The following is a 216011-nucleotide window of genomic DNA, read 5'->3' on the forward strand; positions in this document are numbered from 1 at the left end:
GCCGTAGCCGGGCGGCGGTGCCGCGCCCCACGGGCCGGGCGGCGGCGGGGCGGCACCGTAGGAGGGCGGCGGGGCGTACCCGCCGGGCGCCGCGTTCCCGGCGGGGGGCCCGGGCCGGCCCGCGGGCGCACCGCCCGGCGTCCAGCCCTGCCCCGGAGGGGTGGCGTCCCAGCTCTGTCCGTCGTCGCGTGGCCCGGTCATGGCGCCAGTCTGCCGGTCCCCGGCGCGTGCGGGGCCCACCGCCACGGGCGGGCCACCCGCAGGGGGCAGCCCCCTCAGCGGCGCTCGAGCGTCCGGGTCATCTGCTCCTCGGTCTCGTCGGCCAGCGTGGCCAGCGCCGGCTTGAGCAGCGGCCCGGCCAGGGCGGCGAGCCCGTGGAAGTCGAAGTCGGCGTGGTAGCGGATCTCGGTGGTCTGCGGCGTGGGCGCGGTGAACGTCAGGTCGTCGGTCGACGTCGCGGTCGTGTTCTCCCCGACGAAGACCAGGTGGTCGGGCTCCCAGCGCTCCAGCCGGTACTCCAGCTCGGTCTCCCGGCCCAGGAACTCGCTGACGTTGTGCCACCGCGCGCCGACCGCCAGCGGCAGGCCGTCGGTCCGGGTGCAGGTCTTCGTCCCGGGGTCCCACTCCTCGGCGTGCGAGAAGTCGGCCAGGTACTCCACGACCTCCTCGAGGGGTCGCTGGACGGTGAAGGTGCGCTCGACGCTCGGCACGGGGGATCTCCTCGGTCTGGGGGATCGGTCTGGGGGATCGGTGGGGAGGACTGCCCTCCACCTGCCCCGCCCCGACCAGGCCGACACCCGCACAACGCGACGCGCCCCCTCCCCAGCGGGGAGAGGGCGCGTCGGTGTGGCGGGTCAGACCAGCGCGCGGCCCACGGCGACGGCGCGGGTGTCCGGGGCGGCGACCCGGACGGCGTCGGCGGCCTGGTCGTCGGACTCGGTCTGCGAGCGGCGCTCGGCCTCCACGCGGGCGGCGTAGGAGGCCACCTCGTTGGCGATCCGCTCGTCGTCCCAACCCAGGACGCCGGCGACGGCGCGGGCGACGGGCTCGGCGGACTCGGTGCCGCGGTGCGGGGTCTCGATGGAGATCCGGGTGCGGCGGGCGAGCAGGTCGTCCAGGTGCAGGGCGCCCTCGCGGGCGGCACCCCAGACCATCTCGACCATCAGGTACTCCTCGGCCCCGGGGACCGGCTGCAGCAGCGAGCTGTCCTCGTCGGCCAGGGCCAGCACGTCGGGGGTCAGCGAGCCGTAGCGGTTGAGCAGGTGCTCGGCGCGGAAGCGCGGCACGCCCCACTGGTCGGCGAGCCGGTCCAGGGAGTTGACCATCGCGAAGTAGCCCTCGGCACCCACCAGCGGGACGTCCTCGGTGACCGACTTCGGGATGGTGCGGGTGACGTCCTCGGCGACGGCGTCCACGGCGTCGGCGGCCATCGGCCGGTAGGTCGTGTACTTGCCGCCGGCGACGGAGATGACGCCGGGCGTGGGCCGGGCGACGGCGTGCTCGCGGGAGAGCTGGCTGGTGTCCTCGGACTCACCGGACAGCAGCGGGCGCAGGCCGGCGTAGACACCGGAGATGTCCTCGTGCACCAGCGGGGTGGTCAGCACCTTGTTGACGTGCTCGAGGATGTAGTCGATGTCGGCCTTGGACGCCGCGGGGTGCGCCTTGTCCAGGTCCCAGTCGGTGTCGGTGGTGCCCACGATCCAGTGCGAGCCCCACGGGATGACGAACAGGACCGACTTCTCGGTCTTGAGGATCAGCCCGGTCTCGCCGTTGATCCGGTCGCGCGGGACGACGATGTGCACGCCCTTGGAGGCCCGCACGTGGAAGCGGCCGCGGCCGCCGACCAGGGTCTGCAGGTCGTCGGTCCACACGCCGGTGGCGTTGACGACGACCTCGCTCTTGACGTCGACCTCCTGGCCGGTCTCCACGTCACGCACCCGGGCGCCGACGACGCGGCCCCCGGCGTGGATGAAGGAGACGACCTCGGCGGAGTTCAGCACGGTGGCGCCGTACTTGGCGGCGGTCATCGCGACGGTGAGGGTGTGCCGGGCGTCGTCGGCCTGCGCGTCGTAGTAGCGGACGGCGCCGACGAGGGCGTCGGGCTTGAGCGCCGGGAAGAGCTGGCGGGCACCGGTGCGGGTCAGGTGCTTCTGCCCGGGCATCGGCTCGGACAGCGCGCCGAAGCGGGCCAGGCCGTCGTAGAGCGCCAGGCCGGCGGTCACGTAGGGCCGCTCCCACACGCGGTGGGTCAGCGGGTACAGGAAGGCCAGCGGCTTCACCAGGTGCGGGCTGATCCGGTTCACCGCGAGGTCGCGCTCGTGCAGCGCCTCGCGGACCAGGCCGAAGTCGAACTGCTCCAGGTAGCGCAGGCCACCGTGGAAGAGCTTGGAGGACCGGGACGACGTCCCGGAGGCGTAGTCGCGGGCCTCGACCAGGGCGGTCTTCAGGCCACGGGTGGCCGCGTCCAGCGCGACACCCGCGCCGGTGACGCCGCCTCCGACGACGAGGACCTCGAACTCCTCGGCGGCCAGCGCGGCCCAGGCGGCAGCGCGCTGCTCGGGGCTCAGCGTGGTGGGTGCGGACATGGGGGACTCCTGGTCTCGCCGCCACGTGGACGGCGTCGTCCTGGCGGGTGCCCCGGGACCGGTGCACCTCGGTGTGCGGGCCGCGGGTGTGACCCCGGGCTCTTGACGTCCACGGTAGGTCGGCGGCGGGAGCCCCGCGAACCCCGGCGTCCGACAATCTCGGACACCGCAGGTCAGGGGTAGGGCGCGCCCCAGGCGATCGACAGCGCCACGGCGCGCTCCCAGGTCGGGTACTCCGCGGTCAGCTGGGCGGCGCGCGCGGGCACCGGTGACCACTGCGCCGACCGGTGCCAGTTGCGGCGCAGCGCCTCGACGTCGGCCCACAGCCCGACGGCCAGGCCGGCGGCGTAGGCGGCGCCCAGCGACACCGTCTCCCCGACCATCGGCCGGACGACGGGGGTGTCCAGCACGTCGGCGACGAACTGCATGAGCAGGTTGTTCGTCGTCATCCCGCCGTCGACCCGCAGTGCCGGCAGCGCGAGGCCGGAGTCCGCGGCCATCGCCTGGACGACGTCGCGGGTCTGCCAGCCGGTCGCCTCCAGCACCGCGCGGGCCAGGTGGCCCTTGGTGACGTAGGAGGTGAGCCCGGCGACCATGCCGCGGGCCTCCCCGCGCCAGTGCGGGGCCAGCAGCCCGGAGAACGCCGGCACGACGTAGCAGCCGCCGTTGTCCTGCACGGTGCGCGCCAGGGTCTCGACCTCGGGCGCGGTGGCGATCAGCCCCAGGCCGTCGCGCAGCCACTGCACCAGCGCCCCGGCGACGGCGACCGACCCCTCCAGCGCGTAGTGCACCGGCTCCCCGGCCAGCTGGTAGGCCACCGTGGAGATCGACCCGGAGCGGGTGCGGACCAGCTCGGTGCCGGTGTTCTGCAGCAGGAAGCTGCCGGTGCCGTAGGTGCACTTGGCCTCGCCCGGGGCGAAGCAGGCCTGCCCGAACAGCGCGGCCTGCTGGTCGCCCAGCGCCCCGGTGATGGGGATGGCGGGGGACAGCGCGGTGGCCACCCCGAGCTGGCCGACCGAGGGCCGGATCTCGGGCAGCAGGGCCGCCGGGACGCCGAAGAAGTCCAGCAGCGCGGGGTCCCACTCGCAGGTGCGCACGTCCATCAGCGACGTCCGGCTGGCGTTGGTGACGTCGGTGACGTGCACACCGCCGTCCGGGCCGCCGGTCAGGTTCCAGACCAGCCAGCTCTCCATCGTGCCGAACAGCAGCTCGCCGCGTCCGGCGCGCTCCCGGGCGCGCGGGACGTGGTCGAGCACCCAGCGCAGCCGGGGTCCGGCGAAGTACCCGGCGATGTCCATGCCGCTCCGCTCGGCGACGATCCCGGCGTCCGGGCGGGCGCAGAGCTCGCGGACCAGGTCGGCGGTGCGGGTGTCCTGCCAGACGATCGCCCGGGTGACCGGCCGCCCGGTGACCCGGTCCCAGACGACCGTGGTCTCCCGCTGGTTGGCGATGCCCAGCGCGACGACCTCGCCCTGCGCGGCGCCGACGTCGTGCAGCACCTGGGCCGCGGTGCGCTGGGTGTTGGCCCAGACCTCCATCGGGTCGTGCTCGACCCACCCCGGGCGCGGGAACCACTGCCGGTGCTCGCGCTGGCGGACCGCGACCATCCGACCGGCCCGGTCGAAGACGATGGCCCGGGTCGACGTCGTGCCCTGGTCGACGGCCAGCACGTACCGCTCAGCCACCGGACACCCGCTGCCCCCGCCAGCCCAGCTCGCGGGAGACGGCCTGCGCGGCCTCGAGCACCATCGACACCAGCCGGGCGCGCGGCTGGCCGTGCCGGTCCAGCACGACGTCCAGCGGCCCGGTGACGCCCATCGCCGCGACGACCAGACCCGTGGACCCGCGGACCGGGGCGGCGACCCCGCCGGTGCCGCTGGTGTGCTCGCCGTGCTCGGTGGCCCACCCGCGGGTGCGCACGGTGGACAGCTCGGCGCGGCCGGCGTCCTGGGGGCCGCGGGTGGAGCGGTGCGGGGCGAACGCGCTCAGCACCCGGCCCAGCGCCGTCCGGTCGGCGGGCAGCGCGGTGCCGACGTCGAGGGTCTGGGCGGAGTCGTCGGGCCGGAACACGTGGTGGACGACGACGACGTCCCCGCCCTCCAGCGTGGCCAGCCGGACCGACTGGCCGCTGCGGGAGGCCAGCGCGTCGGCCCAGTTCGACGCCCGGGAGCGCAGCTCGTTGACGTCGAGGTGGCTGGTGCCCAACCGCAGCAGCCCCGGACCCAGCGCGTAGCGGCCGACCCGGTCCTGCTCCACGAAGCCGACGCCCAGCAGCGTGCGCAGCAGGCTGTGCGCCGTCGTCTTGGGCAGCCCGACGGCCGCGGCGATGTCGGTGACGCCGAGGGTGCCGGCGCTCCCCGCCACGACCTGCAGGATCGCGGCGGCCCGCTCGATCGACTGCACGGTGCCCGGCACACCGCGGACGGTAGGGCATCGGGTCACCAGCCGACCGGGACACGACCCCGTCCGGTTCCGTCCGACGATGTCGCACCAGGCGTCTTCCGGAGAGTGATCGGGCGCACCTAGCGTCGCCCGGACAGCGCTGGAGGGTGATCGGGGACACAGGCGGACAGCCTCTGGCGTTCACAACCGGCCCGCACCGCCGCGGGCCCGTAGACAGGAGTTCCCCCTTTGACCACCAGTCTGTGGACCGTCTTCGGCAGCGAGGTCACCGGCACGGCGATCCTCATCCTGCTCGGCGTCGGCGTCGTCGCCAACGTGCTGCTGGCCAAGTCCGGCGCACTCGGCGGCGGGTACATCGTGATCATCTTCGGCTGGGGGCTCGCGGTCTTCGCGGGCGTCTTCGCCGCGGCCTCCTCCGGGGCCCACCTGAACCCCGCCGTCACGATCGGGCTGCTGGTCAGCGGCGCCGACGAGTACGCACCGGGCGTCGCGGTCACCCTGACCTCGACGCTGGTCTACTTCGCCGCCGAGTTCCTCGGTGCGTTCATCGGCGCCGTGCTGGCCTGGCTGGCCTTCCGCAAGCACTACGAGGCCGAGACCGAGGCCGGCACCATCCTGGGCACCTTCTCCACCGGGCCGGCGATCAAGAGCCCGATCGACAACATCGTCACCGAGGCGCTGGGCACCTTCGTCCTCGTCTACATCGTGCTGCGCTTCGGCGACACCCCGACCGAGATCGGCCCGCTGGCCGTCGCGCTCATCGTCGTCGGCATCGGCGCCTCGCTCGGTGGTCCCACCGGCTACGCCATCAACCCGGCCCGCGACCTGGGCCCCCGCATCGCGCACTTCCTGCTGCCCATCAAGCACAAGGGCACCAGCAACTGGGGTTACGCCTGGGTGCCGATCGTCGGCCCGGTCATCGGCGCCGTCCTCGCCGGCCTGTTCGCCGCGCACATCTCCATCTAGCCAGCACCCGCACCCCCGAGCCACACCTCAGAGCAGAGGAGACACCCCATGGCCCAGTACGTGGCCGCGATCGACCAGGGCACCACCAGCACGCGCTGCATGCTCTTCGACCACGACGGCAAGGTCGTCGCCGTCGGGCAGAAGGAGCACCAGCAGATCTTCCCCCGGGCCGGCTGGGTCGAGCACGACCCGCTGGAGATCTGGGCGAACACCCGCGAGGTCGTGGGCCAGGCCCTCGCCCGCGGCAACGCCTCCACCTCCGACATCGTCGCCGTGGGCATCACCAACCAGCGCGAGACCACCGTCGTCTGGGACAGGACCACCGGCCAGCCGGTCTACAACGCGATCGTCTGGCAGGACACCCGCACCGGGAAGATCTGCGACGAGCTGGCCGCACTGGGCGGTGGCGACGAGCGCTACAAGGACCGGGTCGGCCTGCCGCTGGCGACCTACTTCGCCGGCCCCAAGGTCCGCTGGATCCTGGACAACGTCGACGGCGCCCGCGCGAAGGCCGAGTCCGGTGACCTGGTCATGGGCACCATCGACTCCTGGCTGATCTGGAACATGACCGGCGGCACCGACGGCGGCCTGCACCTCACCGACGTCTCCAACGCCTCCCGCACGATGCTGATGGACTACCGCACCCTGGAGTGGCTGCCCGACATCGCCGAGGAGATGGGCATCCCGATGTCCATGCTCCCCGAGATCCGGTCCAACTCCGAGGTCTACGGCAAGGGCCGCGCCGCCGGCTTCCTCGCCGGGGTGCCCATCTCCGGGTCGCTCGGCGACCAGCAGGCCGCCACCTTCGGCCAGGTCTGCTTCGAGAAGGGCATGGCCAAGAACACCTACGGCACGGGCAACTTCATGCTGCTCAACACCGGCGAGGAGGCCGTCCCCTCGGAGAACGGCCTGCTCACCACGCTCTGCTACAAGCTGGGCGACGCCAAGCCGGTGTACGCCCTCGAGGGTTCGATCGCCGTCACCGGCTCGCTGGTGCAGTGGCTGCGGGACAACCTGGGCATGATCAAGGACGCCCCCGAGGTGGAGACGCTGGCCGCCGGCGTCGAGGACAACGGCGGGGCCTACATCGTCCCGGCGTTCTCCGGGCTCTTCGCCCCGCACTGGCGCTCCGACGCCCGCGGCGCCCTGGTCGGCCTCACCCGGTTCGTCAACAAGGGCCACATCGCCCGCGCCGTCCTGGAGGCCACCGCCTTCCAGACCCGCGAGGTGCTGGACGCGATGAACGCCGACTCCGGGGTCGACCTCACCGAGCTGCGCGTGGACGGCGGCATGGTCGGCAACGAGCTGCTCATGCAGTTCCAGGCCGACGTCCTCGACGTGCCCGTGATCCGACCGGAGATCGTGGAGACCACGGCCCTGGGCGCCGCCTACGCCGCGGGCCTCGCCGTCGGGTTCTGGTCCTCCCTGGACGAGCTCACCGCCAAGTGGGCCGAGGACAAGCGCTGGGAGCCGCAGATGGCCTCCGATGAGCGCGAGCGCACCTACCGCAACTGGCAGAAGGCGGTCACCAAGACCCTGGACTGGGTCGACGACGACGTCTCCTGACGCCGCCCCCTGAGCGTGGATCAGGGGCCCTGATCAGGGTCCGTCCTCCCTCACCACATGTCGTGGGGGAGGACGGACTCTGTCGTAGGACCCTGATCCACGCTCCCGGCGTCAGCTGCCCAGCGCGGCGCTGACGACGGCGCGGGCCTCGTCCTGCACCTGGGCCAGGTGGTCGGCGCCCCGGAAGGACTCCGCGTAGATCTTGTAGACGTCCTCGGTGCCCGACGGGCGGGCGGCGAACCAGGCGTTCTCCGTGGTCACCTTCAGCCCGCCGACCTTCGCCCCGTTGCCCGGGGCCTCGGTGAGCTTGGCGGTGATCGGCTCCCCGGCGAGCTCTGTCGCGGTGACGTCGGCCGGCGACAGCTTCCCCAGCTTCGCCTTCTCCTCGCGGGACGCGGCGGCGTCGACCCGGGCGTAGGCGGACTCGCCGAACCGGGCGGTCAGCTCCCGGTGGTGCTCGGAGGGCGACTTCCCGGTCACCGCCTGGATCTCGCTGGCCAGCAGGGCCAGCAGGATGCCGTCCTTGTCCGTCGTCCAGACCCCGCCGTCCCGGCGCAGGAACGAGGCACCGGCGGACTCCTCGCCGCCGAAGCCGACCGACCCGTCGAGCAGGCCGGGCACGAACCACTTGAAGCCGACCGGCACCTCGCGCAGCTCCCGGCCGAGGTCGGCGACCACCCGGTCGATGAGTGACGACGACACCAGCGTCTTGCCCACCGCGGTGTCCGCACCCCAGCCGGGCCGGTGGCTGAAGAGGTACTGGATCGCCACGGCCAGGAAGTGGTTGGGGTTCATCAGGCCGCCGTCGGGGGTGACGATGCCGTGCCGGTCGGCGTCGGCGTCGTTGCCGGTGGCGATCTGGAACTCGTCCTTGCGGGAGATCAGCGAGGCCATCGCCGAGGGCGAGGAGCAGTCCATCCGGATCTTGGCGTCCCAGTCCAGCGTCATGAACCGCCAGGTCGGGTCCACCAGCGGGTTGACCACGGTGAGGTCCAGGCCGTGCCGTTCGGCGATCTCGCCCCAGTAGGCGACGCTGGCGCCACCGAGCGGGTCGGCGCCGATCCGGACACCGGCCGCGCGGACGGCCTCCAGGTCCAGCACCTCGGGCAGGTCGTCGACGTAGGTGCCCAGGAAGTCGTAGGAGCCGGCACCGGCGCGGGCCGCCGCGAACGGCACCCGCTGCACGCCCTCGAGGCCGGCACGCAGCAGCTCGTTGGCCCGGTCGGCGATCCAGCCGGTGGCGTCGGAGTCGGCCGGGCCGCCGTGCGGCGGGTTGTACTTGAAGCCGCCGTCGCGGGGCGGGTTGTGCGAGGGCGTGACGACGATGCCGTCGGCCAGGCCGCTGGTCTTCCCCCGGTTGGCCCGCAGGATGGCGTGGCTGACCCCGGGGGTGGGGGTGTACCCGTCGGCGCTGTCGACCAGCACCGTGACGTCGTTGGCGGCCAGCACCTCCAGGGCGCTCACCCACGCCGGCTCGCTCAACCCGTGGGTGTCCCGGCCCAGGAAGAGCGGCCCGTCGAAGCCCTGGCCGCGGCGGTACTCGACGATCGCCTGGGTGGTGGCCAGGATGTGCGCCTCGTTGAAGGCACCGTCCAGGCTGGACCCGCGGTGCCCGCTGGTGCCGAAGGCGACCTGCTGGGCGGGGTCCTCGGGGTCGGGCTGCGTCGAGTAGTACGCGGTGACCAGGTGGGCGACGTCGACCAGGTCGGACGGCTGGGCCGGCGTGCCGGCGCGGTCGGAGCTCATGGGTCGATCCTGGCCTGCCCCGGGCCGCAGCGGCGACCCGGCGTCCCCCGTCCGGGGTCAGAACCCGGTGGACACCCCCACCAGGGCGCCGAGCACCAGGAAGCCCACGCCGATCCAGCCCAGCACGATGCCGGCCACCGCCAGTCCGCCGCCGGCGTCGCCGCGCTGGCGGATCTGGTTGCGGGCCACGTAGCCGAACACCAGCGCCAGCACGCTGCCGATCCAGTACAGCCAGAGGATGCCCAGCACCAGCGAGGCGATCGCCATGCCGTTGGTGGGGCGGGCGATCTGGTAGCCGTAGGGCACCTGCGCGTACGGCGGCTGCCCGTAGGCGCCCTGCGGGTACTGCGCGGTGGGGTACTGGCCCTGCGCGTACTGCCCCTGCGGGTACTGGCCGTACTGCTGCTGCCCGTACTGGGCCTGGCCGTACTGCGGCTGCCCGTACTGGGTCTGGTCGTACTGCGGCTGCCCGTGCTGCGGCTGGTCGTGCGGCCCGGGGGTCGGCTGCGGGCCGGTCCCGTCACGGTCGTGGTCGGCCACGTCAGGTCTCCTCGGTCGCGGGGGCTGGCGTCCGGGGAGCTTACGGGCCGGCCGAGCCCGGACGGGGCCGCAACCCCGCGTCGGGCGCCACCGGCTCGTGCGGCGCCGCCGTGTCGTACCCCCGCCGTAGCCTGGCGGGGTGCTCGAGGCGTGGGGGGTGGAGGCGACCGACGCCGCCCTCACCGCGCACGTCGGCCCCGAGGTCTTCCGGCGGGCCCTCGCGGTCGCCGACTCCGGCGGCGTGCAGTCCGTCGAGCCCTCCCCGGACGGCCGGCGGATCAGCGCCACCGTGCGCGGCTCGGCCCCCCAGCCCTACCGGACGACGATGCTGCTGGCCGGCCGCGACCGCGAGGGCTGGACCAGCGTCTGCACCTGCCCGGTCGCGGTGGAGTGCAAGCACGCGGTCGCCGCCCTGCTGGTGCTGCGCTCGCGCACAGCGACCGACCCGGGCCCCGTCGTCCCCGAGTGGGAGCGCGCCCTCGCCGAGCTGGTCGGCGCCCCCGCCGGCCGCGGGTCGGCCCCGGTGCCGGTCGGCCTGCAGTTCGACGTCGCCGCCGAGCTCGCCGGCCGGGCCTCGGTGGGCGCACCGGGTGCGCGGCCGCGACTGGTGAAGCTGCGCCCCGTCGTCCCCGGGCGGAACGGGCGGTGGGTGCGTACCGGCATCACCTGGAAGCAGCTGCAGTACGACAACGCGCAGGCCGGCTGGGACCCCACCCACGTGGCCGCGCTGCGCGCGCTGTTCGCCACCCACCAGGCCTCGCGCAACCAGTACTACTCCTACGCCCCGACCGACGTGTACCTGCACGAGTTCGGCCCGGGCCTGTGGCGGATGCTCGACCAGGCCGTCGGCGACGGCGTCGCGCTGGTCAGTGCCGGCAGCCGGCCGCGGCCGGTCCTCCTGCTCCAGGACGCCGCCGAGATCGCCGTCGACGCCCGCCGCGGACCCGACGGCGCCCGGCTGCACGCGGTGCTGCGGGCCGGCGGCCGGGTCCGGGAGGCCGCCCAGCTGTCCTTCCTGGGGCACCCGGCGCACGGCGTCACCGTCTACGAGCCCGACCCGGGGACGGCGCTGCTCATCGCCCGCCTGGACCGACCGGCCGCCCCGGCGCTGGCCGGCCTGGCCGCCCGGGGCGGCAGCGTCGCCATCCCCGCCGGCGACGTCGACCGCTTCCTCCGGGACTGGTACCCCGACCTGCGGGCCCGGGTGCCGGTGGTGTCCGCCGACGACTCGCTGCCACTGCCCGAGGTCGTCACCCCCCGGCTGTGCCTGACCGTCCGGTACCCCGGCGACCTGTCGGTGGACCTGTCCTGGGAGGTGCAGTACGGGCCGGACCGGTCCTTCCCGCCCGCCCTGGACGACACCGAGGAGCCCGGCACCGGCCGGGACCTGCCCGCCGAGCGGGAGCTGGAGCGCCAGCTGCCCGGCGTCGCCGGGGGTCTGCCGGAGCTGTGGACGCTGGACCGCCGGCTGGCCGTGCACGCCGAGCTGCGCGGCATGGAGGCGATGGAGTTCAGCACCGAGGTGCTGCCCGCGCTGGAGGCCGACCCCGGGCTGGACGTCGTCCTGCAGGGCGCGCCGCCGGACTACCGGCAGTCCACCTCGGCACCGCAGATCGCCTTCACCGCCAGGGACAACACCTCCTCGGACTGGTTCGACCTGGGCGTCGCGGTCACGGTCGAGGGCCAGGTGGTGCCCTTCGCGCAGCTCTTCCAGGCCCTGGTCAGCGGCCGGACCCGGCTGATGCTGGTCACCGGCACCTGGTTCTCCCTGGAGCGCCCGGAGTTCGACCGGCTCCGCGAGCTCATCGAGGAGGCCCGCGGCCTGGAGGACGTGCCCGCCGACGGCGTCGTCGCGGTCAACCGGTTCCAGGCCGGCTGGTGGGAGGAGCTGCTCACCCTGGGCGTGCTGGAGGAGCAGAGCACCCGCTGGACCCGCGACGTGCAGGGCCTGCTCGACGGCGGCACCGCCGACCCGCCCAAGGCCCCCGCCGGGCTGGCCGCGGACCTGCGGCCCTACCAGTACGACGGCTACGCCTGGCTGTCCTTCCTGTGGGACCGGCGGCTGGGCGGGGTGCTCGCCGACGACATGGGGCTGGGCAAGACCCTGCAGACCCTGGCGCTGCTGGCCCGCGCGCACGAGGCCGGCGAGCTGGACGAGACGCCGGTGCTCGTCGTCGCCCCGACCAGCGTGCTGTCCACCTGGGCCCGGGAGGCCGCCCGGTTCACCCCCGACCTGCGGGTGGCCGTCGTCCGGGAGACCGAGCGCCGCCGCGGGACGACGCTGGCGCAGCACGTGGCCGGTGCGCACGTCGTCGTCACCTCCTACGCGGTGTTCCGGCTGGAGGACGAGCAGCTGCAGGCACTGCCCTGGCGCGGGCTGGTGCTCGACGAGGCGCAGACGGTGAAGAACCACCAGGGCCGCACCTACCAGTGCGCCCGCAAGCTCGACGCCCCGTTCACCCTGGCGCTGACCGGCACGCCGCTGGAGAACAGCGTGATGGACCTGTGGTCGCTGCTGTCGATCACCGCGCCCGGCCTCTTCCCGGACCCCTCCGCCTTCACCCACCACTTCCGCACGCCCATCGAGCGCGACGGCGACCGGGAGCGGCTGGCCACGCTGCGCCGCCGGATCCGGCCGCTGGTGCTGCGCCGCACCAAGGAGGCGGTGGCCCCGGAGCTGCCGCCCAAGCAGGAGCAGGTGCTGGAGGTGACCCTCAACCCCGAGCACGAGAAGCTCTACCAGACCCACCTGCAGCGGGAGCGGTCCAAGGTGCTCGGCCTGGTCGAGGACATGGCCAAGAACCGGTTCACCATCTTCCAGTCCCTCACCCTGCTGCGGCAGCTGAGCCTGGACCCGGCGCTGGTGGACCCCGAGTACGCCGACGTCGCCTCCAGCAAGGCCGACGCCTTCGTCGAGCACCTCACCGAGGTCGTCGAGGAGGGCCACCGGGTGCTGGTGTTCAGCCAGTTCACCCGCTTCCTCAAGCGGATCCGGGACCGGCTGACCGCCGAGGGCATCGACTGGGCCTACCTGGACGGCTCCACCCGCGACCGGGACGCCGTCCTGGAGGGCTTCCGCACCGGGACGGCGCCGGTGTTCCTGATCAGCCTGAAGGCCGGCGGCTCGGGCCTGACCATCACCGAGGCCGACTACGTCTACGTGCTGGACCCGTGGTGGAACCCGGCGACCGAGGCCCAGGCCGTGGACCGGACGCACCGGATCGGCCAGGACAAGACCGTGATGGTCTACCGGCTCGTCGCCGCCGGGACCATCGAGGAGAAGGTCATGGAGCTCAAGGCGCGCAAGTCCGAGCTGTTCAGCAACGTGGTGGGGGAGGGCGCACTGTCCTCGGGGGCGCTCACCGCCGACGACGTGCGCGGGCTCTTCGCCTGACCCCCTCGCTCAGTCCTCCACCTGCACCAGGAACCGCCGCACCGCCTCGGTGAACACCTCGGGCTGCTCGGAGTGCACCCAGTGCCCGGCGTGCTTGACCCGCAGCAGCCGCACCCGGGGGAACAGCTCGGTCATCCGCGGCCGGTCGGACTCCAGCACGTAGGTGGAGGAGGCGCCGGCGATCCACAGCACCGGGCCGTCGTAGACCGCACCGGGCGGCGGCTCGGGGAACTGTCGCAGCACGCCCAGGTCCCGGCCCAGCAGCTCCAGGTTCAGCCGCCAGCGCCACCCCTTCGTGCCGTCGCGCACCAGGGACTGCAGCAGGAACGCCCGCACCATGTCGCTGGGCACCGCCGGGCGCAGGGCGGCGTCGGCGTCCTCCCGGCTGGTGAGGGCGTCCAGGTCGATGGCCCGCATCGCGGCGATGAAGGCCGCGAACGGCGACGCCTCCTCGTCCGGGTCCCCGGTGCGGCCGCCGGACTCCGGGTAGACCGAGGGGGAGATGTCGACGACGACCAGCGCGCGCAGCAGCTCCGGGTGCCGCAGCGCCAGCTGCATCGCCACCTTGCCGCCCATCGAGTGCCCGACCAGGGTGACCGGCTCGTCCCAGGAGGCCAGCAGCCGGGCCAGCTGCTCGGCCATGTCCACGTAGTCGACCCGGTCGGTCCACGGCGAGTGGCCGTGGTCGGGCAGGTCCACCAGCGTCACCCGGTGGCCCTCGTCGGCCAGCCGCCGGGCGATCGTCGTCCAGTTGCGTCCCTGACCGAACAGCCCGTGCACGAAGGCGACCCGGGGGCCGGCGTCGCCCAGCGTGCGGGTGGCCAGCTCGAGGTCGGCGCTCACGCCGCGACCCCGGCCAGAGCGGCCAGCAGCTCGGCGGCCGGGGTGCTGGTCGGCCGGTCGCTGACCTGCCCGTCGCCCAGCTCCACCACCCGCCAGACGCCGTCGGCGCGCCGCACCAGGTCGACGGTGACGAACGGCAGGCCCAGCGCGGTCACGCCGGCGGCGGGGACGGCGAGGTCGGGGTCCTGCGGCACCTCGCCCGGGGTGTCGGGGTGCGCGGTGACCAGCGCGCACCGGCCCCCCACCCACCAGGTGCGGGCCTCGGGGCCGGTGAACTCCTCGAACCGGCGGACGACGACCGACCCCACCAGGTCCTCACCCCGCAGCTCCACGAACCGGTCAACGACCCGGCGGGCGGCCACCGCGTCGGTGACGTCGGGGACCAGGCAGGCCTCGTGCCAGGAGTGCTTGAGGGACTTGGTGTGGTCGCGCAGCACGGCGGCACCGCTGCCGAGCCAGGCCGCGTCCCCGCCGGTGTCCCAGCGCGACTCCGGGGTGACCCCGGCCAGCGCCGGGTACCAGCCGGGCAGCTCGTGGGCGGTCCGGTACTGCTCCGGCGACGTGCGCAGCCGGGTGCCACGGGCCGCCAGCGCCTCGGCCAGCCCGGCGTACTGCCCGCTGCGCAGCATCCAGCCCCGGTAGACGGCGTCCTCGTCGGCCGGGACGCCGCGCACGGCCCGCGCGAGGTCGGGCTCGGACCGGGTCAGCTCGTCGTGGTCGACCAGCGCGACGGTCAGGCCCAGCTCCGCGGCGGCGGCCGCCTCGGGCGCCCAGTGCTCGTCCACCCGACGGGGCGCGAGCGGGTCACGGGGCAGGAGCAGCAGCACGGGACCAGTGTGACGTGCCCGGTAGTCCCCCGACCGTGTCGTGCACCCGGACGGGTGGTCACCCAGGGTCATGGTGTCCCGGTGATGAGCGGAGAGGCGGTGGTCTGGGCGGGCAGCGGCACCGCCTGGGCGTCGGTCGGGTGGGGCGAGCCGGTCGCCGAGGTGCTGACGAGCCTGGGCTGGCACGTCTCCGTCGTCCCGTGGGGCGACCCCGCCGCCGAGCACCAGGGCCGGCCCGGCGTGCTGCACGTGTTCACCGGCGGGCTGGAGCCCGTCTCCTCCGGCACCGCCGCGATGGCCGACCGGCTCGACGCCGTCCGCGCCGGGCTGGCCGCCGCCGACGCCGACCGGGCCTCCGTCGTGGGCATCTGCCTGGGCGCCCAGATGATCGCCGCGGTCAGCGGCGACGTACTGCCCGAGGCCGTCCCCGGCGGCGGCGAGGTGGGGACGACGACGCTGCGCGGGCGCGGCGTGCCCGACGTCCACGTGGCCACCGCGCACGTCCAGCAGGTCCCCGCGTCCTACCTGCGCACCCCCGGCGTCCGGCTGACCTGGACCGACGAGGTCAGCACCGTGCAGGGCTTCACGGTGGGCCCCCGGGTGGCCGGCGTCCAGTTCCACCCCGAGCTGTGCGTCGTGGAGGCCGGCTGGGCCGGCGCCGCGTTCACCGACCTGCTCACCGTGCCCGCCGCCGTCGGCGCCCGCGGACCACTGGACCCGGCCCGCTCGCTGGGATCGGTGCTGGCCCTGGCCGGGGCGCAGCGGGTGGTCCGGACGCTGGCCGCCTGACGCCGTCCGACCCCCGGCCCGGCGCCGGTCGGGCCGCCTGACACGGTTGTCGGACCCCTGACCCAGCGTCGCTCGGGTCCCGCCCCACCCAGCCGAGGAGCCCCGTGCCCGGTCGCCGTCGTCGTGCCAGCCCGACCCGCCGGTCGACGTCGTCCGCGACCCCGCGGGCCGCCGCACCCCGCACGGCCGCGCCCCGCAAGGCCGCACCCCGGAAGGCGGCACCCCGGAAGGCGGCCGCACCCGTCACCAGGCCCGCCGCCGGCCCGGGGGAGCGGGTGTGGGTGCTGGCGGTGCCCTTCCGCGCACCCGCGCCCGGCGCGGTCTGGGACGCCGACCTGCAGGCCCACGTCTGGGTCGGCGCGCAGCCCCCGCCCGAGCTCGCCGGCTACGTCCCCGGGCCGTACACGTTCGAGCGCTTCCTGGAGGACGAGCTCAACGCCGAGCCCCGCCCGCTGCCGGCCGGTGAGCCGATGACCCCCCGGGCCGAGCAGGTCAGCGGGGCGGCCGCGATCGCTGCGCACGCCGCGGCGGGTGGCCGGATGTTCCTGCTCGGCGACGACCCCGGCGTCGGCAAGACCGGCACCGCGGTGCTGGCCGTGCAGCAGATCGCCGCCCAGCGCGGCTCCCGGCGGGTGCTCGTCGTCGCCGACCGGCCGGCAGCCATCACCGTGCCGCACTGGACCCGGTCGATCGCCGCCTTCGGGGACGGCGGCCTGCGCTGGTGCGTGACCACCTGGGACCGGCTGGCCAAGGTGCGCTCGCTGTCCTTCGACGTCGTCGTCGCCGACGAGGCGCACATGGTGCGTCACACCACGACCCAGCGGTGGAAGCACTGGAAGGCGGTGTCCGGGTCGGGTCGGGTGAAGGACGCGCCCTTCGTGCTGCTCACCACCGCCACCCCGGCGCACTCCCCGCTGGAGCTGCCCTACCTGGCCCCGCACTTCGCCGCGCTGCACGACGAGCCGCTGCGCGCCTGGTCGGACCTGCCGACCCGGCTCACCGAGCACGGGTTCCACGTGGAACGGGGCCGGTACGGCGCCACCTGGACCGAGGACCCCGACGAGCGCCGCGCCGACCTGGCCCGGCTGCGCGGCTGGCTGACCGACACCGACCCGCCCTCCACGCTGCACCGCGCGGCCCCCTGGGGCGACGTGCAGGTGACCGGGACGGCGGTCGAGCTGACCCCGGCCGAGCGGGCGCAGTACGACGCCGGCTGGCAGGAGTTCCGGGCCGAGATGCAGCTGGCCCGACGGGCGAAGCAGACCGCCCGCGGCCGGGCGGCCCTGCTCCGGTTCCGGCAGAAGGCCGGGCTGATCCGGGTGCCGGCGACCGTCGACTGGGTCAAGGCGCAGGTGGAGGCCGACCGGCAGGTCGCGGTGTCGGTGGAGTTCGTGGAGACCGCCGCCGACCCGATCCGGCAGGCCCTGCTGGACGCCGGCATCGGCGTATCGGGCATCTACGGCCGGGACCGCTTCGACGTCGAGGCCGAGCGGCTGCGCTTCCAGACCGGGGAGTCCCGGGTGTGCGTGTTCACCGTGACCGCCTCGATCAGCCTGCACGCCGGGGAGCAGCTGCCCGGTCGGCGCACCGCCTCGACCACCCCGCGGGTCGGGCTGTTCCACCAGCCCCGGTTCTCCGGCATCGCCGCCCGCCAGGTCACCGGCCGCACCCACCGGGACCACCAGGTCTCCCCGTGGCGGATCGCCTTCGCCGCCGACACCGTCGAGGAGCAGGTTGCCCGGGTGATGGTCGAGCGCCTCGCCGTCACCGGCTCGACCGCCGGCGGCGACACCGCCGGCCTGCAGCAGATCGCCGAGCTGCTGGACGCCGACTGGCTCCCCGCCGCCTCCCTCACCGGCGCCGACTGACCGGCCCTCACCCCGCAGCCGCCGCCACAGCCGACATCGCAGAACGGCGACGCCGACACCGGCGGTGGTGGGCGCGTCGGCGTCGCCGTCCTGACGTCTCGGCCCCGCGCGACCCTCGGGCGGGGGCTCAGGCGGGAGTCGGGCAGGGGCTCAGGTGGGGGCGACGACCCGCATCGGGAGGTGCGGGATGCCGTCCTCCAGGTAGTCCTCGCCGGAGCGCACGAAGCCGAAGCGGCCGTACCAGGCCTCGAGGTACGCCTGGGCGCCGATGTCGACGGTCCGCCCGGCGCACAGCTCCAGACCCCGCGCGATGAGCTGGGCGGACAGGCCCCGGCCGCGGGCGCCCTGCGCCGTCGCGACCCGGCCGATGGCCCGGTCCTCGCCGTTCTCCAGCACCCGGATGCAGGAGACGGGCACGCCGTCCTCGGCGACCCACACGTGCACGGTGCCGGGCTCGGTGTCCCGGCCGTCGAGCTCGGGGTAGGGGCAGGTCTGCTCCACCACGAAGACGTCGACCCGCAGCTCGAGCAGGCCGTACAGCTCCAGCGGGGTCAGGTCGGCGAAGCGCTTCTCCACGATCACCGGACCATCCTCACGCAACCGGCCGACCGGGTGGACCGGTCGGCCGGGCGCGGGTCAGCTCGGGTGGCCGTCGACGGTGCCGTCGACCGGGACCGGGGTGCCGTTGCCGGTGCCCCTGCCGGTGAAGGACTCCGCAGCGTCCCCGGACAGCCGCTTGAGCAGCGAGGCGACGTCGATGCCGGTCAGGTCGCCGGACAGCTGCAGGCCCTGGGCGACGTTGGAGGCCACCGAGCGGGACAGCGAGCCGGGACCGTCGGCGCTGATCACGGTCATCTTGTCCACGCTGGAGAGCGGCGCGGCGGCGGCGGCCACGACCTCGGGCAGCACCTTGACCAGCAGGTCCAGGATCGCGGCCTCGCCGTAGGTGCTGAACGCCTGCGAGCGGGCGTCCATCGACTCGGCCTCGGCCTTGCCCTTGGCCAGGATCGCGGCGGCCTCGGCCGAGCCCTCCCGCTCGACGGCCTCGGCGATGGCCTGGCGGCGCAGCTTCTCGGCCTCACCGCGCTTGGCGCCCTCGATGGCCTCGGCCTCGGCCAGGGCGGAACGGCGGGCTCGCTCACCCTCACCGGAGAGCTTGGCCTGCTCGGCCGCGGCCTGGGCGGCGGCGATGGTGGCCTGCCGGTCGGCCTCGGCGGTGAGGATGCGCGAGTTCTTGCGGCCCTCGGCCTCCTGCTCGACCCGGTACCGCTCGGCGTCGGCGGGACGGCGGACCTGGGTGTCCAGCTGGGCCTGGGTCAGCGTCGCGGTGCGCGCGGCGACCTTCTCCTGCTCGGCGAGCACCTGCTGGTCCTGGGCGGCCTGGGCCAGCGGGCCGGCGGCGGCGGCGCGGGCCTTGGCGGCGTCGGTCTCCGCGGCGATCTCGGACTGCTTGAGGGCCAGCTGGCGCTGGGAGACCGCGATGGCCTCGTCGGCGAGCAGCTGCTCCTGCTGCGCGGCCTGGCGGGCGCGGGCCTCGGCGATCGAGGCCTCCTTGAGCACCCGGGCGGCCTCAGGGCGGCCCAGGTCGGCCAGGTAGGTGCCTTCGGCCTGGATGTCCTGCAGCTGGAAGGTGTCCAGCACCAGGCCCTGGCCGGTGAGGGAGGACTCGGCCTCCTCGGCGACGGCGGAGGCGAAGGCCGCGCGGTCGCGGATGATCTCCTCGATGGTCAGCCGGCCCACGATCGAGCGCAGCGCACCGGCGAGCACCTCGGAGGTGAAGGTGTCGATGCCGCCCTGCTGGTTCAGGAAGCGCTGGGCGGCGGCCCGGATCGAGGACTCGTTGCCCCCGACCTTGACGATCGCCACGCCCTCCAGGTCGCACTTGACGCCCTGCTTGCTCACCGCGCCGCGGATGCCGACCGGGATGCGCCGGCTGGACAGGTCGATGGAGTGCAGCTTCTGGACCACCGGCAGCACGAAGACGCTGGCGCCCATGACGACCTTCTGGCCCGACATGTCCCGGCTGACGGCGCCGTCGGCGGCGGTGACGGAGCGGCCCTGCCGTCCGGTGACCAGGAAGGCTTGGTTGGGACCGGCCACCTTGATCCGGGACAGCACCAGCAGGACGAGCAGGACCACCAGCACGGCGATGCCGCCGATGGCGTAGAGCAGGGTCATGAAGGTCCTCCACGGAGCTCGGGAGCAGGGGGGTGCGGGTTCTCGGGTGCGGTCGAGACGACCTCCACCGAGGTCGGCGACGGGGTGTCGACGACGTACACGGGCGTGCCGGCGGGCAGCGTGACGTCGCTGCGCGCCGCGTACTTGAGGTGCTGCCCGGCCACGGTCAGCCGGACCTCGCCGTAGCCACCGGCGGGCACGGTGGAGACCACCACGCCCTGGCTGCCCAGAAGGTGGCCGGCGGTGAGCGTGGGTTCGGTGGGCATGTCGCGCAGGCCCGCGGACAGCTTGACCGCGCCGGCGGCGAGGGGGAGCGCGACGACCAGACCGGCCACCAGGCACAACAGCACGGTGACGACGCCGGGCAGCCGGGGGAGCAGCGCGGACGCCGCGGCGCCGCCGAAGCCGACGCCGCCCAGGCCGGCGGCCAGCGCGGGGACGGAGAACGGGCCGTCGACGTCGCCGCCGAACTCACCGATCTCCCCGACCACCAGGGACAGCACGAGGACGACGATCCCCAGCCCGCCCACGGCCAGGAACGTCACTGCGATCGGGTCCAACCGTGCCCCTTCCCCGTGTGTGGTCCCCCCACCCTCACAGCCCGGTCCCGGTCGATCAAGCACGGGACCGTCTCGGTGGACGGACCTCACCCCTGTGGACGACGTCGGGCACGCCCTGCCAGGATCGGTGTCGACACGGGGTGTCCCGACCGCGGGACTGAGAGCACACCCGTCGAACCTGCTCCAGCTGACACTGGCGAAGGGATGTCGACCCTGATGGACGCTGCCGACCTGCGGGCTGCCCGCACCGCGCTGACCGACTCCGCACCACTCGTGCACTGCCTGACCAACACCGTCGTCCAGACGATCACCGCGAACGCGCTGCTGGCGGTGGGCGCCGCGCCGGCGATGGTGGACGCCCCCGAGGAGGCGGCCGGGTTCGCCGCCATCGCCTCGGCGGTGCTGGTCAACGTGGGCACCGTCAACGCCCGGACGGCGGAGGCGATGCGGCTGGCCGCCCGGTCCGCCGGGGACGCCGGCACCCCGTGGGTGCTGGACCCGGTGGCGGTGGGCGGGCTGCCGTTCCGCACCGGACTGGCCGCCGAGCTGGTGCAGCTGCGCCCGGCCGTGGTCCGGGGCAACGCCTCGGAGGTGCTCGCCCTGGCCGGTGCGGGCGCCGGTGGGCGCGGCGTGGACAGCACCCACAGCACCGACGACGCACTGGAGGCCGCGGCCGACCTGGCCCGGCGGACCGGCGGCGTGGTCGCGGTCAGCGGGGAGGTCGACGTCGTCACCGACGGCACCACGACGGTCCGGGTCGGCGGCGGGCACGTGCTGCTGACCCGCACCACCGGCGCCGGCTGCGCCCTCGGCGCGCTCACCGCGGCCTACGTCGCGGCGACCGGCTCCCCGCTGCTGGGCGCGGTGGCCGCGCACGCGCACGTCGCGGTGGCCGCCGAGCGGGCCGCGGCCACCGCCGCCGGGCCCGGCAGCTTCGCGATCGCCTGGCTGGACGCCCTGGACGCCGTCGGCCCCGACGACCTCGCCGCCGCTGACCTCGCCGCCGCCGACCTCCGATGAGGTTCGACCCCACCCTCTACCTGGTCACGGACACCGCGTTGTGCGCCCCCCGGTCGGTGCCCGAGGTGGTCGCCGCCGCGGCCGCCGGTGGGGTGACCGCCGTCCAGGTGCGGGACAAGACGGCCTCGCGCCGGGAGCTGCTGGAGCTGACCCGGGCCGTGCGGGCGGCGCTGACCGACCGGCCCGACGTCGCGGTGGTGGTCGACGACGCGGTCGACGTCGCCCTGCTGGCCGGCGCGGACGGCGTGCACCTGGGCCAGGACGACCTGCCGGTCACCGAGGTGCGGGCGCTGGCCCCACACCTGCACCTGGGCCTGTCGATCGGCTCGGCCGCGGACCTCGACGCCGCCCTCGCGCTGCCCGCCGGCACGGTGGACCTGGTCGGGCTGTCCCCGCTGTGGTCCACCCCGACCAAACCCGACGCCGGCCCCGAGCTGGGCCTGGACGTCGTGCGGGAGCTGGCCGCCCGGGCACGGACCGCCGGGATCGCCGCGGTGGCGATCGGCGGCATCCACGCCGACCGGGTCGCCGAGGTGTCCGCGACCGGGGTCGACGGGCTGTGCGTGGTGTCCGACGTCTGCGCCGCGGCCGACCCCCGGGCCGCCGCCACGCAGCTGCGCCGGGCGCTGACCGGGGCGCCGGCGTGAGCGCCCGGGTGGCGTTGACCATCGCGGGCTCGGACCCCAGTGGTGGTGCCGGCATCCAGGCCGACCTGGCCACCTTCGCCGGGCGCACCACCTACGGCACCGCGGTGCTGACCGCGCTCACCGCACAGAACACCCACGGCGTCACCGGCGTGCACCCGGTCCCGGCGGCGTTCGTCAGCCAGCAGCTGGAGACCCTGCTCGACGACGTCACCGTGCACGCCGCCAAGACCGGGATGCTCGGCTCGGCGGCCGTGGTGCACGCCGTCGTCGACGTGCTCACCCGGCGGTCGGTCGGCCCGCTGGTCGTCGACCCGGTGATGGTCGCGACCAGCGGGGACCAGCTGATCGACGACGACGCCGTGGACGCCGTCCGGACGGCACTGCTGCCCATCGCCGACCTGGTGACGCCGAACGTGCCGGAGGCGGCCCGGTTGTTGCACGTGGAACCGGCCCGCACCGTGGCCGACCTCCGCGAGCAGGCCGTCGCCCTGCTCGCGCTCGGCCCCGGTGCGGTGCTGGTCAAGGGCGGGCACCTGGCCCACGAGCTGGGGGAGAGCGTCGACGTCCTCGCCGTGCGGGAGCCGGACGGGTCGACGTCGGTGCACCTGAGCCGCCGTCCCCTGGTGGACACCGCGAACACCCACGGCACCGGCTGCACGCTGTCCGCGGCCCTGGCGGCCGAGGCCACGACGGCCGGGTCCGCCGGCACCAGCCCGGACTGGCCGTCCGCGGTCGAGGCAGCCCGGGACGTGCTGCAGGCCGCCCTGCTGCACGCCGACCGGCTGGGCGTCGGCTCGGGCAACGGCCCGGTGTCGCACGGCGCGTACTCCCAGGGAGAGCTGTGAGCTTCTCCGACGACGCCTGGACCCGCACCGCCGTCGTCCGGGCGGAGATCGAGGCACTGGAGTTCCTCGCCGAGCTCGCCGACGGCACGCTGGACGCCGGTGCGTTCCGGCAGTACCTGGAGCAGGACGCGCTCTACCTGGCCGGCTACGCCCGGGCGCTGGCCCTGCTGGCCGCCCGGGCACCGGACGCCGCGGCCACCTCGTTCTGGGCCCGGTCCGCGCACGGCGCCGGGGTGGTGGAGGGCGCGCTGCACACCGACCTGCTGGAGGTCCTCGGCGGTGCCGAGCGCACCACCGAGCCCAGCCCGTCGTGCCTGGCCTACGTGTCCTACCTGGTCGCCACCTGCGCGACGGAGCCCTACGCGGTGGGCTGCGCGGCGGTGCTGCCCTGCTTCTGGGTCTACGCCGACACCGGCGTCCGGCTGGCCGCCACCGCCCGGGCCACGCCCGACCACCCCTACGCCCGGTGGGTCGCCGCCTACGACGACCCGGCGTTCCAGGAGTCGACCCGGCAGGCCCGCACCCTCACCGACACCGCCGCCCGGGACGCCACGCCCGCGCAGGTCGAGGCCATGCACCGGGCCTTCGCCGTCGCCACCCGGTACGAGCTGGGGTTCTGGCGGTCGGCGCACCAGCGGGAGGGCTGGGGCTGAGTCACCGCCAGTCGGGCGGGTCCGCGGGGGTCAGGTCCGGGTCGTCCCCCGCGAAGGTGCGCACCCGGCCCGGCCCCGTGTTCGGGCCCTCGAAGCGGACGGTCACCCGGTTCAGCCCGGCACCCCACACCCAGCCGGTGCCGTGCTCGGTGTGCGCGACGTCCTGGCCGGGGTGCCAGACCCGCAGCGCCGGGCCGGGGGTGGGGTCGGCCGGCACCGTCTCGTCGTCCTGCGGCTCGTCGGTGACGGCGACCGGTTCCTGCGCCGGGGCGAACAGGTCGCCCTGCACGTAGGTGGCCAGCCCGCTGACGCCGACGCCGAGCAGCCGCAGGCCGCCGGTGCGGTCCACCCCGGCCAACAGCCGCTGGGCGACCTCGGCGATGGAGCGCGGGTCGTCGACGGGCTGGGCCAGGGTCTGCGAGCGGGTCAGCGTGGAGAAGTCGTAACGGCGGACCTTGAGGGTGACGGTGCGGCCCGCCGTCCCGTTGCGGGCCAGCCGGGTGCCGACCCGGCCGGCCAGGTGCTCCACCTCGGCGGCCAGCCGGACCGGGTCGGTGAGGTCCTGGGCGTAGGTCTGCTCGGCGCTGACGCTCTTGGCCTCCCGGTCGGCGACGACGGGCCGGTCGTCGTCGGCGCGGGCCAGCCGGTAGAGCCCGGCGCCGTGGGCCTGCCCGACCAGGGTGGTGAGGTCGACCAGGGTCAGCCGGTGCAGGTCGGCGACGGTGGACACCTTGATCTGGGCCAGGCGCTCCGCCGTCGCCGGGCCGACACCGCCCAGCGCGCGCACCGACAGCGGGTGCAGCACGGCCAGCTCCTCGCCCGGGGCGACGACCGTCAACCCGTCGGGCTTGCGCAGCTCGGAGCCGATCTTGGCCAGCGACTTGGAGCTGGCGACCCCCACAGACCCGGTCACCCCGCCGGTGGCCTCGGCGATCCGGGCCTTGAGGTCCTCGGCCAGCGCGGTGACGCCCGCGACCGAGGTGTCGTGGTCACCCGCGGCCAGGTCGACGTAGGCCTCGTCGATGCTCACCGGCTCCACCAGCGGCGACAGCTCCCGCAGCAGGTCCATCACCAGCGCCGACGTCTTCGCGTACGCCGGGAACCGCGGGCCCAGGAACGCCGTCCCGGGCGGGCAGCGGCGGCGCGCCTCGGCCGTCGGCATCGCACTGCGGGCACCGAACACCCGGGCCTCGTAGGACGCCGTGGACACCACGCCCCGCCCACCGGTGCCGCCCACGATCACCGGCCGCCCGCGCAGGCTGGGCTTGTCGCGCTGCTCGACGGCGGCGAAGAACGCGTCCAGGTCCAGGTGCAGGACACTCGCCTCACGCCGCACCCGGTCGATGATCCTCCTGTGCCGGGGATGATCGACCGGTGACCGAGACGAACGAGTGGGCCCGCATGTCGGCCGCGGACCCCGAGCACTCCTCCCGCTACGTCGCGCGCTTCCGTGGGCTGGCCGCCGACGGCGTCGACCTGGACGGCGAGGCCCGGCTCGTCGACGCGATGCTGGCCCGCGGCTCCCGGGTGCTCGACGCCGGCTGCGGCCCCGGCCGGGTGGGTGCCGCGCTGCACGCCGCCGGCCACGAGGTCGTCGGTGTCGACGCCGACCCGGTGCTGGTCGCCGCCGCGCAGGCCGACCACCCCGGCCCCACCTGGCAGGTCGGCGACCTGGCCGAGCTGTCGGTGCCCGGCCGGTTCGACGTCGTCGTCTGCGCGGGCAACGTGATGGCGTTCCTGGCGCCCTCCACCCGGCGGCGCGTGCTGGCCGGGTTCCGCGCGCACGTGGTGCCCGGCGGGCGCGCCGTCACCGGCTTCGGCGCCGAACGCGGCTACCCCTTCCCCGAGTTCCTCGACGACGCCCGCGCCGTCGGCTGGTCGGTGGACCTGCTGCTGTCCACCTGGGACCTGCAGCCCTTCACCGACGACGCCGACTTCCTGGTCGCCGTCCTCAGCTGACGCCCCGGCATGGGATCCCCCGCATACAGCGTGCGCCCTCTGCCGTATGCGAGGGATCCCATGCCCAGTCAGACGAGGCCCAGTCAGACGAGGCGCAGGGTGCGGGGGGAGCGGCCGACGGCCACCTGCTGCCCCCAGGACAGCGTCAGGTGGTCGTCCTCCAGGCCGTCGCCGAACGCGACCAGCCCGTCGGACTCCACCGTCATGCGCAGCACGTCGTCGCCGGTGAGCAGGCCCTCGGTGCAGGTGGTGCCGGTGACCGGAGAGGGCCAGGCCTCCCGGACGAACCAGGCCAGCGCCGCGTCGGTGGGGCCGGGCAGGGCCAGCGGGCTGCGCCGCTCCTGCGCCGCCGACCGGCACCACCCGGTCGCCCCGGTGCCGGTGGCCACCAGCACCCCGGACGACGCCTGGCGCTCGGCGTCGGCACCGGGGGCGTGCAGCCGGTAGCGGGCGGTCTGGTGGGTGGGCTGGCCCAGGTAGACCTCGTTGAGCGCGAGCAGGGTCTGCCCGTCGTCCGCGGTGGCCTGGACCATGGTGAGCTCCCGGACCCGGTCCCGGGTGGCGAGCAGCCGGCCGACGTCGGCGGCCCGGTGCCGGACCAGCACGCCGGCGTTGCGGCCGGGTTCGGGGTCCACCCCGACGACGGGCTGCCCGTCGAGGTACTTGGCCACGTTGGCGACCAGGCCGTCCTGCCCGACCACCAGGACGACGTCGTCCGGGGCGAAGAGGAAGCGCGGCAGGTCGGCCCGCTCGACGCTGCCCCGCCGCCAGTCCAGCGGCACCTGGGCCAGCGCGGTGGCGACGGCGGCCTGCTGGGCGGTGTCGTGCGCGGCGACCTCCTCGACGTCCCGCCCGCGGCTGCGCAGGAAGAACGCAGCCTGCCCGCGGGTGCCGTGCCGGGCCACCAGCTCGCTGAGCTCGGTGGCCCGGTGCACGAGCACCACCCGGGGCGCCAGGCTCACGGCCGGCCGCCGTCCCCCGAGCCGCCGGCCCCCAGCTTGGCCAGCAGGCCGGTGAGCAGCTCCGGGGTGACGGTCAGGTTCTGCACCTGCGGCAGGTTCGCGGCCATCTGGCGCAGGGCCAGGGCGTAGACCGTCTCCACGGGCATGTCGACCCAGGCGGCCAGCTCGGCGGTGTTGGCCGCGCCCTGCGCCTCGCCCAGCACCCGCTTGCGCTCGGCGTCCACGTCGGCGGCGGCCCGGTCCCGGCGGGCCTTCGACTCCGCGGCCACCTCGGCCGCGGCCGCGGCGTTCTCCGCCTCCCGCCGGGCGTTGACCCCGCGCTGGGCGACCAGTTCCTCCTCGCGGCGGGCCAGCTCGACCTGGTTGGCCAGCTCGTTCTCCGCGATCGCCCGCTCCCGCTCCACCGCCACGGCCCGCCGTGAGTAGGTGGCGGCGTCGGCGTCGGCCTGCACCTGCTCCCGGGTCGGCGTCCGCAGGGCCCGCTCGACGTCGGGTTCGGGCCGGATGGCGACCACCCGGACGTCGATGACGGCGATGCCGGTCTCGACCAGCCGACCGTCAGCGGCCAGCCCGGCCGCCACGGTGTCCCGCACGGTGCGGACGCCGCCGGTCAGCGCCACGGTCATCGGGGTGGCCGCGAGCAGGTCGATCGCGTGCTGCTGGGCCGACTCGGTGAGCAGGCCGGCCACCTGCTCCAGCGGGGTGCCCCGCCAGCGGCCGGTGTCCGGGTCGATGGAGAAGTCCACCCGCCCGGCGGCCAGCACCGGGTCGGCGAACCGGAAGGTCAGGGTCATCTGGACGGTGGTGTCCTGGAAGTCCGCGGTCCGGGCGTGGAAGAGCAGCGGGAGCTCCCGGTCGTCGACGGGGATCTCGCTGAGCACGGCCGACAGCGGCCGGAACCAGAAGCTGGCGCCGGTGCCGGCGTGCCGCAGCCGGCCGGCGGTGACGTGCTGGACGTGGGCGGTCGCGGAGCCCCGCAGGTGCCGCACGAGGGGGTACCGGGCGATGTCGGCCATCTCTGCCTCCTGTTGTTGTCGTCAGCCAGACGATAAGCAGGTGCAGGGCTTGTCGTCAAGGTGACGCTAGGGTGGGGTCATGGGCCACCCGGCAGTCGCGGTCACCGTCGACCTCGTCGTCCTCACCGTGCGGGAGGACGCGCTCTGCGTGCTGCTGGTCCGCCGCGGCGTCGAACCGCACCGGGGCCGAGAGGCCCTCCCCGGCGGCTTCCTGCGCCCGGACGAGGACCTGGCCGCCGCGGCCGCCCGCGAGCTCGCCGAGGAGACCGGCCTCACCGTCGGGCACCTGGAGCAGCTGGCCTCCTACGGCGCCCCCGACCGGGACCCCCGCCAGCGCGTGGTCACCGTGGCGCACCTGGCGCTGGTGCCCGACCAGCCGCTGCCCACCGCCGGCACCGACGCCGCCGACGCCCGCTGGGTCCCCGTCGCCGACGCCTGCGGGCTCGCCTTCGACCACGACCGGGTGCTCGCCGACGGCGTCGAGCGGGCCCGGGCCAAGCTCGAGTACACCGCCCTGGCGACGGCGTTCTGCCCGCCGGCGTTCACCGTCGCCCAGCTGCGCCGGGTCTACGAGGTCGTCTGGGGCCGGGCCCTGGACCCGCGGAACTTCCACCGCAAGGTCACCGGCACCCCCGGCCTGCTGGAGCCCACCGGCGAGACCACCACGAGGGACGGCGGCCGCCCCGCGCAGCTGTTCCGCCGCGGCCCGGCCGACACCCTGCACCCGCCCTTCCTCCGCACCGACGCCTGACCCGGCCGAGCCCGGGCCTGCGTCGCGGCGGGTTCAGCGGCGGAGCCCCGCGGGTGCCCGGCAGCGCCAGGCGTCGGTGACCAGCTCGGTGAGCAGGGCAGGGTCGACGTCGTCCAAGCGGACCAGCACGGCGGGGTGGCCGTCGAAGTGCGGGACGGTGAAGCAGACGTCGGGCTCGGCGGCCAGCAGCTCCGCCTTCTCGCCCTCACCCGCGACCCGGACGGCGAGCACCTCGCCCGCGGGGACGTCGTCCCCCAGGTCGGCGCGGTCTTCGACGCCCAGCGGCCGGGCCCACACGAAGGTCTTGCCGGCGACCTCCCAGGCGCGGTTGCCGTAGCTGGTGCCCTCGGTGACCTCCGGCAGCGCGGAGGCGGTGCGTTCGACGTCTGCCCAGGTGGCCATGCCGGTCACCCTGGCCCGGTCAGCCGGCCCCGGCAAGGGCCGACCGCACCCGGTCGGCCACCTGGGCCATCGTGTCCCGCGCACGGACGGGGTCCTCGGTGAGGAAGTAGTGGTCCACCCCGGGTGTCTCGTGGTGCCAGACGTCGACGCCGGCCTCCCGCAGCCGCTGCACGTAGCGCACCCCGTCCCGGCGCAGGGTGTCCCGCTCGGCGGTGAGCACCAGCGCCGGCGGCAGACCAGCCAGGTCCGGGGCCAGCAGTGGGGACGCGTAGGGCTCCGACCGGGTGGCGACGTCGGGGAAGTAGACCCGGCGGACCAGGCCGCGCAGCGCCGGGGAGATCATCCCGGTCCCGGCGGGGAGCTCCGATGCCATGTCCAGGGCAGGGATGCCCAGCACCTGCAGCACGGGGGCTGACGAGCCGCGGTCCCGGGCCATCAGCGCCACCGCGGCCGCCATCCCGCCGCCGGAGGAGAACCCGCCGACCGACACCCGCCGGTGCCGGCCCGCGACCCAGGCGGCGACGTCGTGGCACTGCTCCTGGGCGACCGGGTACGCGACGTGGGGGCCGGTGCGGAAGTCGACGTTGTAGACGGTCGCCCCGGTGCTGGCGGTCAGGTAACGGCACCACCAGTCGTCCATCTGCGGGTACCGCATCAGCCACGCACCGCCGTGGGCGTGCACGTGGGCGCCGTCCCCGGTGCCCCGGTAGACGTGCACCGGCACCCGGCCGTACGCGGTGCCCACCCGGACCACCTCGGGGTCGGGCAGCTCGGAACCGGCGAACCGCAGCTCCTCGCCGTACCGGACCGTCCACCGCGCGGTGGCGTGCATCGTCATCGCCTGGAGCCGATCGGTGAGCCGCATGCCCGGTGTTCGTCACCGGTCGACGGACGGTTGGTCCCGCTGGTAGGACCGGGGAATGAGCTACGTCCCCGACCCGGCGACCGTCTCCCGGCAGCGCGACCAGGAGCTCGCGGGGCGGACCCGCTTCATCGCCACCGGCGCGCAGACCCGGGGCGACTTCGGGCTCTTCGAGGTCACGCTGCCACCGGGCGGCGGGGGCCCGGGTCCGCACGTGCACCGCACGTTCAGCGAGTCCTTCCACGTGCTGGAGGGCCGGCTCGCCGTCCTGGACGGCGACACCTGGACCACCGCCGGCCCCGGCGACCTGGTCTACGTCCCCCGCTCCGGCGTGCACGGCTTCCACGCCGCCGACGCCGACGCCGGCTGCCGGTTCCTGCTGCTGTTCACCCCGGGCGCCCCGCGGGAGGACTACTTCCGCGGCATGGTCGAGCTGCGCGCCGGCGGCCACGTGCCCACCGCCGAGGAGCTCGACGAGCTCGCCGCCCGGTACGACCAGCTCAACCTCCGGGACTGACCTGCAGGTCGTCCCGGTCCTGCTCTCCCTGGTCCTGCTCGTCCCGGTCCTCCCAGGTGCAGACGCAGATCTCGTTGCCCTCGGCGTCGGCCAGCACCCAGAACGAGCGCGCGTCGGCGTCGGAGAGCAGCCGGCCACCGGCCGCCAGCGCTGCGGCCACCCGGGCGTCGGCCTCGTCGTGCGGCACGGTGACGTCCAGGTGGATGCGGTTGCGCTGGTCGCGGGGGGCGTCCATCTGCTGGAACCAGACCGTCGGCAGGACACCCGCCGGGTCCACCAGCGCCTCGTCGTCCCCGGGCTGCGGCACCAGGCCCAGGACGGCGGCCCAGAACGGCAGCACCGCGGGGATGTCCAGGGCGTCGACGGCGATCTCCAGTGCCTGCACCGGGTGCGCGCCGCCGGGACGCACCGGTCGGTCCAGCACCTCGGTGACCCGGTGCGCCAGCTCGACGTCCCGCGCCGTGACGACGCCCCCGGAACGGGTCTGCAGACCCAGCTCGACCCGGCCGGGGCGCAGGTCCACCCGCAGGTGGCCGTCGGCGTCGGCACCGAGCACGTCGGTGACGGCGGCCGCCAGACGGGCCCCCTGGGCGAGGGAGTCGACGGGCACCGAGGTGCACAGCTCGGCCAGCAGCAGCCGCCAGCCGATCGCCTCGACGGCCCGGGAGGCCTCGGTGCGGGTGAGCGGCACGTCGGGGGTGGTCACGGTCAGTTCGCCATGTCCACGAAGCGCGAGTAGTGACCCTGGAAGGCGACGGTGACGTTCGCGGTGGGGCCGTTGCGGTGCTTGACCAGCATGATGTCGGCCTCGCCGGCCCGCGGGGACTCCTTCTCGTACATGTCCTCGCGGTGGATCATCATCACCATGTCGGCGTCCTGCTCGATGGAGCCGGACTCACGGAGGTCGGACAGCATCGGCTTCTTGTCCTGGCGCTGCTCGGAGCCACGGTTGAGCTGGCTCATCGCGATCACCGGGACCTCGAGCTCCTTGGCCAGCAGCTTGAGGGCACGGGAGAACTCCGAGACCTCCTGCTGGCGGGACTCCACCCGCTTGCCCGACGTCATCAGCTGCAGGTAGTCGATCACCACGAGCTTGAGGTCGTTGCGCTGCTTGAGCCGCCGGGCCTTGGCCCGGATCTCCATCATCGTCATGTTGGGGGAGTCGTCGATGTAGAGCGGGGCGTCGGCGACCTCGCCCATCCGGCGGGCCAGCTTCGACCAGTCCTCGTCGCTGAGCGAGCCGGCGCGCATGTGGTGCAGCGGCACCTTCGCCTCGGCCGACAGCAGACGCATGGTGATCTCGTGCTTGCTCATCTCCAGGCTGAAGATGCAGGCGGCCTGGTGGTGCTTGACCGAGGCGTTGCGGGCGATGTCCAGCCCCAGGGTGGACTTGCCGACGCCGGGTCGGGCCGCGATGACGATCATCTGACCGGCCTGCAGGCCGTTGGTCAGCTCGTCGAGGTCGCGGATGCCGGTGGGCACACCGCGGGCGGTGCCACCGCGGCTGGCGATGGCGTCCAGCTCGTCCATGGTGGGCTGCAGGACGTCCTCGAGGCGCGAGTAGTCCTCGCTCATCCGCTTCTCGGTGACGTCGTAGATCTCCTGCTGCGCCCGGTCGACGATGTCGTCGACGTCGCCCTTGCCGCCGGCCGCGCCGTAGCCCAGCTGGACCACCCGGGTGCCGGCCTCGACCAGGCGGCGCAGCACGGCCTGCTCGGCCACGATCGCGGCGTAGTAGCCGGCGTTCGCCGCCGTGGGCGTGGACTGGATGAGCGTGTGCAGGTAGACCGCCCCGCCCATCTTGGACAGCTGGTCGGTGCGGTTGAGCTCGGCGGAGACGGTGATCGCGTCGGCGGGCTCACCGCGGCCGTAGAGGTCCAGGACGCAGTCGAAGACGATCTGGTGGGCCGGGCGGTAGAAGTCCGCCCCGTGCAGGACCTCCACGACGTCGGCGATGGCGTCCTTGCTCAGCAGCATGCCGCCGAGCACCGACTGCTCGGCAGCGACGTCCTGAGGGGGCTGGCGGTCGTACTGCGGTGCCGCGGCCACCGGCCTGCTGATGTCGTCGACCACTGCCACTGTCGTGAGCCCCCATCTGTTGCGCGCCACTGCCGGGACGGGGCACCTCGGGGTGCCCCGTCCGTCGTCGTCCTTCGTATCGCGGGGCACCGACAGAACCGGTGCTGACCACCCCGCGCGGTGGATCCAGCGGTGACGCTAGGCAGCCGGGGGGCCGCCGTCCACGAGCGCTGTGCACAGGCCTCTGCACAACCTGGGGACAGAGCCGTGGACGGACGGTGCCTCCGTGTGGAGGGGACGGGGACGGCTGCCCGTCATCGGCCGTCCGGGCCCCGGCCACCTGCCGGTCTCCTGCGCGGAGCCTGTGGACGGGAGAAACTTCTGCTCCGCCGCGGGGCCCGGGCGCGTCGCGGCGCCCGCCCTCGTCCCGGTGTCCAACGTCGACGTGCTGTCCGCCGTGGTCCGGCGTCACCGGCCGGGCGGGGACCCCGACCCGGAAACGCCACGAGGGGCGCCGGACCGGAGTCCGACGCCCCTCGTGGGCGGTGCTGGGTGCTGCTGTCAGGCTGCGACGACCTCGATGGCCAGCGCGGCGCTGACCTCGGGGTGGACGCGCACCGTGACGGTGTGCGAGCCGGTGCTCTTGATCGAGCTGGGCAGCTCGACCCGGCGGCGGTCCAGCGAGGGACCACCGGCGGCGGTCACCGCGGCGACGACGTCGGCCGTGGTGATCGAGCCGAACAGACGACCGCCGTTGCCGGCCTTGGCCGGGACGGAGACCGACAGCGAGGAGAGCTGGCCGGCGATCTGCTTGGCCTCCTCGAGGGTGGCGACGTCGCGGGCGGCCCGCGCACGGCGCAGGCCCTCGACCTGCTTCTGGGCACCGCGGGTGGCCATGATGGCCAGGCCGCGGGGCAGGAGGTAGTTGCGGGCGTACCCGCCCTTCACCTCGACGGTGTCCCCGGCAGAGCCGAGGCCGGTGACCTCCTGGGTCAGGATCAGCTTCGATGCGCTCATGGTCAGCGCGCCGTGGAGGTGTAGGGCAGCAGGGCCATCTCGCGGCTGTTCTTCACGGCCACGGCGACGTCACGCTGGTGCTGGCTGCAGTTGCCGCTGACGCGGCGGGCGCGGATCTTGCCCCGGTCGGAGATGAACTTCCGGAGCAGGGTGGTGTCCTTGTAGTCGACACCGGTCGCCTTGTCCTTGCAGAACTGGCAGACCTTCTTCTTGGGCTTGCGGATGGGTGGCTTGGGCACAGGGTTCTCCTGGATTGCTTGTGGAGTACGAGATCAGAAGGGCGGTTCGTCCGAGGACGACGCCGGGGTCGACCAGGGGTCGCTGGAAGCGCTGCTGCCGCCACCGCCGCCGCCGCCGGAGGAGCCGAAGCCCCCACCGCCGCCGCCGCCGGAGCCGCCACCGAACCCGCCGCCGTCACTGCCGCGGTTGGCCTTGGTGACCTTCGCGGTGGCGTAACGGAGCGAGGGGCCGATCTCGTCGACCTCGAGCTCGATGACGGTGCGCTTCTCGCCCTCCTTCGTGTCGAAGGAGCGCTGCTTGAGGCGACCGCTGACGATGACCCGGGAGCCACGGGTGAGCGACTCGGCGACGTTCTCCGCCGCCTGGCGCCACACGTTGCACCGCAGGAAGAGCGCCTCGCCGTCCTTCCACTCCGACGTCTGACGGTCGAAGGTCCGCGGCGTGGAGGCCACGGTGAAGTTCGCGACGGCTGCGCCGGACGGCGTGAAACGCAACTCCGGGTCGGCGGTCAGGTTGCCGATGACGGTGATGACGGTCTCGCCGGCCATGGTCAGTGAGCCTCGGGCCGCATCAGCTTGGTGCGCAGGATGGACTCGTTGAGGTTCAGCTGACGGTCCAGCTCGGCCACCGCAGCGGGCTCGGCCTGGATGTCGACGATGGCGTAGATGCCCTCGACGTTCTTCTTGATCTCGTAGGCGAGACGTCGACGACCCCAGATGTCGGTCTTGACGGTGCCACCGGAGTTGGTGACGACCGACAGGAACCGGTCCAGGCTGGGAGCGATGGTGCGCTCCTCGAGCTCGGGGTCGAGGATGATCATCAGTTCGTAGTGACGCACGGAGAACCCCACCTCCTCTGGTCTCAGCGGCTGCAGAGGATCTGCAGCAGGAGGGCTGTACACGCGTCGCGCGCCCTGAGGACCGCACCTGACGGTCGACCGGACGCGCTCGTTCCACAGTACCAGCCGGTCAGACGCACGCCCGGCCCCCGTCCACAGGGGACGAGGGCCGGTCGCGGCGGTGGGACTAGGCAGCGGCGGCGCGGTCCGCGGTGCGCTGGGACAGGTGGGTCCGCACCAGGGCGGCGCTGACCCCGGCCAGGGCGACGACGGCGGCCAGGGCCGGCACCGACAGCGCCGGGTCGGGACCGGCGGCCGCGGTGTCCGAGGCGGTGGCGACGTCGTCCCCGGCGCCCTCGCCCAGACCGGACCCGCCCAGGCCGGCGAGCTCGCCGAAGACCGGGACCGAGGCGCCGTCGTAGCTGCCCGCGTTGCCGCCGCCGCCGCTGGCCGCGGAGGGCTGGGTCCGCGGGCTGAAGCGGGTCGGGTCGAACGCGGCGGCCGCCGAGGTGTCCACCGGGGCCATCTGACCGGCGGACGTGGTGGTGCCGTAGGAGTAGGCCGTGCCCTCCAGCGGGGTGCCCGTCTCGGCCGGCGCCGAGGCGGTCGGGGTCTCGGCGACCGGGGCGGTCGGGGTGACCGGGACCGGCGCCTGGGGCACCGGCAGGGAGGGGACGACGGCCGGGGGGACGGTCACCGGCGGCAGGGTCGGCAGGTTCACCGAGGGCAGGTTCGGCAGCGGCACCAGCGTGTTCACCACGAACGGGGTGGGCACCGGCAGCGCCGGCAGCTGCCCCAGCGTGGCGTCGATCAGACCCTGGGTGAGCGCCGGCCCGCTGCTCACCACGCGGTAGGCGTAGGTGATCGAGCAGACGGCGCAGCTCTGGCCGAAGGACTCCGAGACGCTCGCCCCAGCGGGCAGGGGCTTGGTCCCTGACGGCAGCCGGAGGGTCACGTCGGTCGAGACGGTGACGTCCACCAGGGAGGGGAGCAGCCCGCCGCCCACCCGCAGCGGCTTGTCGGCGATCTGGTTGCTGAAGGTGACCGTGCCGCCGGCGTCCACGGACACGATCGGCGGCGTCAGGTCCCGGATGGCGACCGTGGCGGTCGGCGCCGCGCTCGCGGTCGGGGCGGCGAGCACCGACCCGGCCACGGCCAGCAGCCAGCCCAGGGTGGCCACGGCGATGCCGCGTCGTGCCGTCCGGCGGAGTCGCCCGCTGTCCACCGCGCTGTCCATCTGTGCCTCCACGTCGAGGTGTCCACGCTCACCTGTACCCACGAGTGACGGGTACCACGGTGGAGAACGATGATGTGACCCAGGCGATACGGGCGCCACTCGAGAGACCCACCCGTCCGGTGCCGGCCGGGACCGTCGGTGGTGCGTGGCAGGGTCGGGGCATGTCGAACCAGCCCGTCGGGGTGCACGTCGGATCCGGTCTGACCGAGGCCAACGAGGTCGCCGACGGCGGGGTGCTGGCCAGGGCCGCCGAGGTCGACGCCGCCGCGGTGCAGGTGTTCCTGGCCGACCCGCAGGACTGGAAGGCCCCGGAGCCGCGGCCCGACGTCGAGGAGCTGCGCGCCAGCGACGTCGTCGTCTTCGTGCACGCCCCCTACGTGCTCAACCCGGCCTCGACGAACAACCGGATCCGGATCCCCAGCCGCAAGCTGCTCGGCCAGCACGCCGCGGCCTCGGCGGCCATCGGCGCCGCCGGGATGGTGGTGCACGGCGGGCACGTCACCGGCCGGGACGACCCCGCCGCCGGGTTCGACAACTGGCGCAAGACCTTCGCCCGACAGGCCGACGACGGCGGCTTCCCGCTCCCGGTGCTGATCGAGAACACCGCCGGCGGGGACAAGGCGATGGCCCGCGAGCTGGACGCGCTGGCCCGGCTGTGGGAGGCCGTCGGCGAGTTCGGGGCCGGGTTCGTGCTGGACACCTGCCACGCCTGGGCGGCCGGCTGGGACCTGGCGACCGTGGTCGAGGACGTCCGGGCGGTCACCGGCCGGATCGACCTGGTGCACCTGAACAACAGCCGGGACGCCGCCGGCTCGGCCCGGGACCGGCACGCGCCGCTGTCGGCCGGGGAGATCCCCACCGAGCTGCTGCTGGAGGTGGCCCGCACCGCCGGCTGCCCGGTGGTGCTGGAGACGCCGGGCGACCCGGCCTCGCACGCCGAGGAGATCGCCCTGCTGCGTCAGACGCTGGGCTGAGGCGCAGGAGCCCGCTCGGCCACCGGTCGACCGACCCTCTCCAGCCGCCACCCGCGCAGCCGGAACCGGTCCGGAGCGCCGTCCAGCACGCCACCGCCGGGGTCGTCGGTGCCCGGCCAGCTGCGCCGGACCCGGTCCCGTGCGGGGTGCCACACGTCCCGGACGACCAGCCCGACCAGCACCAGGACGGCGACGTCGCGCACCCCCACCGCCAGGAAGAACCACTCGACGTCGATGCCCCGGTTGTCCGTGCCGAGGTACCAGAGCAGCCGGGGCACCCACAGCAGCGCCTCGGTGGCCTGCCAGGCCAGCAGCGACCGCCAGCCGGGCCGGGCCAGCACGGCCAGGGGGAGCAGCCACAGGGAGTACTGCGGGCTCCACACCTTGTTCACCAGCAGGAAGCCCGCGACCAGCAGGAACGCGAGCTGGGCGACCCGGGGGCGCACCGGTGCGGCCAGCGCGAGCCAGCCCACCGCCGCCGCCATCGCCACCAGCCCGACGGCCACGACGGCGTTGAGCACCTCGGGGCTCTGCCCGGCGGCCAGCGGGCCGTCCAGGAACCGGCCACCGGAGGCGGTGATCGCGAGGTTCCACAGCGTGTCCGGGTCGGCGGGCCGGCTGTCGTTGAGGGCGAAGAAGCGCTGCCAGTTCTCCGGCGCCAGCAGCGCCACGGGCAGGTTCGTGGCCAGCCACGCCCCGGCGGCGGCCACCGTGGTGGTCAGCCAGGGCCGCAGCGTGCCGGTCCGCAGGCACAGCACCAGCAGCGCGCCCAGCAGCAGGACCGGGTACAGCTTGGCCGCCACGCCCAGCCCGATCAGCACCCCGGCCAGGGCCGGGTGCTCCCTGGCCCACGCCCACAGGCCCAGCATCGCCAACGCCACGGCGAACAGGTCCCAGTTGGTGAAGGCGTGCACGAGCAGCAGCGGGGAGAGCCCGACCATCGCGGCGTCCCACGGCCGGCGACCGGCCAGGCCGACGACCGAGCGGGTCACCAGCAGCGCGCACACCGACAGCAGGAGGCAGGTGACGACGTAGTAGCTCTGCACCGGCACGACCGCGGGCAGCAGCCCGACCGTGCGGGCCAGGGAGTCGTAGCCGCGGGCGAGCACCGAGGCCACCCACTCGAAGCCCCCGGTCAGCACGGGGTACTCCACCGGGGAGTCCAGGTAGGGCACCTGCGCTCGGTCCAGCCCGTGCAGGCTGAACAGCGGGATCGTGTCGGAGTAGCAGAAGTGCGTGTACTGCTTGGAGCCCGTCCAGTCCCCGTCCGAGCAGGGGCTCTGCTTCGCCCAGGCGAAGGCCAGGCCGATCACGGTGAACAGCAGCGACACCCGCAGCGGGGTCCAGAACAGCGCCCGCCCGGTGACCGCGTGCCGTCCCCACGGCCCGCCGAACGCCTCGCTGGCCTGGGCGACGACGCGGTCGGTCCAGCTGGGCACCACCCGGTCCGGCCAGGGCGGGGCGGCGATCCGAGGCGGCTCGCTGACCGCGGCCGCGACCGGCCGCCCGGGGTCCCCCGGGGACGGCGCGGGCCCGTCGTCCGGCTGGTCGGCCGGGGACGGGCCCGTGTCGTCCGTGGTCACCGGGTCAGTGTGCCTAAGCCGTCGGCTGTCCCGGCACCACCGGCGGGACGACCGGCGGGTTGGGGTTGGGGTTGGGGTTCGGGGCGGGCGCCGGGGAGGGGCTGGGGCTCGGCGGCGTCGTCACGGGAGGAGTGGTCGGCGGCGCGGGCGCCGGCTCCACCTCCGAGGACGGGGCCGGGGCCGGGGCCTGCGTCGAGGGTCGCGGGGCCTGGGTGGTCGGCTCCGGGGCCTGGGTGGTCTCCACCGGTACCGGGACGCTGTCCCCGGTGTCGCCGTCGATGACCGGCTCGTCGGGCAGCGGCTCCTCCGGGGTGCCGGCGAGGACGGCGTCCATGTACTGCTGCCAGATGGCCCCCGGCAGGCCGGAGCCGAAGACGATCGCCCCACTGGCGTTCACGATCGGGTCGCTCGGGCTGTCGTTGCCCATCCAGACCGCGGTCGAGATCGACGGGGTGAACCCGACCATCCAGGCGTCGGAGTTGTCCTCGCCCTGGCCCTGGGTGCCGGTCTTGCTGGCCACCGGCCGCCCGCCGTCCAGCGAACGGCGGGAGTACTCGGCGACGCCCTCCATGGAGAACGTGGTGTCGGCGGCGACGTCGGCTGGCATCGCCTGGGTGCCGGCGTCCACGGTGGACTCGGGCGCGACGAGCACGCCGCCCTCGGAGTCGGTGACCGAGCTGACGATGTGCGTGGCGTGGTGCACGCCGCCGTTGGCGATGGTCGCGAAACCGGCCGCCTGGTCGATCGGGCGCATCTCGTACTCGCCGATGCCGATCGCCGAGCCGGTGTCGCCGTCGGCGTTGGCCAGCGTCTTCAGCGGGCCGCCCTCGGCGTTGCCCAGCACCGTGCCGACCGGCCACGTCTCGGGCATGCCGGTGGCCGCCAGCGCCGTCGTCCGCACCGCGTCGGGGCCCACCTCGTAGGCCAGGCCGTAGAACGTGGTGTTCAGCGACCGGGTCATCGCCTGGACCAGGGTGCAGGACCCGCAGGAGGCACCGCCGGAGTTGCGGACCGGGGCCTCCCGGTCCGGGAAGGTCTGCGGGGAGCTGCCGTCCCGGCGGGAGTTCACGCCGATGCCCTGCTCCAGCGCGGCGGCCATCACGTAGGGCTTCATCGACGAGCCGGGCTGCCGCTGCACCTGGACGTAGTCCGTCGCCGTGGAGGTCACCGGGCTGAAGTAGGTCAGCACGGCACCGGTCCGCGGGTCCACCGAGACCACGGCCTCGCGCAGCCCCTCGGGCTCGCCCTCCATCACGTCGGCGACGGCGGCACCGGCGGCGTCCTGGTAGCCCTTGTTCACGGTGCTGACCACGCGCAGACCGCCGGCGAAGACGTCCTGGTCGTCCAGGCCGTACTTGCTCTGCAGCTCGGCGACGACCTGCCGGGCGACGAAGCCCTCGGGACCGTCGGGGTAGCTGAGGTTCGCCGTGGAGGCGGCCAGCACCTCGGGGTAGACCGATGCGCTGCGGTCGCCCGGGGTCAGCCAGTCCTGCTCGACCATGCCGTCGAGCACCAGGCCCCACCGGTCCTGGGCACCCTCGGGGTTGGCGGCCGGGTCGTAGGCGCTGGGGCTGCGGATCAGGACGGCGAGCACCGCGCCCTGCTGGGCGGTCAGCGCGGAGGCGTCGACGCCGAAGTAGGTCTGCGCCGCGGCCTGGATGCCGTAGGCCCCGCGACCGAAGTAGATGGTGTTCAGGTAGCCCTCGAGGATCTCGTCCTTGGAGTAGCTGTTGTCCAGCTTCACCGCGAGGAAGAGCTCCTGGAACTTGCGGCTGAACGTCTGGTCGGCCGTCAACAGGGTGTTCTTCACGTACTGCTGGGTGATCGTGGACCCGCCCTGGGTGGAGCCGCCGGTCAGGTTGTTCCAGGCCGCCCGGGCGATGCCGGTGACCGAGATGCCCGGGTCGTCGTAGAAGTTCCGGTTCTCCGCGGCGAGCACGGCTTCCCGGGCGGGCTCGGAGACCTGGTCCAGCGGCACGCTGATCCGGTTCTCCTCACCGAGCCGGGCCATCTCGGTGGTGCCGTCGGAGTAGTAGATGATCGACAGCTGCTTCTGGGCGACGTCGTCCAGGGAGGGCACGGTCGTGTTGGCGTAGACGACGCCGACGAAGACGCCGAGCAGCACGAACGAGGCCACCACCAGGCCGGCGAGGACCTTGTAGACCCGGCGCCGCTTCTGCTTGGCGGTCCGCTTGCGTCCCTTGCCCCGGGGGGCGGGCTTGCGGGCCGACACCTGGGCGCCGCCGGTGCTGCGCGCGGCCGTCGTGCGGCCGCGGTCGGCGCGGGCCGGGCGCCGGGGGTCGGGCCGGGAACCGCCGCCACCGGACCGGGCTTCCCGGGCGGGCGGTGGGCGGCGGCGCGAGCCGGCGGGCGGCCCGACGGGGGAGGTCTCGTCGTGGGGAGGCACGGCGGTGGCCCCTCTCTCGGGTCGGTGGGCGGACGCGGGTGGGCGTCACGCCAGGATGGCGGGTGGAGCTGTGCACGACCTGGGCGGTCGGGGCGGGCGGCTCGGTGTCGAGCTAGTCGGTGGCCGCCCGGCGCCGGGTCTTGCGCGGCGCACGGCCGGGCTCGGGCACTGCCCCCAGGACGTAGGACGAGGCCAGGTGGTTCCACCCGCAGCCCTGGCACACCTCGACGCTGTAGACGGCGAACTCGTCCTGCATCGCGTGCATCCGGGCCAGTTCGACCTGGGTCTTGGCCTGTCCGGCGACCGGGCCGAGGGCGTCGCCGTAGACGTAGTTCACCATCGTCAGCCGCTGGTTGCGGCAGACCGGGCAGGGCTCCTCGGTGAGCTCCCCGTGGTGCTTCGCGGCCCGGGTCAGGTAGGGACTGGCGTCGCAGACCTCGAGCAGACCCGTGCGGCCGGCGTGCACGTCGGCGAGCAGGGACCGGCGGCGGAGCGAGTAGTCCACCACCGCGCGTCCCAGCACCGAGCGTCGTCCGGCCACGGGCCGATGTTACGCACGCCGGGGCCCGCCGTCCCCTCTCCGACGGTCGTCTCCGGCGAGACCCGTGGGGCTCGGCGTGACCGGACCGTGACCGCTCACAACCGGTGCCCCGACCCCGGGACGTCGTCCCGAGTTGTGCTGCGCGACACCTCCCGATGTATCGTGCCGATACATCGATCCGAGCGGGACCAGCAGGGACGAGGTGGGGGAGCTGCTCGAGTTCGCCATCCTCGGCCTGCTCATGCGGGCCCCGATGCACGGCTACGAGCTGCGCAAACAGCTCGCCGGCGTGCTCGGCGGACTGCGGAGCATCTCCTACGGCTCGCTGTACCCGGCACTGAAGCGGATGCTCGCCGCCGGTCTCGTCGACACCGTCGACGCCGACCCCAAGGCGCTGCTCCCCGCCGACGCGCCACCGCTCACCGGACGCCGCGGCAAGGTCGTCTACGCCCTCACCGCCGAGGGCGAGCAGCGCTTCCACACCCTCGTCAGCCAGACGGGACCGGAGGCCTACGACGACGAGGGTCGGTTCGGCGTCCACCTGGCGTTCTTCGGCTCCACGGCAGCCGACGTCCGGCTCCGGATCCTCGAGGGCCGCCGGCGGACCGTCGAGCAGCAGCGCGACGGGCTGCGGGCCGCCCTGGCCCGCACCCGGGCCCGGGTCGACCGCTACACCCTCGAGCTGCAGCGCCACGGCCTGGACGGCGTGGACCGCGAGGTCCGCTGGCTGTCCGAGCTGATCGACCGCGAGAGGAACGACAGCAACCGTGCCGACCCGGCAGCGCCGCCGGGCCCGGACAGCAGCACCAGCACCACCTGAACCACGTCGTCATCGAGGCCGCGCACACACCGTGCAGGCACAAGGAGGTCCCATGGGACAGGTCAAGGTCGCCATCGTCGGCGTCGGCAACTGCGCCGCGTCGCTCGTGCAGGGCGTCGAGTACTACCGGGACGCGGACGAGACCCAGTCCGTCCCCGGTCTGATGCACGTCCGCTTCGGCGAGTACCACGTCTCCGACGTCACCTTCGTCGCCGCGTTCGACGTCGACGCCAAGAAGGTCGGCCGGGACCTCTCCGAGGCCATCGTGGCCAGCGAGAACAACACCATCAAGATCGCCGACGTGCCGCCGCTCGGCGTCACCGTGCAGCGCGGCACCACCCTGGACGGCCTGGGCAAGTACTACCGGGAGATCGTCGAGGAGGCCGACGACGAGCCCGTCGACATGGTCGCGGCCCTCCGCGAGTCCGGCGCCGACGTCCTGGTCTGCTACCTGCCCGTCGGCTCCCAGCAGGCCGCCGAGTTCTACGCCCAGGCCGCCATCGACGCGGGCGTGGCCTTCGTCAACGCGCTGCCCGTCTTCATCGCCGGCACCCCGGCGTGGGCGCAGAAGTTCACCGACGCCGGCGTGCCGATCGTCGGCGACGACATCAAGAGCCAGGTCGGGGCCACCATCACCCACCGCGTGCTCGCCAAGCTCTTCGAGGACCGCGGCGTGCAGCTGGACCGCACCATGCAGCTCAACGTCGGCGGCAACATGGACTTCAAGAACATGCTCGAGCGCGAGCGCCTGGAGTCCAAGAAGATCTCCAAGACCCAGTCGGTGACCAGCCAGGTCGACCGCGACATGGGCAAGGGCAACGTGCACATCGGCCCGTCGGACCACGTGCCGTGGCTCTCGGACCGCAAGTGGGCCTACGTCCGGCTCGAGGGCCGCGCGTTCGGCGACGTCCCCCTGAACCTGGAGTACAAGCTCGAGGTCTGGGACTCCCCGAACTCGGCCGGCATCATCATCGACGCCGTCCGCGCTGCCAAGATCGCCCTGGACCGCGGCATCGGCGGCCCGATCCTGTCGGCGTCGTCCTACTTCATGAAGAGCCCCCCGGAGCAGTACAGCGACTCCGAGGCGCGCGACGCCGTCGAGGCCTTCATCCGTGGGGACGTCGAGCGCTGACGCAGCACCCGCACGACTGACCGCAGGGGCCCGGACACCACGTCCGGTCCCCTGCGGCGTCCTTAGGGTGGGGGCATGTCCGCTCGACCCCGCACCCTGGCAGCGCTCGTCCTCGGCCTGGTGCTGACCCTGCTCGTGGGGTGCGGCTCCGACGGGTCGTCGGCCACCGACCGCGACCCCGGTGACCCGATCAGCGAGGAGGAGGCGGACACCCTCGCCGGCCTGCTGCACCGCGACTTCACCGAGGGCGGCGCCGACTTCACGGTCACCGCGCCCTACGCGGAGGACACCGTGCTCACCCTGACCGGGGAGGTCGACTTCCGCAGCGGCACGTCCCGCTCCCAGGCCGTCACCACCTTCGGCGACGGCCGCCCCGACGACAGCCGCACGCTCTTCGCCACCACGCAGGACCTCTGGATCGGCGACGTCCCCGGCCTGACCGACGCCCTGGCCGCCGCCGGGCGCCCGGACACCGGCTACCTGCGCCGCCCGCTGTCCTCCACCCGGGCCGACGGGACGGCGTCGCTGGTCGACGTGCTGGTGCAGCTGGTGCCACGCCTCTCGGCCCGCGCCGACGACGACCCGCGGGCCTTCCTGGAGCGCGACTACACCTGGCAGGGGCAGACCTCGGTCAACGGGCAGCTGGCCGTCGTCTACGGCTTCGGGGCCGGGACGACGGTGACGGTGTCCGCGGAGGACCGGCTGCTGCTGCAGTACCGGACCCGGCTGCCCGACCAGACCTTCGACGTCACCATCACCCTCGCCGACCACGGGCCGCGGGAGATCACGCTGCCCGGGGACACCGAGACGGCCCTCGCCGCCGACTACCCGACGGTGGCGGCCGAGCTGGGCTTCTGAGCGGGGGTCCGGAGCCGGCGGGGCACCGCGGGCCGGGCATGGGAGCGGGGAGGACGGTCTCTTCCCCAGACCGTCCTCCCCGCAGGTCCTTGTCTACCAGCCGAGGGGGGCCGCGTCACCGCGACACGCTGTGACGGAGCGGTTCCCCGCGCTCAGTTCTGGGTGGGGTCCGGGGTGGCGGTGCTCAGCACCCCGCGGGCGCCGCGCTGGCGGCCCAGCACGCGGTGCCACAACCGGTCCCCGGCGACGGTGGCGACGACGTCGTCCGGGTGGCTCTCCACGCACGCCCAGGCCCCCTCGCCGAGCTCGCCGGCCAGCTGACCGGGGGACCAACCGGCGTACCCGGCGAAGACCCGCAGCCCGGTGACGACGGAGCCCAGGCCGTCGGGGTCGGCGTCCAGGTCGACCAGGTGCACGCCGCCGTCGACGACCCGCAGGCCCTCGGAGGGACCGTCGGCGACCGCCAGGCACAGCGCGGTCTCGCTCTCGCACGGGCCGCCCACGTGGAAGACCCCCGGCTGCACGGCCAGGTCCGACCAGCCCGGGAGCACGTCGTTGATCCGGACCTCGCTGGGCCGGTTCAGCACGACCCCGACGGTGCCGGTGTCGGAGTGGTCCAGCACGTAGACGACGGTCCCGGCGAACGAGGGGTCCACCAGACCGGGCATGGCCACCAGCAGCGCGCCGGGGCGGACGTCGTCCAGGCAGCCGATCGACACCGGGGGGACGTCGGCACGGGGGATCCGACCCGCGGCCGAGGCTGCGGGTCGACGGTCCGGGTCAGGCGACGAGGGCACCGCGTTCATCACCTCCCAGTGTGCAACAGGTTCGGCGTCGTGGGGGCCAGCCGTGCGTGCGTCCGCTGCCGCGTGCCGCGGTCGTAGGGTGCGCAGCATGGCGGGGCGGGGGACGACGGCACGCCGGCTGCTGGCCCGCGCCGACTTCCGCCGGCTGCTGCTGACCCGGCTGTCCTCCCAGTTCGGGGACGGCGTCTTCCAGGCCGCCCTGGCCGGCACGGTGCTGTTCAACCCGCAGCGGGCCGCCGACCCGATCGACGTCGCGCTGGGCTTCGCGGTGCTGCTGCTGCCGTACTCGCTGGTCGGCCCGTTCGCCGGGGTGCTGCTGGACCGGTGGAGTCGGCGCCAGGTGCTGCTGGTCGCCAACTGCGTGCGGGCGGTGCTGGTCGCCGTCGTCGCCACGCTGGTGTGGGCCGGGGTGGGCGGCGCGCCGTTCTACCTGGCGGGGCTCAGCGTGTTCTCGGTGAACCGGTTCGTGCTGTCCGCGCTGTCGGCCGGCCTGCCACACACCTGCGACCGCGCCGGACTGGTGTCGGCCAACGCGCTCACCACCACCTCGGGCGCGGTGTCCACGGTCGTGGGCGGCGGGGTCGCCGTCGGTGCGCTGGGCCTGCTCGGCTCCGGGGACGGCGGCTACGCGCTGCTCGCGCTGCTGTCGGCCGGGCCCTACCTGGTCGCCTCCACCATCGTCTCGGGCTTCCCGCGGCCCTACCTGGGCCCCGACCACGCGGCCCGCGAGGCCCGGGTGACCGCCCGTCAGGTGCTGGCCGGGATGGCCGCCGGTGCCCGCCACGTGCTGGCCCACCCGCCGGCCACCGCGGCGCTGGGCGTGATGGCGGTGCACCGGGTCTTCTACGGCGTCCTGACGCTGATGACGCTGCTGCTCTACCGGAACACGTTCACCGCCTGGGGCCCGTTGTTCCCCGCCGGGCTGGCCGGGCTGGCCCAGGTCGTGGCCGCCGGCGCCGTCGGCACCCTGCTGGCCGCCGCCGTCACCCCGTGGGCGGTGCGCCGCTGGGGCAAGCAGCGCTGGACCACCGCCGCCCTCGTGCTGGGCGGGGTGGGCCAGCTGGCCCTGGGCCTGCCGTTCGTGCCGCCCTCGATCGTGGCCGCCGGCTTCGCGCTCGGCTTCGTCGCCCAGTCGGTGAAGATCTGCGTGGACACCACCCTGCAGGAGGTCGTGGACGACGACTTCCGCGGCCGGGTCTTCTCCGTCTACGACACGGTCTTCAACGTGACCTTCGTGGCCGCCCTGCTGCTGGCCGCGCTGCTGCTGCCCGAGTCCGGGGTCAGCTACACCGTCCTGGTCGTCGTCGGCGTCGGCTACCTGCTCCTCGCCGCCACGTACCGCTTCGGAGTGACACGGCGCGGGTTCCGCGCCCCTGTCACTCCATCAGAGGTCCAGGGCGGCGCGTAGCTCGCGGCCGCACGACCACGGGTCAGCTCGCATGCGGGGCACCGGGAAGCGGAAGAGCCGGATGCGGGTGCGTTGGACGGCGTTCTGCCGACGGAGGTCGGCCTGCCAGTCGGCGGCGCCCAGGTGGAACGTCGTCCCGTCGGCCTCGGCACCCACGGCGCGGTCCTCCCACAGGGCGTCCAGGTGGAAGGTGCCCTGGTCGGTCCGGACCGCCGCGTTCCAGGTCGGCTCGGGCAACCCCTCCAGCAGGACGACCCGACGCAGGTCCGACTCACCGACCGACCGCATCCCCCGGCCCGCATCGGTCAGCGTCTGGCGCAGCCACGGAGTGGCCAGCCGGCCGAGTGCCCGGGTCTCCTCGACCAGGTCTGCGAGGTCGGTGAGATCGCGCTGCAGAGCGTCGCTCACCACGTGCTCGACGTCCTGACGGCGTCGGGCGGTGACGGCGGTGTCCACCACGGCCCGCGCCGGTGTGGTGACCGCGAGGCCGTCCACGACGAGGTCGCCCAGCGGACGTCGCGTCTGGTGGACGACGACGAAGGCCCGGGAGTCCAGGTGGCGACCGTGCGGCACCGTCACCTGCTCGAGCCCCCCGTCCTCCGGGGCGAGGAACGCCCCACGCACCCCCGCCACCCGGCCCGCGGCCCGCGGCGGGTCCACCCGTGCCCGGTGCACGGCCAGTGCGCTGGTGTGCGACAGCCTGACGCCCTCACCAGCCCAGCTCAGCGCCACGGCACAGCGTTCGCGGACGCTGAGCGCCCCGGAGTGCCTGACCACGACACCCGGCACCGGTTCCTGCCACCGACCCGAGCGGATGGCCCTGCGCACGCGGTCCTTGTCCACCCCGGCGCGGCGCAGGTCCCGTCGGTGGACGACGGACGGCAGGTCGAGGGGCACGCCGGCAGCATCGGGCAGCGGGCCATGGAGCCGCTGCCGTCGTCCACAGGCACCTCATGGAGTGGGAGGGGCGCGGAACCCGCGCCGTGTCACTCCACAGAGGCTCAGCGAGAGCGCCACCAGGTGAGCAGCTCGGCCTCGGCGACCTCGGGGTCCAGCGGGCCGCGTTCCAGGCGCAGCTCCTTGAGGAACCGCCAGGCCAGGCCGACGTCGGGGCCGGGGGAGATGTCCAGCAACTCCATGATCCGGTTGCCGTCGAGGTCGGGGCGGACCCGGGCGAGGTCCTCGGCCTCGGACAGCTCGGCGATCCGCTGCTCCAGGGAGTCGTAGGTCGCCGAGAGCATCGCCGCGCGCCGCTTGTTGCGGGTCGTGGAGTCCGAGCGGACCAGCTTGTGCAGCCGGGACAGCAGGTCACCGGCGTCGGTGACGTACCGGCGGACGGCGGAGTCGGTCCACTCCCCGGAGCCGTACCCGTGGAAGCGCAGGTGCAGGAACGTCAGCCGGGAGACGGCCTCGATGACGTCCTTGGGGTACTTCAGCGCCTGCAGCCGCTTGCGCACCAGCTTGGCCCCGACGACCTCGTGGTGGTGGAAGGACACCCGGCCGCGCTCCTCGTGCCGGCGGGTGGCCGGCTTGCCGATGTCGTGCAGCAGCGCCGCCAGCCGCAGCACCAGGTCCGGGGACGGCGCGTCCGGGTCGGCCAGCTCCAGGTCGATCGCCTGGTCGAGCACGGTCAGCGAGTGGGTGTAGACGTCCTTGTGCTGGTGGTGCTCGTCGATCTCCATCCGCAGCGCGGACAGCTCCGGGAGCACCACGTCGGACAGCCCGGTGGAGACGAAGAGCTCCAGGGCCTCCCGGGGCGCGGGGTTCAGCAGCGTCCGGGAGAACTCGTGCTGCACGCGCTCGGGGGTGATCCGGGCCAGCTCGGGGGCCAGCGTGGTCATCGCCTCGAGGACGTCGGGGGAGGGCACCAGGTGCAGCTGGGCGACGAAGCGGACGGCGCGCAGCATCCGCAGCGGGTCGTCGGCGAAGGAGTCGGTCGCCGCGCCGGGGGTGCGCAGCCGGCGGGCCAGCAGGTCGCCCAGGCCACCGAAGGGGTCGGTGACGGTGCGGTCGGGGCCCAGCGAGACGGCCATCGCGTTGACGGTGAAGTCCCGGCGGGCCAGGTCGTCGACCAGCGAGCTGCCCCAGGCGACCTCGGGGTTGCGGGACTCCCGGTCGTACCGGTCGGCCCGGTAGGTGGTGATCTCCAGCCGCTCGCCGCGGACCTCGGCGCCGACCGTGCCGAAGGCGATCCCGGTGTTCCACGTGGAACTGGCCAGGCCCTCCAGCACCGCGAGCGTCTGCTCGGGTGTGGCCGACGTCGTCAGGTCCAGGTCACCCACGTGCGGGGTGCCGGACTCGGCGGACAGCAGTGCGTCGCGCACCGACCCGCCCACCAGGTGCACCTCGTGGCCGGCCGCGGTGAACCGCTCACCGACCAGGCCCAGGACCGGCGTCAGGTCGACCAGTTCGCGGACGGTCGCCTGCACGGCCTCGGGGACGGGAGGAGGCGTGGCGGGGAGACGACGCGGGGGCTCGGCGGACACGACCAGCCAGGCTACTGCCGTCTCCCGCGCTACCCTCCTGGCATGGCTGGGACGGGCGGGCGACGACGCCCGGGCCGTCGGTTGCGCCGGGTCGACGAGACCTCCGCCGGTGGCCTGGTGGTGGCCGACGACGACGGCACCGGCCCGCGCGCCGCGCTGATCGGCCGCACCGACCGCCGGGGACGCCTGCTCTGGTCGCTGCCCAAGGGCCACATCGAGGCCGGTGAGACCCCCGAGGACACCGCCGTGCGCGAGGTGGCCGAGGAGACCGGCATCACCGGTGAGGTCATCGCCCCGCTGGGGATCATCGACTTCTGGTTCGTCGCCGACGGGCGCCGGGTGCACAAGACGGTGCACCACTTCCTGCTGCGTGCGGTGGGGGGCGTCCTGTCCGACGAGGACGTCGAGGTGACCGAGGTCGCCTGGGTCCCGCTGACCGAGCTGTCCGGCCGGCTGGCGTACGCCGACGAGCGGGCGCTGGTCGAGCGCGCGCCCGGGCTGCTGGCCGACACCGCGTGAGGCGTCGGGCCGCCGGTGGCGCCGGCCGCCCCGCCGTCGCCACCCGGGTGTGGGTGCTGTTGGCCACCGCCCTGGTGTCGCTGCTCGCCGTCCCCGCGCTGGCGACCCCGGCGTCGGCAGCGCCGGACCCCGGCAGCTCGGCCGCACCGACCAGCGCCGGTGACCGGCCGGTGCGGGTCGTCGTCGACACGTTCGAACCGCGCACCCTCGTGCTGGGCGGGACGGTCGCGGTCAGCGGCACGCTGGTCAACGACAGCGACGACACCATCACCGACCTCTCCGTGCGCCTGCAGCGCGGTGACCGGCTGAGCACCCGGGCCGAGCTGGCCGCCGACGTGGCGGCACCCTCCACCGGCAGCGCCGTCCAGGCGCCCTTCCTGCCGGTGGACGGCGTGCTGGACCCCGGCGACGACCTGCGCTTCACCTACACCGCCACCACCGACGAGCTCGGGCTCACCGCCGACGGCGTCTACCCGGTGCTGCTCAACGTCAACGGCAGCCGGGACGGCCTGGTCGAGCGGATCGGCGAGCTGTCCACGCACCTGCTGGTCCAGCCCGCCGTCCCCACCAGCCGGACGACGGTCGCCTGGCTGTGGCCGCTCACCGACCGTCCGCACCGCGACGCCTCCGGTGCCTTCACCGACGACGAGCTGGCCGACGACGTCTCCGCCGGCGGTCGGCTGGACCGCGCGCTGGACGTGCTGGAGGAGCTGCCCGACGGCGGGGTCGCCGTCCCGGTGACGCTGGTGGTCGACCCGGCTCTGGTCGAGGAGCTGCGGGCGATGGCCGGCGGCTACACCGTCGACGGGGTCGCGGGCTCGGGCACCGCGGCCGCCACCGACTGGCTGGACCGGTTGCGCGCCCTGGCCGCCGTCCACCCGGTGGCCGCGCTGCCCTACGCCGACGTGGACGCCGACGCCCTGCAGGCCGCCGGGCTCGCCGACGTCCTGACCCGGAGCCTGCCGGGGACGGCCGAGGGCACCGCCGCGCAGCCCACCGACGCCGACGGCGACCCGGCCGTGACCCCCGCCCCCGGGGCACCCCCCCGCACCGAGCCCGCCGGCGACACCGGCGCCGGGGCCCGGATCCTGGCCGACACCCTCGACGTCGAGCCGGCGACCGACCTGGCCTGGCCCACCGGCGGGACGGTCCGCGCCGACACCCTCGCCACCCTGCGGGCCGGTGGCGCCGACCGGGTCGTGCTGGCCGCGGGCGCCTACAGCGACCCCGGGGCCGCACTGGGCAGCACCGGCGGGACCGCCGCCGCCCGCGTGCCCCTGGAGACGGCGGACGGGGAGACCACCACGCTGGTCGCCGACGGCACGCTGTCCGCGGTGGTGGCCTCGGCCGCGACCGCGGCCGCCGGTCCGCGGGTCGTCGAGCAGCGCTACCTGGCCGAGCTGGGTGTGCTGACCAGCCAGCTGGCCGCCGTGGACCCGGCCGTGGCGCAGACCGTGCTCGTGGTGCCCCCGCGCGAGGTCGACGCCGACCCGTCCTGGGCGACGCCGATGATCGCCGACACCGTCACCCAGCCCTGGCTGGCCGCGGCCTCGGTCGAGGACCTCGCCGAGGGGCCCGAGGCCGATGCCGGAGAGCTGGTGGAACCGACCGGTGACCGGCAGCTGGCCCTGGCGGGGATGGCCGAGATCGCCGGCAGCGTGGCCGTCCGGGACGACGTCGCGACCGCCGTCGTGTCCGACCCGGCGACCGTGCTGGCCGGGTACGACGCCGCGATCGCCCGGGCGAGCTCCTCGGGCTGGCTGGGCGACCCCGAGGGCTTCGCCACCGCCGCCACGGACCTGGATCGGACGGTGGCGGCCCTGCGCGGCCAGGTGACCCTGCTGGCTCCCGCCGACGGCGCCTACAGCCTGGCCTCCAGCGACGCCCCCCTCGTGCTGACCGTCCGCAACGACCTGCCCTTCGCGGTCTCCGCGCAGCTCGCGCTGAGCTCTCGCGGCGGCCTGGGGTTCTCGTCGGACCCGGTGCCCGCGACGGTCCTCGAACCCGGCAGCCGGACGACGATCACCGTCCCGACGCAGGTCCGGCAGTCCGGCTCGTTCACCGTCGCGGCGATGCTGTCGACGCCGTCGGGCGGACCGCTCGGCGAGCCGGTCCAGCTGCGGGTGACCAGCACCGCCTACGGCCCCATCACCCTGGCCATCACGATCGGCGCCGCGGCCCTGCTGGGCCTGCTGTTCCTGCGCCGGCTCGTGCTCTTCGTGCTGCGCCGTCGCCGCGGCGAGCCCACCGCTGCCGACGAGGACGTGCTGGTGCCGGTCGACGCGGAGATGCCGGACGGCGACCCCGCCCCCCGACCGCGTGACGCCGGTCCGCCGACCCGGAGCAGGGTGTGAGCGGCGGGCACCACCGCACCGGCGCGCCCGCCGAGGAGTCGGCGCCGACGGTGCAGGAGATCGTCGAGCGCTCCCGGGCCGAGGGCCTCACGGGGGAGCACGCCGCCGCCCCGTCCGACCGTGCGCAGTCGGCCGGGGAGGACACGACCGGCGCCGCCCCCGAGGGGGACCGCGCCGACCCGACCGGGGACGCCGCACCCGCGGCCGCAGCACCCCCGGCCGCAGCACCCCCGGCCGCCGGACCCCCGGCTGCCACACCCCGACGACCGGCGTCCCGCACCGACCTGCCCCCGGTGCCCGGCACCCCGTCGACACCGCCACCGTCCGCCGAGCGCCCCGCTGCCCGCCCGGCCCGGCCGGCGACCGGCTCCGCCCCGCTGCCGCCGGCCCCCTACGGCGCGGTGCCCCCGCCGCTGGCCGCGCCGTCCTCGAGCGCGCTGGCGGGGCACCCGACGGGTCCGCCCCGTCCGGGCACCCGCCGTCCGCCGCAGGCCCCGCCGTCCCGGCCCGTGCCGCCGGCGGAGCGCCCTGCCTCGTCCTCCCGGCCGACGGGGTCCCCGGTCGCGACCCCCGGCCAGGGGTCCCCGGTCGCCACCCCCGGCCAGGGGTCCCCGGACGCGACCCCCGACGAGGGGCCCCCGGTGGCCGCGCCCGGTCCCCGGACCGGCGACCGCGGTCCGAGCACCCGGGTCAGCCCGCTGGGTGCCGCCCTGGCACCGCCCGCGAGCGACCGGCCCCGCTCCGGCGAGCAGCCGGGCCTGCCGGTGCTGCCGCGGACGCCCAGCGGTCCCGCCGCGCCCTCCACCCCTGCGCCCCACAGACCCGAGCCCTCCAGCCCCGAGGCACCAGCGGGCACGCCCCCGGTCGGCGAGGCCGGTCCGCGCCGCGACCGCTACGTGCAGCCGGTCGAGGACACCCAGCTCATCCCGGTGCTGCCCCCGGTGCCCAGCCGCTTCGAGCAGCAGGAGACCGACCCCGGGCAGCCCACGCTGCGCGAGGAGGAGTCCGGCCGCAGCCGCGGCATCCTGCGCGCGGCCGGGACGATGGCGGTGGCCAGCCTGGTCTCCCGCATCACCGGGTTCCTGCGCACCGTCGTGCTCACCGCCGCCCTGGGCCTGGGCCTGGTCAACGACGCCTACACGATCTCCAACACCCTGCCCAACATCGTCTACGAGCTGCTGATCGGCGGCGTGCTGACCTCCGTGGTCGTCCCGCTGCTGGTCAGTGCCCAGGAGAAGCACGCCGACCGGGGGGTCGCCTACACACAGCGGCTGTTCACCCTCGGGGTCTCCGCACTGGCCGTGCTGACCGTGGTCGCCGTGCTCGCCGCCCCGGCCCTGACCTGGCTGATGGGCATCCGGGACACCGGTGGGAACCCGGAGCAGGTGGACCTGGCGAACTGGTTGGCCCGGATCCTGCTGGTGGAGATCGTCTTCTACGGGATCGGCGCCTTCGCCACGGCCGCACTGAACGCCCGTCAGGTGTTCGGCCCGCCGGCCTGGGCCCCGGTCCTGAACAACGTCGTCGTCATCGGTGTCGGTGTGGTCTTCCTGCTCGCCTCGGGTCCCGGCGACCTGACACCCCTCACCCTCGAGCCCTGGCTGGTCTGGCTGCTGGGCATCGGCACGACCGTCGGCATCGCCCTGCAGGCCCTGGTGCTGCTGCCGCTGCTGCCCCGCCACGGCATCCCGCTGCGTCCACGGTGGGGGCTGCGCGGGACCGGGCTGGGCGAGGCCGGCTCGCTGGGCCTGTGGGTCATCGGCTACGTCCTGGTCAGCCAGGTCGGCGTCGTCGTGGCCAGCGTGGTGGCCAACGCCGCGGCCCGGCAGGAGGGCGGCCTGGGGCCGGCGGCCTTCAGCAACGCCAGCCTGCTCTTCCAGATGCCCTACGGGATCATCGGCGTCGCCCTGTTGACCGCGCTGCTGCCTCGGATGAGCCGTGCCGCCGCCCGCCGCGACGTCCCCGGCGTGGTCGCCGACCTGTCCCTGGGCATGCGGCTGTCGGCCCTCGGCCTGCTGCCAGTGACCGCCCTGCTCGTGGTGCTCGGGCCCACGGTCGGCACCCTCGCCTTCGCCCGCGGCAACGCCGACCCCTCCGATGCCCGCGCGGTCGGCGTCGCTCTGGCCGTCGGCGCCTTCGGACTGCTGCCGATGGCGGTCACCCTGCTCCAGCTCCGCGTCTTCTACGCCATGAAGGACGCCCGGACGCCGACCCTGATCCAGGTCGCCATGGTGGCGGTCCGGGTGCCCCTGCTGCTGCTGGTGCCGGTCCTGGTCGAACCCCGGCACGTGGTGGCGGGTCTCATGGTCGCCACGTCGGTCACGTACCTGGTCGGCTGGGTCGCCGGCGACCTGGCTCTGCGTCGCCGTCTGGGCACGCTGCGTACTGGCGACGCCGCGTCCACGGTGCTGCGGGTCCTGGTGGTCAGCATCGTCGCGGCCGCTGCGGGCTGGGGGGCGGTGCGGGTCACCTCCGACCTCGTCGGCACCGCCGTCGTGGGCTCGCTCGTCACCCTGGCGGTCGGTACGGTGGTTGTTGGCGCCGTCGTGGTCGGTGGTGTCGTGCTGGCACGGGTCCCGGAGGTCGCGGGGCCGGTCGCCGCGGTCCGGGCTCGCCTGGGCCGACCACGCCGCTGACCGACCACTCCGGCACCGCAGCAGCACAGCACGGCAGACCTGACGCGCACGCGTCCGGCGGGGACCAGGGGAGGTCGGCAGCGTCCGTGACGTCGACGACCACCGGCCTGCCCGACCGTTACCGCCCCCTGGACCAGCTCGCCCCCGACGAGCCGACCAGCACCGGTGTCATCCGTTCCTGGCGGGCTCGTGACCGGGTCCTCAACCGGGACGTCGCGCTGCGCGTGCACCACCCCGGTGGACCGGCCGCCCGCGCCTGGATCACCCGCGCGCTGACCGCCGGCGGACTGGCCACCCCCGCGCTGGCCATGGTCTACGACGCCGCCGAGGGCACCCCGGACGACAGCCCCGCCGCCTACGTCGTCAACGAGTGGATCGAGGGCCAGACCCTCGCCCACCGGCTCGAGGCGGGACCGCTCCCCGAGCGCGAGGCGCGCACCGTCGTCCGCCGGCTGGCCGAGGGCGTCGCCGAGGCCCACCGGGTCGGACTGGCCGTCGGCGGCCTCACCCCCGAGCACGTCGTGCTGCGCTCGGGCGGGCTGGTCGGCCTGCTCGCCGTCCCCGCTGCCGAGGGCACCGTCCCCGGCGACATCGCCGCGCTGGGTGCGCTGCTCGAGCTGTGCCTGACCGGCCGCCGCGGTGACACCCCTGGCGCGGTCCCCCCCGTCATCACCCAGCCCGACCTGGCCGCGCTCGTGCGCCGGGCGCGCTCGACCGAGCCGGGCACCGCGTTGTCCAGCGTCGCGGCGATGGTCGCGCTGCTGGGCGAGCGGGTGCGCACCGACCAGACCGGCCCGCTCCCGACCGTGCGGGGCGACGAGACCGAGAGCGGCTGGCTGCGCAAGCTGCGCGACCGCCGGGACGCCGCCGACGCCGAGGGGCTCACCACCGGCGCCCCGCCGGCCGGTGCCCGCCCCGCCGTCACCCCGCCGGTGCCGGCCCCCGCCCACCGCGGCCTCGTCGACGACGACGACGACCGGGACGACCGGGACGACCGGGCGGCCGAGGACGACCGGCTCGACTGGGGTTCGGCCTTCCACGACGGCAGCGACGACGACCCGGTCGAGGACGACCTGGACACCGACGGCGCGGGCTCCAGCTGGCGCCGCCGGCTGGTCGTCGTGGGCCTGCCGCTGCTCGCGCTGGCCATGGTGATCGGCGTGGGCTGGTGGTTCGGGACCAACGTCATCTCCGCCGCCAGCAGCGTCGAGGACCCGGTCGGGTCCACCCCCACGTTCAGTGCGCCGGCCGAGAGCCCGGCCCCCAGCGAGGAGCCCCCCGCGGCCGCACCGCTGCAGATCACCGCAGCCGAGGTCTTCGACCCCTTCGGCGACGGCGAGCCCGAGAACGACGACGACGTCCCGCTGTCCTACGACGGCGACCCGGCCACATCCTGGCCGACCTTGAACTACCGGGGCTCCGCCGAGTTCGGCAACCTCAAGCCCGGCGTCGGCGTGCTGTACGACCTGGGCAGCGAGCAGGCCCTGTCCGGCGTCACCATCGCCACCGACACCCCCGGCGCGGTCGTCGAGGTCCGCACCGGGGACTCGGCCGACGGCGACCTCGAGAGCTACCCGGTCGCCGCCGGCGGGGAGCTCAGCGGCACCGACGAGCTGACCTTCGACGAGGCCGTGACCACCCGCTACGTGCTGGTGTGGGTGACCGGGCTGGTGTCCGGGGACGAGGGCTTCAGCGCCGACATCGCCGAGGTCACCCCGGTGGCCGCGGGCTGAGACCGGTCCCTCCCTCGGGCGCCCACCGGCTGCCGGTCGGGAATGCTCCCCCTACCCTGGCCGTTGTGCCGCCCGTGACGACGAACCAGCCCACCCCCGGCCCCGCGGTCTCGGCCCCGGGTGACCCCGGTGCCTCCCCTGCCGCGATCCCGCCGGCGGAGCACGACGGCGTCCGCGACCTGATCATCATCGGCTCCGGCCCGGCCGGGTACACCGCCGCGACCTACGCCGCGCGGGCCAACCTGCACCCGCTGGTCTTCGAGGGCAGCCAGTTCGGCGGCGCCCTGATGACCACCACCGAGGTGGAGAACTTCCCCGGCTTCCCGGAGGGCGTCCAGGGCCCGCAGCTGATGGACGACATGCGCACCCAGGCCGAGCGCTTCGGTGCCGAGCTGGTGCCCAGCGACGTGACCGAGGTCGACCTCACGGCCACCCCCAAGGTGGTCAAGGTCGGCGGCGAGACGCACCTGGCGCACGCGGTGATCGTGGCCACGGGCTCCAAGTACCGCTACCTGGGCCTGGACAACGAGCAGCGCCTGCTCGGCCACGGCGTCTCGGCCTGTGCCACCTGCGACGGCTTCTTCTTCCGCGACCAGGACATCGTGGTCGTCGGCGGCGGTGACTCCGCGATGGAGGAGGCCACCTTCCTCACCCGCTTCGCCAAGTCCGTGACCGTGGTCCACCGTCGTCCCGAGCTGCGCGCCAGCAAGATCATGGTCAAGCGCGCCCAGGACAACGAGAAGATCCGCTGGGCACTGGGCAAGCAGGTCACCGACGTGCACGGCGAGAACCAGGTCGCCTCGGTCGAGCTCACCGACACCGAGTCCGGTGCCACCGAGACCCTCGACGTGACCGGCCTCTTCGTGGCCATCGGCCACGACCCGCGCAGCGAGATGTTCGCCGGCCAGCTCAAGCTGGACGACGAGGGCTACGTCCAGGTCGAGCACCCGACCACCCGCACCAACATCGACGGCGTCTTCGCCTGCGGGGACGTGGTGGACCACATCTACCGCCAGGCCATCACCTCGGCCGGCACCGGTGCCGCCGCCGCGATCGACGCCGAGCGCTGGCTCGCCGACACCTTCGACGAGCGCTGACGCCGCCAGGCGTCAGCTCCGACACCCACCGCCACGCGCACACCCCAACCGAAGGAGCCATCCCCATGGCAGGCAACACCGTCAAGGTCACCGACGAGAGCTTCGCCGCCGACGTGCTGGGCAGCGACAAGCCCGTGCTCGTCGACTTCTGGGCCGAGTGGTGCGGTCCGTGCAAGATGGTCGCCCCGGTGCTCGAGGAGATCGCCTCCGAGCACGGCGACAAGCTGACCATCGCCAAGCTCAACATCGACGAGAACCCGCAGATCGCCCGGGACTACCAGGTCATGTCGATCCCGACGATGACCGTCTTCCAGGGCGGCAAGCCGGTCAAGAGCATCATCGGCGCCAAGCCCAAGGGCGCGATCCTCTCCGACCTGGCCGACTACATCTGAGCCACGACCCCGGTCCAAGCGGACCGGGGCCGGCGCGCCACGGGCCCGGACGCCGCACGACCCAGCGTCCGGGCCCCTGCGCGTCCTGACCACCCTGGTCTCGCCGGAGTGACCGGCGAGGACGACAATCGGTGCCGACCCACCCCGACCCCCTGGAGCGACCCCCGCGTGGAACCCCTCGTCCCCGGCGCCACCGGCCCGGCCGTGGCCGACGTCCAGGCCGCGCTGCGCAGCCTCGGGCTGCTGCACACCGAGCCCACCGCACCCGAGGCGGCCGCCGTCTACGACGAGCCCACCGCGCTGGCCGTGCGGCACTTCCAGCAGGTCCGTGGGCTCTCGGTGGACGGCCGGGTCGGCGAGGAGACCTACCGCGCGCTGTCGGAGGCCCGGTGGTCCCTGGGCGACCGGGTGCTGCGCTACGACCCCGAACGCCCGCACCGTGGGGACGACGTCGCCGGCCTGCAGGAGCGCCTGCTCGAACTGGGCTACGACGCCGGGCGGGCCGACGGGATCCTGGGCGTGGAGACCGAGAACGGACTGAAGTCCTTCCAGCGCGACTACGGGCTCACCGTCGACGGCACCTGCGGCCCGGGGACCCTGCGCGCGCTGCGCCAGCTGGGCCGCCGCGTCACCGGGGGCCGCCCGCAGCTGCTGCGGCAGAGCGCCTCGCTGGTCGAGTCCGGCCCGCACCTGATCGGCCGGGTCATCGTCATCGACCCCGGTCACGGCGGGGACGACAGCGGCTACACCGCCGGGGAGACCACCGAGTCCGACCTGGTCTACGACCTGGCCACCCGGATCGAGGGTCGGCTGGCCGCCGCCGGTGCCACGGTGTACCTCACCCGTGGCCGCACCGGAGGGCCGACGCTCGCCGAGCGGACCGGCTTCGCCAACGACGCCCGGGCCGACCTGTTCGTCTCCCTGCACATGGAGGCGCACGACTCCCAGCACGCCCGGGGGGTGGCCAGCTACTACTACGGCACCGGGTCGGGCGCCTCGTCCACGGTCGGTGAGGAGTTCGCCAACCTGCTGCGCCGCGAGGTCGTCGCGCGCACCGGCATGCTCGACTGCGGCTCGCACGCCAAGACCTGGGACCTGCTGCGGCTGACCCGGATGCCGGCCATCCGGATCGACTGCGGCTACCTCTCCCACCCCGTGGACCGGCAGCTGCTGCTCGACGCCCGGCTGCGCGGCACCATCGCGCAGTCCGTGCTGGCCGCCGTCCAGCGGCTGTTCCTGCCCAAGGACGCCGACCCGCCGACCGGGACGTACCAGCTGTCCACCAGCGCCTGAGGCGTGTCGGCAGGCCGGGTCCTTACACTCTGACGATGTCCTCCTCGACGCCCGACCCCACGGTCAGCGCGTCGGTCCCGGTCCCGGCGCGTCACCCGCGGCTGGACCCGCTGGCCGACCGCTACGCCGCCCGCACCCACGGCATGAAGAGCTCGGAGATCCGGGCCCTGTTCTCCGTGGTGAGCCGGCCGGAGGTCGTGTCGCTGGCCGGTGGCATGCCCGCCGTCACCGCCCTGCCGCTGGACGCCGTGGGCTCCATGATCGGCGAGCTGGTCAGCGGGATGGGCGCCCAGACCCTGCAGTACGGCTCCGGCCAGGGCGACCCCCGCCTGCGGGAGCGGATCTGCGACGTGATGGCCCTGGAGGGCATCACCGACGCCTCGCCGTCCGAGGTCGTCGTCACCGTGGGGTCCCAGCAGGGGCTGGACCTGGTGACCCGGGTGTTCTGCGACCCCGGTGACGTGATCCTGGCCGAGGCGCCGTCCTACGTGGGTGCGCTCGGGGTCTTCCAGGCCGCCCAGGCCCGCGTGCAGCACGTCGCCATGGACGACGACGGCCTGGTGCCCGAGGCGCTGGAGGACGCGCTCATCGAGTGCCGTGCCCGCGGTGACCGGGTCAAGTTCCTGTACACGATCCCGAACTTCCACAACCCCGGCGGCGTCACGCTGACCGAGGAGCGGCGGGTCCGGATCATGGACATCGCCGACCGGTACGACCTGCTCGTCATCGAGGACAACCCCTACGGCCTGCTGGGGTTCGAGCACGAGCCGATGCGCGCCCTGCGCGCCCGCAACAGCGAGCGGGTCGTCTACCTGGGCTCGTTCTCCAAGACCTTCTCCCCGGGTCTGCGGGTGGGCTGGGTGCTGGCGCCCCTCGCCGTCCGGGAGAAGCTGGTGCTGGCCTCCGAGGCGCAGGTGCTGTGCCCGCCCTCGCTCACCCAGTACGCCGTCGCCCGGTACCTGGACACCCAGCCCTGGCAGCAGCAGATCAAGACCTTCATCGAGCTCTACCGCGAGCGCCGCGACGCCTGCCTGGACTCCCTCACCGCACTGATGCCGCCGGGCACCACCTGGAGCCGGCCTGACGGCGGGTTCTACGTGTGGCTGAAGCTGCCGCACGGCTTGGACGCCAAGCTGATGCAGCCCCGCGCGGTCAGCGCGCACGTGGCCTACGTGCCCGGCATCGGCTTCTACGCCGACGGCCAGGGCAAGGAGTTCATGCGGCTGTCCTACTGCTACCCCGAGCCGGACCAGATCCGTGAGGGTGTGCGTCGTCTGGCGCGGGTGATCGAGGCCGAGCTGGACCTGCACTCGACCTTCGACGGCGTGGACACCGGCACCTTCCGGGCGGCCCGCCCGAGCACCCCCCAGGTGCCCACCACCGAGGCGATCACCGGCCCGGCGTCCACGGACCAGCTGGGGGACCCGTCATGAGCGACACCACGCCGGTGTCGACCGACACCGACCTGCTGCGCGCCGTCGTGCTCGCCGGTGGCCTGACCTTCGAGCGCGAGGTCAGCCTGTCCTCGGGCACCCAGGTGGTCGAGGCGCTGCTGCGCGCCGGCCTGGACGCCGAACTGCGGGACGCCGACAGCGAGCTGCTGCCCGGCCTGGCCGCCACCCCGGCCGACGCCGTCTTCATCGCCCTGCACGGCTCCACGGGTGAGGACGGTGCCGTCCGGGCGGTGCTGGACCTCGCCGGGGTGCCCTACGTCGGGTCGCCGGCTGCGGCCTGCCGGCTGGCCTGGGACAAGCCGGCCGCCAAGTCCGTGGTGCAGACCGCCGGGGTGACGACGCCGGCATGGGTCGCGTTGCCGCACTCGACGTTCCGCGAGCTGGGCGCTGCAGCCGTGCTCGACCTCATCGTCGCCCGTCTGGGCCTGCCGCTGATGGTCAAGCCGGCCTCGGGCGGATCGGCCCTGGGTGCGCAGAAGGTCAGCCGGGTCGAGGACCTGCCGGCCTCGATGGTCAGCTGCTTCGCCTACGGGGACACCGTGCTCGTCGAACGCTTCGTCGAGGGCATCGAGCTGGCCGTGTCGGTGATCGACCTGGGCGAGGGACCGCAGGCGCTGCCCGCGGTCGAGATCGCCCCCGAGTCCGGCGTCTTCGACTACACGTCTCGCTACACCCCGGGGCTGACCGAGTACCACACCCCGGCCCGGGTGACCGAGGACGTCGCCCGCCGGGCGGCGGAGACCGCGGTGACCGTGCACCGGGCGCTGGGCCTGGCGGACCTGTCCCGCACGGACCTCATCGTGGACGCCGACGGCGAGGTGCACTTCCTGGAGGTCAACGTCTCACCCGGCCTCACCGAGACCTCGATGTTCCCGATGGCCGTCGAGGCCGCCGGGTACCGGCTCGGGGACGTGCTCACCCGGTTGCTGCGCCAGGCCGCCACCCGGGGCTGAGTCCCGTCCCGGTTCCGTCTGTGACGGAACCGGGGCCGTCCTCGGTGCTGCTACTGCGCGGAGCTCCGACCGGTGATGTCGGGGGCCATCACGCCGATGATGCGCTGCAGGTCGTCGACCGAGCCGAACTCGACGACGACCCGGCCCTTCGAGCGGCCGATCTGGATCTTGACCTTGGTCTCGAAGACGTCGGACAGCCGGCCGGCCAGCTCCTCGACCCCGGGGGCGGTGATGGTCCGCCGGGACTTCCGCTTGGCCTCGGGCTCGGCGGCGACCGCCATCGCGACGGCCTCCTCGGTGGCCCGCACGCTCATGCCCTCGGCGACGATGCGGGTGGCGAGGGCGTCCATCGCCTCCGGGTCGGGCAGACCCAGCAGCGCCCGGGCATGGCCGGCGGACAGCACGCCGGCAGCGAGCCGGGTCTGCACCTTCACCGGCAGCTTCATCAGCCGGATGGTGTTGGTGACCTGCGAGCGGCTGCGGCCGATCTTGGCGGCGAGCTCCTCGTGGGTGGCGCCGAACTCCTCCAGCAGCTGCTGGTAGGCCGCCGCCTCCTCGAGCGGGTTGAGCTGCACCCGGTGGATGTTCTCCAGCAGGGCGTCGCGCAGCATCGCGTCGTCGGAGGTGTCCCGGACGATCGCCGGCACGGTCTGCAGCTCGGCCGCCCGCGCGGCGCGCAGCCGGCGCTCGCCCATGATGAGCTCGTAGCCGCCCTCGGGCCGCTCGCGCACGACGATCGGCTGCAGCAGGCCGAACTCCCGCACGGAGTGCGCGAGCTCCTCCAGCGCCTCGTCGTCGAAGACCAGGCGGGGCTGCTTGGGGTTGGGGACGACGTCGTCCACCGAGACCTCGCGCAGCTGGGCACCGGGGACGCCGGCCACCTCGGCCGGCAGGTCGGCGACCGGGGAGAGCGCCGGCGGCGGGGGCTCCTCGGTGAGACCGGCGGCCGCGCGCTCGGCGGCCGCCTCGACCGCCTCGGCGGCGCGGGCCGCCGGGGTGGCCGTCGGTGCGGGGGCGCTGGTGGGGATGAGGGCCGCCAGGCCCCGGCCGAGTCCGCCGCGCTTGCTCATGAGTTCTCCTGGGGACCTGATCGGACGCTCGCCACGGTCTCACCGAGGACGAGCGCGGACAGCGGGTGGGCCGCCGGGGGAGCGGCTGCCACTGCGGGGGTGGGCTGCACGGGCACCAGGGGTTCCAGGTCGACCCCCCGGAGCGCGAGCTCCCGGGCGGCCTCCACGTAGCTGGTGGACCCGCGCGAGCCCGGGTCGTAGGTCAGCACGGACTGCCCGTAACCGGGAGCCTCGCTGACCCGCACGTTGCGGGGGATGACCGAGGACAGCACCAGGTCCCCGAAGTGGTTGCGCACCTCGTCGGCGACCTGGTCGGCGAGCTTGGTCCGCCCGTCGTACATGGTCAGCAGGATGGTGCTCACCGAGATGCCCGGGTTCAGGTGCGCCCGGACCAGCTCGATGTTGGACAGCAGCTGACCCAGCCCCTCCAGCGCGTAGTACTCGCACTGGATGGGGATCAGCACCTCGTCCCCGGCGACGAGTGCGTTGAGCGTCAGCAGCCCGAGGGACGGCGGGCAGTCGATGAGGACGTAGTGCGGGCGCTCCTCGGCGGGCAGCGCGTGCAGGTGCGTCTCGATGGCCCGGCGCAGCCGGTGTTCCCGCGCGACCACGCTGACCAGCTCGATCTCGGCTCCGGCCAGGTCGATGGTGGCCGGGATGCAGCGCAGGTCGGGGGACGCGGTCGTCGGGTGGGTGACCTCGGCGAGCGTGGACTCACCCACCAGCGCGTCGTAGATGGACGGCGTGCCCACCGAGTGGTCCACACCCAGGGCCGTGCTGGTGTTGCCCTGCGGGTCCAGGTCGATCACCAGCACGCGCAGGCCGAACAACGACAGCGCGACGCCGAGGTTCACCGTCGAGGTGGTCTTCCCGACGCCGCCCTTCTGGTTGGCGATGGTGATGACCCGGATCCGCCCGGGGGCGGGGAAGGGCTCCTGCTCGTTCGCGTGCAGCACCCGAGTGGCCCGCATGGCCTCCATCGCGATGGGGCTGTCGAACTCGACACCGGCAGGCGGGGAGTCGGCGGCGAGACTGCTCCGCAGCCGTTCGCCTGGATCCGTCATGCCTGCGTCCTCCTCGCCCGACCGTGTTCCACGTGGAACGGGTCGGGTCCTGTAGCCAGTTCCACGTGAAACGCGCTCGTGGACTCGTTCCACGACCCAGCCTACGGGTCGCAGGTGGGTGTGCGGACCAGCCGCTCAGCGACCGCCGCGGGTCATGACGACGACCGTGGTGGCCGCCGACCCCAGCGACTCACCGACCGCCCGCACGTGCACGTCCCGCATCCCGGCCGCCGCGAACCGGGGGATCAGCGAGGGCACCTCGGCCGCCGCCTTGGCTCCGACGAGGGCGACCAGCTGGGCACCGGGCCGCAGCAGGGGCGTGCACCAGCCCACCAGCCGGGGGAGGGGTGCCACCGCCCGGGCGGTGACCACGTCGACCGGACCCACGGCGCGGCCGACGGACTTCTCCTCGGCCCGCCCGCGGACGACCCGCCAGTCCGTGCCCAGCGCGGCGACGACGTCCTCGAGGAACTCGACCCGGCGGGCCATCGGCTCCACCAGGGACAACGTCAGGTCCGGTCGCGCCAACGCCAGCGGGATGCCGGGCAGCCCGGCCCCGCTGCCGATGTCGACGACCCGGGCACCCTGGGGCACGGCCTCGGCGACCGCGGCGCTGTTGAGCACGTGCCGCTCCCACAGTCGGGGGACCTCGCGGGGACCGATCAGCCCGCGCACGACCCCGTCGCCGGCGAGCAGCTCGACGTAACGCCGAGCCAGTGGCAGGGCGTCACCGAAGACCGCCGCGGCGGTCGCCGGCTCCTCCGGCAGCTGCGGGGCGGTGGGTTCGGTGGGTTCCTCGGGCGACGTCACTTCTCGGGCAGGACCACGACGCGGCGGTTCGGCTCCTCGCCCTCGGACTCGCTGCGCACGCCGGCCGCGGCGGCGATGACGTCGTGCACGACCTTGCGCTCGAAGGGGTTCATCGCAGCCAGCCGCTCGGGCGCGCCGCTCTCGGCGACCCGGCTGGCGGCATCGCCGGCGAGCGCGGTGAGGTCGGCGCGACGCTGCGCCCGGAAGCCACCGACGTCGAGCATCAGCCGGCTGCGGGTCCCGGTGGACTGCGCCACGGCGAGCCGGGTCAGCTCCTGCAGGGCCTCCAGCGTGGCGCCCTCGGGCCCGATCAGGGTGGTCAGCTGACCCCCGACGACGGCGACGGAGGCGCGGTCGCCCTCCACGTCGAGGTCGATGTCACCGTCCACGTCGAGGATGTCCAGCAGCCGCTCCAGGTAGTCCCCGGCGACGTCGCCCTCGCGCACGAGGAGGTCGTCGGCCCCCTCGTCGTCGTCCTCGTCGTCCTCGTCGTCCCCGGCCTCCGCAGCGTCCCGTGCCGGGGCGTCCTCGGAGACGACGTCGACCGGCTCGACGACCGCGTCGGCCGAGGCCTCGTCGGCGTCGGGGAGCAGGGTCTCCCCGCCGTCGGTGGGCAGGACGGCGCCGGAGGTGGCCTCGGCGGTGACGGCGGTGTCCGGGCTCGCGGTGCTGTCGGTGCTGCTCTGCGGTGCGCTCACGTGGGTTCCTCCGGAGGAGTGCAGGCGGCCGGGTCGAGCCCGGTGAAGTGGGGGCCGGCGACGAGGCGACCGGCCGGGGGCCGCCTCACCGGGAGGGAGGCGGCCAGCGGCTCAGCGGCGTTTGCGCTTGCCGCGGTTGGCCGGGCCGGCGGACCCGCCCGAGGACCCGGACCGTGGGCGGGTGGTCCCCGATGCCGGGCGGCTGGCCCCGGTGCCCTCGGAGGCCGCGGTGGAGCCGGCGCCCTCGGCCGGGGTGTCGATGACCCCGTCGAGGTCGGCGTCGACGGCGGACGCGGGGCCCGAGGTCACCGCGGGGCGGCCCGTCTTGGGCCGGACGGGCTTGGCACCGGGCTTGGGCGCGAGCAGCTTGGGGTCGATCCGGGGCTTGTCGGCCTCGGCCTTGGCCAGGGCGCCGGGCGACCCGGGCGGGGGCAGCTTCTTGAGGATGTAGAACTGCTGGCCCAGGGTCCACAGGTTGTTGGTGAACCAGTACAGCAGCACCAGGATCGGGAAGAAGAAGCCGGAGACGAAGAGGCTGATCGGCATGCCGTACAGCAGCAGCTTCTGGATCGTGGCGGCCTGGCCCTCGACCGGCCCGGAGCGCTTCTGGATCTGCTTCTGGGTGTAGAAGGTCGTGAAGCACATGATGATGATCAAGATGCCGGCGACGACCCGGATGCCGGTGTAGCTGCCGTCCGTCAGGCCCAGGATGGCCCGCTCCTTCTCGCCCACCATGTTGAACGAGGCGGCGATCGGGGCGGTGAACAGCTTGGCAGCGGCGGCCTGCTCGGTGAGGGTGTCCGACCAGCTGTACAGCCCCTCCTTGCCGGGCGCGATGCGCCGCAGCACGTGGAACAGGCCGATGAAGATCGGGATCTGCGGCAGGATCGGCAGGCAGCCGGCCAGCGGGTTGACCCCGCGCTCCTTCTGCATGGCCATCATGGCCTGGCTGAAGCCCTGCTTGTCAGAGCCGTACTGCTTGCGCAGCTTCTGGATCTCGGGCTGGATCTCCTGCATCGCCCGCTGGCTCTTCACCTGCTTGACGAACAGGCGGAACAGCAGGACGCGGATGGTCACCACCAGCATGACCACCGACAGCGCCCAGGCGATGCCGCCCGCCGGGTCCAGGAACGTGGAGAACAGTGCGTGCCACTGCTTCATCACCCACGCGATCGCGGTGTACAGCCAGTCAAGCAACGCCAGCCTCCTGCTGCGGGATCCGGCCGCCGGTGGGCCGGGGAGCTCGGGTGGGGCGGACGGCGGCTGCCGGTCCTGCCCCCGTGTCCGACGAGTGGACGTGCTGTGCGGTTCCTGGATCGGTGGCGGACCGTGTGGTGCCGGGCACCAGGTCGACGCCGCCGGGGTGCCAGGGGGCGCACTTGGCGATCCGGGCGACCGCCAGCCAGCTGCCCCGGGCCGCACCGTGCACCTGCACGGCCTCCTGGGCGTACTCGCTGCAGGTCGGGACGAACCGGCAGCGCGGGCCCAGCACCGGGCTGATCGCGCGCCGGTAGAAACCGACGGCGGACAGCAGCGCCCGGGCGGCCGGGCTGCTCACGGCCTGCCCCCGGAGGAGCCGGTCGTGCGGGCCGGCCGGGCGTCGAGCACCCGGTCCAGGCCGCGGCTGAGGTCCCGGCGCATCGTGCCGACATCGGCGATGGCCGCCTCGGGCCGAGCCCGGACCACCAGGTCGGCCCCGTCGGGCAGCCGGTGCAGCTCGTCGCGCACCAGGTGGCGCAGCTGACGGGTCACCCGGTGCCGACAGACCGAGTTGCCGACGGACTTGCCCACCACGAAACCGGCCCGCGGTCCGGCCGGAGGGTCCTGGGGACCCCCGGTACGGACGACGGGCCGTTCGGGCAGGTAGTGCAGCACCATGGTCGGACGCCCGGCACGCCGGCCGGAGCGGACGACCACGGTGAACTCCGGACGCCGGCGCAGGCGTGCCTGCGCGGGCAGCACCTCAGGCGGAGAGCTTGTCGCGACCCTTGCGGCGGCGGCCGGCGAGGATGGCGCGGCCGGCGCGGGTGCGCATCCGGAGCCGGAAGCCGTGCGTCTTGGACCGACGGCGGTTGTTCGGCTGGAACGTGCGCTTGCTCACGAGGTACTCCCACTGACGACGTCGAGGCGGTGGCCGGCCTGTCGGGCCGGCCACGCGGCGGTGCTGGTGGGCGCACGACGTGTGTCGCGGCCCGGTCCGCACCGAGGCTGGTCTGCTGCGGTCACGCACGGACAGCACGCAGGGCACACGTGCAGGACCGTCCGCTGTCCACAGACGCCGACAAGCATAGCCGAGGAGGCCAGCGGCCCGGCGGACGGGAGGACAGCGGACCCGCCATGTTGCACCACGCACCCCCGGCGGGCCCCGGACGACGCGCCGGTGGGTGCCACCGGGTCCGGTGCCGGTCGTTGCCCGCCTGTGGATCCGGCTGTTAGCGTCGCCGCGCTGCCCGACTCCCGGGAGAACCCCCCGAACGCCGTCCCCGGACGGGTCCCGGACACCCGTCCGACCCGCCGTCCGGACCGGCCCACGGGCTCCTGACCTGGACGGACGCCCCGCACGCCGCGGGACAGCCGCCCACCGCCCCACCACGTCCCGACCTCTGTCCACAGACTGTGGACCCCGGTGTGGACGCCGAGGGTGGACGGGTCCACACCTGGGGAACGAGCGGGGGACGGAGCGGTCCGCCGCACCCGGCCCCCCAGCGGCCCCGCCACCGGACGACGTCGTCCGCACGGGTGTCCGGCGGGTGGCCACCGGCCCCCACGGGGGTGACGCCGGGGCACACGGCAGGGCAGGCTGCAGTCCTCCCCGTGCGCACGGGGACCATCGGCGCGACGCGAGCGACACGAGGAGCTCGGCACGCGACGCAGCGCGAGCACCGTCAGCACGACCAGCACCGCACCACCGGCACGGCACGGCACGGCACGGCACGGCACGGCACGGCCAGCAGGGACCGCACCACCAGCACGGACGGCACGACCGACACGGCACCACCGCCGGCACGCGGCACGCACACGGGGACGCAGGGAAGGGGACACAGCCGATGGCCGACTCTCAGGTCGACCTGGCCACGGTCTGGGACGGCATCCGGGAGCGACTGGCCGGCAGCCTGTCCCCCCAGCAGAACGCGATGCTGAACCTGACCCGGCCGCTGGGTCTCGTCGAGGGCGTCGCCGTCCTGTCGGCGCCCAACGAGTTCACCCAGACGGTGCTGGAGTCCCGGATGCGGACGGCCCTCACCGACGCCCTGTCCGCGGAGTTCGGCCGGGAGATCAAGGTCGCCGTCCAGCTGGAGGACACCCCCAGCGAGGCCGCCCGCGACGCCGCCGCCGAGACCGCCGACAGCGGCTGGGACCGGCCCGCCGACCGGGTGGCCGAGCAGCGCGACCGTCGTCCCGAGTGGGAGCGCGAGGACCGCGCGCGGGAGGACCGGGCCCGCGAGGACCGCGCCCGGGAGGACTGGCAGCGTGACCGCGAGGACGAGGACCGGGCCGCCCGCGCCCAGCTCGACGACGGACGCAGCGCCTTCGGTGTGCGCAGCGACGCCCCGCGCACCGACGTCTGGCTGCCCGAGTCCGGTGACGGCCGGGACTGGTCGCGCGGCACCGCCTCGCGGGACTCCTACGACCGGGCCCCCGCCTGGGACCGGCCCCGCAACGACCCCCGACGACCGGCGCCCTGGGACGTCGACGACGAGCGGGACCGCGACCGGGGTGGCAACGGCGGCGGGAACGGCAACGGCCGGGGCAGCGTCCCGCTCTTCGCCGACCGTCGGTCCGGCGGCGGGGACCTGGGGCTCAACCCCAAGTACGTCTTCGACAGCTTCGTCATCGGCAACAGCAACCGGTTCGCCCACGCCGCCGCGGTCGCGGTCGCCGAGGCGCCGGCCCGGGCCTACAACCCGCTCTTCGTCTACGGCGACTCCGGGCTGGGCAAGACCCACCTGCTGCACGCGATCGGGCACTACGCGGCGCGGATGTTCCCCAACGTCCGGGTCCGCTACGTCTCGACCGAGGAGTTCACCAACGAGTTCATCAACCTGGTGCACTCGGGCCGGGCCGAGGACTTCCGCCGTCGCTACCGGGACATCGACTTCCTGCTGATCGACGACATCCAGTTCCTGGAGCGTGCCGAGCGCACCCAGGAGGAGTTCTTCCACACCTTCAACACCCTGCACAACGCCAGCAAGCAGATCGTGATCACCTCCGACCGGCCGCCCAAGAAGCTGACGACGCTGGAGGACCGGCTGCGCACCCGCTTCGAGTGGGGGCTGATCACCGACGTCCAGGCGCCGGACCTGGAGACCCGCATCGCGATCCTGCGCAAGAAGGCGTGGGGGGAGCGGCTGCAGGCACCCGACGCGGTGCTGGAGTTCATCGCCAGCAAGGTGCAGACCAACATCCGCGAGCTCGAGGGTGCGCTGATCCGGGTGACGGCGTTCGCCAGCCTGAACAAGCAGCCCGTCGACCTCGCGCTGGCCGAGCTGGTGCTCAAGGACCTGATCAGCGACGAGCAGGGCCCGCAGATCACCGCGGCCATCATCATGGCGGCCACGGCCGAGTACTTCTCCGTGACGATGGAGGAGCTGCAGGGCGCCAACCGCTCCCGCACGCTGGTCAACGCCCGGCAGATCGCGATGTACCTGTGCCGTGAGCTGACCGAGCTGTCGCTGCCCCGGATCGGTGCCTCCTTCGGCGGCAAGGACCACACCACCGTCATGCACGCGGTCAAGAAGATCACCGGCCTGATGAGCGAGCGGCGGGCCACCTACACCCAGGTCACCGAGCTCACCGCCCGGATCAAGAGCCGCGCCCGCCAGTAGGGACGACGTCCACCCGAGAGGCCCCCGACCCACGCGGTCGGGGGCCTCTCGTCGTCCTGGGCCGGGCAGCACGCGGGGTCCGTCGTCGACGGCCGCGGACCGGTGACCACTGTCCCGCCACGTCGGTCACCGATCGGGTGACCCCCGGCGACCCGCCCGGGGGGCGTCGCCGTGTCGACCGCCGCGCCTCACTCGTCCTGGTGACTGTGCGCAGTCGATCCGGGACCCCGCCGTCCCACGGATCCCGCTGTCCCCAGCTCTGTGCACAGGTTGGGGAGATCCCGTGCCGTCCGGGTCACGATTCGTGACGACGGACGGTGACCCCGTGTCCGTGCAGGTCAGCGGCCCGGTCGGTGACCTGCACCGGTGACCGGCCGGCCGGGGACGGTCACCGGCCCTCGTCGTCCACACCGTGTCCCCATGTCGACCGCCCTCCTCCCCACCCCCTCCACCCCTGGTCCCCCGGTCCGTCCCCGGTGACGTCCCCCCTGCGGGGGGTGACCGGCGCCCTGTGCAGTCGAGGGGGGCGGAGCCGGGACAGCGGGTGGACCAGGGGTGGAGGCAGCCGGTCACCGGTGGACCGAAGCCGCTGTGTCCCCATGTCGACCCCAGGCAGACGGTCACCGGCCCACACCGGGCCAACAGCCCCACTCGGTGCCTGAGCAGCGGAAACAGGGCCTTTCCCCAGTACCCACACCCGTGATGACGGTGATGAGTGATGTCCCTCGGAGATTCCTTGAACCACACACTGGGTGTGCACGTGCCGGTCGCCGAGTCGACACCGACGAGCAGCAGCAGGGGCAGGGGTGCCGGTGGGGGGCTGTCGACGCCGGGCCCCCGGGCAGGGGAGACTGACCGCCGCAGGTGACCGGCGCGGCCGGTGACCGGACCCGGCGTGCACCAGCACGACCGCCGGCGGCACGGACCAGCGAGCACGGACCGAGCACGGACCAGCACAGCGCCAGACGAGCAGGGGTGGACACGACATGAAGTTCCGGGTGGCACGCGAGGTGCTCGCCGACGCGGTCGCGTGGACGGCACGCAGCCTCCCGCCGCGACCGTCGGTGCCGGTCCTGGCCGGGATCCTGCTGGAGGTCGAGGGCAGCTCGCTGTCGGTCTCGGGCTTCGACTACGAGGTCTCGGCCCGCTCCGAGGTCGACGTGTCCTCCTCCGAGGGCGGGCGCGCCCTGGTCCCGGGCCGGCTGCTGGCCGAGATCACCCGGGCCCTGCCGCCGCACCAGGTCGAGGTCGTCGCCGAGGGCGCCCGGCTGTCGATCACCTGCGGCAACGCGAAGTTCTCGCTGCCCACGCTGCCGGTCGAGGACTACCCCTCGCTGCCCTCGATGCCCTCCACCGCGGGCGTCGTGGACAGCGACGCCTTCGCCGAGGCCGTCGGACAGGTCGCCGTCGCGGCCGGGCGGGACGACACGCTGCCGATGCTCACCGGCGTCCGGCTCGAGATCGAGGACGACGTCGTCACCCTCGCCGCCACCGACCGCTACCGGCTGGCCGTCCGGGAGTTCGCCTGGCGCCCGGAGACCCCGGGTCTGTCGGCCGCCGTCCTGGTGCCCGCGCGGACCCTGGCCGATGCCGCCAAGACGCTGACCAGCGGCCCCGAGGTCGTGCTGTCGCTGTCCTCGGGCGGCTCCGGCGAGGGCATCCTCGGCATGAGCGGCAAGGACCGCCAGACCACGACCCGGCTGCTGGACGCCGAGTTCGTCAAGTACCGCGCGATCATGCCCAGCGAGTCCGCCTCGCACGCGACGCTGCCGGTCGGCCTGTTCACCGACGCCGCCAAGCGCGTGGCCCTGGTCGCCGAGCGGGGCACCCCGCTGCGCTGCGAGTTCACCCCGGGCCAGGTGACCCTGCGCGCCGGTGGCACCGACGACGAGGGCCAGGCCGAGGAGCGGTGCGACGTCGAGTTCGACGGTGACCCGCTGACCATCGGGTTCAACCCGACGTTCCTGCTGGACGGGCTGGCCGCGGTGCACACCGAGCGGGCCCGGATGGACTTCACCAGTGCGCTCAAGCCGGCCGTCCTGTCGGGCTCCTACGAGCCCGCCGGCGACGGTGACGGCGCGGCTCCCAAGCCGGGCAGCTACCGCTACCTGATCATGCCGGTGCGTCTCCCGGGGTGACCTGAGCTCGAATCGCGCCCGGCACCGCCGGGCGCGCACCATGGGTCCGCCACCGGGGCAGCGCCGCCGAGACCGGAGCAGGGCGACCCACCACTGATGCGAGGAGGACCGGCGTGCAGCTGGGGCTGATCGGACTGGGCAAGATGGGCGGCAACATGGCCGAGCGGCTGCGCCGCGCGGGCCACGAGGTCGTCGGGTACGACAACGCACCGGGCAAGCGGGACGTCGACAGCCTGCAGGGCCTGGTCGACGCGCTCGAGGCCCCCCGCGTGGTGTGGGTGATGGTCCCCAGCGGCGACCCGACGCGGCAGACGGTGAGCGCGCTCAAGGAGCTGCTCAGCGAGGGCGACGTCGTCGTCGACGGTGGCAACTCGAAGTTCACCGACGACAAGATCCACGCCGACGACCTGGCGACCGTGGGCATCGGCTACGTCGACGCCGGCGTCTCCGGTGGTGTCTGGGGCCTGGAGAACGGCTACGCGCTGATGGTCGGCGGCTCGAAGGAGGACGTGGCGAAGGTCCAGCCCGTCTTCGACGCCCTCAAGCCCCCGGCGCCGCAGGACGAGTCCGGCCAGGCCGTGCCCGGCGCGGGCTTCGTGCACGCCGGACCGGTGGGTGCCGGCCACTTCGCCAAGATGGTCCACAACGGCATCGAGTACGCGATGATGCAGGCCTACGGCGAGGGCTACGAGCTGCTGGCCGCCGTCGACCTGGTCGAGGACGTCCCGGGCGTCATCGCCTCCTGGACCCAGGGCACCGTCATCCGCTCCTGGCTGCTGGACCTGCTGGTCCGCGCGCTGCAGGAGGACCCGGGCCTGGACGACATCACCGGCTGGGCCGCCGACTCCGGCGAGGGCCGCTGGACCGTCGAGCAGGCGATCGAGCACGCCGTCCCGATGCCGGCGATCTCGGCGTCGCTGTTCGCCCGCTTCGCCTCCCGCCAGGACGACAGCCCGACGATGAAGGCCGTCGCCGCGCTGCGCAACCAGTTCGGCGGGCACGCCGTGCAGGCCAAGAAGCAGGAGGTCGAGGACCCCGCCTGAGCGGGAGCGTCGACGACTCCAGACTGGTCGGCCCCCTCGCAGGGGCCCGAGCCGAGCTCGCGAGGCTCGGGGCGCGAGGGGGTCCTCCATGTACGTCCGGCACCTCCAGTTGGGGTCCTTCCGCAGCTGGGACGCCGTCGACCTGCCGCTGACACCGGGGCCGACGGTCTTCGTCGGCCGCAACGGCCAGGGCAAGACCAACCTGGTCGAGGCGGTCGGCTACCTGGCGACGCTGGGCAGCCACCGGGTGTCCAACGACGCACCGCTGGTCCGGCACGGTGCGCAGCAGGCCGTCGTCCGGGCCGCGCTGCGCAAGGACGACCGCGAGCTGCTGGTCGAGGTGGAGATCAACCCCGGCCGGGCCAACCGGGTGCGGGTGAACCGCTCCCCGTTGCCCCGGCCGCGGGAGCTGCTGGGCCTGGTCAAGACGGTGCTCTTCGCGCCGGAGGACCTGGCACTCGTGCGGGGCGACCCGACCGAGCGCCGCCGGTTCCTCGACGACCTGTTGGTCAGCCGCACGCCGCGGCTGGCCGGCGTCCGGTCGGACTACGACCGGGTGCTCAAGCAGCGCAACGCCCTGCTCAAGACCGCGAAGCTGGCCCGCGGCGGGGCCATCGCCACGCTCGAGGTCTGGGACGGCCACCTCGCCGACCTGGGCGGCCAGCTGCTGGCGGCCCGGCTGCAGCTGGCCACCGACCTGGCCCCGCACGTGACCGCGGCCTACGCCGAGGTCGCCGGGCCCGGCAGCGACCCGGCGACCCTGGGCTACACCAGCACCGTGCCGATGGCCGGGGACGGGACGGCGTTCGTGCCCGGCCTGGGCCTGCCGACCGCGGCCGAGCTCACCGGGGCGTTGCGTCAGCGGGTCGAGGAGCGCCGCAAGGAAGAGGTCGACCGGGGGGTCACCCTGGTCGGCCCGCACCGCGACGACCTGGTGCTGCACCTGGGGCCGGCCCCGGCCAAGGGGTACGCCAGCCACGGGGAGTCCTGGTCGTTCGCGCTGGCGCTGAAGCTGGCCTGCTTCCAGCTGCTGCGCGCCGACGGCGAGGAGCCGGTGCTGGTGCTCGACGACGTGTTCGCCGAGCTGGACGCCGGCCGGCGGACCGCGTTGGCCGAGGTGGCCGGCACCGCCGAGCAGACCCTGATCACCGCCGCCGTCGCCGAGGACGTGCCCGAGGCGCTGCGCGGCACCCGGGTGCTGGTCGCCGGCGGCACCGCGACGGTGCTGGAGGACGGGCCACCGGACGACGGGCCACTGGACGACGGGCCACTGGACGACGAGGCACCGGACGACGAGGCACCGGTCGACGGGCGACTCGAGGACGGGGAGGTGGCCACCCGTGGCTGAGGAGCGACCGGCCCGGCCCAGCGACATCGCCCGGGCCGCGCTGGACGCGGCGCGGGCGGCGTCCGCGGCCCGCCCCAAGCCCACCCGGCGCCGGGTCGCCGGTCCGCGCCGGTCCTGGACCGGTGCGCACCCCGGCGCGGACGACCCGCAGACCCTGGGTGCACTGGTCGACTCCCTGGTCAGCCAGCAGGACTGGAGCGAGCGGACCAAGGTCGGGTCGGTGTTCGGCCGCTGGGACTCCCTGGTCGGCCCGGAGATCGCCGCGCACTGCGCCCCGCAGTCCCTGAGCGAGGGCGAGCTGACCGTCGTCGCGGAGTCCACCGCGTGGGCGACCCAGCTGCGCATGATGGCCCCGACGATCCTGGCCCGGCTGCACGGTGGGTTGGGCGGCGGCGTCGGTGGGGACGTCGTGACCCGGTTGCGCGTTGTCGGACCGACGGCACCCAGCTGGAAGAAGGGCCCGCGCACGGTCCGCGGCCGCGGACCCCGCGACACCTACGGCTGAGGCCCCACCCCGAGCCACCACCCCCCCGAACGAGAGCGAGCCCCGATGACCACCCCCCGCGACGGCGACCCCGGCGGCGCAGACGAGCGTCCCGAGGACCAGCGCGGCTGGTCCGAGCCCGACCACCGCAGCGGTGCCGACGCCGCCCGCCGCGGGGAGACCCCGCCGGACGGCGGTGCACCGTCCGGCGGCGCGACCCCGGCCGGCGGCGCGACCCCGGCGGGTGGCGACGCCGACCGGGGCTGGGAGCCCCCGGGCTGGTCGCTGCCCAGCGCCGAGCCCGAGCGGCCCCAGCAGCCGTGGCAGCCCCCGCAGTGGCAGCAGCCCCAGGGCGACCAGCCGCAGAGCCACCAGCCCCAGCAGGACTGGGACGCGACCCCGCCGCCCCCCGGCACCCCGGCCGCGGACCCCTGGGACGCGCCGCGGTCGCCCGAGCCCTGGGACACCCCCCAGCAGCAGCCCCAGCAGGCCCCGCCCGAGCGCCGCCGCGGTGGGCTGTTCGGCGGCCTCTTCGGCGGCGGCCGGGGCGCGTCGGGCCCGGAGACCCAGGGCTGGGAGCAGCCCGCCCCGCCCCCCGTCGACCCCACCGACCGGTACGGCCTGCGCGCCTGGGGCACTTCGCTGGGCTGGACGGCGACCGACGGCACCGGCCCCGAGGACGCCGCGATCACCGCGCTGGTGCGCACCGCCCCGATCCGGCCCGGCAAGGACGACGTCCCCACCAACGTGCTGCGCGGGCGGGCCGACGGGCTGGACCTGGTCGCCTTCGACGTCGTCTCCCCCTACGGCCGGGGCTGGGTGGCCACCCACGCGGTGACCGCCGCCCCGCTGCTGGGCCAGGTGCCCGCGCTGCGGCTGGGCCCGGCCCGGCTGTGGCGGCACGGCACCGGCGGCATGCTGCAGATCCCCAGCGGCGACCCCGAGTTCGACCAGCGCTGGGTGCTGCTGACCCGCGAGGACGGCCCGCAGGTCCGCCGCCTGGTCGACGACCCGGTGGTCCGGCAGGCCCTGCTGGGCAGCGACGACGGCGACGAGCTGTGGACGGCGGAGGGCTTCGTGGCCGCCGTCCGGCCCGACGCGCAGCGCCCGCTGCTGGTCCAGCACCACGCCCGGCTGCTGGCCGCGGTGACCGCCGCCCTGGCCGCGGGGTGACCCAGCCCCCTGCCGGGGGCCCGACACCGACGCCGGCGGCGGGGCTGCGCGAGCTGCTGCCGCTGCTGCGTCCGCACAAGCGGGCGCTGGTCGCGGCCGCGGTGCTCTCGCTGGTGTCGGCCGCGGCCGCGCTGGCCCAGCCGCTGCTGGTGTCCCGGGTGGTGTCGGCGGTCGGTTCGGGCGGCGCGCTGCTGCCCGGCGTCGCCACGCTGGTGGTCGTGCTGGTCGCGGCCGCCGTGCTCGGTGCCGGCCAGCAGTACCTGCTGCAGCGCACGGCCGAGGGCGTCGTGCTGTCCACCCGCCGGACGCTGGCCGACCGGCTGCTGCGGCTGCCGGTCGCCGAGTACGACCGGCGGCGCACCGGGGACCTGATGAGCCGGGTCGGCTCGGACACCACGCTGCTGCGGGCCACGGTCACCAGCGGTGTCGTCGAGGTCGGCGGGTCGCTGGTGCTGGGGGTCGGTGCGCTGATCGCGATGGCGCTGGTCGACGTCTGGCTGCTGCTGGTGACGCTGGCGTCGGTGTCGATCGGCGTGGGCACCGCGATCGCCGCGGCTCGCCGCGTCCGGGTGCTGTCCCGGCAGGCCCAGGAGCAGGTCGGCGCGATGAGCGCCGCGGTGGAGCGGGCACTGTCCGCCGTCCGCACCATCCGGGCCAGCGGCGCGACCGGCCGGGAGGTCGACACGGTCGGCTCGTCGGCGGAGAAGGCGTTCACCGCCGGGGTCGCCGTGGCCCGGCTGCAGGCGCTGGTCGCCCCGGCCAGCGGCATCGCGATCCAGGGCGCGTTCCTGGCGGTGCTGGGCCTGGGTGGCTACCGGGTGGCCACCGGCGCGATCTCCATCGCCGACCTGATCGCCTTCATCCTCTACCTGTTCCTGCTGGTCCAGCCGCTGGGCCAGGTCATCCGGGCCTACACCGAGCTGCAGACCGGGCTGGGTGCCCTGGCCCGGGTGCAGGAGGTCCTCGCCCTCACCCCCGAGGACGACGACGTCCCCGAGCGCCCCGGGACGACGACGGCGCCGCGACTGCCCGCGGCCGGTGACCCCACCCCGCTGCTGGAGCTGCGCGACGTCGACTTCGACTACCCCGACGGCACCCGGGTGCTGCACGGGGTGTCCTTCGCGGTCCCCGCCGGCACCCGGACGGCGCTGGTCGGGCCGTCGGGTGCGGGCAAGTCCACGCTGCTCGCGCTGGTCGAGGGCTTCTACCCGCTGTCCGGTGGGTCGGTCCGCTGGGCCGGCACCGACGTGCGGGAGCTGCCGCGGGCGGTGCTGCGGGCCGGGATGGGCTACGTCGAGCAGGAGGCGCCGGTGCTGGCCGGCACGATCCGGGAGAACCTGCTGCTGGCCGCCCCGGACACCGCCGAACCGGCGCTGTGGGCGGTGCTCGAGGCGGTCGGGCTGACCCCGGTGGTGGCCCGGTCCCCGCTGGGCCTGGACGTGCTGGTCGGCGACGACGGCGTGCTGTTGTCCGGTGGGGAGCGGCAACGGCTGGCGATCGCCCGGTCGCTGCTGGCCCGCCCGGCGCTGCTGCTGCTGGACGAGCCGACCGCCAGCCTGGACGCCCGCAACGAGACCCTGCTGCGCCAGACGCTGGCCACCGCCGCGCAGGACCGGGCGCTGCTGGTGGTGGCGCACCGGCTGTCCACGGTGCGCGACTCCGACCAGATCGTGGTCCTGGACGGCGGCCGGGTGGTCGCCGTGGGCACGCACGACGAGCTGGTCGAGAGCGACCCGCTGTACCGGGAGCTCGCCACCGCCCAGCTGCTGGTCTGATGGGACCCGTGTCGCGCGTCCGCACCGCCGTCCTGCCGGCCACCGTCCTGCCGGCCACCGTCCTGCTGGTGACCGTGCTGCTGGGGGGCACCGCCTGCACCCAGCAGGTGAGCGGGTCGGCGTCCCCGGGGGCGACGACCGCCGCGGCGACGTCCGCACCCCCCAGCACGCCGGTGCCGACCCCGTCCCCGACCGCGGCCCCCGCGCCGGCGACGCCGACGGCCCCGGCGCAGCGGCTGGACGCCGGCCCGGTCGCCGACGGCGCCGCCGCGACGGTCAGCGGCACCGGCCCCGCCACGGTGACCTACGGCGTCGGTGCGTTCGCCCTGGTCACGGCCCTGGACTGCACCGCCTGCACCGCCGACGGGGTGCTGACCGAGCCCGGTCGGAGCACCCCGCTGGTCGGCGGGGTCGCGCCCTGGTCCGGGCAGGGCCTGACCAACGTCACCGACGACGGCACCGTGGCCGGTGAGCTGTGGGTCCTCGCCCAGGGCCCCTGGACCCTCACGCTGAGCAGCTGGAACGACCTGCCGCCGACCCACGGCCCACAGACGGTCACCGGGTCGGCGGTCATCCGGCTGGCCGACGCCGCCCCGGTGTTCCGCTTCGACTGGGCTCCCGCCGCCCCCGGTGACGAGCTGTGGGCCCGGGCGTACTCGAACCCGGCGCCCGAGGAGATGCGGGTCTTCGGCAACACCGAGGCCTACTCGACCGTGGTGGAGACCCCGATGCCCGGCGTGCTGGCCGTGCGGACCTCGGGCACCTGGACGGTCACGCCCGGGGGCTGACCGCCCCACCCAGGGCCTCGCGGACGGCGTCCTCGAAGCCCAGCCGCGGCGGTGACCCGATCAGCCCGGCGAGGTCGTCCTCGCCGGCGACCACGGTGTTGCCCAGGCTCTCGACCAGCGAGCGGGCCAGCTCCCGGGACACCGGGGTGAGCAGGTCGATGCCCAGCGCGGCCAGCGCCGGGCTGCCGACGGGCACCGGCAGGAACCGCCGTCGGCCCAGTCCGGCCACCGCGGCGTAGCGCTGCACCAGCTCGGCGTAGGTCATCACGTCGGGACCGGCGACGTCGAAGGCCCGGTTCACGTGGGCCGGGAGAGCGGCCGCGCCCACCAGCGCCGTGACGACGTCGCGCAGCGCGACCGGCTGCACGCGGGTGCGCACCCAGGCCGGGGCCGGCAGGACGGGCAGCCGTTCCGTCACGTGCCGCAGCATCTCGAAGCTCGCCGACCCCGCGCCGACCACGATCGCCGCACGCAGCACCGCCGTCGGCACCCCGGAGGACAGCAGCAGCGCGCCGACCTCCTCGCGGGAGCGCAGGTGGTCCGACAGCGCCTCGCCGGTGGGGCGCGGCCCGCCCAGGTAGACCAGCCGGGACACCCCGGCCCGGCGGGCGGCGCGGGCCACGATCCGGGCGGTGGCCCGGTCGGCCGCGGCGAACCCGGGCCCGGCGTCCAGGGAGTGCACCAGCCAGTGCACGACGTCGACGTCCGCGCAGGCCCGGGCCGTCCCGACCGGGTCGGCGGCGTCGGCGACGGTCAGCTCGACGTCCTCCCGCCACGGCCGGTCGGCGACCCGGTCGGCGTCGCGGGTCAGCACCCGCACGGTGTGCCCGGCGGCCAACAGGGCGGGGACCAGCGCACCGCCGACGTGCCCGGAGGCACCGGTCACCAGCACGCGCAGCGGGGGGATCACGCCCACGAGTGTGCTGGCCGGGCGCCGAGTGGACGAGACGGCGCCGTACCGACACGATCGCCCGCACACCGACGGCGCCGTCGGCACACCCCCACGAGAGGTGCACGCGATGGCCACCACCGAGAAGACCGAGCAGCCCCAGCTCAAGCGGGTGATGGGCCCCGGTCTGCTGCTGCTGTTCATCATCGGCGACGTCCTGGGCACCGGGATCTACGCGCTGACCGGTCAGGTCGCCGCCCAGGTCGGCGGCATCGTCTGGCTGCCGTTCGCCGTCGCGTTCGCCGTCGCCCTGGTGACCGCGTTCAGCTACCTGGAGCTGGTCACCAAGTACCCGCGCGCCGCCGGCGCCGCGCTGTACACGCACAAGGCCTTCGGCGTGCACTTCCTGACGTTCCTGGTCGCCTTCGCCGTCATGAGCTCGGGGATCACCTCGGCCTCGACCGCGGCGCGGGCGTTCAGCGCCAACGCCGCCGAGGTGTTCGGCCTGGACCTGGGCGACGGCATCGGCATCACCCTGATCGGGCTGGGCTTCATGGGCCTGGTCGCGCTGGTCAACCACCGGGGCGTGGGCGAGAGCGTCAAGGCCAACGTGGTGCTGACCTGTGTGGAGCTGACCGGTCTGCTCATCGTGATCGGCGTCGGGGCGTGGGCCATCGGCATCGGCGAGGGCGACTTCTCCCGGGTCACCCAGGCCGACACCGGGGAGATGAGCCTGATCGGCGGGGTCATCGCCGCGACCGGGCTGGCCTTCTTCGCGATGGTCGGCTTCGAGGACTCGGTCAACATGGCCGAGGAGTGCAAGGAGCCACGGCGGATCTTCCCCAAGGTGCTGCTCACCGGGCTGGCGATCACCGGCGTCATCTACGTGCTGGTGTCGGTCTCGGCCATCACCCTGGTCCCCGCCGAGCAGCTCTCCCAGGGCGACACCCCGCTGCTGCAGGTGGTCGCGGCCGGGGCGCCGGGGTTCCCGCTGGGCCTGTTCGGCGTCATCACCATGTTCGCCGTCGCCAACTCCGCGCTGATCAACATGCTGATGGCCAGCCGGCTGGTCTACGGGATGAGCCGGGAGGGCGTGCTGCCTCCGCTGCTGGGCCGGGTCAGCGCCCGCCGGCAGACCCCGACCGTGGCCATCGGCTTCACCACCGCCCTCGCCTTCGGCCTGATCACCTTCGTCGGCGCGGTCCCCGACCTGGGCGGGACGACGGCGCTGCTGCTGCTCGTCGTGTTCGCCGTGGTCAACGTCGCGGTGCTGGTGCTGCGCCGCGACACCGTGGACGGCGACCACTTCCGCACCCCCACGTTCCTCCCCGTGATCGGGGCCCTGGCCTGCGCTTTCCTGGCCACGCCGTGGGCCGGGCGGCCCGTGGTGCAGTACCAGATCGCCGGTGTGCTGCTGCTGATCGGCGTCGCGCTGTGGGCGGTCACGGTCGTGGTGGACCGGCGGACCGGGACGACGGCAGCCCTCGACCCGGAAGCGCTGTCGGGCGACGGCCCGAGCGGCCCGCGGAACTGACCGGGCCGCCCCACCCGTCTCACCCGTCCGAGGAGGGCGTGTCACCCGCCGGGCCAAGACCGGTGGTGGTCGGGGTCCCGCTGGGACGGCAGGGACGACGTGGGGGCGCGGACGGTGCCGTCTGGTGACCGGGACCCGGTACGATGAGGAGGTCACACCGCCAGCAGCCCGCTGAGCGCCGTTCTGGGCCCTCGACTCGACGTCGTCGCCACCCGTGCGGCCCGGCGGCGTCGCGCGAGCAGAAGGGCCCCCCGTGGTCAGCACGACCGAGCAGAACGCCTACTCAGGCTCCTCCATCACCGTCCTCGAGGGGCTGGAGGCGGTCCGCAAGCGCCCCGGCATGTACATCGGCTCGACCGGCGAGCGCGGCCTGCACCACATGGTGTGGGAGGTCGTGGACAACGCCGTCGACGAGTCGCTGGCCGGGTACTGCGACACCGTCCGGGTGACCCTGCTCGACGGCGGCGGTGTCCGGGTCGAGGACAACGGCCGTGGCATCCCGGTCGACGAGCACCCGGTGCAGAAGCGCCCGACCGTCGAGGTCGTGCTGACGATCCTGCACGCCGGCGGCAAGTTCGACGGCAAGTCCTACGGCGTCTCCGGTGGTCTGCACGGCGTCGGCGTCACCGTGGTCAACGCGCTGTCCACCGAGCTCGACGTCAACATCTGGCGCGACGGCACCGAGTACTTCCAGCACTACACCGAGACGGTGCCCGGCCCGCTGCAGACGGTCGGGTCCACCGACAAGCGCGGCACCGCGATCACCTTCTGGGCCGACCCCTCGATCTTCGAGACGACGGTCTACTCCTTCGAGACGATCCGCCGCCGGCTGCAGGAGATGGCGTTCCTGAACAAGGGGCTGACCATCATCCTGCGCGACGAGCGCCGCGGGCAGACCCAGGCCGAGACCGGGCTGGGCGACGTCCCCTCGCTGGCCGAGGCCGCCGCACCCGTGGAGGCGGCCGCCGAGCAGGAGGCCTTCGAGCCCACCGAGGTCACCTACCGCTACGACGGCGGTCTGTCGGACTACGTCCGGCACCTCAACGCCAAGCGCGCCCCGATCCACAAGTCCGTGGTGGCCTTCGCCGCCGACGGCGTGGGCAAGAACGACACCGCGATGAGCCTCGAGGTCGCGATGCAGTGGTCGGAGTCCTACTCCGAGTCGGTGCACACCTTCGCCAACATCATCAACACCCACGAGGGCGGCACGCACGAGGAGGGCTTCCGCGCGGCGCTCACCTCGATCGTGAACCGGTACGCGGTGGAGAAGAAGATCCTCAAGGACAAGCCGGAGGACAAGCTCACCGGTGAGGACATCCGCGAGGGCCTGGCCGCGATCGTCTCGGTGAAGCTGGGCGACCCCCAGTTCGAGGGCCAGACGAAGACCAAGCTGGGCAACACCGAGGTCAAGGGCTTCGTGCAGAAGACCTGCAACGAGCAGATCGGCCACTGGTTCGAGGCCAACCCCGCCGAGGCCAAGACGATCATCACCAAGGCCAGCTCCGCCGCCCGGGCCCGCCGCGCCGCACAGGACGCCCGCAAGCTGGCCCGCAAGAGCCCGCTGAACTCCACCGGCCTGCCGGGCAAGCTCGCCGACTGCCGTTCCACGGACCCGCGCAACTCCGAGGTCTACATCGTGGAGGGCGACTCGGCCGGCGGTTCGGCCAAGTCCGGCCGGGACTCGATGTTCCAGGCGATCCTGCCCATCCGAGGCAAGATCATCAACGTCGAGAAGGCACGCATCGACCGGGTGCTGAAGAACACCGAGGTCCAGGCGATGATCACCGCCTTCGGCACCGGCATCCACGACGAGTTCGACATCGCCAAGCTGCGGTACCACAAGATCATCCTGATGGCGGACGCCGACGTCGACGGCCAGCACATCCGCACCCTGCTGCTGACCCTGCTCTTCCGGTTCATGCGCCCGCTGGTCGAGGCCGGCCACGTCTACCTGGCCAACCCGCCGCTGTACAAGGTCAAGTGGGGTGCCAAGCACGCCGACGACTACGTCTACACCGACGCCGAGAAGGACGCGCTGCTCAAGGCGCGTGCCGCCGAGGGCCGCAAGCTGCCCAAGGACGACGCCATCCAGCGGTTCAAGGGCCTGGGCGAGATGGACGCCAAGGAGCTGTGGGAGACCACGATGAACCCGGACTCCCGGATCCTCTCGCTGGTCACCCTGGACGACGCCGCGGCGGCCGACGAGCTGTTCAGCATCCTGATGGGCGAGGACGTCGAGGCCCGGCGCTCCTTCATCACCCGCAACGCCAAGGACGTCCGCTTCCTCGACGTCTGATCGAGGACCCCTCGCCCCCGTGCCTCGCCCCCCGTGCCGCGCCCCGCGCGGCACGGGGGTCTGTGAGGGGGCCGGGCAGACACCCGACGGCCATCTCGACGACACCTGAACCCGTTGTCGACCTGGCGTTTTGTCCACCGCTGTGTACCGACCTGTGGAGAACTGAACCGTGACGGAGACCCCGAGCCGCGACCGCATCGAGCCGGTCGACCTCCAGCAGGAGATGCAGCGCAGCTACATCGACTACGCGATGAGCGTCATCGTCGGGCGTGCGCTGCCCGAGGTGCGTGACGGGCTCAAGCCCGTGCACCGTCGCGTGCTGTTCGCGATGTACGACCAGGGCTTCCGCCCCGACCGCGCCACGGTCAAGTGCGCGCGCGTCGTCGGTGAGGTGATGGGCAACTACCACCCGCACGGTGACTCCTCGATCTACGACGCCCTCGTGCGGCTGGCCCAGCCCTGGTCGATGCGGTACCCGCTGATCGACGGGCAGGGCAACTTCGGCTCCCCGGGCAACGACCCGGCCGCGGCCATGCGCTACACCGAGGCCCGCCTCACCCCGCTGGCCATGGAGATGCTCGCCGACATCGGCGAGGACACCGTGGACTTCCAGCCGAACTACGACGGCAAGAACATGGAGCCCCTGGTCCTGCCCGGGCGCATCCCGAACCTGCTGGTCAACGGCTCGGCGGGCATCGCGGTCGGGATGGCGACGAACATGCCCCCGCACAACCTGCGCGAGGTCGCCCAGGCCGTCTACTGGATGCTGGACCACCCCGAGGCCGAGCACGAAGAGGCGCTCACCGCCTGCATGGCCGTCGTCCAGGGGCCCGACTTCCCGACCCACGGCCTCATCGTCGGCCGGGACGGCATCGAGGACGCCTACCGCACCGGTCGCGGTTCGGTCCGGATGCGCGCGGTCGTCTCGGTGGAGGAGGACAGCCGGGGCCGGGTGCAGCTCGTGGTCACCGAGCTGCCCTACCAGGTCAACCCGGACAACCTGGCCGAGGCGATCGCCGAGGGCGTGCGCGACGGCCGGCTCCAGGGCATCTCCGAGATCGCCGACGAGTCCTCCGACCGGGTCGGGCGCCGGCTGGTCATCACCCTGCGCCGCGATGCGGTGGCCAAGGTCGTGCTGAACAACCTCTACAAGCACACCCAGCTGCAGACGACCTTCGGCTGCAACATGCTCTCCATCGTCGACGGCGTGCCGCGCACGCTGCGCCTGGACGAGCTCATCCGCTACTGGATCACCCACCAGATCGAGGTCATCCAGCGGCGCACGCGCTACCGGCTGCGCAAGGCCGAGGAGCGCGCCCACCTGCTGCGTGGCTACGCCAAGGCCCTCGACCAGCTCGACGCCGTCATCGCCCTGATCCGGGCCAGCGCGTCGGCCGAGGCCGCCCGCACCGGCCTGATGGAGCTGCTCGACGTCGACGAGGCGCAGGCGCTGGCGATCCTGGACCTGCAGCTGCGCCGCCTCGCGGCCCTGGAACGGCAGCGGATCCTCGACGAGCTGGCCGAGATCGAGGCCCGCATCGCCGAGCTGCAGGCCATCCTGGACAGCCCGGAGCGGCAGCGCCAGATCGTCCGCGACGAGCTCCAGGAGATCGTCGACAAGTACGGCGACGACCGGCGGACCAACTTCGTCGCCCACGACGGCGACGTGTCCATGGAGGACCTCATCGCCGAGGAGCAGGTGGTCGTCACGATCACCCGCACCGGCTACGCCAAGCGGACCAAGGCCGACCTGTACCGCTCCCAGCGTCGCGGCGGCAAGGGCGTCATGGGCGCCACGCTCAAGCAGGACGACCTGATCCAGCAGTTCTTCGTGGGCTCGACCCACGACTGGATCCTCTTCTTCACCAACAAGGGCCGGGTGTACCGGGCCAAGGCCTACGAGCTGCCCGAGGCGGCGCGCACCGCCCGTGGCGCGCACGTGGCCAACATCCTGGCCTTCCAGCCCGACGAGAAGATCGCCCAGGTCATCCAGATCAAGGACTACCAGGTCGCCCCCTACCTGGTGCTGGCCACCGCGAACGGCCAGGTCAAGAAGACCCGGCTGGCCGACTTCGACTCCCCGCGCAGCGGCGGGGTCATCGCGATCAACCTGCGCGAGGGCGACGAGCTGGTCGGTGCCGCGCTTATCGCCCCGGACGCCAACCTGCTGCTGGTCACCCGCAAGGCCATGTCGATCTGCTTCAAGGCCGACGACAGCCAGCTGCGCCCGATGGGCCGGGCCACCGAGGGCGTGCGCGGCATCTCGCTGTCCGACGACGACCGGCTGCTGTCGATGATCGTGGTGACCGAGGGCGTCGACGTCCTGGTCGCCACCGAGGGCGGCTACGCCAAGCGGACCGGGATCGAGAACTACCCCGAGCAGAACCGCGGTGGCAAGGGCGTGCTCACCGCCGACCCCAAGTCCCGCAAGGGCGTGCTGGTCGGAGCGCTGTCGGTGGTGCTGGGCGACGAGCTCTACGCGATCACCTCGACCGGCGGGGTCATCCGCACGCCGGTCAACGGCGTCCGTCACAACAAGGACCGGGCCACCATGGGTGTCAAGCTCATGAACTTGCCGGAGGACGTCTCGATCGTCGCGATCGCCCGGACGACGGACAACGACGAGCCCGACGCCTAGGCTGAGGCCGATGCCAGACCCGGGACCGGACCGACCAGTCCGGTCCCGGTCGGTCTGGAGCGCACGGGCATGACCGATGCGCGGACGTCCTCCCGTCGCGGGGGGACGCCGGGCGCAAAGGGGCGACGAGGGTCGTCCGGGGACGGGAGTACGGCATGAGCGACCGGACGCAGGGCTCGGTCAGGGCCGACAGCCGTGAGCAGGCGCCCTCGGCGCCGCAGACCCAGGCGATGCCCGTGGGCGGCTCGACCAAGGCCGAGGGCAAGCCCGCGGCCACCCCCGAGGCGGCCGCGCCGGCCAAGCCCGGCAAGCCGGCGGCCGCACCCGGCTGGGGCGGGGCCACCCCGGCCCGTCCGACCACCGGGACGGCGTCCGCTGCGGGTGCCTCCGCCCCCGCCGCCCGGGCCGCTGCCCCCGCGACCAGCCAGACCCCGGCCGCCCGCGCACCCCGCGAGGCGCCCGCGCAGCAGCGGCCCGCCGCCGCCAGCGCCCCCACCCGCGGGGCCGCGTCCACGGCGCCCCCCCGCACGCCCGCCGGTGAGCCCGCGCGCAGCGGCCAGGCCCGCACCGGCGCGGCCACCCCGGCCACCGGTGGGCCGGCCGGCCCGTCCGGTCCCGGCGGCCCCGGTCGCCCCACCGGCGGCAACGGCGGCAGTGGTGGCTCCGACGAGTCCGGCAGCGGTCGGGTCCGAGGTGCCGGCAAGGACAAGGGCCGCGGCCCGCGCCGGGCCCGCCTGCAGCTGCGCCACATCGACACCTGGTCGGCGCTGAAGATCTCCCTGGTGCTGGCCATCGCGCTGTTCTTCGTCTGGATGGTCGCCGTGGGCGTCCTCTACGGCGTGCTCAACGGGCTGGGCGTGTTCACCACCCTCAACGACCTCATCGGCCAGCTGGGCTCCACCTCCGGTGACGCCGAGGGCGCCGGTGCGGTCATCACGCCCGGGATCGTCTTCGGTGGTGCCGCCGTCATCGGCGCGGTCAACATCGTGCTGTTCACCGCGCTGTGCACGGTGGGCACCTTCGTCTACAACCTGTGCTCAGACCTCGTCGGTGGCCTCGAGGTCACCCTCGCCGAGCGCGACTGAGAGAGGATCTCCTCGCCCCCCGACCCACGCTCCGCGCGGGCCGGGACCCTGCGAGGGGGCCGTCCCATCCGCTCGGTGTTCGCGCGGGGGCCGTTCCGCTTCGACCCCGCGTGTGAGCGCGGTGAGGCGGGCAGGTATGGTTTCGGAGGTTCACGGGCCTGTAGCTCAGACGGTTAGAGCGCATCCCTGATAAGGATGAGGCCGGAGGTTCAAGTCCTCCCAGGCCCACCCGTGCACCGCCGTGGGGCCTCCCGGCGCCGCGACGGACACCGGCCCCCGCACTCGTGGGGGCCGACTCGTCGAGGAGGTCCCCACCCGTGCTGAAGTCCCTCGCGGTGGCAGCACTCGCCGCCGGCGCCCTCGTCGCCGTCCGGAAGCGGACCGCGGCCAAGGGCGACCAGGACCTGTGGGCGCAGGCCACCACCGGTCCGCAGGCCGTCAGCACACCGCCCACCCGCTGAACACCCGCGGCTCGCGCCGCGACCCGGGGACGTAGCTCAATTGGTAGAGCACCGCCTTTGCAAGGCGGGGGTCAGGGGTTCGATTCCCCTCGTCTCCACCCACCGCACCGACCGTGCAGCACCACCCGCACCCCCGCCGCGCCCCCGTGACCACCCCGGGCGGGCAGGGGATGATCGCCGGGTGCGTGCTCCCCGTTGGCTGCTGCCCTGTGTCGCCGTCCTCGCCCTGACCGCGTGCGGCAGCGAGCCGGACGCCGCCGCCCCGACGAGCCCGCCCACCGGCGCGCCGGTCAGCAGCACCCCGGCGGCACCGACGACGCAGAGCGCCGGCCCCACGCCCGCGCCCGAACCGGTCACCACCGAGCAGGACTGCCCCTACCTCGACACCGCCACCGTCCAGGACACCGTCGGGCAGCAGACCCCCACGGTCACCACCACCGGCGTCCCCGGCGGCGCACCGCCCACCTGCACGTTCCTCAAGCCCGACGACGAACCCGCCGCCGTCGTCGAGGTGCTCCAGACCGCCGACCCGGTCGCCGCACGGACCGCCGCGGTGCAGCGGGTGGCCGACATCGGGGGCACCGCCGTGGACGACGTCGCCGACGGCGGCGGCATCGCCTCCACCGACGACGGCACGGTGATCGCCGTCGCCGACGGCACCCTGGTCGTCGTCGTCACGATCAACCAGCAGTCCAGCCTGCAGGCCCGGGAGCTCGCCCAGGCGGTCACCGCCGTGCTCTGAGCGGCCGGGCTCGGCCGGACTCGGCCGGGAGCGGCCGGGAGCGGCGCTGCCCGGACCGGTTCGTCCCGGGTCGCCGCAGGTGGGACCATGGGGGGCGTGACCGAATCGACTCCTGCACGGCGCGCAGTCCTGCACACCAACCACGGCGACATCACCGTGGACCTGTTCCCGGACCACGCCCCCAAGACCGTCGCCAACTTCGCCGAGCTCGCCGAGGGCAGCCGCGAGTGGGTCGACCCCCGCACCCGGGCCAAGACCACCGAGAAGCTGTACGACGGCACGATCTTCCACCGCGTCATCGACGGCTTCATGATCCAGGGCGGCGACCCGCTCGGTCAGGGCACCGGTGGCCCCGGCTACCGCTTCGGCGACGAGTTCCACCCCGACCTGCAGTTCTCCAAGCCCTACCTGCTCGCCATGGCCAACGCCGGCCCGGGCACCAACGGCTCGCAGTTCTTCATCACGACCAGCAACACCCCGCACCTGAACAACAAGCACACGATCTTCGGCGAGGTTGCCGACGACGCCTCCCGCCAGGTGGTCGACGCGATCGGCAAGGTCCCCACCGCGCGTGGCGACAAGCCCCTCGAGGACGTCGTGATCACCTCGGTCGAGGTGCAGCGCAGCTGAGCACTCCCGACGGTCCGGGTGGCGTCGGCGGCGACCAGCCGCCGGCGCCCCCGGCCACCACCTGCTACCGGCACCCCGACCGCCCCACCCGGATCTCCTGCGTCCGTTGCGGGCGGCCGATCTGCCCGGAGTGCATGCACCCCGCCTCGGTGGGCTTCCAGTGCCCCGAGGAGATCGCCGATGCCCGGCGCACCGTGCGCCAGCCCAAGCGCAGCACCGGCCTGCGGGTCGCAGGCCGCCGCTGGGGCGTCGTCACCGTCGTCCTCATCGCGCTCAACGTGCTGGTCGCCGTCGCGACCGCCGTGTCCGCGATCTCGGTGGGCGTCAGCCCGCTGACCTCCTTCTCCTCCCCGCTGCAGACCGAGCTGCTCACCGCGCCGGTCCTCGTCGACGACGGCCAGTGGTGGCGCGTGGTCACCAGCGCCTTCACCCACGCCTCGCTGGTGCACCTGGCGCTCAACATGTTCGCGCTGCTGCTGTTCGGCTCCGAGCTGGAGAAGCAGTTCGGCAAGGCCCGCTACCTGACCGTCTACCTGGTCGCCGCCCTGGGTGGCGCGGCCTCCCTGCAGCTCTTCGGCGCCTACTTCGGCGGGGTCGTCGGCGCCTCGGGTGCGATCTACGGGCTGCTCGGCGCGTTCGGTGTGGTGCTGCTCAAGCAGAAGCAGGACCTCCGCGGACTGCTGACCCTGCTCGCGATCAACCTGGTGATCAGCTTCCTGCCCGGCGTCTCGCTGCTCGGGCACCTCGGCGGGCTGGTCGCCGGCGCGGCCACCGCCGCGGTCCTGGTGTACGCCGGGCGCCGCCGGACCCTCGCCGTCGGTGGCGTCGCGCTCGTCGTCGCGGTCCTGCTCGTGCTGACCTTCGGCGGTCTGCGCTAGCGGTTCAGTCCTGCGCGGACGGCCGGGCGGTCAGGTCCTGCAGCGCTGCTGCGACCTGCGCCGGGTCGACACCCAGGTCGCGGCGGCCCAGCACGACCAGCACCGTGTCGTCCCGGGCGTCCTCCAGCTCCAGGGTGGTGCTGCGCAGGCCGAGCCGACGTGTGGTGTGCACCTGCACGCGCAGGGCGGGCCAGCCGATCACGGTCGTGCCCGTCGTCGTGCGGACGTGGACGCCGTCGTCCTCCGCGCGGACCCGCGGTCGCAGCACCAGGTCCCGCACGACCACCGCGACGAGCAGCACCGCGGCGGCGCCGACGAGGAACCGGCCCACCGGGTCGACGACCAGCGCGGCGACGGCGAGGCCGACGGCGACCAGGCCGGCGACGGTCGTCTCCTCGAGCCGGGTGGACCACTGCACGCCCCCACTGTCCCACCCGGGGGCCGCCGTCCCCAGGTCCGTGGACAGCGGTGGGCAGGCCGTGCGGACCCGCCGACCGGGGCGTCCGGGGACCGTGTGACGCGCGGTGCGAGCTGCACCGACGTGCCCGGCGTGTCCGGGTGGACGACCCGCCGGTGACCGCACCCGCACAGGGGTCGCCGGCCTCGACGAGTCGACTCGTCCACACCTGTGTGCACAGGTGGGGACAGAAGCACAGGTGTGTAGTTACGCGGCTGCGCTCCCGGTCCCACGAGTCACACGGCAGGCGTCCGTGCAGGTCAGGGGCGCGGTCCGGGCCGTCCACAGTCCACACTCGGTGGACAACCCTGGGGGCGGCGCCCGCGGCGCGCTGTGGACGGTGACCCCCCGGTGTGCACACTCACCGATGACCACGCCGTCGTCGTGTCGACTCCCATGCCGCCCCGGATCGCGGAGACCGTGCACAACCCCGACGCTGGTGTCGTGCAGGTTCTGGTGACGGGTGCGTCGGGTTTCGTGGGTGGTCGGCTGGCGCCGGCCCTGGTCGAGGAGGGACACCGCGTCAAGGCGATGACCCGCCGTCCGGAGTCGTACTCCGGAGCGGGTGAGGCCGTGGCCGGCGACGTGTCCGACGAGGCCTCGCTGCGGGCTGCGCTGGAGGGCTGCGACGCCGCCTACTACCTCGTCCACAGCCTCGGGGACGCCGACTTCGTGCAGGAGGACGCCGCCGCCGCGCGCTCCTTCGGCCGGGCCGCCGCCGACGCCGGTGTACGTCGGATCGTCTACCTGGGTGGCCTGGGTGACGACGCCGACGACCTGTCCGACCACCTGCGCAGCCGGCGCGAGGTCGAGCGCCTGCTGGGCGAGGGCGGGGTGCCGGTGACCGTCCTGCGGGCCGGCATCGTCGTCGGCCACGGCGGGGTCTCCTGGGAGATGACCCGCCAGCTCGTCGCGCACCTGCCCGCGATGGTGACCCCGCGGTGGGTGCACACCAAGACCCAGCCGATCGCCGTCGCCGACGTCGTCCGGTACCTGGTGGGTGTGCTCGAGGCACCCGAGGCCGAGGGTCGCACGTTCGACGTGGGTGGGCCCGACGTCTTGGAGTACCTGGAGATGCTCACCCGGGTCGCCGACATCCAGGGCCGGCACCTCTTCGTGCTCCCGGTGCCGCTGTTGAGCCCCCAGCTCTCGGCGCGCTGGCTGGCCCTGGTCACCGACGTCGACGTGCAGACGGGCAAGTCGCTGATCGACTCCATGACCAACGAGGTCGTGGTCAAGGACGACTCGATCCGCCGGGTCGTGCCCTTCGAGCCGATGGACTACGACCAGGCCGTGCTCACGGCGCTGGGCGAACGCGCGGCCGAACGGCGACAGGAGACCGGGAAGGCCCCGCGGCACGGAGGTCTGCTGGCGCGCGGAGCCCGGTCGTGAGGCTGCGCCGCCAGGGGCGTCCGACAGGGACCCTGGACCGTGCGGTGACCCGCTGGGCCCAGAAGGCCCCCGCGTGGCTCATCGACCCGGTGCCGCGCGACCACCGGGAGACCGACACCGCGTTCCGGCGCCGGCGCCGGGTCACCGCCGGGGTCTCGGTCCTGGGGGCCGGGCTGCTGGGGGTCTCGCTGTCCCAGAAGCCGGACTCGAAGGAGTTCTACGGCCTGACCATGGCCGTGGCCGGCACCTGGGTGGCCGGTGGCATCGCCTCCGGGCCCCTGCACCTGGGCTGGATGCGGTCCAGCAAGGCCGTGCTGCACCGCCCGCTGGTGACGCCGGTCGTCTCGGGCGTGGCGGTCTTCGGGCTCTTCTACAGCGCCGCGCTGGTCGCCCGACGCATCCCGGTGCTCAACCGGGCCGTCACCCGGGTGCTGCGCTACGCCCACCAGGGCAACCCGGCCCTCGTGGCGACGACGACGCTGACCAACGGCCTGGCCGAGGAGGTCTTCTTCCGGGGGGCGCTCTACGCGGCCGCCGGCACCACGCACCCGGTGCTGAAGTCGACCGCGGTCTACGCGCTGGCCACCACGGCGACCCGGAACCCGGCGCTGGTGCTGGCCTCGGTGGTCATGGGCCTGCTCTTCGGCTGGCAGCGCAAGGTCACCGGCGGCATCCAGGCCCCGGCGCTGACCCACCTGGTGTGGTCGACGTTGATGCTGCGGTACCTGCCGGCGCTGTTCGACGACCAGCCCTCGATCGACGTCGAGCAGCCCCAGGACGAGGCCACCGGCACCGCCTGAGACGACGACGGCCCCCGTCCCGGGAGGGACGGGGGCCGAGGTGCGTCAGCGCGTCGATGAGTCAGCGCGTCAGCGCGTCAGCGCCAGCGCATCGACATCACGAGGCCGGCGACCATCGCGCCGAAGCCGATCGCGAAGTTCCAGGCCGACAGCGAGACCATGAACGGGATGTCGTCGCCGGCGACGTAGTAGACGACGATCCACAGCAGGCCCACGACCATCAGGGCGACCATCACCCCGGCGTACCACCGCGGGCTGGGCTGCTGGGCCCGCGCCCGGGCAGCGCTGGCGGGGAGCACGCCCTCGGGCGGGGTGTAGGCCGACTTCTTGCGCACCTTGGACTTGGGCACCGCGCGGACTCCCTCGCAACTCGCGGGACGGCGCCGGGGGGTCCCGGCCGCCTCCCGACCGGTCACACGACCGGTCTGGACTGCCCCCAGCCTAAGCTGCAGGCGGGCCCGTGGGTGGGCACGGCCCGCAGGGGGACCCGGGAGGTGGCCGTGGACGCAGTCCGAGACGAGTCAGGACCGGCCCCGGAGGGCCGCGCCGCCCGCCGTCGCCGGGGGCGCCCGCGGCGCACCGTGTGGACCGCGCTGGTGCCGGTGGTCGCGTTGTGTGCCGGGCTGCTGTTCGCCACGTCGGGCCAGACCGCGCGCGGTACGGACCTGCGCGCCGGGGACACCACCGAGCTCTCCCAGCTGATCCGCCAGCTCAACGCCGCCGCCGACCGGCAGGACGACGAGCTGGTCGCCCTGCAGGGCCGCAGCCAGCAGCTCACCGAGGCGGTGGCCGGCCGGGACACCGAGGTCGCCGCGGCCGTCGGGGAGGCCGACACGGGCCTCACCTCCGCCGGGCTCACCGCGCTGCGCGGCGACGGCCTGGAGATCACCCTGGACGACGCTCCCGGCACCGCCGACGGCACGCTGCCCCGCGGTGCGGAGCCCGACGACCTGGTGATCCACCAGTCCGACGTGCAGGGCGTGGTCAACGCGCTGTGGGCCGCGGGCGCCGACGGGGTGACCATCATGGGCCAGCGGCTCATCGCCACCAGCGCGGTGCGCTGCGTGGGCAACACGCTGCTGCTGCAGGGCCGGACGTGGTCCCCGCCGTTCGTGGTGACCGCCGTGGGGGACGCCGAGGAGATGCGCAGCCGCCTCGGGGAGTCCTACGAGGTGTCGCTGCTGCAGAGCGCCGTCGACCGGTTCGGGCTCACCTACCGGGTGCAGGAGCGTCGCGACGTCCAGCTGCCCGCCTACGATGGCGCCCTGGACCTGCAGTACGCCACAGCCGCCGGCTGAGGTGGCCGGTCCCACCGAGGGGGCGGGGACGACGATGGACGGCGAGGACGACGAGGGCACGCGTCGGGGACGGCACGCGCACCGTCCGGCCGAGGGCGTGACCGGGTCGCCGGACGCCGGACGCCCCGCCGACGCCTCCCCGGCCGACGGTGCCTCCCCCGAGCGGGACGGCGACACAGCCTTCCGGCCCGGTGGCCCGGCCGTCCCGGTGCCCGGCGCCGTCGGTGCCACCCCGGCCGCTCGCGCGGCCGGTGGGTCCGGCCCGCAGGCGTGGGGGACCGACGCCGCGTCCGGGACCACCGCCGGCTCCCGGGACCCCGACCCCCTCGACCCCGACGACTCCCTCGACCACGACGACGCCTCGGACACCGCCGGTGCCACCGACCGGCGGGCCGCCCGCCCGGAGCGCACCCGCGGGGACCTGGTGCGCACCGGTGTCCGCGGCGTGGGCCAGCTGCTGGTGACCGCCGGCCTGGTGGTGCTGCTGTTCGTCGTCTACGAGGTGTGGGTCACCGACCTGTTCAGCGAGCGCAAGCAGGACCAGCTCTCCACCGAGCTGCGCGAGGACTGGGACACCGGCAGCGACGACCCGACGGTGCCCACGCTCCCCGGTGGCGGCCTGTCCGACATCCCGCTGGGCGAGGGCTTCGCGTTCATCCGCATCCCGCGCTTCGGCGAGGACTACGTCAAGGTGATCCTGGAGGGCACCGACGAGGAGGAACTCGTCGAGGGCCCCGGGCACTACGTGGACTCCGCCATGCCCGGCGAGGAGGGCAACTTCTCCCTCGCCGGACACCGCGTGGGCAAGGGCTCGCCGTTCCTGGACCTGGACCAGCTGCAGCCCGGTGACCCCATCGTCATCGAGACCGTGGACACCTGGTTCGTCTACCGGGTCGTCGGCCCGGACGACCCCAACGGGGTGCCCGCCCAGCAGATCGTGAGCCCCAGCGACGTGTCGGTCATCGCCCCGACCCCCAACGGCCCCCTCGACGGGCCGACCAGCGGGTCCTACCTGACGCTGACGACCTGCCACCCCAAGTTCTCGGCCCGCGAGCGGCTGATCGTGCACGCGGTGCTCGACGGCGGGCCGGTCAGCAAGGCCGACGCCCCCGACGGGCCGCCGGCCCTGACGGAGGGCTGAGCCCGTGTACACCTGGATCTGGCGGCACCTCCCGGGCGGGACGGCGGCCAAGTCGCTGCAGGCCCTCGTGCTCGTCCTGGCGGTCTGCGCGCTGCTGCTCTTCGTCGTGTTCCCCGCGATCGAGCCCTCGCTGCCCTTCAACGACGTGACGGTGGACCAGTGACCACACCCGAGGGCCCCCGGGTCCTGGTCGTCGACAACTTCGACAGCTTCGTCTACAACCTCGTGCAGTACCTGGGTCAGCTGGGCGTCCCCAGCGTGGTCCGGCGCAACGACGCGGTGACCGTGGACGAGCTCACCGACCTCGACGTCGCCGGGGTGCTGCTGTCCCCCGGCCCGGGGACGCCCACCGACGCCGGCGTGACCGTGCCGATGGTGCGCGCCGCCGCCGAGGCCGGGGTGCCCGTGCTGGGCGTCTGCCTGGGCCACCAGGCCATCGCCGAGGCCTTCGGCGGGGACGTCGTCCGGGCACCGGAGCTGCTGCACGGCAAGACCAGCCAGGTCGTGCACGAGGGCGCCGGCGTGCTCGCCGGGCTGCCCTCGCCGTTCACCGCGACCCGGTACCACTCGCTGGCCGTGGAGTCCTCGACGTTCCCGGCCGAGCTGGAGGTCACCGGCCGGACGCCGTCGGGCATCGTCATGGCGCTGCGGCACCGCGAGCTGCCGATCGAGGGCGTCCAGTTCCACCCGGAGTCGGTGCTCACCGAGGGCGGGCACCAGCTGCTGGCCACCTGGCTGGACAGCTGCGGCCTGGCCCCGGACCCGGCCCTGGTGGAGAGCGCCTCCGCGGCGGCCCGCCGGCTGCTCACCGCCGTCGGCTGACCCCGGGCCCGGCGGGGCCCCAGTACGCCTCAGCACGCCCCAGCACGCCTCAGCACGCATGACGACGCCTCAGGGCGACGCTGCCCCCGCACCTGACCGGGTGTGGGGGCAGCGGTGTCGGTGGATCAGTTCTGCGGCGGGACCGGCACCGGGATCGGCGGGGTGGTGGTCGCCGTCGGAGGGGCCGAGCTGCTCGGTGCCGCGGTCGTCGTCGGCGTCGGGGTGGGCACCGCGATCAGCAGGGTGATCTCGTCACCGGCCGCCAGCTGGGTGGCGGCCCCGGGCTGCGTGGCTGCCACCAGGCCCTGGGCGACGTCGTCCCGCTCGACGTTCTGGGCGGTCACGTTGGTGAACCCGGCGTTGCGCAGGTTCGCCTCCGCGGTGGCCCGGTCCTGGCCCACCACGTTCGGCAGCGGCAGCGTGCCGCCGGAGACGCCGAGGGTGATGGTGGTGTCCGGGGCGACCTGCTGGCCGGCCGCCGGGTCGACCGAGACCACGGTCCCCTCGGGTTCCAGGGAGTCGACCTCGCGGGAGTTGACGTCGCCGGTGAAGCCGGCGTCCTCGAGGTTGGCTCGGGCGTCGTCCTCGGACAGGTTGACCACGGCCGGCACCCGGATGGGGTTGGGGCCGGCACTGACGACCAGGGCCACCGTGGTGCCCTCGTCGACCGTGGCACCGGCCTCCGGGTCGGTGCTGACGACCTGACCGGCGGGCACGGCGTCGTCGGCCTGCTCGGTCACCGCACCGACCACCAGCCCGGCCGAGGTGAGCGCGGTGGTCGCGGCCGCCTGGTCCTGCCCGACGACGACGGGCACCTGCACGCTGGCCACCGTCGGCTCCACCGGGGTGTCGTCCCCGCCGCTGTTGAGCGCCACGATCAGGCCGATCAGGCCGACGAGCACCAGCACGCCGGCGACGACGAGGGCGATCACGCCGCGGCGTCGACGCTTCGCAGCGGCCTCGTCCTCGGCGTCCCACTCGTCGTCGTGGCCCGGGTAGCCACCGGCGCCGATGAAGGAGGTGCGCTCGGCGTCGCCGAGGACGGGGGTGGCCTCGACCTGCTGGCCGGCGACGGCGCGGAGCAGGTCGTTGCGCATCTCGGCGGCCGACTGGTACCGGTTCGCCGGGTTCTTGCTCATCGCCTTGAGCAGGATCGCGTCCAGCTCCGGCGGCACGACCGGGTTGATCGAGGACGGCGTGCGGGGGTCCTCGCGGACGTGCTGGTAGGCCACCGCGACCGGGGAGTCCCCGGTGAACGGCGGGGCGCCGGTGACGAGCTCGTAGAGCAGGCAGCCGGCGGAGTAGACGTCGGAGCGGGCGTCGACGCCCTCGCCGCGCGCCTGCTCCGGGGACAGGTACTGGGCGGTGCCGATCACGGCGGCCGTGGAGGTCATCGTCGCCGCGGAGTCCGAGACGGCCCGGGCGATGCCGAAGTCCATCACCTTGACGGTGCCCTGCGGGGTGATCATGACGTTCCCGGGCTTCACGTCCCGGTGCACGATCCCGTTGCGGTGCGAGAAGTCCAGCGCGGCGCAGATGTCCGCGGTCAGCGACATGGCGCGCTCGGGGGGCAGCTGGCCCTCCCGGCGCAGCACGTCGCGCAGGGTCTCGCCCTCGACGTACTCCATGACGATGTAGGGCGTGGCGCCCGTGGTGGTGCGGTCCTCGCCGGTGTCGTAGACCGCGACGATCGCCGGGTGGTTCAGCGACGCCGAGGCCTGCGCCTCACGGCGGAAGCGGACCTGGAAGGACGGGTCGCGGGCCAGGTCGGAGCGCAGCACCTTGACGGCGACCTCGCGGCCCAGCCGCAGGTCCCGCCCGCGGTGCACCTCGGCCATGCCGCCGCGGCCGAGGACGCCCCCGATCTCGTAGCGCTCGCCGAGCACCTGCGGGGTGGTCATCGGGGGTCCTCTCGGGCGACACGGGCTCGGGGTCCCGGGAGCAGCAGGGCCGCACGGCCCTCGGGCAGCGTAGGTGATGCGGGGGGTCCGACCGGGGAGACGCGAGGGGGGGTGGTCACTGTGTGGCTTCCCCCGTGGCGGGCGGCTCCGTGGTGACCGGGGGCGGTGGGGTGGTCGTGGTCGGCGGGGTCGTCGTGGTCGCAGCCGAGGTAGTGGTCGCCGGCGGCCGTGGGGGCGTCGAGGCCCGCGTCGTCGCGGCCGGCGGCGGGGCCTGCGTGGTCTCCTCCGGGGCCTCCTCGGTCGGCTCCGGCTCGGGCGCCGGCTCCTCCTCGGTCGTCTGCTCGGCCGTCGTGCTGGGGGCCGTCGTCGTCGGCGCGGGCGTGGTGGTCACCGGGGCGGTGGTGGTGGGGCTGTCGTCCCCGCCGCCACCGGTGTCCCCGCCGTCGCCGAGCAGGGTGAAGGCCAGCACGCCGCCCAGCACCAGCAGCAGGACCGCGGCAGCAGCGACCCAGGGCCAGGGCGAGCGGCGGCGGCGCGGCTCGTCGTCCCAGGCGTCACCGTCGGGGTCCTCGTCGACGGGCGGGCCCTGCAGCGGGGGCATGGTGCGCGGAGCCGTCCGCGGCCCGCGGGGGGTGGCGGCGGCCGCGGCACCGGCGGCGCCGAACCCGGCAGCGGCGATGGTGCGGGTGCTGCCGTCGTCCTCGACGGCGGGCAGGTAGGTGGTGGTGGCCGCGGCGGTGTCCGGTCCGGGGCCCCCGGCGGCGACCCGGCGGGCGGCGTCGGCGAAGGCCCCGCCGTCGGCGAAGCGGTCGGCCGGGTTCTTGGCCAGCGCCTTCTCGACCAGGGCGCGCACCGGTGCCGGGATGCTGGTGGGCAGCGGCGGCGGGGGCCGGTTGATCTGGGCGAGGGCGATCGCGACCTGGGACTCGCCGTCGAAGGGCCGGTTGCCCACCAGGCACTCGTAGCCCAGGACGCCCAGGGAGTAGACGTCGGAGGCGGCGGTGACGACGTGGCCCTGGGCCTGCTCGGGGGACAGGTACTGGGCGGTCCCCACGACCATGCCGGTGCGGGTCAGGGGGGCGGCGTCCCGGGCGTAGGCGATGCCGAAGTCGGTCAGCTTGACCACGCCGTCCGGGCGGACCATCAGGTTGCCCGGCTTGATGTCGCGGTGCACGACGCCGGCCCGGTGCGCGGCCGACAGACCGTCGCCGGCCTGGGCGAGCACGTCCAGGGTCCGGGCCGGGGTGAGCGTGTGCTCGCGCTCGAGCACGCTGACCAGCGGCTCGCCCTCGACGAACTCCATCACCAGGAAGGCCAGGGTCTGACCGTCCTCGACGGTCTCGCCGTAGTCGTAGACCGAGGCGATGTTGGCGTGGGTGAGTGCGGCGGTGTGCCGGGCCTCGTTGCGGAAGCGCTCCAAGAAGCTGCGGTCGCCGGTGTACTCGCTCTTGAGCACCTTGGCGGCCACGGTGCGACCCAGGGTCCGGTCGGTGGCCCGCCAGACCTCCCCCATCCCACCGGTGGCGATGGGGGCGGTGATCTCGTAGCGACCGGCCAGCAGGCTGCCGACCCGCAGGGCCATCAGTTGCCGCCCTGTGCGGCCAGGAACGCCGACATGACCTGCTGGGCGATCGGCGCCGACAGGTCACCGCCGGTGCCCTGCCCGCCCTCGATGAACACGGCGACGGCGATCTGGGGTTCTCCCTCGGGTCCGGCGAAGCCGACGAACCACTGGTTCTCGTCGCCGCCCTCGGTGGTCTGGGCGGTGCCGGTCTTGCCGCCGACGGTGACCCCGTCGATCTGGGCCCGTCGGCCCGAGCCGTTCTCCACGACGCTGACCATCATCTGCTGCAGCTGCTCCGCGGTGTCGGCCGAGACGGGTTCACTCATGACCTCGGGCTCGGTCTGGTCGATGACGGTCAGGTCCGGTGCCTGCACCTGGTCGACCAGGAACGGGGTCATCAGGTCGCCGTCGTTGGCGATGGCCGCGGCGATCATGGCGCCCTGCAGCGGGGTGATCTGGACGTTCTGCTGGCCGATGGAGGCGTTGGCCAGCTGCGCGTTGCCGTCGATGTCACCCACGGTGCTCTCGGAGACCGCCAGGGGCATCTCGAACCCGCCCTGGTCGAGCCCGAAGGCCTCGGCGGCCTCGCGCACCCGGTCGGCACCCAGGTCGACGCCGAGGCCGGCGAAGGCGGTGTTGCAGGAGATCGTCAGGGCGTCGATGAGGGACTGCTGACCGCTGGGGTCGCACTCCTCGCGGCCGAAGTTGTACAGCGGCCGGCTGCTGTCGGAGGCCGTGTAGCTCTGCGGTGCGGGGACGACGCTCTCGGCGGTGTAGCCGTCCTCCAGGGCCGCCGCGGAGACGATCAGCTTGAACACCGACCCGGGGGAGTACCGCTCGGCGACGGTGGTGTTGACCCGCGGGTCGGGGTCGGCGGCGTCCAGGGAGGCCGAGTAGTCCCGGATGGCCTGCGGGTCGTGGCTGGACAGCTGCGCCGGGTCGTAGGTCGGCGTGCTGGCCATGGCCAGCACCGCGCCCGTCTCGGGGTCCAGCGCGACGACGGCGCCGTCGACGTCCCCGAGGCCGGCGACGGCGGCCTGCTGGGCGGCCGGGTCCAGGGTGAGCTCGACGTTGCCGCCGGAGGGGTCGCGGCCGGTGAACAGGTCGGCGATCCGGCGGAAGGTCAGCCGGGCGTCGGAGCCGGAGAGGATCTCGTTCTCGGCGCGCTCGATGCCGGTGTTGCCGTAGACGAGGGAGTAGTAGCCGGTGACCGTCGAGTACAGCTCGGCCTGCGGGTAGGTGCGCAGGTAGGTGAGCGTGTCCTCGGTGGGCACCGACTGGGCGACGAGGTCGCCGTCGACGACGATCGAGCCGCGTTCCCGGTCGTACTCCTCGGCCAGGACCCGGGTGTTGCCGGAGTCCTTGCGCAGCTCGGAGGAGCGGATGACCTGGATGTAGTTGGCGTTGAGGATCAGCAGGGTGAAGAGCACCAGCACGCTGATCGCGACCTTGCGCAGCGGGGCGTTCACCGCTTCACCACCTCGGTCAGCGCCTCGCCCAGCTTGGGCGGCTGGGGAGCGGGCGGGGTGGCCGGCCGGCGGGCGGCGTCGCTGATCCGCACCAGCAGCGCGACGAGGGCGAAGTTGGCCACCAGCGAGGACCCGCCGTAGGCGACGAACGGCGTCGTCAGGCCGGTGAGGGGCAGCAGCCCGGTGACGCCGCCGAGGACGACGAAGACCTGCCAGGCGACGCCGAAGGCCAGCCCGGCGGCCAGCAGCTTGCCGAACGCGTCCCGGACGACGAGCGAGGTGCGCAGCCCGCGCTCCACGAGCACCAGGTAGACCACCACGATGGCGACCAGGCCGAACAGGCCCAGCTCCTCACCGATCGCGGCGGCGATGAAGTCGCTCTTGGCGACCGGCACCTGGTCCGGGCGCCCGCCGCCGAGGCCGGCGCCGAACAGCCCACCGGTGCCGAGCCCGAACAGCGACTGCACGATCTGGTAGCCGCCGGTGTCCCGGTAGGCGAAGGGGTCCAGCCAGGTGTCCACCCGGACCCGGACGTGGCCGAAGAGCTGGTAGGCCACCGACGACCCGGCGGCGAAGAGCATCACGCCGATGAGCAGCCAGGAGGCGCGCTCGGTGGCCACGTAGAGCATCACCACGAAGATGCCGAACAGCAGCAGCGAGCTGCCCAGGTCGCGCTCGAAGACCAGCACCAGGATCGACAGGCCCCAGGCCAGCAGCACCGGGCCCAGGTCGCGGGCCCGGGGGATCTCCAGGCCCAGGACGCGGCGGCTGGCCAGTGCGAGCACGTCGCGCTTGTCGTTGAGGTAGGCCGCGAAGAAGACGACCAGGCAGATCTTGGCGAACTCGCCGGGCTGGATGGAGAACCCGGCGACCCGGATCCAGATCTTGGCGCCGTTGACCTCCGACATCGAGGCGGGGAGCAGTGCCGGGATCGCCAGCAGCACCATGCCGACCAGCCCGATCGTGTAGGCCAGTCGGGACAGTGCCCGGTGGTCGCGCACCACGAGCAGCACGGCGATGAACAGGACCAGCCCGATGGTCGCCCACAGCAGCTGGGTCGGTGCGTCCTCGCGGGTGGTGGTGGCCTCGCCCAGGGCGTTGGCCGCGATGTCGAGCCGGTGGATCATCGACAGGCCCAGGCCGGTGAGCAGCGCGATGCAGGGCAGCAGCAGCGGGTCGGCGTAGGGCGCCCACCTGCGCACCACCAGGTGCGCGCCCAGCCAGATGCCGGAGAACCAGACGCCGAAGGTGGCGATCTCCGGGCTGGGGGAGCCGGTGACGGTGATGTCGACGATGGTCTGCGCGGCGAGGGTGATCACCACGGCGAAGGCCAGCATCGCCAGCTCGGTGTTGCGGCGCTTGGGGGGCGCGGTCACGCCCGGCACGGCCTGGCGCGGGTCGGTGCCCGGGCCGACGCTGAGCGGACCCCCGGGGATGGCGGCGGTCATCAGCCCGCCTCCCGGCAGTCCACTCCCGGCTCCTGCGTCCGGGTGGACGTCGTGGTCGTGGGCGCCGTGGTGGTGGGCGCCGTGGTGGTGGTGGGCGCCGCGGTGGGCGCCGCGGAGGCGTTCGGGTCGACCGGGACGACGGCCGTAGACGGCGCGGCGGTGGTGGTGGGGGCGCTGCTGGTGCTCGGCGCGCTCGCGGTCCGGCAGACCGGCAGCCGCTGCTCGAGCAGGTTGGCCAGGATCCGGTCGGCGTCGTCGCGGTCGGCGGCCTCGATCCCGGCGACCACCCGGCTGCGGGCAGCCTGGGTGAGGTCGGTGAGGGCCAGCTCGGTGGGGGTGTCCAGGCTGAACAGGTCGACGCCCACGATCGAGGCGTTGACCCCGCGGTAGACCCCGACGTCGCCCTCGTCGACCGAGCGGACGAACCAGTGGTCCATCACGAACAGGTAGGCACCGACCGCGGCGGCGCCCAGCACGACCACGGTGCCCAGCGCGATGAGCGCCGTGCGCAGCGGCCGACGCCGTTCCACCGGCGGTGCGGAGGCGGTCATCTGCGCGGCCGGCGTCGGCGGGCGGGGGTCGGCCAGCGCGGCGCGGCCGGCCGCGGACCGCGGGTCGACCTCGCGCTGGCCGCGGTTGTCCCCGGCCGCGCCGTCGATGACCGGGTCCATCCGGGCACTGCCGTCGTCGTCGACGACGTCGGCCACGATCACGGTGATGTTGTCCGGTCCGCCGCTGCGCAGGGCCAGCTCGATCAGCCGGTCGGCGGTGGCCTGCGGGTCCGGGTCGTGCAGGGCGTCGGCCATCGTCTCGTGGCTGACCACGCCGGACAGGCCGTCGGAGCAGATCAGGTAGCGGTCCCCGGCGCGCGCCTCGCGCATCGACAGGTCCGGCTCGACGTCCTGGCCGTTGAGGGCGCGCAGCAGCAGCGAGCGCTGCGGGTGGCTGTTGGCCTCGTCGGCGGTGATCCGGCCGTCGTCGATCAGGGTCTGCACGAACGTGTCGTCGTGGGTGATCTGGGCGAGCTGGCCGTCGCGCACCAGGTAGGCGCGGGAGTCACCGACGTGGCACAGGGCCAGCCGGCCGCCGGCGAACAGGACGGCGGTGAGCGTGGTGCCCATGCCCTCCAGCTGCGGGGACTCCCGGATGACCTCGCGCAGGTGCTCGCTGCCGTCGAACACGGCGCTGCGCAGCGACTGCAGCATGTCCCCGGTGGGGGCGTCGTCGTCCAGGTGCTCCAGGGCGGCGATCACCACCTTGCTGGCGACGTCGCCGGCGGCGTGCCCGCCCATCCCGTCGGCGACGGCCAGCAGCCGGGGCCCGGCGTACACCGAGTCCTGGTTGCTGCCGCGGATGAGGCCGCGGTCCGACCGCGCCGCGTACCGCAGCACCAACGTCATGAGCGCAGCTCCAGCACGGTCTGTCCGATCCGGATGGGTTGTCCCGGGGCCACCAGCAGCGGGCCCTGCACGCGCTGCTGGTCCAGGTAGGTGCCGTTGGTCGAACCGAGGTCCTCGACGTACCACTGTCCACCACGGTTGGTCAGCCGTGCGTGGCGCGAGCTGGCGAAGTCGTCGGTGAGCACCAGGGTGGAGTCGTCGGCGCGGCCGATGAGGATGGCCTGCTCGCCGAGGGTGATCTTGGTGCCGGACAGCGGTCCGGCGGTGACCACGAGGGTCTTGGGCCCGCGGGGGCCCTTCTTCTTGCCGGCCTGCGCGCGCGGGGGCACCGAGGAGACCCGACCGGCGCGACCGCCGAGGAGGTCGGCCCGCACGACCCGGAAGGCCGCGAAGACGAACAGCCACAGCAGCAGCAGGAACCCGAAGCGGAAGACCTGCAGCACGATCTCCGCGGTCATGCGCCTTCCGCCCGGTAGACCAGCACGGAGTGGCCGATCCGGATGACGTCGCCGTCGGCCAGCGGCTGGCGGCCGACGCGCCGGCCGTTGACCAGCGTGCCGTTGGTGGACCCCAGGTCCTGCACGGCGGCGGTGCCGCCCTCGAGCTGGACGTCGACGTGCTTGCGGCTCACGCCGGTGTCGGGCAGCCGGACGTCGGCCTCGGTGCCGCGGCCGATGACGTTGCTGCCCGGCTGCAGGACGTGCCGGGTGCCCGGGCCGTCGACGACGAGCACGTGGGTGACGCCGGGCCGCGAGCCGGACCGGCCGATGACCGAGGGGCCCGCGGGGGCGGCCGTCTGACCGGTGTCGGTGCGCCCGCGCAGCGGCGGGAGCGGGGGCAGTGCGGGGCGGCCCGGGGCGGGGACGGGCGGCGGACCGGTGGGGCCGGGGACGGGGCCACCCCAGTCGTCGTCGAGGCCGGCGTCCAGGCGCGGGCGGGCCTGCGGTGCGGCCGGGCGGCCGGGGTCGGCGACGTGCGAGGCGACCTCGAAGACGCCGGTGTGCAGCTCGTCGTCGCGCTCGAGCCGGACCTGGACGTCGCCGAAGGTCTGGAAGCCCTCGTCGGAGATGTGCTCCACGACCATGTCGGCGAGCTCGGCGGCCAGCTGCTCGGACCACTCGGCCAGGTTGTCGTAGTCGGCGGGGCCGAGCCGGACGTCGTAGACGTTGGGCACGAGCACGCGGCCCTCGCCCATGACCTTGCGCTGCTCGGTGGCCTCGCGTTGCAGGGCCTTGGCGATCTCGGCCGGGTGGACCTTGCCCTTGAAGATCCGGGCGAAGGCCAGACCGACCATGCCCTCCAGGCGTCGCTCGAAGCGCTGCAGCACACCCACAGTCGCTCCCTACCCTCGGCTGACCTCCCACTGACTCCGACGGCGATCGTAACCGGGGACGGACCGGACTCCCGTGCTGGCGCGTGCGACTCCCCGGGACGATCTCGCCGTCCGGACCCACCCGCGGATGCCGCGTGGGGGGCATGTACTGTTCTCCCTCGCCAGGGCAAGTGGCGGAATGGCAGACGCGCACGGTTCAGGTCCGTGTGTCCGAGAGGACGTGGGGGTTCAACTCCCCCCTTGCCCACCAGCACGAGAGGCCCCACCCGAGTCCGGGTGGGGCCTCTCGTCGTTGCTGGGCCGGTACGGGCGGCTCAGCCGCGGGACAGCGCGCCGCGGGTGCTCACGGTGCGGGCCACGAGCGCGGCGCCCCACGGGCCGACGACCCACACCGGCCACGGGTACTGCCAGTCGCCGGTGCCCAGCACGCTGGCCAGGTAGACCGTGACGACGATGCAGGCGACGGTGAGCCAGGCCCGCCAGGCGCGGCCCAGGTCCTGACCTCCCGCGGCGCAGCCGGCCGGCGCCGGGGTGGGCGCGGGGACCGGGGCGGGCAGGTCGCCGGTCAGCGGGGCCAGGTCGCCCAGGGTGCGGGCGCCGTAGGCGGCGGCGAGCCGGTCGTCGTACTCGGCCACCGTCAGCCGTCCGTCGCGCAGGGCCTCGCCCAGCAGCTCGGCGACCGCGGCCCGGTCGGTGTCGGCGGCGCGGAGCTCGGGCTGGGTCACGGTGGCCTCCTGGATCGGCATGCCCCGAGTCTTCGCCCCGGGCCCCGCCCGGCACCACTGACGCATGTCACCGATGTGGGCTCCCGGCCGTCACCGGGTAGCGCAGGCGCATGAGCGACCGCGACACCGCCGCCCGGGTTCTGGACGAGCACGGCACGTCCCACGCCGCCGATGCCGGCATCACACTGGCCGACACCCCCGCCCCGCTGTTCCAGCTGCTGGTCCTCGCCGAGCTGCTCTCGGCCCGGATCTCGGCCGACATCGCCGTCGCCGCGACCCGGGAGCTGCTCGCCGCCGGTGAGACGACCCCGGCGCACACCCTGGAGGCCAGCTGGCAGGACCGCGTCGACGCACTGGGCCGGGGGCACTACCGCCGCTACGACGAGCGCACCGCCCGCCAGCTCGGCGACCTCGCGGCCCAGGTCCGGGACCGCTGGCAGGGTGACCTGCGCCGGCTGGCCACCGAGGCCGACGGGGACGTCGGTCGCGCCGCGGAGCTGCTGCAGGACTTCCCCGGCATCGGCCCGACCGGGGCCGCGGTGTTCCTCCGGGAGGTGCAGGCGGTGTGGCCGTGGGTCCGCCCGTACCTGGACGACCGGGCCCTGCGCGGCGCCGACCGGGTGGGCCTGCCGGGGGACGCGGCAGCCCTGGCCGACCTCGTCGACGGCGACGACCTGGCCCGGTTCGCGGCCGCCCTCGTCCGGGTCTCGCTGCTGCCGGCCTCGGCCGACCCGCTGGCGCGCTGACCACGGGGTCGCTGGTCGGTCGGCCACGTGGTGAGCTGACCGCATGCCGCTGGACCCGCACTTCCCGCCCTTCCTGGCCCGGCTGACCGAGGCCGGCTGGACCCCGCTGGTCACCGGCGACGCCGTCGCCGACCGGGACCGGTACCGCCGGCTGTCGCTGGTCCGCCGGGGCGAGGGGTACCGGCCCGAGCCGGTGGCCGACGTCGAGGACCGCACGATCGAGGGCCCGGCCGGCGACCTGGCGGTCCGGGTCTACCGGTCCGGGCTGGGCCGGGTGCAGGGCGGTCGGACGCCAGGGGCCGCCCGCCCGGTCGTCGTCTGGCTGCACGGCGGTGGCTGGGCGGTCGGCGACCTGGACACCCACGACCCGGTGTGCCGGGCGGTGGCCAACCGGCTGGGCGCCACCGTCGTCGCGGTGGACTACCGGCTGGCCCCCGAGCACCCCCACCCCGCCCCGCTGGAGGACGCGATGGCCGCGCTCCGGTGGGCCGCGCGCCGCTGGCCGACCGCCCCGCTGGTCGTCGCCGGGGACAGCGCCGGTGCCGCGCTCGCCGCCGGCTGTGCGATCCGGGCCCGGGACGAGGACGGCCCGGTGCTGGCCGCCCAGCTGCTCGCCTACCCCTGCCTGGACCCCTCGCAGTCGATGCCCTCGGTGGCCGAGAACGGCACCGACCTGTTCCTCGAGGCCTCGGACATGGCGACCTTCTACGACTGGTACGTCCCCGGCGACCTGGCCCGGGACCCGCTGGTCGCGCCGCTGGGCAGCGACCTGACCGGGCTGCCGCCGGCCGTCGTCGCCACCGCGGAGTTCGACCCGCTGCGCGACGAGGGCGACACCTACGCCGTCGAGCTGGCCGCGGCCGGGGTGCCCGTCGTGCACCTGCCCGGGCCCGGCCTGGTGCACGGGTACTTCGGGCTGACCGAGGTCGCGCCGTCGGCCGCCGTCCGCCGGGCCGAGGTGCTCGACGTGCTCGCCGACCTGCTGGGCACCCCCGGCGGCAGCCCGGACGGCGAGGCGTGGCCGACGACGGAGCCCCTGGGCGCCTGGCTGGAGCGCGGCGCCGCGCGGGTGGCCGTGGACCTGCGCGGCGGTGGGCTGCGCCGCCTGGCCGTCGGCGACTGGGACGTGCTGGACGGCTACCCGACCGGCGTGGTCCCCAAGGGCCGCCGGGGCGGACTGCTGCTGCCCTGGCCCAACCGGCTGCGCGAGGGGCGCTGGAGCTGGGAGGGCGCGGACCTGCAGCTGGACACCGCCGGCCCCGGGGGGCACGCCATGCACGGGCTGCTGTCCTGGCAGCCGTTCACCGTGCTGGACCGCACCCAGGACTCCGTCACCGTCGGCACCGTGCTCGAGCCGCGCTCGGGGTACCCGTTCCGGCTGGCCGTCGCGCTGGACTACCGGCTGGACCCGGGCCGGCTGTCGGTCACCGTCCGGGTGCGCAACGCCGGCACCCACCCGGCGCCGTTCGGGGTCGGCATGCACCCCTACCTGCACGTCGGCGCGCAGGCCGACGGCGACGTCGGGCTGGCGGAGCTGCACGTGCCGGCGACCACGGCGCTGGACGTCGACGGCGGCCTGCCCACCGGCGGGCGCACCCCCTTCGACGGCGCGGTCGGCGTCATCGGCGACCGAGAGCTGGACGACCCGCTCACCGACCTGGTGCGCGACGAGGACGGCTGGGCCCGGGTCCGGCTGGCCGGCCCGGCGGGGTCGCTGGAGCTCGCCGTCGACGAGCAGTGGCCGTGGCTGCAGGTCTACAGCGGCGACACCCTGCCCGAGGGGCAGCGCCGTCGCAGCCTGGCCGTCGAGCCGATGACCTGCCCGCCCAACGCGCTCGCCGACGACGCCGACCTGGTGGTGCTGGCGCCGGAGGAGACCTGGTCGGGCAGCTGGACGCTGTCCTGGACGCCCGCGGCGGGCTAGCCCCGGCGGGCCAGCTCGCGCAGCCGTTCGAAGACCCGGGCGCGCAGCTGGTCCTGCTCCCGTTCGCTCAGGTCGGTGAAGACGACGGAGGCCTCCAGCCAGCCGTCGCCGCTGCGGAAGGCCCGGCGGACGTCGGCGGTGCCGGTGACCCAGCGGCCCATCGTCAGCTCGACGGTGGCGGTCACCGTGTCACCGGTGTCCGGCCAGTCGGTGGTGACCGGCCAGCGGCCCCGCAGCCCGGTCTCGCTGAGGTCCAGGGACGTGCCGCGCAGGACCTGGTCGCCGTCGGCCAATTCGGTGGGCAGGGACAGCGGGGCGCGCACGGCGCCGCGCCGCTGGGCGCTGCGGGAGTGGCCGCGGAAGGCCAGCCGCCAGGTGGGCTCGGCGCCCAGGTCGACGGCGAGCAGCTCGGCGGTGCGGGCGCGCGGGGTGTCCCGGTCCAGCCAGACCAGCTCCAGCTGGTCGCCCACCGGCACCCGGACCCGTCGCCCGCCCCGGTCCTGGGCGACGGTGACGACCAGGTCGGGGCCCGCCGTCCCGCCGTCGGGGACGAAGGAGACCAGCAGGTCCTCCCGGTCGGGCAGTCGTACGTCGACGACGCTGCGCTCCTCGGGGTGGTCCTCGCCGGGCACGCCGTCGGCCATCGGGTCGCTCCTGGGCTGTCGGGCCGTCCCCGGGTGGGACGACGACCGGCACAGGCTGGCAGCCCGACGGGGCTGACGGCGGCCGCCTCGCCGCGCCACACTGTCCCGGTGCGCGTCCTGGAGCTGTGGCGGTACCCGGTGAAGTCCCTGCAGGGGGAGCGGTTGACCGCGGCCGACGTCGGTCCGGAGGGCATCGAGGGCGACCGCGCCTGGGCGCTGTTCGACACCGGGACCGGGTTCGGGCTGACCGCGCGGCGGGTGCCCGACCTGCTGTTCGCCTCCGCACGCACCACCAGTGGGCGGCCGGAGGTGGTGCTGCCCGACGGCACGGTCACCGACGACGACGCCGTCCTGTCCGACTGGGTGGGGCGCCCGGTGCAGCTGCGCCCGGCCGCCTTCGAGGGGGAGCGGCTCTACGAGAACCCCGCCGACCTGGAGACGGAGTCCCGCTGGGACCCCTTCCGGGGGGCCGACGGCGCGTTCCACGACAACGCGACGGCGCGGGTGACGCTGCTGTCCACCGGCTCGACCGGGAGCTGGGCCCCGCGCCGGTTCCGGGCCAACGTGCTCCTCGACGGTGCCGGGGAGGACGCCCTGGTCGGCACCCGCGTGCGACTCGGCGGTGCCGTGCTCGACGTGCTGGACCCGGTGCCGCGCTGCGTCATGACGACGCGGCCCCAGCCCGGCGGGATCGGCCGGGACACCGGCGTCCTGAAGACCATCCACCGCACGCACGAGGGCACGCTGTCCGTCGGGGCGATGCCGGTGACCGGCGGGCGGGTCTCCGTGGGCGACGAGCTGCGGGGAGACTGAGCCGGTGCAGACCATCGAGCTCCGTGCCGGCGAGGACGTCATCCGGCTCGGCCAGCTGCTCAAGCTGATCGACGCCGTGCCCTCCGGCGCGCAGGTCAAGGACGTGCTGACCAGCGGGGACATCACGGTCAACGGCGAGCCCGAGGAGCGCCGGGGCCGCCAGCTGCGCCGCGGGGACGTCGTGGGCGTCGAGGGCCTGGACTCCTTCCGCATCGCCTAGCGACCCCGTCGACGCCCACTCCGAGGGGGTCGGGCGGGGTCGTGCGGCCCTGCGACGGGGCCGATCAGGTCCCCAGCGGGGCTGTGGAAGGACCCCGTCGCCCCCCACGGCACGCTCCGCGCGCCGCGGGGCCCTGCGACGGGGCCGATCAGGTCCCTAGCGGGGCTGTGGAAGGACCCCGTCGCCCCCCACGGCACGCTCCGCGCGCCGCGGGGCCCTGCGACGGGGCCGATCAAGTCCCTAGCGGGGCTGACAGATGGGGCACCACCAGACCTTGCGGGTGCCCATCTCGGCGACCTGGATGGGCGTCCCGCAGCGCAGGCAGGGCTCGCCCTCCCGGCGGAAGACGTAGAACGCGTCGTCCCGGCTGACGTGGCCGTCGGTCTCGGGGCGGTCGGCCGGGTCGGTGGTGATCTCCGCGCCGCCGCGTTCCACGGCGGCCTCCATCACCCGGCGCAGCTGCGCCCACATGGTCGTGAACTCGTCCTCGGTGACGTCGACGCCCGGGCGGTGCGGGTCGACGCCGGCCAGGAAGGGCACCTCGGCCCGCCAGATGAGGCCGGCGCCGGCGGTCACCGCCTGGTCCAGCAGCAGCCCGCCGATCGGCTTGCGGGACTTCCGCACCTTCGCCCAGGCGAGGCCGGGGTCGGCGTCCTCGCGCAGCGGGTCGGGACCGAGCTTGGCGACGGCGCGGTCCAGGCCCTCCTCGTCGACGAGGGTGCAGGTGATCGCGCCGCGCAGCTCGGCGCTGCGCTCGGCGTCCCCACGGCCCGTGCGCAGCCGGAGCCGGACGTTGCTGGAGTCGGCGTTGACCACCGGGCGGCCGGAGAGCTGCCGGTGGTCGGCGTCCCACCAGGTCCAGCCGCCGATCAGGCCCAGGTGCACGTGCAGGTACTGCGGGGAGTCCCCGGAGAACCGCAGGAACAGGTTCTTGCCCCAGGCCTCGGTGCTGCGCAGGGTGCGGCCGTCCAGCGCGGCGGCGCCCTCGGCGAAACGGCCCTGCGGGCTGTCGGTGTGCACCACGTGGCCGCCCATCGCCTCGTCGAACCGGCGGGCGTCGACGTGGATCATGTGTCCTTCGGGCATGGGGCCTGTCTACCTGCCTGCGCGGTGGCACCCGGCGCCGCGGTCTGCCAGTCTCCGTCTACACGGAATTCCGGATGGACGGAGAACCTGGTGCACCGACGACTGCTCACCACCCTGCCCGCCGGCCTGCTGACGGCCGGGCTCCTGGCCGGCTGCGCGGGGGAGCGACCCGCCCCGGCCGCCGCGACCAGCTCCGCGGGCTGCGCCACCCCGGCCACCCCGGCCGCCGCGGACACCTCCACCCCCGAGGGCTTCCTCGGCTGGATGGCCGAACACCCGGACGACGTCTCCCTCGTGCTCGGCGAGGACACCCACCTCCCCGACGAGCAGCGCCCGCTCGCCTCGGCCCGCAAGGTCGTGCACCTGGCCGCCTGGGCCGCCGCGGTCCAGGACGGCCGGCTGGCTGCGGACCGGACCGTCCCGGTCGGGGTGTGGGAGCGCTGGTACCTCCCGGGCACCGACGGCGGCGCGCACCCGGCAGCACTGGCCCGGCTGGGGATCCCGACCGACGGCCTCCGGGCCGCCGACCCCGCGACGCCGGTGCTGCTGTCCGACGTCGTCTCCGCGATGGTCCAGGAGAGCGACAACGCCGCCCCCGACCTGCTGCGCGAGCTGCTGGGCCCCGACGCGCTGGCGGCCACCGCAGCCGACCTCGGCTGGGAGGACGCCCCCACCGGCACGCTGCTGGGCGACGTGCTGACCCTGGTCGACCCCGACGTGACCGACCCCGACCAGGCCGCCCAGGACTACGCCGACGACCCGGCCGAGGCCACCCGCGTGCAGGCCCTGCCGCTGCCGGACGCCGCCACGCAGGCGGCCTGGGCAGCGACGACGTCGGCCGGCAGCGCCGCCGGGCTCGCCGCGCTGCACCGGGCCCTCAGCGCCGGCGAGCTGCCCGCGGCACGGGACCAGCTGGAGTGGCAGGTCCCGCCGCCCGGGTACGCCGGCCTGGGGTTCAAGGGCGGGTCCTTCCTGGGCGTGCTCACCGAGGCGGTCGCGCTGCGCACCGAGGACGGCGACGTCACCGTCGGCGTGCTGCTCGTCGAGGGCCTCACCGCCGAGGAGACGACGGTCGCGCTCACCTCCGGGCTGCCCCAGCAGCAGGTGCTGCTGGCCGCGATGACCGACCCGGACGCCGCGGCTGCGCTGGACTGCGTGCTGGGCTGAGCCCCGGGTGTGACGATCAGCGGGTGAGCGAGGACGTGGGTGAGCGGCTGGCTGCCCTGGAGGCCCGGGTCGCCGCGCTCGAGGGCCGTCCACCGGACGAGCCGGCCGGTGCGGCCGGCACGGTCTCCTACAGCGGGCAGGTCCGGCTGCACGGCGAGGTCTCCTGGGACATCGCCTACGACGCGGCCGCGGTCCTGGACCTCCCGCCGGCCGCCGGCGTGCGGGTGCTCGCCGCGCTGGGGCACACCGTCCGGCTGGAGCTGGTGCGCCGGTTGCTGCACGGGCCGGCCACGGTCGCCGAGCTGGTCGAGGCGGTGGGCGGGTCGTCGTCCGGGCAGGTCTACCACCACCTCGCGACGCTCACCGCCGCCGGCGTGGTCGAGGCCGACGGGCGCGGCCGGCACCGGGTCCCGGCCACCGGTGTCGTCCCCGTGCTGGTGACGCTCCTGGCTGCTGCCGACCTCGGTGGCAGCCTGCGCTGACCGGCTCGTTCCACGTGGAACCGCGCGCTGTGCCACGGTGGCGCCGTGGCTCGCGTGCTGAGGGTGTCCGGTCCGCTCGACTTCGCCGCGATCAGGGCGGAGGCCGGGGTCCCCGAGGAGTTCCCGGCCGACGTGCTGGCCGAGGCCGACCGGGTGGCGGCCGACCCGCCGCTGCCCGAGCACGACGCCACCGACCTGCCGCTGGTCACCATCGACCCGCCCGGCGCGCGCGACCTGGACCAGGCCGTGCACCTTGCCCGCACCGACGGCGGCTACCGGGTCTCCTACGCGATCGCCGACGTCGGCGCCTTCGTCCCGCTGGGCAGCGCGATGGACGCCGAGGCCCGTCGCCGTGGCCAGACCGTCTACTGCCCCGACGGCCGGACGCCGCTGCACCCGCCGCAGCTGTCCGAGGGCGCGGCCAGCCTGCTGCCCGGCGAGCTCCGGCCGGCTGCGCTGTGGACCATCGACCTGGACACCGAGGGCGAGGTCACCGCGGTCGACCTGCGCCGGGCCCGGGTCCGCAGCCGGGCCCAGCTGGACTACGAGTCGGTGGGCGCCGACGTGCCGCCGGAGCTGGAGCTGCTGCCCGAGATCGGCCGCCTGCTGCAGGCCCGGGCCCGCGACCGCGGCGCGATCGAGCTGGGCACGCCGTCCCAGGAGGTCGAGGCCGGCCCGGACGGCGGGTGGACCGTCGTGTTCCGCGGCCAGTCCGACGTCGAGGGCTGGAACGCGCAGATCTCGCTGCTCACCGGACGCTGCGCGGCCCGGCTGATGCTCGACGGCGGGGTCGGCGTGCTGCGCACCCTGCCGCCGCCGGACCCGGGCGCGGTGACGGCGCTGCGCCGGCTGGCCCCCGGACTGGGCGTCGACTGGCCCGCGGGCGCCACCCCCGGTGAGGTCATCGGCGGGCTGGACCCGGCCCAGCCCCGGCAGGCCGCGTTCCTGGACGCCGCTGCCTCGCTGCTGCGCGGCGCGGCCTACACGGCCTTCGACGGCACCCTGCCGGCCCAGCCCGGGCACGGCGGCGTCGGTGGTGAGTACGCGCACGTGACCGCCCCGCTGCGTCGGCTGGTCGACCGGTTCGGCACCGAGGTGTGCCTGGCGCTGGCCGCCGGCGAGCAGCCCTCGGCGGAGCTGCGGGCCGCACTGCCCGAGCTGCCCGCGCTGATGGCCGCCTCGGACCGGCGCACCCACGAGGTGGAGCGCGCCGTCGTCGACCTGGTGGAGGCCACCCTGCTGGCCGGCCGGGTCGGGGAGGTCTTCGACGCGGTCGTGCTGGACGCGGAGGAGAAGCGGTCCACCGTGGTGCTCACCGACCTCGCCGTCCAGGCGCGGTGCGACGGGCGGCTGACCCCGGGTGCCGAGGTCCGGGTGCGGCTGACCGTCGCCGACCCGGCGACCCGGGCGGTCCGCTTCGAGCGGGCGTGAGCGCGTCGTTCACCGACTACCGGGGCGATCCGATCGCCGCCGGCGACCGGGTGCGGATCGTCCCCACCCGCACCCGCCGGGGCGTGCCGGCCTACCTCGGCGGTGAGGTCGGCGTGATCGCCTCCCTCGGCCGGAGCAAGGTCACCGTCGTGCTGGACCGCTACCCCGACCGGCCCTGGGTGGTGCCACCGGACGTGCTGGTGGCCGTGCGGTGAGGGAGGCTCGGGCCATGAGCACCCCGCACCTCGCCCAGCGGCTGCAGGGCTTCGGGACGACGGTCTTCGCCGAGATGAGCGCGCTCGCCGTCGCCACCGGGTCGGTCAACCTGGGTCAGGGCTTCCCGGACACCCCGGGCCCCGCCGAGGTGCTCGACGTCGCCCGGGCCGCGATCGGGACCCCGCTGGACCAGTACCCGCCCGGCCCCGGCCTGCCGGTGCTGCGCGAGGCGGTGGCGGCGCACGTGCAGCGCTTCCGCGGGCTGTCCTACGACCCGGACACCGAGGTGCTGGTGACCGCCGGGGCGACCGAGGCGCTGGCCGGGGCGCTGCTGGGGTTGCTGGACCCCGGCGACGAGGTGGTCGTCTTCGAGCCGCTGTACGACTCCTACGCGGCCGGCATCGCGATGGCCGGCGGCGTCGTCCGCCCGGTGCCGCTGCACCCACCGACGGAGGACGGCGTCAGCACCGACCCGTGGGTCTTCGACGAGGCCGACCTGCGCGCCGCCGTCGGCCCGCGCACCACGCTGGTGCTGCTGAACACCCCGCACAACCCGACCGGCAAGGTCTTCTCCCGCGCCGAACTGGAGCTGGTGGCCGAGCTCGCCCACGAGCACGACCTGCTGGTGCTCACCGACGAGGTCTACGAGCACCTGGTCTTCTCCGGCGCCGAACACGTCTCGCTGGCCGAGCTGCCCGGCATGCGCGAGCGCACCCTGGTGGTCTCCAGCGGCGGCAAGACCTTCTCCACCACCGGCTGGAAGATCGGCTGGGTCTGCGGCCCGGCCGAGCTCGTCACCTGCGTCCGGACGGCGAAGCAGTTCCTCACCTACGTCAACGGCGGGCCGTTCCAGCCGGCGATCGCCGTCGGGCTGGGGCTGCCCGACGCGTACTTCCACGCGCTGGCCGCGGACCTGGAGCGCAAGCGGGACCTGCTGGTCGCCGGGCTGGCCGCTGCCGGGCTGCCGGTGGTCCGCCCGCAGGCCACCTACTTCGCCACCGTCCGGGTCCCCGGGGACGGGCTGGCGTTCTGCCGGGAGCTGCCGCACCGGGTGGGCGTCGTCGCCGTCCCCAGCTCGGCGTTCTACACACCCGAGCACGCGGACCTGGGCCGGCACCTGGTCCGGTTCGCGTTCTGCAAGCGCGACGAGGTGCTCACCGAGGCCGTGGGGAGGCTGACCGCGTGAGGATCGCCGTCGTCCAGCACGACATCGCCTGGGAGGACCGGGCCGCCAATCACGCCCGGCTGGCCGACCACGTCGCGCGAGCGGCCGCTGCAGGCGGCCAGCTGGTGCTGCTCAGCGAGACCTTCTCCACCGGGTTCTCCATGACCGAGGGCATCGGCGAACCCGAGGGCGGCTCGTCGGCGCAGTGGCTCACCGCGCAGGCGCAGCAGCACGGCGTCTGGGTCGGCGGCTCGTGCGCCGAGGTCGCGGCCGACGACCCGCGGCCCTACAACTCCTTCGTGCTGGCCGGGCCCGACGGCACCGTGCACCGGTACCGGAAGCTGCACCCGTTCACTCACGCCGGTGAGCACGAGCGCTTCCGGGCGGGCTCCGCGCCGGTGACCGTGCAGGTCGGGGACCTGCGGGTGAGCCTGTTCGTCTGCTACGACCTGCGCTTCGCCGACGATTTCTGGGCCCTCGCCCCGGACACCGACGTCTACCTGGTGCCGGCCAACTGGCCCGCGGCTCGGCGGCTGCACTGGCAGACCCTGCTGCAGGCCCGGGCCATCGAGAACCAGGCCTACGTCGTGGGCTGCAACCGGGTGGGCACCGCCGGCGACGGCACCGAGCACGTGGGGGACAGCCGGATCGTCAGCCCGCTGGGCGAGCTGCTGGCCACGGCGGCGGGGGGCGAGACGATCCTGCTCGCCGACGTCGACCCCGCCGAGGTCGCCCGCGTCCGGGCCCGGTTCCCCTTCCAGGCCGACCGCCGCTGACCCGCCCCGGCATGGGATCCCCCGCATACGGCAGAGGGCCCACGCCGTATGCGGGGGATCCCATGCCAGGTCGGCCCCGGGTGGGACGAGAGTTCACCGGGAAGCAACACGGCGCAGGTGCAGGCCGGCACCGGGCTGGGCAGTGAGCGCCTGCCCGGGCGGCGGTGTGCGCACCCGCCGCCCGGGGCGCCTCCCCCGGGCGCCGGTCAGGCGGTCGGCAGCACCAGCTCGGCGACGACGGCCCGGTGGTCGCTGCCGGCGACGCGGCGGACCCGGACCGAGCGGACGCCGACCCGGGCGTCGACGAGGACGTGGTCGATGACCAGCCGGGGCTGCGGCACGGACTGCGGGCTCCAGGTGGTGGTCAGGGCCTCGCCGGCGGCACGGGCGGCGTCCACGTACCCGCGGCCCAGCAGTCGGCGGAAGGCGGCGTGGTCCAGCGTGCCGTTGTAGTCCCCGGCCAGCACCCGGACGACGTCGGGCGCGGGGTCGGGGAGCTCGTGCAGGTCGGCCTCCCAGCGGGCGACGTCGCGCCGGGACCGGGCCGGCGGCTGGGTGTGCACGGCGGTGAGGTCGACGGGCGGTCCACCGGGCACGGCGAGGAGGGCGCGGGGCTGGTCGAACCGGCCGGGCACCCGGCCGCGCCGGGTGAGCGGGTGCCGGGACCAGACCGCGCCACCGGCGCCGGGCGGGTTGCCGGGGCGGGCGTGCAGCACGTGGTCGTGGGGGAGCAGGTCGCCGATGCCGGCGGCCCGCAGCGCGGCCTCGGCCTCGGGGGTGACCTCCTGCAGGGCCAGGGCGTCCAGGTCGTGGTCCCGGACCAGGGCGACGAGGCCGCCGGCGTCGGCCCGGCCGTGCAGCATGTTCACGGTGGCCAGCCGGAACGGGCGGCCGCCCTCGGTGGGTGTGGGGCAGGTGCCCCGACGGCCGAGGACGGCGGCGCCCAGCGCCCCGGTGGCGAGGGCGGCGAGCGCCGTCCCGGGGGCCGACCGGCGGGCCAGCGCGACGCCCAGGGGGAGCACCGAGGTGACCGCCGCGTAGGGGGTGAAGGACATCGCCGGCACCCACGGGAAGCCCCGTTCGGCACCGGTCGCGCGGAGCCCGGCCCACACCGCCCAGGGGGTCGCCAGGGCCAGGGGCAGCAGGTCACGCGGTCGCCGTCGCATCGTCGGCCACGGTAGGCGCCGTCGATCCCAAGATCGACTCGACGGTTGCCGTTCACCTGGATGCGGTATCAAGCCCCTGACATCCGCCCAGGTCCGGGCGGACCGACGAGCAGGGGTGTGTGCACCGTGGCGACCGAACACGTGGAGATCGAGCGGAAGTTCGACGTCGAGGAGGCGTTCGCACTGCCCGACCTCAGCGGGGTCCCGGGGGTCGCCTCGGTGGGTGCGCCGGTGGTGCACGAGCTGGCCGCCACCTACTACGACACCGCCGACCTGCGGCTGGCCCGCGCGCACGTCACGCTGCGCCGCCGGCTGGGTGGCACCGACGCCGGCTGGCACCTCAAGCTGCCCGTGGCGGCCGGTGCCCGCCGGGAGTTCCACTCCCCGCTGGGCCGCGCCGTCAAGGCGCCGCCGCGCGCGGTGATCACCCCCGTGCTCGGCATCGTCCGGCGTGCGTCCGCGGCCGCCGTCGCCACGCTGGCCACCCGGCGGACCGTCGTGACCCTGCTGGCCGAGGACGGCCGGGTGCTGGCCGAGGTGGCCGACGACCTGGTCACCGGCACCCAGCTGCCCGCGGGCCCGGGCCAGGCCGCCGTCGTCACCACGTGGCGCGAGGTGGAGGTCGAGCTGGTGGACGGCGACGAGGAGCTGCTGTCCGCCGTCGGCGCCGAGCTGGTCGTCTCCGGGGCCCGCGCCTCGGCCTCGCAGTCGAAGCTGGCGACGGTGCTGGCCGGGCGGCTGGCGCCGCAGCCCACCGAGCCCGACGACGAGGACGACGACGTGTCCCCGGTCGGGGAGCCCGAGGACGCCGAGGACGCCGTCCAGGAGCCGACCGCGCAGGAGACCGAGCCGGCCGAGGAGGAGCCGCTGCCCGAGGGCAAGAAGGCCCGGGCCGCGGAGCTCGCCCGCCGGGCCGCGGAGGCCAAGGCGGCCGCCAAGGCCGCGGCGAAGGCCGAGAAGCAGCGTGCCGCCGAGGAGAAGGCGGCTGCCAAGGCCGCGAAGAAGGCCCGCAAGGAGGCCGAGGCGGCCGCCGCCGAGGAGGCCCGACTGGCCGCGGTGCCCCAGGCCGGTGACGTCGTCGTCGCTGCGGTGGCCGCGCAGCTGGCCGCCCTGCAGCGGGCCGACCTGATGGTCCGCACCGACGTGCCGGACGGCGTGCACCAGGTCCGGGTCGCCAGCCGCCGGCTGCGCAGCATCCTGGCCGCCTACCGGCCGGTGCTGGTCCGGGAGCAGACCGACCCGGTCCGCGCCGAGCTGCAGTGGCTGGGTCAGGAGCTGTCGGGGACCCGGGACGCCGAGGTGTCCCTCGAGCACCTGCGGGCACTGGTCGCCGCGCAGCCGCCCGAGCTGGTGCTGGGCCCGGTCGCGGCCCGGCTGCAGCAGGCCGAGCTGCAGGGCGAGGCCGCCGGCGGGGACCGGGCGGGCGCCGTGCTGGGCACCGCCCGCTACCTGACCCTGCTGGACACCCTGTTCGAGCTGGTCGAGCACCCGCCGCTCACCGAGCGGGCCGGCGAGCCCGCCGAGGACGTGCTGCGGGAGGTGCTCAGGCACACCGTGAAGCGGATGCGCCGCCAGGTCGAGACCGCCGAGGACGCCGAGCGCGGGGGCGCCCCGATCGGCACCACCCCGCCCGCCGAGTCCCCGGGTGCGGTCGAGTCGCCCTACGAGCTGGCGCTGCACGAGGTGCGCAAGTCCGGCAAGCGGGTCCGCTACACCGCCGAGGTCGCAGCGCCGGTGCTCGGCGGGTCCGTGATGGGCCTGGTCGACGCCATGAAGAAGGTGCAGGACGTCCTCGGTGACATGCAGGACACCGTCGTCACCCGGGAGCAGTGCCGCCAGCTGGGCATCGCCGCGTTCGGGGCCGGGGAGAACGCCTGGACCTTCGGCCGCCTGCACGCCCTGGAGGAGGCCCGCGCACTGCGCGCCGAGGAGGACTTCTGGGAGCTGTGGCCGACCATCGGCCCGGTGCTGAACGGGGCTGTCGGGAAGCGCTGAGGACGTGCTCGACGGCCACCGTCTCGTCGACGCGCACGTGCACGCGGCCCGACTGCCCACGCTGAAGCCGGCGTTCGCGCAGTGGGCGGACCGGTTCGGCGACCCCGCCGTGCTGGGCCGCGTGTACGACGCCGACGGGACGGTGCGCCCGGCGCAGCTCGACGCCCTCTTCGCCGCCGAGGGCGTCGACGTCGCCCTGCTGTTCACCGAGCACAGCCCCAAGGCCACCGGCATCCAGCCCGCCGAGGACGTGCTGCCGGTGGTGGCCGCGAACCCCGACCGGTTCAAGCTGGTCGGCAACGTCAACCCGCACCTGCACTTCCCGATCGGGGAGGAGGTCGAGCGGCAGCTGGACCTGGGTGCGGTGGCGCTCAAGCTGCACCCGGTGCACGGCGGGTTCGCCTGCAACGACCGGGCGCTCTACCCGGCCTACGAGGTGTGCCGGGCCCGCGGCGTCCCCGTGGTGGTGCACTGCGGCACCAGCTCGTTCCCGGGCTCGATGAACCGGTTCGCCGACCCGGTGCTGCTCGACGAGGTCGTCGGGGACTTCCCCGCCATGGACGTCGTGCTGGCCCACGGCGGGCGTGGCTGGTGGTACGACGCCGCGGCGTTCATGGCGCTGGCCAGGGAGAACGTCTGGCTGGAGCTGTCCGGGCTGCCGCCACACCGGCTGCCCGGGTACTACGCCGGGCACTCCTGGGCCCGGCTGACCCGCAGGATGGTCTTCGGCACCGACTGGCCCGGCGTCCCCGGTGTCGCGGCCAACGCGCGCGCCGTCGCGGCACTGCTGCCCGACGAGGAGACGGTCGGGCTGGTGCTCGGCGGGAACGCCGCGCGCGTCTTCGGCGTCTGACTCACGACCCCTCTGACTGGAGCACCCCCTGTCCCTGATCGCCCTGCTGGGCTTCGGCTCCGTGGTCCTGCTCGCGATGCTGCTGCTGCACGCGTTCCTCTGGCTGCGGCTGGTCCGCAGCACGACTCGCCCGGGTCGGCTGCGCCGCTGGCTCACCGTGCTGACCGTCGTCCTCGCAGTGCTGCCCACGGCAGCGGTGGTCGGCCGCCGGTCGTTGCCGTTCTCCGTGCAGGGGCCGCTGGACTGGGTGGGCTACAGCTGGCTGGGGGTGGCGTTCTACGCCTTCCTGGCGCTGCTGGTGCTGGAGCCGGTCCGCTGGGTGCTGCGGGCGGTGCAGCGCCGCCGTGCCCCCGCCCCCGCCCCCGCCCCCGCCGCGGAGCCGGCCACCGCGCCGGGTCCCGAGCCCGACGCCGAGCCGACCGCCGAGCCGACCGCCGAGCCGACCGCAGTGCCGGCCGCAGCGCCGGCCGACGTCTCCCGGCGGTTGTTCCTGGCCCGCTCGCTGGCGGTGACCGCGGGCGTCGCGGCACTGAGCACCGCCGGCTACGGCGCGTGGGCGGCGAACTCGGCACCGGTGGTGCGCCGGGTGCCGATCCGGATCGCCGGGCTGGCCCCGGAGCTGGCCGGCTACACGGTCGTCACCTTCTCCGACGGGCACCTGTCCGCGACCTACGGCGGACGCCGGTTCGAGCGGCTGGTGGAGACGGTCAACGCCCAGCAGCCCGACGTCGTCGCGATCGTCGGGGACCTGGTGGACGGGTCGCTGTCCGAGCTGCGTGAGGACGTCGCGCCGCTGGGTGACCTGGTCAGCCGGCAGGGCGCGTTCTTCGTGACCGGCAACCACGAGTACTTCGTGCCCGACACCGAGGACTGGCTGCGGCACCTGCCCACCCTGGGTGTGGACGTGCTGCGCAACGAGCGGGTCGAGCTGGGCCGGTCGGGGGCCTCCTTCGACCTGGCCGGCATCGACGACCGGACGGCCGCGGAGTCCGGGCTGCCCGGCCACGGCGCCGACCTGGACGCGGCGCTGGACGGCCGGGACGACAGCCGCCCGGTGGTGCTGCTGGCCCACCAGCCGGTGCAGGTCGAGCAGGCCCGGGCCGCCGGGGTGGACCTGCAGCTGTCCGGGCACACCCACGGCGGGCAGCTGTGGCCCTTCGACTACGCGGTGCTGCTGGACCAGCCGGCCGTGGAGGGGCTGTCCCGGCAGGGCGACACCCAGCTCTACGTGACGGCCGGGGCCGGGTACTGGGGTCCGCCGATGCGGGTCGGCGCCCGGCCGGAGGTCACCGTCATCGAGCTGCAGCCGGCCTGAGGCTCAGATCGAGCGGAGCGCCTCGAAGGCCTCGTCGACCAGCTCGCCGAGGTCCCGTTCGCCGTCGGTGGCGGCCCAGCGCAGGAACGCCGTCGTCGAGGCCGCCATGCACGCCCCGATGACGACGACCTGGGCGGCGCCCTCGGAGGTGGACAGGTCGATGCCCAGCACGTCGACCAGCGCCGCGGTGGACGCGGTCTCCCGGTCGGCCCCGCGGGAGCGCAGCGCCGGGACGGTGAGGGCGAGCCGCCAGCGGTGCAGCAGGGCCTGCGCGTCGCTCTCGGTGAGCTGGGCGACCAGGCGCTGCAGACCGCGGCGGACGCGCTCGGGCAGCGGCAGGTCCGCGGGCTGCTCGGTGAGCAGGCCGGCGATCCAGGCGCCGTCCTGGTCGGGGAACACGACGTGCTCCTTGGTGCGGAAGTAGGCGTAGAAGGTCGGCACCGACACGTCGGCGGCGGTGGCGATGTCCCCGACCGAGGTGGCCTCGTACCCGTCCCGCTCGAAGAGGGCGAAGGCAGCCTGGGAGAGGCGCAGGCGGGTGGCGCCGCGCTTCTTCTCCCGCCAGTCCTCCCTGGTCACGGTGGCATGGTGACAGGTGGCCGCCGGAGCGGCCGAGCCGGGTCGGGCCCCACGGGTCTCGGTATCCCCGCAGTGGGTCAGGCGGTCGCCAGGTGGGGGACGACGAGGGCCTCGACGAGCTGGTCGACGAGGGCCTCGTCGGGCGTGCCGACGTGCATCAGCCACCGCTGGGTCACCAGGGCGGAGGCGGCGCGCAGGGCGAGCACCGGGAAGGCGCCGGGGGCCACCTCGCCGCGGGCCTCCGCCCGGGCGAGGACGTCGTCCATCGCCTGGGTCCAGGCCCCGGCGAAGCGCGTTCGGTAGACCTCGGCGATCTCGGGGTGGCTGGCCAGCATCGGCATCAGCTGTCGGGTGGCCAGCGCGAGCGGGGTCTCCAGCGACGCGACCAGGCCGGCGAGCAGTGCGCGGGCGTCGGCGGCCAGGCTGCCCTGGTCCGTGCTGGGGACCTCCATGGGCGGGGAGTACCGGAAGGCGTCGACGACGAGGGCGTCCTTGCTGGCCCAGCGCCGGTAGATGGTCGCCTTGCCGACGCCGGCCCGGCGGGCCACCTCGTCCAGGGCGCACGCCTCGATGCCGCCCTCACCGATGAGCTCGATGGCGGCGGTGCGGATGGCGATGTCGAGGCCGGGGTCGCGGGGTCGACCGGCCGGCCGGGGGGTGGCCTGCTGGGGGTCCATCGAGGCGTCCTGACGCACGTGGGGGCGGGGCGCGTCGCAGGGTAGACCCGTGCTCGGCCTGCGTCACAGCCGCATGGCATCGATCCCAGGTGCGTTGTGCGCGATCCTGTTCCGCTTCCTGGTGACGGGATCGGTACCGAAACGGATCCCTCCTGCCCTCAAATGCCGTGCGACGTCATGACGTCTAGACGTCTCCTGATCGAGTACCTTTCGGTCGTGGCGAGCCCGGAAGCAGGTCCCAAGTACCTCGCGGTCCGAGAGCACCTGCGCCGACGGGTCGCCGGACTGCCCGAGCACGCCCTGCTGCCGCCGGAGCCCGTGCTCTGCGAGGAGTACGGCGTCAGCCGGATCACCCTGCGCCGGGCCGTCGACGGCCTCGTGGCCGACGGCCACCTGGTGCGCGAGCAGGGGCGCGGCACCTACGTGACCCGGCCGGGCATCCGCCACGAGTACCGCGAGAGCTTCGTCCACCGGATCGCCGGGTTCCACTCCGTGATGACCGAGCAGGGCGCCCAGGTGGGGACGACGGTGCTCCAGCAGCACGTCGTCCCCGCGCCCGTCCCGGTGGCCACCGAGCTGCTGCTGGACCCGGCCGACGAGGTCGTGGAGCTGGTGCGCCTGCGGTCGGTGGACGGGCTGCCCAACCACGTGGTGCGCTCCTTCCTGCCCGCCGAGGCCTACCCCAAGGCCGCCACCGAGGACTTCGGGCACGGCTCGCTCTACGAGTTCCTCCGCCGCGAGTACGAGGCCGACCTCGCCCACGCACGCCTGGTCGTCGACGTCGGCACCGCCGGGGTCGAGGAGGCCGACGTGCTGCAGGTCGTCGCCGGCTCCCCGCTGCTCGTCGTCCGCACGACGGTGCGCGACACCGCGGGCCGGCCGCTGGTGCACTCGTTCTCCCGGCTGCGGCCCGACGTCAGCCAGGTCGAGTTCGAGGTGTCGGTCAACGGTCGCTGAGCGGCACCGGCCGGCCCACCGCCCACCCGCCGCCCACCGCGGACGCGAGGCAGGTCACCCAGCCAGGCCGGATACCGTCGGGGACGCCGCCGCACCCGACGTCTGGAGCCGCATGACCACCGCCAGCGGTACCCGCCGCGTGCCCGACCGCCGCGAGGACGTCTGGCGCGCGCTCGCCGTCCTGCACCCCTACTGCGCGGTCTGCGACGTCTCCTACGTCGCCGACGGCCCGGCCGGCACCGGGACGACGTTCGTCTGCGCGCCCGGCCGGCTCGACGAGGGGCGCGCGCCGGACGAGGGAGCGCCGAAGGGCACCATCGTCGAGTGGACGCCGGCCCGGGTCGTCGTCACCAGGCTGGACCTCACGCCGGAGACCTGGACGACGAAGATCGAGCTCGCCGACGCCGGCAAGGGCGGCAGCGAGGGCACCGACGTCACCATCACCGTCACCCACCAGCCCCGCGGCGGCTCGGGGCTGGTCCGCTTCGTGCAGAGGAACGCCACCCGGCGCATGGTCCAGCGCACCGTGGACGGCGAGCTCGCCAAGCTGCCCGAGCACATCGCCCAGGTGGACGGTCGGGGCTGAACCCGGCGGGAACCCTGCGTCAGCTCTACCGTTGACCAGGAGAGGGTCGAGTGACGCGGCCCGCCCCGAGGAGGACGGCGTGAGCCCCGCAGCACCCCGCACGAGCGTGCCCCGATGAGCGCCGTCGTCCAGGCCGTCGAGTGGCAGGCCGCCGCCGCGGCGCTGATCCGCGCGATGCCCCGCCACCGGATGGTCGGCAACGGCATGCAGGCCGGGGACGCCGACGCCCTGCACGCCGGGGTGTCCGCCGGCTCCGCGTGGTCCGACGTCGCCGGCAGGCTCGCCGCCCGGCAGACCCGCGCCGCCGTCGCCGCGATGGAGGTCGGGGACACCGCCACCGCCCGGGACAGGTTCCTGCGTGCGGCGGCCTGCTACAGCTTCGGCCAGATCCCGCTGGAGGACGGCCCCGCCAAGCAGGCGCTGTACCGCGACCTGGTCGACTCCTTCGGCGCCGCCGGCGCGCTGCTGGACCCACCGGCCGAGCACGTCGAGGTGCCGTGGGCCGGGAAGAGCCTGCGCGGCTGGCTGCTGCGCCCGCACGGCGCCGTCCGGCCACCGGTCGTCATGGTGCTGGGCGGCATGGACGCCTGGCGCGAGGAGTACGCCGCCGGTGCCGAGCTGGTCCGCGACCGCGGGGTCGCGCTGTTCCTGCTGGACGCCCCCGGCCAGGGCGAGACCCGGGTGCTGGGTGGCCTGCACCTGGACCGCGACGTCCAGCTCGCGCTGTCCGCCGCCGTGAGCCACGTGCTGGCCGACGACCGGCTCGGGGACCGGGTCGCCGTCTGGGGCAACAGCATGGGCGGCCACCTCGCCGCCCTGCTCGCCGCCCGGGACGACCGGATCGCCGCCTGCGTGGTCACCGGCGGCACCGTGCGGCCCAGCGAGACGCACACCCGCTTCCCGCGGTTCCTGTCCAAGGTGCAGGCGATGCTCGGCATGGCCGACGACGCCGACGGCGCGAAGACCCTGATGGACGACCTCGAGCTGGACGCCGCGACGCTGGCCGGGCTGACCTGCCCGCTGCTGGTCCAGCACGGCAAGCGGGACGCCGTCTTCAAGATCGCCAACGCCCGGCCCATCCACGACCTGTCCGCCTCGACGGACAAGACGTGGCAGGAGTGGGCCGACGGCGACCACTGCGTCGACAACCACGCCGACGAGAAGTACCTCGCCGTCGCCCGCTGGCTGGCACCCCGGCTGACCGGGGTGCCCAGCACCCTCTGACCCAGCACCCTCTGACCCCGGTCCCGCGGGCACCGGGGCGACGGCTCAGCTGGAGACGGCGTCCTCGTAGTCGTCGTAGCTGGCCAGCAGGTCCTCGATCTCGACGATGTCGGGGAAGTCCGCGACGTCCTGGTGCTTCTTCAGGAAGTCCACGGTCCGGGCGACGAGGTCCTCCTCGTCGTCCTCGCTGACCCCGAGCCGGTCCAGAGCGGCCGGGCTCAGCCGGAACCAGGTCTCGACGGTCTCTCCCTGGTCCACGAGCCGCACGACGTACTCGTGGTCGCCCTGCTCCTCGATGTCGTAGTCCTCACGGGCGTCCTCAGCTGGCATGTGCACGGTCTACCCCACGCGCACCGACGACGAAGCGTGGGCCTGCACTCAGACCGTCACGGACTCCCCGGGCGCGATCCGGGTGACCGTCGTCGGGGTGCCCGGACCGCGCTCGCCGACCATCCCGGTGATGGCGCCGAGACCGGTGTCGTTCAGCAGCCCGTCGTGCACGGCGTAGGCCTGCGGGGCGGCCACCTGGCGCAGGTAGTCGATCAGCTCCCCGGTCTTCGACCAGGGCGCGTGCAGGGGCAGCAGCAGCGTCGGGACGGCGACGCCGGGGTCGGTGAGCGCGTCACCGGGGTGGAACACCTGCCCGTCGACGAGGAAGCCGACGTTGGCGATCCGCGGGATGTCGGGGTGGATGACGGCGTGGAACTCGCCGTGGGCCTGCACGTCGAAGCCGGCGGCGGTGAAGGCGTCCCCGTGGCCGACGACGTGCACCCGGTCACCGGCGTCCAGCTGCTCGGCGACCGAGCGGTTGGTCCAGACCTCCAGGGCCGGGTCGTCGGCGAGGGCCTGCTTCGTGCGGCTGACGTCGAGGTGGTCGACGTGCTCGTGGGTGATGAGCACCGCCGTGGCGCCGGCCCAGGCGCTCTCCTCGGTGAGGGACCCGGGGTCCAGGACCAGGCGCCGGTCGCCGTCGGAGAGGACGACGCAGGCGTGACCGTGCTTGGTGAGCTGCATGCGCCCGACGCTATGTCGGTCCGCGCCGGTCCGCTGGGTTTCCCCGGACGACCGGACGGGGCAGGAGGGGACGGTGACGACACCCACCCCCACCGTCCGGCTGGACAACGGCGTCGAGATCCCGCAGCTGGGCCTGGGCACCGCCCGGGTCGGCGACGAGGAGATCCGCCGCATCGTCCGCGAGGCCCTCGCCGTCGGATACCGGTTCGTCGACACCGCGGCCGAGTACGAGAACGAGGTGGGCGTGGGGCAGGGCCTGCGCGACGCCGGCCTGCCGCGGGGGGAGGTGTTCGTCTCCACCAAGCTGCGCGGCGCCGACCAGGGGTACGCCCAGGCCAAGCAGGCCCTCACCGACAGCCTGCGCCGCCTGCAGCTCGACCACGTGGACCTGTACATCGTGCACTGGCCGTTGCCCCGGCTGGACCGCTACGTGGAGTCCTGGCAGGCCCTGCAGGAGCTGGCCGCCGAAGGACTGACCCGGGCGGTCGGCGTCTCCAACTTCCTGCCCGAGCACCTGGCCCGCCTGGGCGAGGAGGCCAGCACCGTCCCGGCGGTCAACCAGATCGAGGTGCACCCCCGGCTGCCCCAGCGTGAGCTGCGCGCCGAGAACGACCGGCGCGGCATCGTCACCGAGTCCTGGTCCCCGCTGGCCAACGGCGGCGACCTGCTCACCGACGACGTCGTCACCGGGATCGCCGCCGAGCACGGCGTCACCCCGGCCCAGGTGGTGCTGCGCTGGCACGTCCAGCAGGGTCTGGTGACCTTCCCCAAGGCCAGCTCGGTGGAGCGGCTGCGGGAGAACCTCGACGTCTTCGGGTTCGCCCTCGGCGAGGACGACCTGGCCCGGATGGACACCCTGGCGACCGGTGAGCGGACCGATCCCCGGCAGGACCCGGCCACCTGGGAGGAGTTCTGAGGGTCGCGGACACGCATGCACACCTGCGCGTTCCCGGCCTTGAGGGCGAGATCCTGACCAACCCGTCCGGGTGAGTTCGTCAGTGACGCGGCTGCACATCACCCGCGCAGACGCCGACGGTGGGGTCATGACCAGCGAACTCGTCCTCACCCTCGCCGCCGCCCAGGGCCGCACCTCGGGCCTGTGGCACGCCGTCGAACTGCACCGCAGCCCCTCCGAGGTCGACGGCGCCTGCGAGGTCGCCGTCTGTGGCGCCCTGGCCCGCGTCGACGTCGAGCAGCGCTGGGACGGCGCCGACGCCGAGTCCTGCGAGGCCTGCGCGGACCTCCTGTACTGACCCCGACCAGGACGGACCGACCCGGCCGACCCGGGTCAGACCGGCGGCGCCACCGTGGTGTCGACGGCGCGGAAGGGCGGCACGTGCGGGCCGTAGCGCTCGCAGACCCACCCCTGCGCGCCGACCGGCGCCAGGACCACCAGCTCGGTGTTCGCCAGGTGCGTGGACACCGCGAACGCCGCGGGCACGTCGGACACCGACGTGGTGACCCACCGGATCGCCGCCCCGTGGCTGACCAGCACCACCGACCGCTGCGGATCGGCCTCCAGCCGCGCGCGCAGGTGCGCCACCACGGGCAGGTACCGGTCCAGCACCTCCGTGCCGCTCTCGCCCCCGGGCGGGCGGACACCCGGGCTGCCGGCGAACCACTGGCCGTAGGCCCGGTCGTACTCCTCCAGCACCGGCCACCCGGCCCGTCCCTCGAGGTCGCCGACGAACGTCTCCTGGACGCCGTCGACCACCTCGACGTCCAGCCCGAGCGCCGCTGCCAGGGGGGCCGCCGTCTGTTGCGCCCGGGTCGCCCGGGAGGCCAGCACGGCCGACACCGGCGTGTCCGCCAGCGTCTCCACCAGCACCCGGGCCTGCTCCTGTCCGTCGCCGGTCAGCGGGGCACCCGGCGGCAGCGAGTCCAGCCGCAGGGCCACGTTGGCCTCGGACTGGCCGTGCCGGACCAGCAGCAGCCGGCCCGCGGGCAGCGGACCGGTCACCGGCCGGTGAAGTCCGGGGCCCGCTTGGCCAGGAACGCCTCGACCGCCTCGATGTGGTCGTGCGTCTGCCCCAGGGCCTTCTGCAGCCGCCCCTCCAGCGCCAGGGTGTCCTCCAGGGAGTCGGTGGCCGCCGTCGCCAGGACCTCCTTGATCGCCCGGTAGGCCGCCGTCGGGCCGGCCGCCAGCCGCCCCGCCAGCTGCTGGGCGGTGGCCAGCACGTCCTCGGCGGGCACCACGTGGTGCACCAGGCCCCACTCGCCGGCCGTCTCCGCGGTGAAGGTGTCCGGGAAGAGCAGGAGCTCGGTGGCCCGCGAGCCGCCCACCGAGTGCACCAGCGCCGAGGCCAGCGCGGAGTCGCTGCCCAGCCCGATGCCGGCGAACGCGGTGCCGAACTTGGCCCCGGCGGCGGCGACCCGCAGGTCACCGCGCAGCGCCAGGCCCAGCCCGGCGCCCACGCACGCGCCGTTGACCGCGACCACGGTGGGCACCCGCAGCGCGGCGAACGCCAGCACCATCGGGTTGTAGGAGTCCGCGACGACGTCCAGGGAGGTGCTGGCGTCCCCGCGCAGCGCCTGGACGTGCTCGGCCAGGTCCTGCCCGACGCAGAACGCCCGGCCCGAGCCGGTGAGCACCACCGCGCGCACCGACTCGTCCGCAGCGACCGCCCGGATCGTCTCGGTCAGGTCGGCCCGGGACTGCCGGGACAGGCCCGGCACCAGCAGCGTGATCGTGGCGACGCCGTCGGCGTCCGTGCGCGTGACGGTCTGGCTCTGAGACATCGTCGTCCCCTCAGGAGTAGTCGTGGAACCCGCGGCCGGTCTTGCGGCCCAGGTCACCGGCGGCCACCTTGTCACGCAGCAGCTGCGGCGGGGCGAAGCGGTCGCCCAGCTCCCCGGCCAGGTACTCGGCGATCGCCAGCCGCACGTCCAGCCCGACCAGGTCGGTCGAGCGCAGCGGGCCCATGGGGTGCCGGTAGCCCAGCTCCATGGCCTGGTCGATGGCCTCCGCGGAGGCCACGCCCTCCTCCAGCATCCGGATCGCCTCCAGGCCCAGCAGCACACCCAGCCGGGAGGAGGCGAACCCGGGGGAGTCCCGGACGACGACGTCGGTCTTGCCCAGCTCGCGCACCCACGCCTGCGCGGTCGCGACGACGTCGTCGGCGGTCTCGGCGGCCACGACGACCTCGACCAGCTTCGACGCCGGGACCGGGTTGAAGAAGTGCATGCCGACGAGCCGGGCCGGGCGCTGCAGGGCCGCGGCCAGCTCGGTCACCGACAGCGAGCTGGTGTTGGTGGCCAGCACCGCGTCCGGGCCGATCGCGGCCTCGGCGGCGCGCAGCACCTCGATCTTCAGCGCCGGCACCTCGGGCACCGCCTCGACCACCAGCGACAGGCCCGGCGGCAGGTCGGCGGGGGTGTCCACCAGGACCAGCCGGGACAGCGACTCCTCGACGGTCCCGGTGAGCTTGCCGCGCCGGTCGGCCTCCTCGAGCCCGGCGGCGATCCGGGCCCGCGCGGCCTCGGCCGCCTCGTCCCCGGCCTCGACGACGTGGACCTGCGCGCCGGTGCCCAGCAGGCCCTGGGCGATCCCGCCGCCCATCCGCCCGCCGCCGACGACGCCGACCTGCCGCGGGGTCACACCCGCTCCACGAGCATCGACACGCCCTGGCCGACGCCGACGCACAGCGTGGCCAGCCCGCGCCGGCCGCCCTCGCGCTCCAGGCGGCCCATCAGGGTGACCAGCAGTCGGGCGCCGGAGCAGCCCAGCGGGTGGCCCAGGGCGATCGCGCCACCGTCGGCGTTGACGACCTCCTCGTCGATCCCCAGGCGCCTCAGCACCCCGAGGGACTGGGCGGCGAAGGCCTCGTTGAGCTCGACGGCGTCCAGGTCGGCGACGGTCCAGCCGGCCTTGGCCAGTGCCTTCTCGGTCGCGGGCACCGGTCCCAGGCCCATCACGTTCGGCGCGACGCCGGCGCTGGCCGAGACCACGACCCGGGCGCGCGGGGTCAGCCCGTGCCGCTCGACGGCGTCGGCGCTGGCCAGCACCAGGGCGGCGGCGCCGTCCGAGAGCGGGGAGCTGTTGCCCGCGGTGACCACGCCGCCGGTGCGGAAGACCGGCTTGAGCGTGGCGAGGGACTCCATCGAGGAGCCCGGGCGGGGGCCCTCGTCGGCGCTGACGGTGGTGCTGCCCTTCCTGCCGGGCACCTCCACGGCGAGCACCTCGGCGTCGAACCGTCCGGCCTCCTGGGCGGCGACCGCGCGGGTGTGGCTGCGGACGGCGAAGGCGTCGCAGTCGTCCCGGGTCCAGCCGTCCAGCGCGGCGATCTCCTCGGCGGTCTCGCCCATCGACAGCGTCACCTTGCGGGTGGCCGGGTCCTCCGGGTGCTCGACGGCGCGGTCGGCGGCGGCGAAGACCGGGTTGGTGAACCGCCAGCCCAGCGAGGTGTCCACGACCTCGCCCGGGCGGGCCCACGGGGTGCCCGGCTTGGCCATCACCCAGGGCGCCCGGGTCATCGACTCGACGCCGCCGGCGATCGCCAGGTCCAGCTCGCCGGCCCGGATCGACGCCGCGGCCGAGGCGGTGGCGGTCAGCCCCGAGGCGCACAGCCGGTTGGTCGTGTAGCCGGGCACGGTGTCGGGCAGCCCGGCCAGCAGCACGGCCATCCGGGCGACGTCCCGGTTGTCCTCGCCGGCCTGGTTGGCCGCGCCCAGCACGACCTCCTCGACGGCGTCGGCGGGCGCGCCCGAGCGGCGCAGCACCTCGGCGACCACCAGCGCGGCCAGGTCGTCGGGCCGGATGCCGGCCAGTGCGCCGCCGTAGCGGCCCTGGGGTGTGCGCACCCCGTCGACCAGGAAGACCTCGCGGGTGGACGCCATCGTCGCTCCTCAGGACCGGTTCACTGACCGTGCGGTCAGTAATGCCCACCCTCGTGCAGGACGACGGGCCGGGCAAGTCCCCGCTCCCGTCCAGCGGGACCGGGGGAGCGGGGACCGTGGGCGCGTCGGCGACCTGCCCCGTCGCCGCCGACCCCTGCCGGGGACACGGCGTCCGGAGGCGGGCCGCGGTCCCCGTGTCGCGGACACCGTGGCGACCGGCCCCCGCGCTGTCAACGGGTCCTGCCCCGTCCCGTCGTCCGGCGGCCACCCGGTCTTTCCTTGACTCGTTCAAGAACAACCGGCATGCTCGGGTGGTGCCCACGACGTCCGAGCTCGAGCAGTCGCTGCGCGGGGTCGCCCTGCGCGTGACCCGCCCGCGCCTGGCCGTGCTCGCCGTCGTCCGGGAGAACCCGCACGCCAGCACCGACACCGTCATCCGGCGGGTCCGGGAGCAGCTGCCCGAGGTCTCCCACCAGGCCGTCTACGACGTCCTCAAGGTGCTGACCGGCTCCGGCCTGGTGCGGCGCATCGAGCCCTCCGGCTCGGTGGCCCGCTACGAGGCCCGCGTCGGGGACAACCACCACCACGTCGTCTGCCGCTCCTGCGGCGTCATCGCCGACGTCGACTGCGCCGTCGGCGAGGCGCCCTGCCTGAGCCCCTCCCAGGACCACGGCTTCGTCATCGACGAGGCCGAGGTCATCTACTGGGGCCGGTGCCCCTCGTGCTCCGCCGCACCGATCGAACCGCTCCCGCTCGACCGTCCCGAAGAGAGAGGCACTCCGTGACCGAGTACGACAAGTCCACCGTCGACGCCGCCGACTACGACAAGACCGAGGTCGCCAAGACCGAGTCCGCTAGCACCAGCGAGAGCGAGAACCCGGCGATCAAGGCGCCGGAGCCGGTGCACGGCGGGCGTCCCCGCTCGGTGCAGGACTGGTGGCCCAACCAGGTCGACCTGCGGGTGCTCGACCGCTCCGCCGCCGACGCCGACCCGCTGGGCGCGGACTTCGACTACGCCGCCGAGTTCGCCAAGCTCGACGTCGAGGAGCTCAAGCGCGACCTCGTCCAGGTCATGCGCACCTCGCAGGACTGGTGGCCGGCCGACTGGGGCCACTACGGCCCGCTGTTCATCCGGATGTCCTGGCACGCCGCGGGCACCTACCGCAGCGCCGACGGCCGCGGTGGCGGCGGCGAGGGCGGACAGCGCTTCGCCCCGCTCAACAGCTGGCCCGACAACGCCAACCTGGACAAGGCCCGCCGCCTGCTGCTGCCGATCAAGCAGAAGTACGGCCGCAAGATCTCCTGGGCCGACCTGCTCGTGCTCGCCGGCAACGTCGCCCACGACGACATGGGCCTGCCGACCTTCGGCTTCGCCTTCGGCCGCAAGGACTCCTGGCAGCCCAACGAGGTCTTCTGGGGCCCCGAGGACACCTGGCTCGGCGACGAGCGCTACGCCGACGACACCCCGCTGGACCTGGAGGACGGCCACCTCGCCGCCGTCACCATGGGCCTGATCTACGTCAACCCCGAGGGCCCGCAGGGCAAGCCGGACCCGCTGGGCTCGGCCCACGACATCCGGGTCACCTTCAGCCGGATGGGCATGAACGACGAGGAGACCGTCGCGCTCGTCGCCGGCGGGCACACCTTCGGCAAGACCCACGGCGCCGGGGACCCCGAGCTGGTCGGCCCCGAGCCCTCCGGCTGCCCCGTGCACGGCAACGGCCTGGGCTGGATCAGCCAGTACGGCACCGGCAAGGGCGCCGACACCATCACCAGCGGCCTCGAGGGCGCGTGGACCCCCACGCCCACGCAGTGGGACAACACCTACTTCGAGATGCTCTTCAGCTACGACTGGGAGAAGACCCTCAGCCCGGCCGGCGCCAAGCAGTGGGGCCCGACCAACCCCGAGGCGCAGGAGCTCGTCCCCGACGCCCACATCGAGGGCAAGCGCAACGCCCCGATGATGAGCACCGCCGACATGGCCCTGGTCGTGGACCCCGGCTTCCGGGAGATCTCGCGGAACTTCTACGAGAACCCCGAGTACTTCGCCGACGTCTACGCCCGCGCCTGGTTCAAGCTGCTGCACCGCGACATGGGCCCCAAGAGCCGCTACCTGGGCCCCGACGTCCCGGCCGAGGAGCTCATCTGGCAGGACCCGGTCCCGGCCGTCGACCACGAGCTCGTGGGCGAGGCGGAGATCGCCGACCTCAAGGCGCGCCTGCTGGCCTCGGGCCCGACCGTGTCCCAGCTGGTGCACACCGCCTGGTCGGCTGCGGCGTCCTACCGCGACACCGACAAGCGCGGTGGCGCCAACGGCGGCCGCATCCGGCTCCAGCCGCAGGTCGACTGGGCGGTCAACGCCGGCGTCGCCGACGTGCTGCCGGCCATCGAGTCGGTCCAGGCCGCCTTCGAGGCCGAGACCGGCAAGAAGGTCTCCTTCGCCGACCTGGTCGTCCTCGCCGGCACCGCCGCGGTGGAGAAGGCCGCCGCCGACGCCGGCGTCCCGGTGACCGTGGGCTTCACCCCCGGCCGCACCGACGCCACCCAGGAGCAGACCGACCCGGAGAACTTCCGGTGGCTCGAGCCCAAGGCCGACGGCTTCCGCAGCTACCTGCTGCCCGGCAGCAAGCTGCAGCCCGAGCAGCTGCTGGTCGACAAGGCCTTCAACCTGGGCCTCACCGCCCGGGAGATGACGGTCCTCGTCGGCGGGCTCCGCGTGCTCGGCGCCAACACCGGCGGCGTGCAGCACGGTGTCTTCACCGACCGGGTCGGCGTCCTGTCCCAGGACTTCTTCCGGACGGTGCTGGACCTGGGCATCTCGTGGCGGACCTCGCGGGACGACGAGGGCGTCTACGACGGTGTGGACGCCGAGGGCACCGTGGTGCGCACGGCCACCGCCGCCGACCTGGTGTTCAACTCCAACGCCATCCTGCGCGGCATCGTCGAGGTCTACTCCTCCGACGACACCACCGAGAAGTTCGCCCAGGACTTCGCGGCCGCGTGGACCAAGGTCATGGAGCTCGACCGGTTCGAGCTGCAGCGCTGACCGTCGGGTAAACCGCGGTTACCCAGCTCCACCCACGACGCCCGGGTCGGTCCTCACCAGGACCGGCCCGGGCGCCGTCGTGACCAGGGTCCCGCTGGGAACTGTCTGGCAGGCCTGTACGTACCGGCAGACGGCGCCTAAGGTCAGCCTGCCCTCAGTCGGACCGGCCGGGGGCGTCGTCGTGCCAGGAGGTGTGTCCCGTGGGATCGGTGTTCTTCCCCAGCTACCTCATCGGTCTGCGTGAGGGCCTGGAGATGGTCCTCATCGTCTCGGTCCTGGTCGCCTACCTGGTCAAGACCGGCCGTCGGCAGCACCTGCTCCCGGTCTGGGGCGGGGTCGCCGCGGCCGTGGTGCTGTCGGTCGGGTTCGGCGCCGCGCTGTCCTACGTGTCGACGACGGTGCTCGGCGGGCCCGGTCAGGAGCTCTTCGACGCGATCACCTCGGTCATCGCCGTCGCGCTGGTGACCTGGATGGTCTTCTGGATGCGCCGCACCGCCCGGAAGCTGTCCGGTGAGCTGCGCGGCCGGCTCGACGACGCCGTCGGCCTGGGGCTGGGCGCCGTCGTGGGCATCGCGTTCGCCTCGGTGGTCCGGGAGGGCCTGGAGACGACGCTGCTCTTCTTCGCCTCCGCGCAGGGCGCGGTCAGCTCCACCCCGCTGGTCGGCCTGCTCGCGGGCCTGGCCACCGCCGTCGTGCTGGGCTTCGCCCTCTACGCCGGTGCGGTGCGGATCAACCTGTCCCGGTTCTTCACCGTCTCGGGTGTGCTGCTGATCTTCATCGCGGCCGGGATCTTCAAGTACGGCGTGCACGACTTCCAGGAGGCCGGCGTGCTGCCCGGCCTCACCACCTACGCCTACGACGCCTCCGGCTGGCTGGACCCCGGCAGCTGGTGGGGCGCGGTCCTCGACGGCGTCTTCCACGTCTCGGCGCAGCCCACGGTGCTGGAGATGGTGGCCTACGTGGCCTACCTCGTGCCGGTGCTCGCCCTGTTCCTCCTGCCCGGCCGCTCGGCCGCCCAGGCACCCCGCACGACCACCCCGGAGAGCACCCAGCATGTCGACGCCCCTGCGTAACGCCCTCGCCGCGACCTCCCTCGCGACCCTCACCCTGCTCGCCGCCTGCGGCGGGGGGTCCACCGACTCCGGGTCCACGGCGGGGGAGGCCAGCGACGACATCGCCGTCGCCGCCAGCGACGACACCTGCGACGTCGCGACCAGCGAGCTCGAGGCCGGCACCCACCAGTTCACGGTGACCAACTCCGGCAGCAAGGTCACCGAGTTCTACGTCTACGCCGAGGGCGACCGGGTGATGGCCGAGGTCGAGAACATCGCCCCCGGGGTCGCCCGCGAGCTGCTCGTGGAGCTGCCCGCCGGGGACTACGAGACCGTCTGCAAGCCCGGCATGGTCGGCGACGGCATCCGCAACGCCCTGGTCGTGAGCGGCGAGGCCGCGCAGCTGTCCGAGGACGAGAACCTGCAGCAGGCCGGCGAGGACTACCAGCGCTACGTGCAGAGCCAGACCGGCGCCCTGCTGGAGCAGACCACCGCGTTCGTCGAGGCCGTCAAGGCCGGTGACGTCCCGGCCGCGCAGGCGCTGTTCCCGGTCGCCCGCACCTACTGGGAGCGGATCGAGCCGGTCGCCGAGAGCTTCGGTGACCTGGACCCGCTGATCGACGGCCGCGAGGGCGACCAGGCCGAGGGCGAGGACTTCACCGGCTTCCACCGCATCGAGCAGGCGCTGTGGGAGACCGGCGACGTCTCGGACATGGGCCCCTACGCCGACGACCTGCTGGCCAACGTGCAGGAGATCGTCGCCCGGGCCAACGAGGTCACCCTGGACCCGCTGCAGCTGGCCAACGGCGCCAAGGCCCTGCTCGACGAGATCGCCACCGGCAAGATCACCGGCGAGGAGGACCGCTACTCGCACACCGACCTGTGGGACTTCGCGGCCAACCTCGAGGGCTCCGAGGCCGCCGTCCAGGCGCTGCGTCCCTTCCTGGAGGAGGCCGACCCCGAGCTGGTGGGCGAGATCGACGAGCGCTTCGCCGCCACGGAGGCCGAGCTGGAGCAGTACCGTCAGGGTGACGGATGGGCGTTGCACGACACGCTCACCGAGGACCAGCTGCGCGGTCTCAGCGACAGCATCACCGCGCTGAGCGAGTCCGTGAGCCAGGTGGCGGCAGTCGTCGCCGACCAGTGACCCGACCGGTGAGTTGACGGGCAGAGGAGCAGTCGTGGGTGCCGAGCAGGGCGGGTTGTCCCGTCGACGGTTCTTCGGCGTCGCCGGCGCGGGCACCGCAGGGGTGCTCGCCGCCGGCGCGGCCGGCGGGGTGATCGGGCGGGCCACCGCCGACGAGCCGGCCGCCGCCGGTGCGGGCGTCACCGAGGCGGTGGCGTTCCAGGGCGCCCACCAGGCCGGGATCGTCACCCCGGCCCAGGACCGGCTGCACTTCGTGGCCTTCGACGTCCTCACCGACGACCGGGACGCCCTGGTCGAGGTGCTGCAGGCCTGGACCGCCGCCGCCCGGCGGATGACCCAGGGCCAGGACGCCGGCCCCATCGGGGCCACCGCGGGCAGCGAGTACGCCCCGCCGGACGACACCGGCGAGGCCATCGACCTGCCCCCGGCCGGGCTCACCCTGACCGTCGGGTTCGGCCCCACCCTCTTCCGCACCGCCGAGGGCGTCGACCGCTTCGGCCTCGCGGACCGACAGCCCGCCGAGCTCACCGAGCTCCCCGCGTTCCCCGGCGACGCCCTCGACCCGGCGATCAGCGGCGGCGACGTCTGCGTGCAGGCCTGCGCCAACGACCCCCAGGTCGCGGTGCACGCCATCCGCAACCTGTCCCGGCTGGCCGCCGGCGTGCTCGGCGTCCGCTGGTCGCAGCTCGGCTTCGGCCGGACGTCGTCCACCTCCTCGGCCCAGGCGACCCCGCGCAACCTGTTCGGCTTCAAGGACGGCACCGACAACCTCAAGGCCGAGCAGCCCGAGACCCTGGACCGGTTCGTCTGGGTGTCGGGGACCGGGTCCTGGATGGACGGCGGCTCCTACCTGGTCAGCCGCCGCATCCGGATGCGGATCGAGCCCTGGGACACCTCCACGCTCATCGAGCAGGAGCAGACCATCGGCCGGAAGAAGGGCAGCGGCGCGCCGCTGGGCCAGCGCGGGGAGTTCGACCCGGTCGACTTCACCGCCCAGGTCGACGGCGAGTTCGCCGTCCCGGAGACCTCGCACGTCTTCCTGGCCCACCCCACCAACTCGGGGACGGCGATCCTGCGCCGCGGCTACAGCTTCGTCGACGGCTCCGACGGCCTGGGCCGCCTCGACGCCGGGCTGTTCTTCATCTGCTACCAGTCGGCGCCGGAGACCGGGTTCGTCCAGGTGCAGCGCAACCTGCGGCTGGACGCGATGAACGAGTACGTCCAGCACACCTCCTCGGCGGTCTTCGCCTGCCCGCCGGGCGTCCAGGGCCCCGACGACTGGTGGGGGCGCGCGCTCTTCGGCTGAGCGGTCCGTCGACGTCCCCGGGGCCACCGGGCACCATGGGCGGGTGGACCCAGCGACCCGCGTCTTCGGTGACCGGTACGAACTCCGGTCGCTGATCGCCACCGGCGGCATGGGCCGGGTCTGGCGGGCGCACGACCAGCGGCTGGGCCGCCCGGTCGCGGTCAAGGTGCTGCGCAGCGAGTACGCCGGGGACGAGGGGTTCCTGGCCCGCTTCCGCGCCGAGGCCCGGCACACCGCGCTGCTGCACCACCGCAACGTCGTCGCCGTCTTCGACTACGGCGAGACCGAGGCGACCGACGGCGAGCACCTGGCCTACCTGGTGATGGAGCTGGTCGTCGGGGAGTCCCTGGCCGACGTCGTCCGGCGGGAGGGGGCGCTGCCGGCCGACCAGGTGCTGGAGGTGGTCGCCCAGACCGCGGCCGGGTTGGCCGCCGCGCACGAGGTCGGCATCGTGCACCGCGACGTGAAGCCGGGCAACGTGCTGGTCCGCTACGACGGGTCGGTCGCGGTCACCGACTTCGGCATCGCCTGGTCTGCGGAGAGCGTCTCGCTGACCCTCACCGGCCAGGTCATCGGCACCGCGCACTACCTCTCGCCCGAGCAGGCCGAGGGCCGCGCGGCCACGCCGGCCAGCGACGTCTACGCCCTGGGCATGGTCGCCTACGAGCTGCTCGCCGGCCGCCGCGCCTTCGAGGGCGAGAGCTCTGTGGCGGTGGCGCTGAGCCAGATCCGGGACGAGCCGCCGGCGCTGCCGTCCTCGGTGCCCGCGCCGGTCCGCGACCTGGTGGCCGCGATGCTGGTGAAGGACCCGCACCGGCGGCTCGCCGACGGCGACGCCGTCGTCGCCGCGGTGGCCCGGGCCCGTGCGGGCGACCCCTCCACCGCCGGCACCGAGCTGCTGGACCTGGTGCCCCCGGCCGGGGTGACGGCGCTGCTGGACCCGGGTCTGGTGTCGGGGGAGACCCCGCTGCCCGGCCACGGGCCCGGTGACGAGGGTCCCGATGACGAGGGTCCCGAGGACGCCGGGCCCGACGACGACGGGCCCCGTGGACGGCGCCGGCCGCTGCTGCTGGCCGGTGTCCTGGGCGCGCTGGTCCTGGTGGGGGTGGGCGTCGCGCTGCTGCTGGGCATCGGCCGGGACACCGAGGAGCCGGTGACCGCAGCCGGGCCGACCACCACGTCGGCGGCCCCCGCCGAGACCGAGCCGACGGTGACCCTGGACCCGGCGGCCTACGTGGGCCGGCCGCTGGCCGACGTGACCGCGGAGCTGACCGCGCTGGGTCTCACCGTCGTCTCCGTGGAGACGGCCGCGGGCGACGCGGCAGCGGGGGTCGTGGTCGAGGTGGCGCCCGCCGGGACGCCGCTGGCGCCCGGTGCCGAGGTCACCGTCACCCACACCGGTGAACCGGTGCCCGCACCGGCGACCACGGTGGGCGCGCCCGCGCCGACCGTCGGCGAGCTGCCACTGCCCGCCCCCGAGCCCACCGTCGCCCCGGCCCCCACCCAGGACCGGCCCGGCGGCAGCGGGAACGGCGGTGGGAACGGGAACGGCGGGGGGAACGGGAACGGCGGTGGGAACGGCAACGGGAACGGCGGCGGTCGGGACGACGAGGACGACGACTGACCCGTCCCGTCGCGCCCCGGGCCCTGCTGGCGTGCCCCGGTCGTCGTTCTCCCCGGGAGTGTCGGTGACCCGGGCTAACCTCTGCGGGACCGCCCGGACCCGGGTCCGGGCGAGGCGAGGGGGTGGGACGGTGGCCGGCGCAGCAGCCGAGGTCGACTTCGAGGCCGTCTTCCGGGCCATCCCCACGCCCTACCTGGTGATGGACGCCGGTCTCACGATCGTCGACGCCAACCCCTCCTACCTCGCCACCACCGGGCGGGTCCGGGACGAGCTGGTCGGTCGGCACGTCTTCGACGCGTTCCCGGCCGGGCCCAGCGACTCCGAGGCCGACGGCGGTGTCAGCAAGGTGCAGGCCTCCTTCGAGCGGGCCCGCGACACCCGGGTCCCCGACGTGATGCCGCTGCAGGAGTACGCCATCCCCGACGGCAGGGGTGGGTTCTCCCAGCGCTTCTGGAGCCTGATAAGCACCCCGGTCCTCGACGCCGGGGGCACGTGCACCCACGTGGTGCAGCGCGCCGAGGACGTCACCGACTACGTGCTGGAGCAGCGCCGGGCCCAGGCCGAGGGCCACTCCAGCGAGGACTGGCAGCGGCGGGTGCTGGAGGTCGAGTCCGACCTGTACGCCCGCGGTGTCGAGCTGACCGCGGCACGGGACGCCGAGGCGCTGAGCGCCAGCCGGCTGGCCGCGCTGAGCACCGTCGCGCTGCGGCTGGCCGGGGCCGAGACCGTCGACCAGCTGCTGGCCACCGTCACCGGTGAGGGCATGGCCGTCTTCGGCTCCCCCGGGGGCGCGGTAGCGGTCCGGGACGGCGACGTGCTGCGCTCGCTCATCTCCTCGGAGCTCGGTGGTGCGGCCACGCAGCGCACCTACGGCGAGGTCCCGCTCGACGGCCCGCTGCCGGTCAGCGTGGCCACCCGCACCGGGCAGCCGGTGCTGTTGGCCGACCGGGCGGCCTGCCTGGCGTTCACCCCGGAGATGGCCGGCGTCGTCGAGGCCACCGGTTCGGTCGCGTTCGCCAGCCTGCCGCTGGCCTCCGGCGGCCGGGTGACCGGGTGCCTCACCGTCTCCTGGGCGCAGCCGCGGACCTTCCTGCCCGCGGAGGTCGAGGTGCTCGTCGCGTTCGCGGCGCAGTGCGCGCAGGCGCTGGACCGGATCCAGACCCGCGAGGCCGAGCTGCGCAGCGCCCGCCGGCTGGCCACCATCGCCGAGGTCGCCATCGCGCTGTCCCGCACCGAGGACGTCGTCGCGCTGACCCGCGTCGTCGTCGAGCAGGGACTGTCGGCGCTGGGTGCCGACGGTGGTGCCGTCGCGGTCCTGGACGAGGAGGAGCAGGAGCTCCGGCTGGCCATCACCGACGGGCTGGGCGAGGGCACCCAGGACCAGTACGGCGTGCTGCCGCTCGACGGCCCGCTGCCGGCCTGCGTGGCCGCCCGGGAGGGCCGCACGGTGGTGCTGCACGACGCCGCGGAGTCCCTCGCGTTCACCGCCGACATGGGCCCGGTCGTGGAGCAGACCGGGGCGCAGGCCTGGGTGGCACTGCCGCTGCGCACCGGCGGCCGCATCCGCGGCTCGCTCACCGTGGGGTGGGCGCACCCGCAGGCCTTCACCGCCGAGGAGTTCGAGGTCGTCACCGCCTTCGCCGCACAGTGCGCGCAGGCCCTGGACCGGGTGCTCACCCGGCAGGCCGAGCGGACCGCGCTGCGGGCGCTGGCCGGCACCGTCGAGGCGCTGCAGCGCAGCCTGCTGTCCGAGCCCCCGGAGCCCGACCACCTGCAGGTCTCCGTCCGCTACCTGCCGGCCGCGCGTCAGGCCCAGGTCGGCGGCGACTGGTACGACAGCTTCCTGCTCGGCGACGGCCGCACGGTGCTGGTCATCGGCGACGTCACCGGGCACGACTCCTACGCCGCGGCCGCCATGGCCCAGGTGCGCAACGTGCTCCGCGGGGTCGCGCACAGCCGTGGCGGGACGCCGGCGGAGATCGTCACCGGCCTGGACCGCGCCATGCGCGACCTGGACGTCGGCACGCTGGCCACCGCCGTGCTGGCGACGGTCGAGCAGACCCCGGACGACGCCGCCCGCGGGGAGCGGGTGCTGCGCTGGACCAACGCCGGGCACCCCCCGCCGCTGCTGCTGCACCCCGACGGCCGGGTCGAGCTGCTGGAGGCCCGCCCCGACCTGCTGCTGGGCGTGGACCCGGAGCGGTCCCGCGGCGACCACGAGCGGGTGCTCGAGCCCGGGGCGACCGTGCTGCTCTACACCGACGGCCTGGTCGAGCGCCGCGGCGTCGCCATCGACGAGGGCATCACCTGGCTGTCGGAGCTGCTGGCGGGGCTGCGCCACCTGCCGCTGGAGGACCTCTGCGACCGGGTGCTCGCCGAGCTGTCCGGCCGGGTCGACGACGACGTGGCCCTGCTGGCCATCCGGGCGCACCCCGAGGACCAGCCGCGGCCCGCATCGGCCGGTCCCGAGCTGGTCCCTGTCGGGCACAGCGCACTCGTCTGACGCATGATCGCCGGGTGCCCGCACCCGTGCTGCCCGACCTGACCGACCGCACCGTGCTGGTGACCGGCGCGAACGCCGGGCTCGGCTACTGGGCCACCGAGCAGCTGGCCGCGCGCGGGGCGCGGGTGCTGCTGGCCTGCCGGTCGGCGTCCCGGGCCGCCGCGGCCGTGGCCGCCGTCCGGGAGCGGGTGCCGGGCGCCCGGCTGGACGTGCTGTCCCTCGACGTCGCCGACCTGGCCTCGGTCGCCGCCTGCGCGGCCGCCGTCGACGTCGGGCTGGACGCCGTGCTGTGCAACGCCGGGGTGACCGAGACCCGCGGTCGGCAGACCACCGCCGACGGGTTCGAGCTGATGATGGGCGGCAACGCGCTGGGGCACGTGGCGCTGGTCGCGGCCCTGCTGGACCGGTTGCGTCCCGGCGGCCGCGTGGTCACCGTCGGTTCCATCGCCCACCGGTGGTCGCCGCTGGACCCCGCCGACCTGCAGGCCGAGCGTGGGTTCCGGTCCTTCCGGCAGTACGGCCGGTCCAAGACCGCGGCCATGGCGTTCGCGTTCGAGCTGGACCGCCGGTTCCGGGCCGTCGGGCGCGATGCCCTGGCCCTGGCCGCCCACCCCGGCTTCGCGCTGGACTCGTCGACACCGCAGCGCAGCGGCGTCAACGAGGTCGCGGTGCCGCTGCGGGTGGTCGCGCAGCCGGCCCGGGCCTTCGCCCAGGGCAAGGACGCCGGCGCCTGGCCGCTGGTGCACGCCTGCGTCGGGGACGGCGTCCGCGGCGGGGAGTACTGGGGTCCCGGCGGCTGGCAGGAGATGACCGGCCGCCCGGCACCGAGCCGCGCCCGCGCCCACGTGCGCGACGAGGTCGCCGGGGCGCGGTTCGTGGCCGCCGCCGAGCGGGCCACCGGGGTGCGGCTAGGCCTCTGAGCAGGCCTCTGAGCGGGTTTCTGAGCGGGCCTCTGGGGCCGCAGCCGGGGACCGCTCGGCCAGTGCGGCGAGGACCAGGCAGGCGACGGCACCGGCCAGGGCCAGCCGGCCGGGGGTCGCGTCCAGACCGCCCAGCAGGACGCCCACCGCGCCGACGGCCGCAGCCGCGGTGAGCAGCCGGGCGCGGCCGGTGCGCAGGGCCAGCGCGGCCAGCACCGCCGCACCCAGGACGGCGACCCGGGCCGGGTGGGCGGTCCCGGGCAGCACACCCCAGGGCAGGCCCGGGGACAGCACGCCGAGCACCCCGGCGACGGCGAGCAGCAGCCGGGCGCGCGGCCCGGCCGGGGCGTGACCCGCGGTGTCCGTCACTTCCGGCGGTCGTGCACCAGCCAGAGCGCACCGGCCGACAGCGCCACCCCGGCGGTCAACACGAAGCCCTGGTCGGTGGCCACGCCCGGGAGCACGACGAGCACCCAGAACAGCAGCAGCCCGGCGCCGCCGGCCGCGCCGACCTGCCAGGCCTGGCGGCGGCTGAGCCCACCGCGGCTGGGCACGAACGGCACCAGGGCGACCAGCGCCGCCAGGGTCGCGAACCCCGACCAGGTGGGCAGCGCCGACCAGACCGAGGACCCGAGGCCGAAGGACAGCGACAGGCCCAGCTCCAGGACGACGAGACCCAGCACCCCGAGCACGGTGGCGGTCAGCGTGGCCCGGTCGGCTGGGGTGCGCTGCGAGGCGCTGACCCGGGGGGCGCGGCCGGTGTCGTGAGCCTGACCCTGGGCGCTGCCGACCGGGGCGCTGGGGTGCGGCGGGGGCTGCTCGCCCGGGAAGCCGGGGACCCAGTCCATCGGGCCGGTCGGCGCGGCCGGGTAGGCCGGGTCGTAGCCCTGCGGCAGCCGGTACTCCTGGGGCCCGGTCATCCCGGGCGGCGGACCCTGCGGACCGGTCGCGTGCGGGCCGGTCGCCTGCGGGCCGGGCGGGACGTGTCCCTGCGGGCCGGTGTGCTGCTGCCCCTGCCCCTGCCCCTGCCCCTGCTGACCGGGCCGCTGGCCCTGGTGTGCGGCGGGCTGCGGCGGCGGGCCCTGCGGGGGCAGGCCCTGGTGGAAGACCGGCTGCGAGGGCTGGTGCGGGTGCGCGCCGGTGGACGGGCCCTGGGCTGCGGGCAGCTGCGCGGTGCGCGGGTCCTGCGGCCCGTCGGCCGGCGGGGGCGGGTAGGGCGGCTGGCTCACGGTTCTCCTCGGTGCGGTCGGGCAGCGGTCGGTCGACGGGGCAGGTCGGCGGGGTGGCCGACGGGTCGGTCGGACGGTCCCCCGTGGACACCGGCGCCCGGACCGGGTCGTCGGCCACCGTATCGGCGGGCTGGTGGGGGTCGGGGGACCCGCCGGGGTGGGTCGCCCGAGCCCCCGGCCTGCCGTGGCCCGCCGGGCACCCCGGCCGTCACCCCGACAGCCACCCCGACCGCCAGACCCCACCGGCCGGCCCGCGCGACCGGGCGGGACCCCGTGCACCCGCCTAGGGTCGCCGACGTGGGAGCGCGCGCGGGCATCGTGGTCACCGGCACCGAGGTGCTCACCGGGCGGGTGACCGACCGCAACGGCCCCTGGCTGGCCGAGCAGCTGCGCACCCTGGGCGTCGACGTCGGCCAGGTGGTGGTGGTCGGCGACCGGCCCGAGGACCTGGCCTCCGCGCTGCGGTTCCTGGCCGCCACCAACGACCTCGTCTTCACCTCCGGGGGGCTCGGTCCGACCGCCGACGACCTCACCGCCCAGGTCGTGGGCGACACCCAGGGCCGGCCCAGCGCGGTCGACGAGGCCCTGGCCGACCGGATCGGCGCCATCGTCGACCGGCTGATGGCCCGCCGCGGCTGGCGGGTCGACCCGGAGGCGACGCTGGCCGGCACCCGCAAGCAGGCGCAGGTGCCCCACGGAGCACTGGTGCTCGAACCGGTCGGCACGGCGCCCGGTCTCGTCGTCCCTCCCGCCGAGGGTGACGGCCCGCCGGTGGTCGTGCTGCCCGGCCCGCCGCCGGAGCTGCAGGCCATGTGGCCCGCCGCCCTGGCGGCCGAGCCGGTCCGCGCCGTGCTGGCCCGGGCCACCGAGCTCCGCCAGGACACCCTGCGGCTGTGGGGCACCCCGGAGTCCGAGCTGGCCGCCACCCTGCGCCGGATCGACGACCAGCTCACCGGCCTGGAGGTCACCACGTGCCTGCGGGACGGCGAGCTGGAGATCGTCACCCGCTACGCCCCCGACGCCGCCGACGCCTACGCCCGGCTGGTGGACGCCGTCCGCGGTGACTTCGGCGGCACGCTGTTCAGCGAGGGCGAGGACGTCGACACCCTGGTCACCCGCGCGCTGGCCGACCACGGCTGGACCGTCGCCACCGCCGAGTCCTGCACCGGCGGCCTGCTCGCCGCCCGGCTCACCGGCCGTCCCGGCGCCTCGTCGGCCGTGCTCGGCGGGGTGGTCGCCTACGCGAACACCGCCAAGGAGCAGCTGCTCGACGTCCCGGTGGCGCTGCTGGAGGCGCACGGTGCGGTCAGCCCCGAGGTGGCCCGCGCCCTCGCCGAGGGTGCCCGCTCCCGGTTCGGTGCCGACGTCGGCATCGGCGTCACCGGAATCGCCGGCCCCGGCGGTGGGACGGCGGACAAGCCCGTCGGCACCGTCCACCTGGTCGCGGTCGGCCCGGACGGCGTCGCCTCCCGCTCGCTGGTCGTGCCCGGGGACCGCACCGCCTTCCGCACCCGCACGGTCACCGTGGGCATGCAGGTGCTGCGCTCGCTCCTGCTCGGCGGTCCGCCGGCATGACCGCGTTCCACGTGGAACCGACCCGGGCACAGCACCGGTCATGACGACGCTGAGCACCCACGCGACCGGCACCGTGGACCCCGACGAGGCCTGGTCGCGGTACCTGCTGCCCGCCCGCTGGTCGGAGTGGTCCCCGCAGATCCGCTCCGTGGACGCCACCGCCGACCAGATCGCCCCCGGGGTGACCGGCCGGGTGCACGGGCCGCTGGGTGTGGCCGTGCCCTTCGTCGTCGACTCGGTCGACGAGGCGGCCCGCGAGTGGGTGTGGACCGTCCGCGTCGGCCCGACGTCGATGACGCTGGTGCACTGGGTCCGCCCCGGCCCCGGCGGTGGGACGACGACCGGCCTGCGGGCCAGCGGCCCCGCCCCGCTGATCGTGGGCTACCTGCCGCTGGCCCAGCTGGCGCTGCAGAAGCTGGTCCGCAGCTGAACCCGCCCGACGTCCTGGTGCTGGGGGCCGGTCCTGCCGGCCTGGCCACCGCCGTCGCCTGTGCTGCGCGCGGGCTGACCACGACGGTGCTGGCGCCGTCGTCCCGACCGTGGACGCCGACCTACGGCGCCTGGGCCGATGAGCTGGAGCCCGCACTGGACCGGTTGGGCGTCGTCCCCGGGGACGCGGCCCGGGTGTACGACGCGACGGTCGTGCGCACCCGGCGGGCCGGCGAGCAGCGACTGGGCCGGCGCTACGCCCGGCTGCGGGAGGGCGTGCTGCACGCCGAGCTGACCCGCCGGGCCGAGGAGCTGGGCGTGGTCCGGGAGACCGGCAGCGCCCGGGGCGTGGACGCCGACGGCGACCCGGCCACCGTCTGGCTCGCCGACGGCCGACGGCTGACCGCTCGGGTGGTGGTCGACGCCCGCGGCTCGCTGCCCGGCACCGCCCAGCAGCGCGCGTGGGGGGAGCTGGTCGCAGGTCCCGCCGAGGAGCTGGTGCCCGCGGGGACGGCACTGCTGATGGACTGGTCGGCTCTGCGTGGCGACGACGAGCGCGTGCCGCTGTTCCTCTACGGGCTGCCCCGGGAGGACGGCACCACGCTGCTGGAGGCCACCTCGCTGGCCGCCCGGCCCCCGGTGTCGCTGGAGCGGCTGCGTCTGGCACTGCACCGGGTGCTCGACCGGGCGGGGCTGCGGGTGGTGGGGGAGCCGGAGCGGGTGGCGATCGCGCTGGACGCCCCGGCCCGGTCGCACTCCGACGCGGTGCCGGTGGGTGCGGCCGCCGGGATGGTGCACCCGGCGACGGGCTACAGCGTGGCGTCGTCCCTGGCGCTGGCGCCGGTGGTGGCTGCGGCGCTGGCCTCCGGCGGGCTGGACGCCGTGCGGCGCGCCGTCCGGACGCCCCGGCGGCGGGCGACCGCGGCCCTGCTGGCGGCGGGCCGGGAGGCGTTGCTGCCGTTGGACGCCGGGGCCACCGACGACTTCTTCGCCGGCTTCTTCGCCCTGCCCGAGGACGCCTGGGCCGCCTACCTGTCGACCGACTCCGGGCCCGGTGCGGTGGCGGCGGCGATGGCCCGCTCCTTCACCGGTGCGGCCCCGGCGATGCGGCTGCACCTGGTGGCCAGCACGGTGTCGACCGCGACACGACCGGCCCGCCGGGCCCTGCGCCGTCGGGGTTGAGCGGGCGACGCTCCGTACGGTGCAGGGCATGAGCAGCGCCCCCGCGGACACGCACGAGGTCACCAACCAGGTGCCGCCACTGGTCGGGCACGACCCCATCGCCGGGGACACCGTGCTGGTCGAGGCGTGCCTGCGGCACGCCGACGCGCTGACCCTGGACTCGCTGGAGGACCTGGGGACGGTCGCGGGCAGCGAGCAGGCCCAGGAGTGGGGTCGGCTGGCGAACGAGAACCCGCCGCGGCTGCGCACCCACGACCGCACCGGCCACCGGGTCGACGAGGTCGAGTTCCACCCGGCCTGGCACGAGCTGATGCGCACCGCGGTCGAGCACGGCCTGGCCGGGGCGCCGTGGGCGTTGGCGTCGGACGCCGAGCACCCGGACCCGCACGCCCACGTGCGCCGCGCGGTGGGCTACCTGGGCTGGACCCAGGTCGACATGGGGCACGGCTGCCCGGTGACGATGACGTACGCCGCCGTCCCCGCGGTGCGGCGGGCGCCCGAGCTGGCCGCGGTGTTCGAGGCGGGGCTGACCAGCACCGCCTACGAGCCCGGGCTGGTCGACCCCCGGCTGAAGGCGGGCCTGGTGGCCGGGATGGGGATGACGGAGAAGCAGGGCGGCTCCGACGTCCGGGTCAACACCACCCGCGCGGTCGCCAACAGCGACGGCACCTACTCCCTGACCGGGCACAAGTGGTTCACCTCGGCGCCGATGAGCGACGTCTTCCTGGTGCTCGGGCAGCTGGAGGAGGGTGTGTCCTGCTTCCTGGTGCCGCGGATGCTGCCCGACGGTGACCGCAACGTGTTCCGGCTGCAGCGGCTCAAGGACAAGCTGGGCGACCGGTCCAACGCCAGCAGCGAGGTCGAGTTCGCCGGCACGACCGGCTGGCTGCTGGGGGAGCCGGGTCGGGGGGTGCCGGCGATCCTGGAGATGGTCAACACGACCCGGTTGGACTGCGTGCTCGGCTCGGCGGCCACGGTGCGGGCGTCGCTGACCCAGGCGCTGCACCACGCCCGGCACCGGTCGGCGTTCGGTGCCCGGCTGGTGGACCAGCCGCTGATGCAGAACGTGCTGGCCGACCTGGCGGTGGAGAGCGAGGCCGCGACGGCGCTGGCGGTCCGGCTGGCTGCTGCGCAGGACGCCGGGGAGACCGACTTCCTGCGGCTGGCCGGGGCGGCGGCGAAGTTCTTCGTCTGCAAGCGCACCCCCGGCGTCGTCGCGGAGGCCCTGGAGGTGCTGGGTGGCAACGGCTACGTGGAGGAGTCGCTGATGCCGCGGCTGTACCGGCAGGCGCCGCTGAACTCGATCTGGGAGGGCTCGGGCAACGTCATCGCGCTGGACGTGCTGCGCGCGATGGACCGCCGCTCGGAGTCCGCCGCCGCGGTGCTGGCCGAGGTCGAGGCCGCCGTCGGCGCGGACGACCGGTACGACGCCGCGGTCGCCCGGTTGCACGCCGAGCTCGCCGACCACGAGCAGATGGAGGTGCGCGCCCGCCGGATCGCCGGCCTGCTGGCCCAGTGCCTGCAGGGCTCGCTGCTGCTGCAGCACGCCCCCGGCTCCGTCGCAGATGCGTTCTGCGCCACCCGCCTGGGCGGCGACTGGGGCTCGGTGCTGGGCACGCTGCCCGCCGGGACGGCGGTCGCGGAGATCGTGGACCGCGCGGTGGTCGCCCCGGCCTGAGCCCGGGTCAGCCCAGCAGGGCAGTACGGGGCCACCCGACGACGATCTCGCTCCCGCCCTCGCGGCGGGTCCGCCATCGGTGGTCGTCGGGGTCCCAGGTGACGGAGAACCCGTGGTGCACCTTGGTGTGGTGCCGCTCGCACAGCAACGCGGTGTTCTCGACCGACGTCTCCCCGTGGTCGGCCACCCACTCGCGGACGTGGTGGGCGTCGCACCACCAGGTGGGTGCGTGGCAGCCGGCGAAGACGCAGCCGCCGTCGCGGGCCTCGGCCGCCTTCCGGATGTGCGCGGGCACCAGGCGCTGGGCCCGTCCCACGTTCAGCGGCATCCCGTCGGGTCCGAAGAGGACCCGGGTGACGATCGAGTCGCAGGACAGCTGCTGGACGACGGTGTTCGACACCGTCTGCCCGGAGCCGAGCCGGGCGGCGTCGCGGACCAGGTCGGTGTCGAGCAGGTCCTCGGCGGAGACGGTGGCGGCGACCTGGGCGCGGTGCTTGCGCAGCACCGGGACGTCGTCGCTGCACGCGAGCTGGACGTCGGCCAGCTGGACGAGGGCGTCGCCCATCTGCTGGGCGTGGCTGCGGTCGTCGTCGGCGACCCGGCCGGCCTGCTGGAAGGCGGTCAGCACGGTGGCCACCTTCTCGAAGCCGAGGGCGTCCAGGCGGCCGTGGATGCTGCCGCCGCCGCCGGGCGAGGGGGTCAGGTGCAGCTCGCGCTGCCGGGTGGGGTCGGGCTCGGGGCCGTCCGGGTCGATCCAGTCGAGCAGCCGCCTGGTGACGGCGGTGAGCGTTCCTGGTGCGGTGCCGGTGGCGGTCCCGAGCAGGGTGCGCTCGACCGCGGTGACGTCGGCGCCCATGGCCTCCGCGGCCGACAGCCGGGCGGGCGTGGCCACCGCGGCGACGACCGCGGTCTGGTCGGGGGTGACCCGGCCCTCCGCGGCGGCCGCGGCCCAGTCCGCCAGCCGTTCCAGGGTGCGGCCGGCCCGGACGGTGCGCGCCGCGGTGGCCGGTGAGACGTTGAGGTGGCCGACCTGCCAGGCGGCCATCGACCGGTGGCCGTCGAACTCGGCGGCCTGGGCGCACTCGGCGGCACGCACGGCCCGGGCCCGGGCGGTGTCGATGACGCTCTGCAACCTGGTGAGCCCGCGCACCCGGGCGAGCAGCGCCGGCGCCTCCAGGGCGGGACCACCGACCGGTGGCTCAGGGTCCACCAGGCCCAGCGCGCCGGCCAGGACGGCGGCGACGTCGGCCGGGAGCTCGAGCGACAGCTGCCGGGCTGCGTCGCGGGCGGCCGCCCGCTCGGTCGCCCGCCGCTCGGCCAGCGCCACATCGTCCTCACCCCACGGCTGCCAGACGTCGGGGGAGGTGTCCGGGGCGGTGCTGCAGCTCTGGTCCAGACCCACCGCTCCGCCTCCTCCTCAACTCGAACACCTGTACGAAGAGTACCGCGTCCGGAGCGGCGGGACAAGACGAAATGCCAGCTCAGAGCCCTGTCACGCTCGACCAGGCAGGCGTGGGACCGCGCTCCGAGACGCCGTGCGTGACGCTCGGGTCGGGTCGGGTCGGGTCGGGTCGGTGCTGTGGGGTCGGCCCCGGCCACCCAGCGCATCAGCCGTTCGTCACCGAGACCGGCGCCGCTCGTCACCGACCGGCCTGGCCTGTGACCTCCGGGGCGGACCATCGGTCCTGAACGGCCGGATCGCGCGCGGCGGGGTGGGCAGGGCGAGGGTCTGGCCGGCGGCGCCGGCGGTGCGGCCCCACAGCGAGCCCCGCCTAGCAGGAGGGCAGCGGCGGGGGTCACGCCCGCGAGGCGGTCGTCCCGCCCCTCGGCTGGGAACCTGGAGCGGGTGACGCAGCGCAAGCCGGAGGGCATGCCCTTCGAGACCTGGGTGGAGCACCAGATCCGCACGGCCGCCGAGCGCGGCGACCTGACCGACCTGCCGCTGTCGGGCAAGCCGCTGCCGCGCCGGGACGGGCCGGAGGACTCCTACGCCTGGGCGCTGTCCTGGGCGCGTCGGCAGGAGCCGGACGCGAACTTCCTGCCGCCGTCCCTGGCGCTGCGCCGGGAGTACGACGACCTGCCCGCGCGCCTGCTGGAGCTGACCAGCGAGGAGCGGGTCCGGGCCGCGATCGGTGAGTTCAACGACCGGGTGGCGGCGGCCTGGCGGCAGCCGCTGGACGGGCCGCCGATCGTCGTCCCGATGCGGGAGGAGGAGCCCGCGGTGGAGGCCTGGCGGGCCTCGCGCCCCCCGGAGCCCGAGCCGGTACCGGCACCGGTCGACCCGCCTCGCCGGGTCTCCCGGTGGCGCCGCCGACCCCGGTGACGGAGGACGACGCGCTGGTCGGGCTCACGGCTCTCAGCGGCGTCGCGGTCTAGCGTGGTCGTGATGGCGATCGACGGACGGTGGCGTCTCAGCGCCCCGCAGCTCCCCGCGCAGGGGCCCGTCGTCCCCCCGGTGGTGACCCCGCGGCTGCGGCTGCGTCCGGTCCGCCCCGCGGACGGGGACGACGTCGTCGCGCTGCACGGGGACCCCGAGGTCATGCGCCACCTGGGCGGCGGCCGGCCGGTGCCCCCGGCCCGGGTCCGCGGCCTGGACCTGCCCCGGCTGCTGGCCGACTACGGCCCGGTGCCGCTGGGCTGCTGGGCCGCCGAGGACCGGGCCACCGACGAGTTCGTCGGCTGGTTCGAGCTGCGCCCCATGGTCGGCGGCAGCGCCGACGCCGTGGAGCTGGGCTACCGGCTGCGCCGTTCCGCCTGGGGGCGTGGGCTGGCCACCGAGGGCGCCCGCGCGCTGGTGGACGCCGTCTTCACCGCCACCGACGTCGACGAGGTCGTGGCCACCACGATGGCGGTCAACACCGGCTCCCGGCGGGTGATGGAGAAGGTCGGCCTGACCTGGCGCCGCACCTACACCGAGGAGTCCCCGGACCAGATCCCGGGGGCCGAGCACGGCGAGGTCGAGTACGCCCTCTCCCGGGAGGACTGGCGGCCGCTGCGCCCGCAGGCCTTCCACCGTCGCCAGCCCCGCCGCTGGCCCCCGCGCCGCGGCTGAGCGGACCGCTCAGCCGCGCCGGTGCAGCCCGACGACGGCCCAGGCCGCCAGGGACGGCGCGTCGGTGAACCGGCCGTCGAGGACCCGGGCCACCAGCTCGGCCTCGGTGACGAAGGCGTGCACCATGTCGGCCTCGCTGGCCTCCCGGGCGGTCGGGCCCGGGGTCAGGTCGGTGGCCAGCCACACGTCGAACTGCTGGGTCATGATCCCCGGCGCCAGGTCCAGGTGGGCCAGGTGCTCCAGGCGCCCGGCCCGCAGCCCGGTCTCCTCGGCCAGCTCCGCGCGCGCCAGGTCCTCGGCGGTGCCCGAGGCGCCCGCCGGCCAGCCGCCCTGCGGGAACTCCCAGGTCCGCCGGTCCACCGGGTGGCGGTGCTGCTCGACCAGCCAGAAGCCGTCCCGCTCGGCCGGCACGACCATCGCGAAGTCCGGCCGCTCCACCACCCCGTAGACGCTCGTGGACCCGTCGGCCAGCTCGACGACGTCCTCCCGGACCGTCGTCCAGGGGTTCCGGTAGACCTCGCGACTGCTCGTGGTGCGCACCTGGCCATCCTCCCGGGGCGCACGGACGGTGTGCGCGCTGACCCGCTCGGGTGACGACGCGGCCACTGGCTGCGCAAACGTACGATCCTGATCCGTAAGGTCCTGGGTGAGGTCCAGGAACGGCCGACGACGGGGCGAGACATGCGCGGGCTGGCAGGGGACGGGTCCTTCGACGACCTGGCAGGGGTGCTGGACGCTGTCCCGGCCGCGACCGTGGTGCTCGACGCCGGGCTGACGATCCTCGCGGTCAACCGGTCGTGGCGGGAGAACGGCGGCCGGATGCTCGCCCCGGGACTGGTGCCCTCCCGCACCGGGGCCTCCTACCTGGGTGCGCTGGGCAGGCTGGTCTCCGCGGACGACCAGGCCGCGGTGCTCGCCGGGCTCCGCCGGGTGGTCGACCACGGCGAGGTCCCGCCGGCCCTGCGGATCTGCGTGCGCGGCTCCCGCCGCACGGTCTGGGTGCAGTGGCAGGCCGCCCCGCTGGACCACGGGACCACCGGGCCGGCGGTCGTCGTGACCCACACCGACGTGACCGCGCTCGTGCACCGGGAACAGCAGCTGGCCTGGCAGGCCGACCACGACCCGCTGACCTCGCTGCCCGGCCGGGCCCGGATGCACAGCCTGGTCGCCGACGCCGTGCACGGCCGGGACCGCACGGCCCTGCTCTTCCTCGACGTCGACGGCTTCAAGACCGTGAACGACTCCCTGGGCCACCGGGTCGGGGACCAGCTGCTCACCCAGGTCGCGGCCCGGCTCGCCGCCCGCACCCGCCCCTCGGACACCATCGGCCGGCTCGGCGGGGACGAGTTCCTGGTGATCGCCCGCGACTGCGACGCCGAGGGCGCGCTGGCCGTCGCCGAACGACTGCGCGAGGCCTTCAGCGAGCCGTTCACCGCCGGCGGGGTCCGGCTGGTGCTCACCGCCAGCACCGGCATCGCGGTCAGTCCGGTGGCCACCGGGGTCCGCGACCCCGACGGCGTCATCGCCGACGCCGACGCCGCCCTCTACGCGGCCAAGGCCGCCGGCCGGGACCGCGCCGTCGTGTTCACCAGCGCCCTGCGCGACGCCGCCCGCTGGCGCCTGGAGGTGTCCGGCCGGATGCAGGAGCTGACCACCTACGAGGAGCTGGAGGTGCACTACCAACCGGTCGTGCACCTGCCCTCCGACCGGGTCACCGGGGTGGAGGCCCTCGTCCGCTGGCGGCACCCCGAGCGCGGCCTGCTCTACCCCGACGCGTTCGTGCCGGTCGCCGAGGAGACCGGCGCCGTGGTGCCGATGACCCGCTGGCTGCTCGGTGAGGTGTGCCGGCAGGCCGCGGTCTGGGCCGCCGCCGGCACCCCGGTCGTCGTGGGCGTCAACATCAGCGCCCGGCACTTCTGCGGCGGCACCCTGGTCGAGGACGTCGTCACGGCGCTGGACGCGGCCGGCCTGCCCGCCGGTCAGCTGGTGCTGGAGCTGACCGAGACCGCCCTGGCCGACGACGCCAGCCGGGTCGCCGACCAGCTGCGGGAGATCGACGCCCTGGGGGTCGGCATCGCCGTCGACGACTTCGGCACCGGCTGGTCCACGCTGGCCCGGCTGCTCGCGCTGCCGCTGGACACCCTCAAGATCGACCGGTCGCTGCTGGCGGCGGTGGACGGGCCGGAGGCGGGGAAGGCGCAGGCGGTGCTCGCCGCCATCGTCGCCCTGGCCGAGACGCTGGACATCCGGGCCCTGGCCGAGGGCGTGGAGACCGCCGAGCAGCTGGCCCGGGTGCGGGCCGCGGGCTGCGTCTTCGCCCAGGGCTGGCTGTTCGGCCGGCCTGCCCCGGCCGCCGAGCTGGGCCCGCGGCTGGCCCGGCTGACCGGTCGACGACCGCACGGTGCGGCAGCCGCCGGGTGAGCCGGCCGTCCGCCGGGCTGGGATCATCGCCGGCGTGGACAGCAGCCCGCCCCGTCGCCGCTCGCGGCGGGCGACGTCACCGGCCGGGCCCCCCAGCCGGGTGGTCCTCCCGGACTCGGGACACGCGCCGGTCCCGCCCACCCGGCACACTGCGGGGGTGACGGTGACCGCTGACCCCGACGTGCAGCCCGACGCAGACCCCGTCGTCCTCGACGCGACAGCCCCCGGCGCGGCCGGTCGCCCGGCCCTGGACCTGCTGGTCTGGGACGCCCCGAACATCGACATGACGCTGGCCACCGTGATCGGTGCCCGGCCGACCGCCGCCTCCCGCCCGCGCTTCGACGCGATCGCCGCCTGGTTCGTCGGCGGTGCCGGGGAGGCCGGTGCCGGCGGCGCCGACGACGTCGAGGCCTGTGTCTTCGCCAACGTCCCCCCGCAGCACGTCACCACCCTGCGCGGCTGGGTCGAGGCCCTGCGCAGCTTCGGCTACTCGGTCTTCGCCCGACCCAAGAGCCGCCCGGACGACGACATCGACCAGTCGATGCTCGACCACATCGAGGTCCGCGCCCACAGCCACCAGCTGCGCCGCCTCGTCGTGTTCTCCGGTGACGGCCGCAACTTCCGCGAGCCGCTGGAGGAGCTGGCCCGGGCCGGCACCGAGGTCGTCGTCGTCGCCTTCTCCGAGGTCGCCGGCTACGCCAGCACCTCGGACCTGCTGCACTTCGTGGACATCGAGGACGTGCCCGGCGCGTTCGCCGCCCCGCTGGACCGGGTCCGGCTGGACTCGCTGCCCGTGGACGGTGCCTGGCTGCGCCCGACCAAGAGCCTGCGGGACGCGGCCGCCACGTTCGCCAGCAAGCGCACCGCGTGAGCGACCAGGAGGCCGTGGACGCCGACAACACCGGCGACGACACCGGCGACGGCACCGCCGACGGCACCGGCACCCGCACCGACCCGGACACCGACGGCTTCTCCGCCGTCGTCCCCAGCCCGCGGGAGCCGGTGGACCCCGACCCGGTCCGCGGCAGCGTGCTGGTGCCGGGGGAGACGGTCTGGCGGATCGAGCGCGCCGACCAGCACGCCGTCTTCGTCGACGCCGCGGACTACTTCGCCACCCTCAAGCAGGTCGTGATGCGGGCCCGCCGGCAGGTGCTGTTCATCGGCTGGGACTTCGACCCGCGCATCCGGCTGGACCCCCGCACCCCCGGCAAGGGCCGCGACGACCGCGTCGGCCGGGTGCTGGAGGCCGCCGTCCAGCGCAACCCGGATCTGTTCGTCGGCGTCCTGCAGTGGGACCTGGGCATGCTCGAGGCGTTGGGCCGCGGCCTGGTGCCGATCGTGCTGCTCAACCGACGGACGTCGGACCGGTTCCAGATGAAGGTCGACGCGCACCACCCCCTCGGCGGCGCGCACCACCAGAAGATCGTCGTCGTCGACGACAGCCTGGCCTTCGCCGGCGGCATCGACGTCACCGCCGACCGGTGGGACGACTCCGAGCACCTGGACCGCAACCGGTACCGGCACCGCCCGCGGTCCCGTCGCGCCACCCAGCCCTGGCACGACGTCACCAGCCTGGTGTCCGGCCCGGCCGCCAAGGCACTGGGCGACCTGGCCCGGCGCCGCTGGGCCGCCGGCACCGGCGAGCAGCTGGACCCGGTCGACGACGTCACCCACGAGTGGCCCGAGCAGGTGCCGGTGCTGCTGCACGACGTGGACGTCGCGATCTCCCGCACCCGGCCGGAGTTCCGGCAGTGGGAGCTGGTGCACGAGATCGAGGACCTGTGGCTGGCGATGATCGCCAGCGCACAGACCTGCGTCTACATCGAGAGCCAGTACTTCGCCAACCGCCGGGTCGCCGAGGCGATCGCCGTGCGGCTGGGCGAGGAGGACGGGCCGGAGTTCGTCGTCGTCAACCCCGAGACGGCCGACGGCTGGCTCGAGGAGAAGGCCATGGGCACCGCCCGGGCCAAGCTGCTGGCGAAGGTCCGCGAGTCCGACGTGCACGGCCGGTTCCGGCTCTACGTGCCGGTCACCGCCTCCCGCACGCCGATCTACGTGCACGCCAAGGTCTGCGTCGTCGACGACCGGCTGCTGCGGATCGGGTCCTCCAACCTGAACAACCGCTCGATGGGCATGGACACCGAGTGCGACCTGACGATCGAGGCGACCGCGGACGACCCGCGCCGCGAGGAGATCGCCGGATCGGTGCTGGGCATGCGCGACCGGCTCCTCGCCGAGCACCTCGGGGTCGGTCCGGACGACGTCGCCGCCGCGATCGCGGCACACGACGGGTCGCTGGTGGCCGCCGTCGAGTCGCTGGTGCGCCCGGAGGGCCGGTCGCTGCAGCCCTTCGAGATCCCCGAGCAGGGGATCATCGACACGGTGCTGGCCGACACCGAGCTGCTGGACCCCGAGCACACGCCCAACCGCACCCAGCGGGTCGTCGCCCGGTTCCAGCGCCGCGGGCACCACGGCTGACGCACAGCTGACCGACCCCGCGGGTTAGGGTCCCCTCACATGGACGGGGACCCGCGCACCGCCGGTGCGCTGCTGCGACGTGCTCTGCGGCGGCACCCCCGCCGGCTGGGCTGGTCGACTCTGCTGCTGTCGTTGCACCAGGCCTGCGAGGCGCTGGTGCCGGTGGCCATCGGGGTCACGATCGACCGCGCGGTGTCGACCGGGTCGGTGCCGGCGCTACTGGCCTCCCTCGGCGGCACGGCGCTGCTGTTCCTGGTGCTGTCCCAGGCCTACCGCTACGGCGCGCGGCACGTGGTGACCGGCTGGTTCACCGAGACCCACCAGCTGCGGGTCGAGGTCGCCGCCCGGGTGCTGGACCCGCACGGGATCACCGACGCCCCGCCGACCGGCGAGCTGCTGTCCATCGCCACCTCGGACGCGGAGAAGGCCGGCCGGGTCATCGAGGCCGCCTCCATCGTCGTCGCCGGCACCACCGCGCTGGTCGTCTCGGCGGTCAGCCTGCTCACCATCAGCGTCCCGCTGGGCATCGGCGTGCTGGTCGGGACGCCGCTGCTGGTGGGCGCGCTCCAGCTGCTCTCGCCCTGGCTGACCCGGCGCACCGCCACCCAGCAGCGTGACGTCGCCCGCACCGCGGGCCTGGCCACCGACCTGGTCCGCGGCGTCCGGGTGCTGCGCGGCATCGGCGCCGAGGACGCCGCCACCGAGCGGTACCGGCGCACCAGCGGCGTCGCGCTGGCCTCCACGCTCCGCTCGGCCGGGGCCATCGGCACCTACCGCGGCGCCACCGTGCTCGGCAGTGGGCTGTTCCTGGCCGCCGTGGCCGGGGTCGCTGGGGCGCTCGCGCTGGACGGGCGGATGTCGGTCGGCGAGCTGGTCACCGTCGTCGGGCTGGCCCAGTTCCTGGCCGAGCCGGTCGGGCTGCTCGGCTTCGCCGGGCAGAAGGTCGCCGAGGCCCGCGCCTCCGCCGCCCGGGTCGTCGGCGTGCTCACCGCCCCGCCGCTGCACCCGCCGGGTGCGCAGCCCGGGTCCGGCCCCGGCGCGCTCGCGCTCCCGGGCCTGGGGTTCCATGTGGAACCGGGCAGCACCGTCGGTGTCGTCGCCCCCGAGCCGGCGGATGCGGAGGCGCTGGTCGCCCTGCTGGCCGGCCGCCGCCCTGCCGCGCCCGGTGAGCTGCTGCTCGACGGGCAGGACGTCGCCGGGCTGGACCCGGCCGCCGTCCGGGCGCGGGTGCTGGTCGAGCCGCACGCGGTCGTGCTCTTCGAGGGCACCTTGCGCTCCGCCGTCGACCCGGCCGGTGCCGCCGACGACGACGCGCTGACCGCCGCGCTCACCGCCGCCGGCGCGGCCGACCTCGCCGACCTGGAGCTGCCGGTCGCCGACCGTGGCCGCTCGCTGTCCGGCGGGCAGCGCCAGCGGGTCGGCCTGGCCCGCGCCCTGCTGGCCCGCCCCGACGTGCTGGTCCTGCACGACCCGACCACCGCCGTGGACGCGGTCACCGAGGAGGAGATCGCCGCCGGGCTGACCGGCCTGCGGCACGGTCGGACGACGGTGCTGGTCTCCAGCAGTCCCTCGCTGCTGGGTCGCTGCGACCGGGTGGTCGTCCTCCGCGAGGGCGCCGTGGACGCCGCCGGCACCCACGCCGAGCTCACCGCCCACCCCGCCTACGCCGCGGCGGTGCTCCGGTGAGCGCGGTCGAGGTCGACCCGGTGCTGCTGCCGATCGCCACCGGCCGGCGCGCGGGCCGGGTCGTCTGGGAGCACCTGCGGGCCCGTCCCGTCGTCACCGCGCTCACCGCGCTGTCCGCCGTCGCCGCCTCGGCCGCCGGGCTGATCGCCCCAGCCGTGCTGGGTGCCCTGGTCGACGCGGTCACCGCGGCCCAGGGGCGCTCGGTCTGGCCGTTCGTCTGGGCGCTGCTGGGGTCCGCGCTGCTGGTCGCCGTCCTCACCGGACTGTCCGCGGTGCTCATCGGCCGGCTGGGGGAGACCGTGCTGGCCCGGCTGCGCGAGTCCGTCGTGGACCGCGCGCTGCACCTGTCCTCGGCCCGGCTGGACGCCGTCCGCGGCGGGGACCTCCTCTCCCGCGTCGGGGACGACGTCGCCAAGGTCGCCGACGCGGTCACCGGCGCGCTGCCCCAGGTGGCCGGCGCCGGGCTCACCGTTCTGCTGACGGTGGTCGGGCTGGGCGCCCTGGACTGGCGGCTGGCGCTGGCCGGGCTGGTCGCCATCCCGCTCTACGTGCTCGCGTTGCGCTGGTACCTGCCGCGCTCGGCCCCGCGGTACGCCGCCGAGCGGGTGGCGATGGGCGAGCGCTCGCAGGCCCTGGTCAGCTCGGTGCAAGGCGTGGAGACGGTGCACGCCTACGCCGACGAGCAGCGCCACCGCGACGTCGTCACCGACCGCTCGGCACGGTCGCTGGGCCTCACGCTCGGGGTGTTCCGGCTGTTCACCGACTTCGGCTGGCGGATGAACCGGGCCGAGTACGTCGGCCTGGCCGCCGTCCTCGGGGTTGGGTTCTGGCTGGTCCGGGACGACGCCGTCACCGTCGGTGCGGTGACCACGGCGGCGCTGCTGTTCCACCGGCTCTTCGGCCCACTGGGGCTGCTGCTGTTCACCTTCGACGACGTGCAGTCCGCCGGCGCCTCGCTGGTGCGGATGGTCGGGGTGGCGGACCTGCCGGCCGGCCCGGAGCGGGAGGTCCCGCGGACGCCGGACCGCCCGGCGGTCCAGCTGCGCGGGGTCTGGCACTCCTACGGCGGCCCCACCGTCCTCACCGACGTCGACCTGACGCTGGCGCCGGGCGAGCGGGTCGCCCTGGTCGGTGCCTCCGGTGCCGGCAAGACCACCCTGGCCGGGGTGCTGGCCGGCGGCCTGGAACCCACCGCGGGCACCGTGCTGCTGGACGGCCGGGCCGTCGAGGACCTGCGCGACCACGTCGGGCTGGTCAGCCAGGAGGTGCACGTGTTCGCCGGTCCGCTGGTCGACGACGTGCGGCTGGCCCGGCCCGACGCCACCGACGCCGAGGTCGCCGCGGCGCTGGCGGTCGTCGGGGCCGGCTGGGTGACCGCGCTGCCCGAGGGCCTGCACACCCTGGTCGGGGAGGGCGGCCGCGAGCTGACCGCCCCGCAGGCCCAGCAGCTCGCCCTGGCCCGCCTCGTGCTCGCCGACCCGCCGGTGGCCGTGCTCGACGAGGCCACCGCCGAGGCGGGCAGCGCCGGCGCCCGGGACCTGGAGGACGCCGCGCTGGCCGCCACCGCCGGCCGCACCACGCTGGTCGTCGCGCACCGGCTCACCCAGGCCGCCCGTGCCGACCGGGTGGTGGTGCTGGCCGCCGGCCGGGTCGTGGAGCAGGGCACCCACGCCGAGCTGGTCGCCGCCGGCGGCCGCTACGCCCGGCTCTGGTCGGCCTGGAGCGCCCGGGGCTGAGCGACCCGCACGCGACGCTGCACGCGACGACGGCCGTGGTCCCCGGGTGCGGGGGCCACGGCCGTCGTGTGTGTGCGGGTGCGGTGCGGTGCGGTGCGGTGCGAGCGCAGCGTCAGGCGCGGCGACGCCCCGCGACGACCGCGCCGGCCCCGGTGAGCACCAGCAGGCCGGCCAGTGCGGCCCAGGTGCCGATCTCGGCGCCGGTGCTGGCCAGCGCCGCCGGGGTGCCCGGACGGGGTCCGGCGACAGGCTGGGTCGCCGGCCGGGTGACCGGCGGGGTCACCGGCTGCACCGGCGCAGGCTGCACCGTGCCCGGCTGGCTCGTGCCCGGCTGGGGCGTGCCCGGCTGGGTCGGGCCGGGGTGCGTCGGGCCGGGGTGCGTCGGGCCGGGCTGCGTCGGGCCGGGGCCGGGCGGGGTGCCCGGTCCGCCGGCGCCCGGCTGCTCACCAGGGGGGCCCTCGCCCCCGGGGTGCTCACCGCCGGGGTTCTCACCGCCCTCGTCGACGCAGGACAGCGTGCCGGTGCGCAGCGAGAAGCCGTCGGTGTCCGCGTCGTCGGCGTAGAACGTCGTCCGGACGCCGTCGACGCAGGTCGCCTCGGTGTCGACCGCGAAGCCCTCGTTGGCCAGCCCCGGGTCGGCGTCGGCCGGCGGGAGGAACTGGGCGGCCTCGGTGAACGCGCCGTCCGTCAGCTCGAAGAGCGCCGTGCGCCCGCCGCACGCCTCGTCGCAGACCACCCACAGGGCGCCCAGGTCGGCGTCGAACTGGACGTCGGCGACCAGGTCGAAGCCGGTCGGGACGGTGGCGACCCGGTCGGCCGAGCCGTCCTCGGACAGTGCGTAGGCGTACACGGCGGCGGTGCCCTCGACGCCCACCAGGAACAGCCCGTCCCCGTGGCCGGGGTACCGGGCCGGGTCGTAGGCGGCGCCGGTGGAGGCGTCCAGCAGACCGCCGGCCGTCAGGAACGAGTCCGGCACCCAGGTGATGCCCTCCAGGCCCGCGTTGGCGCCCAGTCCGGGGAAGTCCGGGGCCAGCGCCCACTCCCGGGTGGCGGTCAGCGTGCCGCCGACGCCGGTGGGCTCGTAGCGCAGCACCGAGGGCCGGCTGACCGAGCCGACCGAGTTGTCCCGCTCGCTGGAGACGTAGACCCCGCCCGCAGCGGAGTCGTCGGCGACGGTGACGCCCTCGGCGTCGACCACGCCCGCGCCGCCGCCGGGGTAGGCCAGCGTCCACGGCTCGCCGACCGTCCAGCCGCCCGCGCCGTCGGAGACCGCCCGGTAGAGCAGGCCGTCGCCGTTCTGCACCGCCCACAGCGTGCCCGGCGCGGCGGTGCCCGAGGGCTCGACGTCCAGGCCGCTCAGGTCACCGGCGAAGGTGTCCTCCGCGTCGACCGGGGTCTCCTCCGGGCCGCCGGGCCAGGGCAGCGGCGCGCCCTCGCAGGCGTTCGCGGTGCCCTTGGTCGGGGCCAGCGTCGTGCCGAGGTCGCCGGTGCCGTCCGGGCAGCGGCCCCAGGTGGTGGTCGCGTGCGCCGTCCAGGCGTAGGAGTCGACCTCGGTGCCGGCGGCGTCGGTGAGCGTCACCGAGTCCGCACCGCCCAGGCCGTAGCCCAGCTGGTCCAGCACCAGGAACCCGCCCGGGGCGAGGGTGCTGCCGGCCGGGAGCACGGAGCGCCCGCCGCCGGCGTCGGTCAGCGCGTAGCCCGAGACGTCGACCGCGGTGGCGCCGATCGAGGTCAGCTCCACCCAGTCGCCGGGCTCGCCGTCCTGGGACTCGACCTCGTTGACCCGGACCGGCGAGGAGCAGTCGTTCGCCTCGCCCTTGGTCGAGCGGGTGGTGTCGACCAGGTCGCCGGTCCCGTCGGGGCAGCGGCCCCAGCTCACCGTGGCGTGCGCCGGCCACGAGTACGAGGCGGCCGGCGCGCCGGTGCGGTCGAACAGGCGGGCGGAGTCGGCGTTGCCCAGCCCGAAGTCGAAGCCGGCCGGGTTCGAGCCGCTGGCCTGGTCGACGACGAGGAAGCCGCCGGGGGTGACCACGGAGCCGGCCGGGAGGGTGTACGGCACCCGGCTGTCGTCGTCGTCGCGGAAGGTGAAGCCGCTGACGTCCACCGGGCTGTCCCCGGTGGTGGTCAGCTCCACCCAGTCGGTGTCGTCGCCGTTGGACTCGACCTCGTTGACCACCAGCGCGCCGGGCACGGCGGGCACGGTGGGCGGGGTGGTGGGCGGGGTGGTGGCGGGAGGGGTGCAGTCGTTCACCTCGCCGCGGGTGGCGGCGCCGGTGACGACGAACCCGCCGGTGCCCTCCGGGCAGCGGCCCCAGGAGGTCGCCGGCTGGGTGGGCCAGGAGAACGAGTCCAGCAGCGTGGTGCCGTCGGCGGCGAACAGCCGGGCGGCGTCGGCCTTGCCCAGGCCGAAGCCCGCCTCGCCCAGTGCGTCGGCGTCCGTGTCCAGGACGACGTGGCCGCCCGGGGTCAGCACGGTGCCCGCGGGCACGACCACCCCGTGGTCGTCCGCGTCGTCGCGCAGCACGAGGCCCGAGGCGTCCTGCGGGGTGGCGGTCGTGTTGACCAGCTCGACCCAGTCGGCGGAGGGGTCCACCTCGTTGACGGCGATGCCGGTGGGGGCCGCTGCGGCAGCGGCCTGCGGGTCGGGGGAGGGGCCGGCCGCCGAGGCGGGGACGGCGGCGCCGAGCACCAGGCTGCCGGCCAGGCAGACCAGCGCGGTGCCGAGCACGCCGGTCCGGGGGAGGGGTCGCATCGTGGGGTGGGTCCGTTCGCCGAGGGTCGTGACCGGTCGAACCTGTCGACACCGGACGACCGGCAGGTGAACGGGGCGCGGGCAGCAGGTGCCGGCCGCCGTGACACACGCCATGGGCGTCCAGGTGGCTCTCCGTGACCGGTTGGGTACGGCGACCTGCACCGGCGCGCCCGCGGGGAGGGCCGGGTGTCAGCCCTCCCTGCGGGGCAGCGAGCCGGTGGTGCTCAGCTCCTCCGCGACGTCCCACAGCCGCCGGTTGGTCAGCGAGGAGGAACGGACCAGCATCGCGAACGCCTGGTCGGCGGTCGTCTTGTACCGCTCCATCAGGATGCCCTTGGCCTGCCCGATGAGGTCCCGGTGGTCGATGGCCGAGCGCAGGTGGTGCTCGTGCTGGGCGCCGGCCAGCGCGACCGCCGCATGGCCGGCCAGCAGCCGGCCGTGGTCGACCGACTGGTCGTCGAAGGCCCGGGGCGCGGCGGAGTACAGGTGCATGGCACCCAGTTCGTCGCCGCTGACGTACAGCCGGAAGCAGAGCATGCTGCCCACTCCGGCCTCGGCGGCCGCTGCTGCGAACGCCGGCCAGCGCCCGTCGGTGGCGACGTCGTCGACGCGGACGGCCTCCTGGTCCCAGACCACGTCCATGCACGGCCCCTGGCCCAGGCGCTCCTGCAGTGCGTCCACGACCACCGGCAGCCGGCTGGAGGACGCCCGCGGCTGCACCCGGGACCGCTCGAGGACCAGGCTGATGCCGCAGTGCTGCGCACCGGGGACCGCGTCCACCGCCGTGGTCGCGATGGCCTGCAGGGTGGCCCCCACGTCCCCGTGTTCCTGCTGCAGCTCCCGGGCGATGCGGCTCATCACCGCGCCGAGCGAGGAGTCCGGCGAACCGGCACGATCAGTTCCGGTCATCTGCGCACCGTAGTCACCTCGGCGCGCCGGCCGTCAGCCCGCGGGCGCGGCTCGGACCGCCAGCAGTGCGATGTCGTCGTCCCGGCCGTGGGCCAGGTCGCGGAGCAGGCCGTCCAGCAGCTCGTCCAAGGGCTGGTGCCGGCGGGTGTGCACGGCCGCCAGCAGCGAGGCGGTGCCGACGTCGAGGTCCTGGGTGCGGCTCTCCACCAGGCCGTCGGTGTAGAGCAGCAGCGTGCTGTCCGGCGGCAGGTCGACCACGTGGTCGGTGCGCGGCACCGCGAGGTCCAGGCCCAGCAGCATCTCCGGCCGGGTCTCCAGCAGCTCGACCCGGCCGTCGGCGTGCAGCAGCACCGGCGGCGGGTGGCCGGCGTTCGACCAGCGGAGCCGGCCGTCGGCCTCGACGCGGGCCACCACGACGGTGGCCAGCGTCCCGACCCCCAGCCCGGCGGCGGTGGTGTCCAGCCGGGTCAGCGTGGACGCCGGGGGCTCCTCACGGTCGTGTGCCAGACCGCGGAGCAGGGTGCGCAGCTGGCCCATCGCTGCCGCGGCCGACATGTCGTGCCCGGTGACGTCGCCGATCGCCAGCACGGTGGTGCCGTCGGGGGTGATCAACGCGTCGTACCAGTCGCCACCGACCTGCTGCTCGGCCGAGGACGGCACGTAGCGGGCGGCCAGCTGCAGGTGCGTGGGCGCCGGGAGGTCGGTGAGCATGGCCAGCTGCAGCGTCTCGGCGGTGCTCCGGCGGTCCTCCAGCAGCATCGCGCGCTGCAGGCCCTGGCTGACGAAGCCGGCGAAGGCGCGGGCCGTCGTCCGGACGTCGGTGTCCAGCTCGCGCGTCACCGGCCAGCTCAGGCTCAGCACGCCGGTGACCCCGGGGCCCAGGTCCAACGGCAGGTGCAGGTCGGCCTGCCAGGTCGCCGGCAGCCGGCCGGCCAGGCCCGGGAAGGCGGCCAGCAGCTCGCCGGCGTCGCGGTGCTGGCGCTCCACCCGGTCGGCCAGGGTGCGCGCCGCGGGGTGGTCGGCGTCGACCGAGACGCCGCGCCAGGCGGCCCGGCTGGCCGCGGTGAGCTCCTCGACCGCGAGCGGGCGCAGCTCCCGGGTGTGCTCGGTGGCCAGGCAGACGACCGCGGTGTCCGCGCCGAAGCCCTGACCGGCCAGCCGGCCGACGGCGGCGCCGATCTCGGTGGTCGTGGTCGCCTGGTTGAGCAGGCTCGAGGTGCGCAGCAGCATGCGGGCCTGCCGGCCGCGTTCGGCGAGCACCGTCGCGGTCTGCTCGGTCCGGGCCTGCAGCTGGCGCAGCTGGAGCTCCGAGGAGCACGCCGCCGCCAGGTCGGTGAGGACCGCGATCTCCAGCGCCGTCCAGGCGTGCGGCTGGTGGTCGATGGCGCACAGCGACCCGATGACGTCGCCGTCGACGTCGGTCAGCGGGATGCCGGCGTAGCCGATGACCCCGAGGTCCGGGATCGCCAGGTTGTGCACGACCAGCGGGTCGAGCCGGGCGTCGGCGATCACCAGCGGCTCGCGGGAGGTCACCACGTGCTGGCAGAAGGAGTGCGTGAGCGGGGTCGTGCGGGTGGTGGCCCACGGTTCGGGGAGTCCGACCGCGCCCGGGAAGACCTGCCGGTCCTCGTCGACCAGGCTCACCAGGCTGACCGGCACCCCCAGCTGGTGGCGGACCAGCCGGGCGAACCGCTCGAACGCCTCGTCCGGGATCGGCGGCAACGGCGTCCGGCGGGGGAGCCGCACGACGGCGTGCGGTGCCGTCCGGTCGACGGCCGTCACGCGCTCAGCGCCACGGCGACGGCGGCGATCCGCCGGGCCCGCGTCTCGGGGGTCTTCGCGGAGCCGACGGAGACGACGTGCGCCTTCTGCCGGGACGGGGACAGCGCGGCGAAGGCGGCCCGCTGCGACGCGTCCAGGACCTCGGCCAGCTCCGCGGGCAGCTCGACGGTGCGCGGGGCGGTGTCCACCACCAGGTCGACCAGCACGTCGTCCCCGGCGGAGACGCCGGCGGCGGTGCGGTGCTCGGCGGCCAACGGGATGAGGTGCTGCCCGCCCATGACGGCCAGGGTGCTCGGGTAGCTGTACCCGGCCAGGGTCACCGTGACCGGCGCCCGTGCGCCGGCGCCCAGTGCCTCGACGACGTCGGCCGGCACGACCAGACCGGTGGCGGTCTTGCCGGCCAGCAGCACGGTCGAACGGAACTCCATGGGCCACAGTCTGCCGCACGGAGGGCTTCTCCAGGGCCCCGGAAGCGCCGCTTCCCCCGGACGGCGGCGCCGTCCGGGGGAACGGGCGCTCACATGGCGGCGGCGGCCGCCTTGATGGCCTCCCGGATGCGCGAGTACGACCCGCACCGGCAGACGTTCTCGATGGCGTCGATGTCGGCGTCCGTGGGGTTCGGGGTACGCCGCAGCAGCGCCACGGCGGCCATGATCTGGCCGGGCTGGCAGTACCCGCACTGGGCGACGTCGCGCTCCAGCCAGGCCTCCTGGACCGGGTGCAGCTCGTCCGGGTCGTCGGACCAGGTGCCGGCGAGCCCCTCGATGGTCGTCACCTCACGGCCGGCGACGTCGGCGGTCGGCGTGACGCAGGGGTTGATCGCCTCGCCGTCCAGGTGGCTGGTGCAGGCCTTGCACACGTCGATCCCGCAGCCGTACTTCGGCCCGGTGACGCCGAGCTTGTCGCGCAGCGCCCACAGCAGCGGGAGGTCGGCGGGGGCGTCGACGGTGACGGTCTCCCCGTTGAGCTGGAAGGTGTAGTTGGGCATGTCGTCTCCTGGCTCAGCGGGGGAAGGGGTCGAAGTCGACCGGGAAGTTCACCGGGAAGCTGCGCGGCTTGGTGCCGGTGGCCCGGGCGTAGGCGTTCGCGATCGCACCCACGGCGGCCGGCACGCCGAGCTCGCCGGCCCCGCCGGGCTCGCCGTTGGCCGGCATGACGAAGACCTTCGTCTCCAGCGGGCTCTCGGCCTGCCGGGTGTAGTGGAACTGCGAGTAGCTGCCCTCCAGCGGGAGGCCGGCGTCGATGTGCAGCCCGGCGCGGAACGTCGTCCCGATGGCGTCGGTGAGGCCGCCGATCAGCTGGGACTCCAACCCGCGCGGGTTGATCGGGCGGCCCACGTCGGCGGCGATGGTCGCCTTGGTGACCCGCGGGTTGCGCGGGTCGCGGGCGTCGACCTCGACCAGGATCGCGGTGCACGACTTGTACTCGGCGTGGAAGGCGATGCCCTGCGCGGTGCCCCGCGGCATGGTCTTGCCCCACTGGCCCTCGGCGGCGACCTTGTCCAGCACCGCGCGGTAGCGGTCCTCCTTGAGGAACTCGCGGCGGAAGGCGAGCGGGTCCTTGCGCATCTTCGCCGCGATCTCGTCGATGACGATCTCCTCGGCACCCCGGGTGTTCGCCGAGTAGACCGAGCGCCACGACCCGGTGTGCATCTGCAGCGGCACCTCGTTGAGCAGCTGCGTCGTCACCCCCAGGTGGTACGGGGAGTGGATCGTGGTCAGGAAGATCGTCTGGGCGAAGCTCAGGTTCCCGGCCACCGGCAGGCTGGCCGCGGTCGCGGTGAGGATCTCGCCAAGGCCGTGCTTGGTGTCGGTCTCCACGCTGGCGACGCGGTGCTCGAAGCTGACCACCTGGCCCAGTGCCACGGTCGCGCGGACCCGGTGGAAGCTGGCCGCGCGGGCCCGGCCGTGCCGCATGTCGTCGATCCGGGACCACATCAGCTTCACCGGCCGCCCCGCGGCCTTCGAGATCCGGGCCGCCTCCAGGGCGGCGTCGAAGAACAGCCGGCGGCCGAACGAGCCGCCGCCCTGCGTGACGTGCACGGTGACGGCGGACTGCGGCAGGCCCAGGTCGGCGGCGATGGCCTGCTGGGCGACGATCGGGGACTTCAGCCCCGACCAGATCTCGGCCTTCCCGCCCGCCACGTCAGCCACGGCGGAGTTGGTCTCCATCGGCGCGTGGCTGACGGTGGCGAAGTCGAACTCGGCGTCCACGGTCGTGGACAGCAGCGGCGGGACGACGAAGGGCAGCGCCGCCCCGCGGAGCTTGGCCTTGATCGTCTCGTCGTCCTCCCCGTCCACGGTGCCGGGGCCCCAGGTGACCTGCAGGGCCTCCTTGGCGTCCAGCGCCTGGCCGAAGGTCTCGGCCAGCACGGCGACCCCGGTCGGGATCGTGACGACGTCGACCACCCCGGGCATCGCCTTGACCGCGGCCAGGTTCGCGACCGACCGCACGGTGCCGTTGATGGACGCCGGGCGGCGGACCATGGTGGGCAGCGCGCCGGGGACGACGTCGAGGTCCAGCGTGTAGTCCATCTGGCCGGTGACCATCTTGCGGGCGTCGACCCGGTTGGTCGGGGTGCCCACGAGCTTCGCGGCCGAGGCCGGCTTGGGGGTGGCCAGCACGACCGACAGCGACGGGCTCGCCGCGGCGGCGGACAGCTCGCCGTAGGTGGCGGTCCGGCCGTCGGGGGCGGTGACGACGCCGTCGGTGACGGTGAGGCCGACGGTCGTGGTGCCCCAGCGGGCGGCGGCGGCGGCCAGCAGCCGGGCGCGGGCCTGGGCGGCGGCGGACCGGACCGGCCCGTAGACGCTGCGGATGGTGTTGGACCCGCCGGTGAGCTGGTTGAACAGCAGCTCGGGCCGGGAGTCGGCCAGGGTGACGTCGACCCGGTCCAGCGGGACGTCGAGCTCGTCTGCCAGCAGCATGCCGACCGCGGTGGTGATGCCCTGGCCGACCTCGGCGCGGGGCAGGGCCAAGCCGACGCGGCCGGCCTCGTCGACGGTGACCACGATGAGCCCGGAGGTGGGCGCACCGGCCAGGATCAGCACGTCGCCCAGGTCCAGGATCTCGGCCGGGCCGGGCAAGGAGGGGACGACGGCGTTCGCGACGCCGGGGGCGACGGCGTCGGCGCCCAGGCGGGCGGCGACGGCCAGGGTCGGTGCGGCGACCAGGTAGGTGAGGAAGCGGCGGCGGCTGTGCGACCGGCGCTCCCCCTCGGACTGCCCCTCGGCGGGGAGCGGGACGGACTCGGACGTTTCCAGACTCACAGGTGACCCCTTCGTCAGCTGCAGCGGTTCCGGTGGGCGGCCGGGGTGCTGGGGTGGGTCCCGGCGGCGGTGCCCTGTCCCGGGGGTCGCCCGTCACGCGCACGCGCCTACGCACGGTCAACGCACAGGCGCCGCCCGGGTCACGGTCGTCCTCCACCTTTCTGGTCGTCCAACGGAACTCCTGGAGCAGGAACCGCAGCTCGTGATCGACTCCCCCGGAGGGGACCGCGGACGCGGTGCGGGCATGATCGCGCCGTGGCCGACTGGTTCGAGCGCGTCTCCCTGACCGGCTCCCGCGTGCACCTGGTGCCGCTGGGCCCCGAGCACGCCACCGGCTGGCTGGCGGGGCTGACCGGCCCGGTGGCCGAGCACCTGTCCATCGGCCCGCCGGCCGACCGGGCGGGCGCGCTGGACCAGATCGCCACCGCGCTGACCCAGGCCGACCGGGTGCCGTTCGCCCAGCTGTCACCGGCGGGGGAGTTCCTCGGCTCGACCTCGTTCTACGACGTGGACCCGGGCAACCGGTCACTGGCGGTCGGCTACACCTGGCTGGCTGGGACCGCGCAGCGCAGCGGGGTGAACCGGGAGGCCAAGCTGCTGTTGCTCACCCGGGCGTTCGACGAGCTGGGTGCGGTCCGCGTCGTGTGGCACACCGACGAGCGCAACGCCCGGTCCCGGGCCGCCATCGCGGCGCTGGGCGCGGTCGAGGAGGGCCGGTTGCGCAAGCACCGCCGTCGCCGGGACGGGACCTGGCGGACGACGGTGCAGTTCGCGATGACCGACGAGGACTGGCCGGTCGCCCGCGAGGGGCTCACCCGGGGGCTGGCGACGGGCTGACCCGCCGCCCGCGCCTCAGGTGCAGGAACCCACGCTGACCCCGCGGGCGCTCAGCCACGCGACCGGGTCCCGGCGCTCGGCGTAGAGCCCGCCGTAGTGCGTCTCGACGTGCAGGTGCGGCCCGGTCGACTGGCCGCGGTTGCCCACGGTCGCGATCTGCTGCCCGGCGGTCACCACCTGGCCGGCACGCACGGTGAAGGTGTCCACGTGGCCGTAGAGGCTGATCACGCCGTCGGGGTGCTGGACGTAGACGGCCTGGCCGAAGCCGTTGGCCGGCCCGGCCTGCAGCACGACGCCGTCCTCGGGGACGTAGATCGGCGTGCCGATCGGTGCGGCGATGTCGATGCCGTAGTGCGTCGTGCCCCAGCGGCTGCCGTAGCAGGAGGTGACCCGGCCGGTGACCAGTGAGCCGGTCCCGGCGCTCGCGACGACGGTGGCCTGCTCGGCCTGGGCGGCGGCGACCTCGGCGGCGTCGGCGACGCCCTGGGCCTCCAGCAGCGCGGTCTGGGCGGCCAGCAGCTCGGTCTCCAGCGCCGCCCGCTCGGCGGCGACCTCGTCGTAGGAGGCCTGGGTGGCGGCCAGCTGGTCCTGCGCGGCGACGTCGGCCGCGGCCGCGGCGGCGGCCGCGGCGTCCAGCGCGGTGACCGCGTCCCGGGCGGCGCGGTCGGCGTCCTCCTGGTCGGCCTGCACGGCCTCGACGGCCTCCAGTCGCTCGGACCGGTCCACGCCCAGCTGCTCGAGCGTGGTCGCCCGCTGCAACAGCTCCTCGGGGCCCTCGGCGCCCAGCAGCACCTCGGCGTCGCCCAGGGTCTGCCGGCCCATGAAGGCCTCCCGGCCCAGCGTGGCGACGTCGGCCTCGGCGACCGCGGTGGCCGCCTGGGCGGTCTGCAGCTGGGCGGCGGTGGTCGCGGCGGCGGTCTGCGCGGCGACCAGCTGGTCCTGCGCGGCCCGGTCGGCGTCGGCAGCGGCCTCGGCGGTGACCGTGGCCCGGGCCAGCTCCTCCTCGGCGGCGGCGACCAGCGCCGAGACCCGGTCCACCTCGGCGGTGGCGGCGGCCACCGCGGAGGCGTCGACCGGGGCGGCGACGGCGGCCGGCGCGGCGAGCCCGCTGAGGGTCACCGTCGCGAGGACGGCGACGAGCGTCGTCAGCACCCGGCGTCGACGAGGGGGCGGATCGTGGCGCAGGGCGAGCAGGACGGGCCTCCGGGGGCGCTGTGGCGTGCTGGCCGTCAGGGTGACGACGCGACATGACGCTGTGACGGATGGTGTGGCTGGGACCCGTGGGCCCCGCCGACCGTAACCGCACCCCGGGTCGGATGTCACGGCCAGGTCACGGACGGGGGACGGAACGGTCCCGCGCGGGGTGCCTGTGCACGGCGGCTGGGCGACCGGGCCCCGTCGAACTACGATCGGCCGCGTGCGGTCTGATGACACGGGACTGCGCCCCGAGTCGTCTGCCGGGGTCCCCGCGTCGACCCCTGGTCCGGCCCCCCGGGGTCCCGGCCCCGCGGCCGTGGCGCAGCAGGACGAGGTGCTGGGTGCTGCGGCGGCCGGCCTGTCCGGCGACCCCGCCGGGGTGCGGTCGCTGCCGCGCGTCCTCGGTGACGCCCCGGTCGCCGTCGTCCTCATCGATCGCGCGAGCGCGCAGGTCACCTACGCCAACTCCGCCGCGTGGGAGCTCGCCGGGGACGTGCCGCTGCCGGTCGGCGCCGACGCCTGGGGCACCGCCGCCGGACTGACCGACCTCGACGGCCGCCCGCTGGCCGGCACGGACGGACCCCTCACCCAGCTGGCCGCGGGCCAGCCGGTGGCCGGACAGGCGGTCCGCCGCAGCGTGGCCGGCGAGCCCGACCAGCTGGTCTGGGTCACCGGCTTCCCGCTGGCCCCCGACGAGGGCTCGCTGTCCCTGGTCGTCCTGCTCGGCGTGGACGACGAGGGTGGCGACGCCGGCACGGACCTGCTGCTGCAGTCGCTGCGCGAACGCGCCGTCGTCGCCACCGACATCTGCTTCACCATCAGCGACCCGCGCCGCCCCGGGAACCCGCTGGTCTGGGTCAACCCCTCCTTCACCCGGGTCACCGGGTACTCCGCCGAGGAGTCCGTGGGGCGCAACTGCAGCTTCCTGCAGGGACCGGCCACCGACCCGGCCGCAGTCGACGCCATCCGGGCCGGCATCGCCGCCCGCACCCAGACCACGGTGACGCTGCTCAACCACCGCAAGGACGGCACCGCGTTCTGGAACCAGCTGTCCATCAGCCCGGTGCTGGACGGGCGCGGCGAGCTGGTCAGCTTCGTGGGCGTGCAGTCCGACGTCACCCAGCGGGTGCTGCTGGAGACCGAGCGCGAGGCGGCGCACGCCGCCGAGCGGGCCGCCCGCCGGGAGTCCGAGCTCGCCCAGGACCGGCTGCGGCTGATGGCCGAGGCGACCAGCCAGCTCTCCAGCACCCTGGACACCACGGTGCTGCTCGACCGGCTGGCCCGGCTGTGCGTGCCGTTGCTGGCCGACTGGGTCTTCATCGCCCGGCTCGACGGCGACGGCGTGGTCGACGAGGTGGCCGTGCACCACACCGGCGTCCCCGTCGAGCAGCTGGTCGACATCCGGACGGCGTTCCTGGGCCGGCACCTGCCCGACTCGGCGCCCGGCCGGGCCGCGGTGAAGTCGGGTCTGCCGGTGGTCCTGGGCGGGCTGCGGCCCGAGACGATGACCGGCTACACCCGGGGGCTGGACTGCCGGCTGCTGGCCGAGCTGGGCACCCGGTCGCTGCTGGCGGTCCCGCTCCCGGCGCGTGGGGGGACCCGGGGCGTGCTGACCCTCATGCGCGGCATCGACGACGGGTTCAGCCCCGCCGACGTGGACCTGGCCCAGGACCTGGGCCGGCGGGCCGGCCTGGCGCTGGACAACGCCCGGCTCTACCAGCAGGAGGCCTCGGTCGCCGAGACGCTGCAGCGGTCCCTGCTCCCCGAGCTGCCCGAGATCCGGGGCGTGCGGGCCGCCGCCCACTACACCGCGGCCTCGGCGGCGGCGGCGGTGGGCGGGGACTTCTACGACCTCCTGGAGCTGCCCGGTGACCGGGTCGGTCTGGTCATCGGCGACGTGGCCGGGCACGACCTCAACGCCGCGGCGACCATGGGGCAGCTGCGCGGTCTCATCCGGGCCGCCTGCTGGGACCGGGACGCCCCGGACGCCGCCGAGGTGCTCACCCGGGTCGACCGGCTGGTCGACGTGCTCTCCGTGCCGGGGCTGGCGACCGCCGTCCACCTGCGGGCGCACCGCCCGGCCGAGCCCGGGGGGCCCTGGCGGGTCGAGTGCTCCAACGCCGGTCACCCGCCGGTGCTGCTGCGCACCCCCGACGGCGCGGTCGCCCCGCTGACCCCCGAGCACGACCTGCTGCTGGGCGCCGACGCCGGGGCCCGCCGCCGCGTCGTCACCACGACGGTGCCGGCCGGCAGTCAGCTGGTCGGCTTCACCGACGGGCTCATCGAGCAGCCCGAGGACGACGGCCCCGAACGGGACACCGACCTGGGCACGGCGCGGCTGACCGCGTTGCTGGCCGACCTGCCCGTGGGCGCACCGGTCGAGGTCGTGGCCGACGCGATGGCCGGCCTGGTCACCAGCCGGCTCGACGACGTCGCCTTCCTGGTCGTCGAACTCGGCTGAGCCCCCGCGCGGGGGTCAGGCCCGGGAGCCCCGCGGGGTCGGTGCCCCGCCCACCGGCACGCCGGAGGTCAGCTGGGCCCAGACGGTCTTGCGCTCGGCGTCCACCGCGTAGCCGTAGTGGACCGACAGCTGGGCCACCATCGGCAGGCCCATGCCGCCCAGCGCCGGGTCGCGGTCGACGGCGGGGACCGGGGGCCGGTCGGGGGACTCGTCGGACAGCGTCAGCAGCCAGCCCTGCCGGGTGGCCACGATGACCGCCTCGACCGCGCCGCCGCCGTGGCGCAGCGCGTTGGAGGCCAGCTCCTCGAAGGCCAGCAGCAGGCCCTCGCGGGCGTCCTCGGTGGAGGAGGAGGTCAGCGACGGGTGGGCCAGGCGGGCCCGCAGGTCCATCCGGACGCGCGAGGCGTCGTGCACGCTGGGCAGCTGCCAGCGCCACACGTCGCCGGGGACGTCGGGCACCGGCGCCGCCGGCCAGGTCTGGCTGTCCACGTGTCCTCCTCGGGATGGCTCGTCGACCGCGCGTGCGGGGGTGCCGACTCCCTGCGTCCGGTCGTGGAGCTCGCTCACGGAGGTCCTCCTCGGCTCGAAGGCTGTACGGGCCCATCCTGGGGGACGGTGGCCCGACGCGCACACGGAAGGCACGGATCCGTTCCGTCACCGCCCCCCGGTGCGTCGGTGCTGGTGGGACGCGCGGGACCGTGGAGCGCCGCCGGGCCGGCACGAGGTGCCGCCGGGCCCGCCGACCGGGAGGATCGCCCCGTGACGCCCACGAGCCCGGCCGGAGACCACGGGGTGCCCGCGTCCCCCGCGCCCGACCTGGCCGCTGCGGTTCAGCAGCTGCGCGACCGGGTCGCCGCCGTCCCGCTGGTGTTGGCCACCCCCGGCCGGGACGCCGCCGCGCGGACCGCCCGGGCCGTCGTCGACCAGGTGGACGACTACCTGCTGCCCCGGCTGCGCGACCTGGACGCACCGCTGCTGGCCGTCGTCGGCGGCTCGACCGGGGCCGGCAAGTCCACGCTGGTCAACAGCCTGCTCGGGGAGCAGGTCACCACCCCCGGCGTGCTCCGTCCGACCACCCGCTCCCCGGTGCTGGTCTGCGCCCCGGACGACCGGGCCGCCTTCGCCGACGACCGGGTGCTGCCCGGGCTGGCGCGCACGACCGGGGGGTCGGCGGGCGCGGGCTCGGTGCAGCTGGTGGTCTCCGCCCGACTGCCCCCGGGCCTGGCCCTGGTGGACGCCCCGGACGTGGACAGCGTCGTGGAGGCCAACCGGGACCTGGCCGGCCAGCTGCTGTCGGCCGCGGACCTGTGGGTCTTCGTCACCACCGCCTCCCGGTACGCCGACGCGGTCCCGTGGGACCTGCTGCGCACCGCGGCCGACCGGGGCACCGCCCTCGCGGTGGTGCTGGACCGGGTGCCGCCGGAGGCCGCCGCCGAGGTCAGCGCCGACCTGGCCGGGATGCTGCAGCGCGCGGGCCTCGCCCAGGCCCGGCTCGTCGTGGTGGAGGAGCGACCGCTGGTCGAGGGCCGGCTCCCCGAGGACCAGGTGGGCGCCCTGCGGTCCTGGCTGCACGGCCTGGCCGCGGACGCCGGGGCCCGGGCCGAGGTGGTCCGGCAGACCCTGGTCGGTGCGCTGGCCAGCCTCGACGACCGGGTGGCCGTGGTCGAGGCCGGGGTCACCGAGCAGACCGCCGCGGCGACGGCGCTGCGCGGGGCCGCCGACGCCGCGCACGCCCAGGCCCGCGACGACGTCGACGACGGCGTCCGCAGCGGCACCCTGCTGCGCGGGGAGGTGCTGGCGCGCTGGCAGGAGTTCGTCGGCACGGGGGAGTGGATGCGGTCCCTGCAGGCCGGCATCGGCAGGTTGCGGGACCGGGTGACCGCGGCCCTGACCGGCCGGCAGACCCCGGCCGAGGACCTCACCGTCGCCCTGGAGTCCAGCGTCGAGCACCTGCTCCGCTCCGCCGCCGACGACGCCGCCGAGCGCACCGTGACCGCGTGGCGCTCGCTGCCCGGCGGTGGGCCGCTGGTCGCCGGCCGCGAGCGGGAGCTGTCCACGGTCTCGCCCGGCTTCACCGAGGCCGCGGCGGACGCCGTCCGGGGCTGGCAGGGTGCGGTCCTGGAGCTGGTCCGCGGTGAGGGTGCGGGCAAGCGGTCCCGGGCGCGGGTGCTGTCCTGGGGTGTCAACGGGGCGGGTGCGGTGGTGATGGTCGCGGTCTTCGCCCAGACGGCGGGGCTGTCCGGGGCCGAGGTCGCCGTCGCCGGTGGCACCACGGTCGTCGGGCAGAAGGTGCTGGAGGCCGTGTTCGGCGACTCCGCCATCCGTCAGCTCGCCGACCGGGCCCGCGCCGACCTCGACGAGCGGGCCGCCGCGTTGCTCCACGTGGAACAACGCCGCTTCGACGAGCTGCTGGCCGACGCAGCCACCCCGCAGGACGCCACGGGCCTGCGCGCCGCCGTGACCGACCTGGCCCGGGTCCGGCGGTGAGCCGCCGGGAGCTGCCGCTGGCCGACCGGCTGTCGGCGCTGCGCGACGCGGTCGAGGTGGCCGAGGGCCGGCTCGACGTCCCGGAGGTGGGCCGGGCCCGGCAGCTGCTGGCCAAGGCCGGGGCCCGCCAGGCGCTCGGGGACGCCACCGTGGTGGCGCTCGCCGGGGCGACCGGCAGCGGGAAGTCCACCCTGTTCAACGCGCTGTCGGGCAGCGAGGTCAGCACCCCCGGGGTGCGTCGACCGACCACCGGGGTCGCGCACGCCACGGTGTGGGCAGCCGACGACTCGGCCGACCGGCTGCTCGACTGGCTGGAGGTCCCGCGCCGGCACCGGCACGCCCCCGACCCGGCGCTGGACGGCCTGGTGCTGCTGGACCTGCCCGACCACGACAGCGTGCGGCTGGAGCACCGCCTGGAGGTGGACCGGCTGGTCGAGCTGGTCGACGTCCTGGTCTGGGTGCTGGACCCGGAGAAGTACGCCGACGCTGCCGTGCACGACCGCTACCTGAGGCCGTTGGCCGGCCACAGCGGGACGCTGCTGGTCGTGCTCAACCAGGTCGACCGGCTCGACGACGCCGCGGCGGCGGCCTGCCTGGCCGACCTGCGCCGGCTGCTGGACACCGAGGGACTGGCCGACACCGAGCTGCTGGCGGTCAGCGCACGCACCGGGGACGGCCTGCCCGGGCTGCGCTCCCGGCTGGCCGAGCGGGTCGCCGCCCGCCGTGCCGCGGCGCTGCGGCTGACCGCCGACGTCCGGGGGGTGGCGACCGCGCTGTCGGCGCACTGCGGCTCCTCCGGTCGCACGTCCGACGCCGACCGGGGCTCCCTCACCCGGGCGCTGGGCGATGCGGCCGGGGTGCCGGCGGTGGTCGCGGGCGTGGAGCGCTCGACCGTCCGGGCCGGCACCGCGCAGACCGGCTGGCCCGTCGTCCGGTGGCTGGGGAAGCTCCGCCCGGACCCGCTGGGCCGGCTGCACCTGGGGTCCGCCGACGCGCGCAGCTCGCTGCCGGCGGCCGGGGCCGTCCAGCAGGCGGCCGTGGCGACGGCGGTCCGGCGCGCCCGGGACACCGCCGGGGCCGGGCTGCCGGTGGCCTGGACCGACGACCTGCGGCGCACCGTCGAGGTGCACTCCGACCGGCTGACCGATCGGCTGGACCGGGCCGTGACCGGCACCGACCTGGGGTCCGAGCGCACCCCGCTGTGGCAGCGCGGGGTCGGCGCACTGCAGTGGCTGCTGGTGGCCACCGCCCTGGTCGGGGCGCTGTGGCTGCTGGCCCTGGTGGCGCTGGGCTGGCTGCAGCTCGACGACGTCGTCCCGCTGCCCCGGGTGGAGGGCCTGCCGGTCCCCACCGTGCTGCTGGTGGGCGGGCTGCTGGCCGGGGCCCTGCTGGCGTTGCTGTGCCGGCCGCTGGTCGCGCTCCGGGCCCGCCGCCGGGCTCGGCGGGCCCGGCGGCGGCTGGAGGACGCGGTGGCCGAGGTCGGCCGGGTCGAGGTCCTGGAGCCGCTCGCCGAGACCGGTGCCGACCACGACCGGTTCTGCGCCGCCGTCACCCGCGCCGGGAGCTGATGCCCCCGGCCGCACAGCCGGCCGGAGTACACAGGCGCCAGGTCGCCGGTACGGGGCTCAGGTCCACCCGGTCGAACACACGGGCGGGTGGACCGCCCGGCCGGCTCAGTTCAGCGCGCGGACACCGTCGGGCAGGTTGCCGCCGCGGATCGCGGAGACCGCGAAGTCGGCGAAGGCGGTGAGCGCCAGGCGCTGGGTCCACGGGCCGAAGGACACCCGGGCGACGCCGAGCTGGGCCAGCCGCTCCTGGGGCAACGAGCCGGGCACGTTGATGACCGACACCCGGCGCTCGCCGATGCCCTGGACCAGCTGGACGACGGTGGACTCGTCGAGCTTGCCGGGGACGAAGATGCAGGCCGCGCCGGCGTCCAGGAAGGCCCGGCCGCGCTCGACCGCGTCGGCGACGACGTCGGCCTTGGGGCGGTCGCCGGCCTTGACGAAGGCGTCGGTGCGGGCGTTGAGCACGAACGGCACGCCCTCGGCCTCACCGGCGGCCACGGCGGCGCGGACGGCGGCGACGGCCTGGTCCAGCGGCTTCATCTGGTCCTCGAGGTTGGCGCCCACGACACCAACCCCGATGGCCTTGCGGACGGTCTCCCCGGCGTCGCCGTAGCCGGCCTCCAGGTCGGCGGACACCGGCACCGACACCGCGCCGGCGATCCGGCCGACGGCCTCGATCATCGTGTCGACCGGGATGGCCTCGCCGTCGGGGTAGCCGTGGGAGGCGGCGATCGAGTGGCTGGCGGTGGCCAGCGCGCGGGTCCCGGGCAGCGCGGCGACGACGGTCGCGGTGATCACGTCCCACACGTTGACCACGGTGAGCAGCGCGGGGTCGGTGTGCAGGCGCAGGAGCTCGACGGCCTTGTCGGCGGTCGTGGGCGTCCGGGGGTCCGACGGGGGGTTCGACATGCCCCCAGTCAAGCCGACGGCGGCACCGCCGGCCCGGTGCGGTCGGCCGGCGGGACCGCGTGCGCGGGCATGCCGCTGACGTCGAGCTGCTGCAGCAGGCCGGTGAGCTCCAGCGGGCCGGTGACGATGCGGCTGGTGGCGATCACCCGGACCCGCTTGTCGTGGGCCTCGGGGTGCTGGCTGAGCCACACCAGCGCGGTGACGCCGGCCGAACCGAAGAAGTGCACGTCGGACAGGTCGACGGTGAGCACCTCGGGCGCCCCGCGCAGGGCGTGCAGCAGGCTCTGCTGCAACGCCGGGTTGTAGGCCGAGTCGAGCATCCCTGTGACGGCGGCGACCAGCTCGCCGTCCTCGCCGGGCCGGGTCGACACCGTGAACGGCACGTCCTCGGCATGGTCGTGCACCGTCTCCACGGGGTCCTCCTCTGCAACGCTGCACCAGGTGTCGTCTCCGCCGGCGACCGGGCTCAAACCACGGCGGACGTGACGGCGGGCACGCCCGTGACCGCATCGTGACCGCCTCCGTCGTGCGACGCCTGGGGCTGCTGTGGCACGTTGGTCCGCAGTCGAACCGATCCGGTGGCGTTGCGCCACGGGTCCGCAGCGGGGGCCGCCGACCACCTGAGGCCCCGCTGTGTCCGTCCCGCTCGAACCGACGGGCGGTCCCCGAGACCAGGGAAGCGGGTGGGCCCTTGTGGCAGTACCTCCTCGACCGTCGTGAGCTGATCGCCTTCCAGGCCTACCAGCACGTGAGCCTGGTGGTGCAGTGCGTCGTCCTGGCCACCGTGCTGGCCGTCGGCCTGGCGGTGCTGTCCTACCGCAGCGCCCGGGTCACCAGCCTGGCCAACAGCGTCTCCGCGATCGGGCTGACGATCCCCTCGTTCGCGCTGCTGGGCCTGCTGCTGGCCCCCTTCGGCTTCGGCATCACCCCGGCGGTCGTCGCCGTCGTCTTCTACGCGGCCCTCCCGGTGCTGCGCAACGCCCTGGTCGGCCTCAGCGGCGTGGACCAGTCGCTGGTCGAGTCCGCCCGCGGCATCGGCATGAGCCGGCTGACCACGTTGCGGCGGGTCGAGCTGCCGCTGGCCTGGCCGGTGATCCTGGCCGGCGTCCGGGTGTCCACCCAGATGGTCATGGGCATCGCCGCCGTCGCCGCCTACGTGCTGGGGCCGGGCCTGGGCAGCCTCATCTTCTCCGGACTCTCCCGGCTGGGCGGCGCCAACGCGCTGAACGCCACGCTCGTCGGGACCATCGCGATCGTCCTGCTGGCCCTCGTCCTGGACGTGGTGCTGGTGCTGGTCGGTCGCCTGACCACCTCGAGGGGCATCCGTGTCTGAGACCCTGACCCACGCCGGCGACCCCGCCCACGACCGCACCGTCAGCGGCGTCGCCATCCGCCTGGAGGGCGTCACCAAGCGCTACCCGGGCCAGTCCGAGCCCGCCGTCGACGCCGTGGACCTGGAGATCGCCGCCGGGGAGACGGTGATGTTCGTGGGCCCGTCGGGCTGCGGGAAGACCACCCTGCTCAAGATGCTCAACCGGCTCATCGAGCCCAGCGGCGGGAAGATCTTCCTCGGCGACGAGGACGTCACCGGCCAGGACCCCGACCAGCTGCGCCGCCGGATCGGCTACGTCATCCAGGCCGGCGGGCTGTTCCCGCACATGACCGTGGGCACCAACATCGGCCTGGTCCCCGGGATGCTCAAGTGGGACCGGAAGCGGATCGCCGAGCGCATCGACGAGCTGCTGGACCTGGTGGGGCTGGACCCCGAGGTCTACCGCGACCGGTTCCCCAAGGAGCTCTCCGGTGGCCAGCAGCAGCGCGTCGGTGTGGCCCGGGCGCTGGCCGCCGACCCGCCCGTGCTGCTCATGGACGAGCCCTTCGGCGCGGTCGACCCGATCACCCGGCAGCGGCTGCAGGACGAGCTGCTGCGGATCCAGGAGGAGCTGGGGAAGACGATCGTCTTCGTCACCCACGACTTCGACGAGGCCGTGAAGCTCGGGGACCGCATCGTGGTCTTCGACGTCGGTGCGCGGGTCGTCCAGTACGACACCCCCGAGGCGATCCTGGCCGAACCGGCCGAGGACTACGTGGCCGACTTCGTCGGTGCCGGCGCGACCCTCAAGCAGCTGACCCTGACCCGGGTGGGCGACACCGGGCTGCACACCCCGGTCACCGCGGCCGCCGGTGAGGACAGCGCCGCCGTCGTCACCCGGGCGACCGCGGCCGGCGAGCAGTACGTCGTGGTCACCGACGGCCGTGGCCGGCCGATCAGCTGGCCCTCGGTCGCCGAGCTCACCCGGACGACGACCGTGCCGGCCACCCGCGACGAGCGGCTGCCCGTCGTGGGTCTGCGCTCCACCCTCAACGACGCACTGGACACCATGCTCGCCGCCAGCCAGGGCGGCGTCGTCGTCACCGGCCGGCGGGACGCGGTGGCCGGGGTGCTGGTCGTCGAGCAGGTCATGGCCGCGATCCAGTCGACCCGCGGGGAGACCCGCGGGTGACCGCCGCCGTGGACCTCGCGGTCACCGCGCCGGAGACCGTCGAACCCGGGGGACGGCGCGACGGCGTCGCCTGGCGCGGCCTGCTGGTGCAGCCCGCGCTGATCGTGGTCGTCGCCGTGGCGTTCGTCGTCTGGCGCTCCACCGCCACGCTGACCGACGCCGAGGCCCGGCCGCTGGGCTGGTCGGCGCTGGGCGGCAGCATCCTGGACCACCTGCAACTGGTCGCCGTGGCCGCGGTCGTCGTGCTGGCCGTCGGCATCCCGCTGGGCGTGCTGCTCACCCGGGGCCCGTTCCGGCGGGCCAGCCCGCTGGTGCTGGGCGTGGCCAACACCGGTCAGGCCGCGCCGGCGATCGGGCTCTTCGTGCTGCTGGCCACCTGGCTGGGCTTCGGCTTCGGGTCCGCCGTCGTCGCGCTGGTCCTCTACTCGGTGCTGCCGGTGCTGCGGAACACGATGGTCGGACTGCAGGGCGTGGACGCCCGCCTCGTGGAGGCCGGCCGCGGCATGGGCATGAGCGCGCTGGCCGTGCTGCTGCGGGTCGAGCTGCCGCTGGCGGTGCCCGTCGTGCTCTCCGGCGTCCGGACGGCGCTGGTGCTGCTGGTGGGCACCGCCACGCTGGCCACCTTCATCGACGGTGGCGGGCTGGGCCTGCTGATCACCACCGGCATCAACCTCAACCTGGACACCCTGCTCTACAGCGGGGCCCTGCTGGTCGCGCTGCTGGCGTTGGCCGTGGACTGGGTCGGCCGGGTCGTGGAGACCCTGGCCCGCCCGAAGGGACTGTGACGATGCGCCGCACGGCCGCCGCCCTGCTCACCGCACCCCTGCTGCTGGCCGGGTGCGGGCTGCAGGCCGCCAACCAGTACACGCCCGAGGCGGAGCCCGGGTCGATCCAGCCGGTCGAGGGGGCCGAGGGCGTCGAGCTCGTCGTCGGCGCCAAGAACTTCACCGAGCAGCTGGTGCTCGGCAAGATCGCCGTCATCGCGCTGCAGACCGCCGGGTTCGACGTGCTGGACCGGACCAACATCCCCGGTTCGGTGCCGGTCCGCACCGGCGCGACGTCGGGGGAGATCGACATGAACTGGGAGTACACCGGCACGGCCTGGCTGACCTACCTCAGCGAGCCCGAGGGCATCCCGGACCGGACGGAGCAGTACGAGGCGGTGCGCCAGGCCGACCTGGCCAACGGGCTGACCTGGCTGCCGCCGGCGGAGATGAACAACACCTACGCCTTCGCGATCCGCAGCGAGGCGGCCGCCGACCTGGGCGTGACCACGCTGAGCGACATCGCCGCGCTGCCGGTGGAGGACCGGACGTTCTGCGTCGAGGCGGAGTTCGCCAGCCGCAACGACGGCTTCGTGCCCATGCTCGAGCGGTACGGACTGCCGCTGGGCAGCGCGGACGGCGTCCCCCGCGACGCCGTCTCGACCCTGGACACCGGGGCGGTGTACACGGCCACCGACCAGGGCGCCTGCAACTTCGGCGAGGTCTTCACCACCGACGGCCGGATCGAGTCCCTGGACCTGACCGTCCTCGAGGACGACCGGCAGTTCTTCCCGGCCTACAACGTCGCCCCGGTGGTCTACACCCAGACGCTGGAGGAGCACCCCGAGCTGGCCGACGTCTTCGCCGAGATCACCCCGCTGATCACCGACGAGGTGATGATCGAGCTCAACCGGCGGGTCGACGTCGACGGCGAGGAGCCGGTCGACGTGGCGCTGGACTGGATGCGCTCGGAGGGCCTGGTCGAGTGAGGACCCCGGCCGGTCAGTCGGGCAGGTCGCCGACCGGTCGCAGGTCCTCCGCGGAGCGGCGGCCGCTGACCACCTCGGCGGCCAGCTGGTCGACGTCGAGGTCGGCGGCGTAGGCGCTGGCCCGCAGCAGTGACAGCGCCTGGGGGCTGGTGACGCCCAGCTCGGCGTTGAGGACGCCGATGGCGACCCAGACCTGGGCGCGGCGCCCGGCCGGCGGGGCGTCCAGCCAGGCCGGGGTCTCGGCCCCCCGGGAGGCGTGCGCCATGGCGCCGGTGAAGACCGAGCTGATCTCCCCGACCACGGCCAGCGCGTCTCCCAGACCGATCTCGTCCAGCCCGTGCGGCGGGGTCAGGTACAGGTCGACGGTGCCGATGCCGGCCAGACCGCCCGCCAACGGGAGCGAGGCCACGCTGCGGTAGTCGGTGTTCTCCACCAGCCCGGCGTGGAACCCCGGCCAGCGGCTGGCCAGCTCGGCCTCGCTGGCCAGCACCGGCGCCCGGGTGGCCGCGGCGGCCAGGCACGGGCCGGCGCCGACGGTGAACTGCAGCCGCTCGGCGTCGGCGGCCATCGCCGAGCTCGCGCCCAGCGGCAGACGGCGGTCCGGGGCGAACAGGACGCTCATCCCGGCGCCGTCGACCGGCAGGGCGGCCAGGCAGGCCATCGCCAGGCGTTCGGGCAGCAGCTCGGCGCCCATCGTCCCGGACGCCTCCGCCGCCGCGATCGCGTCGGTGAACCGGCTCAGCGTGCTCACGAGCCCTCCGTGTGTGGGGCCGCGCGCGGGCGGCGGGTCGGGTCGGTCAGCCGTGGGTGCAGGCTGCCGGGGCAGAGTGTCTACCGCGTCGGGAGGCACCTGACACACGTGCAGGGAGGAGGCGGGGTGCGGTCCTTCGACGAGGTGGCCGACGAGCTGTACGCCGTCGTCCCGACCGGGTTCGTCGCCGCCCGCGCCGACGCCGTCGCGGAGGCCAAGGGCACCGACAAGGTGCTGGCCCGCCGGATCGGCGAGCTGGGCAAGCCGACGCTGGCCGCCTGGACGGTGAACACGCTGGTCCGGTCCGCCGGGGAGCAGGTGCAGGAGCTGGTCGGGCTGGGCGAGCTGATGCGCCAGGCGCAGGACACCCTGGACCCCGAGGCGATGCGGGAGCTGTCCAAGCAGCGCCAGCAGGTGGTCCGCGCGCTGGCCCGGGAGGCGGCCCGGCTGGCCCGCCGGGCCGGGCACCCGGTCAGCGACCAGGTCACCACCCAGGTCGAGGAGACGCTGCGGGCAGCGGTCGCCGACCCGGCCGCGGGGCAGGCGGTCCTCGCCGGCCGGCTGACCGGAGCGCTGTCCTACAACGGCCTGGGGACGCCGGACACCTCGGCGCCGACCGTGCCCGCACGCCGTCCGGCCCCACCACCGCGGCAGGCGCCCGCCGCCGAGCCGGAGACCGAGCCCGCCCCGCCGGTGGACCTGGAGGCGGCCCGGGCCGCGAAGGCCGAGCGGGTCGCCCGGCGCGAGGCCGAGGAACGGCTGCGCCAGGCCCGGGCCACCCTCCGCGCCGCCCGGACCGTCGCCGAGGAGGCAGCCGAGGAGGCCGAGCAGGCGGTGGCCGCGGCCCGGGAGGCCGAGCGGGCCGCCGACCAGGCCCGTCGCGGCCGGGACGACGCCCGGGCCCGGGTCGAGGAGCTGGAGGCCCAGCTGGCCGCCGCGCGCGAGCTGGCGGCCGCCGCCGAGGACGACGTCGCCACCACGGAGGCCTCCGCCGAGCAGGCCGGCCGGGACCGGGACGGCGCGGTGGCCGACGCCGAGCAGGCCACGGCCGACCGGGACCGCGCCCAGCAGGTCGTCGACGAGCTCTCCTGACACCGGACGGGCGGTACCGGGCAGGTCGGTGCAGGATGTGACCGGCAGCACACGACCGGTCGGGTGGTGGGCTGTCCGAGGTCGGGAGACACCGCATGACCACGACCGAACGGCGTCCCGACGCGGGACCGGCGCACACCACGGTGGCCGAGCCCGCCGAGCAGCAGTCCGACCTGGAGCTGGTCGAGGCCGCGATCGAGGCGCTGACCGGTGCCCTGCCGGTCGCGCTGAGCCCCACCCAGGGCCTCGCCGCGGCCCGCCGGCTGGTCGGCACGGTCGCCCGCCAGCCCCGCGCGCTGACCCGCCGCGGGGTCGACCTGACCGCCCAGCTGGCCCGGGTCGCCGTCGGCACCTCGGGGATCGAGCCCGACCGCAAGGACGCCCGGTTCAAGGACCCGGCCTGGCAGGAGAACCCCGTCTACAAGCGGCTGGGCCAGTCCTACCTGGCCTGGAACCGGGCCGTGCACGGCGTGGTCGAGGACCTCGACCTGGACGAGAAGAGCAAGCTGCGCGCGCTGTTCCTGCTGCGGCTGCTCACCGAGGCGGTCGCGCCCACCAACACGCTGCTGGGCAACCCGGCCGCGCTGAGGCGGGCGCTGGAGACCCGCGGCCGCAGCCTGGTCGACGGCGCCCGGCACGCCGCCTACGACGTCCGCAACAACGGGGGCATGCCCTCGATGGTCGACAGCCGGCCCTTCGTGCTCGGCGAGACGATCGCCGCGACACCCGGGTCGGTGGTCTGGTCCAACGAGATCGCCGAGCTGATCCAGTACACGCCGACCACGCCCCAGGTGCACGCCCGGCCGATGCTGGTGCTGCCCCCGCAGATCAACAAGTACTACGTGCTGGACCTGGCGCCGGGCCGCAGCATGGTCGAGCACCTGGTGAGCCACGGCCACCAGGTCTTCATGCTCAGCTGGGCCAACCCGGGCGCGACCGACGCCGCCTGGGACTACGACTCTTACGCCCGGACGGCGCTGGAGGCCTCCGACGTCGTCCGCGAGATCACCGGGTCGCCGGACATGAACATGCTCGGCGTCTGCGCCGGCGGGATCACCGGCGCCGGCCTGCTGGGCCACCTGGCCACCGCCGGGGACGACCGCTTCGCCAGCGTGACGTTCCTGGTCACCCTGATCGACTTCGAGGTGCCCTCCCAGGTGGGCACCTTCATCTCCCGGCCGGTGGTGGCCGCGGCCGGGCGCAAGAGCCGTTCGGACGGCGTCCTCAGCGGGCGCGAGCTGGCCCGGGTGTTCGCCTGGCTGCGCCCCAACGACCTGGTCTGGAACTACTGGGTCAACAACTACCTGATGGGCAAGAACCCGCCGGCCTTCGACGTGCTGGCCTGGAACGCCGACGCGGTCGACCTGCCCGCCGGGCTGCACGGGGACTTCATGGACATGGCGCAGAGCAACGCGCTCACCCACCCCGGCGAGCTGCGGGTGCTGGGCACCGCCGTCGACCTGGGCCGGGTGACCGCGGACGCCTACGTGGTCGGCGCCGTCACCGACCACATCTGCCCGTGGCGGGCCTGCTACCCCACGGTGGACCTGCTCGGCGGCGACGTGCAGTTCGTGCTCAGCAGCCAGGGCCACATCCAGGCGCTGATCAACCCCTCGGGCAACCCCAAGGGGTCCTACCGGACCACCGACCCCGTCCCCGAGGGCGAGGACGCCCCCAGCGCCGACGAGTGGCTGGAGCAGGCCACCGAGCACCAGGGCTCCTGGTGGGACCACTGGGTGCAGTGGCTCGAGCCGCGCAGCGGGCCCAGGCGCAAGGCCCGGAAGGCCCTCGGCAGCACGGCCCACCCGCCGACCCAGGACGCGCCGGGCAGCTACGTCCGCGCGACCACCTGACGTGCGGACCGCGGCACCACGTCAGCTGGAGATCGGTGGCTTCTCCCTGCGCGTCCGGGTCGACCACGCCGGCGCCGGGCACCCGCTGCTGCTGGTCAACGGCATCGGCGCCACCGGGGACCTCTTCGACACCTTCCGCGAGCACCTGGCCGACCGGGAGACCATCAGCTTCGACGCACCCGGCGTGGGCGGCAGCTCCACGCCGCACTACCCGCCGACGCTGCGGAAGCTGGCCGGCGTGGTCGCCGAGCTGGTCCGCGCGGTGGGCCACGAGCGGGTCGACGTGCTGGGGCTGTCCTGGGGCGGCGCGCTGGCCCAGGAGCTCGCCCGCCGGTACCCCGACGTCGTCCGGCGGCTGGTGCTGGCCGGCACCACCCCGGGCTGGGTGTCGCTGCCCGGGCGGCCGGCGGCGATCAGCGTGCTGGCCTCACCGCTGCGCTACTACTCCCCGGGCTACCTGACCCGGGTCGCGCCCACGCTCTACGGCGGCGGCATCCAGCACCACCCGGACCTGCTGGGGGAGCACGCCGCGCAGCGCTCGGCGCACCCGCCCACGCCCTACGGCTACCTGTGCCAGATCGCCGCGCTGCGCCGCTGGTCCAGCCTGCCCTGGCTGCACCGGCTGGAGATGCCCACCCTGGTCCTCGCCGGGGACGACGACCCGATCATCCCGCTGGCCAACGCCCGGCTGATGGCCTCGCGGCTGCCGCACGGCCGGCTGCACGTCGTCCGCGGGGGCGGGCACCTGTTCCTCTTCACCCACGCCGACGCGATGGCGCAGGTGGTGCAGGCGTTCCTGGACGAGCCGCGCCTGGATCAGGCCCCGTAGGAGGCCAGTCGGCTGACCAGGAACTCCACCGCGGCGTCGCTGTCGACGGTCTCGGCGACCTCGACGGCGGTGTCCGCGGTGGACACCGACCGGCTGTCGACCAGCGTCTGCCCGCGGGCGGCGCCCAGCGTGGTGCCGACCACGACGTCCCGGCGGACGGTGCGCAGCGTGCCGGGCACGATCGCCTCGGTCAGCGCGAGCGCGTCGTGCACGACCACGCCGCTGATCCCGTAGGCGTCCCGGGCGGCGTCCACGTACTGGCGCAGGACCGCGGCAGCGGTCTCCCCGACCGTCCCACCGGTGCTGCGGAAGCGCTCGATGCCCTCCTCGGTGAGCACCGTGGGCAGCGTGACGTCCAGTCCGACCATGGTCACCGGCAGCCCGGAGGTCAGCACGGCGTGCGCGGCCTCCGGGTCGGCCCAGGCGTTGAACTCCGCCGCGGAGGTGACGTTGCCGCCGCGGTGCGCCGAGCCGCCCATCCAGACGACCCGGCCGATCCGCTGCGCGGCCTCGGGGTACACCGCCATCAGCAGCGCGATGTTGGTCAGCGGGCCGATCGGGGCCACCGTGACGGTGCCCGGCTCGTGCGCCAGCAGCAGCTCCGCCAGCGCGACGACGGCCGGCCGGGGGTCGACCGACGCGGGGGAGGGGGGCAGCTCCACCCCGCCCAGGCCCGCGGTGCCGTGCACGTGCCCGGCGCGGGTGGGCAGCGGGTGCACCAGCGGACCGGCGGCGCCGGCGGCCACCGGCACGTCGGAGCGGCCGGCCAGGTGCAGCACCCGCAGGGCGTTCTCCGTCGTCTGCGCCAGCTCGACGTTGCCGTGCACCGTCGTCACCAGCTCCAGGTCCACCTCGGGGCTCGCCAGCGCGAGCAGGACCGCCAGCGCGTCGTCGATGCCGGGGTCGGTGTCGATCACCAGGGGGATGCGGTCGGTCACCCCCGCAGTCTGCGCCACGCCCCCGCCCCGCCGGCTCCGGCATGGGATCCCCCGCATATCGCAGACGGCCCATCCGGTATGCGGGGGATCCCATGCCAGGGCCGCCGGACGCACCGTCCGTCACACCCGACACGCCCGTCCCAGGCGTCGCGTCCCGGGGTCACCGACTCCACCGGCGCAGCGAACCTGCGGAAACGCCGGTTCGCGTCGACAAGTGACCGGTTCCCGGGGGCGGTGACCGGCCTGCGACACGGCTCTCACAACGGTTCGGTCACGCGGCCTCCAGGGAGTGTCCGTACGAGCCGACCACGGGAGCCCCACGCGTCACTCTCATCCCTGACCGCAGTCCTCCCCGACCACGGTCCACGCCCACCAGGAGAGAGACACGAGACATGGCGATCACCTCGATCACCGCTCCCACCACGCTCGTCCTCACCGAGCTGCCCGGCCCCGGCCAGGACGCCCGGTACTCCGCCATCGACAGCGGCGTCGAGGTCCCGGAGTCCCGCACCACCCCCGCCCGCACGACGGCGGCCGGCCGCACCGCCGTGGCCCGCGCCGCCGCCGGCGAGCACGTCCGACGGGCACCGGTCGCGCCGCAGCGACCCGTGGCCACCGCGGCGACCGCGGCCCGCCGCGCCGAGCTCGCCCGCTCGGTCGCCGGCACCGCACCCCGGCGGCAGACCGCTGCCGCCCGCACCGCTGCCGCCCGCACCGCACCGTCCCGCGACGCCGAGGGCTGGGGCCGGCGCACGCCGGTCGCGACCAGCACCCCGGGCACCGTCCGCCGCAGCACGCCGCCCCGGCTGACCCTGGCCCGGCTGCTGGTCTGGTGGCGCTCCGCGCTGCTCACCGGCTGGCACCGGCTGGGCTCGTGGGGTGCCGGCGTCGACGGCGAGAACCTGGCCTGGGGCCGGTCCCGCGCGGCCGTCGTCCCCCGGCAGGAGCCGCCGGACGGCGTCCTGGCCCGCCATCGCGCCCCGGACGACGACGACCCGGTGCCGATGCGGGAGCTGCCCAGCACCCCGACGTCCCCACCGCCGGTGCGCCGCAGCCAGCAGGCGCACCTGGTCCGCCCGGTCGCCCCGGCCGTGCTGATGGGCCGGCTGTCGGCGATGCCGGCCCGCCCGGTCGCCCCCGCCGTCGAGAGGCCGGTCGTGGCCCCCGCCCCGACCCCCGCCGTCGTCGCCCCCTCACCGGTGCAGACCCCGCCGGTGCACCACCAGCCTGCCGCCCTCTCGGAGCCGGTCCTGGCGAGTCGTCCGGTCGTCCGGACGTCGCGTCGTGCGGTGGTCCGTGGGGTGGCGTGGACGTCCAGTCCCTCCGGTTCGGGATCGCTGCGACCCAGCAGCGGCGTCCGTACGGTGGCGCCATGTCCTCAGCAGGGTTCACGACCCGACCCGAGCTCGCCGGCACCTTCGGCATGGTCGCCTCGACACACTGGCTCGCCAGCCAGGCAGGCATGGCGACGCTCGAGGCGGGCGGCAACGCCTTCGACGCCGCCGTCGCGGCCGGTTTCGCCCTCCACGTCGTCGAGCCCCACCTCAACGGCCCGGGGGGCGAGGTCCCGATCGTCTTCGCCCGCGGCGGGGCCGGTGGGTTCTCGAGCGGGGCCGTCAGCGTCCTGTCCGGTCAGGGGGTCGCCCCCGCGACCGCGAGCATCGAGGCCTTCGAGGGCCTGGGGCTCGAGCTGGTCCCCGGTACGGGCCTGCTCGCCGCCACCGTCCCCGGTGCCGTCGGTGCCTGGCTGACCCTGCTCCGCGACCACGGCAGCCTGCCGCTGGACGCCGTCCTCCGCTACGCCGTCGAGTACGCCGAGACCGGCCACCCCCTCGCACCACGGGTGGCAGCGACCGTCGACTCGGTCTCCGAGCACTTCTCCACCCACTGGCCGACCTCGGCCGCCACCTGGCTCGCCGCCGACGGAGCTCCTCCGACAGCCGGCCGCCTGTTCCGCAACCCTGCTCTCGCCTCCACCTACCGCCGACTGCTCGATGCAGCGCGCGGCCCCTCACGGGAGGCGGGCATCGACGCGGCACTCGCGGCCTGGTACTCCGGATTCGTCGCCGATGCGATCGACGTGTTCTCCCGGCAACCCGTGCGCGACGACTCCGGTCGCGACCACGCGGGCTTCCTCACCGGGCACGACCTCGCCAGCTGGCAGCCGACGTACGAGCCCCCGGTCACGACCGACTGGCGAGGGTGGGACGTCTCGAAGGCCGGGCCGTGGTCCCAGGGACCGGCGATGCTCCAGGCACTGGCGATGCTGGACGGGGTCCCGGGCCTGGCGCCGGGTCAGGGAGCAGGCGAGCAGGCACCCACGGCCGACGTCGTCCACGCCACCGTCGAGGCGGTCAAGCTGGCCATGGGCGACCGGGAAGCCTGGTACGGCGACGAGCCGGACGTGCCCCTGCAGGACCTGCTCTCCCCGCACTACTCCGCCGAGCGGCGGGCGCTCATCGGTGACACGGCCAGCCTCCAGCTGCGGCCCGGCTCACCGGACGGGCGCCCGCCCCGGCTCCCCCGGCACGTGACCCACCCCTCCGGCGCCCACACCTCCGGCCGCGCCACCGGCGCCGGCGTCGGGGAACCCACCGTCGCCCGCACCGGCGAGCAGGTGGTCGAGCCCGACGGCACCACCCGCGGCGACACCTGCCACGTCGACGTCGTCGACCGCTGGGGCAACATCGTCTCGGCGACGCCGTCCGGCGGTTGGCTGCAGAGCTCCCCGACGATCCCGGGCCTGGGCTTCGCGCTCGGCACCCGGGCGCAGATGTTCTGGCTGGACCGCGGGCTCCCCAACTCCCTGGCCCCGCGCAAGCGCCCCCGCACCACGCTGACGCCGACCCTGGCGCGCGAGCGGGACACCGGCCGCCGGCTGGCCTTCGGCACCCCGGGCGGGGACCAGCAGGAGCAGTGGCAGCTGTGCTTCTGGCTGGCCCACACCGTGCGCGGGCTGGACCTGCAGGCCGCCATCGACGCCCCGGCCTGGCACACCACGTCGTTCCCGTCCTCGTTCTACCCGCGGGAGACCAACCCGGGGGAGGTCGTCGTCGAGTCCCGCGTCGGGGACGACGTCATCGCCGATCTGCGCCGCCGCGGCCACGACGTGCTCGTCGCCGACCCGTGGTCGCTGGGCCGGCTCTCCGCCGTCAGCGCCGACCCGGAGGCCGGGCTGCTGCGCGCGGCCGCCAACCCCCGCGGCATGCAGGGGTACGCCGTCGGCCGCTGACCGGGGTCAGCGGGCGAAGGCGAGCAGGGCGGGGGTGTCCTGGCCGGCCCAGGTGCCGCGCAGCACCGGGCCCGAGACGGTGCCCTCGGCCGGGCCGCCGAGGACCCGCAGCAGCACCAGCTCGGCGCCGCCGGTGTCCAGCAGCGTCGTCGTGCCCTGGTCGGTGGCGCTGACGACGACGTCGGCGGGCGGGGGGCTGAGGGTGCCGAGCGCACCGTCGGCGTGCACCCGGGCGGTGGGCTCGCGCAGCTCCGGCCCGTCGGGGGTCTGGTGTTCCAGCTCCGCCTGCGGCGTGCCGGTGAGCAGTGCGGCGGCCAGCGCGGCGGCGTAGACCGGGTCGGTGGGGCCGTCGTACACCCAGCGGGTGCCGAGCACCGAGTGCTCCGTCGTCCCCAGCAGGCCGGCGCCCTCCAGGGGCTGCGCGCGGTAGGTCACCGGCACGTGCAGGACGGCGTCCCCGGCCCGCAGCAGGAACGTCTCGGTGCCCACCTCGCCGGCCGGGTCGTCGAACCGGTAGGCCCCGGCCACCTCCAGGGACGCCGTGGTCAGCCCCGCGGCCCACGGTCGGGTGGGCACCCAGGCCTGCAGCAGCTCGAGCTTGCCGGGGACGAGGGTCGCTGCGTGGATGACGGCCATGGCCGGCACGCTAGTGCCGTGTGTCGGCCGGGCCCGGCGCGACGACGGCGGTCAGGCACCGGCGCAGCGTGGTGACGACGCTGCCGGCCACGAAGAGGTCACCCCCGGTGGCGGTCCGCTGCCGGCGGACGTGCCCCGCGAGCTCCTCGACGGCGACCCGGGCGGTGGCCACCACGGCCGGGTCGCCGACGACGTCGTCCCCGATGGCGTCGTCGGCGATGGACCGCAGGGCGGCGGCGATGGCGGCCAGCGCCTGCGCGGTGGGTGGCCGCAGCGTGGGGCCCATGGCGATCTCGTCCATCTGCAGCTCGGCGGTCTCGTGCTCCCGGACCAGCTCGGTGACGTCGGCGACCAGGAAGGCCAGGCTCTCCAGCGCGCGGGCGTGCTCGTACTGCTGCTGAGCCTCCTCGGCGTACCGGCGGGCCCGGCGGTTGCCGCGGCGGGCCTGGTCGGACAGCTGCACGGCGGTGCGGGTGCTGTTCAGGACCGGGTCGATGGCGTGCATCCGCTCCTGCCACTCGTGGCCGGCGGGCGGTGACTCCTGGCGCAGCCCGGCGGCCAGGTCGTCGAGCTGGTCGGCGAGCAGGTCCCGCAGCTGGGCGAGCTGCGCCTGCGCGGGGGCCAGCGGCAGCGGCGGGAACGCGGCGGTCACGGCGAGCCCGATGGCGGCGCCCAGCAGGGTGAGCCCGGCGTACCCGGCGACGTAGCCGAAGGGGTCCCGGTCCCCGATGATCAGCGTGAACAGCGCTGCGGTGGCCACCCAGCTGCCGGAGTCCCCGAGTGCCCGCCACCCGGCCAGCAGCACCCCGAGGGCGACGACGACGGCGATGGTGGCGCCGTTGGGGTAGGCCAGCGCGTCCACCCCGAGCGCCACGGCGGCACCCAGGGAGATCGCGACGACGGTCTGCGCGGCCTCCCGGGCGGACCCCGCCAGCGTCGTGGACGTCGCGATGACCGCGCCCAGCGGCGCGTAGTAGGGGTAGGCGGCGGCCGGTCCCGGGACCAGCTGGACCACCGCCCAGGCCAGCGACGCGGCCAGCGCGGCCTTCGCCGCCAGCCCGTACCGCGGGTGTCGGGCCCACGTGCGGACCAGGCCCCCGGTCCACCGTCGAGCCCGCCGAGCGCTGTCCACCACCACGACATCCTCCCGTGCGCGTCACGGGCCGCAGCGGATCGGGCAGGTGGGGGGCATGATCTGGGGGTGGACGACGGGGACGGGTGCGGGCGCGACGCGTCCGCCGTCCCCGGCCCCCGGGCCCCTGGTGCACCGGCGGCACCGACCGCGCAGGACGGCGACGTGCTCACCCAGGCCCTCGCGGCGAGGCTGCGCGGCGACCGGGACCGGGTCGCCGCGGTGCGCCGGGTCGAGTCCGCGGCCGTCGGCTCGCGCGCCCTGGAGCGGCTGGCCCAGCTCGCCGCCCGGCTGCTGGACGCCGGCTCGGCCCAGGTGTCCCTGCTCGGTGAGCAGCAGACGGTGGCCGGCGGCTCGGGTCTGGCCCCCGACGCGGTGGGCGGCCAGGGCCCGCTGGCCGACTCGCTGTGCACCGTCACCGCCAGCGGTCCCGGTCCGCTGGTGGTCACCGACGCCGCCGCCGACGACCGGGTCGCCCACCTGCCCCCGGTCCGCGCGGGCGCGGTCGGGTCCTACCTGGGGATGCCGCTGACCGGCTCCGGCGGGCACGTCGTGGGGGCGCTGTGCGTCTTCGACCCCGCCCCGCGGGAGTGGAGCGAGGCCGACCTGGTGCTCATCGGGCAGCTGGCCGACTCCGTGGCCACCGAGCTCGAGCTGTCCGCGCTGTCCACCGAGTTCGAGGCCAGCCGGCTGCGCTGGGGGCTGGCCATCGACGCCGCCGAGATCGGCAGCTTCGACTGGGACCTGCTCACCGGGAGGCTGGTCTGGGACGACCGGCTGGTCGAGCTGTTCGGCTACGAGCGGCACAGCTTCGGGGAGACCATCGAGGACTTCAACGCCCGGCTGCACCCCGACGACGTCCCCCGGGTGGCCGACGCCCTGGAGGCCTCGATCGCCTCGGTCGGCCTCTTCGAGGCCGAGTACCGGGTGCAGCTGCCCACCGGGGAGACCCGCTGGGTGCTGGGCCGGGGCCGGGCGCTGGCCGACGACAGCGGCCGCGCGGTCCGGCTGCTGGGTGCTGCGTACGACACCACCCGCCAGCGGCACGGCGACGCCCGGGTCGCCCGGGTGCTGGAGTCGATGTCGGCTGCCTTCTACTCGGTGGACCGGGAGTGGCGGTTCACCTACGTCAACAGCGAGGCCGAGCGGCTGCTGCAGCAGTCCCGCGACGGCCTGCTGGGCGGGGTCATCTGGGAGCTGTTCCCGGCGACCGTGGGCAGCGACTTCGAGACCGTCTACCGCGGGGCCGTGAGCAGCGGCGCGCAGGCGGTCTTCGAGGCGTACTACCCGCCGCCGCTGGACGGCTGGTACGAGATCCGGGTCTGGCCGAGCCCGGACGGGCTCAGCGTCTACTTCCTGGACATCACCGAGCGCCGGGCCGCCGAGGAGCGTGCCCGGCGCAGCGCCGCGCGGCTGGCGCTCATCGCCGAGGTGACCGCCGTCTTCGGCGCCGCGCTGGCCGGGGACCGCACCTCCGAGGACGCCCTGGACGCCCTGGCCGGAACCGTCGTCCCGGTGCTGGGGGACGCCGCCATCGTCAGCCGGCTGGACGCCGACGGCCGGATGCGCGACGTCAGCAGCGCGCACGTCGACCCGGAGCTGGCCCCGGTGTTGGCCCGCTACGCCGCGCTCCGGCTGCCGGCGCTGCAGCCGACGGCGCCGGTCGTGGCCGCCCTGGACTCCGGGCACGTGGCCGCCAGTGACGACCTGGACGCCGTGGTCGGGGCACACCTGCCCGCCGGGGAGGTCGCCGACTGCTACGCCCGCTTGGGGTTGCGTTCGGTGGCGGCGTTCCCGCTGGTCGCGCGGGGCCGCACGGTGGGTGCGTTGACGGTCTACCGCGGCTCCGCCCGGCCCGCGCCGGACGAGGAGGACCTGTCGGCCGGCCGTGAGGTCGCCGACCGTGCGGCGCTGGCGATGGACGCCGTCCGGCTGTACGAGCAGCAGCGCCGCATCGCCGAGGAGCTGCAGCGCAGCCTGCTCACGGCCCCGCCGGCGACCCCGGGCGCCCGGGTCGCGGTGCGCTACCTGCCCGCCGCCGAGGCGGCCCAGGTCGGCGGCGACTGGTACGACGCGTTCCACCAGCCCGGCGGTGGGCTGGTGCTGGTCATCGGGGACGTCGTGGGCCACGACACGGAGGCCGCCGCGGCCATGGGGCAGCTGCGGGGGCTGCTGCGCGGCATCGCCTTCCGCCAGGGCTGGGGCCCGCGTGACGTGCTGGTCGACCTGGACCGGGCCATCCAGGGACTGCAGGTCGACACCATGGGCACCGCCGCGATCGCCCGGCTCGAACCGGCCGACCCGGACGCGCCGGCGGGCTCCACCCGGGTGCGCTGGTCCAACGCGGGGCACCCGCCGCTGATGGTGCTGCGTGCCGACGGCGGGGTCGACGAGCTGTCCGTCGCCCGCGCCGACCTGATGCTGGGCGTCGACGACTCGCTGCCGCGCCGGGAGCACGAGGTGCTCGTCGGCCCCGGGTCGACGGTGCTGCTCTACACCGACGGCCTGGTCGAGGGCCGGGACATGCCGCTGGACGAGGGGCTGACCCGGCTGCACCGGGTGCTGCGCGAGCTGGGCCCGGTGGCGCCCGGGGAGCAGGCCCTCGAGGAGTTCTGCGACCGGGTGGTCGAGCAGCTGCGTCCCTCGGGCTCCGAGGACGACGTCGCGCTGCTCGCGGTCCGGCTGGACTGAGCAGCGCCCTCCGGGCGGTCAGCGGGGGAGCAGGGCCCAGACGCTCTTGGTGTCCCCGCGGGTGACCCAGCCGTGCGCGGTGGACATCTCCGCGATCAGGTAGAGGCCCAGGCCGCCCTGACTGGGGTCGCGGCCGATGGCCGGGCTCGGCGGCCGGACGGCGGCGGAGTCGACGACCTCGACCAGCCAGGACTCCCCGTGCGGGGCGACCCGCGCGGCCACCCCGGCACCGCCGTGGCGCAGCGCGTTGGAGGCCATCTCGTCGAAGGCCAGCACTACCCGGTCCACGAGTTCGGCGGCCGCGTCGTCCTCGGCGCCGTCGAGGGCCGCCACGAGGTGGCGGCGCAGCTGCCCGCGCACCCGGGGCAGCTCGGCGACGTGGGTCAACGGCCAGGTCAGGCCGGCGGGTGCGTCCGGGGGCGCCGAGGACGGCCACAGCGGGCTGGCCGACTCGCGGGTCACGCGCGCACTCCCTCGTCCTCCATCGGGTCCTGGTCTGGGCACGGTCCGACCGCAGCGCCCGTCGGTGGTGCTCACCGCCACCGACCGTCAAACACGATGGGACCACCGTCACACGTCCGAGGCGGTGGGGCCCGGCACCAGGAGACCACGGACCCACCGAACGGGCACGTCAGGAGTGCGTACGGGTCGGTTCCGTCAGGCGCGTGACGGTGCGCCAGTTGCGGGCGGTCACCAGCACGCCCAGCAGCCGGTCCCACGGCCAGCCGCCCACCGCACCGGCCGCGGCGACGCCGTCGGGACACCACAGGTGCAGCTCCCGGCCGGTCAGCCACCACCCACCCTGGTCCGGGCCGGCGGCGGGCACGCGGGCCACCGCGTCCGGGTCGGGGGTGCGGTCGCAGAAGCCGACCAGGTAGCGGGACGGGTCGCCCTCGACGTGCGGGCCGGCGGCGACCAGGGCGTCGAGCTCCTGCACCGTCCGGACGACGACCGGCACGTCGTGCCCGAAGCCCTCGAGCACCGCGGCGCGCACCTCGGCGGCCAGCCCGACCTCGTCCAGGTCGCTGTCCAGCAGCACGTTCCCGCTCGTCAGGTGGGTGCGGACGGCCCCGTGCCCGCGGGCGGCGAGCTGCTCGCGCAGCGGACCCATCGCGATCCGGCGGGCCGTGCCGACGTTGATGCCGCGCAGCAGGACGACGTACCGGGTCACGGGGGCCAACCTAGGCGGCACCGTCTCGGTCTGGAAGGGTGAGGGCATGCGGTGGCGCGGGGTCGAGGACGCCGCACCGCTGGTCGGTCCGGCAGCTCCGGGGATGCCCCGGGGACCGCACGACGCCTCCACCACGACGCCTCCGGCGCCGCGCTGCGCTCCGCGCAGCAGAGCGCCGGTCCGACGGGACAGGTCGACCCGCGCCACCGCACCCGGCTGTTCCACGTGAATCCGCCTACCGCCCGCACCACCGCCCGCGCCCTCGCCGACGCCTTCCTCGGGGCCCGGGAGTGGCAGGTGCCCGCCCTCGTCGCCCGCGGCCGGCTGGTGCTCGACGCCGAGCCCGACTGGCTCACCGACCTCGCCCGGGCCGCCGTCACCGCCTGGCGGGTGACGCCGCACGACGCCCCGGCCGAGCTGGCCCGGGTGCTGCTCGCCGTCCCCGGGGTGTTCGAGCCGCCGGTGCCCGAGATGGTGACCTCCGGCGAGGACGGCGAGGACGACGACGAGGACGGGTTCCTGGTCTGGGCGGCCGACGAGGAGCCGGAGGGCTGGCAGGGCGCCCGGGCCGCCGCCCCCGGCTCCCCGCGGGTGGTGCGGTGGCTCCCGGCGCACACCCGGATGGGCCGCACCCCGTGGCGGGTGGCCCCGCTGGACGACCTGGCCGACGTCGCCGAGCTGCTCGCCACCGACCTGGACCACCTGGCCTGGTACGCCGACCGGCAGGGCCGGCAGCGCGCCGAGCCCTCCGGACGGCTGCAGCTGTACCGCCGGCACTGGCGGGTCCGGCCGGGCCGGGTGCCGCGGCTGCTGGAGACCCCCAGGCCCCGGCTGCGCACCGCCCAGCGGGTGTTGCTGGACCGGGTGCTGGCGCCGGTCCCGCCGCACCCCGCCGCACACGGCTTCGTCACCGGCCGGTCCGCGGTGACCGGCGCCCAGCAGCACGTGGGCGCCGACGTCGTCCTCACGATGGACCTGGCCGCCTTCTTCGCCACCGTCACCTCCGGCCGGGTGTACGCCACGCTGCGGACCGCCGGGTACCCCGAGCCGGTCGCGGACCTGCTGACCGGGCTGCTCACCACCCGGGCCACCCGCGACGACCTGGCCACCATGCCGCCCGGGGGGTCCGACGCCGCCCGGGCGCACGTCCGGTCCGCGCTGGCCGCACCGCACCTGCCGCAGGGGGCGCCGTCGTCCCCGCAGCTGGCCAACCTGTGCGCCCAGCGGCTGGACCGTCGGCTGGCCGGGTACGCGGCGGCCGCCGGCGCGGTCTACACCCGGTACGCCGACGACCTCACGTTCTCCGGTGGCCCTGACGTCGCCCGGCGGGTGGGTGCGCTGCGCCACGGGGTGGCCCGCATCGTGGCCGCCGAGGGGTTCGCCCTGCAGCCGGCCAAGACCCGGGTCCGCGGCCGGGGTGCCCGGCAGACCGTCACCGGGATCGTCGTCAACGACCGGACGTCGCTGCCCCGCCGCGAGCTGGACGCGCTGCGGGCCCGGCTGACCAACGCGGTCCGGCTCGGTCCGTCGGTGCAGGACCTGGCCGCGTTCGACGGTGACCGGGGCGCGCTGCGGGCGCACCTCGCCGGGCGGGTGGCGTGGGTGGCGCAGGTGCACCCCGTGCGCGGCGAGCGGCTGGCCGCGTTGCTGGCCGCGGTCGACTGGGACCCGGTCGACACACACCTGTGACCCGGCTGTGACCGGTACCGGGCAGTCTCGTCCCCCACCGGCGCGCCCGGCGCCGGTACGGCCAGGGGGAGCGGCACGTGGCTCGGACGAAGCAGGCGCAGGCGGCACGGCGGGACCCCAGCGACCCGGACGCGATGCCGCCGTGGGGCGTGGCGGTGCCGCTGGGCCTGCAGCACGTGCTGGCCATGTTCACCTCGAACCTGACCCCGGCGATCCTGCTGGCCGGCGTCATCGGCGCCACCACCGGCGAGGCCGTGCTGCTGGTGCAGGCCGCCCTGCTGTGCGCGGGCCTCGCCACCCTGCTGCAGACCATCGGCATCGGCCCGGTGGGCAGCCGGCTGCCGCTGATGATGGGGTCGGGCTTCGCGTTCATCGCGGTCGCCGTGCCGCTGGCCGCCGAACGCGGGCTGGACGCCGTGCTGGGCGGGGTGCTGGTCACCGCGCTGGTCCAGGTGGCGATCGGGCTGGGCATCCACAGGATCGCGTTCCTGTTCCCGCCGGTGGTGACCGGCACGATCATCCTGGTGATCGGCCTGGGGTTGCTGCCCAGCGGCATCAACCTGGCCGCCGGCGGCGTCGGCCGCGAGGGCTTCGGGTCCTGGACGAACCTCGGCGTCGCCGGGCTCGTGCTGGTGCTGACCGTGGTGCTCAACCAGTTCGCCCGGGGGATCGCCAAGGCGGCGTCGGTGCTCATCGCCGTCGTCGTCGGCTACCTGGTGGCCATCCCGGCGGGCTTGCTCGACCTCTCCGGCGTGGGCGACCGGCCGGTCGTGGCGTTCCCCTCCCCGTTCGCGTTCGGGGTGTCCTTCGAGGTCGTCGCGATCGCCTCGATGTGCATCGTCGGGGTGGTCAACATGGTCGACTCGGTCGGCACCGTGCACGCGGTGACCGAGGGCGGTGCGGGGCGGCCCGCCACCCGGCGGGAGCTGCGCGGCGGGATCCTGGCCGAGGGGGGCTCGGCGGTCCTCGGCGGCGTGTTCGGCGCGCTGCCCACGACGATGTTCAGCCAGAACATCGGTCTGGTCGCGCTGACCAGGCAGATGAGCCGGCACGTGGTCACCATCGGCGCCTGCGTGCTGGTCGGCCTGGCGCTGCTGCCCCAGCTGGCCGCGGTGCTCGCCGCCGTCCCGCCCGCCGTGCTCGGCGGCGGTGTGCTGGTGCTGTTCGGCATGGTCTGCGCCATCGGCATCGAGCTGCTGAGCAAGGACGGCCTGGACACCCGGTCGCTGCTGATCGTGGCCATGTCCATCGCGCTGGGCCGGGGCATCGCGGCCGCCCCGGACGCCATCGCCGGCATCGCCGGGGAGTGGGGCGCGCTGTTCAGCTCCGGCATCGTGGTGTCCGCGGTCGTGGCGATCGTGGCGAACCTGGTGCTGCCCGGCCGGCCGGTGCCCGCCCCCGAGGTGCCGTCCCCGGCCGAGCCCTTCGTCGAGGCGGCCGCCGAGGAGCGCGTCGAGGACCGCACCGAGCGCTGAGGCGCACAGCGGGGCGCCCTACGCTGCCCGCGATGGCGAAGACCGGGCTCCTCGAGGTGCACGACCTGTCCGTCGGCTACGGCGGGGAGCCGGTTTGCGCGCCGGTGACCGTGAGCGTGCAGGCCGGGACCGCACTGGGCGTCATCGGACCCAACGGGGCCGGGAAGTCCACCGTGCTGCAGACCGTCGTCGGCCTGCTGCCGGCACTGGCCGGGACCGTCCAGCTCGAGGGCCGGGACGTCGACGAGCGCGAGGCCGGCTTCCGTCGCGCCGTCGCCACCGTCCTGGACGACGACGCGTTCTTCCCCTCCCTCACCGGCGCCGAGCACCTGCTGCTCACCGCCCGCGGTCACGGCGTCACCGACGCCGAGCAGGCCGTGGCCGAGGAGATCGAGGAGTTCGGCCTCACCGAGCGGGCGCACGCGCTGCCCTCGGCGCTGTCGTCGGGGCAGCGCCGCCGGCTCGCCCTGGCGGCCGCCTTCGTCCGCCCGGCCCGGCTGCTGGTGCTCGATGAGCCCGAGCGCCGCCTCGACGCCCAGATGCGCCGGCGGCTGGCCGCCCGGATTGCCGAGGACGTCGCCGACGGGCTCACCGTCGTCTTCGCCAGCCACGACCCCGAGTTCCTGTCCACCGTGGCCCGCCGGGTGCTCGTCGTCGACGACGACGAGTGCACCGTCGTCTCCCCGAAGGTCGCCGTCGCGGCGCTGCACGAGGGGTGAACGCCGACCCGGCCCTGGAGCTCTCCGGTGCGGGGGTCCGGCGGTACACCCGCCGGGCCACCGCGACCCGTGCCGACACCAGCTGGCTGACCCTGGGCGGGGACGTGCTGTCCGCGCTCACCACCGCGGCCGTGGTCGTCGCGGTGTTCGGCGGTGCGTTCGCCTCGCTGCGGGAACGGATCGCCGCCCGCCCGGCGACCGGCTCCACCGTGCTGCCCGGCGAGCTGACCGCGCTCGCCGCCGCCGTGCTGGTCACCGCCGCCGTCGTGGCCCTGCTGTCCCGGCTGGGCCCGGTCAGCGCCACCCCGGCCACCGCCGCCTGGTGGCTGCCGCTGCCGGCGGGACGGCGCGGGCTGCTGCGCGGCGAGCTGGGCAAGACCGGGCTGGTCGGCGTGGTGGCCGCCGTGACGGTCGCGCTGCCGGTGGTGCTGGCCGCCCCCCAGGTGCCCTCCGTGCCCGAGGTCGCGGTCACCGTCGCCGGGGCCGGGCTGCTGGCGCTCGCCGTCGTCGGTGGGCTGGTCGTGCTGCAGGCCTCCGGGCGGACCGGCTGGGTCGCCCCGGTCACCGGCGGGCTGGCCACCGCGGTGGTCGTCGTCCCCGCGGTCGGCGGGACGCTCGTCGACGCCTGGGACTGGGTGCCCGCCGCCCCCGACGTCCCGCTCCCGCTGCTGCTCGGCGTCCCGGCGGTGCTCGCGGTCGCCGCGCTGCTGGCCGCCGACCGGGTCACCGGACGGCTGCCCGCCGGCGCGCTGCGGGAGCGGGGCGCGGCGGTCTTCGTCGCCTCGGCGTCCGCACTGTCGCTGGACACCCGGGAGCTCGGCCGGGCACTGGGCACCCCGGTGCACCCGCCGCGGCGGCAGCGCCGCTGGTCCTGGGTGCGGCAGCCGTGGCAGGCCGTCGTCGCCGCGGACCTGGCCGTGCTCGCCCGGTCCCCGTGGCGGTGGGGCCAGCTGGCCATCGGCGCGGCGCTGCCGGTCCTGGCCGCCCGGACCAGCGGTCTCGGTGAGGTGCCGGCGCTGGTCGCGGTCGCCGTCGTCCTGGGCTGGGGCCTGGCCGCGGTCGCGCTGGGGGAGCCCAGCCGGCGGGCGCACGGCTCCCCGGCCGCGGACCGTGCGCTGCCGCTGGGGTCGCGCGAGCTGGTCCGGGCTCGCACCGTCGTCCCGCTGGTCGGCCTGGTGCTGCTCTGCGGGGTGTCGGCCGGTGCGGTCGGTCTGGGCTGGGAGTGGGTCGTCCTGGGGATGGTGACCGCACCGGCGTGGGCCGGGGCCGCGGTCCGCGGCGGCTACCGGCCCGAGCTGGACTGGTCGGGGCCGGTGCTGTCCTCGCCGGTGGGCGCCGTCCCGACCGGGGTGGGGGCGACCCTGGTCCGCGGTCCCGACCTCGGCGTGCTCGGCACGGTGCCGCTCGTGGTGGCCCTGTTGCTCGGCGAGGTGCCGCAGCTGCTGCTCGCCATCGCCCTGGCGGTGTCGGCGGGCCTGTGCGCGATCTCCGTGGAGACGGCGCAGCGCCGCAAGGACTGACCTGCGTGTCGAGCCTCTGACCTGCGGTTTGTCCGGCATGCTCCGCGGTGCCGGGCGGGTCTCCGCTCCTGGCCCACCCCGCAGCCGACGCCGTCTGCGCCCCTCCCCCCTGGAGCGCTCGTGTCCTGGTACGTCAGCCGCGGCCGGATCAACCGGTCCACCTTCTGGCTCAAGTACTTCCTGCCCGTGTTCGTCGTCATGGTCGTGGTGTCCGCGGTCGTGTTCACCGCCTTCGGCCAGTCGTCGGAGCCGGGTCAGGTCAGCGTCACCGGCGGGCCGGCCCTGCTGCTCTTCGTCGTCTACCTGGCGCTCGCCGTGCCCAGCGTGTCCTCGGCCGTGACCCGGCTGCACGACACCGGCCGTTCGGCGTGGTGGCTGCTGATCGGCCTGGTGCCCCTCGTCGGCGGCATCGTGCTGCTGGTCTTCTACTGCCTCGAGGGCGAGCCGCAGCCCAACCAGTGGGGCCCGCCCACCACGGCCCGGTTCGTGCCCGCCGGCGCCCCCCTGGCAGCCGGTCAGCAGTAACCGCACCGCGCCCACCGACGGCCGGGGTCCCGCACGGGGCCCCGGCCGTCGTGCGTCCGGGCCCGCCCCGCCGAGTGCGGAGCGGTGCCGGTCATCGCGTCCCCGTGACCGGCACGGCTCCGCACTCGGCGGTGTCCGGCCACTGCTCCGGGCGGGGGACCCGGCGGACCTGGGGGCTGAGGGTGACGACCAGCGCGGCACCGGCGGTCGCCACCAGCAGGACGGCGGTCGCCGTCCCCCCGCCGCGGGACTCCAGCAGCACCCCACCCAGCAGCGGGGCCAGCGGCATCACCGCCGTGGACAGGAAGCTCGAGGAGGCCTGCACCCGGCCCTGCAGGTCCGCCGGTGTGACGGCGATCCGGTAGGCGCCGATCCCGGCGTTGCCGGCCGGGTTGAGCAGCAGGACCACCACCAGGGACGACGCCGCGACGACCGGGTGCGCCCACCAGACCAACGGCACCAGGGGCAGCACGACCGACCAGGCCACCGCCACGGTCAGCCGCCCCGTCGGCAGCCGCCGGACCAGCGCCGGGGCCAGCACCGCCCCGAGCACGCCCCCGATGCCGGCCGCCGCGTTGACCAGCCCGATCGCGCCCGGGGAGACCCCGTCGGAGACCATCCGCAGCACCACCACGAACAGCAGGGCGTTGAGCACGAGGTTGGTCAGGGCGGACCAGACCAGCAGGGTCCGGAACAGCGGGCGGGCCAGCACGAACCGGAGGCCCTGGCCGAGCTCGGTGCGCAGCCGGGGGCGGGGGCCGTCCGCCGGGGGCCCCGACAGGTCGGTGCGCAGTCGGCGCACCGCCCAGCAGGCCACGACCGCCGTCCCGGCGTTGACGGCGAAGGGGAGCCAGCGGGCGACCCCCAGCAGCACCCCGCCCAGCGGGCCGCCGAGCAGGGAGGCGACGTGCTGACGTGCCTCGTTCTGGGCCAGCGCCGCCGGGAGGTCGCCCGTGGGCACGACCGACCGGATCGCCGAGACCTGCGCCGGGCCGGACACCCCGACGGCAGCGCCGACCAGCAGGCCCACCACGACCAGGTGCGGCACGGACAGGACGCCGGCCGCCCCGGCCACGGCCAGTGAGGTGTAGAGCGCGCCCCCGGTCGCGGCCGCCCCGACCATCAGCCGGCGGCGGTCCGACCGGTCGACGAGCACCCCGGCCGGGAGCAGCGTGAGCACCGTGCCGGCCAGGAACGCCGCCTCGGCCAGGGCGGCCACGACCGCCGAGCCCGACAGCGCGAACCCGACCAGCGGGAAGGCGAAGGTGCTGACCCGGCTGCCCAGCTCGGCCACGGTCTGGCCGACCCACAGCGTCTGGAAGTCGCGGTTGCGAGCGAGCGGGGGGTGGCCGGGCATGACGCGCACCGTATGGTGCGCACTGGTTGTTGCGCAACGGTCGTTGCGCACTGACGGGTGCGGGACTGGGTAGGGTCGGCGCATGACCCAGGAGCCCGGGGCCACCCGCCCGGTGCACGACCCCCGGGTGCTGCGCGGGCTCGCCCACCCGGTGCGCTCGCGGATCGTCGACGAGATGTACGCAACCGGCCCCGTGCGGGCCGCCGACGTCGCCCGGGAGCTGGGCATCCCGGCCAACCAGGCCAGCTTCCACCTCCGCCAGCTGGCCAAGTACGGCCTGGTCGAGGAGGCCGAGGGCGAGGGCCGGGACCGCCGCGACCGGGTGTGGCGGCTGGTCGCCGAGCACGGGCTCAGCATCAGCCTCGACGAGCTGGAGGCCGCTCCCGGCGGTGCGGCCGCCGTCGGCGTCTTCCGCCGGCAGTCCACCGCCTGGGGGCACGCCGTCGTCGACGCCGCCCACGCCCGGCGCACCGACGACGCGACCACCGTGTCGATCACCAACGTCACGATGCGGCTGACCAAGGCGGAGGCCGAGGAGCTGGCGCGCGAGGTGGACGCCGTCCTGGCCCGGTGGTCGGACCGGACCCGGGGTGCCGACGACGGCGCCGACCGCCGCACCTACCTGGTGGCCCAGTACCTGCAGCCCTACCCGGACACCCTCTCCCGGTCCTGATCCGTCCCCGGCGGGCCGGGGGCGGTCGGGTCAGCCGCCGACGAACAGCGGGTCGAAGGCCCCGGTCAGCACGCTGGTCGTGACGGCGACCGCCCCGACCAGCACCGCGCCCGCGACGAAGAGCGCGTCCCGGGTGTGCAGCACCGAGCCCCGGGCGTTGGTACGCGGGACGCCGGAGTCGAAGCCGCGGGCGTCCATCGCGGTGGCCAGGCGTCCCGCCCGCCGGACCGCGCCGATGAGCAGCGTGAAGGCGACCCCGGCGAACGCCCGGGCCTGGGCGACGGGGTTGCGGCCGGTCTCGACGCCGCGGGTGCGGCGGGCCAGCCGCACGGTCTCGAACTCGGTGACCAGCAGCGGGGCCAGCCGCAGCGCAGCCAGCGCCCCGACGGCGAACCGGGGTGGGAAGCGCCAGTGCACGATCAGCGCGTCGGCCAGCCGGACCGGGTCGGTCGAGGCCACCAGCAGCACCCCGGGCAGCGCCAGCCCGATCACCCGCAGCGCGATCCCCAGGGCGGTGAGCGGCCCGGAGTCCCCCAGCACCAGGTTGACCAGGCCCACCGTGAGCGCGCTGAGCAGCAGTGGCCAGGTGCGCAGCAGCAGCACCCGCGGCGCGGTCAGCCCGGCCGCCGGGAGCAGGCACAGCTCCGCGGCGACGACGACGGCCGGCGTCACCGCGTCCAGGGTGGACAGCAGCACCAGGCTGACGACGACGGTGGCCACGATCTGGGCGACCGGGTTCACCCGGGACAGCGGGACGTCGGGAGTCGGGCCCAGCGCCAGGGACGCCGTCACAGCGCGAGCTCGGCGTCGGAGAGGACGTCGACCAGGTCCCGGTCGTGGGTGACGACGCAGACCGCACAGCCCGCGGCGCGCTGCTCCGCCAGCAGGGTGACCAGCTCCCGCCAGGTGACGGCGTCCTGGCCGAACGTCGGCTCGTCCAGGACCAGCACCTGGGGGGCGGTGGCCAGCGCGGTGGCCACCGACAGCCGGCGCTGCTGCCCGCCGGAGAGGGTGAAGGGGTTGGCGTCGGCGAACGGGGTCAGCCCGAGCCGCTCCAGCAGCTCCTCCGCGCGGGCCCGGGCCGCGGTGGACCCGGCGCCCGAGCGCAGCGGGCCCAGCTCCAGCTCGTCGCGCAGCCGCCCGGTGAGGAACTGGTGCTCGGGCTGCTGGAAGACCGTCCCGATGCGGGTGACCAGCTCCCCGGCCCGCCACCGGTGCGGCTCCCGGACCCCGCGGGCGGCCAGCTCCGCGGAGGCGACGACCCGGCCGGTCGAGGGCGCGCGCAGCCCGGCCAGCAGCAGGGCCAGCGTGGACTTGCCGGTGCCGTTGGGCCCGGTCACCGCCGTGACGGCGGCCGCGGGGAGCTCCAGGTCGGTGGGCGCCAGCGAGGGCTGCTGCGCCCCGCGGTGGGTGAAACCGGCCGCCGCTGCCGCCAGCCGGGGGGAGGAGCGTGGATCAGGGTCCCTGGTCCACGTCCGTCCTCCCTCACCACATCTCGTCGAGGAGGACGGACTCTGATCAGGGACCCTGATCCACGCTCCCGGGCGCGACAGGTCCAGCCCCGCCGTCCGGGGCGCCGGCGTCCACCCCGGACTGTGCTCGATGAGCCCGCCGTCGACCACCTCCACCACCCGGTCCACCAGCGGCAGCCAGGGCGCTGCGTCGTGGTCGATGACGAGCAGCGTCGTCCGGCGGTCGGCGACGGCGCGCGCCACCGCCGTCCGGACGACGTCGGAGCCGGCCGGGTCCAGCTGGGCGGTCGGCTCGTCGAGCAGCAGCAGCCCGGGACGGCGGGCCAGCGCGCCGGCCAGCACCAGCCGCTGCTTCTCCCCGCCGGACAGCGCCTGGGTGGGGCGCTCCCGGCCGTACCGCCAGCCCACGGTGGCCAGCGCCTCGTCGACCCGCGGCCAGATGAGCGCGGCCGGCAGCCCGGCGTTCTCCAGGCCGAAGGCGACGTCGTCCCCGGCGCGGGTCATCACCAGCTGGCTGTCGGGGTCCTGCAGCAGCAGGCCCAACCGGTCGCGGGCGTCGGCGGGGGAGCGGTCGTCGACGGTGAGCTCACCGGTGACCTCGGCGGCCTCGGGGTCCAGCAGCCCGGCCAGGACGGCGAACAGCGTGGACTTGCCGGCCCCGGAGCGGCCGGTGACCAGCACCCGCTCGCCGGGGGCGACGTCCAGGTCGACGCCGGTCAGCGCCCAGGCGAGCCGGGAGGCGTGCCGGACCGCCAGGCCCCGTGCCTGGACCGCGACCGGGCCGTGCTCAGACGCGGCTGCGCCCGGAGGCGAAGGAGCTCAGCGCGCCGGTGCGGGCCAGGGCCCGGACCAGGAGCAGCCCGAGCACCCCGGCGATCAGCACGCTGCTGATCACGGTCAGCACGGTGTAGGGCAGCTGGTAGGCCCAGAAGCCCAGGTCGGCGTAGTAGAGCGAGTTGTCCAGCACCGAGGTCGAGAGCCCCGCCGTGACCGCGGCCAGCACCGCGGTGCCCCAGCCGAAGGTGCGGTAGCGGGTGAGGGCGAAGCCCAACTCGGCGCCCAGGCCCTGGACCAGGCCGTACACCACGATGATCCCGCCGTAGGGCGAGGCGAGCAGGCTGACCGCGGCGGCCAGCGTGGAGGCGAAGGTGGCCGCGCCGGGCTTGCGGACCAGCAGGCCGGCGACCAGGCCGGGCAGCAGGTAGACGCCGTTCATCAGGCCCTGCACGGGTGGGAAGAAGGAGAACGCGCTGCCCACGGTGGAGTTGAGCAGGTTCCACAGGATGAACACGACACCGAACGCGACGCCCAGCACGGCGGTCGTGACGATGTCCACGGTGCGCCAGGAGCGGCGCGGTGCGGCCTCGGTGGCAGCGGTCGGACGGGTGACCTCAGCGGTCATGGTGCTCTCTCCAGACTCCCTACGCCGGCATGACCCGGTTCAGGTTCGAGGGTCTGCGGTCTCCCGCACTCTCAGCGCCTCCTGGCGCTCCCCTGTCGGTGTGTTCTGTTGTGCCGCAGAGACTACGCACGCCGGCTCAGCCGGACACGCCGGCCCGGACGGCGTCGGCCCCGGCAGGGCGCTCCCGTGGCCATTCCGCGAGGACGACGCGGTCGCGCCCGCCACGCTTGGCGGCGTAGAGGCAGGCGTCGGCCGCCTGTACCGCGGCTTCGAGCTCGGCACCGACCAGCCCGTCGGGCGGGGGTCCGGCGAGGGTGACGACGCCGATGCTGACGGTGGCCGACCAGTCGGCCATCCACTCCGCGGCCCGCACCCGGAGCGTCTCCGCGTAGGCGCCGGCCCGGTCGGCCGGGGTCGTGGACAGGACGAGGAACTCCTCGCCGCCCAGCCGGACCACGACGTCCTCGTCCCGGGTCTCGGCGGCCAGCCCGGCCGCGAACCGCCGGAGCAGCTCGTCCCCGGCGGCGTGGCCGAGGGTGTCGTTGACGGTCTTGAAGCGGTCGATGTCCAGGACGGCCACCGTGGTGGTGCCCGGCGTGCCGCCGGCGGTGGCGGCGACCCGGTCCTGCAGGGCGCGCCGGTTGAGCAGGCCGGTGAGCGGGTCGGTCACGGTCTGCCGGTGGAGCGCCTCGAGGGCGCTGCCCAGTCGGTGGCGCAGCCGCAGGACGACCTCCGTGGTCCCCAGGAAGGCCAGCAGCGGCAGGGCGACCAGCGTCAGCCACTGCAGCGGGTCGCTGGTGATGGCGCCCATGGCCGCCCCGGTGCAGGCGGTCAGCGTCACCATGGCCGCCCGGCTCGCCGCCCGGGACAGGTACACGGCCGCGTAGACGGCGTTGGGCAACAGCAGGACGACGTTCAGCATCCCGCCGGCGCGGCTCTGGTTGGCCAGCACCGAGAGGAGCACCAGCCCCATCAGGCAGCAGACGAGCAGACCCAGCACGGCGTCGGACCAGTCACGGCCGACGGTGAGCAGGGCCAGGGCGGTCAGTGCCGCCGCCCCGAGGACGGCGAGGAAGACCGCCGTCCAGGCGCCGGGGCGCAGCGTCGTCGGGTCCAGCAGGGCGAGCAGCCCGATCGCTGCCGACGCGCCCACCAGGGCCGCGAGGACCCGGGTGCGGCCGGCGTCGGGCCGGCCAGGGGGCGTCGGGTGCGGCACGGGAGGGCTCCGTCGGTGGTGTGCGGGGGGACCGGTCGGTTCCCCATCGGCCACCGGACCCGGGTCCGCGACCCTGACCTGGGCCTTCCCACCCGCCCGGGTGGTGCCGCGCGGGCGCGCAGGTGAGGCTGGTAGAGATCAGCGCAGACGTTCTACTCACCAGTAGCAGAGGAGCAGGCAATGGCGCAGGCACAGCGGACGGCGATCGTGACGGGAGCTGCTCGGGGCATCGGGGCGGCGATCGCCACCCGGCTGGCGGCCGACGGCATGGCCGTGGCGGTCCTCGACCTGGACGAGGGGTCCTGCGCGGGCACCGTCTCGGCGATCCAGGCCGCGGGCGGCGAGGCGATCGCGGTCGGCGCGGACGTCGCCGACGAGGCCAGCGTGAACGCCGCGGTCGAGCGCGTGGCCGAGGAGCTCGGCGGGCCGACCGTGCTGGTGAACAACGCCGGCATCACCCGCGACAACCTGTTGTTCAAGATGAGCGTCGAGGACTGGGACGCCGTCATGAACGTGCACCTGCGCGGCGCCTTCCTGATGAGCAAGGCCGCCCAGAAGCACATGGTCGCCGCCGAGTTCGGCCGGATCGTGAACCTGTCCAGCGTCTCGGCGCTGGGCAACCGCGGCCAGGTCAACTACTCCGCGGCCAAGGCCGGCATGCAGGGGTTCACCAAGACCCTGGCGATCGAGCTGGGCCGCTACAACGTGACCGCCAACGCGATCGCCCCCGGCTTCATCGAGACCGAGATGACGGCGGCGACCGCCGAGCGCGTCGGCGTCCCCTTCGAGGACTTCAAGGCGATGGCCGCCAAGCAGATCCCGGTCGCCCGGGTCGGCCAGCCCGAGGACATCGCGCACACGGTGTCGTTCCTGGCCAGTGAGGGTGCGGGCTTCGTGTCCGGCCAGGTCGTCTACGTCGCGGGTGGCCCGCGCGACTGACCGCTCCGGTCCGCCCGCCCCTCAGGCCCCGCGGGGCGGGCGGACCAGCGTCCAGACCGGCAGCTCGTGGTCCACGGCGCTGCGGGTCGACTGGGTGACGACGAAGCCCAGCGCCTCGGCCCAGTGCACGACACCGGAGGTGTAGGCGGCCAGCGCCGCAGGGACGCCGTCGGCGTCGCAGCGGTCCAGCACCGGCGTCACGACGGCGCGGGACAGGCCGGCAAAACGCTGTGACGGACGGGTCCCGGCCGACACCAGCCACCAGTGTGGGGTCTCCGGCCGTCCGGCCGCGGCGATCCGGTCGGTGGCCTGGACGACCCGGTGCCGGCTGCCGAACACCTTGGGCAGGTCCCGGTCCAGCACCGCCTGCAGGTCCGCGGCCGGGGCCGGGTCGCCCGGCGGGGTCCAGGTGGCGACGGCGGCGCAGTCGTCGGTCACCCACGTCGTCTGCGCGTCGACCCCGGCCAGCCCCGCGACGAGCTCGTGCCAGCGGTGCACCCGCTGCGCCCGCCCGTCCTCGGGGAAGGCCCAGGAGGTCCAGCGGTAGTCGGGGTAGGCCGCGGCCAGGGTGGCGGCCAGGCGCGGGACGTCCCGGCGCTGCGCGAGGCGGACGACGGGCTCTGCTGCGGTCACCCGCCGATCCCACCACGGTCGGCTCGGTGCAGCTCGTGCACCACCGCGTGCCCCCGGCCGCGGGACATCAGCCAGCGGTTCACCGGCCAGGCCACCAGGAAGGCCAGGCCCAGGGCGAGGGCGAGCGACCACCAGAACAACCAGGTGGTGAGGCCGGCGGCCAGGGCGCCCGGGACGACGAGGACGAAGCCGTTGTCGACCACCTCCATGACCGCGATCGAGACGGTGTCGGCGGCCAGCGCCACCCGCAGTGCCCGGTGCAGCGGCAGCCCGGCCCGGAGCACGCCGCGCATCGTCAGGGCGTAGCCGAACGCGAAGGCCAGCAGCAGCGAGACCACGATCGTCGTGCCGTTGCCCCAGCCGAGGCCGGCGGCCAGCACCATGCCCGTCACCTCCCCGGCGGCGCACCCGGTGAGGCAGTGCAGGGTGGCCTGGGCGGCCATCGGCCAGCTGGTGTCCATCTCGTCGGGCTACCCGCCGTCCCTGGTCTCGCACAGGATGGGCGGGTGCAGATCGACGTCGACGAACTCCGGCTGCGCCCGTGGCGGCCCACCGACCTGGACGCGGTGTGGGCGGCGCTGCAGGACCCCGCCGTCCGGCTGTGGAACGGCAGTGGCGCGTCGTCCCTCGAGGAGGCCACGCAGTGGCTGGCCCGGCGCAGTGAGGGGGAGGGCCACGTGTCGCGGGCCGTCGTGGCCCGGGCCGACGGCGGCCTGCTCGGCTCGGTGTCGCTGCACTCGATCGACCCGGTGCAGCTGGACGCGGAGGTCGGCTACTGGGTGGTTCCGGCGGCCCGGGGCCGGCGGGTCGCCCCGCGGGTGGTGGACGCCGTCTGCCGGTGGGCGTTCGCCGAGCTGGGCCTGGACCGGGTGGTGCTGGCGCACGCGGTGGAGAACCCGGCGTCGGGTCGGGTCGCCGCGCGGGCCGGGTTCACCCTGGAGGGCCGGCTGCGCCGCTCGTACCGCTTCGGGGACGGCGTGAAGCACGACGAGCTGCTCTGGTCGCGGCTCTCCGACGACCCCGGGCCGGGGAACCCCAGCACCCCCTGACCGGCGCGCCGTGGGGTGCTGGGGTTCCCCCGCCTGGGAGGAAGCAGGGTCAGGCGGCGACGCGACGCGCGGTGGTCAGCCGGTGGCCGTGCTCGGCGGCCTCGCGCTCGGCGTCGGCCTTGAGCTCCTCGGCCATCGCGGTGAACTCGTCGAGGGCCGGGTTGACCCCGACCAGGGTGAACTCGCGGGTGACGACGGTGAGGTCGAGCTGCCAGACGTCGGCGAGGATGCGGCGCAGCCAGCCGGTGGCGTGGTCCCAGTCCTCGCGCGGGGTGCCGGCGCTGTAGTTGCCGCCGTGCACGGTGACCAGGACGGCGGGCTTGCCGGCCAGCAGCGGCGGCTGGCCGGGGGCCATCCGCGGGTCGGTGATGACCAGGTCGACCCAGTTCTTGACGTGCTGGGAGACGCCGAAGTTGTACAGCGGGACGGCGAGCAGGAGCGCCTCGGCGTCCACGAGCTCGTCGGTCAGGGTCGCGGCGAGGGCGACGGCCTCGGTCTGCGCGGCGGTGCGCTGCTCGGCCGGGGTGTAGGCCGCGTTGACCGCGTCGCCCCAGGCGGTGGCCGGCAGCGGCTCGGTGCCGACGTGCCGGCGGGTGACCGGGGCGTCGGGTGCGCCGTCGCGCCACTGCGCCTCGACGATGTCGGCGATGGCGCGGCTGGCGGAGCCCTCGGTGCGGATGCTGGCGTCCAGGCGGAACAGGGACACGGGGATCACTTCTCTCAGGTGTGCAGCTAGGTAAAACAGAGCGACGCCGGAAACGCTAGCACCGGTACGCTGTGGGTGTGGCGGACGTGCAGCACGAACCCCGGGCCTGTGATGCCGCGCTGACGCACGCCTTCTCCTTCCTCGGCAAGCGCTGGAACGGGATGGTCGTGTCGGTGCTGACCAGCGGTCCGGCGACCTTCAGCGAGCTGCGCCGCGCCGTCGCCGGGATCAGCGACTCCGTCCTGTCCGACCGGCTCACCGAGCTGGCCCAGGGCGGACTGGTCGAGCGCACCGTCGACGCCGGCCCGCCCGTGGGCGTCACCTACCGGCTGACGCCGTCGGGGGAGGCGCTGTCCCCGGTGCTGGACCAGCTGGCCCGCTGGGCGACCGAGAACCTGGCGCCACGCTGTCCCACCCAGCCGTCCTGAACCGCTAGCAACCGCAGACCGCCCCGGCCGGCGCGGTCAGCGGGTCGGCTGTCGGGTGGTGCACCCCGTCGGCCGTCTGGACCGCGAACCCCTCGCGCGCCCAGTACTCGAAGCCGCCGAGCATCTCGCGCACCCGCACCCCCCGGGCGGCCAGGCGCAGCCCGGCCCGGGTGGCCCCGTTGCAACCCGGCCCCCAACAGTGGACGACGACCGGACCGTCGGTGACCAGGTCACCGACGGGTGCGTGCACCGCGCCGGGGACGTGGCCCTGGTCCCACGCCTCCCGGCTGCGCACGTCGACCAGCACGAAGCCGGGGTCGCCGGACTCCAGGGCGGCGTGCACGTCGCTGACGTCGGTCTCGACCGTCAGACGGTGCGCGAAGTACGCGGCGGCGACGGTGGGGTCGGTGCTCCAGTCCATGCCCCGGAGCCTGCGCGAGGAGGTGGGGTGGTCGCCACGAGCAGGACCGACGACGTCCGCAACGGTCCTGCCACTTGACATCCGGCTGACTGACATCTGAGATTTCAGTTGTGACCGCCCCCCGTGTCCTGCTGCGCGACCAGGCGCTCGTCGCCATCCGGGAGGCCATCGTCAGTGGCGAGCTGCCCCCCGGCGGGGTGGTCAAGGACGCCGAGCTCGCCGTCCGGCTGGGGCTCTCCGTGGCCCCGGTCCGCACCGCGCTGGCCCGGCTGGCCGACGAGGGCCTGGTCGAGTCCAAGCCGCAGAGCCACACCCGGGTCACCGCCGTCGTGCCCTCGGTCGTGCACGACGCCGCGGTCGTCGTCCGGGCCATGCACGAGCTCGCCGTCCGAACCGCCGTCCCCGCCGTGAGCTCCGACGACGTCGCCACGATGCGCGCGGCCAACGACCGGTTCGCCGCGGCCGTCCGCGCCGGGGACGTCGACGCCGCGATGGACGCCGACGACGACCTGCACGACGTGCTCGTCGACCGGTGCGGCAACGGCGCCGTGCGGGCCACCGTCGACCGCTTCACCCCCGTCGTCCGCCGGCTGGAGCGGTTGCGGTTCGCCGCGGCCCACGGCGCGGACTCGGTGGACCTGCACGAGCAGCTCATCACCGCCTGCCAGCACCACGACGTCGAGGCCGCCGTCGGCACCACCACCGCCATCTGGACGGCGCTGCTGTCCGAACTGACCGAGGAGACCCCGTGACGACGCTCGACGACTTCCCCCGCACCAGCCTGCTGTTCGGCCCCTCGCCCGTGCACCGCCTGGACCGGCTGACCGAGCACCTGGGCGGCGCCGCCGTCTGGGCCAAGCGGGAGGACTGCAACTCCGGCATCGCCTACGGCGGCAACAAGACCCGCAAGCTCGAGTACCTGGTCGCCGAGGCGCTGGCCCAGGGCTGCGACACCCTGGTCTCCATCGGTGGCGTGCAGAGCAACCACACCCGCCAGGTCGCCGCGGTCGCCGCGCACCTGGGGCTGTCCTGCGTGCTGATCCAGGAGAGCTGGGTCGACTGGCCCGACGCCGTCTACGACAAGGTCGGCAACATCCTGATCTCGCGGCTGGCCGGTGCTGACGTGCGGCTGGTCAAGGCCGGCTTCGGCATCGGGTTCAAGGAGAGCTGGGAGGCCGCGCTCGCCGAGATCGAGGCCCGCGGCGGCAAGCCCTACGCCATCCCGGCCGGCGCCTCGGACCACCCGCTGGGCGGCCACGGCTTCGCCAACTGGGCTCGCGAGGTGGCGCAGCAGGAGCAGGAGCTGGGCGTCTTCTTCGACACCGTGGTCGTCTGCTCGGTGACCGGTTCGACCCAGGCCGGCATGGTCGCCGGGTTCGCCAAGCTGGAGGAGGACGGCGCCCGCCCCCGCCGCGTCCTGGGCATCGACGCCTCCGCCAAGCCCACCGAGACCCGTGACCAGGTGCTCCGGATCGCCCAGCGCACCGCGGCCGCGATCGGCGTGCAGCGCGAGCTGACCCTGGACGACGTCGAGCTCGACGAGCGCTTCCACGCCGGCGTCTACGGCATCCCGGACGACGTCACGCTGCGCGCGATGGAGACCGCCGCCCGCACCGAGGGCATGGTCACCGACCCCGTGTACGAGGGGAAGTCGATGGCCGCGACCATCGAGCTGGTGCGCTCCGGGGAGATCTCCCGTGACGCCACCGTGCTCTACGCCCACCTCGGCGGGCAGCCCGCGTTGAACGGGTACAGCGCGCTCTTCAGCTGATCCGTCGCTGATCCACGTGGAACAACCCCGCTCGATGTGACATCGAGCGGGGTCGTCCCGTGGTCACGCCGCTCGATGTGACATCGAGGGCGTGCCACCGGCCCGGTCGCCCTCTGGGGCGGCCGGGCCGGTGGCGCCTGCGCGGTCTTACTGGTGGGTCACCCGGCGGCGGGTGCCGAGGGTGAGGGCGGCGCCGAGCAGGAGGGCGAGCAGGCCGGCGATGGCGGGGGCGGTGAGTTCCATGCCCAACCCGGCCAAGACCACGCTCACCCCGGCGTACCTGAGCTACACCTCGGCCGGGCCACGGGTGCCCTGTGGGGGTCTTACTGGTGGGTCACCCGGCGGCGGGTGCCGAGGGTGAGGGCGGCGCCGAGCAGGAGGGCGAGCAGGCCGGCGATGGCGGGGGCGGTGAGTTCCATGCCGGTGTAGGCCAGTGAGCCGTCACTGCTGGCGGCGGTGTTGGTGGGGGTGGTGTTGGTGGGGGTGGTGTCGGTGGTCGGGGCGGGGCCCTGGACGACGAGGGGGGTGATGCCCTGCGGGGTGCCGGGCGYGGTCGGGGTCTCGGGGGTCGGGAYCGGGGGGACGACGACCGGGGGCTGCGGGGTGGTGGGCGGGGTGGTGGGGGCGCAGGTGCCCGAGCCGGTGCCGAGGAGGCCGAGGCTGTTGCCGCAGAYGGTGACCGGGATGTCGACGWCCGGGGTCGTGGGCGTGGTCGTGGGCGTGGTCGGGGTGGTSGGGGTGGTGGCCGGGGCGCAGCCGCCGGTGGCGTCGCCGAGGAGGCCGATGCCGTTGCCGCAGACGGTCACCGGGACGGTGACGATCGGGGTGGTGGGGGTGCCGGTGGTYGGGGTGCCGGTGGTGGGGGTGCAGCCGCCGGTGGCGTCGCCGAGGACGCTGAGGCCGTTGCCGCAGACGGTCACCGGGACGGTGACGATCGGGGTGGTGGGCGTCCCGGTGGTCGGGGTGGTGCCGACGGGCGTGGTGCAGGTGCCCGAGGCGTCGCCGAGGACGCCGATGCCGTTGCCGCAGGCGACGACGGGGACGTCGACGGTGAGGCCGCCGCCGGCGGCGGGCGTGCCGGTGGTGGGCGTGCCGGTGGTCGGGGTGCCGGTGGTCGGGGTGCCGGTGGTGGGCGTTCCCGTGGTCGGGGTGCCGGCGGGGGTGCAGGTGCCGGTGGCGTCGCCGGCGAGGCCGATGCCGTTGCCGCAGATGGTGACCGGGGCGGTGACGGTCAGGCCGCCTCCATCGGTGCCCGCGGTGGGGCTGCCGGTCGTGGGGCTGCCGGCGGTGGGGGCGCCGGTGGTGGGGGTGGTGGTGCCGGTTCCGGTGCCGCCGAGGCCACCGATGCCGTTGCCGCCGATGAGGACGGGGGCCGCGACGTCGATGCCGCCGTCGGTGCCGGMMGCGGGAGCGGCCGGGGTGGTGGGGGTGGTGCAGGTGGCGGTGGCGTCACCCAGGACGCCGATGCCGTTGCCGCAGGCGGTGATCGGTGCGGTGACGGTGATGCCGTC

Annotated in this window: 199 protein-coding genes, 3 tRNA genes, 1 pseudogene and 2 riboswitches (1 of these 205 cut by a window edge); of the genes and pseudogenes, 112 read left to right on the plus strand and 91 right to left on the minus strand. The window is 75.0% G+C overall.

The genetic code is table 11. From position 1 onward, the window contains the following. The 5 genes from ASG41_RS14350 to ASG41_RS14370 form a co-directional block, all read right to left on the minus strand. On the minus strand, positions 1 to 201 hold the 5' portion of the coding sequence (locus ASG41_RS14350) for a hypothetical protein (protein WP_056295999.1). It extends 489 nt beyond the left edge of the window; 201 of the gene's 690 nt are visible here — the first part of the coding sequence; its start codon is at positions 199 to 201; the stop codon falls past the left edge of the window. A gap of 74 nt (positions 202 to 275) precedes the next feature. After that, complete coding sequence (locus ASG41_RS14355; protein ID WP_056296002.1) at positions 276 to 710, minus strand: SRPBCC family protein; 435 nt, start codon at positions 708 to 710, stop codon at positions 276 to 278. A gap of 144 nt (positions 711 to 854) precedes the next feature. Then, on the minus strand, positions 855 to 2585 hold the full coding sequence (locus ASG41_RS14360) for a glycerol-3-phosphate dehydrogenase/oxidase (protein WP_056296006.1): 1731 nt from the start codon (positions 2583 to 2585) through the stop codon (positions 855 to 857). A gap of 173 nt (positions 2586 to 2758) precedes the next feature. Continuing rightward, entirely contained in the window at positions 2759 to 4270 is a 1512-nt protein-coding gene (gene glpK / locus ASG41_RS14365) for a glycerol kinase GlpK (RefSeq protein ID WP_056296008.1), read from the minus strand. Further along, positions 4263 to 5000, minus strand: coding sequence for an IclR family transcriptional regulator (locus tag ASG41_RS14370; RefSeq protein WP_056296011.1), 738 nt, complete (start codon positions 4998 to 5000; stop codon positions 4263 to 4265). The genes glpK (ASG41_RS14365) and ASG41_RS14370 overlap by 8 nt, the downstream gene beginning before the upstream one ends. Positions 5001 to 5216: 216 nt before the next feature. Here ASG41_RS14370 and ASG41_RS14375 point away from each other — a divergent pair, with 216 nt between their 5' ends. Next, complete coding sequence (locus ASG41_RS14375) at positions 5217 to 5954, plus strand: MIP/aquaporin family protein (RefSeq protein ID WP_235564805.1); 738 nt, start codon at positions 5217 to 5219, stop codon at positions 5952 to 5954. A 48-nt stretch (positions 5955 to 6002) separates the two neighbouring features. Then, complete coding sequence (gene glpK, locus ASG41_RS14380; protein WP_056296014.1) at positions 6003 to 7520, plus strand: glycerol kinase GlpK; 1518 nt, start codon at positions 6003 to 6005, stop codon at positions 7518 to 7520. 111 nt (positions 7521 to 7631) lie between these two features. Here glpK (ASG41_RS14380) and pgm read toward each other — a convergent pair whose 3' ends face one another. Together pgm and ASG41_RS14390 are read right to left on the minus strand one after the other, a co-directional pair. Further along, the gene (pgm, locus tag ASG41_RS14385; protein WP_056296018.1) at positions 7632 to 9266 is read right to left on the minus strand and encodes a phosphoglucomutase (alpha-D-glucose-1,6-bisphosphate-dependent); all 1635 of its coding nucleotides are present in this window, start codon (positions 9264 to 9266) and stop codon (positions 7632 to 7634) included. A 57-nt stretch (positions 9267 to 9323) separates the two neighbouring features. Then, positions 9324 to 9806 carry a DUF4190 domain-containing protein gene (locus tag ASG41_RS14390; protein ID WP_056296021.1) on the minus strand — a complete coding sequence of 161 codons (483 nt, stop codon included), beginning with the start codon at positions 9804 to 9806 and terminating at the stop codon, positions 9324 to 9326. A 139-nt stretch (positions 9807 to 9945) separates the two neighbouring features. Here ASG41_RS14390 and ASG41_RS14395 point away from each other — a divergent pair, with 139 nt between their 5' ends. Next, positions 9946 to 13200, plus strand: coding sequence for a DEAD/DEAH box helicase (locus tag ASG41_RS14395; RefSeq protein WP_056296024.1), 3255 nt, complete (start codon positions 9946 to 9948; stop codon positions 13198 to 13200). Positions 13201 to 13209: 9 nt separating this feature from the next. Here the strand turns inward: ASG41_RS14395 and ASG41_RS14400 are convergent, their stop codons facing one another. Further along, the gene (locus ASG41_RS14400; RefSeq protein WP_056296027.1) at positions 13210 to 14043 is read right to left on the minus strand and encodes an alpha/beta fold hydrolase; all 834 of its coding nucleotides are present in this window, start codon (positions 14041 to 14043) and stop codon (positions 13210 to 13212) included. After that, positions 14040 to 14870: an ATP-grasp domain-containing protein gene (locus ASG41_RS14405; protein WP_056296029.1), complete on the minus strand. Its 831-nt coding sequence runs from the start codon at positions 14868 to 14870 to the stop codon at positions 14040 to 14042. Before ASG41_RS14405 ends, ASG41_RS14400 begins: the two co-directional genes overlap by 4 nt. An 84-nt stretch (positions 14871 to 14954) precedes the next feature. On the opposite strand from ASG41_RS14405, the gene ASG41_RS14410 reads away from it, so the two are divergent. Continuing rightward, positions 14955 to 15659, plus strand: a complete 705-nt coding sequence (locus ASG41_RS14410; RefSeq protein WP_082556939.1) for a hypothetical protein — start codon at positions 14955 to 14957, stop codon at positions 15657 to 15659. Between the two features lie 104 nt (positions 15660 to 15763). Next, the gene (locus tag ASG41_RS14415) at positions 15764 to 17527 is read left to right on the plus strand and encodes a helicase (RefSeq protein WP_056296035.1); all 1764 of its coding nucleotides are present in this window, start codon (positions 15764 to 15766) and stop codon (positions 17525 to 17527) included. A gap of 150 nt (positions 17528 to 17677) precedes the next feature. Here the strand turns inward: ASG41_RS14415 and ASG41_RS14420 are convergent, their stop codons facing one another. From ASG41_RS14420 to ASG41_RS14430, 3 genes are read right to left on the minus strand one after another with little or no spacing between them, the layout of a single operon-like run. Beyond that, a complete protein-coding gene (locus ASG41_RS14420; protein ID WP_082556940.1) occupies positions 17678 to 18109 on the minus strand; it encodes a GNAT family N-acetyltransferase in 432 nt (143 codons plus the stop codon). Between the two features lie 54 nt (positions 18110 to 18163). Continuing rightward, entirely contained in the window at positions 18164 to 19705 is a 1542-nt protein-coding gene (locus ASG41_RS14425; RefSeq protein WP_056296040.1) for a flotillin family protein, read from the minus strand. Beyond that, a complete protein-coding gene (locus ASG41_RS14430) occupies positions 19702 to 20265 on the minus strand; it encodes a hypothetical protein (RefSeq protein ID WP_157519425.1) in 564 nt (187 codons plus the stop codon). The genes ASG41_RS14425 and ASG41_RS14430 overlap by 4 nt, the downstream gene beginning before the upstream one ends. A gap of 126 nt (positions 20266 to 20391) precedes the next feature. Further along, positions 20392 to 20487, plus strand: a riboswitch (TPP riboswitch). On the opposite strand from ASG41_RS14430, the gene thiM reads away from it, so the two are divergent. From thiM to ASG41_RS14450, 4 genes are all read left to right on the plus strand, one after another. Then, positions 20470 to 21285, plus strand: a complete 816-nt coding sequence (gene thiM / locus ASG41_RS14435; RefSeq protein WP_235564806.1) for a hydroxyethylthiazole kinase — start codon at positions 20470 to 20472, stop codon at positions 21283 to 21285. It overlaps the preceding riboswitch by 18 nt. Then, on the plus strand, positions 21282 to 21932 hold the full coding sequence (gene thiE / locus ASG41_RS14440) for a thiamine phosphate synthase (protein ID WP_056296050.1): 651 nt from the start codon (positions 21282 to 21284) through the stop codon (positions 21930 to 21932). Before thiM ends, thiE begins: the two co-directional genes overlap by 4 nt. After that, entirely contained in the window at positions 21929 to 22777 is an 849-nt protein-coding gene (gene thiD / locus ASG41_RS14445) for a bifunctional hydroxymethylpyrimidine kinase/phosphomethylpyrimidine kinase (RefSeq protein ID WP_056296052.1), read from the plus strand. The genes thiE and thiD overlap by 4 nt, the downstream gene beginning before the upstream one ends. Beyond that, complete coding sequence (locus tag ASG41_RS14450) at positions 22774 to 23430, plus strand: TenA family protein (protein WP_056296055.1); 657 nt, start codon at positions 22774 to 22776, stop codon at positions 23428 to 23430. Before thiD ends, ASG41_RS14450 begins: the two co-directional genes overlap by 4 nt. A 1-nt stretch (position 23431) precedes the next feature. Here the strand turns inward: ASG41_RS14450 and ASG41_RS14455 are convergent, their stop codons facing one another. Next, positions 23432 to 24766: a DNA polymerase IV gene (locus ASG41_RS14455; RefSeq protein WP_056296058.1), complete on the minus strand. Its 1335-nt coding sequence runs from the start codon at positions 24764 to 24766 to the stop codon at positions 23432 to 23434. Between the two features lie 38 nt (positions 24767 to 24804). On the opposite strand from ASG41_RS14455, the gene ASG41_RS14460 reads away from it, so the two are divergent. Beyond that, positions 24805 to 25389, plus strand: coding sequence for a bifunctional 2-polyprenyl-6-hydroxyphenol methylase/3-demethylubiquinol 3-O-methyltransferase UbiG (locus tag ASG41_RS14460; protein ID WP_200938925.1), 585 nt, complete (start codon positions 24805 to 24807; stop codon positions 25387 to 25389). Positions 25390 to 25472: 83 nt separating this feature from the next. Here the strand turns inward: ASG41_RS14460 and ASG41_RS14465 are convergent, their stop codons facing one another. Both ASG41_RS14465 and ASG41_RS14470 read right to left on the minus strand, forming a co-directional pair. Then, positions 25473 to 26351, minus strand: coding sequence for a hypothetical protein (locus ASG41_RS14465; RefSeq protein WP_056296061.1), 879 nt, complete (start codon positions 26349 to 26351; stop codon positions 25473 to 25475). Further along, complete coding sequence (locus ASG41_RS14470) at positions 26348 to 27367, minus strand: SPFH domain-containing protein (RefSeq protein WP_056296065.1); 1020 nt, start codon at positions 27365 to 27367, stop codon at positions 26348 to 26350. Before ASG41_RS14470 ends, ASG41_RS14465 begins: the two co-directional genes overlap by 4 nt. Positions 27368 to 27446: 79 nt before the next feature. Between ASG41_RS14470 and ASG41_RS14475 the strand changes: the two genes are divergently transcribed. After that, complete coding sequence (locus tag ASG41_RS14475; protein ID WP_056296069.1) at positions 27447 to 28118, plus strand: NUDIX domain-containing protein; 672 nt, start codon at positions 27447 to 27449, stop codon at positions 28116 to 28118. 33 nt (positions 28119 to 28151) lie between these two features. Here the strand turns inward: ASG41_RS14475 and ASG41_RS14480 are convergent, their stop codons facing one another. Together ASG41_RS14480 and ASG41_RS14485 are read right to left on the minus strand one after the other, a co-directional pair. Further along, a complete protein-coding gene (locus ASG41_RS14480; RefSeq protein ID WP_056296690.1) occupies positions 28152 to 28520 on the minus strand; it encodes an MmcQ/YjbR family DNA-binding protein in 369 nt (122 codons plus the stop codon). Positions 28521 to 28539: 19 nt separating this feature from the next. After that, positions 28540 to 29385, minus strand: coding sequence for an alpha/beta fold hydrolase (locus tag ASG41_RS14485; protein WP_200938927.1), 846 nt, complete (start codon positions 29383 to 29385; stop codon positions 28540 to 28542). A gap of 55 nt (positions 29386 to 29440) precedes the next feature. Between ASG41_RS14485 and ASG41_RS14490 the strand changes: the two genes are divergently transcribed. Further along, positions 29441 to 29899: a cupin domain-containing protein gene (locus ASG41_RS14490; RefSeq protein WP_056296072.1), complete on the plus strand. Its 459-nt coding sequence runs from the start codon at positions 29441 to 29443 to the stop codon at positions 29897 to 29899. Here the strand turns inward: ASG41_RS14490 and ASG41_RS14495 are convergent. The 7 genes from ASG41_RS14495 to ASG41_RS14525 form a co-directional block, all read right to left on the minus strand. Then, a complete protein-coding gene (locus tag ASG41_RS14495) occupies positions 29883 to 30605 on the minus strand; it encodes a VOC family protein (protein WP_082556941.1) in 723 nt (240 codons plus the stop codon). The genes ASG41_RS14490 and ASG41_RS14495 overlap by 17 nt on opposite strands. A 2-nt stretch (positions 30606 to 30607) precedes the next feature. Continuing rightward, positions 30608 to 31978: a replicative DNA helicase gene (gene dnaB / locus ASG41_RS14500; protein ID WP_056296075.1), complete on the minus strand. Its 1371-nt coding sequence runs from the start codon at positions 31976 to 31978 to the stop codon at positions 30608 to 30610. A gap of 501 nt (positions 31979 to 32479) precedes the next feature. Continuing rightward, a complete protein-coding gene (rplI, locus tag ASG41_RS14505) occupies positions 32480 to 32935 on the minus strand; it encodes a 50S ribosomal protein L9 (RefSeq protein WP_056296077.1) in 456 nt (151 codons plus the stop codon). 2 nt (positions 32936 to 32937) lie between these two features. Further along, positions 32938 to 33174 carry a 30S ribosomal protein S18 gene (gene rpsR / locus ASG41_RS14510; protein ID WP_056296079.1) on the minus strand — a complete coding sequence of 79 codons (237 nt, stop codon included), beginning with the start codon at positions 33172 to 33174 and terminating at the stop codon, positions 32938 to 32940. A gap of 33 nt (positions 33175 to 33207) precedes the next feature. Beyond that, positions 33208 to 33723, minus strand: a complete 516-nt coding sequence (locus ASG41_RS14515) for a single-stranded DNA-binding protein (RefSeq protein ID WP_056296082.1) — start codon at positions 33721 to 33723, stop codon at positions 33208 to 33210. A gap of 2 nt (positions 33724 to 33725) precedes the next feature. Then, positions 33726 to 34013: a 30S ribosomal protein S6 gene (gene rpsF / locus ASG41_RS14520; RefSeq protein ID WP_056296699.1), complete on the minus strand. Its 288-nt coding sequence runs from the start codon at positions 34011 to 34013 to the stop codon at positions 33726 to 33728. 187 nt (positions 34014 to 34200) lie between these two features. Continuing rightward, positions 34201 to 35250, minus strand: coding sequence for a hypothetical protein (locus ASG41_RS14525; protein ID WP_157519426.1), 1050 nt, complete (start codon positions 35248 to 35250; stop codon positions 34201 to 34203). A gap of 161 nt (positions 35251 to 35411) precedes the next feature. Here ASG41_RS14525 and ASG41_RS14530 point away from each other — a divergent pair, with 161 nt between their 5' ends. Then, on the plus strand, positions 35412 to 36224 hold the full coding sequence (locus tag ASG41_RS14530; protein WP_082556986.1) for a deoxyribonuclease IV: 813 nt from the start codon (positions 35412 to 35414) through the stop codon (positions 36222 to 36224). On the opposite strand, the gene ASG41_RS14535 is transcribed toward ASG41_RS14530, so the two are convergent. The 3 genes from ASG41_RS14535 to ASG41_RS14545 all read right to left on the minus strand — a co-directional run bounded on the left by ASG41_RS14535 (position 36209) and on the right by ASG41_RS14545 (position 40755). Continuing rightward, a complete protein-coding gene (locus ASG41_RS14535) occupies positions 36209 to 37807 on the minus strand; it encodes a glycosyltransferase family 87 protein (protein WP_235564808.1) in 1599 nt (532 codons plus the stop codon). The genes ASG41_RS14530 and ASG41_RS14535 overlap by 16 nt on opposite strands. A 13-nt stretch (positions 37808 to 37820) precedes the next feature. After that, positions 37821 to 40214 carry a transglycosylase domain-containing protein gene (locus ASG41_RS14540; RefSeq protein WP_056296088.1) on the minus strand — a complete coding sequence of 798 codons (2394 nt, stop codon included), beginning with the start codon at positions 40212 to 40214 and terminating at the stop codon, positions 37821 to 37823. Between the two features lie 112 nt (positions 40215 to 40326). Further along, positions 40327 to 40755 carry a DUF5318 family protein gene (locus tag ASG41_RS14545; RefSeq protein WP_235564809.1) on the minus strand — a complete coding sequence of 143 codons (429 nt, stop codon included), beginning with the start codon at positions 40753 to 40755 and terminating at the stop codon, positions 40327 to 40329. 202 nt (positions 40756 to 40957) lie between these two features. Between ASG41_RS14545 and ASG41_RS14550 the strand changes: the two genes are divergently transcribed. The 3 genes from ASG41_RS14550 to ASG41_RS14560 all read left to right on the plus strand — a co-directional run bounded on the left by ASG41_RS14550 (position 40958) and on the right by ASG41_RS14560 (position 43565). After that, entirely contained in the window at positions 40958 to 41575 is a 618-nt protein-coding gene (locus ASG41_RS14550) for a PadR family transcriptional regulator (RefSeq protein WP_235564810.1), read from the plus strand. Between the two features lie 52 nt (positions 41576 to 41627). Continuing rightward, positions 41628 to 42707 carry an inositol-3-phosphate synthase gene (locus ASG41_RS14555; protein WP_056296091.1) on the plus strand — a complete coding sequence of 360 codons (1080 nt, stop codon included), beginning with the start codon at positions 41628 to 41630 and terminating at the stop codon, positions 42705 to 42707. Between the two features lie 75 nt (positions 42708 to 42782). After that, a complete protein-coding gene (locus ASG41_RS14560; RefSeq protein ID WP_056296094.1) occupies positions 42783 to 43565 on the plus strand; it encodes a hypothetical protein in 783 nt (260 codons plus the stop codon). Positions 43566 to 43717: 152 nt separating this feature from the next. Here the strand turns inward: ASG41_RS14560 and ASG41_RS14565 are convergent, their stop codons facing one another. Continuing rightward, positions 43718 to 44284 (minus strand): YqgE/AlgH family protein, encoded by a 567-nt coding sequence (locus ASG41_RS14565; protein ID WP_235564811.1) that lies wholly within the window; start codon positions 44282 to 44284, stop codon positions 43718 to 43720. A gap of 175 nt (positions 44285 to 44459) precedes the next feature. On the opposite strand from ASG41_RS14565, the gene ASG41_RS14570 reads away from it, so the two are divergent. Beyond that, the gene (locus ASG41_RS14570) at positions 44460 to 45779 is read left to right on the plus strand and encodes an MFS transporter (protein ID WP_056296717.1); all 1320 of its coding nucleotides are present in this window, start codon (positions 44460 to 44462) and stop codon (positions 45777 to 45779) included. On the opposite strand, the gene ASG41_RS14575 is transcribed toward ASG41_RS14570, so the two are convergent. Together ASG41_RS14575 and ASG41_RS14580 are read right to left on the minus strand one after the other, a co-directional pair. Continuing rightward, a complete protein-coding gene (locus tag ASG41_RS14575; RefSeq protein WP_056296099.1) occupies positions 45756 to 46676 on the minus strand; it encodes a hypothetical protein in 921 nt (306 codons plus the stop codon). The two genes, ASG41_RS14570 and ASG41_RS14575, sit on opposite strands and share 24 nt — an antisense overlap. A 104-nt stretch (positions 46677 to 46780) precedes the next feature. Further along, positions 46781 to 48265 (minus strand): CCA tRNA nucleotidyltransferase, encoded by a 1485-nt coding sequence (locus tag ASG41_RS14580; RefSeq protein WP_056296102.1) that lies wholly within the window; start codon positions 48263 to 48265, stop codon positions 46781 to 46783. Positions 48266 to 48307: 42 nt separating this feature from the next. Between ASG41_RS14580 and ASG41_RS14585 the strand changes: the two genes are divergently transcribed. From ASG41_RS14585 to ASG41_RS14625, 9 genes are all read left to right on the plus strand, one after another. After that, entirely contained in the window at positions 48308 to 48784 is a 477-nt protein-coding gene (locus ASG41_RS14585; protein ID WP_056296105.1) for an NUDIX hydrolase, read from the plus strand. Beyond that, positions 48781 to 51138 (plus strand): DUF6049 family protein, encoded by a 2358-nt coding sequence (locus tag ASG41_RS14590; protein WP_056296107.1) that lies wholly within the window; start codon positions 48781 to 48783, stop codon positions 51136 to 51138. The genes ASG41_RS14585 and ASG41_RS14590 overlap by 4 nt, the downstream gene beginning before the upstream one ends. Continuing rightward, positions 51135 to 53774 carry a murein biosynthesis integral membrane protein MurJ gene (gene murJ, locus ASG41_RS14595; protein ID WP_056296112.1) on the plus strand — a complete coding sequence of 880 codons (2640 nt, stop codon included), beginning with the start codon at positions 51135 to 51137 and terminating at the stop codon, positions 53772 to 53774. Before ASG41_RS14590 ends, murJ begins: the two co-directional genes overlap by 4 nt. 86 nt (positions 53775 to 53860) lie before the next feature. Then, positions 53861 to 55507, plus strand: a complete 1647-nt coding sequence (locus ASG41_RS14600) for a protein kinase family protein (RefSeq protein WP_056296114.1) — start codon at positions 53861 to 53863, stop codon at positions 55505 to 55507. A gap of 146 nt (positions 55508 to 55653) precedes the next feature. After that, on the plus strand, positions 55654 to 56604 hold the full coding sequence (gene trxB / locus ASG41_RS14605) for a thioredoxin-disulfide reductase (protein ID WP_056296721.1): 951 nt from the start codon (positions 55654 to 55656) through the stop codon (positions 56602 to 56604). A gap of 65 nt (positions 56605 to 56669) precedes the next feature. Next, positions 56670 to 56996, plus strand: a complete 327-nt coding sequence (trxA, locus tag ASG41_RS14610) for a thioredoxin (protein ID WP_056296117.1) — start codon at positions 56670 to 56672, stop codon at positions 56994 to 56996. 168 nt (positions 56997 to 57164) lie between these two features. Further along, on the plus strand, positions 57165 to 58289 hold the full coding sequence (locus ASG41_RS14615) for an N-acetylmuramoyl-L-alanine amidase (protein ID WP_056296119.1): 1125 nt from the start codon (positions 57165 to 57167) through the stop codon (positions 58287 to 58289). 35 nt (positions 58290 to 58324) lie between these two features. Next, positions 58325 to 59722, plus strand: a complete 1398-nt coding sequence (locus ASG41_RS14620) for a PLP-dependent aminotransferase family protein (protein ID WP_056296123.1) — start codon at positions 58325 to 58327, stop codon at positions 59720 to 59722. Continuing rightward, on the plus strand, positions 59719 to 60696 hold the full coding sequence (locus ASG41_RS14625; RefSeq protein ID WP_056296126.1) for a D-alanine--D-alanine ligase: 978 nt from the start codon (positions 59719 to 59721) through the stop codon (positions 60694 to 60696). Before ASG41_RS14620 ends, ASG41_RS14625 begins: the two co-directional genes overlap by 4 nt. A 50-nt stretch (positions 60697 to 60746) precedes the next feature. On the opposite strand, the gene ASG41_RS14630 is transcribed toward ASG41_RS14625, so the two are convergent. From ASG41_RS14630 to rpmH, 8 genes are all read right to left on the minus strand, one after another. Then, positions 60747 to 61766: a ParB/RepB/Spo0J family partition protein gene (locus tag ASG41_RS14630; RefSeq protein WP_056296129.1), complete on the minus strand. Its 1020-nt coding sequence runs from the start codon at positions 61764 to 61766 to the stop codon at positions 60747 to 60749. Beyond that, complete coding sequence (locus ASG41_RS14635; RefSeq protein WP_056296131.1) at positions 61763 to 62830, minus strand: ParA family protein; 1068 nt, start codon at positions 62828 to 62830, stop codon at positions 61763 to 61765. The genes ASG41_RS14630 and ASG41_RS14635 overlap by 4 nt, the downstream gene beginning before the upstream one ends. A 135-nt stretch (positions 62831 to 62965) precedes the next feature. Next, complete coding sequence (rsmG, locus tag ASG41_RS14640) at positions 62966 to 63640, minus strand: 16S rRNA (guanine(527)-N(7))-methyltransferase RsmG (protein ID WP_056296134.1); 675 nt, start codon at positions 63638 to 63640, stop codon at positions 62966 to 62968. Further along, a complete protein-coding gene (locus ASG41_RS14645; RefSeq protein ID WP_056296137.1) occupies positions 63637 to 64338 on the minus strand; it encodes a R3H domain-containing nucleic acid-binding protein in 702 nt (233 codons plus the stop codon). Before ASG41_RS14645 ends, rsmG begins: the two co-directional genes overlap by 4 nt. Positions 64339 to 64449: 111 nt before the next feature. Continuing rightward, entirely contained in the window at positions 64450 to 65535 is a 1086-nt protein-coding gene (gene yidC / locus ASG41_RS14650) for a membrane protein insertase YidC (RefSeq protein ID WP_056296140.1), read from the minus strand. Beyond that, positions 65528 to 65896 carry a membrane protein insertion efficiency factor YidD gene (yidD, locus tag ASG41_RS23685; RefSeq protein ID WP_056296143.1) on the minus strand — a complete coding sequence of 123 codons (369 nt, stop codon included), beginning with the start codon at positions 65894 to 65896 and terminating at the stop codon, positions 65528 to 65530. Before yidD ends, yidC begins: the two co-directional genes overlap by 8 nt. Further along, positions 65893 to 66300 carry a ribonuclease P protein component gene (gene rnpA / locus ASG41_RS14660; RefSeq protein ID WP_056296146.1) on the minus strand — a complete coding sequence of 136 codons (408 nt, stop codon included), beginning with the start codon at positions 66298 to 66300 and terminating at the stop codon, positions 65893 to 65895. Before rnpA ends, yidD begins: the two co-directional genes overlap by 4 nt. Position 66301: 1 nt before the next feature. Further along, the gene (gene rpmH, locus ASG41_RS14665) at positions 66302 to 66439 is read right to left on the minus strand and encodes a 50S ribosomal protein L34 (RefSeq protein ID WP_056296149.1); all 138 of its coding nucleotides are present in this window, start codon (positions 66437 to 66439) and stop codon (positions 66302 to 66304) included. Positions 66440 to 67385: 946 nt separating this feature from the next. On the opposite strand from rpmH, the gene dnaA reads away from it, so the two are divergent. The 8 genes from dnaA (at position 67386) to ASG41_RS14705 (ending at position 77913) form a co-directional block, all read left to right on the plus strand. After that, on the plus strand, positions 67386 to 69164 hold the full coding sequence (dnaA, locus tag ASG41_RS14670) for a chromosomal replication initiator protein DnaA (protein WP_056296152.1): 1779 nt from the start codon (positions 67386 to 67388) through the stop codon (positions 69162 to 69164). Between the two features lie 986 nt (positions 69165 to 70150). Next, positions 70151 to 71302, plus strand: a complete 1152-nt coding sequence (gene dnaN, locus ASG41_RS14675; RefSeq protein WP_056296155.1) for a DNA polymerase III subunit beta — start codon at positions 70151 to 70153, stop codon at positions 71300 to 71302. A 113-nt stretch (positions 71303 to 71415) separates the two neighbouring features. Further along, positions 71416 to 72345, plus strand: coding sequence for a phosphogluconate dehydrogenase (NAD(+)-dependent, decarboxylating) (gene gnd, locus ASG41_RS14680; RefSeq protein WP_056296157.1), 930 nt, complete (start codon positions 71416 to 71418; stop codon positions 72343 to 72345). Positions 72346 to 72433: 88 nt separating this feature from the next. Then, positions 72434 to 73693, plus strand: coding sequence for a DNA replication/repair protein RecF (recF, locus tag ASG41_RS14685; RefSeq protein ID WP_082556944.1), 1260 nt, complete (start codon positions 72434 to 72436; stop codon positions 73691 to 73693). Next, positions 73686 to 74198 carry a DUF721 domain-containing protein gene (locus ASG41_RS14690; protein WP_056296160.1) on the plus strand — a complete coding sequence of 171 codons (513 nt, stop codon included), beginning with the start codon at positions 73686 to 73688 and terminating at the stop codon, positions 74196 to 74198. Before recF ends, ASG41_RS14690 begins: the two co-directional genes overlap by 8 nt. 45 nt (positions 74199 to 74243) lie before the next feature. Beyond that, complete coding sequence (locus tag ASG41_RS14695; protein ID WP_056296165.1) at positions 74244 to 75350, plus strand: hypothetical protein; 1107 nt, start codon at positions 74244 to 74246, stop codon at positions 75348 to 75350. Continuing rightward, positions 75347 to 77125, plus strand: a complete 1779-nt coding sequence (locus tag ASG41_RS14700; protein WP_082556945.1) for an ABC transporter ATP-binding protein — start codon at positions 75347 to 75349, stop codon at positions 77123 to 77125. The genes ASG41_RS14695 and ASG41_RS14700 overlap by 4 nt, the downstream gene beginning before the upstream one ends. Positions 77126 to 77133: 8 nt before the next feature. Further along, the gene (locus ASG41_RS14705) at positions 77134 to 77913 is read left to right on the plus strand and encodes a hypothetical protein (RefSeq protein WP_157519427.1); all 780 of its coding nucleotides are present in this window, start codon (positions 77134 to 77136) and stop codon (positions 77911 to 77913) included. Here ASG41_RS14705 and ASG41_RS14710 read toward each other — a convergent pair. Then, positions 77897 to 78823, minus strand: coding sequence for an NAD(P)H-binding protein (locus ASG41_RS14710; RefSeq protein ID WP_235564812.1), 927 nt, complete (start codon positions 78821 to 78823; stop codon positions 77897 to 77899). The genes ASG41_RS14705 and ASG41_RS14710 overlap by 17 nt on opposite strands. Positions 78824 to 78932: 109 nt before the next feature. On the opposite strand from ASG41_RS14710, the gene ASG41_RS14715 reads away from it, so the two are divergent. The 10 genes from ASG41_RS14715 (at position 78933) to ASG41_RS14755 (ending at position 89066) form a co-directional block, all read left to right on the plus strand. Then, positions 78933 to 80336 (plus strand): APC family permease, encoded by a 1404-nt coding sequence (locus ASG41_RS14715; protein WP_056296175.1) that lies wholly within the window; start codon positions 78933 to 78935, stop codon positions 80334 to 80336. Positions 80337 to 80589: 253 nt separating this feature from the next. Further along, a complete protein-coding gene (gyrB, locus tag ASG41_RS14720; RefSeq protein WP_056296177.1) occupies positions 80590 to 82632 on the plus strand; it encodes a DNA topoisomerase (ATP-hydrolyzing) subunit B in 2043 nt (680 codons plus the stop codon). 169 nt (positions 82633 to 82801) lie between these two features. Continuing rightward, complete coding sequence (gene gyrA / locus ASG41_RS14725; protein WP_056296180.1) at positions 82802 to 85270, plus strand: DNA gyrase subunit A; 2469 nt, start codon at positions 82802 to 82804, stop codon at positions 85268 to 85270. Between the two features lie 155 nt (positions 85271 to 85425). Further along, positions 85426 to 86355, plus strand: a complete 930-nt coding sequence (locus tag ASG41_RS14730; RefSeq protein ID WP_056296183.1) for a DUF3566 domain-containing protein — start codon at positions 85426 to 85428, stop codon at positions 86353 to 86355. Positions 86356 to 86509: 154 nt separating this feature from the next. Continuing rightward, a tRNA-Ile gene (locus ASG41_RS14735) sits at positions 86510 to 86583 on the plus strand. 89 nt (positions 86584 to 86672) lie between these two features. Further along, positions 86673 to 86816, plus strand: coding sequence for a DLW-39 family protein (locus tag ASG41_RS24295; RefSeq protein ID WP_200938935.1), 144 nt, complete (start codon positions 86673 to 86675; stop codon positions 86814 to 86816). 25 nt (positions 86817 to 86841) lie between these two features. After that, positions 86842 to 86914, plus strand: a tRNA-Ala gene (locus tag ASG41_RS14740). A gap of 83 nt (positions 86915 to 86997) precedes the next feature. After that, the gene (locus ASG41_RS14745) at positions 86998 to 87558 is read left to right on the plus strand and encodes a DUF2020 domain-containing protein (RefSeq protein ID WP_056296185.1); all 561 of its coding nucleotides are present in this window, start codon (positions 86998 to 87000) and stop codon (positions 87556 to 87558) included. A gap of 87 nt (positions 87559 to 87645) precedes the next feature. Then, the gene (locus ASG41_RS14750) at positions 87646 to 88188 is read left to right on the plus strand and encodes a peptidylprolyl isomerase (RefSeq protein WP_200938937.1); all 543 of its coding nucleotides are present in this window, start codon (positions 87646 to 87648) and stop codon (positions 88186 to 88188) included. Positions 88189 to 88322: 134 nt separating this feature from the next. Next, complete coding sequence (locus tag ASG41_RS14755) at positions 88323 to 89066, plus strand: rhomboid family intramembrane serine protease (protein WP_056296190.1); 744 nt, start codon at positions 88323 to 88325, stop codon at positions 89064 to 89066. 4 nt (positions 89067 to 89070) lie between these two features. On the opposite strand, the gene ASG41_RS14760 is transcribed toward ASG41_RS14755, so the two are convergent. Next, positions 89071 to 89484, minus strand: coding sequence for a PH domain-containing protein (locus ASG41_RS14760; RefSeq protein WP_056296194.1), 414 nt, complete (start codon positions 89482 to 89484; stop codon positions 89071 to 89073). A gap of 483 nt (positions 89485 to 89967) precedes the next feature. On the opposite strand from ASG41_RS14760, the gene ASG41_RS14765 reads away from it, so the two are divergent. Further along, positions 89968 to 90915, plus strand: a complete 948-nt coding sequence (locus ASG41_RS14765; protein ID WP_056296730.1) for an NAD(P)H-binding protein — start codon at positions 89968 to 89970, stop codon at positions 90913 to 90915. A gap of 44 nt (positions 90916 to 90959) precedes the next feature. Beyond that, complete coding sequence (locus tag ASG41_RS14770; protein ID WP_235564813.1) at positions 90960 to 91715, plus strand: CPBP family intramembrane glutamic endopeptidase; 756 nt, start codon at positions 90960 to 90962, stop codon at positions 91713 to 91715. A 77-nt stretch (positions 91716 to 91792) separates the two neighbouring features. On the opposite strand, the gene crgA is transcribed toward ASG41_RS14770, so the two are convergent. After that, entirely contained in the window at positions 91793 to 92065 is a 273-nt protein-coding gene (gene crgA, locus ASG41_RS14775; RefSeq protein WP_056296198.1) for a cell division protein CrgA, read from the minus strand. A gap of 150 nt (positions 92066 to 92215) precedes the next feature. On the opposite strand from crgA, the gene ASG41_RS14780 reads away from it, so the two are divergent. From ASG41_RS14780 to ASG41_RS14790, 4 genes are read left to right on the plus strand one after another with little or no spacing between them, the layout of a single operon-like run. Beyond that, positions 92216 to 93013: a DUF881 domain-containing protein gene (locus ASG41_RS14780; protein ID WP_082556993.1), complete on the plus strand. Its 798-nt coding sequence runs from the start codon at positions 92216 to 92218 to the stop codon at positions 93011 to 93013. 1 nt (position 93014) lies between these two features. After that, entirely contained in the window at positions 93015 to 94154 is a 1140-nt protein-coding gene (locus tag ASG41_RS14785) for a class E sortase (RefSeq protein WP_235564814.1), read from the plus strand. Between the two features lie 4 nt (positions 94155 to 94158). Then, positions 94159 to 94317 carry a hypothetical protein gene (locus ASG41_RS24300; protein WP_200938939.1) on the plus strand — a complete coding sequence of 53 codons (159 nt, stop codon included), beginning with the start codon at positions 94159 to 94161 and terminating at the stop codon, positions 94315 to 94317. After that, positions 94314 to 94976 (plus strand): aminodeoxychorismate/anthranilate synthase component II, encoded by a 663-nt coding sequence (locus tag ASG41_RS14790; protein WP_056296200.1) that lies wholly within the window; start codon positions 94314 to 94316, stop codon positions 94974 to 94976. Before ASG41_RS24300 ends, ASG41_RS14790 begins: the two co-directional genes overlap by 4 nt. 125 nt (positions 94977 to 95101) lie before the next feature. Here the strand turns inward: ASG41_RS14790 and pknB are convergent, their stop codons facing one another. The 7 genes from pknB to ASG41_RS14825 form a co-directional block, all read right to left on the minus strand. Then, complete coding sequence (pknB, locus tag ASG41_RS14795) at positions 95102 to 96877, minus strand: Stk1 family PASTA domain-containing Ser/Thr kinase (protein ID WP_056296203.1); 1776 nt, start codon at positions 96875 to 96877, stop codon at positions 95102 to 95104. A 115-nt stretch (positions 96878 to 96992) separates the two neighbouring features. Next, positions 96993 to 98459 carry a serine/threonine-protein kinase gene (locus ASG41_RS14800; protein WP_056296206.1) on the minus strand — a complete coding sequence of 489 codons (1467 nt, stop codon included), beginning with the start codon at positions 98457 to 98459 and terminating at the stop codon, positions 96993 to 96995. After that, entirely contained in the window at positions 98459 to 99910 is a 1452-nt protein-coding gene (locus ASG41_RS14805; RefSeq protein ID WP_056296208.1) for a penicillin-binding protein 2, read from the minus strand. The genes ASG41_RS14800 and ASG41_RS14805 overlap by 1 nt, the downstream gene beginning before the upstream one ends. Then, positions 99907 to 101358, minus strand: a complete 1452-nt coding sequence (locus tag ASG41_RS14810; protein ID WP_082556947.1) for an FtsW/RodA/SpoVE family cell cycle protein — start codon at positions 101356 to 101358, stop codon at positions 99907 to 99909. The genes ASG41_RS14805 and ASG41_RS14810 overlap by 4 nt, the downstream gene beginning before the upstream one ends. Next, on the minus strand, positions 101358 to 102758 hold the full coding sequence (locus tag ASG41_RS14815; RefSeq protein WP_056296211.1) for a PP2C family serine/threonine-protein phosphatase: 1401 nt from the start codon (positions 102756 to 102758) through the stop codon (positions 101358 to 101360). The genes ASG41_RS14810 and ASG41_RS14815 overlap by 1 nt, the downstream gene beginning before the upstream one ends. Continuing rightward, the gene (locus ASG41_RS14820; RefSeq protein WP_056296214.1) at positions 102755 to 103216 is read right to left on the minus strand and encodes an FHA domain-containing protein; all 462 of its coding nucleotides are present in this window, start codon (positions 103214 to 103216) and stop codon (positions 102755 to 102757) included. The genes ASG41_RS14815 and ASG41_RS14820 overlap by 4 nt, the downstream gene beginning before the upstream one ends. After that, on the minus strand, positions 103213 to 104091 hold the full coding sequence (locus ASG41_RS14825) for a DUF3662 and FHA domain-containing protein (RefSeq protein WP_056296218.1): 879 nt from the start codon (positions 104089 to 104091) through the stop codon (positions 103213 to 103215). The genes ASG41_RS14820 and ASG41_RS14825 overlap by 4 nt, the downstream gene beginning before the upstream one ends. Before the next feature lie 164 nt (positions 104092 to 104255). On the opposite strand from ASG41_RS14825, the gene ASG41_RS14830 reads away from it, so the two are divergent. Next, positions 104256 to 104341 (plus strand) — tRNA-Leu (locus tag ASG41_RS14830). Positions 104342 to 104405: 64 nt separating this feature from the next. On the opposite strand, the gene ASG41_RS14835 is transcribed toward ASG41_RS14830, so the two are convergent. After that, positions 104406 to 104837 (minus strand): DUF1707 domain-containing protein, encoded by a 432-nt coding sequence (locus tag ASG41_RS14835; RefSeq protein ID WP_235564815.1) that lies wholly within the window; start codon positions 104835 to 104837, stop codon positions 104406 to 104408. Between the two features lie 89 nt (positions 104838 to 104926). Here ASG41_RS14835 and ASG41_RS14840 point away from each other — a divergent pair, with 89 nt between their 5' ends. Together ASG41_RS14840 and ASG41_RS24305 are read left to right on the plus strand one after the other, a co-directional pair. After that, a complete protein-coding gene (locus ASG41_RS14840; protein ID WP_056296223.1) occupies positions 104927 to 105562 on the plus strand; it encodes a hypothetical protein in 636 nt (211 codons plus the stop codon). A gap of 43 nt (positions 105563 to 105605) precedes the next feature. Further along, positions 105606 to 107486 carry an alpha/beta hydrolase fold domain-containing protein gene (locus tag ASG41_RS24305; protein ID WP_200938948.1) on the plus strand — a complete coding sequence of 627 codons (1881 nt, stop codon included), beginning with the start codon at positions 105606 to 105608 and terminating at the stop codon, positions 107484 to 107486. Here ASG41_RS24305 and ASG41_RS14855 read toward each other — a convergent pair. Then, positions 107483 to 108130: a PilZ domain-containing protein gene (locus tag ASG41_RS14855; protein WP_056296224.1), complete on the minus strand. Its 648-nt coding sequence runs from the start codon at positions 108128 to 108130 to the stop codon at positions 107483 to 107485. The two genes, ASG41_RS24305 and ASG41_RS14855, sit on opposite strands and share 4 nt — an antisense overlap. Before the next feature lie 108 nt (positions 108131 to 108238). Between ASG41_RS14855 and ASG41_RS14860 the strand changes: the two genes are divergently transcribed. After that, on the plus strand, positions 108239 to 108943 hold the full coding sequence (locus ASG41_RS14860) for an MOSC domain-containing protein (protein ID WP_056296226.1): 705 nt from the start codon (positions 108239 to 108241) through the stop codon (positions 108941 to 108943). Positions 108944 to 108947: 4 nt separating this feature from the next. Continuing rightward, positions 108948 to 109163 carry an RNA-binding S4 domain-containing protein gene (locus tag ASG41_RS14865; protein WP_056296229.1) on the plus strand — a complete coding sequence of 72 codons (216 nt, stop codon included), beginning with the start codon at positions 108948 to 108950 and terminating at the stop codon, positions 109161 to 109163. A gap of 240 nt (positions 109164 to 109403) precedes the next feature. Here ASG41_RS14865 and ASG41_RS14870 read toward each other — a convergent pair whose 3' ends face one another. Then, entirely contained in the window at positions 109404 to 110249 is an 846-nt protein-coding gene (locus tag ASG41_RS14870; protein ID WP_082556948.1) for an Fpg/Nei family DNA glycosylase, read from the minus strand. A 90-nt stretch (positions 110250 to 110339) separates the two neighbouring features. On the opposite strand from ASG41_RS14870, the gene ASG41_RS14875 reads away from it, so the two are divergent. The 6 genes from ASG41_RS14875 to ASG41_RS14900 all read left to right on the plus strand — a co-directional run bounded on the left by ASG41_RS14875 (position 110340) and on the right by ASG41_RS14900 (position 115486). Next, a complete protein-coding gene (locus ASG41_RS14875; RefSeq protein WP_056296234.1) occupies positions 110340 to 111416 on the plus strand; it encodes a serine hydrolase in 1077 nt (358 codons plus the stop codon). 23 nt (positions 111417 to 111439) lie between these two features. Beyond that, positions 111440 to 111898 carry a helix-turn-helix transcriptional regulator gene (locus tag ASG41_RS14880; protein WP_056296237.1) on the plus strand — a complete coding sequence of 153 codons (459 nt, stop codon included), beginning with the start codon at positions 111440 to 111442 and terminating at the stop codon, positions 111896 to 111898. Positions 111899 to 111961: 63 nt separating this feature from the next. Beyond that, positions 111962 to 113329 carry an RNB domain-containing ribonuclease gene (locus tag ASG41_RS14885; RefSeq protein ID WP_235564816.1) on the plus strand — a complete coding sequence of 456 codons (1368 nt, stop codon included), beginning with the start codon at positions 111962 to 111964 and terminating at the stop codon, positions 113327 to 113329. After that, positions 113326 to 113544, plus strand: coding sequence for a hypothetical protein (locus ASG41_RS14890; protein ID WP_056296245.1), 219 nt, complete (start codon positions 113326 to 113328; stop codon positions 113542 to 113544). Before ASG41_RS14885 ends, ASG41_RS14890 begins: the two co-directional genes overlap by 4 nt. A gap of 14 nt (positions 113545 to 113558) precedes the next feature. Continuing rightward, positions 113559 to 114731: a pyridoxal phosphate-dependent aminotransferase gene (locus ASG41_RS14895; protein WP_056296248.1), complete on the plus strand. Its 1173-nt coding sequence runs from the start codon at positions 113559 to 113561 to the stop codon at positions 114729 to 114731. Continuing rightward, complete coding sequence (locus tag ASG41_RS14900; protein WP_056296251.1) at positions 114728 to 115486, plus strand: nitrilase-related carbon-nitrogen hydrolase; 759 nt, start codon at positions 114728 to 114730, stop codon at positions 115484 to 115486. The genes ASG41_RS14895 and ASG41_RS14900 overlap by 4 nt, the downstream gene beginning before the upstream one ends. 206 nt (positions 115487 to 115692) lie before the next feature. Here ASG41_RS14900 and ASG41_RS14905 read toward each other — a convergent pair whose 3' ends face one another. After that, positions 115693 to 116652, minus strand: coding sequence for an endonuclease/exonuclease/phosphatase family protein (locus ASG41_RS14905; RefSeq protein WP_056296254.1), 960 nt, complete (start codon positions 116650 to 116652; stop codon positions 115693 to 115695). A 126-nt stretch (positions 116653 to 116778) separates the two neighbouring features. Between ASG41_RS14905 and ASG41_RS14910 the strand changes: the two genes are divergently transcribed. The 3 genes from ASG41_RS14910 to ASG41_RS14920 all read left to right on the plus strand — a co-directional run bounded on the left by ASG41_RS14910 (position 116779) and on the right by ASG41_RS14920 (position 120815). Then, positions 116779 to 118647 carry a CYTH and CHAD domain-containing protein gene (locus ASG41_RS14910; protein WP_056296751.1) on the plus strand — a complete coding sequence of 623 codons (1869 nt, stop codon included), beginning with the start codon at positions 116779 to 116781 and terminating at the stop codon, positions 118645 to 118647. Between the two features lie 4 nt (positions 118648 to 118651). After that, a complete protein-coding gene (locus ASG41_RS14915; protein WP_056296257.1) occupies positions 118652 to 119500 on the plus strand; it encodes an amidohydrolase family protein in 849 nt (282 codons plus the stop codon). Between the two features lie 61 nt (positions 119501 to 119561). Continuing rightward, positions 119562 to 120815: a metallophosphoesterase gene (locus ASG41_RS14920; RefSeq protein ID WP_235564817.1), complete on the plus strand. Its 1254-nt coding sequence runs from the start codon at positions 119562 to 119564 to the stop codon at positions 120813 to 120815. A 3-nt stretch (positions 120816 to 120818) separates the two neighbouring features. Here ASG41_RS14920 and ASG41_RS14925 read toward each other — a convergent pair whose 3' ends face one another. Together ASG41_RS14925 and ASG41_RS14930 are read right to left on the minus strand one after the other, a co-directional pair. Further along, positions 120819 to 121394, minus strand: coding sequence for a TetR/AcrR family transcriptional regulator (locus tag ASG41_RS14925; RefSeq protein WP_056296264.1), 576 nt, complete (start codon positions 121392 to 121394; stop codon positions 120819 to 120821). 77 nt (positions 121395 to 121471) lie between these two features. Then, positions 121472 to 122071: a TetR/AcrR family transcriptional regulator gene (locus ASG41_RS14930; protein ID WP_056296267.1), complete on the minus strand. Its 600-nt coding sequence runs from the start codon at positions 122069 to 122071 to the stop codon at positions 121472 to 121474. Positions 122072 to 122287: 216 nt separating this feature from the next. Here ASG41_RS14930 and ASG41_RS14935 point away from each other — a divergent pair, with 216 nt between their 5' ends. From ASG41_RS14935 to ASG41_RS14945, 3 genes are all read left to right on the plus strand, one after another. Further along, positions 122288 to 123028, plus strand: coding sequence for a GntR family transcriptional regulator (locus tag ASG41_RS14935; RefSeq protein ID WP_235564818.1), 741 nt, complete (start codon positions 122288 to 122290; stop codon positions 123026 to 123028). A 112-nt stretch (positions 123029 to 123140) separates the two neighbouring features. Next, positions 123141 to 123614 carry a polyketide cyclase gene (locus ASG41_RS14940; protein WP_056296273.1) on the plus strand — a complete coding sequence of 158 codons (474 nt, stop codon included), beginning with the start codon at positions 123141 to 123143 and terminating at the stop codon, positions 123612 to 123614. Between the two features lie 114 nt (positions 123615 to 123728). Beyond that, positions 123729 to 124838 carry a S9 family peptidase gene (locus tag ASG41_RS14945; protein ID WP_056296276.1) on the plus strand — a complete coding sequence of 370 codons (1110 nt, stop codon included), beginning with the start codon at positions 123729 to 123731 and terminating at the stop codon, positions 124836 to 124838. A gap of 45 nt (positions 124839 to 124883) precedes the next feature. Here the strand turns inward: ASG41_RS14945 and ASG41_RS14950 are convergent, their stop codons facing one another. Together ASG41_RS14950 and ASG41_RS14955 are read right to left on the minus strand one after the other, a co-directional pair. Then, a complete protein-coding gene (locus tag ASG41_RS14950) occupies positions 124884 to 125168 on the minus strand; it encodes a hypothetical protein (RefSeq protein WP_056296279.1) in 285 nt (94 codons plus the stop codon). A 48-nt stretch (positions 125169 to 125216) separates the two neighbouring features. After that, positions 125217 to 125852, minus strand: a complete 636-nt coding sequence (locus ASG41_RS14955; protein ID WP_056296281.1) for an MBL fold metallo-hydrolase — start codon at positions 125850 to 125852, stop codon at positions 125217 to 125219. Between the two features lie 73 nt (positions 125853 to 125925). Here ASG41_RS14955 and ASG41_RS14960 point away from each other — a divergent pair, with 73 nt between their 5' ends. Continuing rightward, positions 125926 to 126768, plus strand: a complete 843-nt coding sequence (locus ASG41_RS14960; RefSeq protein ID WP_056296286.1) for an aldo/keto reductase — start codon at positions 125926 to 125928, stop codon at positions 126766 to 126768. Positions 126769 to 126895: 127 nt separating this feature from the next. Then, a complete protein-coding gene (locus tag ASG41_RS14965) occupies positions 126896 to 127105 on the plus strand; it encodes a hypothetical protein (protein ID WP_056296754.1) in 210 nt (69 codons plus the stop codon). 35 nt (positions 127106 to 127140) lie between these two features. On the opposite strand, the gene ASG41_RS14970 is transcribed toward ASG41_RS14965, so the two are convergent. Genes ASG41_RS14970 through ASG41_RS14985 form a run of 4 tightly spaced genes read right to left on the minus strand, consistent with a single transcriptional unit; the run spans position 127141 to position 130688 of the window. Further along, positions 127141 to 127812, minus strand: a complete 672-nt coding sequence (locus ASG41_RS14970) for a histidine phosphatase family protein (RefSeq protein ID WP_157519430.1) — start codon at positions 127810 to 127812, stop codon at positions 127141 to 127143. Next, positions 127809 to 128591 (minus strand): enoyl-CoA hydratase/isomerase family protein, encoded by a 783-nt coding sequence (locus ASG41_RS14975; RefSeq protein ID WP_056296287.1) that lies wholly within the window; start codon positions 128589 to 128591, stop codon positions 127809 to 127811. Before ASG41_RS14975 ends, ASG41_RS14970 begins: the two co-directional genes overlap by 4 nt. 10 nt (positions 128592 to 128601) lie before the next feature. Next, on the minus strand, positions 128602 to 129450 hold the full coding sequence (locus tag ASG41_RS14980) for a 3-hydroxyacyl-CoA dehydrogenase family protein (protein WP_235564819.1): 849 nt from the start codon (positions 129448 to 129450) through the stop codon (positions 128602 to 128604). Continuing rightward, entirely contained in the window at positions 129447 to 130688 is a 1242-nt protein-coding gene (locus ASG41_RS14985; RefSeq protein ID WP_056296290.1) for an acetyl-CoA C-acyltransferase, read from the minus strand. The genes ASG41_RS14980 and ASG41_RS14985 overlap by 4 nt, the downstream gene beginning before the upstream one ends. A 314-nt stretch (positions 130689 to 131002) precedes the next feature. Between ASG41_RS14985 and ASG41_RS14990 the strand changes: the two genes are divergently transcribed. The 8 genes from ASG41_RS14990 (at position 131003) to ASG41_RS15025 (ending at position 142286) form a co-directional block, all read left to right on the plus strand. Next, positions 131003 to 131473 carry a Fur family transcriptional regulator gene (locus ASG41_RS14990; RefSeq protein ID WP_056296764.1) on the plus strand — a complete coding sequence of 157 codons (471 nt, stop codon included), beginning with the start codon at positions 131003 to 131005 and terminating at the stop codon, positions 131471 to 131473. Continuing rightward, positions 131470 to 133734 carry a catalase/peroxidase HPI gene (gene katG, locus ASG41_RS14995; RefSeq protein WP_082556952.1) on the plus strand — a complete coding sequence of 755 codons (2265 nt, stop codon included), beginning with the start codon at positions 131470 to 131472 and terminating at the stop codon, positions 133732 to 133734. The genes ASG41_RS14990 and katG overlap by 4 nt, the downstream gene beginning before the upstream one ends. A 200-nt stretch (positions 133735 to 133934) precedes the next feature. Continuing rightward, entirely contained in the window at positions 133935 to 134807 is an 873-nt protein-coding gene (efeU, locus tag ASG41_RS15000) for an iron uptake transporter permease EfeU (RefSeq protein ID WP_082556953.1), read from the plus strand. Beyond that, the gene (gene efeO, locus ASG41_RS15005) at positions 134788 to 135933 is read left to right on the plus strand and encodes an iron uptake system protein EfeO (RefSeq protein ID WP_056296293.1); all 1146 of its coding nucleotides are present in this window, start codon (positions 134788 to 134790) and stop codon (positions 135931 to 135933) included. Before efeU ends, efeO begins: the two co-directional genes overlap by 20 nt. 34 nt (positions 135934 to 135967) lie before the next feature. Continuing rightward, positions 135968 to 137239: an iron uptake transporter deferrochelatase/peroxidase subunit gene (gene efeB, locus ASG41_RS15010; RefSeq protein ID WP_200938958.1), complete on the plus strand. Its 1272-nt coding sequence runs from the start codon at positions 135968 to 135970 to the stop codon at positions 137237 to 137239. A 43-nt stretch (positions 137240 to 137282) separates the two neighbouring features. After that, positions 137283 to 138863, plus strand: coding sequence for a serine/threonine-protein kinase (locus ASG41_RS15015; RefSeq protein ID WP_056296301.1), 1581 nt, complete (start codon positions 137283 to 137285; stop codon positions 138861 to 138863). A 130-nt stretch (positions 138864 to 138993) separates the two neighbouring features. Then, positions 138994 to 141366, plus strand: a complete 2373-nt coding sequence (locus ASG41_RS15020) for a SpoIIE family protein phosphatase (RefSeq protein WP_056296305.1) — start codon at positions 138994 to 138996, stop codon at positions 141364 to 141366. A gap of 14 nt (positions 141367 to 141380) precedes the next feature. After that, positions 141381 to 142286, plus strand: a complete 906-nt coding sequence (locus ASG41_RS15025) for an SDR family NAD(P)-dependent oxidoreductase (RefSeq protein ID WP_056296308.1) — start codon at positions 141381 to 141383, stop codon at positions 142284 to 142286. Here ASG41_RS15025 and ASG41_RS15030 read toward each other — a convergent pair. Next, positions 142275 to 142655, minus strand: coding sequence for a hypothetical protein (locus ASG41_RS15030; RefSeq protein ID WP_056296311.1), 381 nt, complete (start codon positions 142653 to 142655; stop codon positions 142275 to 142277). The genes ASG41_RS15025 and ASG41_RS15030 overlap by 12 nt on opposite strands. Continuing rightward, complete coding sequence (locus ASG41_RS15035; protein ID WP_056296316.1) at positions 142652 to 143515, minus strand: hypothetical protein; 864 nt, start codon at positions 143513 to 143515, stop codon at positions 142652 to 142654. The genes ASG41_RS15030 and ASG41_RS15035 overlap by 4 nt, the downstream gene beginning before the upstream one ends. 297 nt (positions 143516 to 143812) lie before the next feature. Between ASG41_RS15035 and ASG41_RS15045 the strand changes: the two genes are divergently transcribed. The 4 genes from ASG41_RS15045 to ASG41_RS15060 are packed head-to-tail and all read left to right on the plus strand — an operon-like array spanning position 143813 to position 148379. Beyond that, positions 143813 to 145090, plus strand: coding sequence for a competence/damage-inducible protein A (locus ASG41_RS15045; protein ID WP_056296321.1), 1278 nt, complete (start codon positions 143813 to 143815; stop codon positions 145088 to 145090). 40 nt (positions 145091 to 145130) lie between these two features. Next, on the plus strand, positions 145131 to 145520 hold the full coding sequence (locus ASG41_RS23690; protein ID WP_056296324.1) for an SRPBCC family protein: 390 nt from the start codon (positions 145131 to 145133) through the stop codon (positions 145518 to 145520). Between the two features lie 17 nt (positions 145521 to 145537). Then, positions 145538 to 146701 carry a lycopene cyclase family protein gene (locus ASG41_RS15055; protein ID WP_056296327.1) on the plus strand — a complete coding sequence of 388 codons (1164 nt, stop codon included), beginning with the start codon at positions 145538 to 145540 and terminating at the stop codon, positions 146699 to 146701. A gap of 28 nt (positions 146702 to 146729) precedes the next feature. Beyond that, complete coding sequence (locus tag ASG41_RS15060; RefSeq protein WP_056296329.1) at positions 146730 to 148379, plus strand: acyl-CoA dehydrogenase family protein; 1650 nt, start codon at positions 146730 to 146732, stop codon at positions 148377 to 148379. A 7-nt stretch (positions 148380 to 148386) separates the two neighbouring features. Here the strand turns inward: ASG41_RS15060 and ASG41_RS15065 are convergent, their stop codons facing one another. After that, positions 148387 to 149781, minus strand: a complete 1395-nt coding sequence (locus ASG41_RS15065; RefSeq protein ID WP_056296332.1) for an HNH endonuclease signature motif containing protein — start codon at positions 149779 to 149781, stop codon at positions 148387 to 148389. 444 nt (positions 149782 to 150225) lie between these two features. Between ASG41_RS15065 and ASG41_RS15070 the strand changes: the two genes are divergently transcribed. Then, entirely contained in the window at positions 150226 to 150702 is a 477-nt protein-coding gene (locus ASG41_RS15070; protein WP_056296334.1) for a DUF1992 domain-containing protein, read from the plus strand. Positions 150703 to 150765: 63 nt separating this feature from the next. Continuing rightward, a complete protein-coding gene (locus ASG41_RS15075) occupies positions 150766 to 151431 on the plus strand; it encodes a GNAT family N-acetyltransferase (RefSeq protein ID WP_056296774.1) in 666 nt (221 codons plus the stop codon). A 9-nt stretch (positions 151432 to 151440) separates the two neighbouring features. On the opposite strand, the gene ASG41_RS15080 is transcribed toward ASG41_RS15075, so the two are convergent. Beyond that, complete coding sequence (locus ASG41_RS15080; protein ID WP_056296776.1) at positions 151441 to 151971, minus strand: NUDIX hydrolase; 531 nt, start codon at positions 151969 to 151971, stop codon at positions 151441 to 151443. A 141-nt stretch (positions 151972 to 152112) separates the two neighbouring features. On the opposite strand from ASG41_RS15080, the gene ASG41_RS15085 reads away from it, so the two are divergent. The 5 genes from ASG41_RS15085 (at position 152113) to ASG41_RS15105 (ending at position 159752) form a co-directional block, all read left to right on the plus strand. After that, positions 152113 to 153852, plus strand: coding sequence for a bifunctional diguanylate cyclase/phosphodiesterase (locus ASG41_RS15085; RefSeq protein WP_056296337.1), 1740 nt, complete (start codon positions 152113 to 152115; stop codon positions 153850 to 153852). A 157-nt stretch (positions 153853 to 154009) separates the two neighbouring features. Next, positions 154010 to 154723 (plus strand): NYN domain-containing protein, encoded by a 714-nt coding sequence (locus tag ASG41_RS15090; protein WP_235564821.1) that lies wholly within the window; start codon positions 154010 to 154012, stop codon positions 154721 to 154723. Beyond that, positions 154720 to 156330, plus strand: a complete 1611-nt coding sequence (locus ASG41_RS15095; protein ID WP_235564822.1) for a phospholipase D-like domain-containing protein — start codon at positions 154720 to 154722, stop codon at positions 156328 to 156330. The genes ASG41_RS15090 and ASG41_RS15095 overlap by 4 nt, the downstream gene beginning before the upstream one ends. 39 nt (positions 156331 to 156369) lie before the next feature. Then, on the plus strand, positions 156370 to 158016 hold the full coding sequence (locus tag ASG41_RS15100) for an ABC transporter ATP-binding protein (RefSeq protein WP_056296340.1): 1647 nt from the start codon (positions 156370 to 156372) through the stop codon (positions 158014 to 158016). Continuing rightward, the gene (locus tag ASG41_RS15105) at positions 158013 to 159752 is read left to right on the plus strand and encodes an ABC transporter ATP-binding protein (RefSeq protein ID WP_056296344.1); all 1740 of its coding nucleotides are present in this window, start codon (positions 158013 to 158015) and stop codon (positions 159750 to 159752) included. Before ASG41_RS15100 ends, ASG41_RS15105 begins: the two co-directional genes overlap by 4 nt. A 112-nt stretch (positions 159753 to 159864) precedes the next feature. Here the strand turns inward: ASG41_RS15105 and ASG41_RS15110 are convergent, their stop codons facing one another. The 6 genes from ASG41_RS15110 to ASG41_RS15135 all read right to left on the minus strand — a co-directional run bounded on the left by ASG41_RS15110 (position 159865) and on the right by ASG41_RS15135 (position 168464). Next, entirely contained in the window at positions 159865 to 162504 is a 2640-nt protein-coding gene (locus tag ASG41_RS15110) for a lamin tail domain-containing protein (RefSeq protein WP_056296347.1), read from the minus strand. Between the two features lie 189 nt (positions 162505 to 162693). Continuing rightward, positions 162694 to 163413, minus strand: coding sequence for a GAF and ANTAR domain-containing protein (locus ASG41_RS15115; RefSeq protein WP_056296350.1), 720 nt, complete (start codon positions 163411 to 163413; stop codon positions 162694 to 162696). 33 nt (positions 163414 to 163446) lie between these two features. Next, positions 163447 to 165195, minus strand: coding sequence for a GAF domain-containing SpoIIE family protein phosphatase (locus tag ASG41_RS15120; RefSeq protein ID WP_082556957.1), 1749 nt, complete (start codon positions 165193 to 165195; stop codon positions 163447 to 163449). After that, positions 165192 to 165623: a YdeI/OmpD-associated family protein gene (locus ASG41_RS15125; protein WP_056296353.1), complete on the minus strand. Its 432-nt coding sequence runs from the start codon at positions 165621 to 165623 to the stop codon at positions 165192 to 165194. Before ASG41_RS15125 ends, ASG41_RS15120 begins: the two co-directional genes overlap by 4 nt. A gap of 89 nt (positions 165624 to 165712) precedes the next feature. Next, a complete protein-coding gene (locus ASG41_RS15130; protein ID WP_056296357.1) occupies positions 165713 to 166183 on the minus strand; it encodes a (2Fe-2S)-binding protein in 471 nt (156 codons plus the stop codon). A gap of 13 nt (positions 166184 to 166196) precedes the next feature. Next, entirely contained in the window at positions 166197 to 168464 is a 2268-nt protein-coding gene (locus ASG41_RS15135; RefSeq protein ID WP_200938960.1) for a xanthine dehydrogenase family protein molybdopterin-binding subunit, read from the minus strand. A gap of 255 nt (positions 168465 to 168719) precedes the next feature. On the opposite strand from ASG41_RS15135, the gene ASG41_RS15140 reads away from it, so the two are divergent. Continuing rightward, on the plus strand, positions 168720 to 169301 hold the full coding sequence (locus tag ASG41_RS15140) for a GNAT family N-acetyltransferase (protein ID WP_056296360.1): 582 nt from the start codon (positions 168720 to 168722) through the stop codon (positions 169299 to 169301). 15 nt (positions 169302 to 169316) lie between these two features. Here ASG41_RS15140 and ASG41_RS15145 read toward each other — a convergent pair whose 3' ends face one another. Next, a complete protein-coding gene (locus ASG41_RS15145; protein ID WP_235564823.1) occupies positions 169317 to 170453 on the minus strand; it encodes a M23 family metallopeptidase in 1137 nt (378 codons plus the stop codon). A 361-nt stretch (positions 170454 to 170814) separates the two neighbouring features. Between ASG41_RS15145 and ASG41_RS15150 the strand changes: the two genes are divergently transcribed. Next, on the plus strand, positions 170815 to 172959 hold the full coding sequence (locus tag ASG41_RS15150; RefSeq protein ID WP_056296364.1) for a SpoIIE family protein phosphatase: 2145 nt from the start codon (positions 170815 to 170817) through the stop codon (positions 172957 to 172959). A 15-nt stretch (positions 172960 to 172974) separates the two neighbouring features. Here the strand turns inward: ASG41_RS15150 and ASG41_RS15155 are convergent, their stop codons facing one another. Beyond that, entirely contained in the window at positions 172975 to 173448 is a 474-nt protein-coding gene (locus ASG41_RS15155; RefSeq protein WP_056296367.1) for an ATP-binding protein, read from the minus strand. Positions 173449 to 173718: 270 nt separating this feature from the next. On the opposite strand from ASG41_RS15155, the gene ASG41_RS15160 reads away from it, so the two are divergent. Both ASG41_RS15160 and ASG41_RS15165 read left to right on the plus strand, forming a co-directional pair. Beyond that, entirely contained in the window at positions 173719 to 175446 is a 1728-nt protein-coding gene (locus tag ASG41_RS15160) for an ABC transporter (RefSeq protein WP_235564824.1), read from the plus strand. Further along, positions 175443 to 177014: a GTPase gene (locus tag ASG41_RS15165; RefSeq protein ID WP_056296371.1), complete on the plus strand. Its 1572-nt coding sequence runs from the start codon at positions 175443 to 175445 to the stop codon at positions 177012 to 177014. Before ASG41_RS15160 ends, ASG41_RS15165 begins: the two co-directional genes overlap by 4 nt. A gap of 105 nt (positions 177015 to 177119) precedes the next feature. Here ASG41_RS15165 and ASG41_RS15170 read toward each other — a convergent pair whose 3' ends face one another. Further along, positions 177120 to 177923, minus strand: coding sequence for an isocitrate lyase/phosphoenolpyruvate mutase family protein (locus tag ASG41_RS15170; protein ID WP_056296374.1), 804 nt, complete (start codon positions 177921 to 177923; stop codon positions 177120 to 177122). Positions 177924 to 177931: 8 nt separating this feature from the next. After that, on the minus strand, positions 177932 to 178336 hold the full coding sequence (locus ASG41_RS15175) for an STAS domain-containing protein (protein WP_056296377.1): 405 nt from the start codon (positions 178334 to 178336) through the stop codon (positions 177932 to 177934). Between the two features lie 278 nt (positions 178337 to 178614). Here ASG41_RS15175 and ASG41_RS15180 point away from each other — a divergent pair, with 278 nt between their 5' ends. From ASG41_RS15180 to ASG41_RS15195, 4 genes are read left to right on the plus strand one after another with little or no spacing between them, the layout of a single operon-like run. Beyond that, a complete protein-coding gene (locus ASG41_RS15180) occupies positions 178615 to 179256 on the plus strand; it encodes an ABC transporter permease (RefSeq protein ID WP_056296380.1) in 642 nt (213 codons plus the stop codon). Continuing rightward, a complete protein-coding gene (locus tag ASG41_RS25295; RefSeq protein ID WP_056296382.1) occupies positions 179249 to 180427 on the plus strand; it encodes an ABC transporter ATP-binding protein in 1179 nt (392 codons plus the stop codon). Before ASG41_RS15180 ends, ASG41_RS25295 begins: the two co-directional genes overlap by 8 nt. Next, a complete protein-coding gene (locus ASG41_RS15190; RefSeq protein ID WP_082556960.1) occupies positions 180424 to 181212 on the plus strand; it encodes an ABC transporter permease in 789 nt (262 codons plus the stop codon). The genes ASG41_RS25295 and ASG41_RS15190 overlap by 4 nt, the downstream gene beginning before the upstream one ends. A 2-nt stretch (positions 181213 to 181214) precedes the next feature. Beyond that, on the plus strand, positions 181215 to 182180 hold the full coding sequence (locus tag ASG41_RS15195; protein WP_157519432.1) for a glycine betaine ABC transporter substrate-binding protein: 966 nt from the start codon (positions 181215 to 181217) through the stop codon (positions 182178 to 182180). A 13-nt stretch (positions 182181 to 182193) separates the two neighbouring features. Here the strand turns inward: ASG41_RS15195 and ASG41_RS15200 are convergent, their stop codons facing one another. Next, entirely contained in the window at positions 182194 to 182931 is a 738-nt protein-coding gene (locus ASG41_RS15200) for a GAF domain-containing protein (protein ID WP_056296390.1), read from the minus strand. A gap of 126 nt (positions 182932 to 183057) precedes the next feature. Here ASG41_RS15200 and ASG41_RS15205 point away from each other — a divergent pair, with 126 nt between their 5' ends. The 3 genes from ASG41_RS15205 (at position 183058) to ASG41_RS15215 (ending at position 186705) form a co-directional block, all read left to right on the plus strand. Continuing rightward, on the plus strand, positions 183058 to 184023 hold the full coding sequence (locus ASG41_RS15205) for a hypothetical protein (RefSeq protein ID WP_056296393.1): 966 nt from the start codon (positions 183058 to 183060) through the stop codon (positions 184021 to 184023). 95 nt (positions 184024 to 184118) lie between these two features. Next, positions 184119 to 185876 carry an alpha/beta hydrolase gene (locus ASG41_RS15210; protein WP_056296397.1) on the plus strand — a complete coding sequence of 586 codons (1758 nt, stop codon included), beginning with the start codon at positions 184119 to 184121 and terminating at the stop codon, positions 185874 to 185876. A 1-nt stretch (position 185877) separates the two neighbouring features. After that, positions 185878 to 186705, plus strand: a complete 828-nt coding sequence (locus ASG41_RS15215; RefSeq protein WP_056296399.1) for an alpha/beta fold hydrolase — start codon at positions 185878 to 185880, stop codon at positions 186703 to 186705. Here the strand turns inward: ASG41_RS15215 and ASG41_RS15220 are convergent. Continuing rightward, positions 186693 to 187643, minus strand: a complete 951-nt coding sequence (locus ASG41_RS15220) for a nucleoside hydrolase (protein ID WP_056296402.1) — start codon at positions 187641 to 187643, stop codon at positions 186693 to 186695. The two genes, ASG41_RS15215 and ASG41_RS15220, sit on opposite strands and share 13 nt — an antisense overlap. A 1372-nt stretch (positions 187644 to 189015) precedes the next feature. Here ASG41_RS15220 and ASG41_RS15230 point away from each other — a divergent pair. Further along, a complete protein-coding gene (locus ASG41_RS15230; RefSeq protein ID WP_056296804.1) occupies positions 189016 to 190875 on the plus strand; it encodes a gamma-glutamyltransferase family protein in 1860 nt (619 codons plus the stop codon). 6 nt (positions 190876 to 190881) lie between these two features. Here ASG41_RS15230 and ASG41_RS15235 read toward each other — a convergent pair whose 3' ends face one another. Both ASG41_RS15235 and ASG41_RS15240 read right to left on the minus strand, forming a co-directional pair. Next, positions 190882 to 191511, minus strand: a complete 630-nt coding sequence (locus ASG41_RS15235) for a hypothetical protein (protein ID WP_056296807.1) — start codon at positions 191509 to 191511, stop codon at positions 190882 to 190884. 10 nt (positions 191512 to 191521) lie between these two features. Further along, a complete protein-coding gene (locus ASG41_RS15240) occupies positions 191522 to 192646 on the minus strand; it encodes a hypothetical protein (RefSeq protein ID WP_157519433.1) in 1125 nt (374 codons plus the stop codon). A 162-nt stretch (positions 192647 to 192808) separates the two neighbouring features. On the opposite strand from ASG41_RS15240, the gene ASG41_RS15245 reads away from it, so the two are divergent. Continuing rightward, positions 192809 to 195334 (plus strand): SpoIIE family protein phosphatase, encoded by a 2526-nt coding sequence (locus ASG41_RS15245; protein WP_235564825.1) that lies wholly within the window; start codon positions 192809 to 192811, stop codon positions 195332 to 195334. A gap of 18 nt (positions 195335 to 195352) precedes the next feature. Here ASG41_RS15245 and ASG41_RS15250 read toward each other — a convergent pair whose 3' ends face one another. Both ASG41_RS15250 and ASG41_RS15255 read right to left on the minus strand, forming a co-directional pair. Beyond that, positions 195353 to 195796, minus strand: coding sequence for an ATP-binding protein (locus ASG41_RS15250; RefSeq protein ID WP_056296413.1), 444 nt, complete (start codon positions 195794 to 195796; stop codon positions 195353 to 195355). A gap of 169 nt (positions 195797 to 195965) precedes the next feature. Continuing rightward, positions 195966 to 196505: a DUF1697 domain-containing protein gene (locus tag ASG41_RS15255; RefSeq protein WP_056296416.1), complete on the minus strand. Its 540-nt coding sequence runs from the start codon at positions 196503 to 196505 to the stop codon at positions 195966 to 195968. Positions 196506 to 196730: 225 nt separating this feature from the next. Here ASG41_RS15255 and ASG41_RS15260 point away from each other — a divergent pair, with 225 nt between their 5' ends. The 5 genes from ASG41_RS15260 to ASG41_RS15280 all read left to right on the plus strand — a co-directional run bounded on the left by ASG41_RS15260 (position 196731) and on the right by ASG41_RS15280 (position 202433). Continuing rightward, positions 196731 to 198194: a reverse transcriptase family protein gene (locus tag ASG41_RS15260; RefSeq protein ID WP_157519434.1), complete on the plus strand. Its 1464-nt coding sequence runs from the start codon at positions 196731 to 196733 to the stop codon at positions 198192 to 198194. 77 nt (positions 198195 to 198271) lie between these two features. After that, positions 198272 to 199669 carry a uracil-xanthine permease family protein gene (locus tag ASG41_RS15265; protein ID WP_056296421.1) on the plus strand — a complete coding sequence of 466 codons (1398 nt, stop codon included), beginning with the start codon at positions 198272 to 198274 and terminating at the stop codon, positions 199667 to 199669. A gap of 32 nt (positions 199670 to 199701) precedes the next feature. Then, positions 199702 to 200388 (plus strand): ABC transporter ATP-binding protein, encoded by a 687-nt coding sequence (locus ASG41_RS15270; RefSeq protein WP_056296424.1) that lies wholly within the window; start codon positions 199702 to 199704, stop codon positions 200386 to 200388. Beyond that, entirely contained in the window at positions 200385 to 201908 is a 1524-nt protein-coding gene (locus ASG41_RS15275; protein WP_056296428.1) for a DUF6297 family protein, read from the plus strand. The genes ASG41_RS15270 and ASG41_RS15275 overlap by 4 nt, the downstream gene beginning before the upstream one ends. 120 nt (positions 201909 to 202028) lie before the next feature. After that, the gene (locus ASG41_RS15280) at positions 202029 to 202433 is read left to right on the plus strand and encodes a DUF805 domain-containing protein (protein WP_056296432.1); all 405 of its coding nucleotides are present in this window, start codon (positions 202029 to 202031) and stop codon (positions 202431 to 202433) included. 91 nt (positions 202434 to 202524) lie between these two features. Here ASG41_RS15280 and ASG41_RS15285 read toward each other — a convergent pair whose 3' ends face one another. After that, complete coding sequence (locus ASG41_RS15285) at positions 202525 to 203790, minus strand: MFS transporter (protein WP_056296813.1); 1266 nt, start codon at positions 203788 to 203790, stop codon at positions 202525 to 202527. A gap of 82 nt (positions 203791 to 203872) precedes the next feature. Between ASG41_RS15285 and ASG41_RS15290 the strand changes: the two genes are divergently transcribed. Further along, positions 203873 to 204463 carry a helix-turn-helix domain-containing protein gene (locus tag ASG41_RS15290; protein ID WP_056296435.1) on the plus strand — a complete coding sequence of 197 codons (591 nt, stop codon included), beginning with the start codon at positions 203873 to 203875 and terminating at the stop codon, positions 204461 to 204463. A gap of 30 nt (positions 204464 to 204493) precedes the next feature. Here ASG41_RS15290 and ASG41_RS15295 read toward each other — a convergent pair whose 3' ends face one another. From ASG41_RS15295 to ASG41_RS15310, 4 genes are all read right to left on the minus strand, one after another. Then, positions 204494 to 205255, minus strand: coding sequence for an energy-coupling factor transporter transmembrane protein EcfT (locus ASG41_RS15295; RefSeq protein ID WP_200938962.1), 762 nt, complete (start codon positions 205253 to 205255; stop codon positions 204494 to 204496). Next, the gene (locus tag ASG41_RS15300; RefSeq protein ID WP_056296439.1) at positions 205252 to 206691 is read right to left on the minus strand and encodes an ABC transporter ATP-binding protein; all 1440 of its coding nucleotides are present in this window, start codon (positions 206689 to 206691) and stop codon (positions 205252 to 205254) included. The genes ASG41_RS15295 and ASG41_RS15300 overlap by 4 nt, the downstream gene beginning before the upstream one ends. A 31-nt stretch (positions 206692 to 206722) precedes the next feature. Continuing rightward, entirely contained in the window at positions 206723 to 207337 is a 615-nt protein-coding gene (locus tag ASG41_RS15305; RefSeq protein ID WP_056296442.1) for an ECF transporter S component, read from the minus strand. Beyond that, positions 207337 to 207441, minus strand: a riboswitch (TPP riboswitch). Its footprint overlaps the gene before it by 1 nt. Before the next feature lie 32 nt (positions 207442 to 207473). Beyond that, on the minus strand, positions 207474 to 208553 hold the full coding sequence (locus ASG41_RS15310) for a diguanylate cyclase (RefSeq protein ID WP_056296445.1): 1080 nt from the start codon (positions 208551 to 208553) through the stop codon (positions 207474 to 207476). Between the two features lie 180 nt (positions 208554 to 208733). On the opposite strand from ASG41_RS15310, the gene fabG reads away from it, so the two are divergent. Continuing rightward, complete coding sequence (fabG, locus tag ASG41_RS15315) at positions 208734 to 209492, plus strand: 3-oxoacyl-ACP reductase FabG (protein ID WP_056296448.1); 759 nt, start codon at positions 208734 to 208736, stop codon at positions 209490 to 209492. A gap of 21 nt (positions 209493 to 209513) precedes the next feature. Here fabG and ASG41_RS15320 read toward each other — a convergent pair whose 3' ends face one another. Further along, positions 209514 to 210125, minus strand: a complete 612-nt coding sequence (locus tag ASG41_RS15320; protein WP_056296451.1) for a hypothetical protein — start codon at positions 210123 to 210125, stop codon at positions 209514 to 209516. Then, positions 210122 to 210586 carry a DUF4396 domain-containing protein gene (locus ASG41_RS15325; protein ID WP_056296454.1) on the minus strand — a complete coding sequence of 155 codons (465 nt, stop codon included), beginning with the start codon at positions 210584 to 210586 and terminating at the stop codon, positions 210122 to 210124. The genes ASG41_RS15320 and ASG41_RS15325 overlap by 4 nt, the downstream gene beginning before the upstream one ends. 45 nt (positions 210587 to 210631) lie before the next feature. Between ASG41_RS15325 and ASG41_RS15330 the strand changes: the two genes are divergently transcribed. Further along, the gene (locus ASG41_RS15330; protein ID WP_056296457.1) at positions 210632 to 211174 is read left to right on the plus strand and encodes a GNAT family N-acetyltransferase; all 543 of its coding nucleotides are present in this window, start codon (positions 210632 to 210634) and stop codon (positions 211172 to 211174) included. A 49-nt stretch (positions 211175 to 211223) separates the two neighbouring features. Here the strand turns inward: ASG41_RS15330 and ASG41_RS15335 are convergent, their stop codons facing one another. Beyond that, positions 211224 to 211880, minus strand: coding sequence for an FMN-dependent NADH-azoreductase (locus tag ASG41_RS15335; RefSeq protein ID WP_056296819.1), 657 nt, complete (start codon positions 211878 to 211880; stop codon positions 211224 to 211226). A 77-nt stretch (positions 211881 to 211957) separates the two neighbouring features. Between ASG41_RS15335 and ASG41_RS15340 the strand changes: the two genes are divergently transcribed. Continuing rightward, positions 211958 to 212308 carry a helix-turn-helix domain-containing protein gene (locus ASG41_RS15340; protein ID WP_056296460.1) on the plus strand — a complete coding sequence of 117 codons (351 nt, stop codon included), beginning with the start codon at positions 211958 to 211960 and terminating at the stop codon, positions 212306 to 212308. Between the two features lie 4 nt (positions 212309 to 212312). Here the strand turns inward: ASG41_RS15340 and ASG41_RS15345 are convergent, their stop codons facing one another. Then, on the minus strand, positions 212313 to 212729 hold the full coding sequence (locus ASG41_RS15345; RefSeq protein WP_056296463.1) for a rhodanese-like domain-containing protein: 417 nt from the start codon (positions 212727 to 212729) through the stop codon (positions 212313 to 212315). 110 nt (positions 212730 to 212839) lie between these two features. On the opposite strand from ASG41_RS15345, the gene ASG41_RS15350 reads away from it, so the two are divergent. Then, positions 212840 to 213481 (plus strand): GntR family transcriptional regulator, encoded by a 642-nt coding sequence (locus tag ASG41_RS15350; RefSeq protein WP_235564827.1) that lies wholly within the window; start codon positions 212840 to 212842, stop codon positions 213479 to 213481. Next, entirely contained in the window at positions 213478 to 214500 is a 1023-nt protein-coding gene (locus ASG41_RS15355; protein ID WP_056296469.1) for a 1-aminocyclopropane-1-carboxylate deaminase, read from the plus strand. The genes ASG41_RS15350 and ASG41_RS15355 overlap by 4 nt, the downstream gene beginning before the upstream one ends. 147 nt (positions 214501 to 214647) lie before the next feature. On the opposite strand, the gene ASG41_RS25090 is transcribed toward ASG41_RS15355, so the two are convergent. Both ASG41_RS25090 and ASG41_RS24010 read right to left on the minus strand, forming a co-directional pair. After that, the gene (locus tag ASG41_RS25090) at positions 214648 to 214770 is read right to left on the minus strand and encodes a hypothetical protein (protein WP_255352989.1); all 123 of its coding nucleotides are present in this window, start codon (positions 214768 to 214770) and stop codon (positions 214648 to 214650) included. 53 nt (positions 214771 to 214823) lie between these two features. Beyond that, positions 214824 to 216011, minus strand: a pseudogene (locus tag ASG41_RS24010) (hypothetical protein); the annotation flags it as partial.

Source organism: Modestobacter sp. Leaf380 (assembly GCF_001424485.1).
GTDB lineage: Bacteria > Actinomycetota > Actinomycetes > Mycobacteriales > Geodermatophilaceae > Klenkia.

What these genes read in the sequence shown, in the direction of transcription:
- ASG41_RS14360 (WP_056296006.1), bottom strand. Translation starts at nt 2,585, where the DNA reads ATGTCCGCACCCACCACGCTGAGCCCCGAGCAGCGCGCTGCCGCCTGG.
- glpK (WP_056296014.1), top strand. Translation starts at nt 6,003, where the DNA reads ATGGCCCAGTACGTGGCCGCGATCGACCAGGGCACCACCAGCACGCGC.
- pgm (WP_056296018.1), bottom strand. Translation starts at nt 9,266, where the DNA reads ATGAGCTCCGACCGCGCCGGCACGCCGGCCCAGCCGTCCGACCTGGTC.
- ASG41_RS14410 (WP_082556939.1), top strand. Translation starts at nt 14,955, where the DNA reads ATGAGCGGAGAGGCGGTGGTCTGGGCGGGCAGCGGCACCGCCTGGGCG.
- ASG41_RS14425 (WP_056296040.1), bottom strand. Translation starts at nt 19,705, where the DNA reads ATGACCCTGCTCTACGCCATCGGCGGCATCGCCGTGCTGGTGGTCCTG.
- thiM (WP_235564806.1), top strand. Translation starts at nt 20,470, where the DNA reads ATGTCGACCCTGATGGACGCTGCCGACCTGCGGGCTGCCCGCACCGCG.
- thiE (WP_056296050.1), top strand. Translation starts at nt 21,282, where the DNA reads ATGAGGTTCGACCCCACCCTCTACCTGGTCACGGACACCGCGTTGTGC.
- ASG41_RS14470 (WP_056296065.1), bottom strand. Translation starts at nt 27,367, where the DNA reads ATGGCCGACATCGCCCGGTACCCCCTCGTGCGGCACCTGCGGGGCTCC.
- ASG41_RS14475 (WP_056296069.1), top strand. Translation starts at nt 27,447, where the DNA reads ATGGGCCACCCGGCAGTCGCGGTCACCGTCGACCTCGTCGTCCTCACC.
- ASG41_RS14480 (WP_056296690.1), bottom strand. Translation starts at nt 28,520, where the DNA reads ATGGCCACCTGGGCAGACGTCGAACGCACCGCCTCCGCGCTGCCGGAG.
- ASG41_RS14485 (WP_200938927.1), bottom strand. Translation starts at nt 29,385, where the DNA reads ATGCGGCTCACCGATCGGCTCCAGGCGATGACGATGCACGCCACCGCG.
- ASG41_RS14490 (WP_056296072.1), top strand. Translation starts at nt 29,441, where the DNA reads ATGAGCTACGTCCCCGACCCGGCGACCGTCTCCCGGCAGCGCGACCAG.
- rplI (WP_056296077.1), bottom strand. Translation starts at nt 32,935, where the DNA reads ATGAGCGCATCGAAGCTGATCCTGACCCAGGAGGTCACCGGCCTCGGC.
- ASG41_RS14515 (WP_056296082.1), bottom strand. Translation starts at nt 33,723, where the DNA reads ATGGCCGGCGAGACCGTCATCACCGTCATCGGCAACCTGACCGCCGAC.
- ASG41_RS14525 (WP_157519426.1), bottom strand. Translation starts at nt 35,250, where the DNA reads ATGGACAGCGCGGTGGACAGCGGGCGACTCCGCCGGACGGCACGACGC.
- ASG41_RS14530 (WP_082556986.1), top strand. Translation starts at nt 35,412, where the DNA reads ATGTCGAACCAGCCCGTCGGGGTGCACGTCGGATCCGGTCTGACCGAG.
- ASG41_RS14555 (WP_056296091.1), top strand. Translation starts at nt 41,628, where the DNA reads ATGGGACAGGTCAAGGTCGCCATCGTCGGCGTCGGCAACTGCGCCGCG.
- ASG41_RS14560 (WP_056296094.1), top strand. Translation starts at nt 42,783, where the DNA reads ATGTCCGCTCGACCCCGCACCCTGGCAGCGCTCGTCCTCGGCCTGGTG.
- ASG41_RS14570 (WP_056296717.1), top strand. Translation starts at nt 44,460, where the DNA reads ATGGCGGGGCGGGGGACGACGGCACGCCGGCTGCTGGCCCGCGCCGAC.
- ASG41_RS14585 (WP_056296105.1), top strand. Translation starts at nt 48,308, where the DNA reads ATGGCTGGGACGGGCGGGCGACGACGCCCGGGCCGTCGGTTGCGCCGG.
- trxA (WP_056296117.1), top strand. Translation starts at nt 56,670, where the DNA reads ATGGCAGGCAACACCGTCAAGGTCACCGACGAGAGCTTCGCCGCCGAC.
- ASG41_RS14620 (WP_056296123.1), top strand. Translation starts at nt 58,325, where the DNA reads ATGTCCTCCTCGACGCCCGACCCCACGGTCAGCGCGTCGGTCCCGGTC.
- ASG41_RS14625 (WP_056296126.1), top strand. Translation starts at nt 59,719, where the DNA reads ATGAGCGACACCACGCCGGTGTCGACCGACACCGACCTGCTGCGCGCC.
- ASG41_RS14630 (WP_056296129.1), bottom strand. Translation starts at nt 61,766, where the DNA reads ATGAGCAAGCGCGGCGGACTCGGCCGGGGCCTGGCGGCCCTCATCCCC.
- ASG41_RS14635 (WP_056296131.1), bottom strand. Translation starts at nt 62,830, where the DNA reads ATGACGGATCCAGGCGAACGGCTGCGGAGCAGTCTCGCCGCCGACTCC.
- dnaA (WP_056296152.1), top strand. Translation starts at nt 67,386, where the DNA reads ATGGCCGACTCTCAGGTCGACCTGGCCACGGTCTGGGACGGCATCCGG.
- dnaN (WP_056296155.1), top strand. Translation starts at nt 70,151, where the DNA reads ATGAAGTTCCGGGTGGCACGCGAGGTGCTCGCCGACGCGGTCGCGTGG.
- recF (WP_082556944.1), top strand. Translation starts at nt 72,434, where the DNA reads ATGTACGTCCGGCACCTCCAGTTGGGGTCCTTCCGCAGCTGGGACGCC.
- ASG41_RS14695 (WP_056296165.1), top strand. Translation starts at nt 74,244, where the DNA reads ATGACCACCCCCCGCGACGGCGACCCCGGCGGCGCAGACGAGCGTCCC.
- ASG41_RS14715 (WP_056296175.1), top strand. Translation starts at nt 78,933, where the DNA reads ATGGCCACCACCGAGAAGACCGAGCAGCCCCAGCTCAAGCGGGTGATG.
- ASG41_RS14730 (WP_056296183.1), top strand. Translation starts at nt 85,426, where the DNA reads ATGAGCGACCGGACGCAGGGCTCGGTCAGGGCCGACAGCCGTGAGCAG.
- ASG41_RS14750 (WP_200938937.1), top strand. Translation starts at nt 87,646, where the DNA reads ATGGGGGGCGTGACCGAATCGACTCCTGCACGGCGCGCAGTCCTGCAC.
- ASG41_RS14755 (WP_056296190.1), top strand. Translation starts at nt 88,323, where the DNA reads ATGCACCCCGCCTCGGTGGGCTTCCAGTGCCCCGAGGAGATCGCCGAT.
- pknB (WP_056296203.1), bottom strand. Translation starts at nt 96,877, where the DNA reads ATGACCACCCCGCAGGTGCTCGGCGAGCGCTACGAGATCGGGGGCGTC.
- ASG41_RS14800 (WP_056296206.1), bottom strand. Translation starts at nt 98,459, where the DNA reads ATGGCCCTGCGGGTCGGCAGCCTGCTGGCCGGTCGCTACGAGATCACC.
- ASG41_RS14810 (WP_082556947.1), bottom strand. Translation starts at nt 101,358, where the DNA reads ATGACCGCCGCCATCCCCGGGGGTCCGCTCAGCGTCGGCCCGGGCACC.
- ASG41_RS14815 (WP_056296211.1), bottom strand. Translation starts at nt 102,758, where the DNA reads ATGACGTTGGTGCTGCGGTACGCGGCGCGGTCGGACCGCGGCCTCATC.
- ASG41_RS14820 (WP_056296214.1), bottom strand. Translation starts at nt 103,216, where the DNA reads ATGACCGCGGAGATCGTGCTGCAGGTCTTCCGCTTCGGGTTCCTGCTG.
- ASG41_RS14835 (WP_235564815.1), bottom strand. Translation starts at nt 104,837, where the DNA reads ATGCCGATCCAGGAGGCCACCGTGACCCAGCCCGAGCTCCGCGCCGCC.
- ASG41_RS14840 (WP_056296223.1), top strand. Translation starts at nt 104,927, where the DNA reads ATGAGCGACCGCGACACCGCCGCCCGGGTTCTGGACGAGCACGGCACG.
- ASG41_RS24305 (WP_200938948.1), top strand. Translation starts at nt 105,606, where the DNA reads ATGCCGCTGGACCCGCACTTCCCGCCCTTCCTGGCCCGGCTGACCGAG.
- ASG41_RS14855 (WP_056296224.1), bottom strand. Translation starts at nt 108,130, where the DNA reads ATGGCCGACGGCGTGCCCGGCGAGGACCACCCCGAGGAGCGCAGCGTC.
- ASG41_RS14870 (WP_082556948.1), bottom strand. Translation starts at nt 110,249, where the DNA reads ATGCCCGAAGGACACATGATCCACGTCGACGCCCGCCGGTTCGACGAG.
- ASG41_RS14895 (WP_056296248.1), top strand. Translation starts at nt 113,559, where the DNA reads ATGAGCACCCCGCACCTCGCCCAGCGGCTGCAGGGCTTCGGGACGACG.
- ASG41_RS14905 (WP_056296254.1), bottom strand. Translation starts at nt 116,652, where the DNA reads ATGCGACGGCGACCGCGTGACCTGCTGCCCCTGGCCCTGGCGACCCCC.
- ASG41_RS14930 (WP_056296267.1), bottom strand. Translation starts at nt 122,071, where the DNA reads ATGGACCCCCAGCAGGCCACCCCCCGGCCGGCCGGTCGACCCCGCGAC.
- ASG41_RS14940 (WP_056296273.1), top strand. Translation starts at nt 123,141, where the DNA reads ATGACCACCGCCAGCGGTACCCGCCGCGTGCCCGACCGCCGCGAGGAC.
- ASG41_RS14945 (WP_056296276.1), top strand. Translation starts at nt 123,729, where the DNA reads ATGAGCGCCGTCGTCCAGGCCGTCGAGTGGCAGGCCGCCGCCGCGGCG.
- ASG41_RS14950 (WP_056296279.1), bottom strand. Translation starts at nt 125,168, where the DNA reads ATGCCAGCTGAGGACGCCCGTGAGGACTACGACATCGAGGAGCAGGGC.
- ASG41_RS14955 (WP_056296281.1), bottom strand. Translation starts at nt 125,852, where the DNA reads ATGCAGCTCACCAAGCACGGTCACGCCTGCGTCGTCCTCTCCGACGGC.
- ASG41_RS14965 (WP_056296754.1), top strand. Translation starts at nt 126,896, where the DNA reads ATGACCAGCGAACTCGTCCTCACCCTCGCCGCCGCCCAGGGCCGCACC.
- ASG41_RS14975 (WP_056296287.1), bottom strand. Translation starts at nt 128,591, where the DNA reads ATGTCTCAGAGCCAGACCGTCACGCGCACGGACGCCGACGGCGTCGCC.
- ASG41_RS14985 (WP_056296290.1), bottom strand. Translation starts at nt 130,688, where the DNA reads ATGGCGTCCACCCGCGAGGTCTTCCTGGTCGACGGGGTGCGCACACCC.
- efeO (WP_056296293.1), top strand. Translation starts at nt 134,788, where the DNA reads ATGTCGACGCCCCTGCGTAACGCCCTCGCCGCGACCTCCCTCGCGACC.
- ASG41_RS23690 (WP_056296324.1), top strand. Translation starts at nt 145,131, where the DNA reads ATGACGACGCTGAGCACCCACGCGACCGGCACCGTGGACCCCGACGAG.
- ASG41_RS15060 (WP_056296329.1), top strand. Translation starts at nt 146,730, where the DNA reads ATGAGCAGCGCCCCCGCGGACACGCACGAGGTCACCAACCAGGTGCCG.
- ASG41_RS15075 (WP_056296774.1), top strand. Translation starts at nt 150,766, where the DNA reads ATGGCGATCGACGGACGGTGGCGTCTCAGCGCCCCGCAGCTCCCCGCG.
- ASG41_RS15085 (WP_056296337.1), top strand. Translation starts at nt 152,113, where the DNA reads ATGCGCGGGCTGGCAGGGGACGGGTCCTTCGACGACCTGGCAGGGGTG.
- ASG41_RS15100 (WP_056296340.1), top strand. Translation starts at nt 156,370, where the DNA reads ATGGACGGGGACCCGCGCACCGCCGGTGCGCTGCTGCGACGTGCTCTG.
- ASG41_RS15110 (WP_056296347.1), bottom strand. Translation starts at nt 162,504, where the DNA reads ATGCGACCCCTCCCCCGGACCGGCGTGCTCGGCACCGCGCTGGTCTGC.
- ASG41_RS15115 (WP_056296350.1), bottom strand. Translation starts at nt 163,413, where the DNA reads ATGACCGGAACTGATCGTGCCGGTTCGCCGGACTCCTCGCTCGGCGCG.
- ASG41_RS15125 (WP_056296353.1), bottom strand. Translation starts at nt 165,623, where the DNA reads ATGGAGTTCCGTTCGACCGTGCTGCTGGCCGGCAAGACCGCCACCGGT.
- ASG41_RS15130 (WP_056296357.1), bottom strand. Translation starts at nt 166,183, where the DNA reads ATGCCCAACTACACCTTCCAGCTCAACGGGGAGACCGTCACCGTCGAC.
- ASG41_RS15170 (WP_056296374.1), bottom strand. Translation starts at nt 177,923, where the DNA reads ATGTCGAACCCCCCGTCGGACCCCCGGACGCCCACGACCGCCGACAAG.
- ASG41_RS15195 (WP_157519432.1), top strand. Translation starts at nt 181,215, where the DNA reads ATGCGCCGCACGGCCGCCGCCCTGCTCACCGCACCCCTGCTGCTGGCC.
- ASG41_RS15210 (WP_056296397.1), top strand. Translation starts at nt 184,119, where the DNA reads ATGACCACGACCGAACGGCGTCCCGACGCGGGACCGGCGCACACCACG.
- ASG41_RS15230 (WP_056296804.1), top strand. Translation starts at nt 189,016, where the DNA reads ATGTCCTCAGCAGGGTTCACGACCCGACCCGAGCTCGCCGGCACCTTC.
- ASG41_RS15235 (WP_056296807.1), bottom strand. Translation starts at nt 191,511, where the DNA reads ATGGCCGTCATCCACGCAGCGACCCTCGTCCCCGGCAAGCTCGAGCTG.
- ASG41_RS15270 (WP_056296424.1), top strand. Translation starts at nt 199,702, where the DNA reads ATGGCGAAGACCGGGCTCCTCGAGGTGCACGACCTGTCCGTCGGCTAC.
- ASG41_RS15285 (WP_056296813.1), bottom strand. Translation starts at nt 203,790, where the DNA reads ATGCCCGGCCACCCCCCGCTCGCTCGCAACCGCGACTTCCAGACGCTG.
- ASG41_RS15290 (WP_056296435.1), top strand. Translation starts at nt 203,873, where the DNA reads ATGACCCAGGAGCCCGGGGCCACCCGCCCGGTGCACGACCCCCGGGTG.
- ASG41_RS15305 (WP_056296442.1), bottom strand. Translation starts at nt 207,337, where the DNA reads ATGACCGCTGAGGTCACCCGTCCGACCGCTGCCACCGAGGCCGCACCG.
- fabG (WP_056296448.1), top strand. Translation starts at nt 208,734, where the DNA reads ATGGCGCAGGCACAGCGGACGGCGATCGTGACGGGAGCTGCTCGGGGC.
- ASG41_RS15325 (WP_056296454.1), bottom strand. Translation starts at nt 210,586, where the DNA reads ATGGACACCAGCTGGCCGATGGCCGCCCAGGCCACCCTGCACTGCCTC.
- ASG41_RS15345 (WP_056296463.1), bottom strand. Translation starts at nt 212,729, where the DNA reads ATGGACTGGAGCACCGACCCCACCGTCGCCGCCGCGTACTTCGCGCAC.